Genomic DNA, 230,686 nt, shown 5'->3' on the forward strand with positions numbered 1-230,686 from the left:
GCCGCGCAGCTGGAAGCGCTGCTGGCCGATACGCCGCCGCTGCGCGTGGTGGTGGCCGGCGCCGACGGCACCGCCGATACCGAGCGGGGCCTGCGCATCCTGCGCAGTTCTCCGGCGTACTCGGAGTTGCCCATCGTCTACGTGGTGGACGACGTTCCGGGCGTGGCCCCGGAAGGCGCGCTCGACTGGCTTCGTGCCGGTGCCATTGCCGCGGAACTGGCTCAACGCGTGCGCGCGGCGGTCGGCGCACCCATGCCGGCGCCCTCCAGCGGTCCGGCGCGCACGGACTGGCGGTTTGCCTTCGACGCGGGAGCCGCCTGGGTCCTGGCCTCGACGCCGGACGGTTGCATTCTGGAAAGCGGCACGGCCATGCACCGCCTCTGGGCCGGCAACGGCCCCATCCAGGGGCAGCTGCTTTCCGACGTGTTTGTGCTTTCGGACGGCGCCACCTGGCCCTTGCCCGACGGCGACGGCAAGGCGTGCACGCTGCGCCGTGCGAACGGCGGCGACGTAGCCGGCGAAGTGGACGTGCGCCATATCGTCGACCAGGGCATCCATCGCATCGCCGTGGCGTTCCGCGACCTGCGCGCGGTCGACATCGCCGAGCGGGCGTTGTCCCTGCTTGCCGTCTTCGACGCGTGTCCCAGCGACGACGAAGGCATGGGCGAGGCAGCGGCCCTGCTGGCCGACGCGCTCGAACTCGACGTGGTGGCGGTGTGGTCGGCGCTGCCGGAAAGCGAAACCGGTCCCGAGGTGCTGGTGCGGGTATGGAATGGACCTGCGCCCGTGCTGTGGCCGGAACCCGCCGACGTTCCGCTGCTGAAGATCGCCCTCGGCGGCGAACCCCTCGTGCGCCTCGACGCGGAAGGCGATGCGCCCCTGGCCGACCCCCTGGTCGATGCCCTCGGCCTGCGTTCCTACGTCGTGCTTCCGCTGCTGGACGAACGGCGAAGCGTTCTGGGTGCACTGCTCGCCGGCCGCTGCCGGCCTTCCAACGACGCCCGCGTGCTCGAGCCGGCCCTGCGCGCGGCCACGGCTCGCTTCGCCTCGGCCCTCGAACTGCGTCGCGCGCGCGAACAGGGGCGGGCAAGAGGGCTCGTGGACACCCTCACGGGGCTGCCCAACCGGCTGCTCTTCAACGATCGCATGGACACCACCGTGCGCGAAGCCGAGCGCACAGGCGAATGTTTTGCCACGCTGCTGGTCGACCTCGACCGCTTCAAGGGCATCAACGAGACGCTGGGCCACGCCGTGGGCGACCAGGTGCTGACCTCGGTCGCGAAGCGCCTTCGCGCCAGCGTGCGCGCGTCGGACACGGTCGCCCGCTACGCCGGGGACGAATTCACCCTGATCCTGCGGCACATCGTGAAGCGCGACGACGTGCTGCGCATCGCCGAGAAGATCGTGCAGGCCATGGAGTTGCCGTTGTCGCTGGACGACGGCTCCGAACTCCAGGTGACCATCTCCGTCGGCATTTCGTTCTTCCCCGACGATGCCGTGGAAGGCGAGCTGCTGCTGCGCCATGCCGACGAGGCCATGTACGGCGCGAAGAGCCTCGGCCGCAACAATTACCAGGTGTACGCCGCCAACGTCGACGCCGCCCAACAGCAGCAGGCGGAACTGAAGGTGCGCTTGCGGCATGCGGTGCGCAACGACGAGCTACGCGTGTTCTACCAACCGCAGGTGGAGGCGACCAGCGAAGACATCGTGGGCATGGAAGCGCTGGTGCGCTGGGAACATCCCGAACTGGGAATGATCAGTCCGGGCTTCTTCATTCCGCTGGCGGAAGCCAGCGGGCTTATCGTGCCCATTGGCGAGTGGGTGCTGCGGACGGCCTGCGCGCAGGCGAAGGCCTGGGAAGACCGGTTCGGGCTGGGCCTTCGTCTTGGCGTGAACCTGTCGGCGGTGCAGCTCATGCAGCCGAACCTGGCCGTCGTGGTCGCCAACGCGCTTCGCGATACCGGCCTGGCGCCGGACCAGCTCGAACTGGAAGTCACCGAAAGCATCAGCGTAAAGACGGTGCCGCACCTCGTGGAAACGCTGGATGCGCTGCACGCGATGGGATGCCGCATCGCCATCGACGACTTCGGCACCGGCGCGGCATCGCTCGACTACCTGCGGCGCCTGCCCGCCGACCGCATCAAGATCGACCAGAGCTTCGTGCGGAATATCGGCGTCGATCCCGACGACGAGGCTATCGTCCGTGCCACCATCGACATGGCCCACCGCCTCAAGCGTGGCGTGGTGGCGGAGGGCGTGGAGATCGAGCAACACCTCGAATTCCTCCGCGCCAACGGCTGCGACGAACTGCAGGGCTATCTTTTCTGCAGGCCACTGCCCACCGCCACGTTCGAGAAGCTGCTCAGCGAACGCGAGCGGCTGGTGAGCGAGGGGCGGGCCGTTTCGGCATGACAACCCCGCCACCTTGAGGTCGGGCGCCGCGCCCCGCATAGTTCCATGGCTGCGAACAAGCGCGCCGGCGTGACTGAACTTGCGCCGCCCTGGCTTGTCTCAGCTGCGCCCGCGACTGGCCCCGATAAGAGTTAAGGAGACGGCCCGGATGGGCGAAAACGAACTGGATCAAGCACTTGTCGAGCGCGTGCAGCAAGGGGATCGCCGCGCATTCGACTTGCTTGTCCGCAAGTACCAGCACAAGGTGGTGGCGCTGATCTCCCGATACGTGCACGACTGGACCGAATGCGAGGACATCGCGCAGGAGGCCTTCGTGCGCGCGTGGCGCGCCCTCGGCTCCTTCCGTGGCGAGAGCGCTTTCTACACCTGGCTGTACAAGATCGCCGTCAATACGGCGAAGAACCACCTGGTCGCCATGGGCCGCCGTCCGCCCACCGGCGACATCGACGTCGAGGATGCCGTTTACGTGCCCGGGGCCACCCGCATGCACGAAAGTGCCACCCCCGAGCGCGAAATGATGCGGGAACAGGTGGAACAAACGGTGTTTTCCACTGTCCAAGCCCTGCCTGAGGAACTTCGGGTCGCGATCACCCTGCGCGAGGTGGAAGGCAAAAGCTACGAGGAAATTGCCTCCATCATGGACTGTCCCATCGGTACCGTCCGTTCGCGTATCTTCCGGGCCCGCGAAGCCATCGACCAGAAACTGCGGCCGCTGTTGTCCGACCGCGAGGATCACAACCCATGAGCGAAGCCAATCGGGAAATTCTCTCTGCCGGCATGGACGGAGAGCTGTCACGGGAGGAAATCCGCTTCCTGCTGCGACGGCTCGAAGCCGATCCGGTCCTCGCCGATACCTGGGCCCGTTTCCACGTGGCCCGCGACGGCCTGCGCCGGCAGGGCGCCCCGCTGGTGTCCGGTGACTTCGCCAGCCGGGTCATGGACGCCATCGAATCCGAGCCCGCCGTTGCCACCACATCGCGTCGCCGCTGGCTGCACTGGTCGGCCGGTGGCGCCATCGCCGCCAGCGTCGCCGTTGCGGCCCTCATGCTTTCCCAGCCGGCCGGCAATCGTTCGGCGACGCCGGATGTCGCTCAGCGCGCCTCGCTCGAGGACGCCCAGGTGGCCAGCGTGCCCGCAGCCCAGGCCGCGGCGCCGGTCGCCCCTCAATGGCTCAGCGGCAACATGGCTTCCCGGTTCACGCAGAAGGCGGCATTCGACAGCTCGAGCGCAGCCGGGGCCGAGGCCTACCTGCCGCGTTCCACGCCCTATCAGATTCATCGTGCCCGGGCCGCCTCGGCGCCGGAAGACAACGGTTACATGCTGCTGATCCGTCCCGACGGCAGTCGCTATGTGCAGCCGGTAGCGGCGCAGGCTCGCTGAGCCGCGGTTCGTGACCGCGCGCCGCCCATCGCCGGCGCGCCTTTCCCTCGATTCGTAACAGTCCGCGCGGTCAACCCGCGCGGGCAGCCGTGGTTAGATAAAAAGGAGGAAATCGATGGCTCTCTGGCATGTACGCGCACTGCTCGGTGGCGCGCTGGTTGTGGCAAGCGCGGGTGCGCAGGCGCAAACCCTTCCGGACTTCACCGGTGTCGTGGAAAAGTACGCCCCGGCCGTGGTCCATGTCGAAGCGAAGACCACGGGCACGGCCCGTAAATCGCGCGGCGGGCCGGGTGACATGCCCGACGATCAGGAAGAATTGCTCCGGCGCTTCTTCGGCATGCCGGGCATGCCGATGCAGCCGCGCGATCGCACGTCGCTCGGCTCCGGGTTCATCATTTCGGGCGACGGCTACATCCTCACCAACGACCATGTGGTCGACGACGCCGACGAGGTGAAGATCCGCCTGCAGGACCGCCGGACCTTCACCGCGAAGGTGGTGGGCAAGGACCCGCAGTACGACATCGCCCTGCTGAAGATCGACGGCAAGTCGCTGCCGACCGTCACCATCGGCGATTCGCGCACGGTCAAGCGCGGCCAGTGGGCCCTGGCCATCGGCTCGCCGTTCGGTCTCGACGCCACCGTGACCCACGGCATCATCAGCGCCGTCGGCCGCAACCTGGGCAGCGGCGACCAGCCGTATACCTCGTTCATCCAGACCGACGTGCCGATCAATCGCGGCAATTCCGGCGGCCCGCTGTTCAACCTGCAGGGCCAGGTCATCGGCATCAACTCGCAGATTTATTCCACCTCGGGCGGTTACCAGGGCCTGTCGTTCTCGATCCCCATCGACGTGGCGATGAACGTCGTGCAGCAGATCAAGGACAAGGGCTACGTGTCGCGCGGCATGCTCGGCGTCACCGTGCAGCCGGTGGACCAGTTCGTTAAGAATCTCGACCTTCCGGACGCGAACGGCGCACTGGTCGCCCAGGTCACCCCCGGGAGCGGTGCAGACAAGGCCGGCCTGAAGCAGGGCGACGTCATCCTCTCCTTCAACGGTACGCCCATCACCTCGTCGCCCGACCTGCCGCCGCTCGTCGGCCTGACGAAGCCGGGCTCCATCGCCAAGGTGGAAATCCTCCGCGACCACAAGAAGCAGACCGTCGACGTCAAGGTGGGCGAGATGCCCCGCGACAAGAGCGGGCAGTCCGCATCGTCCGACGACGGCGAAGGCGCGGGTGGATCGGCGGCGGCGCTGGGCATGTCCGTGGAAGACATCGACGCCTCGGCCCGCTCGGAACTCGGCCTCAAGGCCGGGGAGGGTGTGGTGGTGAGCCGGATCAGCGGCAGCGCGGCCGCCAGCGCCGGCCTTCGTCCGGGCGACGTGATCCTGATGGTGAACCAGAAACGCGTGGGCAGCTCGGCGGCGTTCCGCGCGGCGGTCAAGGGCCTGAAGCCCGGCGATACCGCCATGTTGCTGGTGCGGCGGGACGACTCCACCCGCTTCGTCGGCGTCACCGTGCCCGGCGACCGCTGAGGTTCCGGCCGGCCGCCGCTCGGCGGTGGCCGGTCTTCCATGCGATAATGCAGGATTCGCGCCGGCCGAATGGGCCGGCGCGCGTCGTTCGCGCCGCGAGCGATGGTGAACGTGACCACGGCGCTCCATGGAACTCATCCGCAACTTCTCCATCATTGCCCACATCGACCACGGCAAGTCGACCCTGGCCGACCGCATCATCCAGTTGTGCGGGGGACTGTCCGAGCGCGAAATGGAAGCGCAGGTCCTGGACAACAATCCGATCGAGCGCGAGCGCGGCATCACCATCAAGGCGCAGTCCGTGTCGCTGCCGTACAAGGCGCGCGACGGCAAGACCTACCAGCTGAATTTCATCGACACCCCCGGCCACGTCGACTTCTCCTATGAAGTGAGCCGATCGCTCTCGGCCTGCGAAGGCGCGCTGCTGGTGGTCGACGCCGCCCAGGGCGTCGAGGCGCAGTCGGTCGCCAACTGCTACACGGCCATCGAGCAGGGCCTGGAAGTCATTCCGGTGCTCAACAAGATCGACCTGCCCACGGCGGACATCGAAAAGGCCAAGGCCGAGATCGAGGCCGTGATCGGCCTCGACGCCAGCGACGCGATTCCGGTCAGCGCGAAGACGGGCCAGAACGTCATCGAGGTGCTGGAGGCGATCATCCATCGCATCCCGCCGCCAAAGCCGCGCGACACCGACAAGCTGCAGGCGCTGATCATCGACTCCTGGTTCGACAACTACCTCGGCGTGGTGTCGCTCGTGCGCGTGATGCAGGGCGAGATCAAGCCGGGCGACAAGATCCTGGTCATGTCCACCGGCCGCACGCATCTTGTCGACGACGTGGGCGTGTTCACGCCGAAGCGCAAGAAGCTCGAGCGCCTGGCGGCGGGCGAGGTGGGCTGGATCAACGCATCGATCAAGGACGTGCACGGCGCACCCGTGGGCGACACGCTCACGCACGCCGGCAAGCCGGCGGAAGAACCGCTGCCCGGTTTCCAGACGATGCAGCCACGCGTGTTCGCCGGCCTGTTCCCCGTGTCCGCCGACGACTATCCGGCGCTGCGCGAAGCGCTGGACAAGCTGCGGCTGAACGACGCGGCGATGTTCTTCGAACCGGAAAGCTCCGAGGCCATGGGCTTCGGCTTCCGCTGCGGGTTCCTGGGAATGCTGCACATGGAAATCGTGCAGGAGCGCCTGGAGCGCGAATACGACCTCGACCTCATCACGACGGCGCCGACCGTGGTCTACGAAGTGGCCAAGACCGACGGCACCGTGCTGCAGATGGACAACCCGGCCAAGCTGCCTCCGCCGCAGCAGATCGCCGAGATCCGCGAACCGATCATCGTCGCCAACATCCTCACGCCCGGCGAATACGTGGGCAACGTCATCAAGCTTTGCGAAGAAAAGCGCGGCGTGCAGCGTTCCATCCAGTACCTGGCTACCCAGGTGCAGGTGACCTACGAGCTGCCCCTGGCGGAGGTGGTGCTCGACTTCTTCGACCGGCTGAAATCGGTGTCCCGTGGTTATGCCTCGATGGATTACCACATGGACCGCTTCGATGCCGGCCCGTTCGTGCGCGTGGACGTGCTGATCAACGGCGATCGCGTGGATGCCCTCAGCCTCATCGTGCATCGCTCGCATGCCGAGCGGCGTGGCAGGGAACTCGTGGAGCGGATGAAGGACCTCATCCCCCGCCAGCAGTTCGACGTGGCCATCCAGGCGGCGATCGGGGCGGCCATCATCGCCCGCTCGACAGTGAAGGCCCTGCGCAAGAACGTGCTTGCGAAGTGCTACGGCGGCGACGTCTCGCGCAAGAAGAAGCTGCTCGAGAAACAGAAAGAAGGCAAGAAGCGCATGAAGCAGGTCGGCAGCGTGGAAATTCCCCAGGAAGCCTTCCTGGCGGTCCTGAAAGTGGACAAGTGACCTCTGACCTATGGAACCCCGGCGCCGGATGCGCCGGAATGGGCCTCGCGGCCCCTCGATACGACTAACGGAGTTGGCATGGCGGCATTCGATTTTTCGGCGATCCTTCTCGGCCTCACGGTCCTCTTCGGGCTGGTGTGGCTGTTCGATCGCCTCTTCCTGGCGAAGGCGCGCCGCGCCCGCGCGGAGGCCTCCGGCACGGAGCAGCCCGAACCCTGGCCGGTGGACTGGGCCAGGTCGCTGTTCCCGGTGATTTTGGTGGTGCTGATCCTGCGCTCGTTCGTTGCCGAGCCGTTCCGCATCCCGTCCGGCTCGATGATGCCCACGCTGGACGTGGGCGACTTCATCCTGGTGAACAAGTTCGCCTACGGCCTGCGCATGCCGGCCTTCAACAACAAGCTGGTGGAAAACGGCGAACCCCGGCGCGGCGACGTCGTCGTCTTCCGCTTCCCCGGCTTCCTCTGCAAGGACGAAAACGGCGACATCGTCCGCAGCGGCGATCTCAGCTGCCAGAACCCCCATGCGCCCGTGCCCAGCGAGAACTGGATCAAGCGCGTGATCGGTCTTCCCGGCGACCGCATCGAGACCCGCGGCAGCGAGCTCTACATCAACGGCGAGCGCGTCGGCGCCGACGAGATCGGCCCCTTCAAGGGCAGCATGACCCGGCCGGAAGACCGCCTGCTGATGACCTTCGGCTCGAAGCTGTACACCGAGCACCTGGGCAGCATCAACCACACCATCGCACTGACGCCCGCCTTCAACATGCCGCAGGACATCCCCAACGAGGTGGTGCCTTCGGAAGTGCCGAAGGGCTGCTACATCGTCATGGGCGACAACCGGATGAACAGCACGGACAGCCGCTGGTGGGGCTGCATGCCCGAGAAGAACCTGGTCGGCAAGGCGTTCTTCGTGTGGCTGGCGTGGCGCGGCCCGGGCAACGGCTGGCTCGACTTCTCCAAGATGGGCAAGGTCATTCATTGACCGAACGGTGGCCCCGGTCACGCCGAAAGGCGTTGCGGTTGCCTCCGGACAAGGTAATCTCCGCTGCGGGGCGCGTATGGCGCCCCGCACGCATTCGTCTCGACAGGGGAACCGCCACGGCGGCGAGGACACGACCATGAAATCCAGACAACAGGGCATTACCCTCATCGGCTTCGCCATCGTGCTGCTGGTGCTCGGCTTTTTCGCATTCATGGCCATGAAGCTCGTGCCGTCCTACATCGAGTACTTCGGGGTGAAGAAGGCCATGAGCCAGATGGCCACGAGCGGAAACGCCCAGGACCTGGACAGCCTTCGCCGCGAACTCATCTTCAAGATGGGCTTCCAGTACGTGGACGACGCCACCATCCAGCCCAAGGACATCACCCTCGATCGCGCCAACAACGGCGCGGTGCTGCATGTCGAGTACGACAAACAGATTCCCTTCATCTACAACATCGACTTCCTCCTGCATTTCGAAAACTCGGTGCAGTTGAGGAATGCGTCCATGTAACGAGCGATCGTGCCGTTTCCCCATTCCTTCCGTAATCCCGACCTCGCGACCCTGGCTCTGACCCACCGCAGCGCCGGGAAACCGAACAACGAGCGCCTGGAGTTCCTCGGCGACGCCCTGCTGGGTGCCACCGTGGCGGAACTGCTGTTCGAGGCCCATCCGAATGCCAGCGAGGGCGAGCTGTCGCGGCTGCGTGCGCAGCTGGTCAACGGCCAGGCCCTGGCTGTCATCGCCCGCGAACTGGAACTGGGGGACGCCCTGAAGCTCGGCCCGGGGGAACTGAAGAGCGGCGGTTTCCGTCGCGACTCCATCCTGGCCGATGCCTTTGAGGCCCTCGTGGCCGCCGTCTACCTGGACGACGGCTACGACGCGTGCCGCCAGGTCGTGCGCAGGCTGTTCACGTCGCGCGTGGCAGAAATCAAGCGCTCCAGCAAGGACGCCAAAACCCGTTTGCAGGAATGGCTGCAGGGCAGGGGCATGGCGCTGCCCGTCTACGAACTCACCGGCAGCTACGGCGAAGACCACGCGAAGGTCTTCGACGTCAGCTGTTCCATCGACGAGCCCGAGCCGATTCGCGTCGAAGGACGCGGTGGCAGCAGGCGCGCCGCCGAGCAGGATGCAGCCGAAGCGATACTTCGCCGCCTGCTGGAAACCAAGAAATGAACGACATCGAATCCAACGAAAACGAAGACACCCTGGTCGACGACGATTTCCGCTGCGGGTACGTGGCGCTCGTGGGGCGGCCCAACGTGGGCAAGTCCACGCTGCTCAACGCGCTCATCGGCGTGCGCCTCAGCATCGTCAGCCATCGTCCGCAAACCACGCGTCACCGCATCCTGGGCATTTCCAGCAAGCCGCAGGGGCAGATCCTCTACGTGGACACCCCGGGCCTGCATCGCGGCGGCAAGCGTGCGATGAATCGAAGCCTGAATCGCGCCGCGCGTGCGGCGATCACCGAGGTGGACCTGGCGGTGCAGGTGATCGAAGCCGGTCGCTGGACCGACGAGGACATGACCATGTATTCCGCCCTGGCGGAACAGAAGGACATGCCGAAGCTGCTGGCGATCAACAAGGTCGACCTGCAGAAAGACAAGACCGCCATGCTGCCTTTCGTCGCCGACCTGATGCAGAAGCATCCCTTCGACGACGTGTATTACGTGAGCGCCCTGAAATCGAAGGGCCTTGCCGGCCTGGAGAAAGGCATCCTGAAACGCCTGCCCGAGCAGCCGGCGATCTACGGCGAAGACGAGATCACCGACCGCAGCGAGCGCTTCCTCGCGGCGGAAATGGTGCGCGAACAGCTCATGCTCCGGCTCGACCAGGAACTGCCTTACGCCACCACCGTGGAAATCGAGCGCTTCGAGGACCGTCCCGACGGCGTGGCCGAGATCCACGCCGTGATCTGGGTGGAGCGCGACGGCCAGAAGGCCATCGTGATCGGCAACGCGGGCGCGCAGCTCAAGGCCATCGGTACCTCCGCGCGCAAGCAAATGGAAAACCTCTTCGAGCGAAAGGTGTTCCTCAAGCTGTGGGTCAAGGTTCGCGAAGGCTGGGCCGACGATGAGAACCTGCTCAAGCGTTTCGGTTACGAGTAAGCCCTTCGGGCGCCGCTCATGCGCGTCGAACAACAGCCTGCCTTCGTCCTGCACGCCCGGCCCTACCGGGAAACCTCGCTGCTGATCGAATGCCTGACGCGCGACCACGGCCGCATCGGCGTGGTCGCCCGCGGTGTGCGCAAGGAGCGGGCCCGCCTGCAACGCGCGCAGCTCGAGCCCTTCCAGCGCGTGGAGCTGGATCTGTTGATGCGTGGCGAGCTGGCGACCCTGCGCGCGGCCGAGCCAAGCGGCGCGGTGCTGCGCCTCGTGGGCGACGCCGGGCTGGCTGGCCTTTACCTCAATGAACTGGTCGTGCGCCTCACCGGCAGGCAGGACCCGAACCCGGAACTGTTCGCGCTCTACGAGCTGGCCTTGCAGCGCATGGCCGCACGCGAACCGCTGGCGTGGACGCTGCGCCGGTTCGAGCGCGACATGCTCGACGCCCTGGGCTACGCCCTGCAACTGGATGCCGACGCGCTGGATGGGGAACCGCTGGACCCGGCAGCCACATACTTCTACGACCCCGAATCGGGGCCCATGCCCGGCCGTGCGGGCGATCCCCGCGCGATTCGCGGCGCCGACCTCCTGGCCCTCGCGCAGGACATGGCCCCCGACACGGCGGGGTTGGCGTCGTTGCGTCGCATGATGCGCCAGGTGATCGCCTTCCACCTCGGCGGCGGCGAACTGCGCGCCTGGCGTGTCTTGCGGTAAGTGCCTCGTCGCGGAAACCGGTATGCCGATGCTCTTTGTGGGAGCCGGCTACGCCGGCGATCCCGCGGCAGCGGGCACGTCCGCCGCGAGCGCCCATCGCCGCCGAAGCGGCTCCCACAAAGAGCGGCGCCGCTAAGTCCTATCCCGTCGCAGACAACGCAGCCAGTGTCGCGTCGAGTTCCGCGCGGAAACGGGCGAGGGCGTCGGGCACGACGATGCGCGTTTCGCGCACATGGCCTTGCAGCACCTTCGCCTGGGCCCCGAGCCGCGCGGCGCCGCAGAATCCGCAAGCCGAGCGCAGGCGGTGCAGGCGTTCCACCAGTTCGGCGGGGTCGTCGACCAAGCTGCCCAGAGCGCCCGAAAGATCCACCAGTTCCGCGCGGAGCAGCTGGCGCAGCGCCTGCATGGTGTGCGGATCGCCGGTAGCGGTGAGGCCGGCGGCGTCGTCCAGGATGCGCGTGCCGTCGTCCAGCCCCAGGGTGGCTGCCAGCGCGTCGACCAGCGAAGCGACACGGCACGGTTTCTCGATGACGCCGGCGAAGCCGGCGGAAAGGAGCGACGCGCGCAACGGTGCCGGCACCTCGGCGCTCGTGGCCAGCGCGGTAGCTGCGTTCGATGCAGCGGCGGGATCGGCGCGCAGCGCCTTCAGTACCTCCATTGCGCCCGCCCGCGGCATCCGGCAATCCAGCAGCAGCGCGTCGAAACGCCGGCTTTGCGCCATCTCCAACGCCTCGGTGCCGTCCTGGGCCAGCGCCACGATGTAGCCGTGGGCAGCGAGCGCCCCGGCGAGGAATTGCCGCGTGGAGGGGTCGTCGTCGGCGACCAGCAGATGCCGTTCGCCGCTCGGACGAAGCGGGCCGTGAGGGTCCTGCGACATAGTAACGTTCCGTGTCGTTCATCTGGATTTGGCAGAATGGACGAGCATGCTTGCCGTATCAACCCGCATCTTCGCGCTGATCCTCGTTGCCCTGACCGCGATGGCCGCGGCAGAAGGCGCGCGTGCGGGCGTGTCGGTCGAAGCCGACACGCTGTCCATTCCGGGAATGGCGATGAACGGCATGAAGGCGGACATCGAGCCGGCCGCCGACGGCAAGGGCCTCGACGTCACGCTGTCCGCCGACCGCGCCGACGTGCCTTCCCTGGGCTGGCGCAAGCTCGGCCTGCGCCTCGAGGGTACCCTCGACCGCGACGAGTTGGGGCGATGGGTTTTCGACGGCAGCGTGAAGCTGCGCGGGGCGCCCGGCGGGGCGCTTGGAAACGCCGCCGTACGCGTCGTGGCGGACCAGGCGGCGAACACGCTGGAGGTGTCGCTCAGCCAAGACAAGGCCCAGGCGCGCGTGGCTCTGCCCATGGATCAGACCAGCCATGCGCAGATCACGCTGGCCGGCCTGCCGGCCGGTTGGCTGCAGGGGCTGCTGTCGACGGTGTGGTCGGGGCGTGCCACCGCCGGACGCGTGGATGCGGACCTCGCCCTCGACGTGCTCGAAAGCGGTGTGCAGGCATCGGGCCAGTTCTCGCTCGCCGGCGTGGGTTTCGACGGTCCGGGCGGGAAGCTGGCCGGGCAGGGCATGTCGGGCTCCGGTCGTCTGGGCATCGACAGCCAGGCCGACGGCGCCTCGGTGGACCTCGACGCCACCCTGCGTGGCGGGGATGTCCTGTTGGGGCCGCTGTATGCCCGCTTGCCCGACCACGCGGTGCAATTGTCGCTGGGCGCTCGCACGAAGAAGGGCGAACTGGCGATCCACCGCCTACGACTCACCGATCCCGATGCCTTGCAACTCGAGGGCGAACTCGGTTTCGCCGCGAACGGCGACCTCAGCCAGTTGCGCCTGGACCGCATCAACGGACGCTTCCCGGCGGCTTACACCCGTTATGGAAAGGGACTTCTGCAATCCTTCGGGGTGGATCAGCTGGACGCGCGCGGCGACCTGGCCGGCCATATGGTCATGGAAGGCGGCGCGCTGAAAGCGTTCGCCCTGCAAACGGCCGGTTTGGACCTGAAGCTCGGCGACGGGCACCTCGGCGTCGATGGCCTGCATGGTGCCATCGACTGGAGCGCCACGGAAAATCGTCCGCCCACCCGATTGGGCTGGCGCGGCTTGCGTTTCTATCGCATTCCCAACGGAGCCGCCGAATCCTCCTGGCGAAGCTCGGGGGGCGTGCTGAAGCTGGAGAAACCCTTCGCCATTCCCGTGCTCGACGGGCAACTCCGCGTGCTCGGTCTCAGCCTGCGCCCCGGCGCCGCCACGGGCGAACGGTTGCAGACGTCGCTGGCGCTGACCGAGATCGACATGGCCGCGTTCTGCCGCGCCCTGGGCTGGCCCGAGTTCCAGGGCAAACTCGGTGGGGCCGTGCCGTCGCTGCGCTTCGTGGACGACCGGATCGAACTCGGCGGCGGCCTCTCCATCAATGTGTTCGACGGGTTCGTGGACATCACCGGCATGACCCTCGCGCAGCCGTTCGGTGCGGCGCCGGTGCTCACGGGCGATGTCGCGCTTCGTCGTCTCGACCTCGCCCTGCTCACCTCGGTGTTCGATTTCGGCAGCATGACCGGCCGCCTCCATGGCAGCATCGACGACATCCGCCTGGTGGCCTGGGCGCCCACGGCGTTCAAGGCTAGCCTTATCGCCGACGAAGGCGGCCGGATCAGCCAGAAGGCCGTGAACAGCCTCACCTCGGTAGGTGGGGGTGGCATCGCAGGTGGGTTGCAAGGCACCGTGCTGAAGCTGTTCAAGACCTTCGGCTACAAGCGGGTCGGGCTGAGTTGCACGCTCAAGGGCGATGTCTGCAGCATGGGCGGGCTCGGTCCCGCGAAGGACGGCTACTCTATCGTGGAGGGCAGCGGGTTGCCGCGCCTCAACGTGGTTGGGCACCAGCGAGAGGTCGACTGGCCGACCCTGGTTCGTCGCCTGAAGGCTGCCACCGAGGGCGACGGCCCCGTCGTCCGCTGAAGGAGAAAGGAAGTATGCGCAAGCCATTGATATTCATCACGACGCTGGCCCTGGCCCTGGTAGGGTGCGTCACCATCAACGTGTATTTCCCCGAAGCGGCCGCGCAGAAGGCCGCCGACCAGTTCATCGGCAACGTGCTCGAGGACAGCGGCGTCGGCAAGCCCGCCACGGGCAGCGACGCCAAGCCCGCGCCGCCGCCGGCGAAGCAGCCTTCCGCATCGCTGCTCGATCTGGTGATTCCGGCCGCGCAAGCGGCCGAGACTCCGGACATTCGCATCAGCACGCCGGAAACCGAAGCCATCCGCGCACGCATGACCGCGCGCTTCGGCGGCCAGTTGAAGGCCCTTTTCGCCAGCGGTGCCGTGGGTTTCACCAGCGACGGCCTCGTGGCCGTGCGCGACGCCTCGGCGTTGCCCCTCGACCAGCGCGCGCAGGCCAACAACCTCCTGCGCGACGAGAACAACGACCGTGATGCCTTGTATCGCGCGGTAGCCGTCGCCAACGGCCATCCGGAATGGGAGCCGCAGATCCGCAAGACCTTCGCCGAGGGCTGGGTCCAGCGGGCGCCGTCGGGCTGGTATTATCGGGATGCCTCGGGCGCCTGGAAGCGCAAGTAAGGCAAATCCCTGCTGATTCCGTGGGAAGCGCGCTGGCGCGCGAATGGGGCTTGCAGCGAGCCCATTCGCGCGCCAGCGCGCTTCCCACATCACGTTTTTGAGCGCATGACCGAATTCGAAGCCACCATCACCGACCTCAGCCACGACGGCCGGGGCGTCGCCCGCATCGACAACAAGGCCACCTTCGTTTCCGGCGCGTTGCCGGGCGAGCGCGTGCTGCTGAAGTACCGCAAGCGCCACCGCAATTACGACGACGCCGAGGTGGTCAGCGTCATCGAGGCATCGCCTGACCGGGTCGAACCCGTCTGCCGGCACTTCGGCCAGTGCAGCGGCTGCTCGCTGCAGCACCTGGCGCCGGCCGCGCAGATCGCCGCCAAGCAACGTGTGCTCGCCGAGAACTTCGAGCGCATCGGCAAGGTCACGCCGGAAACCTGGTTGCCACCGCTGGTGGACCAGGCCTGGGGCTATCGCCGGAAGGGCCGGTTCTCCGTTCGTTACGTGGCGAAGAAGGAGCGCGTGCTGGTCGGTTTCCGCGAGGAGTCCAACCCGCGCTTCGTGGCCGACATCGAGGTGTGTGACGTCATCCATCCTGCCCTCGGCCCGAAGGTGGGTCTGCTGGCCACGCTGATCGGCGGGCTCGACGCGGCGCGCGACATTCCTCAGGTGGAATTCGCCGCCGGTGACGACACCGTCGCTCTGGTTTTCCGTCACCTGTCGCCGCTGTCGGAACGCGATCGCGCAGCGCTGACCGAATTCGGCAAGGCGCACGGGCTGGCCATCTACCTGCAACCGGGCAACCACAGCAGCGTGCATCCGCTGTGGCCGGAAGCCCCCCGGCTCTCGTTCGCCATTCCGGCGGAGAACGTGGAACTCGATTTCCTGCCGCTCGATTTCGTGCAGGTGAACGCAGGCATGAACCAGCGGATGCTTGCGCGCACCCTCGAACTCCTGGACCTGCAGCCGGGCGATCGCGTGCTCGATCTGTTCTGCGGCCTCGGCAACTTCACCCTGCCTATCGCCCGCCATGCGGCCGAGGTGGTGGGCGTGGAGGGCGAACATGGGCTGGTGGAGCGCGCGGCCGCCAACGCCGCGCGGAACGGCCTGGGCAACGCCACGTTCCGTGTCGCCAACCTGTTCGACGACCAGCGTGCCGAACCCTGGGCCACGCAGGCATGGGACAAGATCCTGCTCGACCCGCCGCGTGCCGGCGCGGACAAGGTGCTGGAATACCTGCCGCGCAAGGGCACCCAGCGGATCGTGTACGTGTCGTGCCATCCGGGGTCGCTGGCCCGCGACGCGGGTATCCTCGTCGAGAAGCACGGGTTCCGGCTCGTGTCCGCTGGCGTGATGGACATGTTTCCCCATACCGCGCACGTCGAATCCATCGCGCTGTTCGAGCGCGGCTGAACGAACGGGAAGCTCATGGGCGTCGAAATCGAACGCAAGTTCCTCCTCGCCGGCGACGGCTGGCGCGGCCTCGTGGAGCGCAGCGAGCGGATGGCGCAGGGATACCTGGTGAGCGGTGCCGCGATCGCCGCCGGCCATGCGAAGTGCTCCGTTCGCGTGCGCCTGTCGGGCAACAAGGGCTGGCTCAACATCAAGTCCGCCACGCTGGGCATCGAGCGTCACGAGTTCGAATACCCGATCCCGTACGCGGATGCGGAGCACCTGCTGCATGAACTGTCCGACGGCGTGCTGGAGAAGATCCGTCACCACGTCATGCTCGACGGTGCCCACTTCGAGATCGACGAATTCCTTGGCGACAACGCCGGGCTGATCGTCGCCGAGGTGGAGCTTCCGTCCGCGGATGCACCGTATCCGAAGCCTTCATGGCTGGGCATCGAGGTGAGCGAGCAATCGCGCTACTACAACGTGAACCTCGTGGACCGCCCATTCGCGCAATGGTCGGCCGCGGAACGGGAAGGGAAGGGAGGCACCGCATGCTGATCGTCGGCCTTGCCGGCACGGAACTGGCCACGCACGAACGCGCGTGGCTTACCGCGCCGGGTGTATCGGGCGTGATTCTTTTTTCCCGCAATTTCGCCTCCCGGCAGCAGGTGGCGGCGCTGATCGAATCGGTGCGCGATGTCGCCGGCGAAGACTTCCTGGTGTGCGTCGATCAGGAAGGCGGACGCGTGCAGCGATTCCGCGAAGGCTTCACCCGGTTGCCGCCCGTGGCGGCCATTGGTCGGCTCTACGACACCGATCCGGTGGACGCGGTGAACCGCGCGGAAGAACATGCCTGGATCATGGCGAGCGAAATGCGCGCCATCGGCGTGGATTTCAGCTTCGCACCCGTGGCGGACCTCGACCGTGGCAGCCGGGCGATCGGCAACCGCGCCTTCCATGCCGATCCGGCAGCGGCCGCCGAACTGGTGCAGGCGTACGTCCGTGGCATGCACCTGGGCGGCATGGCCGCCGTGTTGAAACACTTCCCCGGACACGGATCGGTGCTCGAAGACACGCACACGTCGTCCGCGGTCGACCCGCGGAGCAAGGACGAGATCTTCCGCAACGACCTGCTGCCTTTCCTGGCCGGCATGGAGGCGCATGCCGAGGCCGTCATGGCCGCGCACGTCACGTATCCAGCCGTCGACGATCGTCCCGCCGGCTATTCGCGCATCTGGATCGAAGACATCCTGCGCGGCGAATTGGGCTTCCGCGGCTGCGTGTTCGGCGACGACATCAGCATGGCCGCGGCAGGTAGCGTCGGCGGCATTGCCGAGCGCGCCGCCGCCCACCTCGATGCCGGTTGCGATCTGGTGCTCGCCTGTTTTCCCGACGTCGTTCCCGAGGCGATCGCGGCGGTCGAGGGCCGCCGTTCGTCGCCGCCCGAGCGCATCGCGCCGTTGCGCGGCGCGATCGGCTCCACCTGGGAAGGACTTTCCGACAACCCCCAGCGCGAGCGTTTCATCGCGCGCGTGACTGCCCTGGAGCCTTGAGCTACCCATGACATCCGTCCCGTACGAAGAAGCGCTGGCCAGCGCGGACCTCCTGTTCGGCCGCGAGCAGTTGGATATCGAGATCGCGCGCATGGGCCGCGAGATCGACCACACGCTTGCCGGCGAACGTCCCGTCTTCCTCACCGTGATGCACGGTGCCTTGCTCTTTGCCGGGCAGCTCGCCCTGTCGATTCGCACCGACCTCGAGTTCGACTACGCCCACGCCACCCGTTATCGCGGCCAGACCAGCGGCAGCGACCTGCATTGGCTCCGCCGCCCGGAGGTGCCGTTGCAGGGCCGTACCGTGCTCCTGGTGGACGATATCCTCGACGAGGGGCACACCCTGAAGGCCGTGCGCGATGCCTGCCTCGACATGGGCGCCGACCGGGTGCTCCTGGCGGTGCTCTGCACAAAGGTGCACGGCCGCCGTGCGCATGGCATCTCGGCGGACTTCAACGGTGTGGACGTGCCGGACCGCTACGTGTTCGGTTACGGCATGGACTACAACGAGCATGCCCGCAACCTGCCCGGCATCTACGCGCTGAAGGACTGACCCGATGAGCATCGACCTCGCCGTCATCGGCGGCAGCGGCCTTTACGCGTTCGAAGGGCTCGAAGACAGCGAGCGCCATACCGTCGAGACGCCGTTCGGCGCCGCCTCGGGCGATGTCGTCACGGGCCGCTTCAGGGGCAAGCGGATCGCGTTCCTTGCCCGCCACGGCGAAAGCCATACCGTGCCGCCGCACCGGGTGAACTACCGGGCCAATCTTTGGGCGCTTCATTCGCTGGGCGCACGCCGGGTGGTGGCGGTCAATGCCGTGGGCGGCATCCGCGACGACATGGGGCCGCGCACGCTGGTGGTCCCTGATCAGATCGTCGATTACACCCACGGCCGCTACACCAGTTTCAACGATGTAGAGGGCGCCGAAGTGCGGCACATCGATTTCAGCGAGCCCTACACGGAGAGCCTGCGCCAGGCGATCCTGGCTGCCGCCAGGGCGGAAGGCCTGGCCATTGTCGACGGCGGCGTCCATGGCGTGACCCAAGGGCCCCGGCTGGAGACCCGTGCCGAAATTGCACGTATGAAGCGCGACGGATGCGACCTGGTCGGCATGACCGGCATGCCGGAAGCGGTGCTGGCCCGCGAGTTGGACCTGGAGTTCGCGTGCCTCGCGCTGGTGGCCAATTTCGCGGCCGGCGCCGGGGACGAGGCTGAGATAAGCATCGAGGAAATCTTTGCCCACCTCGCCGCGGCGACCGCGAACGTGCCCCCGATCCTGGGTCGGTTATTGGCGACGGATTGATATCGGAAAGAATCCCAGTTGCGCTTTGCCTGGAAACATGATGATACTTCCGCTGCGCCGCGGGGGCAGGCCAAGGGGATCCATGGGGAACGCCTCGCCATCCGGGTGCTTCCAGTCCATGTCCAGAGGTTTCCGCAATGCGTTTCGGTACGGTCAAGTGGTTCAACGACGCCAAGGGTTTCGGTTTCATCGCGCCCGAGGACGGTGGGGAGGACGTGTTCGTCCACTTTTCTGCGATCAATTCCAAGGGGTTCCGTAGTCTCCAGGAAGGCCAGCGTGTGAAGTTCGAAGTGACCCAGGGCCCGAAGGGTGCCCAGGCGTCGGGCGTTGAAGTCGCCGCCTGATCGCTTCCACGTTTTGCCGGTTACAAGAAAACCCCGCGCATTCGCGCGGGGTTTTTTTTGGAATCGTTCTTATTGACCGTTACCGGGCGGAGTTCGATAGTCCTCCCGCCGCGCATTCGCGCGAGGCCACGGGAGAATCGAATGAAGCGAGTTACCGGCATTGGCGGGATCTTCTTCAAGGCGAAGGACCCAGCCGCCTTGCGCGCCTGGTACCAACGCCATCTCGGCATCGACGTGCAGGAATGGGGCGGCGCCATGTTCCCCTGGACCGACGAACACGGTAACCCCACGAAGGGTATGACCGTCTGGTCGATCGGCGCGGAAGGCGGCGAACAGTTTCCGGCCGGCGCGTCTCCCTTCATGATCAACTACCGCGTGGAAAACCTCGACGAGCTGCTGAAGACATTGCGCGAGGAAGGCTGCAACGTGCTCGAAAAGGCGCCCGATTCGGGCTACGGGCAGTTCGGTTGGGTAATCGATCCCGAAGGGAACAAGCTGGAACTCTGGCAGCCGCCCGAGGAGTGACGGTATCGGTTGTGCGTCGTCAAAACCGCGATGCAAAACTCACGCAATGCGCTCGCGGGAAATTCACGGCCGGCAGTGAAAGGTAAGGCACCCAGCCCACTGCCAGGACACGCCGATGGATGCCATCAAGCTGCTCAAGACCGACCACAAGCTCGTGAAGCAACTGCTCTCTGAACTTGCCGAGACCAGCGAGCGCGCGACGAAGAAGCGCGCCTCCCTGCTGCACGAGATTCAGGTGAACCTCAAGGCCCACACCACGATCGAGGAAGAGATCTTCTATCCCGCCTTCAAGGAAGCAGGACGCAAGGCCGAAGCGAAGATGTATTTCGAGGCCCTGGAAGAACACCGCGCCGCCGAAGACCTCGTGCTTCCCGACCTGCTGGGCACCGATCCTTCCAGCGTGGAATTCTCGGGCAGGGCGAAGGTGCTCAAGGAACTGATCGAGCACCACGCGGACGAGGAAGAAAAGGAAATGTTCAAGGATGCGAAGGAACTGCTCTCCAGGGAAGAGCTGGCCGAACTCGGTGCCCGCATGGAAGAGCGCAAGGCCGAGGTGATCGCGTCCTTCGGTTGATGTCCCCCGGATGAAACGGCGCGCTCACTGTGCGCGCCGTTTCGCCACCTCGGCCGGTGTCACCGTACCGGCCTTGCCACCGAAGTGATGCACCACGTAGTTGGCGAGCGCGGCCACCTCCGCATCGTTGAACGTCTGGGCGAAAGCGGGCATGTAGACGTCCTGGTCGCGCACACGCATCGACACGCCCTGGAGGATGATGCCGACCACGTTGGCACCGGACGGATCGTTCACGGCGCGCGTGCCGGCAAGGCCCGCCTGGGGTGTCTGGCGGCCTGGCCCGTTCCACTGGTGGCAGCTTGCGCATGCGCCTGCGAAGAGCTGCCTTCCCATGTCGCCCGCGGACGGGTCGGCGCCCGGCAGCAGCTCGTTCGAAGCGCTGAGGCCCCGGGCGCCGGCATCGACGACGACGGGGTCCTTTCCTTCCTTGGCGGGGACGGTCCGTAGCCAGGTGACGAGTGCGGAGACATCGGACGAGTCCAGGTACTGGAGGCTGTGGTCGACCGCCTCTCCCATGGGGCCACCGGCCGAACCCCGGCCGTCCGCATGGCCCGTCGACAGGTACTGCTCGAGCGCCGCATCCGGCCAGGCGCCGATGCCGTGCGTGGCGTCGGAGGTGATGTTCCAGGCGCGCCACCCGTTCACCGTTTCGCCGGCCAGCAGCGATCCCTTGCTCATCGCAAAGCCGATGTTGCGCGGCGTGTGGCATTCGCCGCAGTGGGCGAGGGCGCCGGCGAGGTACGCACCCCTGTTCCACGCTTCGGAGCGGTTGGCGTCGGGCTCGAAGCGGTGGCTGCGGAAGAAAGCCGCGTTCCAGAACCCCATGGCCCAGCGCTGGTTGAAGGGAAAGCCGATGTCGTTCTCGCGATTCGGCTGCCGGACCTTGGGCAGGGTGAAAAGGTAGGCCTTGATGGCGAGAACGTCCGCACGGCTCAGCTCGGTGTACGACGTGTACGGAAAGGCCGGGTAGAGGTGCTTGCCGTCCCTGCGGATGCCCTCGCGCACCGCACGCACGAACTCCTCGTCGGTGTAGCGGCCGATGCCGGTGTCCGGGTCGGGCGTGATGTTGGACGAGTAGATCGTGCCGAAGGGCAGCTTGAAAGCCAACCCGCCCGCGAAGGGTTTACCGCCCGGCGTCACATGGCAGGCGATGCAATCGGCCGCGCGCGTCAGGTATTCGCCGCGCGCGATGGGATCGCTGGACGGCGGTGCGCCCGTGAGGGACGGAGCCTTTCCGTCGGCGGGATCGGTGCGGTTGAGCCAGGCATAAGCGCCGGCGCCGATCACCAGCACGACGGGCAGGGCGATGAGCACTCGTTTCCATCGCTTCTTCATGCCAGATCCTCCACGCCGGAGCCGGTGGACACCACCTTGTCTTCCGCTTCCTTCGATGCGACCAGCGAAGTGCGCGTCACCGGCAGCTCACGCAGGCGGATGCCCGTCGCGGCGAAAATGGCGTTCGCCAGCGCGGGGGCGGCAATGGCGGTACCCACCTCGCCGATGCCGCCGGGTGCCTCGTCGCTGTCGACCATGTGAACCTCCACCGCGGGCGCCTCGTTGATGCGCAGGATCCGGTAATCGTGGAAGTTGCTTTGCTGGATGGCACCGTGTTCGATGGTGATGCCGCTGAACATGGCCGCGCTGAGACCGAAGAGGACACCGCCTTCGATCTGCGCCTTCACCGAACTCGGGTTGATGGTGATGCCGTTGTCGATCGCGGCCACCGCCCGGCGCAGGCGGACCACGCCCTGCGGCGTCACTTCCACTTCCACTGCAAGACACACGTGGCTGCCGAAGGGCGAGCCCACTGCGATGCCGCGACCCACGCGCGGCGGGAGGGGCGTACCCCATTGAATGTGTTCGGCCGCCAGGTCGAGAACCCGCCGCGGGCGCGAGCCGGGCTTCATTATGGACTGCCTGTAGGCCACGGGATCCTTGCCGGCCGCATGGGCCAGTTCGTCGACGAAACTCTCGACGACGAAGAGGTTGTGCGTCGGCCCGACCCCTCGCCACCAGCCGACCACGAGCCCCGGTGGCATGTCGTGGCGTACCCATTCCACCTGGGCATTGTCGAGGTCATAGGGCAGGTCGGCCGCGGATTCGATGGCATCGCTGTCCATGCCGTCCTTGCCCATGGCACCGGGCGCCCAACGGCCGAGCACGGTACCGCTGGTGATGCGATGGTGCCAGGCGGCAGGCTTGCCGTCGGCACCCAGCGTGGCGGCGATGCGGTCGAAATAGAGCGGCCGCACGCGATCGTGACGGATGTCTTCCTCGCGGCTCCAGATCACCTTCAGCGGATAGGCGACCTGTTTCGCGAAGGCGACGGCCTGTTCGACCTGATCCGTTTCCAGACGGCGGCCGAAGCCGCCACCGAGATACTGGTTGTGGAAGGTGACACCATCCGCGGGGATGCCGCAGATCCGCGCGGCTTCGGCCACACAACGGGTGGGCACCTGCGAGCCTGTCCAGATTTCGCATTTGCCCGGCGTGACGTGCACCGTGGCGTTGAGCGGTTCCATGGGCGCATGCGCCAGCATGGGCGAGACGAATTCCGACTCCACCCGTGTGCCCGCGGCCGGCGTGTCGCGCGTGGCCTTGCGCGCTACCAGCGCAGGTCCGGAAGCCGATTTGGCGCGAAGGTCGCGGAGGAGCGAGGCGTTGTCCAGATTTTCGTTGACGCCATGCAGCCACGTGATGTCGAGGGCTAGGAGACCCTGCGAGGCCGCCCAGTAATGCTCGCCGACGACCGCCACCGCGTCGTCCAACCGGATGACATCCACGACACCGGGTATCGCACGCGCCTTCCGCTCGTCGACGTCGCCGAGCCGTCCGGCAAGTTCGGGCGATGTGCGCACGACGGCCACCTTCATGCCAGGTACGCGCACGTCGATGCCGAACTGTGTGCTGCCGTTGACCTTGTCCGGAGAATCGACCCGGCGGATCGGTTTGCCGATGAGCGTGTAGTCCGCACGTGCCTTCAGCGTCACTTTCTCCGGCTGCGACAGTTTCCCTGCCGCTTCCGCCACCGCGCCGAACGGCAGGGTGCGGCCCGAGGGGGTGTGTGTGATGACGCCGCGGGCCACGGTGCAGTCGCCGGCTTCCACCTTCCAGCGAAGGGACGCGGCACGGACGAGCATCTCGCGCGCCACCGCGCCCGCTTCCCGAAGCACCTGCCACTGGCTGCGAGTGCTCGTCGATCCGCCGGTGGCCTGGATCCCGCCCAGGAGCACCACGCCGTAGAGTTCATCGCTCGGCGGCGAGTGTTCGATCGAGATCTGGTCCAGGCCGACGCCGAGTTCCTCGGCGAGCATCATGCAGATGCCCGTATAGATCGCCTGGCCCATTTCCACCGAGGGCATGACGAGCCGCACGGGCCCACTGCCGTCGATGCGCACGAAGGCATTGGGAGCGAAGGGTGGATTGCCGTCGGCCGCGGCGGCGCTGGCATCCGATGCCTGTCGCCGCGCGCTCATGTTAGCCAGGGCGGGACCCATGCCGGCACTCCAGAGGAAGGCCACGGCAAGGCCGCCGCCGGTCAACTTCAGGGCGGCGCGGCGGCCTGCGTCTACCGGTTCCCGGTCGCGCGCGCTCATGGCCGTTCTCCGTCCACGATGACCTGCAACCCGAGCGGGCGCCCGCTCGCGGCCTGGTGGATACCTTCGCGGATGCGCACGTAGGTGCCGCAGCGGCAGATGTTGCCGCTCATCGCCGCGTCGATGTCGGCATCGGTGGGCTGGGGCGTCTGGGCGAGCAGGGCGGCAGCCGACATGATCTGCCCCGACTGGCAGTAGCCGCACTGGACGACGTCGAGTGCGAGCCATGCGTCCTGTACGCGCTTGCCCTCCGGCGTGCCACCGATGGCCTCGATGGTGGTGATCTCGTTCCCGCCGATGACGGAGACCGGCAGCTGGCACGACCGCACCGGCTTTCCGGCCAGGTGCACGGTACACGCGCCGCACTGGGCGATGCCGCAGCCGAACTTGGTGCCGGTCAGCCCGATGACGTCGCGGAGGACCCAGAGGAGGGGCATGTCGGGCGGGACATCGACATCATGGTCCTCCCCATTGATGCGCAGGACGGTCATGGAAGTCTCCTGGTGGATCTGGCTCGATGGATTGGCTGGGTCCCAAGCGCTCGCCATGTCCCTTTCCTGTCCGGCGGCGACGGGCGCTAATGCCTGCATCGTTCGCCATTGTGGGTGGTCGCGGCTTGAACGATCCTGCTGTGTCGATACGGGCTGGGTGGCGGCATGTCCGATTTGCCGTTTCGTGCCATCGACGATCGTGGCGTTCAAGTACAGGCCGCAGGTGCCGGATAGGATGGGGTTTTACACAGGACAAGACGATGAGCAGAACCGCCGCGGATTACCTGGCAGAAACCCTGGCGTCGGCCGGTGTGAAACGGATCTATGGCGTGGTGGGGGATTCCCTCAACGGCTTTACCGACTCGCTGCGGCGCATGGGCACCATCGACTGGGTACACATGCGCCATGAAGAAAGCGCAGCCTTCGCCGCCGGTGCCGAAGCCCACCTCACGGGGAAGCTGGCGGTATGCGCGGGCAGTTGCGGCCCGGGTAACCTCCATCTCATCAACGGGCTGTTCGATGCGCAGCGCAGCCGGGTACCGGTGCTGGCCATCGCCGCGCACATTCCGAGTACGGAAATCGGCATCGACTACTTCCAGGCCACGCACCCGGAACTCCTGTTCAAGGAATGCAGCCACTACGTCGAACTGGTGAACCACGCCGACCATCTGCCCCAGGTGCTCCACCGCGCCATGCGCGAGGCCGTTGCGAAAAAAGGCGTGGCTGTGGTGGTCATGTCGGGCGATATCGCGCTCCAGCACCTTTCCGCATCGGTGCCCCGCTGGCTGGTTCCGTCCGCGCCCATCCTCCGCCCCAACCAGAGCGATCTGCAGGGGATGGCAGACATTCTCAACGAAGGCTCACGCGTCACGCTCTTTTGCGGAGCGGGTTGCGCCGGCGCGCACGCGGAAATCATGGCGCTAGCCGGCAAGCTCAAGGCACCCATCGTTCATTCGCTGCGCGGGAAGGAATACGTCGAATACGACAATCCGCACGATGTCGGCATGACCGGCCTTCTCGGCTTCGCCTCCGGTTACAAGGCCATCAAGGCGTGCGACACCCTGCTGCTTCTCGGTACGGACTTCCCCTATCGGCAGTTCTATCCCGAGAAAGCACGTATCGTGCAAATCGACGTCCGTCCGGAAGCACTCGGCAACCGTTGCGGCCTCGAGCTTGGCGTGATCGGCTCGGTGGACGAAACACTGCGGGCGCTCTTGCCGCTCGTCGAAGACAAGAGCGACACCCGTTACCTCGATGTGGCCACCAAGGATTACCAGCAAGCGCGGGCGGACCTGGATGCACTGGCAGAGAGCCGCCCCGGCGGCAGCATCATTCACCCGCAATACGTGACCCGTGTCGTGAGCGACCTCGCCAAGGACGACGCCGTCTTCTCCTGCGACGTGGGAACGCCGGTCGCCTGGGCGGCTCGCTATCTGCGCATGAACGGTAAACGCCGGCTGCTCGGTTCCTTCAATCACGGATCCATGGCCAACGCCATGCTCCAGGCCATAGGCGCCCAGGCGACATTGGCAGACCGCCAGGTCATCTCGTTCTCGGGCGACGGCGGCTTCACCATGATGATGGGTGAATTCGTTACCCTCATTCAACACAAGCTGCCGGTGAAGGTCATCGTGCTCAACAACGGCACGCTAGGCTTCGTGGAGATGGAGATGAAGGCATCGGGCTTCCTCGATGTCGGCGTCGATCTCAAGAATCCCAACTTCGCCGCGATGGCATCTGCCATGGGCATCAAGGCCGTTCGCGTGGAGAAGCCCGACGAACTCGAGGCAGCGGTGAAAGAGATTCTCGCCCACGATGGCCCGGCACTGCTCGACGTGGTCACGGCACGCCAGGAGCTCGTGATTCCGCCGGTCAAGAATTTCGACGAGTCTTATAAGTTCGGCATGTTCATGCTCAAGGCGGTGCTCGATGGGCGCGCGGCCGAGCTTATCGATCTGGCCAAGGTCAATCTGCTCCGGTAGCGGGGTCGGGATCCTTAGATGCCCATGACGAACCAGAGGACGAACGCGGCTACACCCAGCAGCGCCGCCAGGAGCAAGCCTCGAACCCAGGGTGGGTCGCGTGGCGAAACCTGAGCGGGCCAGGGCAGGGTCAAGGCCCTGAGGGCTGAAGCGAAAGCCGCGGCTGCGCCGGTGACGCGCAGCCAATCGAGCCAGACCCAGCGCTGCGCCATCGCTATCGATTCCGCGTCGGTGATCGTGTCCCTAGGCGAGCCGATGCCGTGGTACCAAAGCGCGGCGTTCATCGGCCAGAAGGCCGTAACCGTCAGGACGAGCAGGGCAAGGATGCCGATGGACGGAACACACAGCAGCCACCGATAACGCCATGGGGTCTTCCACCCTGCAATCAGGGCTCCGAACGAGGCGATCAGCATCAAGGCCGAGAAGGGGATGAAGAACAAGCCCGTGTCGACCGGCCAATGCTTGCCGTACGGCATCATCGCCAGCGACTGCGGAGGATCCGCGCTCCAGGCTCCCGCCAGTACCAGCAGGTCGAAGAGCTTGGCGCCGACCAGCGGGCCGCCGACGAGCACGGCCAGGGTCAGGAATGCCTTCGTGATCGTTTCGCGTCGCATCGTGGCTCCCCTTGTCGATTGGGCCGGAGCAGTGGTCCGTCAGGTGGGGCCGGTCGTAGCGCTACGGCGGCCACTCGCGAAAATTCACACAGACGGTCGTCTTGTCCAGCATCGCGAATTCCCGGGAACCCCACGGCTTGAGCGAAACCGAGCGGGCATTTGGATGCAGGAGATGGGGCACGCGCGCTGACATCTCCCGGTACAGCCCGTCGACGTCGTCGGTGTCGATACTCAACTCGGGTCGGTCTTTCGCCGCGTACTCCGGGCTTTCGACGAGATAGGCTTTCGCGCCGTCGCGGGCAATGACGGCCATGGTGCCGTCCTGGTACAGCACCTCGAAACCGAGGCCGTCCACGAAGAATTCCAGGCCGTCCTGCAGACGGTCGTAGAAGATCTTTGGGATGAGGTTCTTGAGCATGGCGGAGGATTCCATCCTTGATCAGGATTTCGAGCATACAGGCCGGTTCATTCGTGCGGCTAGTTCGGCATCGCTGCCGGTCCTGCCCGCTGTGGGCGATCAGCGATGCGCTGGTTCGCGGTCGCTCTTCCCGCCGTCGATGAAGCAGGCAATCTCGTCGAGGCGCTCGCGGGCCTGACGTACCGCCGCACCTTCGGGTGTTTTCGCCACCCGAGAAACGACCAGGTAGGCCCCCAGGCAGACAACGGCGACGAGCAGGTTCAGCACGATGAACGTGGGATGGGCGTCCACGATATCGACGCCGAGCAACCCGAACGCCCACACGATCATCGGCACCCACATGAAGCAGCCGACCATTCCGAAGAAGCGGCCTTCGTGGATCCGCCAGGCACGCAGAGCGGCCACTCGCTGCTGCAGGGCCAGTACGGGCGCATGCTCGGTGGCGCGCGCCGCCAGCACCAGATTTCGAGCCGCTGCCAGGATCATGGCGATGCCGTAAACGTGCAGCAGCAGTCCGGCCACCAGCATTCCCGGCACCCCGCGGTGTTCGATCCAGAACGATCCGGCAGCTACCGCCAGCATCAGGCCGGATGCGGCCTGGAACGCCTGGCCCCAACGCAATGGCCGCAGCTCGGCACTAACTCCTGCCGCCGCATGCTGCTCCCGCACGACGACATCGAGCGCGGCGACGCGCCGGTCCAGTTCGGCCCAACCGGCCTTGAGATCATCGAGTTCCATGCGCGTGCTCCTTTTCAGAGTGGTTGCCGGCCAGCTGCCGGCGCAGACGTTGCTTCAGGCGCGCGATGCGCGTGCCCACGTTGGTTTCGGAAAGGCCAAGCACGCCGGCGATCTCGGCATACGGCAGCTCGTCCAGGTAGAGCAGGGCCAGGGCTCGTTCCAACGGCGCCAGGCCTTCGATAGCGCGCGCGAGCAGGGCCAGCCGCTCGTCCGGCTCGTGGATCGGCGTGCCTCCGCCCAGCGCATCGAGCAAGTCGACCCCGACCATCGTCGGCTTTTCGCGTTCGCGGCGGGCATGGGAGAGGCCCACGTTCAACGCGACTCGGTACAGCCACGTGCTGAACGGGCGTGTGATGTCATATCGGGCAAAGGAGCGCCAGGCCTGCAGCGCGATCTCCTGCGCCAAGTCACGCCGGTCTTCCGCATTGCGCGCATAAATGCCCGCCACCTTGAATACGATACGGCGGTGTTCGTGGAGCAATGCATCGCAGCGTCGTCGTCGTTCATCGTCGGCCATGGCCCCTCCTCTTTCCCCCATGATTCGTCGGACACGGAAAAAAATCACACTCTCTTCCGAGACCCTGGTGACGGGCATCGTGCCAGTGGCCGGCTATGCTCAAGGTTCACCGAGGAGAGCGACCCATGGCCAGACTCGTTTATGCACTGAACCAGTCCCTGGACGGTTATGTCGAGCACGAGCAGCTAGGGCCACCGGACCCGGCTCTGTTTCGGCACTTCATCGAGGACGTTCGCAGCTTGACCGGCATGCTCTACGGTCGCCGCATGTATGAGGTCATGCGCTACTGGGACGACGACCTTCCGGAGTGGGGCGCGGACGAGCGCGAGTATGCGGCCGCGTGGCGGAGCAAACCGAAATGGGTGGTGTCGCGCTCGTTGGAGGTAGCCGGCCCGAATGCCGGCATCGTTGGCGGCGATGTGGCGTTGGCGGTGCGCCGCCTGAAAGCCGAACACGATGGTGTCATCGAAGTTGCCGGTCCGGAGCTGGCGGGGAGTCTTTCCGATGCCGGGCTGATCGATGAGTATCGGCTTTATATCCATCCGGTGGTGCTTGGACGGGGTAAGCCGTTCTTTTCGGGGGCTGTGCCGCGGCTGCGGTTTGTGGGGAGTGAGTTGATGGGGGGTGATGTGGTGAGGCTGAGCTATGTACCGTCCTGAAAGCGAACGCAGAAAGTGAATTGGTGCCTGGATGCCAGGGCGTGATTTTGTCTGCGTGCGCGCGTGCTTCGCTAGAGATGCCCGATGAGGCATCTGTCGGCAGGAGCAAACTTACTAGGCCTCGTTGGGCCCGTGGTTGGCGCGATGGTATGAAAGCCTGAGGGAGCGTGGATCGAGCAAGGCCGGCAATTTGCTACTTGCTTTCGCTCGACTCCGCACTTCGAGACTCAGAGCAATTTCGATGATCTCGATGCGATAGGCATAGCGCATAGCCTGTACCCGTGATGCCAATAGTCCCGCTATCATTGACAGTAGGCCGGCCCAGAATAAGGTATCGAACATCGGTTCGAGCGCCTCTAGATTAAGACCGGTGACGTGGAGTCCACGAAATGAAGCGTGAAACGATCCCCAAGCGTTGAAGGCCGCATAGAGCAACGCTACAGCTGGAATGACTCCCAGGTCCTTCATCAAGGTGGCGCTACTCCGCTCTCGACGCTTGAGCTGGCGCTTGACCCAGTCCTTTGTATAGATCAATAGGGGCTCTGGACATCCTACCAGCGGCAACGCGTGTGCCTCGTCGCGCTCAATAATTTGATCGGCGGCGCGCCGCCGCCAGTCACGCCGACCGACCCAAAGGAGATAAAAGAGTGTCAATAGCCTCACTGCAAAGCACACGAAGCCGCCCATCAATAGAATGAGCAGCCATTGCTTCGCGTCATTTGTGAGAGGGGCAGGTCGACTCAGTAGTAGTGCTGTGGCGAACACGGTCAGGATGATGGTATAGCCAAGCCACATGGCCCACGCGCCTGCGCGCTCCAGACGCAACTCGGTCGCACCACCGGGCTCGGACCGAGGCCGACAGGTCTGCAGGTAGGCCAATATATCGCGGGCGTCAGAAAAGCGAGGTTCGGCGGTCATCATGCATCTGAGGAGGATGCATTGCAGCGGGCAATGCGGGGTCAACTCATGTCGGCCAATGAACGCAACACTTTAGCGGGAGCGGCGCGATGTCATGCATGTACGGAGCGTCGCCGCGCGCTTGCCCATCCATCTTCCCGCTTGATCGCCCACTGCGTTTCATATCGCCTCGGAGGCAAAACGCAATCGGGCCAATGACTTGGTCATTGGCCCGAGCGTCGATTGGTGGAGGTGGCGGGAGTCGAACCCGCGTCCGAAGGCGTTTAATCCCCGGATCTACATGCTTAGCTCACCGTTGGATCTCGTCCGCCGACAGCACGGCGTGCTAAGCGCACCGGCGGACATGCCTGGTTAGTCTGGCGTCAGACCCACAGACGGAGGGTCTTTCGGCGATCTCGTGATAGTGACCCTACACCGACGAGCACGAGCACAAGATCGGTTCGGGCGGTTGGCCTTTTTTAGGGACCGGACAGCTTAGGCGGCGAGAGCCACCTGGTTGTCACCGTAGTAGTTGTCGTTGGCAACTATGAGTTTTGCTGCTGGATTAACGAGGAAAGCTGCCCCCTCGGCATGCACCAGGCAATCGCACTACCCCCGTCGAAGCCAGAACACCCCCGGGGAAACTGTTGTGAGACTACCGATTCGAAGTATAGGGGCGGGGCAGGGCTGTCACAATGGGCGCCCGGCCCCGCGTTCAGTCAGCCGACGCGATTATGGGCGCGCATCACGCGCTGCTTGTCCACGGCCCATTCGCGCTCCTTGTCGCTCTGGCGCTTGTCGTGCTCCTGTTTGCCCTTCGCCAGGCCGATCTCGCACTTCACCTTGTTGTGCTTCCAGTACAAGGCGGTGGGCACGAGGGTGTAGCCCTTGCGCTCCACGGCACCGATGAGGCGGTCGATCTCCTCCCGGTGCAGCAGCAGCTTCCGCGTGCGCCGGTCGTTCGCCACCACGTGTGTGGAGGCGCTGATCAGCGGCGGAATCTGGGCGCCCACGAGGAACACCTCGCCGTGCTGGATGATGGCGTAGCAGCCTTCGCCGAAGTTGATGCGTCCGGCGCGCAGCGCCTTCAGTTCCCAGCCCTGCAGTTCCATGCCGCATTCGAAGCGCTGGTCGATGTGATATTCGTGGCGCGCGCGCTTGTTCAGCGCGATGGTGCCGCCGCCGTCCTTTTCCGTGTCCTTAGCCTTCGTTTTTGCCATGTCCGTTAAAATCGGTCTATCGGGTCCCTGATACAAGGCCGGCAAGTCCCTTGACCGGCGAATGAGACGAGGTCTTCATGATTGAAATCCGCCGCAGTGCGATCGTGCCGTTCACGCCCGCGCAGATGTTCGACCTGGTCAACGATGTGGAAGCATACCCAAAGCGCTTCGGCTGGTGTGACGCCGCCACGGTGGTGGAGCGCAGCGACGACACCCTGGTGGCCCGGCTGGACCTCCGCTTCGCCGGCATGAAACAGCATTTCACTACCCGAAACACGATGCAGCGGCCGGAACGCCTCACCATGAAGTTCGTGGAGGGGCCGCTCCGTTCGCTGGATGGGGTGTTCACCTTCCAGGCGCTGGGCGACGCCGGCTGCAAGATCTCGTTGGCGCTGGATTTCGACTACGCGGGCCTGGGTGGCAGCGTGCTTAAGATGGGTTTCCAGCAACTGGCCAACCGCATGGTGGACGACTTCTGCGACGAGGCGCGCCGGCAGTATGGCTGACATCGCCGTCGAAGTGGCTTACGCCGGCCCGGAGGGTCAGGTGGTGGTCCCGCTGGCCGTGCCGGTGGGCACGACCGCATGGGGCGCCGTGGAGCGCGCCCGGGCGAGCCTGCCGGCGGGTGTGGTGCCCGATCCGGCCCGCCTGGGTGTGTTCGCGAAAAAAGTGCCCGCCGACCGGGTGCTGGAGGAGGGGGACAGGGTGGAGCTTTACCGCCCGCTGATCCTCGACCCGATGGAGGCCAGGCGGCGCCGCGCGGCCCGCGGCGCCTGAGCGGGGGGGCTTAGCGCTTGCTGGCCGGGCTGTCGTCGGACGAGCCGTGCACGCCCACGCCGAAGCCGCCGTCGTCGTCGTCCTTCTTGCCGCTGGTGTTCTTGTCGCCCTCGGCGTCGCCCGTGGGGTTGGCCTTGTATTTCTTGGAGTCCTTCAGCAGCTGCTCGGCGTCCTGGGCGAAGAAATCGCCTTCGGTGCGCACGAGGGTGTCGTTGTTGAAGGTGAGGGTGAGGGTGCGCCTGGTCATCGGCTTCCCGCGGTGCGAGAAGGTCGAGACGTAGTCCCAGCGATCCTGGTCGAACGGCGAGATGACGGACGGGGTGCCCAGGAGCACGAGCACCTGGCGCTTGGTCATGCCCGGCTGCAACTGGTCGACGTTCTTCTTGTCGAGCAGGTTGCCCTGCTGCACGTCGGGGGTATAGACGAGGCCACAGCCCGCGATGGCAGTTGCCATCATGGCCAAACCCAGCGTGCGGATGAGCTTTTGCATGCGTAGTTACGTCCGGATCGTGAAGCCTGTGATGATACACTAAGCGCCTTACGGCACCGCGAGGGGTCTTACATGGACCAGGAAACCAAAGAGCTCCGCAAGGCGGGCCTGAAAGTCACGCACCCGCGCATGCGGATCCTGCAGATCTTCGAAGAGGCGGACCAGCCCCACCTCACCGCCGAAGACATCTACAAGCGCCTGCTGTCGCACCAGGAAGACATCGGCCTCGCCACGGTGTACCGGGTGCTCACCCAGTTCGAAGCGGCCGGCATCGTCATGAAACACAACTTCGAGGGCGGCCAGGCCGTCTACGAACTCGACCGCGGCAAGCACCACGATCACATGATCGACGTGGACAGCGGAAAGGTCATCGAGTTCATCAGTGAAGAGATCGAGCGGCTCCAGCACGAGATCGCCGACCGGCACGGGTACGTCATCGAGGATCACAGCCTGGTGCTGTATGTGCGGCCAAAGAAGAAGCGCTGAGGCGTCGCGTCGCTTTACTGGATAGGCCCCTTCGGGGGCCTTTTTGTTGGGGAGAGCGTCGCCTTTTCGGGCGGGGAGGCACTGGATTCCTGCCTTCGCAGGAATGACGTGAGGGGCTTCGCAGGGTGACGGGCGCCCAAATAAAAACGCCGCCGGTGGACTCCTGTCCACCGGCGGCTTGATCCGGCGTTTTCATGGCTCGTGGAACGCGAGTTGCTCGCAGGTTCCACGGACCACCATGTCGCACCGGCGAGGCTGACATCCTGTCGCCTCATCGGGCCGATCGTCCCCACGACCGACCCGGGCTCACCGTCTCTCGACGGCGGCTCCCCCACATCGATAATGGGATCGTAACGAACCTTTCACTGGCCGGGTATTGGAAAATTTCCTATGCCAGATCCGGCACTTGTGCTGCGAAGCAGCACACGGAGGTGAAGTCCGACCGGTTCCGGGCGGATGCGAAAGAGGCCGCCGAGGGCCGTGATGCGATCGCTCATTCCCTGCAAGCCCCGCCCGCCGCCGTCGGTACGTGCCGGGCGGGGCTGGGCGGAGAGGCCGGTGCCGTTGTCGCGGATGTCGAGAATGGCGACGGGGCCGCTGTCGCGTACGCCGATGCGCAGGCGAAGGGTCATGCGGCTTGCCCCCGAATGGCGCACCACGTTGGTGGCGCTTTCCTGAACCACGCGGTAGATGGCGGTGAGGGTGTCCTCATCCAGGAGGCGGGGCTCGCCGCGCAGGTCGGTGACGTAGGTGATGCCTGCGGCGGTGAGCATGTCGCGGATGGGGCCTTCGTCCAGGGCGCGCAGCAGCCCGAACTCGTCCAGCACCGAGGGGCGCAGGCTGTCCAGCATCCGGTGCAGCGCCTTGCGCATGTGTCCCAGGATGCCATTGATGGACATGCCGATATCTTCCAGGCCCGCGCTGCCCAGCCGGTTCTGCGCCAGTTTGAGGTGGGTCTGGATGGCGGTGAGGTTCTGGCCCAGCTCGTCGTGCAGTTCGGCCGCCATGTGCCGGCGCAGGCTCTCTTCGGCCTGCAGGTTGCCGCGGGCCGCATCGCGCAGTTGCCGGGCCAGCTGGTCGAGCCGCTGGTTCGCGGCGGCCAGATGGGTGTTTTGCTGGGCCACGCGCTCGCTGCTGCGGCGCAGGGCGTCGGTGGCCGCGCCGAGCATCAGCGTGCCGGTGCCGGCCACGGCCAGGAACAGATGCGCGGCAGCGGTAGGCGCGCCGCGGCCGATCATGTCCTCGGTGACGTTGAGGCCGACGCTGGTGATGAGCATGGCCAGTCCCGCGCCACGCCAGCCATGGCGAAAGGCGAAGAACAGCACCGGCGCCAGCGACAGCACCCGGGCGAACTGCGGCTGCGGCGAATACTCGGCCAGGGTGATCAGAATGGCCAGCGACGGCAGCATCACCAGAAGGCCGTCGAGCAGAAGTTCCGCCATGGACGCCTGCGTGGGCCGTTCGCGGAAGACGAGGACCATCGCCGGCACCATCAGCAGCACGCCGAGGTAGTTGCCGAGCAGGTCGCTGCCGAACGTGGTGCCGAGCATTTCCACCGGGGCGGCGGGATGCATCGAGGCCATCATGGCGGCGTTGCCCGCCGTGGCCACCGTTGCCGTCACCATGGCAGAGAGCAGCAGGCGGGCGACGTCTTCCGGGGTGCTGAGGCTGGCGTGGAGGTGCGCCCGGCGCAGCAGCCAGAGGCATGCCGCCACCATCAGCGGCTCGGGCGCGTCGCCCAGCAGGAAGCCGGCCCCGCCGATCGGCAGCCCGCTGCGCCACTCACAAAAGGCGCTGGCGACGATCTCGGCGCCGAGGATCCACAGCCAGTTGCGGCTGCGCGTGAGCAGCAGCGCGCCGAAGCGCAGGCCGAAGGGAAGAACCCAGTAGGGCTGCTCGGTCGGCCAAAGCATGACCCAGGCGGCAGCGTAGGCCAGGGCGATCAGTGGGCCGGCAAAGCGGGAGAAGCCAGATAAGCGCATGCCGGAATGGTACACGGCGGGTGCGCGCCGTCGCGGGTTTCCGTGCCCCCGTACGCACGCGTCGGGAGAGCCTGCTACATTCAGCCCATGCCAAGAATCGTCCTAGTAGATGACCACGCCATCGTTCGCGAAGGGTTCAAGCGACTCATCGAGCTGGAACCCGACCTGGACGTCGTCGCCGAGGCGCGCAATGCCGACGAGGCGGTGGAAGCGGTTACCCAACATCGTCCCGACCTGGTAGCTGTCGATCTGTCGCTGCCCGACGGCAGCGGGCTGCCGCTGATCGAGCACCTGGCGAGCATCGCGCCGGCCATGAAGATCGTGGTGCTGAGCATGCACGACGGCGAACCCTACGTTTCCGAAGCCCTGCGTCGTGGCGCGCGCGGCTACGTCACCAAGGGCGTGGCGCCGGAGGAACTGGTGGCCGCCGTCCGTTCGGTGCTCGGCGGCGACCAGTACCTGAGTTCGGACCTGCGGGAACGGCGCTCGGGCAGGGCCACGACCGACCTCGACCCGTTCAACCGGCTGACCGCGCGCGAGCGCGAAGTGTTCCTGCTGCTGGCCATAGGCCGCGCGCCGAAACAGGTGGCGGCGGAACTGGGTATCGGGCAGAAGACGATCTACATCCACCGCGCCGCGGTGATGAACAAGCTCAACGCGGGTTCGGAACTCGACCTTTACCGCATGGCCCAGGAGCGCGGGCTGATCCGCAGCTGAGGCGCGGCCTTCCCGGGTGAGCCGCGCTTCTTACGTGGAGGCTTTATGTGGGAGGTCTTGTGTGGGAGCCGGCTGTGCCGGCGATCCCGCGGCAGCGGGCAATCTCGCCGCTAGCACCCATCGCCGCTGAAGCGGCTCCCACACAAAGCGCGGCGGTTTGCGGGGCAACATTGGGATCTGCCACAGGAGATGGCCCCTGCGGAAAGTCGTTCACCCCTGCGCGCGGTCCAGCATCTTCTTCGCGTGGGCGCGCGTTTCCTTCGTGATCTCCACGCCGCCCAGCATGCGGCTGAGTTCGTCTCGGCGGCCGGCGTCGTTCAGCGTGCGGATGCGGGTGCGGGTGGCCTCGCCGTCGCTTTCCTTCGCCACCTGCAGGTGCGAGTGGCCTTGCGCGGCCACCTGCGGCAGGTGCGTGACGCAGAGCACCTGCACGCGCTCGCCGAGGGCGCGCAGCTTCTGGCCGACCACTTCCGCCACGGCGCCGCCGATGCCGGTGTCCACCTCGTCGAAGATCATGCAGCCGATGTTGTCGTTGCCCAGCGTGGCCACTTCGATGGCGAGGCTGATGCGAGCAAGTTCGCCGCCGGAAGCCACCTTTCGCAGCGGTCGCGGCGGTTGTCCGGGATTGGCGCTGACCAGCAGTTCGCAGCGCTCGCGGCCTTGCGGGTCCGGATCGTCGCCTTCGGCGGGCTCCAGCGACACCTCGAGGCGGCCGCCGGCCATGCCGAGTTCGCCCATGAGGGCGGCCACCGACGTGCCGAGCCGGCCGGCGGCCTCGATGCGGGCCTTCGACAGCGCGGCGGCGGCCACGTCGTATTCCTTCCGCAGGCGGTCGCGCTCGCCGGCCAGGCGGTCCAGCGCTTCGCCCGCGCCCTCGAGTTCGGCGAGGCGGCCGCGCACTTCGTCAGCCTTGGCGAACAGGTCCTCGATCGGCAGGCGATAGCGGCGGGACAGGTCGTGCAGGTGGGTGAGGTGCGTGTCCACCTCCGCCAGGCGTTCCGGGTCCAGTTCCACGTCCTGCGCGTAGCGGCCCAGGCCGTCCACCGCTTCGCCCACCTGGATCTGCGCGCTGTCCAGCAGTTCGAGCAGTGGGGCGAGGGTGCCGTCCAGTTCGGACAGGCGCGACAGCTCGGCATGGGCGCGGAGCAGGGCGCGGCCGATGGCGAACTCGCTCTCGCCGTCCAGCATTTCGACGATGCCGTTGGCGCCTTCGGCCAGCCGGCCCGCGTTGGCGAGGCGGCGGTGCTGCGCTTCGAGGTCTTCCAGCGCAGACGGCGCAAGGGCCCAGCGCTCCAGTTCTTCCAGCTCGTGCGCGAGGAGTTCGATCTGCCGTTCGCGATCGTCGCCGCCGGACAGCGCGCGGATGCGCGCCACGGCGTCGCGCCATGCGCGGGCGGTGTCGCGCACCCGGGCCAGCCGTTCCTCGCTGCCGGCATAGGCATCCAGCAAGGCCATCTGGTGCTGGCGGGAAAGCAGGGCCTGGTGTTCATGCTGGCCGTGGATCTCGACGATCAGCGCCGCCAGCGCCGACATCTGGGCCAGGCTGGCGGGGCGTCCGTTGATCCACCCGCGCGAGCTGCCCTCGGTGCGGATCACACGCCGCAGCTGGCAGGTGTCGCCATCGTCCAGTTCCTCCTGGCGCAGCCAGGACAGGGCGTCCGGAAGGCCGGTGAGGTCGAATTCCGCGGCCAGTTCGGCGCGGTCGCTACCGGCGCGAACCATGCCGCTGTCGGCGCGCGCGCCGGCCAGGAGCATGAGGGCATCGACCAGAAGCGACTTGCCGGCGCCGGTTTCGCCGCTGACCACGGTGAGGCCGGGACCGAACGCGACCTCGGCTTCTTCGACGACGGCGAACTGGCGGACGTAGAGCGAGGTGAGCATGGGACCCGGGTCGGCGGATGGAATCGCGCCGATTGTAGCGGCAGCGGCGTCGCAAGGGCCGAGACTTGCAAGCCGGACGGCGAGACCTTATTGATAGCGAACGATCCGGCCCATTCCGACACTCCAGCGCATGAATCCGTTTTCCGGTCACGACATCGATGCTCGCGCGCGCCGGCTGCTGCGGACCCTTATTTCCCAATACCTCTCCGACGGCGAACCGGTGGGCTCGCGCACGCTGGCGAAGTCGTCCGGCCTGGAGGTCAGCCCCGCCACCATCCGCAACATCATGGCCGACCTGGAAGAAGCCGGGCTGGTGGCTTCCCCCCACACGTCGGCGGGCCGCGTGCCCACGCCGCGGGGTTTGCGCCTTTTCGTGGACAGCCTGCTCGAACTGAAGCCGCTGCCGCGCGACGAGATGGCGCGCCTGCAGGGCGGCCTGCCGCCGCACCAGACCACCACGCGCGACCTGCTGGGCAATGTCTCGAACCTGCTTTCGGCCATGACCCGCTTCGCCGGCGTCGTCACCGTGCCGCGCCAGGGCGATTTCCCGCTGCGCCATATCGACTTCGTGTCGCTGCCCGACGCCCGTGTGCTCGTCATCCTGGTGTTCTCCGACAACCAGGTGCAGAACCGGGTGGTGCAGCTGGCTCGCCCGCTCGACGGCAGCGAACTGGAACAGGCGGCCAACTACCTCAACACGCAGTTCGCCGGTCTTCGGCTGGCGGACATCCGCGCCCACCTGGCCTCGGAACTGCGCGAGGCCGGCGGCGAGCTCAACCGCATGCTGGCCAGCGCGGTGGAACTGGCCACGGCTTCGTTCGCCCACGACGAAGACGCCGACGACGTGCTGGTGAGCGGCCAGACCAACCTCATGGGTTACTCCGAGCTGGCCGACATCGACCGGCTCCGCGAGCTGTTCGACGCCTTCCAGCAGAAGCGCGACCTGCTCCAGCTCATGGAAATGTGCGTCCAGGCCCCGGGCGTCCGCCTCTTCATCGGCGAGGAATCCGGCTTCTCGGCCCTGGACGGATGCAGCATCGTCACCGCCACCTACGGCACCGGCGGCCGCATGCTCGGCGCGATCGGAGTTATTGGACCGACGCGTATGGCATATGAGCGGGTGATTCCGGTGGTACAGGCCACTGCCGGATTGCTCAGCGACGCCTTGAATCGCGCCGCGGCGACCTCATAAACCGCCTCGGGAGGCGGGTTTACTATTTCCCGCGAATGTTCGGCCCGCTCCTGGAAGCGGGCCGGTTAGCTGACATTTGGAGCAAGCATGCATAACAACGATCCCCATGTGCCGGATCAGGTGCAGGACGGCGGTGCGGCGGATGGTGGCGTGAACGCCGACCTCGACGCCCTCACCGCAAAGCTCGGCGCCCTGGAATCCGAACTGGCCGGAGCGCGCGAGACGGTCCTGCGCGAGCGGGCGGAGATCGAGAACCAGCGCCGCCGCCTTCAGCGCGACCTCGAGCAGGCGCGCCGTTTTGCGAACGAGAAACTGCTGGGCGACCTGCTTCCGGTCTACGACGGCATCGTGCTCGGCCTCACGAACGACTCCGCGGACGCGAAGACGCTGCGCGAGGGGCTGGAGCTGACCCTGAAGCAGCTGGAGAAGGTCACGCAGTCGAACGGCCTCACCGTCATCGACCCCCTCCACCAGCCGTTCAATCCGGAACACCACCAGGCCATCAGCTCGGTCGAGTCGAACGAGCATCCGCCGGGCACGGTGGTCGCTGTGGTCCAGAAGGGTTTCGTGCTCAACGATCGTCTGCTGCGTCCGGCGCTCGTCGCCGTCGTGCGCGACAACTGAACAAAGCCCCATGCGGCGCGGGTTCGCGCCACATGGGGAGTCTCACCAGGCATTGAATCGATGGGGCCGGTCCCCACTTTCACAAACAGTCGCGGCCGCGGGGGCCGCTTAGAAATACGGAGCAACTTCAATGGCCAAGATCATCGGCATCGACCTCGGTACGACCAACTCCTGCGTGGCAGTGATGGAGGGCTCGACCGCACGCGTCATCGAGAACGCGGAGGGCGATCGCACCACGCCGTCCATCGTCGCGTTCACCAAGGACAATGAGGTTTTGGTCGGCGCGCCGGCCAAGCGCCAGAGCGTCACCAATCCCAAGAACACCTTCTACGCGGTGAAGCGCCTCATCGGCCGCAAGTTCACCGACGCGGAAGTGCAGAAGGACATCAAGATCGTGCCCTACGGCATCGTGGCGCACGAGAACGGCGACGCGTGGGTGCAGACGGCCGATGGCAAGAAGATGGCCCCGCAGGAAGTCTCCGCGAAGGTCCTCATGAAGATGAAGAAGACCGCCGAGGACTTCCTTGGCGAGCCGGTCACCGAAGCGGTCATCACCGTGCCGGCCTACTTCAACGACAGCCAGCGCCAGGCCACCAAGGACGCCGGCCGCATCGCGGGCCTCGACGTCAAGCGCATCATCAACGAGCCGACCGCGGCCGCGCTGGCCTACGGTCTGGACAAGTCCGCCTCGGGCGACCGCAAGATCGCCGTGTACGACCTCGGCGGCGGCACCTTCGACGTGTCGATCATCGAGATCGCCAACGTCGACGGCGAGAAGCAGTTCGAGGTGCTGGCCACCAACGGTGACACCTTCCTCGGTGGCGAGGATTTCGACAACCGCGTCATCGACTACCTCGTGGAAGAGTTCAAGAAGGAGCAGGGCATCGACCTGCGCCAGGATCAGCTCGCGCTGCAGCGTCTGAAGGACGCCGCCGAGCGCGCCAAGATCGAACTCTCTTCGTCGCACCAGACCGACGTGAACCTGCCGTACGTCACGGCCGACGCCTCGGGTCCGAAGCATCTCAACATCAAGCTGACCCGCGCCAAGCTCGAGTCGCTGGTGGAAGACCTGGTGAAGCGCACCATCGAGCCGTGCCGCACCGCGCTCAACGACGCCGGCCTGCGCGTGTCCGACATCAACGAGGTCATCCTCGTCGGTGGCCAGACCCGCATGCCCAAGGTGCAGGAAGCCGTGAAGGACTTCTTCGGCAAGGAAGCGCGCAAGGACGTCAACCCGGATGAAGCCGTCGCCGTCGGTGCCGCGATCCAGGGCGGCGTGCTGGGCGGTTCCGTCAAGGACGTGCTGCTGCTCGACGTCACCCCGCTGTCGCTCGGTATCGAGACGATGGGCGGCGTGATGACCAAGCTCATCGAGAAGAACACCACGGTGCCCACCAAGGCCTCGCAGGTCTTCTCCACGGCCGACGACAACCAGACCGCCGTCACCGTGCACGTGCTGCAGGGCGAGCGCGAGCGCGCCAACGCCAACAAGTCGCTCGGCAAGTTCGACCTGCAGGGCATCCGTCCGGCGCCGCGCGGCACGCCGCAGATCGAAGTCACCTTCGACATCGACGCCAACGGCATCCTGCACGTGTCGGCCAAGGACAAGGACACCGGCAAGGAGCAGAAGATCGAGATCAAGGCCGGTTCGGGCCTCTCGGACGAAGAGATCCAGCGCATGGTGGCCGACGCCGAGGCCAACCGTGAGGAAGACCGCAAGTTCCACGAACTGGTGCAGGTGCGCAACAAGGCCGACCAGCTTGTGCATGCCACGCGCACCCAGCTGAAGGAGCACGGCGGCAAGGTGCCGGCCGAGCAGATGGCCAGCATCGACGCCGCGGTGTCCGAACTGGAAAAGGTGAAGGACGGCGACGACAAGGCCGCCATCGAGGCGAAGATCACCAATCTCGAGCAGGTAGCGCAGTCGCTCTACGCCGCGGCCCAGGCCGGCGGTGCGCAGGACACCTCGCAGCAGTCGGCTCCGGGCGGCGGTTCGGCCCAGCCCGACGACGTGGTCGATGCCGAGTTCACCGAAGTCAAGGACGACAAGAAGTAAGTCGTGTGTAGAGCGACGTGCCGCGAGCCAGGGGTTCGCGGCACGTCTCCAACGATTGACCGGAACGATCGCGCCGAGGGGCAACCCGTCGGCGCGATCGTCCGTCCAGGGAAAGCAAGCGGGCAATGAGCAGCAAGCGCGACTATTACGAAATCCTCGGTGTGGAACGCACCGTGACGGAAGGGGACCTCAAGAAGACCTTTCGTCGCGTCGCGATGAAGTACCACCCCGATCGCAACCCCGACGATCCGGATGCGATCGAGAAATTCAAGGAAGCCAAGGAAGCCTACGACATCCTCTCCGACGCGCAGAAGCGCGCGGCCTACGACCAGTACGGTCATGCGGCCTTCGAGGGTGGCGGCTACGGTCGCGGCAACGGCGCCGGTTTCGGCGACGTGGGCGATATCTTCGGCGACATTTTCGGTGACATCTTCGGCGGTGGCGGCGGCCGCCAACGCGCGCGCCGCGGCGCCGATCTGCGTTACATGATGGACCTCGATCTCGAGGAAGCCGTGTTTGGCGTCGAGAAGAAGATCGAGGTGCCCACCCAGGTCAATTGCCATCACTGCAACGGCACCGGCTCGGAAGACGGCAAGGTGTCCAAATGCAGCACCTGCGCCGGTCATGGCCGCGTGCGCATGCAGAACGGCATCTTCTCCATTCAGCAGGCCTGCCCGACCTGTCACGGGTCCGGCCAGAAGATCGACAAGCCCTGCAAGAAATGCCACGGCGAAGGGCGTCTCGAGGAAGAGCGCACGCTCTCGGTGCGCATTCCGGCCGGCGTGGACAACGGTGACCGCATCCGCCTCACGGGGCAGGGCGAAGCCGGCCCGGCGGGTGCGCCGGCGGGCGATCTCTACGTGGAAGTGCGCGTTCGCGAGCACGCCATCTTCCAGCGCGACGGTTCGGATCTCTACTGCGAGATGCCGATCCGTTTTGCCCAGGCGGCGCTGGGTACCGAACTGATGGTGCCCACGCTGGAAGGCGAGGTGCCGGTGAACGTGCCGCCGGAAACGCAGACCGGGCAGCAGTTCCGCCTGCGCGGCCGCGGCGTGAAGTCGGTGCGCGGTGGCCGCACGGGCGACCTCATCTGCACGGTGGTCGTGGAAACCCCAGTGCGCCTGACGAAGGAACAACGCGACCTGCTGCAGCAGCTGGAAGCCACCTTCGTCGGCGAAGAAGCCGCGAAACACACGCCGCGCTCCACCACGTTCATGGATGGGGTAAAGGACTTCTGGTCGCGCGTGACGTCCTGAGCCAAGGCGTGGGAGTGATCGCGACGGTGCAGGTCACCGCCCCGATCGTTGTGGGAGCCGGCTATGCCGGCGATCCCGCGGCAGCGGGCAAGCAGGCCGCAAGCACCCCATCGCCGCTGAAGCGGCTCCCACATTGTTGCGCAGTAGTCTAGGATTCGCCGCTTCAGAAGCCCTCGAAGGTTCAGCCCATGTCCCGACCAGTCCGTCTCGCGATCAGTGGCGCTTCCGGCCGCATGGGGCTTGCGCTGTTGAATCTTGCGCGAGACGACGAACGTTTCGAGCTCGTGCGCGCGGTGGTCTCCCCTTCGTCGAGCCGGTTGGGCAAGGCGGTGTACGGCGACGTTTCCCCCGTTCGCTTCGCTGACTGGTCCGGCGACGGCGATGTCGACGTGGTCGTCGACTTCAGCGGTCCGGACGGTCTGCTTGCCGCGCTCGAACGCTGCGAGGCGAGCGGCGCGGCACTGGTCACCGGAACCACGGGCTTGTCGCCGGCTGTGGAAGAACGCCTCGCCAAGGCCGGCGAACGCATCGCGGTGCTGCGCGCGGCGAACTTCAGCCTCGGTGTCGCCGTGCTTACGCGCCTGCTGCGCGAAGCGGCCGCGGCGCTGCCGGGATGGGACCTCGATATCGTCGAGGCGCACCACAACCGCAAGGAAGACGCGCCCTCCGGTACGGCGCTGGCCCTCGGCCATGCCGCTGCGGAAGGACGCGGCGCGGCATTGGAAGACCTGGCCGTCTATGCCCGCGAGGGCCGGCCGGGCGCGCGCAAGGCCGGGACGATCGGTTTCGCGGTGGTTCGCGGTGGCGACATCGTCGGCGAGCACCAGGCGCTGCTGATGGGGCAGGGCGAGCGCATCGAACTCGGCCACCGTGCCACCGACCGTTCCATCTTCGCCCGCGGCGCGCTCGAAGCCGCGGCCTGGATCGCCGGCCGTGCCCCCGGCGCGTGGACCATCGAGGATGTGATCGCAACCTCGAAAGCGTGTTAACATCCGCGCCGAAGTCATTGGGGAGTAGCCATCCTCTTTCCCCTTGAGGAGTTCGCGTCAACAGACTTGGCGGTTTAACGACCCCATGGCGCGAACGGCAGCGGAGCGCAGCGCGCATCCGCCGGCCCGGCGAGACCTTTGGCCATCGACATGCTCACCCGGGCCGGGCGAGCCGTGTCGTTGTGCCATCGGTTCCGCGTGCTCGCCCGGCCTTGTGTGAAACATGCTCCTTACCTGTTTCCTGTTCCTGGTATCGGCCGGGGCCATCTATTTCGCCTGCGAGTATTTCGTCAACGGCGTCGAATGGTTCGGGCGCAAACTCAACCTCGGTGCGACCACCACGGGCACGGTGCTGGCGGCCTTCGGCACGGCGTTGCCCGAGAGCGCGGTGACCTTCGTCGCGGTCATCTTCGGCAAGACCCCGGAAGCGAAGGATATCGGCGTGGGGGCCGCCTTGGGTGGCCCGCTGGTGCTGGCCACGATCGCCTATGCAGTGGTCGGATTCGCTTTATATGCCGGCCGCAAACGACTGAAGCGCAACGACTCTCGGGTGCGGGTAGATAACCGGCGCCTGGCCCGGGACCAAGCCTGGTTCCTGGGCATCTTCGTGGTGAAGATCGGCCTGGGCCTCGTCGCCTTCGCGTGGAAGCCCTGGCTCGGCGTGCTCTTCCTGCTCGCTTATGCCTTCTACGTCTGGCGCGAGATGCGCGACGACACCAGTGGCCCGGAGGACGAGGAACTGGAGCCGCTGACCTTCCGCCGCGACGATCCGAATCCGGCCATGGGCTGGGTGGTGTTGCAGACCGGCCTTGCCCTGCTGGTGATTGCCGTCGCCTCGCGCACCTTCGTCTGGCAACTCGAATCGCTGGGCGAGTTCCTGCACCTCTCGCCGCACCTGGTCGCCCTGGTGCTGAGCCCCGTTGCCACGGAACTGCCCGAGACGGTCAACGCCTTGATCTGGGTCAGGCAAGGCAAGGAGCGGCTGGCGCTGGCGAACATCTCGGGCGCCATGATGATCCAGGCCACCATTCCCAGTTCGCTGGCCTTGTTCGCCACGCCGTGGCTGTTCGATACGCCGCTGATCGTGGCCGGCGCGATCACCGCCGTGGCGGTCGTGGCCTTGTGGGCGATGTTCCGGCGCGGCGCCGTCGAGGCGCGCTGGCTGATGCCGATCGGGGCGCTCTACGGCGTGTTTGCGTTGTTTGTGGGCTGGTATTTCGGGGCGGGTTGACGGTAGCGAGGCGCCTCCGTGGGAGCCGCGCCGCTTTGTGTGGGAGCCGCTTCAGCGGCGATGGGTGCTTGCGGCAAGCCTGCCCGCTGCCGCGGGATCGCCGGCATAGCCGGCTCCCACAAAAGTCAATCCGGGTGGGACGCGTTGCGGTCGCGGTCCGCGCCTACCTTGCGGTCCAGTTTGCCGAAGATCTTCTTGAACGCCCGCGAGAACTTGCCTCGCTTCGTCTTGCGGGCCTTCTCTTCCTCCGAGGTGAGCCACGCCACCTGGATCACCCGGCGCTCGCCCTCGTAGGGCAGGTGGCCGTGGAAGGAGTTCTCCGCGCGGCGGAAGACGGCGAACTCGCCGTAGAGCGGCTTCAACTCGGGCGCAACGACATCGTCGATGTCGTTGATCGAGCGAAGGAAACGCAGGCAGCCGTCGCTGGTGTCCGGCCACATCGGATTGAGATAGATGAGCGCCGTGGCGATTTTCGACTTGCTGTCGGTGTGGATCGTGCCGTGCCGGCGGTTCAGCAGGCGGCACAGGGTGACCAGGGTGGGGTAGTTCTCCAGCCCCTCGATGCCCAGGTGCCGGCCGATCGCCGCCGAAAATTCCCGCGAAGTCATCTGCGCCACCAGCTCATTCACCGATGGGCCGCAGTCGCTGGCGTCGTAGGGGAAAAACCCTGCGCTGCCGTATTGGGGGAAATCGCGGTCGAGGTCCCCGCGCGCCTCGTCCGGAAGCTGCCCGTGCGCGATCATGAACGAAAACGGTTCATGCCTGATGTCGGTGTCGGGGCGTTCCAGCCGGGCGGGGTCGAGCAACATGCGGGCGGTTCTCGGGTGATTCCTCCCCGGCATTGTATCGTGACAGGCGCCATTCCCCGCGGCATTCACCCACACATTCATCAGTCGTTTCCGGTGGACAGAAACGTTCCTGTCACCTATCATTCTTACCCGCCCAACGATTCCTTTTCCCCAAGGCCCACGAGCCGCTTCACGCTGGCTTGCGGGCTTTGCTGCACCCGAAGGCGGCCATCCCATGCGTACTCCTGCTCTGCTTGCTCTCGAAGACGGCAGCGTTTTTCACGGCCACGCGGTCGGTGCCCGCGGTGAGACAGTCGGCGAGGTGGTGTTCAACACCGCCATGACCGGTTATCAGGAAATCCTGACCGACCCGTCGTACTCCCGCCAGATCGTCACCCTCACGTACCCGCACATCGGCAATACCGGCACCAACGACGTCGACGTCGAGGCCGACCGCGTTCACGCGGCGGGACTCATCGTGCGCGACGTGCCGCGCCTGGCCAGCAACTGGCGCAGCGTGGAACCGCTGCCGCACTACCTCCAGCGCCATGGCATCGTCGCCATCGCGGGCATCGACACGCGCCGGCTCACCCGCATCCTTCGCGAGAAGGGCGCGCTGAACGGCTGCATCGTTGCCGGCGACGCCATCGACGCAGACGCCGCGGTGGCGAAGGCCAAGGCTTTCCCCGGCTTGAACGGCATGGACCTGGCCAAGGTAGTGAGCACCACCAAGACCTACCAGTGGTCCGAAGGCGTATACGACCTCGACAAGCAGGCGTTCTACAACGCGCCGAAGAAGTTCAAGGTGGTGGCGTACGACTACGGCGTGAAGCAGAACATCCTGCGCCTGCTCGCCGGCCGTGGCGTCGACATCACGGTGGTTCCGGCCCAGACGCCGGCCGCCGAGGTGCTCGCCATGAACCCCGACGGCGTCTTCCTTGCCAACGGCCCGGGCGACCCGGCCGCGTGCGACTACGCCATCGAATCGACGAAGCAGATCCTCGACACGAAGATTCCCACCTTCGGCATCTGCCTCGGCCACCAGATCATGGCGCTGGCCGTGGGCGCCAAGACGCTGAAGATGAAGTTCGGCCACCACGGCGCGAACCACCCCGTGAAGGATCACGACACGGGCCGCGTGCTGATCAGCTCGCAGAACCACGGTTTTGCCGTGGATCCCGCCACGCTGCCGGCCAACGTTCGCGTCACCCACACCTCGCTGTTCGACGGCTCGCTGCAGGGCTTCGCCCTCACCGACCGCCCCGCGTTCTGCTTCCAGGGCCACCCGGAAGCCAGCCCGGGTCCGGAAGACGTCGGCTACCTGTTCGACACGTTCATTGCCGCGATGGAAGCGCACAAGGCGAAGAAGGCGTCCTGACGCCCCTTCTTAAACGCCGTCCTCCCACGCCATCGATTTGCGAGAGAAAAGCATGCCAAAGCGCAGCGACATCAAGACCATCCTCGTCATCGGCGCCGGCCCGATCGTCATCGGCCAGGCCTGCGAGTTCGATTACTCCGGAGCCCAGGCCTGCAAGGCGCTGAAGGAAGAGGGCTACCGCGTCGTCCTGGTGAATTCGAACCCGGCGACGATCATGACCGATCCGGAGACGGCCGACGCCGTCTACATCGAGCCGATCAACTGGCAGACCGTGGAGCGCATCATCGCCAAGGAGCGCCCCGATGCGGTGCTGCCGACGATGGGCGGCCAGACCGGCCTCAACTGCGCACTCGATCTCGCCGACAACGGCGTGCTCGAGAAGTACGGCGTGGAACTGATCGGCGCGTCGCGCGAGGCCATCCGCATGGCCGAGGACCGCGACCTGTTCCGCAAGGCCATGGCCGACATCGGCCTGGAATGCCCCAAGGCGGCAGTGGCGCGTTCGATGGAGCAGGCGCTGGAAATCCAGACCACCGTCGGCTTCCCCACGATCATCCGCCCGAGCTTCACGCTCGGCGGTTCCGGCGGCGGCATTGCCTACAACAAGGAAGAATTCGTCGAGATCGTCGGCCGCGGCCTCGAACTTTCGCCCGTGCACGAGGTGCTGGTCGAGGAGTCGGTGCTGGGCTGGAAGGAGTTCGAGATGGAAGTGGTCCGCGACAAGGCGGACAACTGCATCATCGTGTGCTCGATCGAGAACTTCGACCCGATGGGCGTCCACACCGGCGATTCGATCACCGTCGCGCCGGCGCAGACGCTCACCGACAAGGAATACCAGCGCCTGCGCAACGCATCCATCGCGGTGCTGCGCAAGATCGGCGTCGACACGGGCGGCTCGAACGTGCAGTTCGGCATCAACGCCGAGGACGGCCGCGTCGTCGTGATCGAAATGAACCCGCGCGTGTCGCGTTCGTCGGCGCTGGCCTCCAAGGCCACCGGTTTCCCGATCGCCAAGGTCGCGGCCAAGCTGGCCGTGGGCTACACGCTCGACGAACTGAAGAACGACATCACCGGCGGCCTCACGCCGGCGTCGTTCGAGCCGTCCATCGATTACGTCGTCACCAAGATTCCCCGCTTCGCCTTCGAGAAGTTCCCGGCCGCCGACGCGCGCCTCACCACGCAGATGAAGTCGGTGGGCGAGGTGATGGCCATGGGTCGCACCTTCCACGAGTCGATGCAGAAGGCCCTGCGCGGTCTGGAAATCGGCAAGAACGGGCTCAACCCCACCGGGCTGGACATCGGCAGCGAGGAAGGCTTCCAGACACTGAAGCGCGAACTGCGCGAGCCGCGTCCTGACCGTGTCTTCCACGTGGCCGATGCCTTCCGTGCCGGCCTCTCGCTGGAGGAAGTGCACGAGCTGACCCGTATCGATCCCTGGTTCCTCGCGGCGTTCGAAGACATCGTGATGACCGAGGGCGAAGTGCAGCGCCAGGGCATCACGGCGCTGGACGAACCGCGCATGCGCGAGCTGAAGCGCATGGGCTTCGCCGATGCGCGCCTGGCCGAACTCGTCGGCACCGACGAAGCCGCCGTGCGCCACCTGCGCCGCACGCTGGGCGTGCGCCCGGTGTACAAGCGCGTGGACTCCTGCGCGGCCGAGTTCGCCACCACCACGGCGTACATGTACTCCACCTATGAGGAGGAGTGCGAGGCCAACCCCACGAACCGGGACAAGATCATCGTGCTCGGCGGTGGCCCCAACCGTATCGGCCAGGGTATCGAGTTCGACTACTGCTGCGTGCATGCGGCCCTCGCCCTGCGCGAGGACGGGTTCGAGACCATCATGGTCAACTGCAACCCGGAAACCGTGTCCACCGACTACGACACGTCCGACCGCCTGTACTTCGAGCCGCTGACGCTGGAAGACGTCCTTGAAATCGTGGATCTCGAGAAGCCGAAGGGCGTCATCGTGCAGTACGGCGGCCAGACCCCGCTGAAGCTGGCGCGCGCGCTCGAAGCGGCGGGCGTGCCGGTCATCGGCACCAGCGCCGACTCGATCGACCTCGCGGAGGACCGCGAGCGCTTCCAGAAGATGATCCAGAAGCTCAACCTGAAGCAGCCGCCGAACCGCACGGCCCGCAACGCCGACGAGGCGCTGGCCCTGGCGCGCGAGATCGGCTACCCGTTGGTGGTGCGTCCCAGCTACGTGCTCGGCGGCCGCGCCATGGAAATCGTCTACGCCGACGCCGACCTGTCGCGCTACATCCGCGAGGCCGTGCAGGTGTCGAACGAATCGCCGGTGCTGCTCGACCGCTTCCTCGACCACGCGGTGGAAGTGGACGTGGACATCGTCGCGGATGCCGAAGGCAACGTGCTGGTGGGCGGCATCATGGAGCACATCGAGGAAGCCGGCGTGCACTCGGGCGACTCCTCGTGCTCGCTGCCGCCGTACTCGCTGAGCGCCGAAGTGCAGGATGAAATGCGCCGCCAGGTGAAGCTGATGGCGCAGGAACTGAAGGTCATCGGCCTCATGAATACCCAGTTCGCGATCCAGGGCGACGAGGTGTTCATCCTCGAGGTGAACCCCCGCGCTTCGCGCACGGTGCCGTTCGTGTGCAAGGCCACGGGCATGTCGCTGGCGAAGATCGCCGCGCGCGCCATGGCCGGCCGCACGCTCGTCGACCAGGGCGCGACGAAGGAAATCATTCCGTCGTATTACTCGGTGAAGGAAGCGATCTTCCCGTTCCTGAAGTTCCAGAACGTCGATCCGATCCTTGGCCCGGAGATGCGCTCCACGGGCGAGGTCATGGGCGTGGGCCGCAGCTTCGGTGCCGCGTTCGCGCGCGGCCACGAGGCCGCCGGCATCAAGGCGCCGCCGAAGGGCAAGGTGTTCATGTCGGTGCGTGACGCCGACAAGGACCGCCTGCTGCCGATCGCGCAGGACGTGGCCGCCCGCGGCTATGTCATCGTCGCCACGTCGGGCACGGCGAAGTTCCTGCAGGACAATGGCGTGGCATGCGAGCGCATCAACAAGGTGCTCGAGGGCCGTCCGCACATCGTCGACCTGATCAAGAACGGCGAAGTGGTGTATATCGTCAACACGACGGAAGGCAAGCAGGCCATTTCCGATTCGTTCTCGATCCGCCGCGAGGCGCTGCAGCAGCGCGTCACGTATTCCACGACCGTCGCAGGCGCGCGCGCCCTCGTGCATTCGCTGGACTTCCACGCCGACGGCGAGGTCAACAGCCTGCAGGACCTGCACAAGGAGCTTCACGCATGAGCAGCACACGTCCCCCGCTGACCAAGAAGGGCGCGGATCGTCTCCGCGCCGAACTGGAGCAACTGAAGGGCCCGAAGCGCCAGGAACTGATCAACGCCGTGGCAGAGGCCCGCGCGCACGGCGACCTCAAGGAAAACGCCGAGTACCACGCGGCGCGCGAGCTGCATGGGTTCAACGAAGGCCGCATCAACGAGCTGGAGGCCGCGCTGTCGAACTCCGAAGTGATCGACACCGAACGCCTCAATCCGGGCAAGAAGATCGTCTTCGGCGCCATCGTCGACCTCGTGGATCTCGATAGCGACGCGAAAGTGACCTACACGATCGTTGGCGACATCGAAGCCGACATCAAGCAGAACCTCATTGCCGTGTCGTCGCCGATCGCGCGCGCGCTCATCGGCAAGAGCGAAGGCGACGAGTTCGATTTCACCGCTCCCAACGGCGTGAAGAGCTACGAGATCACTGGCGTCCGCTACAGCTGATTCGCCACCCGTCCGTCGTTCCTGCGAAGGCAGGAACCCAGTGACTCGTTCGTGCGTGGCGCATCAGACGCTGGGCCCCTGCCTTCGCAGGGGCGACGGTGTCAGTCTGCACGAAACCCCTGCAACCCACGCGCAATCCGGGCAAGCTTGTCCGGATTGCGCTGCACGTGGATGCTGAGGATCTTCTCCCCGTCGGTTACATACGTCTGTGCCGATTCCAGTGCGCCGTCGAGATAACGCAGCAGCGACCATTCGCCATTGATGCGTGCAAGGCGCACCTGCACGCCGTCGCCGTATCGCAGGTGCGCGGCGAAGAACAGCTGGGCAATACGCTGGCCGCCGACCATCGGTTTCGGGAACGTGGTGACTTTTCCGCCGCCGTCGCCCCGGAGGTCCGCGTCCACGGCCAGCAACGACCGCAGCGTCTGGAAGTCGCCGCGCATCATGGCGTCGGCGAAACGGCGCATCAGGCCAAGGTGCGTGTCGTTCGGTACCGTCTGGCGCGGACGCTCGTCGCGCAGCTGATCCTTGGCCCGGTGCACAAGCTGGCGGCAGGCCGCCTCGCTCTTGCCCAGGGTGTCGGCGATCTCGGGGTAGTCGGCATCCAGCACCTCGCGGAGGATGAACGCGGCCCGCGCTTCCGGGGAAAGGCGCTCAAGCAGCAGGAGGAACGCGACGGAGACGTCGCCCGCCAGTTCCTGCAATTCCTCGGGTGACGCGCCCTCATCGGTCAGGATCGGCTCCGGCAGCCAGATCCCCACATAGTCCTCGCGCCGTGCCTTGGCGGCACGCAGGCGGTCGATGGCACGCCGTGTGGTGGCGGCCACCAGCCAGGCCTCGGGATTCTCGACGGTGTGGTGCTCGATGCCGTTCCAGCTCAGCCAGATGTCCTGGACCACGTCCTCCGATTCCGCCACGGAGCCGAGCATCCGATAGGCGATGCCATGCAGGCGCGGTCGCAGGGCTGAGAAAACGGCGGTGGCTTCGTTCATACCCATCCAGACGATTCTGCCACCGCGTTTGTGACGCGTCTTGGGCAAAATCGTTCAGCGGACGGGCATCACCAGGGGCTTGCCCTTGTCCTTCAGGATGAACACCACGAACCGTGCCGGTTCGGTCTTGCTCGCGTTGCGGCCTACGGTGTGAATGTCGTCGGGGCCTTCATAGAAGGTGTCGCCGGCCTTCAGGGTCTGCTCCGGCTTGCCCTTCACACCCATCACGATGTTGCCTTCGATCACGTAAAGCATGGCGTGGGCGTCGTGACGGTGCACGTGCTCGATGGCTCCGGGCGGGTAATCCACGGAAATCAGGGTGATTTCCTTGCCCGGGTTGTCTTTCAGCGCCTTCGTCATGAGGTCCTTGACGTCGGGCTGGGGTGCGCCGTCGGCGGGATCCTTCTGGGCCAGGGCGAGTGCCGGGGCGAAGGCGAGGAGGAGGGCGAGCAGCTTGGCGATACGCATGGTGGAATCCTCGGTTAGTGGGCTCAGGAGAGGCCCGCCTTGTTCAGGCCCCATGCCTTGTCGAATGCGCCGGGCACGGGAAGGAAGGCCACGTTGGCGCGGTTCCATGCGTTGATGACCATGATCTGGAACGTCAGGTCGGAGAGTTCCTTCTCGGAGAAATGGGCGCGGACGCGTTCGTAAAGCTCGTCGGGAACGCCGTGCTCGGGAATACGGGTCAGTGCTTCGGTCCAGGCCAGCGCGGCGCGCTCGCGCGGCTCGAACATGGGCGATTCCCGCCAGATGGCCACGTGGTACAGGCGCAATTCGCGCTCGCCGTGGATCTTCGCTTCCTTGTTGTGCATGTCCACGCAAAACGCGCAGCCGTTCAATTGCGAGGCGCGGATGTTCACCAGGTCGTTGATCGTCTCGCCCAGGGTGGACTTCTTGTACAGGGCGCTGAGCTCCATGAGCTTCTTGACCATGTCCGGGGACTGCTGCATGTAATCGAGGCGCTGCGTCATGGGTAGGTACTCTGTGGGAGATGAGCGAAAGGCTATGGCCGTACGGTCGCGTGGAGTAGACACGCGGTCGTGATCACGGCGTTGCCCGCCGGACACCAATCGCCCTGTCACAGCCCGGGTGGCTGTTACGTCTGTAGGGTATGGACCCTCATACCTCCGTCTACGAAAGTCTGCGCAGACAGCTATCGACGAAGCAGCCGCTGGACGCCGTTTTCGTCGGCTTGCTGGACACGTTGGAGGCCTTGCCCCCGGACGCGCGCGTGGCCTTCCTGATGAGCGACATCTTCGAAGCCGGTATCGACGAGGTTTCCCTGCTGCTGCGCCGCGACGCCGCCGCCTGTCGCGAACTCCTCCGGGTCGCGCGCTCTTTCATACAGGAGGCCGGCGTATGCCGGGCTCCGCTCCGAAACGAGGATCAGTCATGAACTCCTATCCGCCGTCGGTCTGCGGGGGCGCGGACGCGCTTGCCACCTCCTTCTCGGCGAGCTACGCAGGGGTGATCGCCTTCATCGCCGTAGTGAACGAGGGGAGTTTCGCGCGCGCCGCGGATCGCCTCGGCATCGGCCGGTCGGCGGTCAGCCGCAGCGTGCAGAAGCTGGAGCAGCAGGTGGGCGCCCGGCTTTTCTCGCGCACCACGCGCAGCACAGCACTCACCCACGAAGGGGAGATCTTTTTCGAGAACTGCCATCCCGGCGTGGAGAAGATCGCCCAGGCCCTGGACGACATGCGCGAACTGCAAGACGGGCCGCCGCGCGGACAACTGCGGATAGGCGCGCCGGTAGGGTTCGGACGCAAGGTGGTGGCGCCGCTGCTGAACCGTTTTCGCGAAAGCTATCCGGGTATAGCGATCGACCTGTTGCTCGACGATCGATCATTCGATTTCACGGGCGACCGCATCGATGTGGCCTTCCGCAACGGACGCATGGAGGACAGTCAGATCGTCGCGCGGCAGGTCGTTCCGATGCAGATGTTCGTATGCGCCACGCCCGATTACCTGCGCGATCACGGTGCGATCGAAAGTGTCGAGGCGCTGGCCGCACACCACGGTATCCACTACCGCGCGGGATCGGGGCGCATCGACGAGTGGGAGTTCAAGGTCGATGGCCGCCTGCGCAAGGCGCTGCCCCCGGCCATGGAGGTGTTCAACGACACCGATCTGGTGCTGCAAGCCGTGCTCGACGGACGCGGCATCGGCCAACTCGCGGGATACCAGGTGTGCGAACACCTGCGCTCCGGGCGCCTGGTGGCGTGCCTCCCCCAATACGCTCCCGACGATCGCGGCCACTACGTGTGCTACCAAAGTCGCCGGCAACTGCCGTCGCGAATCCGTGTGTTCATCGATTTCATGATCGCTGCCATTCGTGCGCTGGATCTGGAATGCGGCAGCGGCTTGCCCATTGGTGTCGCAGCGGCAACATGGTGATCCCGCCGACGGCGCTACCCGGTGCCGTCCGCCGAACCTACGATGATCCGACGTTCAACGGAGGTCACGACCATGAAAATCCTCGTCATCGGCGGCACCGGCCTCATCGGTAGCAAAGTGGTGGAGCGCCTGCGCGCGAAGGGTCACGAAGCGATTGCGGCATCGCCGTCCTCGGGCGTGAATACGCTTACCGGGGAAGGACTGGACGCCGCGATGGCGGGCGTCGATACCGTGCTGGACCTCGCCAATTCGCCGGTTTTCGTAGGGCCACAGGTGCTCGAATTCTTCGAGACGGCGGGCCGCAACCTTGTCGCGGCCGAAAAGCGGGCCGGCGTCACCCATCATGTGGCGTTGTCGGTGGTCGGTGCCGACAGGTTGACCGACAGCGAATACCTCCGCGCGAAGCTGGCGCAGGAGCGGATCGTCGCAACATCCGGTATCCCGTACACCATCGTGCGCTCCACGCAGTTCTTTGAATTTCTCGGTGGCATCGCGCAGTCCGCGGCCTCGAGCGGCAGCCTTACCCTTCCCACGGCGTTCATCCAGCCGATCGCATCGGACGAGGTAGCCGACGCCGTTACCGCCGGCACGCTCGGTACGCCGGTCAACGGCATCGTGGAGATCGGTGGGCCGGAGAAATTTCCCATGGCCGATCTCGTCGCCCGCTTCCTCACGATCGTGAAGGATACGCACGACGTCGTGGGCGACGCGAACGCTCCCTACTTCGGAGCGCGGCTCCAGCCGGATTCCCTTGTCGCGGGGCAGGGTGCCCATCTGGGGAAGATCGATTTCCCGACCTGGCTGAAGACGTCGAAATACGCGCAGTACGCTTCGGCCGCCTGAGAACGGCCGCACCCCGTCCGGTTCGGCATCGTGGGAGCGCTGGCGTGGCTGGCGGTGGGCGTCCCCTTCCTCGTGGGCGTGTGGATCGCCCTGCAGAAGGCCGCCACGCTGGTCTGACCCTGGTCCCGCATTTTCGGTACCTGTCACGCCAGGTATCTGACCTGCGTCGCATTCCCTTCGGCCGGTGCGGTTGGCCTACTACTCCGGGCCGGCGCGGAGGACTATGATCCGCTCGCGAGTGGCCTCGAGGGGAGGTGCGCCGCGAGGGCCGGACAGGCTCCGGCCCAAAGGACGGGCAGATGGGGAAGGTTATCGAATTTCTTGCGCGCGTCGGCAGCGACGCGTCATTGCGTCACGCATCCGCGGACGCGATGCGAACGGCGCTGCTGGAGGCCGGCGTCGACGACGTCGCGTTAGGTGACGCGCTGGCGACGAACGATGGCGACGCTCTTCGTGCCTTGTTTGGCCAGCGGGAATACATCAGTTCGCAACTGCCGGACAGTCCCGCGCGCGAAGAGGATCCGTTCGATGGCGAGGACGACGACGACGACACGGACGTTCCCCCGGAAAGCATCTCCCGCACGCCATCCGCGGATCCCACCGGCTGATGCCGTGAGACGCACCTTGCGCCATGCGCTACCGATGCTCGCCGCCGTGCTGCTGGTGGTCTGCACGGCATCGCGCGCGGCGACGGACGAGTCGGCCAATCCTTCGTCCACCGACGCGATCCTGGATCGGGCGGACGCCATCAAGATCACGGATTTCCAGACGTTCGGCCATCTGGTGGACGATCTGGCAACGCGCGACGCGAAGCTGGCATCGCTCCAGCACTGGAAGCTGCGCTTCCTCCAGGGATGGCGGTACACCTGGATCGGCGACTACGAGAACGGACGGAAAGCATTGGAAGAGGTGGCGGACAATGCCACCGACAGCGTGTTGCGCTTCCGCGCGACCGCCACGCTGATCAATCTTCTCGGCGTGGGGCATCGCTACCAGGAAGCCTTCGTGCGGCTCGGCCAGTTGCAGGACCTGATGCCATCCATTCGCGATCGCAAGGCGCGTTTCCAGGGGCTGGGCGAGGCGTCGCAGCTGCTCAGTTCCGCCGGCCAGTTCGAGCAGGCCGAAGCGTATGCGCGCGAAATGATGGAAAACCCGCCGCCCGGCCAGACGAACTGCGTCGGCGCACAGCACCTGTTGCGCGCGCAGCGCGAGGCGAATCGCCTCAAGACGCTGGATCCGATGTATTTCCGAGCCATCGAGGTCTGCGATGCGACGGGCAACGATGTTTTCGCGGACACGATGCGCGCCGATATCGCGGCCTTCCAACTGGGCCAGGGGAAGGCGGCGGAAGCGGTGAAGTTGCTCACGGAGTCGCGCGACGGCCTGCGCACGCTGAACTATCCCGCGTTGCTTACGGAATACGACGCCACGCTCGCGCAGGCGTATCTGAAGTTGGGCGATCTTGCCAATGCGCGCCGCTTCGGGCTGTCCGCGGTGGCGGCCTCGATCAAGGGCGAATTCACCGATCCGCGGCGCATGGGGTACTGGGTTCTTTACGAAGTGGAGCGACGCCTGGGCAATGCGCAGGCCGCGCTGGATTACCACGAGAAATACATGCAAGCCGACAAGGCTTACCTCAACGACGTGAGCGCGCGCAGCCTCGCTTTCCAGATCGTGGATCAGCAACTGCTGGCCAGGAAGGCGGAGGTCGACGCGCTGAACAAACAGAACGAGATCCTTCGCCTCACGGGTGCGCTGGACAGGAAGGAAGTGGAAACGGGCCGTCTGTACATCGTGGTGCTGCTCGCCAGCCTCGGTGCGATCGGTTGGCTGCTGTTGTGGTTGCGGCGTTCGCAGTTGCGCTTCATGAAGCTGGCGCGTCGCGACGGCCTCACGGGCATCTGCAACCGCGAGCATTTCGTGGACCAGGCGCAACGCGTGCTCGCCTACGGCGCGCGTTCGGACCGCGGCGCATGCCTGATCCTGTTCGACCTGGATCACTTCAAGACGGTGAACGACACCTACGGGCACGCGGTGGGCGACGAAGTGCTCAAGCGCGCGGTGGACGTCTGCCGCCGCGCACTTCACGCGTGCGACGTGTTCGGCCGACTGGGAGGCGAGGAATTCGCGGTGCTGCTGCCCGATTGCAGTCCAGCGCAGGCTCGCGCCCGCGCGGAGCAGTTGCGCCTCTCGATCGCGGCCACCTCCGCCACACAGGCGCGGCCCGAGCTCACGGCCACGGCCAGCTTCGGCATCGCGAGCACCACGCAATGCGGGTTCGAGCTGCACCGGCTGCTCGTGGTGGCCGACGCCGCGCTGTACCGCGCGAAGCGGGCAGGGCGCAACTGCGTGTTCATGGGCGACACGGGAGATATCCCGGATTCGCCCTATCTGAGCGAGGCGCGCGGTTAGGGGGCTGTGGTAGTCGACCCGCTCTGTGTGGGAGCCGGCTCTGCCGGCGATCCCGCGGCAGCGGGCAAGCTTGTCGCGAGCACCCATCGCCGCTGAAGCGGCTCCCACAAAAAAAGGCCGCTTTCGCGGCCTTCTTTCTCAAGCACGTCGCAGCTGGATCAGCGCTGACGGGCCTTGAAACGCGGGTTGCTCTTGCAGATCACGAACACTTTGCCGCGACGGCGAACGACTTTGCAGTCACGGTGACGCGACTTCGCGGACTTCAAAGAGGAAAGCACCTTCACGGCCAGCTCCTGAAACTTTAAGGACAAGGAAAAACGGAATTGTAGCGGCTTGTTATGCCGCCCGCAAGCTTGATATAGGGGCGCGGATGGCGGCCGTGGTGCACCTGGCGAAAAGCCGTCGTACCCGGCGCGGGCATAAAACGCGCAGGGCGCGCTCCTACGGGCCCAGGCCCAGCTTCGACCGCGCTTCGCGGATGGTGCGCAGGAAGCTGTCCAGCACGGGCGACGTATTGTCCACGCGGGACGCCACCGCCAGCAACAGGTGGGCTTCCGGGTCGTCCACCGGCACGAAGGCCAGGCCCTTCAGGTGCACCACGCGGAGCGATGCCGGAACCAGGGCCACGCCGAGCCCGGCGGCCACAAGAGGGAGCAGGGAAGGAATCTGCTGGGCTTCCTGGCGTATCTGTGGGCGGAAACCGGCCTTGTTGGCGAGCAGTGCCAGCCGGTCGTTCAGGGTCGCCGCCTGGGCGCGGGGCGGGGCCACGAACCGCTCGCCGGCCAGATCGGCCATGCGCAAGAGCGGCTGCTTCGCCAGCCGGTGGCCCGCCGGCATGGCGATCACCAGCGGTTCGTGGTCGATCACCTCGACATTGAGCTGGCGTGTGTTCGCGACACCCTCCGGGTGGGCCCGCAGCAGTCCCACGTCGATCTGTCCGGCCAGGATGGCGTCGTACTGGGCGCCGGTGAACATTTCGCCCAGGTGCAGGCTCACGCCGGGAACCGCATGGGAGAAGCGGAGCAGGGTCTCGGGCAGCGCCGGATGGAAGGAAACCGATACGGCATAGGCCAGGCGAAGATGGCCGGTGAACCCGGCCGCCGCCTCGGCCACCACCGTGCGGGCGCTGTCGGCGCGCGCGAGGATCGCCTTGGCTTCCGCGAGGAAAAGCCGGCCCGGCTCCGTGAGGGCGACCCGGCGGCGATTGCGGTCGAGCAGGCGCACACCGAGGTCGGCCTCAAGCGATTGTATCTGCTGGGAGAGCGGGGGCTGGGAAATGTGCAGGCGTTGCGCCGCCTGGGTGAAGCTGAGGGTCTCGGCGACCTCGACGAAGTAGCGGAGTTGGCGGAGGTCGAACATAGTCGGTTTACGAATAAGTGAGTGCCGAAATATATATTGGCCGGAATTTCCTAGGAAATCTATGATTCACCTCGACTTGCCACCAACCCCTCCCCCTGGGTCGGCAAGTCCCTCGCCCCGCATCGACGCTAACTACCGGCATCCGGCCTACCTCCCCCCCGAGGCCCATGCTGAGGCGTCCTCTGCGGGGCGACTTCTTTTCTGCGCCAGGAAACCCGGTGGGAGCCGGCGATAGCATGGCGGCCTTATCGCGAGCACCCATCGCCGCTGAAGCGGCTCCCACAGAGAGCCGGCCCGCTCTGCATGCGAGCCGGCCTGCTCTGTGTGAGAGCCCGGCCTGCTCTGTGTGGGAGCCGGCTATGCCGGCGATCCCGCGGCAGCGGGCAAGCTTGCCGCGAGCACCATGACCGCCGAAGCGACTCCTAAAGGTCACACCTTCGAGGTGAAATCGCACCCTGTGCCGGCGCGAACCTGGGCCTCGTCCACGCCGGGAGCCAGTTCCTTCAACTCGAGGCCGTCCGGTCCCACGTCGAACACCGCCAGGTCGGTGATGATCCGGTTGACCACGCCCTTGCCCGTGAGGGGCAGGGTGCATTCGGTGAGGATCTTCGGCGAGCCGTCTTTTGCCATGTGTTCCATGAGCACGACCACGCGTTTCACGCCGGCCACGAGGTCCATGGCGCCACCCATGCCCTTCACCATTTTCCCGGGCACCATCCAATTCGCGATGTCGCCGTCGCAGGTGACCTGCATGGCGCCGAGGATGGAGATGTCGATATGTCCGCCGCGGATCATCGCGAAGGAATCGGCGCTGGAAAAATACGACGCGCCGGGACGTGCGGTGACCGTCTGCTTGCCGGCGTTGATCAGGTCGGCGTCCACTTCGTCGTCGGTCGGGAAGGGGCCGATGCCGAGCAGTCCGTTCTCGGATTGCAGCCAGACGTCGACGCCGTCGGGCAAGTGGTTCGCCACCAGCGTCGGCAAGCCGATGCCGAGGTTCACATAGTCGCCGTCGGAGAGTTCCAGGGCGGCGCGCTGCGCCATCTGTTCGCGGGTCCAGGCCATGGTGGGTCTCCTCAGGCGCGCACGGTGCGCTGTTCGATGCGCTTGGACGGCGCGGGATTGTGCACGATGCGATCGACGTAGATGCCCGGCGTGTGGACCTGGTCGGGGTCCAACTCGCCTACCTCGACCATGATCTCCACCTCGGCGATGCAGACCTTGCCGGCCGTCGCCACCATCGGATTGAAGTTGCGCGCCGTCTTCCGGTAGACGAGGTTGCCCGACGGGTCGGCCTTCCACGCCTTCACCAGGGCCACGTCGGCCACGATGGAGCGCTCCATCACGTACATGTGCCCGTCGAATTCGCGCGTTTCCTTGCCTTCGGCCACCTGGGTGCCGTAGCCGGTGCGGGTGAAGAAGGCCGGGATGCCGGCGCCACCGGCACGCAGTTTCTCCGCGAGTGTGCCCTGCGGGGTGAACTCCACCTCCAGTTCACCTGCGAGGAACTGCCGTTCGAATTCCTTGTTCTCGCCCACGTACGACGAGATCATCTTGCGGATCTGACGGGTGGCCAGCAGCTGGCCCAGGCCCACGCCGTCGATGCCGGCGTTGTTGGAGACGGCGGTGAGGCCGGTGACGCCGGAGTCGCGCAGCGCCTCGATCAGCAGTTCCGGTATGCCGCAGAGGCCGAAGCCGCCGACGGCGACGGTCTGCCCGTCGGCCACGAGACCGGCCAGTGCCTCGCGGGCGCTGGCGACGCGTTTGTCGCGAGAGCGCGACTTCACCTGGTTCATGCGTATCGATTCCATCCGGGCGGTGCCACCGCCGGTTCGCCGCCCATGATAGCCGAGCCCGGGAAAAGCCTTCGCCGCAGTGCGGGAAACTTGCAAGAACCCTGGCCATGTTGGCGCTTTGATGGAGAACGTCGCATCCTCACCCCTTCCCCGAACCGGAGTACCGCCCGTGAGCAAGCAAAAGATCGGCGTGATCGGCATGGCCGTCATGGGGCGCAACCTTGCCTGGAATATCGAGAGCCGCGGTCATGCGGTATCCATCTTCAACCGCAGCCGCGAGAAGACGGACGAGGTGATGGCCGCCAGTCCGGGCAGGAAGCTGGTGCCCTCGTATACCCTCGAGGACTTCGTGGATTCCCTGGAGAAGCCGCGCCGCATCCTGCTCATGGTGCAGGCCGGCGCGGGTACGGACGCGGTGATCGAACAGCTGCGCCCCCTGCTGGACAAGGGCGACATCCTGATTGACGGCGGCAACACCTATTACAAGGACACCGTGCGGCGCGGCGACGAGCTGGCCGCGGACGGCCTGCACTTTATCGGCACCGGCGTCTCGGGCGGTGAGGAAGGTGCGCTGAAGGGCCCCTCCATCATGCCGGGCGGCCCCCGCGACGCCTACGACCTGGTGGCGCCCATCCTCACCGAGATCGCGGCCCGGGCGCCCGACGGCGAACCCTGCGTCATCTACATCGGACCGGGCGGCGCCGGACACTACGTGAAGATGGTGCACAACGGCATCGAATACGGCGACATGCAGCTGATCGCGGAAAGCTACGCGGTGCTGAAGCACGTGGCCGGACTCTCCAACGACGAGCTTGCCGATGTCTACAGCGAATGGAACGAAGGCGAACTCGACAGCTTCCTCATCGAGATCACCTCGAAGATATTCCGCCGCAAGGACGAGAAGAGCGGCAAGATGCTGGTGGACATGATCCTCGACCGCGCCGCGCAGAAAGGCACGGGCAAGTGGACAAGCCAGAGTGCACTCGATCTCGGCGTGCCGTTGACCCTCATCACCGAATCGGTGTTCGCGCGCGTGCTTTCCTCGATGAAGGACGAGCGCGTCGCCGCCAGCCGCCAACTCGTCGGACCGAACGCGGAAGCCTTCGCAGGGGACCGCAAGGCGTTCATCGAATCGGTGCGGCGCGCACTGTACATGAGCAAGATCATCTCGTACGCCCAGGGTTTCGCGCAGTTGCGCGCGGCTTCGGACGAGAACCGCTGGAACCTCGACTACGGCGGCATCGCGAAGATCTTCCGCGCCGGTTGCATCATCCGCGCGCGCTTCCTGCAGAAGATCACCGATGCCTATCGCAATGATGGCGCGCTGAAAAACCTGCTGTTGGACCCGTATTTCCGCGACGTGGCGCAATCGTACCAGGCCGCCTTGCGCGAGGTGGTGGGCGAGGCGGTGCGCGTGGGCGTGCCGGTGCCTGGCTTCTCGGCCGCGGTCGCCTACTATGACAGCTACCGGGCGGAGACTTTGCCGGCCAACCTCATCCAGGCGCAGCGGGACTTCTTCGGGGCACACACCTTCGAGCGTGTGGACGAGAAGGGCAGCTTCCATGCGGAATGGGCGCCGTAGGCGCCCAGGGATCCGGATGGCATACACGCTCGTTGCGCGGATATGTCGGCTGCATTTCAGGGAACTATTAAATTTGCGCCCATGTCGAATCCCGTGAAGCAGGTCAGCCACGGGGTGCTAGCGCTGTAAGGACCCTCCCTTTAGAGTTGGCGGATCGGCAGCAGGCCAGGGGTCGAAAGTTTGTGCCGCGTCCAACGAGGGAGTACGTTGTTCCATGCCTAGAAGTTCCCTGATTGCCGCTACCGCGCTGGCGGTTGCGCTGGCCGGCTGCACGACGCTGCCACAGCCGCGCGACGACGGATCGCTGCAGCGCGAGGCGCTGGCCGGCACCGAAAAGCCTGCTCCGCGTCCGTTGACGCTTCCCGACTCCAATCCGCCGGTGCAACCGGCGGCCGCGCCGGACATCACCACGGGCACGGGTGAATTCGTGAAGCCGGTGGGCCTGGCCAAGCCCAAGCCGGTGGCGGCGGGTGCGGGCACGGTCACCTTCAATTTCGAGAACCAGCCGGTGGAATCGGTGGTCAAGGCGATCCTCGGCGACCTGCTGCACGAGAACTACTCGATCGTTCCGGGTGTGCAGGGCAACGTGTCGTTCTCCACCTCGCAGCCGGTTACCAGCGAGCAGGCACTGCCAATCCTGGAAACGCTGCTGTCCTGGACGGGCAACGCGTTGGTGCAGACCAACGGCCGCTATGTGGTGATGCCGGCCAAGGACGCCGTGGCGGGCAACCTCGTGCCCAGCATCGGGGCCACGGCACCGCCGGGCGGCCTGCAAGCCCGCCTGTTCCCGCTGCGCTTCATCTCGGCCACCGAGATGCAGAAGCTCATCAAGCCGTTCGCGCGGCCCGACGCCACCTTGCTGGCCGACCCGACGCGCAACGTGCTGGTAATGGCGGGCACGCCGACCGAACTGGACAACTACGAACGCACGGTGAAGACCTTCGACGTCGACTGGCTGCGCGGCATGTCGGTTGGCGTGTTCAGCCTGCAGCGGGCCGAAGTGAAGGAACTTACGCCCACCCTCGACAAGCTGTTCGGCGAGAAGGGCAATACGCCCATGGCAGGGCTGTTGCGCTTCATTCCCATCGAGCGCACCAATTCGCTCGTGGTGATCAGCCCGCAGCCCGCGTACCTGGAAGAAGTGCGCAGCTGGATCGACCGCATCGACCGCGGCGGCGGCAACGAGCCGCAGCTGTACGTGTACGACGTGCGCAACGTCCAGGCGTCCGACCTGGCCCAGTACCTCTCCGATATCTATGGCGGCGGCTCCGGCGGCGGGCGTTCCGGTGACAACGGTGGTCGCGTGGGCCCCGGATTGAGTTCCGGCACGCTCGGCGGCAGCGACAGCGACTTGGGTAACCGCGACGGTTCCGGGCTAGGAAGCACCACGGGCGCGTTCGGCAACAGTGGTTCGTCGGGGTCCAGCCTTCTGAACACCACGAACAACAACGGTCTCACCGGCTCGTCGTCGGGCATGAACGGCGGTTCGTCGTTCGGTTCCTACGGGGCGAACAGCAGCAGCAGCGGCTTCGGCGACGATTCGTCGTCGCGTCGCCAGCACAGCGGCCCCGTGACCACCGACGACGGCGTGCGCATCACCTCGGTGGATTCGAACAACCAGCTCATGGTGCGCTGCCGGCCGTCGCAGTGGGCGGAGATCGAGCAAGCGATCAAGCGTCTCGATGCTGTGCCGCTGCAGGTGCAGATCGAGACACGCATTCTCGAGGTGGCGTTGACCGGCCAGTTCCAGTTCGGCGTGCAGTGGTACCTGGAGGGGCTGGTCGGTGGCACGAACGGCACGGTCGGTCAGCCGGGCAACAAGCAGCAGTGGGCGCTGGGCGACGGCGGCAATACGTTCAACCAGGGCAAGGACGCGTTCTTCTATTCGTTCGTGAACAATAATCTCTCGGTCGCCCTGCGCGCGATGGAAACCAGCGGCAACACGAAAACGCTGTCTGCTCCGTCCCTGGTGGTCCTGAACAACCAGAAGGCGCACATCCAGGTCGGCGACCAGATTCCGATCACGCAGACCTACGTGAATACCAACGCCAATTCGGACAACACGATCGGCCAGGTGGAATACAAGGACACCGGCGTGATCCTCAACGTGCGTCCCCGTGTGAATCCGGGCGGCCTCGTGTACCTCAACATCAACCAGGTGGTGAGCGCGCCGGGCCAGAGGGACACGGCCACGAACAACTTCCCCATCCAGCAGCGCGAAGTCGCCACGCAAGTGGCGGTGCAGAGTGGCCAGACAGTGCTCCTGGGCGGCCTGATCAAGCAGCAGGAAGGGGTGACGGATACAGGCATTCCCGGGCTCAATCGCATACCTGTCATCGGACGCCTCTTCGGCTCCACCGCCCGCAACCGCGATCGCACGGAACTCATCGTGCTGATCACGCCGCGTGTCATCACGAACGGCAACGAAGCGAAGCAGGTCACCGACGAGTACCAGCAGAAGTTCGAATCGCTGCGCCCGTACCGTGGCGAAGCAAGGCTGGGCAGCGGCGAACCCACGGTGACGGTGCCGCTCAACAAGCCTTGATGCATGTGGGAGTCGCTTCAGCGGCGATCGTGCTTGCGGCAAGCCTGCCCGCTGCCGCGGGATCGCCGGCATAGCCGGCTCCCACATGTTTTTCAGTGAACCAGTGGATTCGGGTAGCTCACCTTCGGCCGGTACGGCTGCACCGAGTTGCCGAGATTCGGCCCCATGCGGTTGCGAAGTCCGCTGGCGTTGTAGAGGCCTAGCGTATTGCTCGGTCGCTGCGCCGGATCGGTTTGCAGGGCGGCTGCGGGCGGTGAGGGCGCGGCCGTCATCAGCCGCGTGAGACAGGCGTAAGACAGGCCGACAGACGATCCCGGCGCCGGATTGACACAGCCGCTTTCTGCCGACGCATGGACGGCCGGCAGGTCCACGACCTGCGCGACGACGGCGACAGGTGCCGTCATCAGCACAACGCCCACCATGCCGGACCGGATACGCATCGACTTTCTCCGTGACGCCCGTGCAAGGCATATCACGTAACCGGTTGCAGCTGTAAGCAAAGCGGCTGGCGTCATGGTCCTGTCATTAATCATGTCACCGCTCTTGCGCCGTTCTGTCATCCGGCGCACCTAGCCTTCACCTCGAAGACGAGGTCCCGTACCGCCCACGCGTGAGGAATGAACGTGGCACGCAGCGTCGTCGCGCTCGTCGCGTGCATGGTCCTGCTCGCGCCCATGGCATGCACGGCGAGGGAACAGGCCTCCACGGAACAGCCACAGGGGTCGGAAGGAGCGTATGCGCCCAAGCGCTTCGATATCGAGGCACAAGCTCTCGCCACGGCCCTGCGCGCCTTCAGCGAGGCATCGGGCACGGCCGTGCTTTTCGACGATGTCCTTGTGGCGGACAGGCAGACGCGCGGCCTGCACGGTGAGACGTCGCCACACAACGCACTGCGCATCCTTCTCGTCGGCACGGGCCTCGAGGCCCGGTTCTCGTCCGTGAACGCCGTTACCGTCACGTTGCAGTCGTCCCCGACAGCTGATACGGCGCCGGCGCCGGATGCGGAGCCGCCCCCCGTGCTCGACGACCGTGCCGCCCGTGTCCTGCAATCGGCGATCGAACGCGCGCTTTGCAGCCATGCTTCGACACGCCCCGGCTCCTTTCGCCTTGCCATGCAGTTGTGGATCGATGCCACGGGAAGCGTGAGCAAAGCCATCGCATTGGCGCCGTCGGACCAACCGGCGAGGGACGACGACGTGCTGGCGGCGGTACAAGCCGTGCGTGTGGCCGGCACCTTCCATCGTTTCAGTCCCGTGACGATTCTGCTTGCGTCGGACCGCGGCCTTTCCGACCCCTGTGCAGCGTCGCGCGGGCGGGAGGGATGACCGTGGAGACCACACTGCTCGGCACCTTCCTCGACAATTACGACGACTTTCGCAGGCGACTTCGCCGGCGGCTGCGCTCCGACGACATCGTGGACGACGTGTTGCAGGAGACTTATCTGAGAGTCGAGCGGGCGGCACCGCTTCCGGGGAATCCCACCGCGTATCTTTTCCGCATGGCGCTGAACCTGGCGGTGGATCATCACCGCGGTGCCGGTCGCCTGTTGACCGGCGTGGAGGTGGAGGAGCTGCTACATGGTGTGGACGATCCGGCCGACCCACCCACCGTACTGGCCTCGCGCCAGGACCTGGAGGCGCTCGGCGCAGCACTCGACGCCCTGACCCGCCGTCAGCGCGAGATCCTCATCGCGGCCCGGGTCGACGAGCTGCCGCATGCGGACATCGCGGCGCGTTACGGCATTTCGGTGCGCATGGTCGGCAAGGAGTTGCGGAAGGCCCTTGAGACCTGTGCCACAAAAGTGGGGCGCCGTTCTTTCCAGCGGTTCGGTCCCGGCGCGGGCGATCCGTCTTGAGCGGTATGGGAACCACCAGCACCAATGAAAGCGAGCGTCAGGCGAGGGCCTGGCTCGTCCATCTGACCTCGGGCACGGCCACGCGCGAGGACGGCGAGGCGTTCCGTCGCTGGTGCCTTTCCGACGCGCGGCACGCCGAGGCATTCGCGCGGGTGCGCAGCATGTGGGAACACCTGGGTCCCGCCATCGCCGAATGCGACCGGGCGGTCCGGAGCGCGCGGGCGGTTCCGCGCCACGGCGTGCGCATGGGAAGGCGCGTCTTCCTGGCAACAGCGGTGACCGCATCGGTGGCGGCGGTGCTGGTCGGTCGCCACGGCCTGGATCTGGGAAGGTATGGCGCCGGCGCGGGACGCCTGCACACCGCCGTAGGCGAGCAACGCCGGGTCGAGGTGGTTCCCGGCGTGGTCGTCGAAATGAATACGGGCACCGACATCGGCTTGCACAGGACCGGTAACGTCGTCACCGGCCTGCGCTTGCGCCAGGGCGAAGCGGTTGTACGCATCGAAGCTTCACGAAGGACGCCGTTCCTCGTCCAGGTGGCGGATGCGCGGCTGGATTCCAGCCCGGGCTCTTCCTTCGCCGTGCGTTGCATCGACAACGAATCGGCGGTGACCTGTCTGGATGGCACGACGGTCCTTTCGCGCGGCGCCACGCAGACGCTGGTGAAGCCGGCGCAACAGGTAGCGTTCGACGATCGCGGCGTGGCGCCCGTAGTGGCGGTGAATCCGGCCACCGCGTTGGCATGGCGCGACCGCGTGCTGATCTACGACAACCAGCCGCTGGCCGACGTGGTGGCGGACATCAATCGTTATCGCCCCGGGCGCATCGTGATCACCGACCGCGCGCTGGCCGAACGCCGGGTCCATGCGCGCTTCACTCTCGACCAGATGGCCGATGTCGCCACGCTGATCGAAGACGCCTACGGTGCGCATGCAACCCATCTTCCCGGCGGCTGGGTGCTGTTGAGCTGAGTCTGTTCCGATCCTCACGGCGCGTTCGGTGAATTTTTTGTGACACCGGTTCAGTGCCACCCGCGTCCATGCGTCTTGTGGGCAAACGGAACAGCAGGGGATCGAGCGTGCAAGCACGAGCAACAGGGGTGGATGCATGAGGCGTGTCGTCGCCCGCCGCGGGGTGCACGCGCTTGCGCTGGCTGTATGCCTTGGCCTCGCTGCGAATGCATCGGCGCAGGATGTGCCCGCCGCGTTCGACGTCAACGAGTACGTCGTCGACGGCAACACCACGCTGCAGCCGCTGGACGTCGAGACGGCGATCTATCCGTTCATGGGCCCGGGCAAGACGATGTCCGACGTGACGGCGGCCCGAGACGCGTTGCAGAAGGCCTACCAGGCGCATGGCTACCAGTCGGTGGTGGTGGACCTGCCGCAGCAACAGGTGAGGGGAGGAGTCATTCGCTTCCAGGTCACCGAGAACGTCATCGGCCGCGTTCGCGTCGAAGGCGCCACCTATCGCTCCCCCAAGGACATTCGCGAGGCGGTGCCCGCCTTGCGGGAGGGCGAGGTTCCGGATTTCCGTGAGGCGCAGCAACAGCTGACCGACGTGAATCGCCACAGCGGCGCGCAAGTCCTGCCCGTCCTCACGCCGGGAAAGCTGCCGCAGACGATGGACGTGACCCTGAAGGTGACGGACGCCTCGCCGCTGCATGCGAGCCTGGAAGTCAACAACGACCACAGCGTGAACACGCCCGAGCTACGCACCGTGGCCAGCGTGCGCGACGACAATCTGTTTCAGAAAGGCCAGGCCGCCTCACTCACCTATATCGTGGCGCCGCAGGATCGCAACGCGGCCGAGGTCTGGGCCGGCTCGTACCTGGTGCCATTGGGAGGCGAGTGGAGCCTGCTCGCCTCGGCCTATAAGTCGAACAGCAATGCGAACGCGGTGGGTGGCACCACGGTGCTCGGCAAGGGCAACGCATTCGGTTTCAGTCTCGTGCGTACGCTCGCGACGCATGGCGAGTACTCGCAGTCGCTCTCGCTGGGCCTGACGCGCAAGCACTTCGACCAGAACATCCGCCTGGGCGAGCAGACCTCGAAAGCGCCGATCACGTACATCCCGCTCAACGTCACCTATCAGGGACAGTCGATCGGCGAACGTTCGTCCAGCACCATCGCCATCGGGGGCACGTTCGGATTCCGCGCCGGCGGCAGCAGCGCGGCGGAATTCGACAACCAGCGGTACAAGGCCCGGGCCAATTTTTTCTATGTGAAGGTCGACGGCGGTCATACCCGCACGCTGGACAGCGGCTTCACGCTGGCGGGGCGCCTTGGCTTGCAGCTGTCCAATTCGTCGCTGATCTCCAGCGAGCAGTACGCGGCCGGCGGAGAGAGCACGGTGCGTGGCTACCTCGAGGCGGAGCAGACGGCCGACCACGGTGCCATCGGCTCACTGGAAGTGCGATCGCCGTCGCTCGCTTCGCACCTCGGCGACTGGGTGAACGACCTGCGCCTGCACGCCTTTGTCGATGCCGCGCACCTCGTGCTGATGAACGCGTTGCCCAGCCTCGTCGATCCGGCGAAGCCGGAAGCCGGAAGCAGGCGCGTGAGCAGCTACAACCTTTCCAGCGCGGGTCTCGGCACCCGCTTCCAGATATTCAACATCGCCACCGGTGCGTTCGAGGTCGCCTATCCGTTCAAGGACGGGCAGGCCACGCGTGCCCACGACACGCGCATTCATTTTTCGCTCAAGGCAGACCTCTGACCGGCAGGTCGGACTTCCAGACATTCCAGGGGTAATACCGTGAACCGATTCTTGCTACTGACCTGCTTGCTTCTCCTCGGCTGGATGCCGTCCGCCCACGCGGATGCCTCGTGGTGGAACCAGGATTTCGCCTTCCGCAAGGCGATCACCATCGACACGACGGCGAAGGGCGGCAACGTGACCACGGCGGCAGGTCGCGTGCCGCTGCTGGTTCGCCTGCATTCGGGCAACTTCACCTTCGACGGTGTGTCCGAGAGCGGTGCCGACGTGCGTTTCGTCGCGTCCGACGACAAGACCCCCCTGAACTACCAGATCGAGAGTTTCGATCCGGTGTTGGGTGTCGCGCTGGTGTGGGTGGACGTGCCGCAGCTCGCCGCGGACAGCCAGCAGCAGATCTGGATGTATTACGGAAACCCGAAGGCCCAGGGCGGCGAGAAGGCCGGCGCGGTGTTCGATGCCGACTATGCTGCCGTCTATCACTTCGAGGAGGCGGCGGGTACGCCACCGAACGACGCCACGGCCTATGCCAACAACGCCGTCGGCAACGACATCCTCACGGCGGACGGTATCGTCGGCAAGGCTGCACGCTTCGACGGCTCGAAGGTCGTGACCCTTCCCGGCAGCGTGTCGATGAACGTGGCCGAGGGCGGCAGCTTCACCTTCAGCGCCTGGGTGAAGCCGGATCCGATGCCGGCGGGCCGCGCTTTGCTGTATGCGCGCCACCAGGGCGAGCAGAAGCTGCTGGTCGGGCTCGACAACGGCGTGCCCTTCGCCCAGGTGAACGATGCCACCACCACCGCCGGCGATGCCGTCAAGCCGGGCGGCTGGACGCATATCGCCGTCACGGCGAATGGGAACGACATCGTGTTGTATGTGGACGGCCGCCCGTACGCGAAGCTCGACGCGAAGCTGCCGGCCATGACCAGCCAGGCCACCCTTGGCGGCGATGTCGCCGGTCGGCCCGAGGCCACGGTGCCGTTCACTGGCATGCTCGACGAGGTGCGGCTGTCGCGGGTCGCCCGCTCGGCGACGCTCATCGCCGTGGACGCGCAGACGCAAGGAGCCGAGTCGAAGCTGCTTACCTACGGCGCCGACGAGAAGCAGTCCGGGGTGGGATTCGGCTATTTCGGCATCATCGTGAAGTCGGTCACCGCCGACGCGTGGGTGGTGATCGCGATCCTGCTCGTGATGGCCGCCATTTCCTGGCTGGTGATGTGGCAGCGCGCCGCCTACGTGAACAAGGTGAGCCGCGCGAACGAGGAGTTCCTCGAGGCGTTCCGCCAGCAGGGCCGCAACATCCTTGCGCTTTCGCGTGATCCGGCGGCGGCGCGTCTCGGCGACGCATCGCTCTACCGTCTGTACAAGGTCGGGGCGGCGGAGGTCTGGAGCCGCCGCGACGAGGACGGGCACGACCACATCGCGTCGGAGTCCATCGAGGCCATTCGCGCCACCATGGACTCGGTGCTGGTGCGCGAGAACCAGGCACTGGCGAAATCGATGGTCTTGCTGACCATCGCCATTTCCGGCGGACCGTTCCTCGGCCTGCTCGGTACCGTCGTCGGCGTGATGATCACCTTCGCGGCCATCGCGGCGGCGGGCGACGTCAACGTGAACGCCATCGCGCCAGGAATCGCCGCCGCATTGCTGGCCACGGTCGCCGGCTTGTTCGTCGCGATTCCCGCCCTTTTCGGCTACAACTACCTGTTGATCCGCAACAAGAACGTCACCGCGAACATGCAGGTGTTCGTCGACGAGTTCGTGACGCGGCTGGCGGAACAGCAGCGCATCTCCAAGCCTTCGGCAGTCCCGGCCTGAGGAGGCACCATGCGCGCGCAAGACGACGACAAGCCGTACGACGACATCAACATCACGCCCATGCTCGATCTGGCGTACGTGTTGCTCGTGATCTTCATCATCATGACCACGGCGTCGGTGCAGGGCATCAAGGTGAACCTGCCCAAGGCGAGTGCCGCGGTCAGCATGGCGAAGCCGCAGACGAAGGCCATCACCATCGCCGATTCGGGGCAGGTATTCCTCGATGCCTATCCCGTCACCCTCGACGAACTGGAGCAGCGCCTGCGTGCGCTCAAGGCCATCACTCCGGATTTCCCGGTGGTGGTGAAGGGCGATGCCACGGTCCAGTACCAGAAGGTGATGGACGTGCTGGACCTCCTGCGCCGCGTGGACCTGCCGCAGGTCGGCCTGGTCACCGGCAAGTCGCCGAAGGGATGAGCGCGTGACGACGCAGCCTTTCCATCGCCGACGCCGGCGACGTTGGCTGGGGCCCGCGCTGGGTGGCGCCGTGGTGCTGCTGCTGGCCGCGCTCGTCTGGCACTTCGCCGGAAGCAGTGTCGCCGTGCGGCGCGAAGCGCCACGCGTGGCCACCATCACGCCCCTGCCGCCGCCACCTCCGCCACCGAAGGAGAAGCCGCCGGAGCCGAAGAAGGTAGAGGAAGACATGAAGCCGGTGGAGCAACCGCAGGAGCTTCCACAGAAGCCCGTGGACGCACCGAAGCCGAGCAACGACGTGGCGAAGAACGTGACGATCAATGGCGACGCCCAGGCCGGCAGCGACGCCTTCAACATCGGCGCGGGCGACGGCGGCGGCATGATGGGTTCCGGTGGCGGCACCGGAACCGGTACCGGCAGCTACGACCAATACCTCGGCTATGCGATCCAGCAGGCCATACAGCGCGACGACCGTGTGAATCGCCTTGTCTTCGACGTGCGCGCCGACGTGTGGCTGGACGCCGATGGTCGCCTCACGCGTGCCGAACTGGTCGGTTCCAGCGGTAACGAGAGAACCGACGCGGCCTTGTTGGACGCCTTGCGCGCGATGCCGCGCATCGACGTGGCTCCGCCATCGTCCCTGCATTTTCCCTTGCGCGTCGCCATCCGCGGGAAGCGTCCCGCATGAGCGCCGTCGACACACTACACACCCGGAGAGTTCGCATGACCATCGGAAAGGCCCGCCAACGCCCCGCGCGAGCCATGCTGACGGCCGCCATCGTGCTGGCGCTTTGCGCCGGCGGCGCACACGCACAGAGTGCGCCGTCGGACAACGCCACCATCAACCTCGTTCGCCTGCTCGTGAAGCGCGGCGTGCTGACCCAGGCGGACGCCGATGGGCTTATCGCCCAGGCGAATGCCGAGGCCGCGCAGGCGCAGAAACTCGCCGGTACGGCCAACGCCGTGCCCGCCGCGCCGGGGCAGGTGCGTGTCACCTACGTACCCGAGGTGGTCCGCAACCAGATCAAGGACGAGCTGCGCCAGGAAGTGGTGGCACAAGCGAAGACCGAGCATTGGGCGACGCCGGGAGCACTGCCGGAATGGCTCGACCGCATCGCCTGGTCGGGCGACATGCGCGTGCGCGACGAGTTCCACTACTACGACAAGGGCAACGCCTTTCCCGTGGTGGACTTCGCGCAACTGAACCGCACGGGGCCTTACGATCTCAACGGCGTGAATCCGCCACCGCTGCTGAACACGCGGGAGAATCGCACGAACTCGCTGCGCATTCGGGCCGGGCTCGGCGTGAACGTGGATCTGGGCGAGAACGTGAGCGCCGGCATCCGCATCGGCACCGGGAACGACAACAACCCGGTGTCCACCACGCAGACCCTCGGCGGCGGGCTGGCAAAAAAGGACCTGTGGCTCGACCAGGCCTGGCTGGCATGGAAGCCTGCACCGTGGGCGCAGGTGATCGGCGGGCGCATGCCGAACCCGTTCATGAGCACGGACCTGGTGTATTCCAACGACCTGAACTTCGACGGCGTTGTCGGGAAGTTCAATGTGCCGATGACCGATGGGATCGATGCCTTCGCGAACGTCGGCATGTTCCCGATCGAGTACCAGGCCGACGATTTCCCGTCTCAGCAGGGCATCAAGAATGCCAGCCGCGACAAGTGGATGACCGGCGCACAGATCGGAGGGAGCTGGAAGTTCAACGAAGACACGGAATGGAAGCTGGCCCTGGCCTATTACCGCTTCGATCATATGCGCGGCGAGCTCTCCACTCCGTGTTCGATCTACCTCGGCGTGGCGTTCTGCGATACCGACGCGACCCGCTCCGCCTTCATGCAGAAGGGCAATTCGCTGTTTCTCATTCGCGACATCGTGCCGGATCCCAACTCGCCCACCAACTACGCGCAACCGCAGTATGTGGGCCTGGTGTACGACTACCACGTGGCCGATGCGAACACCCGGCTGGACATGAAGGTGGCGGACACGCCGCTGCGCCTCGAAGCCGATTACATCCGCAACATGGCCTACCACCGCCGCGATGCGTTCCGTGGCGACGTGGGTCTCAGCCGGCTGGTGAACAACTTCGGCGCCGGCGACTTCAGCGAAAGCACTTACAAGAGCGGACCGGTGGGCTGGATGGTAAGGGCGACGCTGGGCGATCCGAATCCGCACGCGGCGGGCGACTGGAACGTGGCGCTCGCCTACAAGTATCTGCAACCCGACGCCACATTGGACGGCCTGACCGACCCGGACTTCCATCTCGGCGGCACCAATGCCAAGGGCTTCATCCTGGGTGGCAGCTACGGCATCTCTCCGTACGCGTGGTTGAGCGCACGTTACTTCAACGCGAAGGAAGTCTTCGGTCCACCGCTCTCCATCGATGTCTTCCAGCTCGAAATGAATGCGCGGTTCTAAGGAGTCGACATGAAACGCTCGCTCATCGCCTTGTTCCTGCTCGCCATCCTGCCGGCGGCACACGCGCAGACTGCCAGTCTGGAGAGCCGCATCCGCGACCAGCTAAGGGAAGCACGTTCGCAATTGCAAGACCTGCAGGCGCAGCAGGCGCAATGGGCGGCGGAGAAGGCCGCGTTGGAAAAGGAACGCGACGACGCGAAGCACGCGGCGGAGGCCGCCCGTACCGTCGCGAAGAACACCGGCGGAATCTCGCCGGAAGCCAACCGGGCCCTTGCCGCCGAGAGGCAGAAGCGGGAAGCCGCGGAAACAGAGTTGCAACGGGGCAAGGCCGATGCGGGCGCGGTCGCGGCCGCTCTGCGCACCGCGGAAACCGAGCGGGCAAGGCTCGCCAAGGAACTGGACATGGCGAAGGGGCAAGTGGATGCCTGCACTGCCCGCAACGTGCGGATGTACCGCGTGGGCCAGGAGGTGATCGCGGCCTACGAGAACATCGACATGTCCGATGTGGTCGCCTCGCGCCAGCCGTTTGCGGCGAAGGCCAGGGCGAAGTTGGAGAACGCGGCACAGTCCTTTGGCGACAGGCTTTACGAGCAACGCTTCGATCCGCGGGCCGGCCAGGCATCGGCTTCGCCATGAGACGGAACGGCCATGTATCCAGGCCATGACCTCGACTCCCCGCCCGCATACCACGCGTCGCGTCCACGCACGTCTCGCGCGCGTGCCGCCGCGGACGCGCGGATCTGCGGCATGACTTGCATGCACGCGCTGGCCGAAATGCTTCGCCAGCTCTACGCCGCCAGGCAGGGCAGGGCGGCGGAAGTGCTGATGGATCGCTGTTCGCGGGAGGCTCTGGAGAAGCTCGTGCGCGAGTCGTCGGCTTTTCTCGGCGCGCGCGTGCTTTATGCCGTGGAAGACAGGCTGCGCCATCGCAAGCCGCAACTGGACGAAGCCGCGCTGCCCACGATTCGCGCGATCGCCAGCGTGTTGAACGCGTGGCTCCACGACGGACGCCGCCTGGCGATCCGGGCGGTGCTGCGCGAACTCGGCGAGGACGAGTTGAGGGAACTCGCCTCGCTGCCCGAATTGAATGACGAAGTGGCAACGATGACCGGCGATTTCGCGGGCGGGAACGCGCCGTGATCGTTGCCGATACAACAGCTCTCCGAGGCCAGTCATGATCGTACGCACCCAGGTTCCCGCCGCTAGCCGGTCCCGCCAGCCCGCGAAACCGCGGCCGGCGCTGCATCGCCGGGCGATGTGCCATTTCATCGCCCTTGCCCTGTTTGGTGGCGCCGCCCATGCGGCAACGCCGCAGGCAGCCTTCAGTCCCGGCTGGCTCGCCGGCAAGCAGGCGGGAGCCTCGCGCCCGGCCACGGCCGGCCCCGGCACGGGGCAGGCTGGCGGCGGCAATGTCTTCACGCCGGGCAATGTCATGTTGCAGCAGCGCGTGCAGCAGTCGATCGCGAACCTCGACGCCGCGGCGCAGGCGGTCGCGGCCCAAATGAGCGCGCAGAAGGCGGCCCAGGCCGCAGCGCAGTCGCTAGCCTCCGGCGTGCCGGACGGCCTGGGCGCGGGCGGCCTGAAGGTCGATAACCGCGTCGGCACGGACCCGTCGCTATGGCAGAACGCCAACGCGCCGACGCAGTCGGTGGCGGGCGGACGCACCACGGTGGAGATCAAGCAGACGAAGTCCAAGGCGATCATGACCTGGGAGTCGTTCAACGTGGGACGCAAGACCACGGTGCATTTCGACCAGACCGGCGGCACGCAGACGAACGGCGGGAACCAGTGGATCGCGCTGAACCGCGTCAACGACCCGAGCGGCAAACCCAGCGAGATCCTTGGCCAGATCAAGGCGGAGGGCACCGTCTATCTGCTCAATCGCAACGGCGTCATCTTCGGCGGCGGTGCACAGGTCGACACGCATTCGCTCCTGGCGAGTTCGCTCGACCTTTTCTCGAACGACGTGGCCAAGAGCAACGCGTTCTTCCTGAAATACGGTATCGGAAGCACGACGGACCCGGAGAACATCCTCGGTCTCGGCACATCGGTGAACATCCTCACCGACAACGGCGACGCGGGACGTCCGGACGCGCAAAGAGGCGCCGTGGAAGTCGAACGGGGCGCGACGATCTCGGCATCCAAGGACGGCTACGCCTTGCTTTCGGCACCTCGCATTGACCAAGGGGGGCAGATCGTCGCCGACAACGGGCAGGTGATCCTGGCGGCGGTGCAGACCCTCACGCTGGCACCGAATTCCACCGCCAACGGGCTGGACGTGGCGGCGCTCTTCAGCACCCGGAAGGTGGACGGGGCCATTCGGAATACGGGCCTGATCCAGGCACGCCAGGGCCGCATCCAGTGGCTTGGCGAGGACATGAAGCAGGATGGCGTGGTCGTTTCCTCGACTAGCCTGAGCCACCCGGGCAGCATTCGTTTCGACCTTGGCAGTCTGCAGAACGTCTCCTCCGTGCTGAGCCTGGGCACGGGGTCCGTGACCACGGTGCTGCCCGAGAAGAACGGGGAGACCACGACGTCGTCGAAGGATGCCGACGCGGCGTTCGTGACGAGCAGCGTGGACTTCAACATGAAGACGGTGTTGAAGCCCGGCGCGCTGGTGGAGGTGCCGGCCGGTAACGTCACCTTCCATCGCGATGCGTACGTGGACAGCGGCGCCACGATCGACGTTTCCGGCCTGGCCGACGTCACGCTGCCGATGTCGGCCCTGCTGGTCACCATTCCGCGCGTCGGTCTTAACGAACTGGCGAATTCGCCGCTCCTGCGCGACAGCTTCCTGTTCTCCGCGAAGAACGTCGCGATCGACAGCACACGGTCCGGTACCCGTCCGGATGGACTCGACTGGGTGGGCAGCCCGGTGTTGAACGTTGCAGGCTACGTGAACAACGTGCCGCGCACCGTCGACCAGCTGATGATTCGCGCCGGCAATATCGCCTTCGAGCAAGGTGGCATCGTGCGCACTGGCGCCCAGTTGCGCCTGGAAGGCGGATTCCTCAATTACCTTCCGGGGTATATCTCCACGCCGCGTCTCCAGGCCAGCAATGGGCTCATCTACGACATCGCCTCGGCGGACCCGAATGTCGACTACACCGGCTTCGCGGGTGTCTACAGCCAGGACCATGCGCGCTGGGGTGTCACGGAAACCTATGGCAATCCACTGCTGGCGAACACGGGCCGCTGGGACCCGGGCTTCATTCACGGCGGCGACGCCGGCACGCTGTCCTTCGGCCGGAGCGACAACACGGCGCTTGTCAACGATCTGATCCTCGACGGTGACGTGAGCGCGCACGCCTACGCCGGGCGCGAACAGGTACGTAGCAGGAACGAGCCGCTGGGCGGTGCGCTCGACATCGACGTTATCGAACTGCCGAAGCAACTTCCCTTGAGTGGCGTGCTTGCCGCGGATTCCGTCAACTTCGTCATCCAGTCCGAGCGCGTGCCGTTGGAAACCTATGCACCGCAATTCACGGCGGACGATCCCTGGCCGGCCAAGGGTGGCGACCCGGCCGACCCTAACAATCCGTTGTGGTGGCGCAGCCTTTCGACGGCAATGATCGACAACGCCGGCTTGCGCAAGGTGCGCATCAGCACCGCGGGCACGGTGTTGGTGAAGGACGGGGCCGAGCTGCACGTCGCCGATGGTGGCGAGGTGGACCTCACCGCCACGAATGTGAACGTCGAAGGAAGCATCGTGGCGCATGGCGGCGCGATCAACCTTTCCGCGCGCGCCACGGATCAGAACCGGCAGGAGTCGATCGCCTCGGCGATCAGCATGGGCGCGCGGGGTCGCCTCGACGCAAGCGGCCTCTGGGTGAACGACGGCGGCCGCACGGCAGACCAGGCGCAGGGCGACCACTGGATCGATGGCGGCAGCGTCACCCTCACCGGTTACACCAGCGGACGCCCGAACGCCCCCGACATCACGCCCGATATCCGCCTGGTCGAAGGTTCCGTCATCGATGTCTCCGGCGGCGGCTACGTCGGGACCGACGGTTTCCTCGCCATGAGCGGCGTGTCGCCAAGGGGCAGGGGCGGCGACGTGACGTTGCAGACGCACGTCGATACGCCGGAGATGAACTTCATCTCGAGGACCGGCCAGCCGAGCGACATTCGCGGCGGAGCGATCGACCTTGGGGCGACGCTCGTCTCCGAGGGGTTCTCGGGCGGCGGGACGTTGACCTTGCACGCGCCGTCCATCCAGGTGGGCGGGGAAGAGGCGCCGACGCCGGGCATCGCATTCCTGTACCTGGATCCCTCGATGTTTTCGTCACTGGGGTTCTCCAGCTACAACCTCCTCGCGGAAACCGATGTGACGATAGCGCCCGGGGCACAGGTCGCGGTGAGGCCACGGGCCATGCTGGCCGATCAGACGGCATTGCTGGGTGTCGCCAGTCGGTCGGGTCTGCTCGGGCCGGAAGGACGGGGCGATGTGGCTGGCGTCGGCACGCTCGCACCGTATGCCCGCTACACGCAGAGGCAGCCGGGCGACGGAATGACGATCCAGGCCGGTATTTACCGCGACTGGTTCGGCGTGGACCTTCCGGGCGTCCGGTCCAGCGTCACGGTGGGGAAGGACGCGCGAATCGACGTGGATGCGGGTGGCACCATCGGCCTTGCCGCGACCGGTAGCGTGGTCGTCGACGGCACGTTGGTGGCACCCGGCGGCTCGATCGAGCTGCATAACCTCAACAGGAATCCGATGAAGCCGGATGCGCCCAATCGCAGCCTGCAGCTCGGTGCGGAAAGTGTACTCGACGCAAGCGGTATCTCCCTCCGCGATCCGGAGGCCGGTCTGGTGACCGGCGATGGCACAACGAATGCATTGCGCCGCGACGGCGTGGTGCTCGATGGCGGCAGCATCCAACTGTATTCGGACCACGACGTGGTGGCCGAGCGTGGATCCCGCATTTCAGTGTCCGGAGCAAGCGACATCTACGATCTGCCGGCCAGCGGCCGGCGCGTGGGCATCGCCAGCGCGTCCGATGTGGCGACCCCGGTCTGGAGCAACGGCGGAACACTCGACATCCAGACGAATACCGGCTTGTACTTCGACGGAACCATCGATGCCCACGGTGGCGCCGCGCAAGCTTCCGGCGGTCAGCTGGCGATCTCTACCCGCACGGGGTCTTCGCAATCGAGCAGCACCCAGGGGCTGCTGGTATTCATCCAGGACGAATGGCGCCTTCCGCAGGGAAGCGATCCGTTCGCCGACACGCCGCTGGACGCAGGCGACGGCGGCGACCTTCGCTTCGCCGTGAACAGGCTCGAAGGAAGCGGCGTGGACGACCTCTACGTCGGCCGCCCCATCGAGGGCGGCGACGCGACCCAGCTGCAGGCCCTGTCCGTGGCCTTCGCAGGCGACGTGTCCTTGCACACCGGTCGTAGCATTCAGTTGCAGACGGTCGGCCTCTCGGCCCTCGCCGCCGATGCCCGCACACCGTCCGATGGCTCAAGCGGCCCCGGCGGAACTGTGGCGCTCGAAGCCCCGTACGTCGCCGTCCTTGGCGCGCGGACTCCGGCGGTGGCGCCCGTATCCAGCTCGCTGGATGGAGGCACGCTCAGCGTACGCGCCGATGCGATCGATCTGGGCGGACGGGTCAACCTCGCAGGCTTTGCTCAGGCGTCGTTCGATTCGCGCGGCGATATCCGTTTCACGCTGCCAGTCGGCGACAGCCGCATCAACGACACCGGCTGGCTTTACAGCACGGGCGACCTCGCATTCACGGCAAGCCGGCTGTATCCGGTGACGCATTACGCGTTCCTCATCGACGCGGCACATCCTTCGTCCGACACCACGGTGTCATTCCATCAAGCGGCGCGGCGCGACAACACCACACCGCTGAGTGCGGGCGGGACGCTCGCGGTGACCGCGGACCACATCGAGCAGGACGGCACCCTGTGGGTGCCTTCGGGATCGATCGTGCTCGGTACCGACGATCCGGACGCCACGAAGTCCGCTCTCGGGCTGACGCCTGCGCTGCCCATGGTTTCGGCGCGCGACGTGCACCTAGGCGCCGGAAGCGTCACCTCGGTATCGCTGGGTGGCGCCGTCGTGCCTTACGGCAGCACGGTAGACGGCAAGGACTGGCATTACGACAACCTTGACGGCACGCCGCTGCCGCTGGTCGCTCGCCCGCCGGAGAAATCGGTCGCCATCGCCGGCGGCGCCATCGCGATGGACGCCGGTGCCATCGTGGACCTTTCGGGGGGCGGTGAGCTGCAGGCGGCGGAGTGGGTGCCCGGTACCGGCGGTTCTCGCGACGTACTGGCGCAGACCTACACCGACTACACCGTGACTCAGAAAGGCCAGGAGAAGTCGCAGTATGCGGATGGCCGGCCTGTCTACGCGATCCTGCCCGGATACGACACGCCGCTGGCCGCGCACGATGCAGCACTGGAGCTCGGCATGGGCGCGGGCCCGCAAACGGGGCAGGCGGTCTACCTTTCCGGCGTGCCTGGGCTGCCGGACGGTGTTTACACGCTGCTGCCCGCCCGCTACGCGACGCTGCCCGGCGCCTTTCGCGTCGTGCAGAACACCGGCGTCAAGGATGCGATACCGGGTGCGGCCGCGACCGCGCCCGATGGCAGTCATCTCGTTACCGGCTACTTCACCGATACCTTCACGGGTGCCCGCGACGCACGTGCCAGCTCGTTCACGGTGCAGTCGGCCGACACGTGGGGCAAATACTCGGAATACGCGCTGACGTCTGCCAGCACGTTCTTCACCGACAAGGCCGCTGCGAATGGCGATGTGGTTCCGCGTCTCGCCGCGGATGCGGGGCGCCTGACTATTGCCGCTACAGCGGCGCTGACCCTGGGCGCGACGCTCGACGCCGCGCCGGCGAAGGGCGGACGCGGTTCGCAGGTGGACATTGCCGGCGATGCGATCCAGGTGCTTGGCGGCGGTGAAGTCGCACGCGACGGCTACCTGCATGTGGCAGCCGACGAGCTGTCGATGCTGGGTGCCGGCAGCCTGCTCGTCGGTGGCAAGCGCTCGAGTACCGAAGACGGCGACCGCGTCGACGTGCTCGCGAACCATGTGCTGCTGTCGAACGACGCGGCGCATCCGCTGCAGGGCGGCGAAATCATTCTCGTCGCAAACGGAAACGGCGGCGTGACCCTGGACGATGGCAGCGTGCTTCGCGCCACCGCCAGCAGCGACGCGGCGGGAGCCCCCCTGCTCGTCGGCAGGCTGGCCGGCGGCACTGCGCCGGCAGTCAGCGGCGATGGCGCCCTGCTGCGTGTATCGGGGCTGGATGCGGCGCCGGTGATTCGCGTGAACATCACCGGATTGGACGGCTCCGCCGGCACGCCCGGTGGCGAACTCCTCGTGGGTGCCGGCGCCGTGATCGATGCCGCGACGTCGGTAAGCATGGACGCCACAGGCCTCACGATGCTTGCGCCCGACGCCACGCTGCACGCGCCGCAAGTGGACGTCACCGCGTCTCGCATCGCCCTGACCGGCACCGATCCGCAGACGCAGGACCAGGCAGGGCGTCTGCTCATCGGCCCGCGTCTGCTTGCCCAGCTTGCGACAAGCGACGAACTCACGCTGCGGGGGCGCCAGGCCATCGACCTGATCGGCGACGCCACCCTTTCGGTGTCGCATGCGCTGACGCTGAGCGCGCCGACGATCCAGAGCGACGGCGGGCAAGCCTCGCTTGCCGCCGCGTCGCTCACCATCGCCAACGACACCGGCGCGGCAGCCGTGCCGGCGCTCTCCGGTAGCGGCATGCTGCAAGTGGATGTGGCGGACCTCTACCTCGGTACCGGCAACACGGTATTGAGCGGATTGGGACGTTTCGGCGCACATGCCGCCCGGGGCGTCCATGGCGCCGGTGTCGGCACCATCGATCTGGGTGCGGCCGACGTCTATGTCGCTACGCCGGGATTCTCGGCATCCCTTGGCGCCGACAATCGCATGCAGACGGCGGGTGCGATGCAGCTGACCGGCGACGGCGGCACGCTCGCGGCCGACGGCGCGATGGGCGGTAAACTAGGCTTTCAGGGCGGGTCGGTGGGTCTCGACACGGCCATCGTCACGCCTGGCGGCAGCGTGAACCTCCATGCCGTCGACGGCGATGTGCGCCTGGGTACCCAAGCGGTCATCGATGCCGGCGGCCTCGCGTTGCCATTCATCGACACCACGGTGCCGATGCCGGGCGGCACCGTGACCTTGCAGGCGGACGCGGGCGATGTCGTGACGTCGTCCGGATCGAGGATCGATGTCAGCGGCCCCGCGGACGGCAAGAGCGCCGGCAGTGCCGGGCGCCTGACCGTTCTTGCGCCGAAGGGCAGCGCGCTTCTCGGTGGTTCGCTCGCGGGTCATGCCGCCGCCGGCTACCTCGGCGGCGTGCTGTCGGTGGATACTGCCGGGTCGCTGGACCTGAGCGCGCTGACCAGCGCGGCAGGCGAGGGCGGCATGGACGGCTCATTCTCGGTGCACACCCGCAACGGCGATCTTGCGATCGCAAGCGGACAGACTCTGCGTGCGCACACGGTGAACCTCACCGCGGACGGCGGTGGTGTCAGCGTCGCCGGAAACATCGACGCCTCCGGCACGTTCGGCGGCAGCATCAAACTGTTCGGCGCCCATGGCGTCGATCTCGACGGCGGCCTGGATGCGAGCGCTTCCGCCGCAGGGAAGAATGGTGGCGACATAGCCATCGGTACCGGTGGCATCGGCGACGGAACGGTCAACGGCGCGTTCGGTTACGAGAACGTGCAGCGCGCCGATGCCGGCCACATCCGCATCGGCGCCGGCGCGCATATCGTGCAGGACGGCGCCGGTGCCGGCACCGACGGCAAGCTCTACCTTCGCGCACCGCTGCTCAGCGATGGCGACGTCCCCGTCGACATCGCGCCGCAGGTGAACCTGTCGCACACACGCGAGCCCTCGCTCGAGGCGTATGCCGTGTGGGACACGCGTGACGCGTCGTCCGACCCCGCGAAGCACTTCGACGGGCTGGTGGATGCCGCAGGGTGGTTCGGCGCCGATCCTTCCACGGGCAAGCCGGTTCTGGTGGCGGGTACCTTCACCGACGACGCCGGCAACGTGGTTCCGGGACCCGATCCGGCGAATGCCACGCAAGTCGCCGATTATCTCGCCCGCTATCGCTTCACGCCCTCGGCCGCGAACCTGGCGCATGCCTCGTTCTATGGCTACCGAAATGGCGACGAGACCCAGGGTGCAGGCACCTTGATGGGTTTCATCTCAGCGCCGGGTTTCACATTCGAGAACCGCCTGCAGGGGGCGCTTCCGACGCTGACCGTGCGGCCGGGCGTTGAACTGCGCAATGGCGACGCCGCATGGAACGACGGCGGCATCGCCGTGCTCACGAACTGGAACCTCGGTGCGGGAACCCGGGATGCGAGCGGCGCGCTGCATCTTGCGTATCGTTACGGCGACCAGGCACCCGCATTGAGCCTGCGCGCGGAGGGCGACCTGGACATCCGGGCAAGCATCACCGATGGCTTCTATCAGCAGGGCAGCGCAGGCGGTACGGGCGGCAAGGCGCCGGAAGCCGATCAGGCAGAGGCCAACACGTGGTACGACACCATCGTCAGCCAGGCCAACGGTACCGAGGCGATCGACGGGCTGTTCGCGAAGCCGGAGCAATTCGCCGATGGCGATTCCGAAGCCGTGAAGCAGTATTACGGCCAGTACGTCGAATATGCGAAGTACATCACGTCGGGCATCGACGAATTCAGCGATCCCAACAATCCGGCGCCGGTCACGCCAGCCACAGTGATCTCGTTCTCGCTCGGTTTCGGTCTGCTCGACCCGAATGTGCAGGCACCGCCGGCACCGTCGGCGGCGACCGTGCTGAATGACTATCCATCGTACCTCGCCAGCTATAAACCGTATCTCGTGGCGGCGGGCTTATCGACGGATTTCAAGAACACCTTCACGATGCCGTTCGACTTCGTGACCCTGGACGGCCCGCCGACGACGCTGGACGTCATCGCGCCCTCAGCCGCGCCTGTCGACAACAGTCCCTCGCCACAGGTGGCCGCCGGCAATCCGTTGCCGATCCTGAGCGCGACGCTCACAGGCGGGAACAGTTCCAGCTATCGCTTCACGGCGGGTGCCGAACTCGCGTCGAGCGATCCCGGCGCGACGCTACTGGGCAGTTCCGGATCGGTGCACCTGTCGGGGCACACGGACTATGCCGATCCGCAGACGGACCGCGTGCTCGCCGCCCCCACTGTGGTGCGCACCGGCACCGGCGATATCGACATCGCCGCGGCCGGCGACATCCGCTGGACGGACGACAGGGCGCCTGCGGCCGTGTACACCGCAGGTGCGCCGGCACCGGGCACGACGGCCGACGACTCTGCCTCGTTGCTGCGACCTTCGACGGTCCTTGGCCTGGGCGACACGGCCACGCCGGAACTTGTTGTGACCGGCCCGGTGAACCCGGATGCTGCGGGTCACCTGAGCCTGCACGCGGGCGGTGACATCGAGGGCATCCAGGACGCGGTGGACACCACGGGCGACCTGACAGGCACGGCGGGTACGCGTACCGCGCAGTACTGGTGGCAGTGGATGCAGACGAACAACAGTGAAACGCGTTCGTCGATCAACTTCGGCGGATTCGACCAGGGGCTGATGAGCGTCGGTGGCGATGTCAGCGTGCAGGCCGGAGGGGACATCCGGCAGCTTTCGGTGTCCTTGCCGACCACCTGGATCGTCGATACCGATGCCAGCGGCGCCCGCAGCCTGCGGACGTTCGGCGGCGGCGATCTCGATGTACATGCCGGTGGCGACATCCTCAGCGGCACCTACTTTGTGGCGCGGGGGCAGGGCAACATCCAGGCGGACGGCCGCATCGGCAGCGATTTCTCCGTGCCGTACAAGACGCCGGGCAATCGTGACGCGACCATGCCGGCGTCGACCATCGTGGCCATGCAGGACAGCCAGGTAACGGTGCAGGGTGGCGGTGCGGTCAGCCTCGGCGGTGTGTTCAATCCGTCGCTGCTTGACAGCAACGCTGTCTCGTTGCTGGCGTCGGCGGGGCACCTGGACAGGCAGAACTATTCGAGCGATTCGCGCATCGACGTCGTGTCGCTCACGGGCGATCTCTCTTACGGCGATCTCGCGTCTCCTATCTCCCTGTTCACTCCGGGACTCGCGGGCGCCGTTCGGAATTTCGGTGAAACCGCAGGCGATATCCTCCCCGCCACCGTCAACTTCGCGGCTGCGAATGGCGACCTGAACCTGCTCAGCAGCGGCGAACTCTTTCCATCGCGCGATGGCAACCTGTCGCTGCTTGCGCGAGGAAGCGTGACCTTCGATATCGCGGTGGTCGGAGATGGAACAAGCCGGCCCGCATGGGGCATGATCGACGCGCCGCTGAGTTCGCTGATTTCGCCACTGAACCTGACACCCCTCGGTATGACGTCCGGGGCGAGCGCGCCGGTGAACGGCTATCTCATGAACCAGATGTCGACGGTGGCGGCGATGCAGTCGAGTGCGCACGCGACCGATCCCTGGCACGCCGACGACATCGATCCGGTGCGGGTGTATGCCCTGGAAGGCGACATCGTCAATGGCAGCGCGGCGAGCGTGAACGCCAGTTACCTGATGCCGAACAAGGTGGCGCATATCCAAGCTGGCAGGGACATTGTGGATCTCGCGTATCTCGGGCAGCAACTCCGCGATGCGGACATCTCAGTCATCAAGGCCGGGCGGGACATCATCGATCGCCCGTTGGACGACGCGTTGCCAGGGGACCAGGCAGGCAATCCGTTCGCCGTCATCGCGCAGGCCGGACCGGGCTACCTTGCCGTCGAGGCGGGGCGGAACCTGGGGCGGCTTGCATCGCAGACCGATTTGTACCTGCCGCCTCGTTCGGTGAAGACGCTTCTCGCACCGGCAGGCGGCGGTCAGTACACCGGCATCAATTCGGTCGGGAACATCTACAACGCCGCGCTTCCGGATCAGGGTGCGTCGATTGTCGTTTCCTACGGCGTTGCACCGGGCGTGGACCGCGCGGCTTTCATCGCGCGCTATGTCGATCCCTCGGCCACCAAACCGCCGGGCCTCGACGATGGTTCCGCCGCGCTCGTGGCCTTCGTCGAGAACTACGACGCGGGGCTCTCGGTGAACACGGGACTGGTGAAGGACCGCCACGTGCCCGACTACAGCGTCGACGAAGCCTGGGCGAGGTTCCAGTCCCTGCCGGCCGAAGCGCAGGCCGTGTTCGCGCAGCAGACGCTGTTCCGCGTGCTCGCACAGGTGGGCAAGGACTACGGCGATGCGTCGAGTCCTTTCGCCAATCAGTATGCGCGCGGCTATGAGGCACTGAACACGTTGTTCCCCGCCTCGTTCGGCTACACCGCCAATGGCTTGGACGGCGGAACCAACGGCGCCGAGACCACCGTCCGCACGGGCGATCTCGACATTCGCGGCAGCACGATCCAGACGCAGCGAGGCGGCGACGTCTCCATTGTCGCCCCCGGTGGCGAAGCGTTGCTGGGCAGCGTGTCGGCACCGCCGGTGATTACCGAAAGCACCACCGGCAATGTGCTCGCCGGTCCGAACACGCAGGGCATCCTCACCTTGCAGCGCGGCGACATCTCCCTGTTCACCGATCGCAGCACGTTGCTTGCGCAGAGCCGCATCTTCACCGAGCAGGGCGGCGACGTCACCATCTGGAGTTCCAACGGCGACATCAATGCGGGCAAGGGCGCGAAGACGAACAGCGAGATTCCGCCGGTGCGTTATCTGTGCTCGGTCGATGCATGGTGTGTGCAGGATGCCGCCGGTCAGGTGAGCGGTGCGGGCATCGCCACACTGCAAACCGTTCCGGGTGCGCCCGAGGGTTCGGTGTATCTCATGGCGCCGCGAGGCACCGTCGACGCAGGCGACGCGGGCATACGCGTTTCCGGCAACCTCGTCGTGGCGGCGGCGCATGTCGCCAACGCGGACAACGTACAGGTGAAGGGCGATGCCGTGGGCCTGCCTGTAGTTCAGGCAGTGAACGTCGGCGCACTCAATGCTGCGAGTTCCGCGGCTTCCGCGGCGACGAGGGCCGCCGAAGATGTCGCGCGACAGCAGCAGGCCGATGCGCGCGACCGGCAACCGTCGATCATCTCCGTACAGGTGATCGGCGGCGACCCGAGTGCGAGCATCGACAGTGCGCGAGGCGCCGGGTACGACAGCGCGAGTCCGGTGCAGGTGGTGCGGCGCGCAGGTTCCGCGGGAGACGGCTTGACTCCGGCGGAACGCGCACGACTCGTGCAGTGAACGGTGTTTCGCTGTCACGCCGCGTGTCATGAATGTGCTTTGTGCGAACGGCGCGTTAACCGTGTCATCGTTCTGGCATGTCGAAGGACATCGCCACGTCATGGGCAGGACAATTACGGGGCGAATACTCGTAAGGCCTCCAAGAAGGGGGTCTTACGACTAGGGGTAACACCATGTTCAAGCGTAATGCTATGGGGAACACCCGCGCCAAGCTCCTCGCTGGCGCCGTATTGATGACGCTCGGTCTGACGGCTGCCGGCGCAGCGATGAGCACCAACGTGGGCGGCGGCGGTGCGACGCTGCCGGCCGGTGGTTATGTCGGTTGGAATTTCACGACGTCGGGTGCCGTGTCGCCCGTCTTCTCCAGCAACGTGTCGGGCAAGCCGGGTTCGTCGGTGGACTCGACGTCGCTGATGGGTAACTGGGCCAGCACCAGCTCGCCGGCCAACAGCGTGTCGTACTGCCAGACGGGCAGCGGCGGCGGCAAGAAGATCTTCGACCATTCCGACGGCACGGCCACGTGGGGCGGCGCCGGTCAGGCCTGCACCGGCTCGGCGAGCGCGACCACCGGCTTCGGCGCGGATACCTCGGTCGTCGATCCGCACTTCGTGGGCAGCGATGCGCCCATGTCGCAGAACGAGTTCAACTGGTTCGGCAACGGCACCAACCTCGGCAACAAGGCGACCCAATACGGCCAGCCGTCGCAGTTCCCGGCGATCGTCGGTTCGGTCGCCATCGCGTTCAATAACCCCGACGTGGCTTCGCTCGATCTGGCCGATGCCGGCCTGTGCCGCATCTTCTCGGGCCAGGTCAGCAACTGGAACCAGCTTACCGCTTCCGACTTCAACACCGCTCCGTCGCTTCCGCTGCCGAGCCGCACGCTCGTCCTCGCCTACCGTGGCGATGGCAGCGGCACCACGTTCTCGCTCGCCAACCACCTCAGCACCGTCTGCACCTCGCTTCCGAGCGGCAAGTTCTTCCAGGCCGACCAGAGCTTCGCGACGGTCACCGCGCAGTTCACGCTGCCGGCCGGCTCCGTCGCCGGTCAGGGCAACCCGGGTGTGGTGAGCGCCATCAGCAGCACGCCGGGCGCCATCGGCTACGCCGAATCGGCCAACTTCAAGCACACCACCGTTTCGTCCACCACCCACGTGGCCAAGGTCAACGGCAAGGATCCGTATGCGGACCTGCCGGATGCCCTCACGTTCACGACGGTGGCCGTGGACAAGGTGATCAACGGCTGGAATGCCGCCGGCGGTAGCGTGATTCCGGGTACGCCGAAGGTCGACGCCCTCACCGGCGCCAGCACGGCCGGTTGCATGGTGATGGCCGATCCGTCCACGTACGCGAAGGGCGTGGGCACCAGCTATCCGATCCTCGCCGTGTCGAACCTGATCTTCAACCAGAAGGGTAACGGCAGCGACCTCGCCGCCGTGCGCGACCTGATGACCTACACCTACAACGCCACCCGCCGCGCGGGCGCCACGCTCGTCGGCAACCGTACCGCCACCGGTGGCGGCACGGGCTATGCCTTCGTCACCGCTCCGGCGGCGGCGGCGAAGATCAACACCTGCATCACCATCTGATCGCTTATCGATCGGACGATCACGGACGAGTCAGGGATGAACGGAAAGGGCCTTCGGGCCCTTTCTTTTCCGCTGCTCGTCGTCCCTGCGTAAGCAGGGACCCAGGGCCTCGGTTTCCGGCGAGCGACAAGGCTCTGGATTCCTGCTTTCGCAGGAATGACGAGAGTCTTCGGTCACGTCATCCGTACGAAACGTGCCGCGCCGTATGCTCGAACGAAGGAGGGGGGAATACGATGCGACAGTGGCGCGCGCAAGGATTCAGCCTATTGGAGACGCTGGCCGCGATGTTCCTGCTGGCGCTCTGTTTCGGCGCCCTGATGCAGGCCGCGGGAGCTTCGATGGCGTTGAACGCACGCGCCGCCGACTATACGCAGGCCTCGCTGTGGGCCAGCGGATTCCTCGATCGGCAGTTCGTCACCGAGTTTCCCTCGACGGGAACCCATGAAGGCCGCTTCGACGACATCTACCGATGGAAGATGACAGTCACCGAACCGCCGGCGGAGTCCGCGGTGCCGACCGTCACGCCGATGCGGCTGTATCGCATCGAGCTGACCGTCCAATGGAACGAGAAGGGCAAGGACACGTCCGCGCGCTTTTTCACGCAGCGTGCGGTATCGGAGCTTCCCCCGCGCGATCCCCCGCGGGGCGACTCATGACGAAGGTTTCGGGCTTCAGCCTGATGGAAACGCTGGCGGCGCTGGCCTTGCTCGCGCTCCTTCTGCTCGGCGTGTTCGCATCGTTGGATACCATCGCGCGTTCGACGCACAGCAGCCTCGCGGCCACGGAACGGCTCGACCAGATGAGGGCTGCGCAGAATTATCTGCGCAGGGCGCTGTCCGGCGCGCTTCCCTATCCCTGGGCGCTGGGGAAGGACAAGCAGGTCGTGGTATTCCGTGGAGACGGGCAAGGCGCCACCTTCGTCTCGCCCGGGCCGGGATATCTCGCGAACGAGGGACTCCAACTGCAGACGCTTTCGCTCGTCGGCGAGCCCGGCGATCAACGCCTGGTGATCGCCTTCGCACCGCTTCCCACGCGCAGCGGTGCCGGCGTGGTGCCGGCGTCGCCGGAGACACTGCTGGAACATATCGCGTCCGGTCGCATCGTTTACGGCGGAAGCGACGCGCACGGGCGCGTGCTTCCCTGGCGGACTTCCTGGTCCGACGAACAACGCATGCCAACGATGGTCGGGATCGAACTGACGCTTCGTCACGGACTTCGTTGGCCGACCTTCGTCGTGCCGCTGCGCATGGACCCGGGGGCCGTCAACGATCGCGAGGCGTATGTCCGTCTTGCCGCCACCGGAGCGACGCCGTGAGAGCGCCCCGCACCGTACGTGCGCAGCGCGGCGTCGCGCTACTCGTCGTGCTCTGGGGATGCACGCTCGCGGCGATCACGCTGGGTGCGCTGGCCAGTGGCGCGAAAGTGGAAGGCACGCAGGCCCGCGGGCAGTACCTGCAGACGAAGGGCATCTATGCGGCGGAAGCCGGGATCGAACAGGCGGCCTATCGTCTGCGCGCCCGCGAGGCGAGGCAGCGCTGGGCGGTGGATGGGCGCGCGTATCGCTTGCGCATCGACGATGTGGATGTCGCCGTTTCCATTGTGGACGAAGATGGAAAATTGAACCTCAACACGGCCACGCCCGAGCAGATAGGCGCATTGCTCCTGGCCGCCGGTGCCGGTCCGGCGGAAGCGACGCGGTGGCGTGACGCCATCGTTCGCTGGGGAGGCGGCGGGGAACGCTTTGCGGACAGTCTGCTGGCCAAAGGCGGCTTCGCCAGCCTCGAGGAACTGCGCCGGGTACCGGGCTTGCCCGGCGCCATCGCCGACCGCGTGGAACCCGGACTGACATTGTGGTCCACCTCGGGCCCGAACCTGGCGCACGCGCCGGCGGTCGTCGTGGCGGCCATGACGGGGACCGGGCGCGAACTCGCCGAGGCGTATGTCGCCGATGTGCGGGCCATGGATCCGGAGCACGGCGGACTTCCGCCCGTGCCCGGTCGCGCCGAGGGTACGGTGGCGTCGCTGCCGTCCAGCGGAACGGTCACCGTCACCTCGACGGCAACGCTGGGTGACGGCGTGGTCGTGCGTATCGATGCAACGCTCGCGTTGCAGAACGCGCCCGGCGATCCGCGTGCGTACCGCGTGCTTCGCTGGCGCGAGTCGCGCGCCCTCGAAGAGGCCATGGACGTCGGCGGCGCCGGTGTTTCCGTTGCCGCACGTCGATAGAGGAGGTCTTCAAAACGTCATGCAGGCGGATATATGGACATCGCCAAACCGTCACCGCGCGGGAATACGGTCTGCTCGCGCGCTTGGGAACGGACCAGGCGCTTGTAGCGCTCTCCATCCATGACCGAGGTACTCGCATGACGATCCAACAATCGCCGTTCCGCAACGGCCGGCTCGCGTCCGCGGCACGTTGCGCCCTTCCTCTGCTCGTTGCCGGCGTGGCCTTGCCGGCATCGGCCGCGCACAACAACCACGCCTATGTCGTGAATCAGGGCAGCAACACCGTGTCGGTGATCGACATGGCCACCAACGGCGTCACCGCCACGATCACCGTGGGCTTCACACCGGTGGCCGCTGCCGTCAGCCCGGACGGCAAGCGAGTTTATGTGGTCAACAGCCAGGCAGAAACGGTGTCCGTGATCGACGCCGCCACGAACGTCGTGGCCGCCGAGGTGAAGGTCGGCACGACGCCGGCCGCCGTAACGGTGGGCGCGGATGGCGCGAAGGTATACGTGGCGAATTCCGGCGACAACACCGTGTCGGTGATCGACGCCGCCAGGAACACGGTGGCGTCCAGCATCCCGGTGGGCAGCACGCCGCTCAGCATCGCCGCCGGTCCCCTCGGTGCCCGCGTCTATACCGGCAACATCGGCGACGGCACGGTGTCCGTGATCGACACGCGCGCGGGCCGCACAGTGGCCAAGGTGCAGGTGAACGGCGTTCCCTTCGGTCTTGGCATCGGCCCGTTCGGTGCGCGCCTTTACGCTCCCGATATCGCTTCGAACACCGTAACCGTGGTGGATACGTTGAAAAACACGGTGGCCGGCTCGTTCACGGCGGGCAACGGCGCGTACGACGTCGCGACCAGCCTCGTCGGTACCCCGGTCTACGTGACCAACTTCGCCGATAACACGCTTTCGGTGATCGAACCGCTCAGCAGGAAGACGCTCGCCACGGTGACCGTGGGCAACTCGCCCGAATCCGTCGCGGTCAGCCGCTCGACCGGGCGCGTCTATGTCACGAACACGGGATCGAACGACGTTTCCGTGCTCGACCCCTTCACCAACAAGGTGATCGCCACGGTAGCCGTCGGCAACTCGCCGGCCGCCGTTGCCACGCAGCCCGAGTAACCGCATTCCAAGACGGGGACGAAAGGGCCCGGGAGGGCCCTTTCTTTTGGATCTTCGCGCATTTTCCGGGGACCGCAGCTTCGTTGCTTGCAGTGCGTGGCGTGACGTCGTTATGTTCGGTCTACGGCGACCGTCCGCACTGGAGTCGCTGGGTGCCTGCCTTCGCAGGCACGACGATATGGCGGCAAGAAAACCCGGCATCGATGCCCACGACATACGAGTACCCGGTGCTTTGTGTGGGAGCCGGCTACGCCGGCGATCCCGCGGCAGCGGGCCAGCTTGCCGCGAGCACCCATCGCCGCTGAAGCGGCTCCCACACAAGCGAAGCGGCTCCTACCAGAGCGCGACGCGACGGTATCGCAGCGTCACCACCTACCGTCGTGCCTGCGAAAGCAGGCACCCAGCGCCTCGGTCGACAAGATGCGAGAACAGCCATTGGCTCTTGCTCCGGCTCTCCCAACACGCGGCGATCACGGAGGGCGTCGCAGATTGGCCCGGAGTGACTTTCGCGACGGGGAGGGGGCTCCTGTGATCCATGATCTCGGCACGTGGTCGAAAGTGCTGGAACTGATGCCCACGGCGATGTTCGTGCGCGATGCCGCGCACCGCTGGGTTTTCGTGAACCGGATCGGCTGCGAAAGCTTCGGCGTATCCGCCGCGGATGTCCTGGGGAAGCGGGACGACGAGCTGTTCGCGCCGGACCAGGCCGCGCGGTTCGCCGCCGGCGACGATGTGGCGCTGCGCAGCCACGAGGTCGTGGAAACCGAAGAGACCGTCACGGACGTGCAGGGACGGGTCCGCACCCTCCTGACGCGGAAGACGAGCATCGACCTGGATGGCTCGCCCCACGTGCTGGCCGCGGTCACCGATATCACCGAACTGCGCGAAACCGAGGCCCAGGTGCGTTGGCTCGCCTGTCACGATGCCCTGACCGGGCTGGCGAACCGCACCGCCCTGTTTGGGAAGCTGGATGCGGCCATCGGGCGGGCCGCCGGGGGCGGTGGCATGGCCATGTTGTTCTACCTCGACCTGGATGGCTTCAAACGCGTCAACGATACGTACGGCCATCACGCGGGCGATGAGCTGCTGGTGGAGTTCGGCGCGCGACTGCGTGGGCTGGTCAGGGCGACCGACACCGTGGCCCGCATCGGTGGCGACGAATTCGCCGTGCTCGTGGAAGATGCCGCCGAACTCGACGTACCGGCCATGGCGGAGCGCATGCTCATCCTGGCATCCATGCCGTTCGATGTGACGTCGAGCAAGGCGTTCATCGGAACGTCGGTGGGCATCGTCCCCGTCGACGCCCATGCCGTGGCATCGGGCGAGATGGCGCGCAAGGCCGACAGCGCCCTGTACGAGGCGAAACGCGGACGCAACCGTTATGTCGTGTATACCGACGAACTCGACTCCGCGCTTGCCCACCGCCGCGGCGTGGAACTGGCCCTGCGCGACGCCTTGCGCACGGGCGAAGGCCTTGCGTGCCATTACCAGCCCCTGGTGAGGGCGGCCGACGGCAAGGTGGTCGGTGTGGAGGCGCTGGCCCGCTGGATGCATCCCCAATTGGGATCCGTGCCGCCGGTGCAGTTCATCGCGGTGGCCGAGGAGACGGGCCTTATCGGTACGCTCGGCGAATGGATACTGCGCGAGGCCTGCGCCAGGCTCGCCCCACTCGAAGGTGTATTCGTGGCGGTGAACGTGAGCGCGGTGCAACTGCGCGACGACCGCTTCGCGGACATGGTGTTCGACGCGCTGGCCACTTGCGGCATGCCCGCGCAGCGGCTCGAACTGGAGATAACCGAGACGGCCATCGTCAACGCCGATGCGGCGACCGTGCGTTTGTTGAAGCGCCTGCGCCGCGCCGGGGTGCGCATCTCGCTGGACGATTTCGGCACGGGCTATTCGAGCCTGACGCTGCTGAAAGACCTCGACGTCGACAAGGTGAAGATCGACCGGTCCTTCGTGCAGATGGCGCCCACGGCAGACGACTCGGCGGCGATCGTCAGGGCCGTGTCCAACCTCGGCGCCGCGCTGGGTCTTCGCGTCGTGGCGGAAGGCGTGGAGACGGAACAGCAGCGTCTCTTTCTAAGGGAGGCCGGTTGCGATGAACTACAGGGCTATCTTTTCTCCGAAGCCGTGACGGAGGACCGCATCGAGTCGATCCTCGGCGGTTTCACAGAGGTAGCCGGCGTTTAATCCGCCGTATACGCACCGGCCGGCATGGGCCAGGTGCGGCGGAGATCGGGCATGCCCGGCATGGTGGTGGGTTGCGGCAGCGGCAGGGGCATGCGCAGGCCGGGCAGGCCGCCGGTGGCATCGCCCACGATCGCGATGACGCAGCCGCCGCTCTCCTTCGATGTGCCGAAGGAAAGCCTTCCCCAGGGCATCTGCATGACCAGGTAGCGATTGGGCAGCATCGACGGGGCAGCCGGCAGGGCCGTCTCCGACGACGGGGCGTGGAAAGTGGTGTCGAGCGCCGAGCGCTGGAAGCAGGGCTGCTGTTCGAGCTGGATGGAGGTGAAGCGGACGATGGGTACGTCGCCGCCTTCCTCGATGCCTCGCGCCTCGAGGGCACTGACCCTGAAACCGTCGCGCGTGACGAAAGGCATGCTGCGAACGATCTGCGGCGGGGCGTCGGCGGTCGGGTGAAGCCCACCCGGCACCTTCTGCGACAGCGCGTCCATGGCGTTGGGCAGCGTGCCCATGGTCGCGTTGATGATCTCGACCAGGGTCTTGTCGCTGCGGGGCACGCTCACGGGCTCGGCCCCCGCGGACAGCGTCGGGAGCGCAAGCAGGGCCAGGGAGCGGAGGAGGCGCATGGGTTCGAGGTCGAATGGGCAGGAGGATGCTCTTGTTCGGAGCCTCCCTAGTTTGCACGAGTTCAAAGCCCGTGGCCTGGGCCGGATGGCCCGAACCTGCCGGACGCCTTGCAACGGGACGGCGCTGGCCGGATATCGTGGGGGATCGCCTATGGAATGCCCATGACCGCACTGCGCTTCGACAACACCTTCGTTCGCGAACTTCCGGCCGATCCGGACACGGCGAACGTGCCCAGACAGGTAACGGGTGCAGCATTTTCCTGGGTGGACCCCACGGCCGTGCCAGAGCCGGCGATCGTCGCGGTGTCGGACGACGTGGCGTCGATGCTGGGCGTCTCCGCCTCGGCGCCGGATTTTGCGCAGGTGTTCGCCGGTAACGCGCGTTGGCCTGGCATGACCGGCTACGCCATGGCCTATGGCGGACACCAGTTCGGGCACTGGGCGGGCCAGCTTGGCGACGGCCGCGCCATCGGTCTCGGCGAAGTGCTCACCGAGCGCCACGGGCGGCAGGAACTCCAGCTGAAAGGGGCGGGGCGCACGCCTTACTCGCGCGGGGCCGACGGCCGCGCGGTACTGCGCTCGTCGATCCGCGAGTTCCTTTGCAGCGAGGCCATGCACCATCTGGGCATCCCCACCACGCGCGCGCTGTGCCTGGTGGCCACCGGAGAGGCCGTCGTGCGGGACGTGATGTACGACGGGCATCCCGCGCCCGAGCCGGGCGCCATCGTATGCCGCGTGGCGCCATCGTTCATCCGCTTCGGTTCCTTCGAACTGCCGTCGTCGCGCGGCGAAACCGATCTGCTGCGGCGGCTGGTGGATTTCACCCTCGCCGTGCACTTCCCCGAGGCGGCGGCATTGCCCGCCGAGGAGGGCTATGCCGCGTTCTTCGCCGAAGTCTGCGAGCGCACCGCGGTGTTGATGGCGCACTGGATGCGGGTGGGGTTCGTGCACGGCGTGATGAACACCGACAACATGTCGATACTCGGACTCACCATCGACTACGGTCCGTATGGCTGGATCGACGACTTCGATCCGGACTGGACGCCGAATACCACCGACCGCACGCACCGGCGCTACCGCTTCGGGCAACAGCCGCAGGTGGGTTACTGGAACCTCCAGCGGCTGGCGCAGGCGTTGTCCCCACTGTTCGCGGACGTGGCGCCGCTGCAGGCGGGGCTGAACCGCTACGTGGAAACTTTCGAGGCCACGGACGCCGCGTTCTCCGCGGCGAAACTGGGCCTCGCGAGGCAGATGCCCGGCGACGAGGAGCTGGTGTCCGACCTGCGCGGCCTGTTGCGGGCCGGTGGCATGGACATGACCCTTTTCTATCGCGATCTTGCCACGCTGGACCTCGCTTCGCCGCACGTGGACAGCGTGGCCGCCGCCTTCTACGAGGACGCCGGCCGCGCGACCGTGGAGGAACCGCTCTCGGCCTGGCTGCGCCGCTATGCCGCGCGCGTGCGCGCCGACGAGTCGGCGGAAGAAAGCCGGTTGTTGCTGATGCGCGCCGGCAATCCGCGTTACGTGCTGCGCAATTACCTGGCCCAGCAGGCCATCGACAGGGCAGAGCAGGGCGACGATTCGGGTATCCACGAATTGCTCGACACGCTCCGGCGGCCCTATGACGAACAACCGGGACGAGAGCACCTGGCGGGACGGCGTCCGGATTGGGCGCGGGAACGCGTGGGCTGCTCCATGCTTTCCTGCAGCAGCTGATCGAACGTCCCCGGCATCCCTGGGCTAGAATCGTCGGTCCCGTTTTCCGCAGAGGCCTTTCGCGTTGTCCGCCGGTTCCGCTTCCGATGCCGCCCTCGATGCGCTCTTCGTGCCGTTCGCCGCGGGCGAACTGAAGCTCCCCGCGGATGGCCAGATCCTCATCCTCCGCGCGCGCGACGGGTTCGCGCTGCGCGAGCGCCGTCGCCCGGGCTGGATCCTGCAGCAGTCGTTCAAGCCGGCGGCGGATGCGCTGGCGCGATCCGGATTCACGGTGCTGCCGGAGGTTCCGGAAGGCCACTTCCCTGTGGTGATGGTGCTGCCGACGCGCCAGCGCGAGGAGTCGCGTGCGCTTTTTGCGCAGGCCCTGTCGCTTGTCGGCAACGACGGCATCGTGGTCGCAAGCGTACCGAATGCGGAGGGCGCCAAGACCGCGGAGGCCGACCTGGCGCGCCTCGCCGGTGGCGTGGCCTGCCTCTCGAAACACAAATGTCGCGTGTTCTGGACCGCGTCGGGCAGCACGCCAGACGGCGCCTTGCTTGCCGAATGGCTTGCGCTGGACGCGCCCACGCGAACGCTCGACGGACGCTTTGCGACGCGGCGCGGCCTTTTCGCATGGGATCGCGTGGATACCGCGTCGGTCCTCCTTGCCGATGCATTGCCCGCGACGCTCGCGGGCCGCGTGGCAGACCTCGGCGCGGGGTTCGGCTATCTCGCCTGCGAACTTCTCGCGCGTTGTAGCGGCGTGACGGCGGTGGATCTCTACGAAGCGGAAGGGCGTGCGCTCGAACCCGCCCGCGCCAACCTCGACGCGGCCATGGCGCGCGCCGGCCGCACGGTGGCCGCGAGCGTGCGCTGGCACGACGTCACCCACGGCATCGATACCGGCTACGACGCCATTGTGGCCAATCCGCCGTTCCACCAGGGGCGGGCCGACGACCCGTCGCTGGGCCGCGCCTTCATCGCGGCTGCGGCCGCCGGGCTGGCCGGTCACGGCAGTTTCTGGATGGTGGCGAACCGCCACCTCGCTTACGAATCCACCCTCGACGCCTGTTTCGCGAGCGTGCGAACGGTTGTCGAGCGCGACGGCTTCAAGGTTGTCGAAGCCAGGGAACCCCGCCGATGAAGCTCGTACGCCTCCTGGCTAACCTCGGTTATGGCAGCCGCAAGCAGGTTGCCGCGATGTTCCGCGAAGGGCTGGTGACCGACGCCGCCGGCGAGGTGCTCTATGCCGACGACAAGGTCGATCACGCCGACGTGCGCTTCGACGGCGAGCCGCTCGATCCGCCGCAAGGCATGCTGCTGATGCTCAACAAGCCGACGGGCTACACCTGTTCCCGCAAGGACGTGGGCCGGCTCGTCTACGACCTGTTGCCACCGCGCTTCGCGCTGCGTAATCCGGTCCTCTCCACGGTGGGCCGGCTCGACCGCGACACGTCCGGCCTTCTCTTGTTCACCGACGACGGCCAGCTATTGCACCGGATCATTTCGCCGAAGGCGTCGGTCAGCAAGGTGTACGACGCCACCCTTGCCGCGGACCTGCGCGGCGACGAGGCCGCCACATTCGCGGCGGGAACCCTGATGCTCGAAGGCGAGACCACGCCGTTGGAACCGGCCTCCATGGACGTGCTGGGCCCGCGCCGCGTCCGTCTTACCCTCACCGAAGGCCGCTACCACCAGGTTCGCCGCATGTTCGCCGCGGTGGGGAACCACGTAGAAACCCTGGAACGCGTGGCGCTGGGTGGCCTGACGCTCGACGGCTTGCCAAGCGGCGAGTGGCGACTGTTGACGGCCGCGGACACCGCCCGCATTTTCGCGTAGCGCCATTGCCCGGGGCGGCTCGTGCTGGACGCTTCACGACCCTGGGTGCAGTATCGGGATTCCTCGAATACCTAAGGAGTGCACGATGAATCGTATTGCCGTTGCCATGGCCGGGCTGCTCGTCTGCGCCGGTGCGCAGGCCGCCGACAAGAGCGTGACCGTGCCGATGAACATGGTGAGCGCGACGGGCTCGGGTGCGTCCGTGGGCACGGTCACGGTGACCGAAAGCGCGGGTGGCCTCGTGTTTACCCCGAACCTCAAGGGGCTGCCTCCGGGCGAGCACGGCTTCCACCTGCACGAGAAACCAAGCTGCGATCCGGGCGAGAAGGACGGCAAGAAGGGTGCCGCGCTGGCCGCGGGCGGTCATTACGACCCCGCGCACACCGGCAAGCACGAAGGTCCGGAATCCGCCGCGGGCCACGAAGGCGACCTGCCGAAGATCACCGTCGGTGCGGATGGCACGGATACCACGGCGGTTACCGCGCCGCGCCTGAAGTCCCTCGCCACCCTCAAGGGCCACGCCCTCATGATCCACGCCGGCGGCGACAACTATTCCGACAAGCCCGAAGCACTGGGTGGCGGCGGCGCGCGCATCGCCTGCGGCGTCGTCAAGTAAGGACGCGATGTCCCAGGCCGGCCTCTTCGGTACGGAGCCGCTCGTGATCGTCGACGACGAGCACGGGCGCTTCGCTTACGAGCCCGCCCTGGTCGGGCCGGAAAAGGCGGCAGCATGGTTCGCCACGCTGCTGGCCGACATTCCCTGGGAGGCGCAGCGGCGATCGATGTACGGGCGCGAAGTGGATGTGCCGCGGCTGGTGCAGCACTACGCGCTGGACGAGCCCGGCTTGCCGCCGGTGCTCGGCGAGGCGGCCCGCGAGGTGATCGCACATACGGGCGTTCGGTTCACCTCCGTGGGGCTCAACCTGTATCGGGACGGCCGCGACAGCGTGGCACCGCATAACGATCATCTCGAGGAGCTGACGGAAGGCGAGCCCATCGCACTGCTGTCGCTCGGCGCGACACGGCGCATGGCCCTGCGCGAACGGGAGGCGCCGAAACGCGCGTTCGACATCGACATGGAGCCGGGCAGCCTGCTCACGATGAGCTACGCCACCCAGTTCCACTATGACCATGGCATTCCGAAGACGCGCTCGGCCGTGGGCCCGCGCATCAGCCTCGCCTTCCGCGTGCGGCCGGGTGGCAAGGCGGGTGGACGCCGCTACGTCAGCAAGCGGTCGACGCCCCAGGGCCCCTAGCGCCCGCGCCGAACCTCAAAAGAGGTCGATGCTTCCCAGCGCCACGGACGACGCCAGTTCGCCACGGGCCTTCAGCGACTCGTAACCGTGAACGCTGTCGCGGCCGTTCTGCTTGGCGAAATACAGGGCCTTGTCCGCGCGATCGAGCACGATTTCCGGGTAATCGTTCTCGGTGATCCGCGCGAAGCCGATGCTCACTGTGACGTGCCCCACCTGGGGATACGCATGGCCGGCCACGAAGCGCCGGAAGCGGTCGAGAACCGATTGCGCCGCGTCCTCGTCCCGGGCTTCGATAAGCATCACGAATTCCTCGCCGCCGAAACGGAAGAGCACATCGCCTTGCCGGAAGCTCGCGCGCATCTGCTGGGCGAGCATGAGGATCACCTCGTCGCCGTAGACGTGCCCGTAGGTGTCGTTGATGCGCTTGAAATGATCGATGTCGAGGATCGCGAGGAAAAGTTGGGCGGCGTGGTCCAGGGACTGACGCTGCTCCTTGCCTTCCGGCGACGCGGCTCGTGCCCGCTGGCGCTGGAGCTTCAGCAGCCGCTGCAGGCGTTGCTCGAAGCTGCGACGGTTGTAGAGGCCGGTGAGCTTGTCGCGTTCGCTCTCGTTGAGCAGGGCGCTGTAGTTGCCGTAGATGCGGGCGAAGCCCTCCACCATCGAGCGCACTTCGTAGAGCGAATCCGGGGCTTCCAGCATGAGGGCGCCGATAGCCGCTTGCTCGCGCAGGATGGGAATGACCAGGCGGCTGTTGCCGTTCTCGGTGACGTCGCTGATGGCCTCCAACGTTTCCATGGCGCACACCATCGTGTCGATGGGATCGCCTTCGCGGTCGGGTTCTATCGCTTCGACCACGAGGCCGCCTTCGGCATTGCGCGAGCACACGACGATCGATTCGACCGGGTGCTGAGGGGTCTCGCCCCGCTTGCACAGCGTGACGCTGGTGACGGGGACCAGTTCCGCGAGCGAGAGCACAACGCTGTGGTCCAGGGCGTCGATGTCCCGGTGGTGCGTGAACTCCGCCACCGAGTCGAGCAAACGGGACTCCGGCAGCGCGCCAAGGAGGGCGTGCCACGGGGCTTTCACGGCGGCGGGCTTCACGCCGCCGACCCGTCGCAATATGGGCTACTGAATCGCACCGACCACTTCCTCCCCCGAGTGGGGCGCACCACGGCGGTCGCCCCTGCGTGTCTGTCCGGCGATCCGGCGAGGACCCACAAAGGGCGTGTCGGCCGGAAAGCCGGTAACTTTAGGGCGAAAGCGGCAAGATGTAAAAAAACGTGAATCAGCTCACATTTGTGGACTTCACAAAAGTGAAGGCATGGGCTAGGGATCCTTTTAGTCTCCCTCCAGCCAGCCACGCCATTTGAAGAACAGTACCGGCAGCAGGATGCTGAACGCGATGGCCGCGATTGCCATGGGGTAGCCGTACGTCCAGTCGAGTTCCGGCATCCGCTTGAAGTTCATGCCCCAAACGCCCGCGAGGATCACAGGCGGGATGGTGGCCACCGAGGTGACCGTCAGCACCTTCATCACGTGGTTCTGATCGGTGCTGATGAAGCCGAGGCTGGCATCGAGCAGGAACTGCAGCTTGTTGGTGAGCTGGTCGTCGAACTCGTCGAGCGTGCGCAGGTCGTGGTCCACCACGCGCAGCCGCAGCTCCACGTCGTCGGACATCCATTCCGGTTTCTTCGCGCGAACGAACGATACGATGCGCTGCACGCCGAGCATGGACGAGCGGTTGCGGGCCTGTTCGCCCTCGAGCCGGCCCACCTCCAGCATGCAGTTGCGCAGGGCCGGGGTGCCGAGCCGGACGGGGGTGAAGATGCGATCCGACAGTTTTTTCAGGTCGGCGGAAACGTCTTCCATGCGTTTGGCCGCGAGATTCACGATGGCCTCGATCAGCGTGGCGAGCGCGTCGGCGCTGGATTCCCACCGGTGCGACTCGCAACTCTGGCTGGCGAGATCGAAGGCAGGCGAGGGTTCGAAGCGAAGCGTCATGAGCACCTGGTGAGTAACCACGATCCCCACGGGGGCCGCGTGGTTGGTGCCGGTATCGGCGAAATAGGGGATCGACAGGTACATCGCATCGTCGTCCGTGCGAATGCGGCTGGACAGCGCGAGGCTGACGATGTCGCCACGTTCCGGCACGCGCAGTCCGGTGATTTCCGCCGCGCAGCGGCGTTCGTCTTCGCTGGGATCGAGCAGGTCGATCCAGATGGGGGCGGCCGGCCTGCCCATGCCCTTGGTCCACTGGACGGGTTGGCCCTGGTGGCCGTGTTCGTGAATGGTCAGCACGTGGGCTCGTTCTCGGCGTGAATGCGCGGGCAGTTTACGCTTCCGCCCTGTATGGAAAACGCGCATGCTTCCGGGGTCCCGACGGAGGCTCCCCATGAGCGATAAAGCCACACCCCTCGAAATCATCCACGACAGCAAGGCGCAGGCATTCTCCACGGTGGTCGATGGCTACCGTTGCGAGGTGGATTACACCCTCCAGGGCGACGTCATGACCATCACCCACACGGGCGTGCCGGACCCCGTCGGTGGACGTGGTATTGCGAACCTGCTCACCCGGTTTGCGGTGCAGGTGGCCGAGGCAAACAAGTGGAAGATCCGCCCGGCATGTTCTTACGCGGCCACGTGGTTCAAGAGGAATCCGGAGTACGCGCACCTGCTGGCGTAATCCTCGAAGCGGCGCCGTGCACGGGTCTTCATGGTCGTGTTAGGTTTCACGCTTCGCACACAGACCAGGGTCACCCATGCGTACGAAGTGGATCGCCGCCGCCGCCGCGCTCGCCTGCGTGGGCGCCGCCCATGCCGGCACGTCCCCCGCCAAGTCAACCGAAGATCCGCGGATAGCGAACATCCTCGAAGCCTTGGGCAAGGTGCGGTCCGTCGGTTCGGTGTCCATCTCGCCGGACGCGAAGCACCTGGCCTGGACGGTGAAGACGGACGGCAAGCAGGTGCTGCAGGTGGCCGACGTCGACGGCGGCAGCCCGCGCCGGGTCACGGCGACGAAAGGTTGCAGCGAAACGGAGGCCATCTGGGCTCCTGATTCGCGCCACCTGGCCTTTCTCTCCGATTGCGCGGGCAAGGCGCCTGGCGTGGAGGAGGGCAAGCAGAACGACATCAACGTGGTGGACGTGACGGCCAAGGCCGCAGCGAAGCGCATCACCCACCTCAAGGGCTACGTGCAGGGCCTGGAATGGCGCCCCGACGGGAAGGCCATCGGCTTCCTGTATGTACCGAACGCCACGCGGCGCGCCAGCGCCACGGCGGCCGCCAAGCCGCAGCTGGGCGAGATCGGCGTCGAAGGCAACGAGGTGCAGCAGGTCGCCACGGTGGATATCGCCGGCGGTGCCGTGCGCACCTTGACCCCGGACGAGCTGCACGTCTACGAGTTTTCCTTCTCGCCCAACGGCGACCGCATCGCTTACGTGGCCGCCCCGCCTCCCGGCGACAACAACTGGTGGGTGGCCAGGCTCTACGCGCAGCCGGCCACCGCGGGCGCGAAGGCGGTGGCCCTCGTCGACACCGTGAAGCTCTCCGGCCCACTAAAGGACCTGCAACTGGCCGTGCCGCGCTTCTCGCCGGACGGCACCCGCATCGCCTTCATCGGCGGGCTCATGAGCGACCAGGGATCCACCGGTGGCGATATCTGGACGGTGGCCGCCAACGGCGGCGGCGAGCCTGTCGACGTCACGCCGGGCATCCACACCACGCCGGCCTGGCTTGCCTGGACGGGCGCCGACCGCCTCCTGGTGGCCGAACACGCCGCCGGCATGAGCCGCGTCTCCAGCTACACCCTCTCGGACGCCGGTTCGAAGGCCGCGACGCTGTTCGAGACCCCGATGACCATCGGCGACGGCCGCCTCTCTCTGTCGCTCTCGCTGAGCGCCGATGCCGGCAAGGCCGCCTTTGCCGCCAGCTCGTTCGACAAGGCGCCGGAGGTGCAGGTCGCCACACTGGACGGTGGCTCCATGCCCAAGACGGTCACCTCGTTCAACGCGGGGCTGAAACCGTCCTGGGGCAAGGCCGAATCCATCACCTGGACGAACGAGGGCCATGACGTCCAGGGCTGGCTGCTGTACCCGGCGAATTACGATCCGGCGAAGCGCTACGGCATGATCGTGTCGATCCACGGCGGCCCCGCCGCCATGGTTTCGCCGCGCTGGCCGGGGGTGGGTTATGGCGGCGCGGCCTTTTCGGCGCTGGGGTATTTCGTCTTCATGCCCAACCCGCGCGGCAGCTTCGGGCAGGGCGAGGCCTTCGTGCAGGCCAACCGGAAGGATTTCGGCTATGGCGACATGCGCGACGTGCTTGCCGGCGTCGACGTCATCGAAAAGAACCACCCGGTGGACGACAAGCGCCTGGGCCTTACCGGCTGGAGCTATGGCGGGTTCATGACGATGTTCGGCGTCACCCAGACCGGCCGCTTCCGCGCGGCGGTGGCAGGCGCCGGCATCTCGAACTGGCAGAGCTACTACGGCCAGAACCTCATCGACCAGTGGATGAAGCCGTTCTTCGGCGCGTCGGTCTACGACAACCCGGCGGTCTACGCGAAAAGCTCGGCCATCAACTTCATCAAGCAGGTGAAGACGCCTACCCTCATCGTCGTGGGCGAGCGCGACGCCGAATGCCCCGCGCCGCAGTCGTTCGAGTTCTGGCACGCCCTGCGCGCCCAGGGCGTACCGACGTCCCTGGTGGTCTACCCGGGCGAAGGCCATGGGTTCGCGCGCGAGGCCAGTCGTCGTGACGTGCTGGCACGGGCCCTTTCCTGGTTCGATCGTTATCTCTCGGGGAAGGGCGATTGACCGACCGTCCATCGGGCTTTCCCGAGCGGCGGATTGCGTTTTTTCGCCGAGCCAGCATCATGCGCCAAGGGCCGGTCGTCTCACTCCGCGGAAAGACGCCGGGACGATTCGTGGCGAGGGGCTAAAGTCGGGGGCGGTTGTGGCCGATAATCCGAGGGACAAGTGGCATCGCGCCCGATCCTTCCCCGGGATGCGCGGCGTCCTTGGACATTTCGTTGAAACCGCGGGCCGGCTGCCGTCCATGCCGGCTGGCGACGTGTCCCGGAATCCGGGCCGGAGCTTGGTGTGCTGACACATCGTAGCGTCGAGATCGGCATCCACCTCGCCGAATCGAAGTGCGCGCACTGGTCCGTTTTCGGTCCGGGCGAGGTACCCGGCTGTGCCGCTTTCAGCACCGTGGGGGCCGGACTCGGCTGGATGCTGGCGCTCGTGGTGGTCTGCGGCCTGGCCGCCACGGTTATCGCCTGGCTGCTCGGCCAGCGCAGGCGCCTCCATGCGAAACTGGAAGACCCTCGCGAGCAGGCCAGTCGGGCCCTGGCCTTCCATGCCTACCACGACACGCTCACCGGGTTGCCGAACCGCGCATACCTCATGCGGGAGCTGGAAAAGGCATTGGCGGCGCAGAACGTGGCGCTGGCGGTGATGTTCATCGATCTGGACGGCTTCAAGTCCATCAACGACACCCTCGGCCATGAAGCGGGGGATACCTTCCTGCGCGCCGTGGCCTCGTCGCTGCGCAGCAGCGTGCGCGAGCGCGACACGGTGTCCCGGTTCGGCGGCGACGAGTTCGTGGTGGTCGTGCAGGCTTACGGCGGCATGGAAAACCTGGTTCGTGTCTGCCGCAAGGTGCTGGACCTCGTTTCCAAGCCCGTGAACGTGTCGGGCCAGTTCGTGGCCGTCAGCCCGAGCATCGGCGTGGCCGTGGCGCCGCAGGATGGCATGGTGGCCGAGACGCTGCTGCGCAACGCCGATGCCGCGATGTACGCGGTGAAGGAAACCGGCAAGGCCGACTTCCGCTTCTACGAAGAAGGCATGCTCGAGCAGGCGCGCGAACGCCTGGCTCTCACGGTGGAACTGCGGGAGGCCCTGCAGGCCGGGGAACTCACCGTGGAATATCAGCCCAAGCGCAACCTGCGCGACGGCACGCTGGCTGGGGTGGAAGCGCTTGCCCGCTGGCCGCATCCCATCCGGGGCGACGTGCCGCCTGGCGTGTTCGTGGAAATCGCAGAACGCTCGGGCCTCATCCACGCGTTGGGCGAATACGTTCTGCGTGCCGTGCTCAACCAGTTGCAAGCCTGGGATGCTGCGGGCACCGTAGTGGACTACGTGGCCATCAACCTGTCCATGCACGAGCTCAGCCGCCCGGCCTTCGTCGACACGCTGCACCGCGCGGTGCGTTCGTATGGGGTGGATCCCATCCGCATCCGCTTCGAACTCACCGAATCCACGGCCATGCGCCAGCCCGAAGAGACCATGCGCCAGCTCGTGAAATTGCGCTCGCACGGTTTCGACCTGCTGATCGACGATTTCGGTGCCGGGTACTGGAACCTGAGCCACCTGCGCGAACTGCCGGTGGGCACGATCAAGATCGACCAGTCGTTCGTACGCGGCAGCAGTTCCAACCTGGCCGATCGCGAGATCACCGAGGCCATCGTCGGCCTCGCCAAGAAACTGAACATGCGCACGATCGCCGAAGGCGTCGAGACCGAGGCGCAGGCGGAGTGGCTGCGCGACCTCGGCTGCGACATCGGTCAGGGATACTTTTTCGCCCGACCCATGAGCGCCGACGCCTTCGCGCGGTACCTCGACCCGACAATGGCTTATGCGAGCTGACCGCCAGCCGCGGCCCGCTCGTCTCCCGCGTTTCCGAGCACCCCTGTTCGCCCTCGCAAGCTGGCTTTGCTGCCTGCTGCTGTCCCTGGCGGCGAACGCGCAGCCGGCGCCGCCGGCGGCGGTCGATCCCTGGGCGGTATACGAGTCGGTATGGTTCGATACCGTCAGCGTCGCCGACGGGCTTCCCCATTCGACCACCACGGCGATCGTGCAGGACACCCGTGGCCTGATCTGGATCGGCACCTTCGGTGGCCTGGTGCGTTACGACGGCTATCGCATGCAGGTGTTCGGCCAGGAGCCCGACTCCTACGCCGGGGCCGTGCTGCCCGATTCCTACGTGCGCGCCCTCGCGCCCCTGGAGGACGGCGGGCTGCTCATCGGTACCAACGCCGGCGGTCTGGTGCGTTTCGATCCTTCCACGATGCGCTTCCACGTCTACCCGATCGGCCCCGGCGGTACATCGGACGGCAAGATCTTCGCCATCGCCCCCGCGCGCGAGCACGGCGTGTACTGGATCGCTACCGAAGGCGGCGTCGATCGCCTCGACCTCGCCAGCGGGAAGATCACTCACGTGGCGCCCGTCGCAGGCGACGCGAAGGACATGAAGACGCGCACCTTCGTAGTGGCCGAGGACAAGGCGGGCAGGCTCTGGGCCGGGGCCGACAACGGCCTCTTCGTCCGTCGTCCGGGCAGTCACTTCACGCGGGTGCAATCCAGCGACCCCGAGGTGGACGAGATCCTTCACGACCAGGTGTGGGCCCTGCTGGAAGACAGCCGTGGCCGGCTCTGGATCGGTACGGGGCAATCGGGTGCGATCTATATCGGCCCGAAGGGGCAGGGGCACCTCGTTCCCGGTTTCTCCGGCAAGAACGGCATGGCCCGTCGACGCACCGTGCGCGCCTTCCACGAGACGCCGCAGGGCGTGCTCTGGGCGGCCACCGATGGCGCGGGCGTGGTCACATACGACTTCGGCAGCGGACGGCTGCGATCGCTGGCCCACGACGCGGCCATGCCTTCGTCGCTGCCCGGCGACATCACGCGCGACATCTTCCAGGACACCGCGGGGAACATCTGGGTGGCCACCGAACTGGGGGCCGCGCACTACGATCCGCACGGGCGCAAGGTGTTCTCGGTACTGCCGTCGCCGCTGGAGACGCACACGCTGTCGAACGCCAACGTGCATGGCATCTTCGTCGATCCTCGCGGCCGCGTGTGGCTCGGCCTGGGCATGGGCAGGATCGACGTGCTCGATCTGGCCAAGGGCAGCATGCGGCATCTTCAACTCGGCGGCGAACAGGCGGAACGCGACGTGCAGGCCTTCGTGGTCGCTCCCGACGGTTCGATATGGGCCGGGGCGCAGGGCATTTCTCGGATCGATCCGGATACGTTCGCGCTCGAGAGTTCCGTGATCCCGAGCCTCGATGGCCGGTTGATCCTGTCCATGCAGCGCGACGGCGACGACATCCTCATCGGTGGGTACGACGGCCTGTTCCGTTACGACACGGTGCGCCGCACGCTCACCCAGATGCGCCACGACGAGGCCGACCCGCACAGCCTCGTGGGCGATCAGGTCCGCTACATCGTGCGCATGCCGGGGGCCTGGTGGTTCGCCACGATCAGCGGCATTAGCATCGCCTACGACGGCGAACCGGGTTTCGTGAACCTTCGGCACGATCCCGCCGATCCCACGAGCCTGCCCCAGGATTACACGGGCTCCATGGCGTTCGACTCGCGCGGCCGCCTCTGGCTGGGCACGTTCGGCGGCATCGCCTACCTCGACGAATTCAAGCCGCGCGGTCCGTTCCATTTCGGGCTGGTGGGTGCGCGCGAAGGGCTTTCGAACACGAAGATCAACGCATTGCTCGTCGATCACGACGACCGCGTATGGGCCTCCATGGCGAACGGCGTGGCCATGGTGGACACCGCGACCCACCGCGTGGCCAACCTCGGCATTCGCGACGGGCTGCGCATCCCGAGCTACATCCATCGTGCCGCGGCCGAGGCGCCGGGCGGCGAGCTGATGTTCGGCGGACTGGGCGGGCTCACGGTGGTCCGCCCTTACTGGGTGGCGCCTGTGGCGGCCCCTCCGCGGCTCGCCGTGACCCAGGTCTCGGTGAACGAGCGGATCCTGCCGCTACGCGAGATTCCTGGCGACGGCGGCGAGGTCTCCCTGGGCGCCGGAGCCAGGAACCTCCGGGTGGATTTCGCGCTGCTCGATTTTCGCGCGCCGATGGAAACCCACTACGCGTACCGCATGGACGGTACGGACGCGGGGTGGAACGAAGTGCAACGGGGCATTCCGCCGAGCGCGATCTACACGAACCTGCCCAGCGGCACCTATACGCTGCGGTTGCGCGCCACCATGCGTGGACTCGACGCCCGTACCGTCGAGACTTCGATTCGCGTCGTGGTCACGCCGCGCTGGTACGAGAGCCCGTGGACCCTGCTGGCGGGTATCGCGCTCGGCGTGGCGCTGTTCTTCGGGCTGGTATACCTGCGCACGCTGTACCTGCGCCGTCGTGCGGAGTTGTTGCAGGTGCAGGTCGATGCGCGCACACGCGACCTCAAGGCCGCGAACGAGCGGCTCGACCACCTCGCGGGTACCGACGAACTTACCGGCTCGCTCAACCGCCGACGCTTCCTCGAGCAGGCCGAACGCGTGCGCCAGGGCGCCGCGGCCGACGGCATCCCGTTCAGCGTCGTGCTCATCGACATCGACGACTTCAAGGTGGTAAACGACACCTACGGACACCTGGCGGGCGACACCGTGATCCGCGAGACGATGCGGGTCATCTCCTCCATGTGTCGCGCGGACGACCTCGCCGGCCGCTTCGGCGGGGAGGAGTTCATCCTCTGCCTGCCGGGCGCGCTGGCAGAGCACGCGCTGGACATGACCGAACGTGTGCGCCATGCGCTGGGGGCGATGGTGATCGTGCACGGCGACTACCGCATCCGCATCACCGTGAGCGCGGGCGTAGCCATGTGGCGGGCTCCCGAATCGCTGAATTCGCTCCTCGGCCGCGCGGACGACGCGCTGTACGAGGCGAAGAACGCGGGCCGCAACCGCAGCCGCATCGCAGCGCTGTAGGAACGCGCTGCCATCGAGTGGATCAGCAAGACGTGCCTGACTTTGAAGGCGCTTCACTACCCACGTCTCGATCAAGCAGGCAGTCGATAAACGCACGCAGCGCCGGCAGCATGTAGCGCCGGCTCGAGTAGTAGAGGAAGAGGCCGGGTACCGTCGGCGACCAATCGGCAAGGACGCGCCTGAGGCGACCGTCCCGCAGTGCTTCCGCGATATCGCCGTCGTTATAGGCATACAGGATCCCGAGTCCCTGCAGGGCGGCTGGCACGATGATGTCCTGATGGTTCGAGATCACCTTTCCCTCGCCGAAGAACTCGATCGCCTTGTCCTTTTTCTTGAATGGCCAGCCCGCGACCTTGCCGCTGCCGGGGAAGCGCCAGTTGATGCAGTCATGGCGGCTCAGATCCGCTGGCGTTCTGGGCTCGCCACGCCGGGCAAGGTAGTCGGGAGACGCTACAGCGAGCAGTTCGAAGTCCGGCGTCAGCCGGACCGCCACCATGTCGTTCTGCAGCCGGCCGCCCACGCGTATGCCCGCATCGAATCCTTCTCTTGCGATGTCGCTCAGGCCGTCGTCGATGACGATGTCGAGTACGACATCGGGGTTGGCCTGTGCGAAACGCCCCAGTCGCGGTGCGAGCACGCGCTTCGCCGCCATGCTCAGCGTATTGATGCGCAAGGTGCCTGCCGCACGTGCACTCGTGCCCACGGCCTGCGCCACGGCTTCGTCCATGTCGCGAAGCATGGGGGCCATGCGCTCATGCAGCCGCCGTCCGGGCTCGGTCGGCGAGACGCTGCGGGTGGTGCGATTCAACAGGCGGACGCCGAGCCGGGCTTCCAACTGGCGGATGATCTGGCTGAGGGCGGACCGCGACAGCCCCAGGTGATCGGCAGCACGGGCGAAGCTGGCCCGGTCGACAACGGCCACGAAGGCCTTGAGTTCCGCAAATTCGGAGCCGCGCATTGTGCACTGATTCCTACATAGCCTGATCAGATAGTAGGTGATTCTCTAACCCAAGGGAACGGATCAATCTAGCTCCGCACACCAACCGGAGCATTGCAATGAAAGATCTGGACCTGCCCGAGCCGATCTCGGCGTACTTCGACGCCGATCGCCACGATGGCCACGCGGTCGCCCGCTGCTTCACCAAGAATGGTTTCGTCCTCGACGAGGGCAAGACGCATTCCGGTGCGGCCGCGATCGAAGCCTGGAAGAACGAGGCGACTGCCAAGTACGCCTATACCGCCAAGCCCCACACGCTGGAAGTCCAAGGGGATCGGTACATCGTCACCAGTCAGGTGTCGGGAAACTTCCCGGGCAGCCCGCTGGACCTGCGCTACTCCTTCGTTCTGGAACGCGGCAAGATCGCCTCACTGGAGATGGTGTGATGAGCTTCGATCTCCAACTGGCAGGAAAGCGCATCCTGGTCACGGGTGGCACGCGAGGCATCGGGGCGGCTGTGGTCGAACTGCTGTCCCAGCTTGATGCACGGGTCGTCGCGACGGCACGCTCGATGCCGAAGAAGCCTGTCGACGGCGTCCACTACGTGGCGGCCAACCTCGCGACGGCCGACGGCGTTCGCGAAGCCGTCGAGGCGGCGCGGGAACGGTTCGGTGGAGTCGACATTCTGATCAACGTGGTGGGCGGTTCTTCGGCACCCGCTGGCGGCTTTGCGAGGCTGGACGATGCGGAGTGGGCCAAGGCGCTCGACTTGAACCTGATGTCGGCCGTGCGGATGGATCGCGCCTTGCTTCCCGCGATGCTCGCGCAAGGATCCGGCGTGATCCTGCATGTGAGCTCGATCCAACGCTTGCTGCCGTTGCATGACTCCACGATCGCCTATGCCTCCGCGAAGGCGGCGTTGTCCACTTATAGCAAGGCGCTGTCCAAGGAAGTGACCTCCAAGGGCGTGCGCGTGGTCCGCGTCTCGCCGGGCTGGGTCGAGACGGAAGCGTCGGTCGATTTCCTCGGCGGCATCGCGGCCAATGCGGGCACGGACTACGAAGGTGCCAGGCAGATGGTCATGGATGCGCTGGGCGGGATTCCGTTGGGGCGTCCGGCCAAGCCGAGCGAAGTGGCCGATCTCATCGCATTCCTGGTCTCGCCCCGTGGGGCTTCCATCTCAGGGTCGGAGCACATCATCGACGGCGGAACGGTGCCAACGGCGTAACAAGGTTCGATGGGTCCAGGAGTGCATGTGCCCGATGGGACCGCCCACTGATCGTGGGCGGTCTCCGGGACTAATCCCTGAAGTTCTCGAACTGCAGCGGTACCTCGATGTCGGCCTTGCGCAGAAGGGCCATGGCGGTCTGGAGGTCGTCGCGCTTCTTGCCCGTGACGCGAACCTTTTCGCCGTTGATCTGGGCCTCCACCTTCAGCTTGGCCTCCTTGATTTTCGCGACGATCTTTTTCGCCACCGGCTGCTCGATGCCTTGCTTGATGGTGATCTTCTGCCGGGCCTCGGCGAGGTTGGTTTCCACCTTTCCTTCGTCCATTGCACGCACGTCGATCTGCCGGGCCGAGAGACGGCCGCGCAGGATGTCGAGCATCTGCTTAAGCTGGAACTCGTTGTCGGCCTTCTGCGTGATGACGTTGTCGTCGAGTTCGTACTTGGCCGAGGTACCGCGCAGGTCGAAGCGCGTGGAAACCTCGCGGTTTGCCTGGTCCACCGCGTTGGTGAGCTCGTGGGTGTCGACTTCGGAAACGATGTCGAAAGAGGGCATGGTCGTGTTCCTTTCGAGGGCAGGCTGACAAGTCTAGGGACTCTCCGGTGAATTATCACCGCCGCCACGTCCCGGCGAGTGCGCCCGGCAGATAAGGGCCGATAAGTCATCCGAGCGTCCCTGGCGGTATCATGGGCGTTTGCACGGTGAACACAGAGCAATGGAATACGACGTCCTGGTGATCGGGGCCGGTGCGGCGGGCCTGATGACGGCCATCGTCGCAGGCGGCCGCGGGCGTCGCGTGCTGGTGGTCGACCATGCCAACCGGGCCGGCAAGAAGATCCTGATGTCCGGCGGCGGCCGCTGCAACTTCACGAACACGGCCACCTCGCCCGCGAACTTCCTTTCGGCGAACCCGCATTTCTGCAAGTCCGCACTGGCTCGCTACACGCCGTGGGACTTCATCGCCATGGTGGACCGCCACCGCATCGCCTGGCATGAGAAAGCGCCGGGGCAGCTGTTCTGCGATGATTCGTCGAAACAGATCGTGCGCATGCTGCTGGACGAATGCGCCGCCGTCGGCGTGCGCGTGGAAACCGGTTGTGCGGTTTCGCGCCTCCGCGCGGCTGCCGGCGGCTTCGCCTGCGACACGCCGCTCGGGCATGTACGTGCCGCCTCCCTCGTGGTGGCCACGGGCGGGCTGTCGATTCCCAGCCTCGGCGCCACCGGGTTCGGCTATGAGGTTGCCACGCAGTTCGGTCATGCCGTGCTTCCGGTTCGCGCCGGGCTCGTGCCACTGACGTTGAGCGGAAAGCACCAGGAGCGCTTCGAAGGCCTGTCCGGGGTGGCCTTGCCGGTGGAGGCGCGAGCGAACGGCGCGGCCTTCCGCGACGCCATGCTGTTCACGCACCGCGGGCTGAGTGGCCCTGCGATCCTGCAGATCTCTTCCTATTGGGAACCGGGCACCGACCTGCGCATCGACCTGCTTCCCGGCCGCGACGCCGGGGAAGCCCTGCGCGAAGGCCGCGCCGAGCGTCCTGCCGCGGAACTCAAGACGGTGTTGTCCGGGCTCCTGCCGCGACGTCTCGCCGAGCGGCTGTGCGAGGTGTGGCTGCCGAACAAGCCGATGCGACAGTTCCGCGACGCGGAATTGAACGCCATGGGCGCACAGTTGGCGGACTGGCCGGTGGTGGCCAGCGGCACGGAGGGCTATCGAACCGCGGAGGTCACGCTTGGCGGCGTCGACACCGACGAGGTTTCTTCGTCCACCATGATGTCGCGGCGCCAGCCCGGCCTGTACTTCGTCGGCGAGGTGCTCGACGTCACCGGCCATCTCGGTGGCTACAACTTCCAATGGGCCTGGGCCTCCGGCCACGCCGCCGGCCTGGCCGTCTGACACGGAGCAAAGGATGAACAACAGCATGCGTATCGGCTTCATCGGTCTGGGCGCCATGGGCGCGGGCATGGCGGGCAACCTGCTCAAGGCGGGGCACGCGGTCACGGTCTGGAACCGTTCGCCGGCGGCGGCGGAAGCGTTGGCGAAGCAGGGTGCCACCGTCGCGAAGGACGCGCGCGCGGCGGGCGAGGGCGTGCAGGTACTGCACAGCATGCTCGCGAACGACGCCGCGGTGCGCGCAGCCATCCTCGACAGCGGCGTACTCGACGCCCTGCCCAAGGGAGCGGTGCACGTGAACCACGCCACGCTCTCCGTGGCGCTCGTGCGCGAACTGGTCGAAGCGCACGAGCGGCGAGGGCTGGGGTACGTGGCTGCGCCGGTCTTCGGACGCCCGGACGTGGCCGCCGCGGGTGGCCTCAACATCGTCGCCGCGGGCAAGGCGGAGGCCATGGCGAAGGTGTTGCCCTTGCTCGAGCCGCTGGCCGGAAAGGTATCGCCGATGGGCGACGACCCGGTCCGCGCGAACGTCGTCAAGATCGCCGGCAATTTCATGATCGGTGCCGCGATCGAGAGCATGGCCGAGGCCTCGGCGCTCACCCGGGCGCACGGCGTGCCCGCGAAGGACTTCCTGGAGGTGATGACGGGCTCGCTCTTCGCGGCTCCCGTATTCAAGACCTACGGCGGCCTGATCGCGGAGGGGAACTATTCCCCCGCCGGCTTCAAGATGAGCCTGGGCTTCAAGGACATTGGCCTCGCGCGTTCCGCGGCCGAGACGGAACACGTGCCCATGCCTTTCGCCAGCGTGTTGCACGACACGCTCCTGGAGGCCCTGGCGGCGGGGGAAGCCGACCTCGACTGGTCGGCCCTGGCCAAGGTGGCGGCGCGAAGGGCGCATATCGGGTAATCGCGAAACGCGGGCACGTCTTCACAATCGCTAGGCCCGCCGATCCGCGACAATCGCTCCGCACGCTGTGTGCTGCACGAGGGTGGAAACATGACGGCAAGCTGGAAAACGGTGTACGAAGGACAGCACGAGGGCCGCTCGGTCACGGTGCGGGAATCGGGCGACGGCACGTTCAAGGTGCTTACCCGGCAGAACGTCCACGACGAGGGCATCGCCTACCAGGACGGGAAAACCTTCGTCCACGTGTCGCCCAGCAGCGTGGGCGAGCAGGTCGAGAGCGAGGTGAATTCGCGCGAGTCCCTCAAGGAAGCGTTGACGGAACTGCACTTTTCGGCCGAGTCGGTCAACGCCATCTGTGACGGGCTGCACTGACGAAGCGCTCTGACTTTCTGCCATGATCGGGCCTCGTCAAATGCATACAGGCCCGCGCCGACCATGGCAGAAACGACCTCCCCGATGATCGAGCGCACGGTACCCCGGCTGCTGATGTGCGCACCCACGTTCTTCGAGGTCAGTTACGTCATCAATCCATGGATGACCGACCACGTCCATGACACCACCAGCGAGCGTGCCCGCAGGCAATGGGACGCGCTGCGCGACACGGTATCGCGCCATGCCGACGTGGCCCTCCAGCCGCCGGTGGAAGGTCTGCCGGACATGCCGTTCACCGCCAACGCGGGCCTGGTCTTCGGCAATACCTTCGTTCCGAGCCGCTTCCGTTACCCGGAGCGGCAGGGCGAAGAAGTGCACGACCGGGACTGGTTCGCGCGGCACGGATTCGACATCGTCGACCTTCCGGACACCGTGTTCTTCGAAGGCGCGGGCGATGCGCTGTTCGACCGCGGAGTGTCGCGGCGCCTGTGGATGGGACACGGCCATCGTTCCGACGCGGAGGCCGCCCCTGAATTGGCGCGGCTGCTCGACATCGAGGTGCTTCCGCTCAAGCTGTCCGATCCGCGCTTCTACCATCTGGACACGTGCTTCTGCCCGTTGGCGAACGGATACCTGCTCTACTTTCCCGGCGCGTTCGATCCACCGGCCCTGGCGCTCATCGAACGACATGTGCCGCCCGGACAGCGCATCGCGGTGCACGAGCACGACGCGCTGGATTTCGCCTGCAACGCCGTGAACCTTGGACGCGTCGTGATCCTCAATCGCGCCAGCGGCGAACTGCGCGAGCGGCTGGAAGGCGCGGGTTTCATGGTGGTGGAAGTGGCGCTGGACGAATTCATGAAGTCCGGCGGCGCGGCCAAATGCCTGACCTTGCGGCTGGACGAGATCGCCGGGGCGTAGCGATTCGCTGCCTGCTCCCTGTGTAGGAGCCGCTATAGCGGCGAGGGCAGCTCGCCTCACGGCTACACCGCTTCGAGGGCTTCTCGCCGCTATAGCGGCTCCTACAGAAGGAAAGGCTCCTACAAGGCCTTCTTTCGGCGGGCGAGCCACTTGTCGAGTTCATTCGCAAAGGCCTGGCGATCGCGCGGGTGCATGGCCGCGGGGCCGCCGGTGTCGACACCCGCGCCTCGCAGTTCCTCCATGAAGTTGCGCATCGACAGCCGCACGGCGATCGTGTCCTTCGTGAACATCTCGCCGCGGGGGTGCAGCGCCAGCGCGCCTTTTTCGATCGCGAACGACGCCAGGGGAATGTCCTGCGTGACCACCAGGTCGCCGGACTCGACGCGGCGCACGATCTCGTCATCCGCCACGTCGAATCCGCCGGGTACCTGGATGGAGCGGACGAAGCGCGAGGCCGGGGTGCGGATCCACTGGTTCGCCACCAGCGTCACCTCGACCTGCTCGCGCTCGGCCGCACGGAACAGGATGTCCTTGATGACGTTCGGGCAGGCGTCGGCGTCGACCCAGATTCGCATGTCAGAGGTCCTGCCAGTCCACGGAACCGTCGATGATGGTGTTCGTGCGCCCCCCCACCCAGACCGCGCCGCCGTCGATGCGGATGATGATGCGGGCGTCGTGGCCCACCTCGCGCCCCTGGCTCACGATGTAGCCCCCGGCCAGCGTGCCCGTGGTGTCGCGCTCCGCGATGTAGGCGGCGATGAGGCCGTTCGCGGCGCCGGACGCCGGGTCTTCTACGATGCCGACGCCCGCGGGAAAGGCGCGAACGGCCAGGCCTTCGGCCGAGCGGGCGAACACGCACAGCCCCAGCGTGTCGGTGGCGAGCGCGAGCGCGCGGATGGCGGCATGGTCCGGCCGCCATCCGCGCAGTTCGGCTTCGTCCGCGAATTCGGCGATCCACCAGCGACGGCCGCCCTCGACGCAGGCCGGAGCGAGCGCGCCCGGCTTCACGCCATAGAGCACGGCCGATAACGTTTCGCCCCCACAGGACGCATCGCCGACGATGCGTGCCTTCGGGGCCTGCACGAACAACTCGCGCGCCGTGCCGTCGCCTTCCACCCGGATGGGCAGCACGCCCGCCCCGCATTCCTGCCACACGATACCCGTGGCATCCGGCTGCACCAGCCCGGCATCGAGCGCGGCGTGGGCACTGCCGATGGTCGGATGTCCCGCGAACGGAATTTCCTTCGTCGGGGTGAAGATGCGGGCCAGGTAGCCGGCACCTGCGGCGCGCGCCGGCATGAGGAAGGTGGTTTCGACGAGGTTGGTCCAGTGCGCGAAGCGCTGCATGCGCGCATCGGACCATCCCGAGGCGTCGATGACCACGCCGAGGGGATTGCCCCCGCCGTGACGGGCCGCGAAGACGTCGAGCTGCTTGTATCGAATGAGGGGCATGGGTGGAACCGGGGGACGGGGAAGGCGACATGATAGCCGCGCATGCGGCCGCCGGCATTCGACAACGCTGTGCGATAACGCGAAGATGCGCCCTGGCTCGACGCGTAAGGACGCATTCTCAAGGCATGATCACGTTGCTCATCATCCTCGCGACCTGTGTGGTCTCGATCGTCGCATTCCGCAATCACCGCCTGATGGACGACCTTATCCTCTGGCCCCCGGCACTGAGCCGTAGCCGCGAGTACTACCGCCTGGTGACCTACGGGCTGGTCCACGCCGACGGCGGCCACCTCTTCTTCAACATGATCTCGCTCTATTTCGCCGGGCGGATCATGGAGGAGTTCTTCACGGCCACCATGGGGCCGCTGGGCTTCCTCACGTTCTACATCGGCGCGCTGGTGTTCTCGATCCTGCCCTCGTACCTGGCCAACCGACGCAATGCCGGGTATCGCAGCCTGGGCGCATCGGGCGCGGTGTCCGCCATCCTCTTCGCCTTCATCCTGCTGGCGCCCTGGGCCAAGATCTACCTGATCGTCATACCGATGCCGGCGATCCTGTATGCCGTGCTCTTCGTGGTCTATTCGGTGTACATGGACAAGCGCGGCGGCGATAACGTGAACCACAGCGCGCACCTGTGGGGCGCGCTTTATGGCGTGCTGTTCACCATCGCATTGCGTCCCGGGGTGCTGCTGAACTTCATCGCGTCGCTGTCACAGCCAAGGCTTTTCTGATGGCGAACTGAATTTTGCCGACAGATTTATGTGACTTCGGCTCCTGAGTTGTTACATCATGCAGTCGTCCGGATCGAACTACCCACCTTAGATGTCGTCCGGCATGCACGCGAGTTTCCCCTGGGGGGCGGTTCGCGTCGGCTATTACCGCAGGAGGAATGAGCGCATGGCTACGACCCGAAAGTCCGCCGCGAAGAAGTCCGCGGCACGAAAGACGGCAACGAAGAAGATCGCCAGGAAGACATCTGCAACGAAGGCGTCGGCAAGGAAGGCTCCCGCGAAGAAGACCGCAAGGAAGGCGGCGCGCAAGACCACGGCCCGTCCGGCAGCGAAGAAGTCCGCCGCGAAGAAGTCCATCGCAAAGCGGGCCACCGCCAAGAAGGCCACTGCCAAGAAGGCGACGGCAAAACGGGCTACCGCGAAGAAGGCATCCACGAAGCGGGCCACCACGAAGTCGGCTGCGACCAGGAAGAGCGCGGCGAAGAAGGTCGCCACGCGCAAGTCGGCCCGGAAGGCCCCGGCCAAACGCGCCACCGCCAAGAAGGCAACCGCGAAACGCGGCGCGACAAGCAAGGCAACCACCCGGCGCAGTACCGCGACCAAGGCCGCGACGCCGAAGAGCGCCGCGCGCAAGGTCGCCAGCGGCAAGCCTGCCGTGAAGAAGGCCGCCCCGGCCCCGACCGTACGCAAGACCGCCGGCACGGCCGCAACGCGGAAGGCGCCCGCACGCAACGCGTCCGCTGCTCCCGCTTCAGCCAAGCCGCGGTCGGCACCGAAGGCCGCGCGGAAGCCGGCACGCCCGCAGGCTCCCGAGAGCACGAACGAAACGCCGGTCCAGCACATCACGCAGGAAGAGGCGGTCGCCCACATCCAGGCGCTGCTCGACGCGAAGCGCGAACGCGACCGTCAGCCGCCGAACTGGCCCACCGGCGAGCAGCATGCCGCAGGCACGCCCGATGTGACGCCGGGTGGGTCGAATCCGGCACCGAAGCTGCCTTCGCCGGAGGCGTCGCAGCCGAACATGGCGCATGAACGTGGCGATCAGCAGAAGAGCAAAGGCTGAGCGTGAAAGCTGAATGAAAGGAAAGGGCCGCCGCGTGCGGCCCTTTCCTTTTTAGCGGCCATTCAATCGGACGGGCGCAGTGTCCGGATCGTCTCCCGGAGGTTCGTCCATGCGTCGAGCGCGCTCGCTTATCCTGGCATTGGCCGCATGCCTGCCACTCGCCGGGTGCTATTACGATCCCGATTACGGCTATGTCCGCAACGGCTCCGGGGCGGACGCCTATTACGGCGAAGAGACCGTGGTCACGCCGGCGTATTCGCCCGGCTACCGCTACTACGACTATGGCCCGGCCTGCTGCTACTCGAGCCTGAGCGTGGGCACCGTGTGGTACGACGGTTACGACGGGCGACGCTATCGCGGCGGCGGCGACTGGCATGGACATCCACCGCCGCGCGGCGACTGGCATGACCGTCGCGACGGGCATGACCGCCACGACGACGATCGCGGTCGTGGCAACTGGCGGGGCGACGGTCGTCCCGACCGCGGTCCCGATCGTCCTCCCCCGGGGCGTCCGCCCGGCGGGCAATGGCAGGGCGGTGGAGATCGTCCGCAGGGCGGTTGGCGCGGCAATGCGGGAGGCGATCACCGTCCGCCGCCGTCCGCGGCTCCCCGATCCGCACCGGCGACCCGTCCGGCGGGCACAGGCCGCGACCGCAGCCGGTTTCGCAGCACTACCGACTGAGTCGACGGCGCGGGCCGCATGTTTGTGCCGTAAGGACCCACGAGGTGGCGTGGCCCAGGCCATGGCGGGCTGCGCTTAGGCTGGCAGAGGACTTCGCCATCGTCGCGTCATTCTTTTGCGCATTCGTCTTTCGCCCGTTTCCGTGGCCGTCGTCGCGCTCGTGGCCTGCACGGCGGTGCAAGGCCTCGCCGCGCTGCCTTCCTGGAAAGGGTCGCTGCTGGTGTGCGTCCTGGCCCTGCTTGTGCTTCTGTCGGCCCGCCGCGTTGTCGTACGGCTGGGCGCGGTGGCGGTCCTCTTCGCTGCGTGGGCGTTGTTCCACGCGGCGCTCGCGATGCAAGCGCGCTGGCCGGCGTCGCTGGACGGCACGGATGTGACGGTCACCGGAAGCGTGATCGGCCTTCCGCGGCGAAGCGGTGCCGACGTTTCCTTTGTCTTCGCTCCGGAATCGCGGCGCGGCGATGCACACGCTCCGCGAGGGCGCATACGCCTCACCTGGTATCGCCGTGCGGCCGCACCGGCACCGTGCGAGCGATGGCGGCTCACGGTGCGGCTGCGCCGCCCGCGCGGGGTCCTCAATCCCGGGTCGGCCGACGGCGAGCGCAATTCGTTGCAACGTCGCGTCGCCGCCACGGGATATGTGCGTGCGGTGCCCGACAATCGCCGGCTATCCACGGCGATCTGCGCGGACGGCTGGCGTGCGCGCATTGCGAAGGCACTCGACACCGCGCTCGGCGAACGTCGCGCGCGCATCCTGAAGGCGCTGGCCGTGGGGGACACGCGCGGGCTGGATGCCGCCGATTGGGACACCGCCCGCGCGACCGGTGTTTCGCACCTGATGGCGATCTCCGGGTTCCACGTCGGCGTTGCCGGCGGTGGCGGCGTGCTGCTAGGCCGCCTGCTTTATGTCTTGCTTCCCGGTCTGGCGCTGCGGCTCCCGCGGCAAATCGCCCAGGCACTGGCCGGCCTCGCGGTGGCAGGCGTGTATGCGGTCCTCGCCGGACTGGGCCTTCCCACCGTGCGTAGCCTGCTCATGATCGGCGTCGTCGTGTTGGCGGCGTGCTGCCGTCGCAGGACGAATGGCGCGTCCCTGCTCGCCGTGGCATCGCTCGTCGTCCTCGGCGTCGACCCGCTTTCGGTGCTTTCCGCCGGCTTCTGGCTTTCGTTCGCGGGCGTGGGTTTCCTGATGCTCTGCGTTGCACCGACGTCGGATGGGTGGCGCGGATGGCTGAGCAGCCTGTTGCATGCGCAAGCCGTCATGAGCATCGCCTTGCTGCCCTTGTGCCTGTGGTTCTTCGGCAGCGCGTCGCTGGTGGGATTTGCCGCCAACCTGGTGGCGGCGCCGCTCGTGAGTTTCGTGGCGGTGCCGCTGATCCTGGTCGGCTGCGCGTTGTTGGGCGCACCCTCGCTGGCCGGTATTTTCCTGACGCCCGCGTGCTGGGGGCTGTCGCACCTGTGGCGCCTGCTGGAGGCGATGGCGCGGATGCCGATGGCTGCCATCGGCGTGGCCGAGGGCATGGTGGCTACGACCTTGCTGGCGACATTGGGAGCCGCGTGGCTGTTCGCGCCGCGCGGCTTACCGCTGCGCGGCTGCGGCGCCTTGCTGTTGCTGCCGATGTTGCTGCCCCCGCGCGACCCGCCACAACACGGCGCTTTTCGGATGTGGGCACTCGACGTGGGGCAGGGGCTGGCGGTGCTGGTGCGCACCCGCTCGCATACGCTGGTATACGACGCGGGGCCAGCCTATGCCGGTGGACGCGACGCAGGTGCCGGCGTCGTGCTCCCTGCGGTCACCGCGCTCGGCATCGGGCCGGTCGACCGGCTCGTGGTCAGTCATGGCGACAGCGACCACGCGGGAGGGGCGGGGTCCATCGTGTTCCGCTATCCGGGAGCGGTGCGCCTGTCGGGCGAGCCCGGGCGTCTCGGCTTCCCATCGCGGCCTTGCAGCGGGCAGGCCCCATGGTCCTGGGACGGCGTGTTGTTCCACTTCATCGAAGTGCCGGAAGCGCGCGGGGGTAAGACCGCCTCGAACGATCGCTCGTGCGTGCTGGCGGTCGAAGGCATCGGCGGGCGCCTCGTGCTCACGGGCGACATCGGCCATGGCGCCGAACGCCGCATGGCCGCGGCGGACCTGGCCTCGGCGCTACCGACGGTCACCACCATGGCGCACCATGGCAGCCGCCATTCGTCGGTGGCGCCGTGGCTTGCCGCGGTGAAACCGACGATCTCGATCGCGTCGGCCGGCTGGCGCAATCGCTTCGGACACCCGCATCCGAGCATCGTCGACAGGCATGCGGCCATGGGAGCCGAGGTTTACGTCACCGCACGCAGCGGTGCCATTCGCGTGGACTTCCCGGTGGCCACGCCTCCGCTCGTCATGCGCGAGTGGCGGCGCCCGGCAGCGCGCTACTGGCGCGAATGACCCCCGCGCTTGCTGCAGTGCATTTGACATCTCGAATTTAGAACGATTTAAATGCCGCTTCCGTAATCGAAGGGGACGAGCGTGACGGGATCGATGCAGGTTTGGAAAAAGTCGGGACTCGCACTCGCGGTGTCCTCCATCCTCGTCACCGGCGCGGCCTTCGCGGCCGCCGCGCGATTCGACAGCTCGTTCGAGCAGGGCCAGCCCCAGGTGCTCGCGAAGGGCACCGCTGGTCTCGACGTGCGCGTCGTGGGCGGCCCGCCGCCCGAAGCCGTGCTCACGGCGAAGGCGAACGTGGGCTTCACGGGTACCCATTCGCTGCGTTACGCGGGGACGGCGAACGGCAGCCCGGCGGTGGCCAGGCTGTTCGACACCGACGTGAGCGTCGCCGAGGGCACCACGCTTTCCTGGCTGGTCTTCCCGCGCTCGAACAAGGACGATCTGGCCAACCCCGCCAACTACGTGAGCGTGGACCTGGTGTTCGACGACGGCTCGCGCCTCTCGACCAGCGGCGCGCGCGACCAGCATCGCGTGCTGGCGACGGCGAAGGGGCAGGGCGAGGGCCGTGTGCTCTATCCGGACCAGTGGAATTATGTGAGCGTGGATCTCGGCGCCGTCGCCAAGGGGCGGCGCGTGCGCGGCATCGAACTGGTCGTGAACGCGCCTGCCGGCAAGTCGTTCGAAGGCTATCTCGACGACGTGCGCATCGGCGTGGTGAAAGACATCGCCAGCACGCACCCGACCGACTACGTGGACACCCGCCGCGGTTCCAACGCGAATGGCAAATTCTCGCGTGGCAACAACTTCCCCGCCGTGGCGATGCCGCACGGATTCAATTTCTGGACGCCCACGACCAACGCCGGCTCGAACTGGCTCTACCAGTACCAGGAGCGGAACGGCGACGACAACCGTCCCCGCATCGAGGCGTTCGCTCTGTCGCACGAGCCGAGCCCGTGGATGGGCGAGCGGCAAACCTTCCAGGTGATGCCTGCCCAGGTGACGTCCGGCGCGCCGCCGTTGAAGCGCGAAACGCGCGCGCTCGCGTTCGGCCACGATGCCGAAGTGGCGCACCCGGATTACTACAGCGTGCATTTCGACAACGGTATCGCCACCGAAATCACGCCGACCGACCATGCGGCCATGTTCCGCTTCACGTTCACGGGGCCGCGCGCGCAACTGGTGTTCGACAATATCAACCGTGACGCCTCGGTCACGCTCGATCCCGCAGGTCGTTCCATCCAGGGTTGGTCGGACGTTCAGAGCCGGCTGTCCACGGGCGCCACGCGCTTGTTCTTCTATGCCGAGTTTGACAAGCCCGTGACCGAGAGCGGCCGGCTGACCGGCGAGCAGCGCGACGCCGCATCGGCGTGGTACGGCTTCGACACCTCGAAGAAAGACGGCCGCACGGTCACGATGCGTATCGCTACATCGCTCATCGGCGTCGATCAGGCCAAAGCCAACCTGGCGCAGGAAATCGCGGCCGGCGACACCTTCGACAGCGTGCACGAGCGTGCCCGCAAGGCCTGGGATGAACGCCTCGGCATCGTGAAGGTGGAGGGCGCCACGCGCGACGAACGCACCATCCTCTATTCGAACCTGTACCGCCTGTTCCTGTATCCGAACCGGGCCTACGAAAACACGGGCAGCAAGGACAAGCCGGTGTGGCGCTACGCCAGTCCGTTCTCGGCTGCCGTTGGCGCGAACACCGACACACATACCGGCGCGCGCATCGTCGACGGCAAGCCCTACGTCAACAATGGCTTCTGGGACACCTATCGCACGGCGTGGCCGGCGTACGTGCTGTTCACCCCGAAGGAAGCGGGCGAGATGATCGACGGCTTCGTGCAGCAGTATCGCGATGGCGGCTGGATCGCGCGCTGGAGCTCGCCGGGATATGCCGACCTCATGGTGGGCACCAGCTCGGACGTGGCCTTCTCGGACGCCTGGTTGAAGGGTGTCCGCAATTTCGACGTGGCGTCGTTCTACCAGTCGGCGATCCGCAACGCCTCCAGCGCCAGCGACGTGAAGGGCGCGGGCCGCAAGGGCATCGAGCGGTCGCTGTTCAACGGCTACACCGACGACAAGGTGGAAGAAGGTCTGTCCTGGTCGATGGACGGCTACATCAACGATTTCGCCATCGGCAACCTCGCCGCGGCGCTGGCGAAGACGCCGGCGAACGGGGACGGTTACCGCAACTACGCCGACGATGCGGTGTGGTACCGCTCGCGCGCGCTGGGTTACACCAACCTGTTCGAACCCGAAGTGGGCTTCTTCGTCGCCCGCGATCCGGCGGGCAAGTGGCGCTGGAACGCGAAGGACTTCAATCCGACGCGCTGGGGCGGCGACTACACCGAAACCGACGCCTGGAACATGGCATTCCACGCGCCGCAGGACGGTGCCGGCCTCGCCGGGCTCTACGGCGGGCGCGACGCGCTGGCAGCGAAACTCGACACCTTCTTCTCCACGCCCGGCACCTTCGACGTGGGCGACTACGGTGGCGTGATCCACGAAATGCTGGAGGCCCGCGACGTGCGCATGGGCCAGTACGGCCATTCGAACCAGCCTTCGCACCACATCATCTGGATGTACGACGAGGCGGGTCAGCCCTGGAAGGCGCAGGACAAGCTGCGCGATGCGGTGTCGCGCCTCTACGTGGGCAGCGAGATCGGCCAGGGGTATCCCGGCGACGAGGACAACGGCGAGATGTCGGCGTGGTGGCTGTTCGCGGCGGCAGGCTTCTATCCGTTGCGCATGGGCACGCCCGAGTACGTGATCGGCGCACCGCACTTCCCGCACATGACGATCGCCCTTGAGAATGGGGAGAAGATCGACATCCGCGCACCGGGTGTGAGCGACACAAACCGCTATGTGCAGTCGTTGAAGGTGAACGGGCAGCCCTGGAACAAGCTCACCTTGCCGCACGAACTGCTGGCGAAGGGCGCCACGCTCGACTTCACGATGGGCGCGGAGCCGTCGAAATGGGGCACGGGCGCGGACGCCTTGCCGGCGTCGATCACGGCCGAGGGCGAAAAGCCCTCGCCGCTGCGCGACGTGACCCGGGCGGAAGGCATCAGCCTCGGCGGCCACAGTGACGCGAAGCTGGCCGCGGTGGCGGACAACGACTCCTCCACCGAGTTTGCCCTGCCCAAGGGGAAGACGACGGTCGACTACCGCCTGGACAAGCCTGCTGCCGTGGCGGTCTACACCATCACCTCCGGCGCGACCCTTCCGGCGCCCTCGCAATGGACCCTGCAGGGCTCCGCGGACGGCAAGCGGTGGACCACGCTGGACGAGCGGCGCGACGAGCGTTTCCCCTGGCACCGCCAGACGCGGGCGTTCGCGCTCAAGCAGCCGGCTTCGTACAAGCAGTACCGGCTGGTGCTCGATTCCGACGCACCGGGTGCCGTGGCCGAACTGGAGCTACTGGCACGCTAAGGGCTGGTGTGGGAGCGGCTTCGGCGGCGTTGGGTGGTCGCGAGAGTGCCCGCTGCCGCGGGATCGCCGGCATAGCCGGCTCCCACACAGAGCAGGCCAGCTCACACAGAGCGGGCCGGCTCACACAGAGTCGGCGGGCCCACACAGAGCGGGCCGGCTTTCTGTGGGAGCCGCTTCAGCGGCGATGGGTGCTCGCACCACGGTTGCCCACGGCCGGGTGTTCCCCGTCGGGAAAGGCTCCTGTCCGGGCTGCGACTGGTTGCGCAGTCCCAACGGCCGGCCCTGCTATCATCCCGGTCTGACTTTTTCGTAGCTCCGGGGTTCACGTGCTCGAGATTCTTCTGGCTGGCGGCTGGGCATTGGCGCCGATCCTGATCTGTTCGCTGGCGGCGCTGGCGATCGTGCTGGAACGCTTCTGGGCCCTGCGCCGGGCGGCCGTGCTGCCGCCGGGGCTGGGTGCGGAAGTCCGCGAATGGGCGCGCTCGTCCAAGCTCGACGCCGCCCACCTCGAAGCGCTGGAAAAAGGCTCGCCGTTGGGCGAGCTGTTCGCGGGCGCACTGGCCGTGCGCGACCGCCCCCGCGAACTCATCAAGGAACGCATCGAAGACACCGGACGCCATGTGGTGCACCGCATGGAGCGTTACCTGAACACCCTCGGCACCATCGCCCTCATCGGCCCGCTGCTTGGCCTGCTCGGTACGGTCATCGGTCTGATCCGCATGTTCCTGAACGTGATGGCGGGCGGTATCGGCGACCCGACGAAGATGGCCGGCGGCATCGGTGAGGCGCTGATCTGCACGGCGTTCGGTCTGGTCGTTTCCATCCCCGCCTACGTGCTGCACCGCTACTTCCGCTCGAAGGTCGGGGGCTACGTGGTGCAGATGGAAAAGGAGGCCACGGCGCTGCTCGACGATCTGTCGGCCCCGCGCCCGGTTGCGCGCCGTCGCACCGCCGCGACGGAAGCGGCAGCCACGCAGGCCGGTTGATCCCATGCGCATCGGTTCCCGTCGCGAGGACGACTTCGAGATCAACGTGATCTCGCTGATCGACGTCCTGCTTACGCTGCTCATGTTCTTCGTGCTGAGCACTACCTTCATCGAGCATTCGCGGCTCAAGGTCAACCTGCCCAAGGCGGACAGCGAGGCAAAGGATGCCACGGACAACGCGCTCACCGTCGTCGTCGATCGTGACGGGCATTACTCGGTGGGCAGCGACGAGGTCCTGGGCGAGGGCATCGAGCCCCTGAAGTCCACCATCGAACGCGTGGCCGGGCCGGACCGCGGCAGGATCGTCGTGATCCGCGCCGATGCGATGACGCCGCACCAGAACGTGGTGCGGGCCATGGACGCGTTGGGCCAGCTCGGTTTCACCCGGCTGTCGATCGCCACCACACCGTCCGAGGCGGCGGCGGGCAAGTGAGCACACAGAAAACTTCCGTCTGGGACGTGCGCACCTGGCACACGTACAAGCGCCTGCTTGGCTATACGAAGCGATTCCGCACCGCGGGCATCATCGCGATCATCGGCATGATCGTCGACCCGGTCTGCCTGTCGCTGTTCACCAACCTGTTGCAGCCGCTGATCGACAATCTGTTCATCGCGCGCGATCCGCACACCATCTTCTGGATGCCGATCTGGATCATCTGCATCTTCGCCGTTCGCGGCGTGGCCTCGTATTGCACCGATTACGGCATCGCGTACGTGGGTCGTAACGTGGTCCAGGCCATTCGCGTCGACGTGTTCGCCGCTTACCTGCGTCTGCCGTCCACCTTCTTTGCCAAGGAACCCTCCGGCCAGCAGATATCGCGCATCACCTACACGAGCGAGCAGGTGGCCGCCGCGTCGTCCGATTCGCTCAAGGTGGCCGTCACGGAGGGCCTCACCGTGGTGGGCCTGCTCGCGGTCATGCTCTACCAGAGCGCCTACCTGGCAATGGCGCTCCTCGTGCTCGTGCCCTGCGTCGTCGTGATCGTCACGGTGATCAGCCGCCGCTATCGCAAGATAAGCAAGCGCATCCAGGGCAACATGGGCACGGTCACCAGCGCCGTCGAAGAGGCCGTGGCGGCCAACCGGGAGGTACGCATCTATGGTGGGCAGGTCCGCGAGGGCGACCGCTTCCACGAGATTGCCGACCGCCAGCGGCGCCTGAACCTGAAGGTGTCCGCCACCAGCGCGGCGTCGAGCGCCACGATCCAGACCGTTGGCGCCATGGCGCTGGCCGTGCTGGTATTCCTGGGCACCCGCCCCGGCGTCATCGAGACGATCACGCCCGGCGTGTTCACCGCGGTGCTGACCGCCATGGGCGGCATGCTGCCTTCGCTGAAGCGCCTTGCCGGCATCCAGTCCAACCTGCAGAAGGGCGTGAGCGCGGCCGAAGACCTCTTCGCGATCATCGACGAGCCGCCGGAAGTGGACCACGGCACCGTTGACCTCGAGCGCACGAAGGGCGACATCCGCTTTGAGCACGTCGAGCTCGTCTACGAACGCAACAACCATGCGGCCCTTCGTGGCGTCGACCTCGTCTGCGCGCCGGGCACGGTCACCGCGCTCGTCGGCCGCTCGGGCAGCGGCAAGTCCAGCCTGGTGAGCCTGCTGCCGCGATTCTACGAACCGACCGCTGGGCGCATCCTGATCGACGGCCGCGACTACGCGCAATACACGCTGGCCTCGCTGCGCCGGCAGATCGCGTGGGTGGGACAGCACGTGGTGCTGTTCGACGACACGGTGGCCGCGAACATCGCCTACGGCGAGATGTCGGGTGCCTCGGAAGCGGAGATCGTCGCGGCGGCACAGGCCGCGAACGCGATGGAATTCATCGAGCGCCTTCCCGAGGGGTTGAACACCCGTATCGGCCAGGGTGGCAATTCGCTGTCCGGCGGCCAGCGCCAGCGCCTAGCCATCGCGCGGGCGATCCTTAAGAACGCACCCATCCTGGTTCTGGACGAAGCCACCAGCGCGCTGGATACCGAATCCGAACGGTTGATCCAGGACGCCCTTACGCGTCTCATGCGCGATCGCACCACGCTGGTGATCGCCCATCGCTTGTCCACCATCGAGCACGCGGATCAGATCGCGGTGATGGAGCAGGGCAGGATCATCGAACTCGGCACCCATCGCGAACTGATCGACAAGGGCGGCCAGTACGCGGCGCTGCACCGCATGCAGTTCCACGAGCAGGCCACGGCGGACTGAGGCCGTGGCCATGGGCGCCTCGTTGCAGCGTCGTTGGTATGGCGGCGGCCCCCCACCGTGGTGGACGTTGCCGTTGGAAGCGCTGTACCGCCGCGTGGTGGAAGCACGCACCCGCCGGTTCCGGAACGATCCCTCCGCCGTGGTGCGGCTGCCCGTGCCCGTTGTGGTGGTCGGCAACATCACGGTGGGCGGCACGGGCAAGACGCCTCTTATCGTGGCCCTCGCTCGTGCGATGGCCGAACGTGGTTTCTCGCCCGGTGTGGTGAGCCGCGGCTACGGCGGCAGCGAGCGTGGTCCTTACCTGCTCACCGGCAACGACGATCCCGCCCGGGTGGGCGACGAACCCAGCCTCATACGGCAATACGGCATTCCTGTCGCCATCGGGCGCGAGCGGCCCGAAGCCGCGCGGCTGCTCATCGACGCCGGCTGCGACCTGGTGCTGGCCGACGATGGCCTGCAGCACCATCGGCTGGGGCGCGATGTCGAAATATGCGTGGTGGACGGCGAGCGCCGACTGGGTAACGGGCACTTGCTGCCCGCAGGCCCCATGCGCGAGCCGGCGAGTCGTCTGGGGGAAGTGGATTTCGTCGTGGTCAACGGCGGCTCGCCGGGCCCCGGCGAGATCGCGATGACGCTCGAAGGCGGCACTGCGGTGAACATGCACGATCCGTCGCTCGAGGCACCCCTGGCGGACTTCGCCGGGCGTCCGGCCCATGCCGTGGCCGGCATAGGCAATCCCACACGCTTCTTCGCCAGCCTGGCCGCGCAGGGCATTGCCGTGCACGGCCACCCCTTCGCCGACCATCACGCCTTCACCCGCGACGACTTCACGTTCGCGGATGGCTGCCCGGTGCTGATGACCGACAAGGACGCCGTGAAGTGCCGCGCGTTCGCGCGGCCCAACTGGTGGCGCGTACCCGTGCGGGCGGTGGTGCCGGAATCGTTTTTCGATGCACTCGCCCGGCGGGTGCGCCCCGGCTGACCGTGGGGCTTAGAACGCCGGCTGCACTGCGCCGCCGTAGGTCTTCTCGATGAATGCCTTCACCTCGGGCGAGGTGAGGGCAGCGGCCAGTTTCTGTACGCGCGGATCGTCCTTGTTGTCCGGCCGTGCGACCAGGAAGTTCACGTAGGGCGAATCCTTGTCTTCGATCAGGAGGGCGTCCTTCACCGGGTTGAGCTTCGCTGCCAGTGCGTAGTTGGTGTTGATGAGGGCGAGATCCACTTCGCCGAGCACGCGCGGCAGCATCGCGGCCTCCAGCTCGCGGAACTTGAGGTGCTTCGGATTGCCCGTGATGTCCTTCAGCGTGGCGAGCCGATCTTCCGGGTCGGCGAGCGTGATGAGGCCATGTTTCGCGAGGAGGAGCAGGGCGCGGCTGTTGTTGCTCGGGTCGTTGGGAATGACCACGTCGGCGCGATCGGGAAGCTGGTCGATCGAGGTGTACCTGCGCGAATACGCGCCGAAGGGCTCGATGTGTACACCCACGACCTTCACGAGGTTGGTGCCGCGTTCCTTGTTGAAGGCGTCGAGGTAGGGGGCGGTCTGGAAGAAGTTCACGTCCAGCTGCTTCTGCGCCACCTGCATGTTCGGCTGCACATAGTCGGTGAACACGCGGATTTCGAGGTTCACACCCTGCTTCGCCAGCAGCGGCTTGATCTCCTTGAGGATTTCCGTGTGCGGCACGGGAGTCGCCGCCACCGTCAGCGGGGCTTCGGCACTGCCGCTCCCGCCTTTGTCCTGGCCGCCGGAACAGGCCGCCGCAAGCACGGCGAGCGCGGAGACGAGGGGCAGCAGGTACTTCTTCATGGGGCGTCCGTGATGATGTTGCGGTGCGACAGCATAGGCGTCCATTCCGCCGGATGCAAAAAGACGGCCGGACGTCCGTTCAGCGTCGACTGTAGCGACTGACCAGTCGGTCGCCGAGCGACTGCAATACCTGCACCAGCACCACGAGCAATGCAACCGTGACCAGCATGTAGTCCGGCTTGTAGCCGTTGTAGCCGTATTGGTAGGCGAGGGCGCCGAGGCCGCCAGCACCCACGATGCCGCCCATGGCGGTATAGCCGACCAGCGCCACGGCGGTGACCGTGGTACTGGCGATCAGGCCGGCGCGCGCTTCCGGCAGGAGCACGCGCCATACGATCTGCGCCGTGGTGGCGCCCATGGCCTGGCTGGCTTCGATGACGCCGCGGTCGACCTCGCGCAACGCGGTTTCCACCAGGCGCGCGAAGAAGGGCGCCGCACCGATCACGAGGGGAACGATGGCGCCGCGGATGCCGATGCTCACGCCCGTGATCGCCTGGGTCACGGGGATCAGCAGGATCATGAGGATGATGAACGGAATGGAGCGCAGTACGTTCACGACGAGGGACAGAACGGCATAGAGTCGCGGCGCCGCGTGCAGTTGCCCGCGGGCGGTGAGGAACAGCCATACGCCGAGCGGCAGCCCGAGCGCGATCGTGAAGAGCAGCGACCCACCCAGCATCAGCAAGGTGTCGACGCACGCCTGCGCGATCTCGGGCCAGTCGATGTTGGGAAACAGCGTGTGCATGGGATTCATCGGGCGACCTCCTCGATGTCGACACCGGCTGCCCGAATCTGCGCCAGCGCTTCGTCCAGCCGCTCGCCATGCATGGCAAGCGTGAGTTGCCCGTAAGGGGTGTCCTTGATCCGGTCGACGCGTCCGGAAAGAAGGTTGTATTCGACGCCCGTGTCGCGCACCACGCGTGAGAGCAATGGGGAGTAGGTGGCTTGGCCGCGGAATGAAAGGCGGTAGAGCGGGCCGTCCACGGGAAACTCAGGCCCGCGTCCTTCGCGATGGTCGGCTTCGGCAACGAAGCGCCGGGTGGTGGCATGTTGCGGATGCAGGAAGACGTCGGCCACGGTGCCGAGTTCCACGACCCGTCCCGCGTCGAGCACGGCGACGCGATCGCATACGCGCCGGATCACGTCCATCTCGTGGGTGATCAGGACGATGGTGAGGCCGAGCCGACGATTGATGTCGGCGAGGAGTTCCAGCACCGAGGCCGTGGTCTGCGGGTCGAGTGCGCTCGTGGCTTCGTCGCAGAGCAGGATACCCGGACGATTGGCGAGAGCGCGGGCGATACCGACACGCTGCTTCTGGCCGCCGGAGAGCTGGGCCGGATATTTGTGCGCGTGCTCGGAGAGGCCGACGAGATCGAGCAACTCGCTCACGCGTGCCGTGACGCCTGCGCCGTCCGTGCCCGCATGCAGGCGCAGCGGAAAAGCGACGTTCTCCGCCACGGTGCGCGATGCCAGCAGATTGAAATGCTGGAAGATCATGCCGATGCCGGAACGCAGGCGCCGCAGTTCCGTGCCCTGCGCGTCGGTGACGTCGCGGCCGTCGATGAAAACCTTGCCCGCGGTGGGGCGTTCGAGCAGGTTGACCAGGCGCAACATGGTCGATTTACCGGCACCGGAGTGGCCTATGATGCCGAACACTTCGCCCGCTTCGATTGTGAGATCGACCGGGTGCAGCGCGGGGACGAGCTTGCCGCCCACGGAGTAGGACTTTGAGGCGGCGGCGAAACGGATCACGGGCCTGGTTCTCGGGCGGAAAGACGTCCATCATAGTGTAAACAGGCCCTCGCCGAAGCGGGGTAGACTGGCGGGCACCTCCCTCATGGACGCGCCACATGGCCAGCCTCTACGATTTTTCCGCTCGTGACATCGACGGCAAGGAACGCTCGCTTGCCGAATTCCGCGGCAAGGCGCTGCTGGTGGTGAACGTGGCGTCCAAGTGCGGGTTCACGCCGCAGTACGAGGGCCTGGAAGCGCTCCACAAGGAGTGGCACGCCAAGGGCTTCGAGGTGCTCGGCTTTCCCTGCGACCAGTTCGGGCACCAGGAGCCCGGGGACGAAAAGGAGATCCGCGACTTTTGCTCGCTGACCTACGGCGTGACCTTCCCCATGTTCGCCAAGATCGACGTCAACGGCGAGAACGCCCACCCCCTGTATCGCTGGCTCAAGTCCGAGAAGAAGGGGCTGCTCGGTACCGAGGGCATCAAATGGAACTTCACCAAGTTCCTGATCGATCGCGAAGGACACGTTGTCGAACGCTACGCGCCAACCGAAACCCCGGAGAAGATCGCCAGGCACCTGCCCGAGCTGCTGGGCTGAAACCTTCCGGTTGCCTTGGCCAGCATCGAGGCGATGGCGTCGACTTCGGCGGATGCGAAACGTGACGTTACCTTAACGCGAACAGGAGTGGACTAAAGGGACTCAAGGCTGAGTACGCGCATATGGATATGCAAACGCCCGACCTTTCCCTGGCGGCGCCAAGCCTGCCCAGGGGGGGCGGTGCCATTCAGAGCATCGGGCATGGCTGGGGCGCGGTCGGCGCCACCGGCGGCGCCTCCCTCGAAATCCCCTTGCCGGCCAGTGGCGGTCGATCCCTGGTGCCCTCCATGTCCCTGATTTACGGGAGTCAGGCGGGCCGGAGTGCGTTTGGCCAGGGCTGGGGGCTGCCCATGCCAGCGTTTGCGCGACGCATCAGCAAAGGCGTGCCCACCTACGGCGACGACGACGAGTTCGTGGGGCCGGACGGTGACGTGCTGGTACCCGAACGCGATGGGAACGGCGACCTCGTGCGCCGGGAAGCCACGGCCTTTCGTGGTCTGTCGCTCGGCAGCTACCAGGTTCAGCGCTATTACCCGCGCGTGGAAAAGGGCGGCCTGAACATCGAATCATGGCGCAGCCCTTCCGACTGGTTCTGGATGATTCACGAGGCCGACGGCACGACGCACGTTTTCGGAAAAACCGCGCGCACCGCGTGCACGATCGACGGGAAAGAGTGCATCGCCCAGTGGTGGCTTGAGCACACCGTGGCCGTCAACGGCGAGCAGATGCGCTACGAATACAAGCGCGAGGACGGCGAAGGCCTGGATGATGCATGGCCGTCGAGAGACCGCGCCAACCAGTGGTATGTGCACCGCGTCCTCTATGGCAACGAAACCGGCGATCGGGTGCCCGGCATCTTGCGGCCGGACGATGCGACAACGTGGCTGTTCGAACTCCTGTTCGATTACGGGGAGCGCGCCACCGGGCTTACGGATATACCGACACATGCGCCCGCAGGTACCTGGCCGGTGCGGCAGGATGCTTTCTCGTCCTTCGCCTTCGGCTTCGAGGTACGCACGCTGCGCCTGTGCCGGCAGGTGCTGATGTTCCACCGGTTTCCCGAACTGGGTGCCGATCCGTTGCTTGTTCGTCGCCTGCTGCTGGAATATGACGAAAACGAATACGTGTCTTATCTTGCCGCCGCCCATGAGGTGGCCTACGACGCACAGGGCCGGCCGGCGTTCTCGCCGCCGCTGGAGTTTCGCTACAGCGGTTTCGCACCCCCTGAGCAAGCGGAGTTCCAACCGTTCCCGGGGCTCTCCCCGCCCGAGTCCTCCCTGCCCGGCGTCGATGATGGCCTGCGCTACCAGCTCGTGGACCTTTACGGAGAGGGCATGGCCGGCGTGCTTCATCCCGCGGCGGGCGGCTGGTATTACCGTGAACCCATGCGCGGCCCCACGGGAGGGGACGAGGTGGTCTACGACCACTGGCAACAGCTGCCCCGGCAGCCAGCGGCCGGTCCGGGGCTTGAAGGGCGCATGGCGCTTGCCGATCTCACCGGCGACGGCAAGCTGGAATGGGTCGTCGGCCGGCCCGGCGCGGCAGGATATTTCACGCTGTCGCCCGATCGCACATGGGGCCAGTTCGTGCCTTTCGCGGCGCTGCCGACCGAATTCGCGGGAACGCGTGGGCAACTGGCCGACCTCGGGGGCGCGGGCCTGTCCGACTTCGCGGTAATCGGCACACGCAGCGTGCGCTGGTACGCCAATGCCAGGGCGGAAGGATTCGCCCCGCCCGTGGACGTGCCGCACGATCTGGATTACTTGCCCGGGGAGGGCGATGGGCGCAGCGTGCTGGTGGCCTTCGGCGACGTGCTGGGCAGCGGGCAGCAGCATCTTCTTCGCATCCGGCACGACGACGTGTCGGTATGGCCGAACCTGGGCCGGGGCAAATTCGGTGCGCGCATGGAATTTGCCCGCCTGCCGTTCGATGCCGCGAGCTTCGACGCTGCACGGGTGCGCCTGGCCGACCTGGACGGTTCCGGTGTCGCCGACCTGATCTACCTCGAAGGCGACCACGCCCTGGTTTTCATGAACCGCAGCGGGCACGGTTTTGCCGACCCGGTGGCGGTCCCGTGGCCCGAAGGGGTCCGCTTCGACAGGCTTTGCGAAGTGAGCGCAGCGGATCTGCAGGGCCTGGGTTGCGCCAGTCTGGTACTCACCGTGCCGCACATGACACCGCGCCATTGGTACTGCGATTTCAGCAAGGGGGTGAAGCCCCACATGCTGGTCGCCACGAACAACAACGTGGGCACGCACGGAGAGGTGGATTACCGCAGTTCGGCCCAGGAATGGCTGGACGAGAAGCAGGAGAGGCGCGCCGCCGGCAAGCACGTGGCCTGCGCGCTACCGTTTCCCGTGCACGTGGTGGCCCATCAGCGGCAGATCGACGAGGTGACGGGCCAGCAACTGTCGCAGCACTTCCAATACAGGGGTGGGTACTACGACGGGCACGAGCGGGAGTTCCGTGGCTTCGGCGTGCTGTACCAGCACGACACCGAGATACCGGCGGCGGATACGGTGTTGGAGGACGGCTTCACGGCGCCGGTGCGGACCACGACCTGGTTCCACGTGGGCCGTGTCGAGGCGCCCGAGGACGACGGTTTCGACAGCCACGATCCGGATCTTCCCCGGCTTCGTGCGACTTTGCATACGCGTTTCGATGCCGACACAGGCCAGGACGTGATCGAGGACCCTGGGGAGGAAGACATGCTCCGCCAGTTCGCGCGCGCGCTGAGTGGGGCGGTTCGGCGCGTGGAGGTGCATGGGCTCGACGACGAGGCACGGCCACCGTACAGCGTGGACCAGCAGCGCTACATGGTAAGGCTGTTGCGCGAGCCGTTGGCCCCGGAGCGCCATGCCGTGCTGCAGCTCTTTACCGTGGAGAGCCTGTCATGCCAATACGACCGCCTGCCCAGCGATCCACGGATAACGCACACCATCGGTCTGCGCTGGGACGAGCGCGGCGCGCTGTGCCGTGGGGTGGTGGTGTATTACGCCCGGCGTGGTGGCGAGCCGCCCTTCGAAGAGGAGTTCCCCAGGCGCTGGTGGGAAGATTCTCGCGATACGGCGCAGGACGATTACTACATCACCGAAACGCTGGCCGAATGGATCCACCTGGACGATCCCGAAGGGTGGCGTTCGCAGCTGCCCTACCGCGCGCGCAGCAATGCGTTCCTCATCCCCGGCGGCGACATCCAGCCGGGGGATATCAACCACGAGCGCTTCAGCGATCCGGACGGTCCGATAGGCGCAAGCCGGGCCCGTACCCTGGCGGGACTTTCCGTGCAGAGATACCAGGGCTGCGAAGAAGGGCAGGCGTCGTTCGCGGCATTGCCCGATTACACCGAGACGGCGGAACTGGACGAAACCGCCTTGCAGGCCTACGCGGACGTGATGACGCCGGAAGAATTGGAGGCGAAGCTCCAGGAGGTCGGCTATTTTCGAATGCAGTCGTTCCTTCCCGAGGAAGGCGCCATCCTATGGTCGGTGCAGCGTGGGTTCGCCACGTTCGCACCGCTGGAAGCATTCCATCGGGTGGTTGCCCACCGCCTTACCCGCGATTTGGGGGAAACGCAGGCCGAGTACGACCCGCACAGCCTCTTTATCACCCGCGTTACGCTTCCGGATGGGTGTGCTACGGACGCCGAGTACGACTATCGCACCTTGCTGCCCCGGCGCATCGTGGATGCGAACAGGAACACGCAGGAAGCGGCGTACGACGCCTTGGGCAGGGTCGTTGCCACGTCCTTTTTCGGCACGGAGATGGGCCAGCCTGTCGGTTTCGCGCCGATCTCCGATTACCAGCGTCCCTTCGATTTTCCGGATGAGGCGTTGGCGGACCCCGAGCGGGCTATCCAGGACGCCGCGACGGTCGCCTTCTATGCGCCGTTCGCATGGATGGGGCAGGTCAGTCCGCCAGCGGGGGCCGGCGTCGGGGAAACGGACGGGCGTTGGCTGATACCCGGCGGCTACGTGCGTGCGTCGGCGCGCTGGCGGCTGGCGGACGGCGAAAATCCCGAAGTTGCGGCGGCCTTGCTTGCCGCGGTACGGCGTCCACCGCATGCGGCCGTGTTGGTGGCCGACCGTTACCCGGGCGATCCGGAGAAACAGATCCGCCGTAGCGTTGCCGATTCCGACGGGTTCGGTCGCGTACTCCAGCAGAAGCAGTTCGTCGAACCGGGCGAAGCGTATGTGACTAGCGCTGACGGTGGCCTCGAACTGGACGACGCGGGACAGCCGGTGAAAGCGCCCACGCAGACCCGCTGGCGAGTCAGCGAGCGCGTGGAATACAACAACAAGGGGCTCGTCGTGCGCACGTACCGTCCGTACTTCGCGGACACCCACCACTACATCCACGACGAGGCTTTCCGCGCGTTCGGCTATTGCGACCGGCAGTACTACGACCCGCTCGGGCGGCCCACCGTCACGTGGACGGCGGCCGGATGGATGCGACGCCAGACCTACTGGCCCTGGTACACGATTGCGGAAGACGAGAACGATACGGCGGAAGAGGTGCTGGAGATGCGGGCGGCATCCGCAAGCGGTTAGCGGGAAGGCGACACGACGCCTCGCGGGGCGCCGAAACGACGCGACACCACAGAGCCAGTCGCGACGCTGGAATCATTAATGCACCGCCTGCGGAAGGCGAGGGAGTCTGCCATGAATGCATATTTGGAATCCTTGAGCCGCCAGGCTGGGCTAACGGCCGTGACTGACATCGGCCACCAGTCGGTCGAGGAGTTTTATCGGCAGGCCCGCGAGAACCTCACTTACCAAGAAGCGTGCACGCTGCATGAGGCTTCGCAGCAAGCGCTCAAGCGCAATCGCATGTACGAGGCAAGCTTGCTGGCGCATGCAGCACCGTGGCTCCCGTCAGCGTTACAGGTGGGGATGCGCGTGGGGCAAGACACGCGCGATTACGATGGGGAGTTCGGCGACCGGTCGAGCCGGTACACCGTACCCGGCTCGGTGTCGTCGATGTTCTCGCCAGCGGCCTATCTGACCGAGCTGTATAGCCAGGCACGCGATCTGCACCCGGCCAAGTCGACGTATCATTTGGATGTGCGCCGGCCGGATCTGAAGGAGCTGATTCTCAGCCAGGAAAATCTGGACGCGGAGGTCACGGTACTTTCCTTGTCGAACGAGTGGCTGTTGCGCAAGGCTCAAGAGGTCGTCGAGGGTGGGGACGGCACCCCGCAGGAGGTGCTGAACTTTCTGTCGAAGCTGCGCACGACCGGCGTGACTCCCCACCACGATGCTTTCGAGCGCCTGCACCATGGCCTTTTGGCCAAGGACCCGGGCTTCAAGCATTGGCATACCTACGCTGGCGTCACCGATCTCATGGAGCCGGTGGCGCGGCGTGCTTTGCGCAGCAATATCGATCCTGAGCTGCGCCAACTCCTCTTGGAGGAGATCACCGATCCGGACACGATCGATGCGGTGTACGCGCTAAATTTTAACAAGATCAGCCCGGCGCAGTTCCTGGAGCCGGATCATCTCAAGCGTTATTACGAGCTCAGCGATGAGGAGGTCGCCTACTGCCTGGAGTTCGTGCCACCGGACACGGAGCCTTCACTGCCGCCATTGATGGAATGGTTTCAGCGCAATAGGACTAAATGCATTCAATTTCTGATTAATGAAGTGCGTTACGAAATTGGCATCAAAATGGGTTATGGCGCGCTCGGTGAATTGATTCTCGAACCTCAATCCTCACCGGGCACCTACCAGTGCCGGTTTCGCTCCTATATTCCGGAAGACAGGCTGACGGTAAGAAAAAGCGAACTTCTGCTCCACTGGAGCGATGGAAGCGAGAGTGCAGCCATTTTGTTATCGGACGACTGGAGGGACTTTCTTTATTCGAATAGGTGGTATGAATCCTCCCTTACGCTCGATATCCGACCCTATACGGGGCGTGTGAATAGAGCCAGCATTCGCATCACCGAAACCAACGGTGCGGTGCGTAGCCTGGCTGAGACCGAACTTTTTACTCTCAACGAAGTATCGCTTTCCGATCTGGTCCAGATAGACAAGTATCGGGCCTTGGCATTGAATCGGTTGATTCGCCTCAGCCGTGCCAGCGGCTTGGATTTGCGAGTGGCGGTAACGGCGGTGGATCGTTATCTGCCTTCAGCGGTGAACTCCATCGAATGGGAAGCGCGTTATGCGATCTCTCCCGAGGAGCGGCTGGTGCTGGATGGAGCAGAGATTCCAACCCGTGCACCGACAGGCACACCGAGTCTGTTCGATCAATTGTTCAATACGCCGCCACTCAATGGCGTGGTTTTGGAGCCCGCCAGCGAGCCCCCCATCGTGTTGGACTTCCGTGTGGCGGATCCGCGCAAGGACATCCTCAAACGCGCTTTCGTGGTGGATGACACCGGCTTGCATCTATTGGCTCAGCTGTACTTCGGCGTGCCCGATCCCACCGAGCTGAAACACAACCTGGCGACCCTGTCGGGGCTGTGGCGTGTGTGCATGGTGGCACGTGTGCACGGCTTATCCCTGCCGGAGCTGGCGGTGCTGTTGCTTGCGATGGACGAGGTCAACCTCGGTTTTGAGAACGTGCTGGTCGATGCCCTGGCAGAGCGAATCGATCGCATTCATGCGACCTGCGAGTGGTTGAAGGGGCAAGGATGGAGCGTGTTCGATGCCCTGGCACGTACTACCTCGGCCTACGATGGGCAAAGCACGCCAGAGTGGTCGCAACTGTTGAGTGTGTTGCATGCCACGGTCGAGAGTGCCAAGGGTGCCGATACGGTGGAACAGAAGGTGGCAGTGCTGGCGCCGCACGTAGCAGCGGGTTTGCTCCTGCCTGGGGCCAGGGCTGGGGAAGTAACCTTACTCTGGGCCGATCGCTTGCCCAAGCCGAATGATATGACTATTGAGGCGTTCTGGGAGCAGGTGGCACAGGATCCGACCGATGCATCGGCGATAGCCTTTGTGCAGGTGCTGGCCCAGTTGGCCCTGATCCAGCAGGATGTGCAGTTGCCGGTGGCCGCCCTGGGTAGCTTTGTGGCCACACCGCAAACCTTGTACGGGGCCGGTTCCCCGCGGAATGTACTGGGTCATGACCTGGAGACCTTGCAAGCCTTGGCCCGTTTTGCCAAATGGTTGCAGGCCCTGGGCGAGCACGCATCGAGCACGCTCAGTGCTTTTCTTCGCGGAGAGTTGACCCCTGCGCTCCTGGCCGAGGCCATGCAGTGGGAGGCGCTTCGGGTGCAAGAAGCGGTGGTGCAGGCGGTCGCGCACGATCAGGTGGTCGATCCTGCCCATCTGAGCAGCGAACTCGAGCTGGATCGGGTCATGCAATGGGTCCGGTTGAGCGAAGTTTATGGGCTGGCACCGAGCAAGCTGTCGCAATTGCTCGCCCTTCGCTATGACGCGGGCGAAAGCTCGTATGCCAAGTGGCACGAGGCGGCCATGGCGATAGCGACGGGCCTTTCCCCTCTTCAAAGCGCTCAGGTCCATGGCGTGGTGGACGAAGCGCTGAGCGCTGCGTTGAGCGCTTACGTGATCCAGCACGTTTTTCCCGATCTCCCCCTAATGGATCGCAACGGTTTGTACCAGCACGTATTGCTGGACAACCAGAGCTCGGCGCAGGTGACTACCACGCGTATCGCGGAGGCCATCGCCAGCCTTCAATTCTATGTAAATAGCGCCATGGCCGGCTTGGAAGGTGCGGATCGGGTCGTCATGCAGCGCCAGTTCTTTCGCGATTGGCAACGCTACAACCAGCGCTACAGCAGCTGGGCAGGTGCGGCCAAGCTCGGCTATTACCCGGAGAACTACATCGAGCCGACCTTGCGCATCGGTCAGACCGACATGATGGATGCATTGCTGGCGCAGATAGGACAAAGCCAGCTGACCAGCGACAGTGTTGGCGACGCCTTCCTGAGCTACCTCAATAGTTTCGAGGAAGTCGCCAATCTGGACGTGATCAGTGGTTATCACGAGCAGATCGATCTGGAGCAAGGGAAAACCTATTTCATCGGCGAAGACATGACCGAGCCGCGTCGTTACTACTGGCGTAGCCTGGATCAAAACAAGAAGCAGGCGACGGGGGGATATCCCGCCAATGCCTGGACCGAATGGCGCAAGATCGACGGTATTGCCTTGCCCTTTGAAAGCTGTATTCGCCCTGTCACCTTCAAGTCGCGCCTGTATTTGATATGGCTGGAGCGCAAAGACATCGCTACGTCCACGCAAGCGGAAGCGTTGCCGAATGCGGAGTCATACACGTATCAGATCAAATGGGCCTATCTGCGTCACGACGGCAACTGGAGCACTCCATATTCCCACGATGTGACCTCAGCCATGGCGGGGCAGGGGGGGGGTCCCTTCGCCCACCCTGTATGTCGGTGAGGCGGACAATGCGCTGATCGTGATGTTATATGGGCGGGAAGCCCAGTACCCGGCGATCGGCCCGGCCAAGCGGATTGGCCTGCGTATCGATCACACCATGGTCATTGATGCCTTCGATACGGCGTCGTTGGCTGTGATGATGCGCCATCGTCTGGATACGCTGGGGCAACGCCATGTCAGCACCCCCTATGTCGAGCCCGAAGAAGACGTAATTTCCTACCGTGTGGTGGTGGGGGCGCCCGGGTCCATTGGTATTCCGTACTTTCAGGCGCACGAGCTGGATGCCGATCTGGGCGAGGTGTCGGTAAGGAAAGTGGATGGGCAGCTGTCGTTGGTGTGCCAGCCTTGGGGAGGACTACGCTGGATCGGCGACTTACAGGATATATCGAAAGCCGCGTTGAACTTTTCCACCCATCACCCGGAATGGGTGGCAGCACCATTTACTTTTTATCAGATATCTACAGGAAACAATCTTTGGGGAACCACATCGGGTCTCTTCGCCTTTGCGGAGATCCATGACAAAGTCGATCTGACTTTGTCATGGCGGCTTGTTACTCATCTCTATGATGGTGGCCGTCAGCCTGTGGAAGAGATCATGCCCTCGGGGAAGGAGGGATCTGTAGTGATGCGAAGCACACGTTTCGATCCTGGCCAATTTTCGGATTCACTTGCCCTCGAGGGTGGCTACGCAGGGGATGAACAGGTATATGTGTTTAGATATTATGATGGCAAAAAAATTGCGTGCCCTCTCAGTACAACCACCCGTTTTCGTATCGAGAATCAATCGTTTGATTTTTCCGAACATGGTGACAAAACTGGATCCTATTTCGCGCTCGATAACACGCTGGTCAAGTTCAAAGAGCTGAGCGCGTCTTTCAACACGGATGACATCGCGTCGAAGACCTTATCCTTCGCTCTGTCGATCGATTTCGTAGAGGTACGCTGGCCCGTTACCGTCACGCCGCTGCTCGCTGGGGCGTTACCCCCGGCCATGGCGATTCTGCGCGACGCCAATGGGGCGCAGTATCTGGCCACGGAGCACGCCCGTGTTCGCCTCAACACCTTGTTCGCGCGCCAGTTGGTAGAGATCGCCCAGCGTGGCATCCATGCCATCTTGAGTCCGCAAACGCAGCGCATCCCGGAGCCCTTGCTCGGCAAAGGGCGCTATGTACGGGTCGTACTGCCGCCCCCGGTGCTCCTCGGCACGCACGAGGTGGAACTACAGCTCAAGGATCCCGTTAGTGGGCGTTCGCAACTGTGGTGGCGAGGGTTGAACGTGGAAGGCCGCCAGCAAAGCTTCGATCTGCTGGTGCCGTTTTCACGCCTGGCCGATGGCGAACTGGTGGACTTCCCCCAGCAAGCCTCCCTGGTGGTCGAGTACCGCGATCAGGCCTACACCGATATTGGCCGATTCGAGTTCCAAGGAACCAGCGGCGCTTGCCGCTACGTGGCCCAGGCTTACGACCCGGTGACGCACCCTCGTATCGAAGTCCTGTCGACGCTGAGCACGCCGATGGATTTTGGCGGTGCCAATGCGTTGTATTTCTGGGAGCTTTTCTACTACACACCGATGATGGCGATGCAACGCCTGTTACAGGAGCGACGCTTCGATGAGGCCGGCGACTGGTTGAAATACGTATGGGATCCCAGCCCCGGGGCCGAGCGCAACTGGATCACCCGGCCGCTGTTGGAAGATACCTCGTGGAACGCCGATCCGTTGGACTCGGTGGATCCGGACGCGGTGGCCCAAAGCGATCCCATGCATTACAAAGTGGCGACATTCTTTCGTGCGCTGGATCTTTTGATCGCGCGTGGCGACGCGGCCTACCGGCAATTGCAACGCGATACGCTCAACGAGGCCAAGGGTTGGTACCTGGCCGCCCTGAAGTTGCTCGGCACGCGCCGATCGTTCCGCCTGGATGAACACTGGGAAAATCCCACCCTCGGCGAGGCAGCCGCCCCGCAGCGCCGGCAGTCGCATCAACGCCGTCTGTTGCAATTGCAGCGGGCCCACAGGGCACAGCCGACCGATCGCGAGGCCAATGGCACGGCCTTGACCGAGTTGTTCCTGCCGGAGAGCAACGACGTGTTGCTAGGTTATTGGCAAACGATCGAGCAGCGCCTGTACAACCTGCGGCACCATCTCTCCATAGACGGGCAGCCGCTGTCGCTGCCGATCTACGCCAAGGCCGCCGATCCCAAGCAATTGTTGACGGCGGCCGTGGCGGCCGACGAAGGCGGTAGCAACCTGCCGTCGGTAGAGCTGCCGCCGCAACGCTTTGCGTTGCTCCTGGAAAGCGCCCGCACCTTGGTGTTCCAGCTGATCCAATTCGGCTCGACCATGCAGTCGCTGCTGGAGCGCCAGGACGGCGAGGCCTTGGGTGTGCTGCTGCAGACCCAAGCCGAGGAGTTGGTGTTGGCGAGCATCCGCCAACAGCAGAAGTCCATCGAGGAGCTGGAACGGGAGGAAGAGTCGCTCCAACACACGCAACAGACGGTACGCAACCGCGAGGCACGTTATGTCCAACTGATTGAAGAGGACGTCAATAGCGGGGAGCGGAAGGCGATGAACCTGCGCCGGGAAAGCGGACATTTATCGGTGGCGGTGCAGGCCCTGTATCTGACGGGAGCCTCCGTGGATATGGCGCCCAATATTTTTGGCGTGGCTGCCGGTGGCATGCGTTGGGGAGGGTTTCCCTACGCCCTCGGCAACTTCATGGGTCTCTTGTCTCAGATCAAGACGGTCGAGGCGGACAAGATCACTCAAACCGAAGTTTACCGACGCCGGCGCCAAGAGTGGGAGATTCAGCGCGATGCCGCGCAAGGTGAGCTCAAAGCCCTGGAGGCGCAGTTGAAGGTGTTAGCCATACGCAAAGAGGCAGCCGCCCTGCAGAAGGCTTATCTTCAGACCCAACAAGCGCACGCCCAGGCGCAGTTACAGTTCCTGCGGCGCAAGTTCACCAATGAACAGTTGTACAGCTGGTTGCGTGGACGTCTGGCCACGATCTTCTATCAGTTCTACGACGTGGCGGTAGGGCGCTGCCTTATGGCCGAGCGTTCCTATCAATGGGAAACGCAGGACTTGCAGCACTTCGTGAAGGCGGGGGCCTGGCAGGGCAACTACGCAGGGCTCTTGTGCGGTGAAGCATTGATGTTGAACCTGGCGCAGATGGACAAGGCCTATCTGGAATGGGACCGCCGGGCCCTGGAGGTGCGGCGCACGTTATCGCTGACACAGCTGTATGCGGAGTTGGACCAGCCTTTCTCGTTGGCCACGGAAATCCGAAGGTTGCTGGAGAGCGGTTCGGGCCAAGTGGGAGACGACAGGAATGGCCTATCGTTGGAGTCCGACGGCCGCCTGATTCTGCGGGTGGATCTTACGGCAACGAATCTGGGCGCGGACTACCCCGTGAATCTGGGGCCAGTGCGCCGTATCAAGCAGATCAGCGTGTCGTTGCCGGCGATACTGGGCGCTTATCAGGACGTGCAGGCGGTATTGAGTTACGCCGGTGGCGGCAACGAAGTCCCTCCCCGCGGTTGCGAGGCCATTGCCATCTCGCATGGCGTAAACGACAACGGCTTGTTCCAGCTCGACTTCAACGAAGGCAAGTACCTGCCCTTCGAGGGAGTGCCGATCTCGGCCAGGCTGGCCTTGAGTTTTCCTCATGCGATGGGCAAGCAAAAAAACCTGCTTAACAGCCTCAACGACGTGATTTTGCACGTGGCCTATACGATTCGTCAGCGTTAAATCGAATTCCCCCCGACACGCCGGCGAAGATCGAAAAGGATCTGCCGGCGGTGCCGGGCGCCTGAGGTTCGGCGGCGTCCTCAAAGACGCCCGGTGGCCTCGGCGAGCATCACGGCGACCGCATCCACTTCCGCCGATGCGCTGCGCTGTGGCTCTGCGCCGTGCGGAGGCGGCCGGTAATTGTTGAGGAGAATCGCGAACGCCAGGCGCTGTCCCGACTTGGTGGTGACGTAGCCCGCAAGGGCGTTCACGTAGGTCATGCTGCCGGTCTTGGCGACGACGTTGCCTTCGGCAGCCGTGCCGCGCATGCGCCGGGCGAGCGTTCCGTCGACGCCGGCCACCGGGAGCAAGCCTCGCCATGCGTCGGCGCCAGGCTCGGTATCCATCGTGGCGAGCAGGCGCGTCAGGGCGGACGCGGTCGTGAGGTCGTGGCGTGACAGTCCTGATCCTTCCGCCATCGCGACGGACGTCGGACCGATGCCCCTCGCCGCGAGCCAATCCGACAGCGCCGCGGTGGCGCGATCCTCGGCGGGCGTCGCATCCGTACCTTGCGAACGGCCGGCCAGGAGGAAGACGGTCTGCAGGTAGAGGTTCTGCGATCGTTTGAGGCCCGCGCGCAGGATCTCCAGCAGCGTCGGCGAGGGCCACGAAGCCATCGGCTCGCCTCCGGGTGGCCGGACGGGCCAGCGCACGCTGCGCGCTTCGCCATCCACCCGGATGCCTTGCGCGTGCAAGGCTGATTCCAGCCGTCGCGCCGCGACCAGGGCGGGATCGGGCATGGAAATGCGTGCGGTGTGCGGCTTCGCACTAGCGTTATCCAGGCCGATGACATGGAGGGTGTCCGAGCCCGGCGCGCGATAGAACTCGGGTGCCTTGGCAGGTGCGTCGTTTTGCGGCGCATCTGCCGTGTCGAGCGCCACGGTGATCGCCGCATCCCGGGGCTGCACGTCGACACGAGGTCCGGCAAGGGCGACGATCATCGTATTTTCGTCGATGTCGAGACCACCTGCCTGGGCCCCGTAGGTTTCCTGAAGATCGGACGCTTCCCAGCCCGCACCGATGGGCGGCCCGGCGAAAAGGGTGTCGTCGCCCACCACGGCGCCATCGATGCGGCGAATGCCGCGTTCTCGCAGCGTTGCCGCAAGGCTGTTCGCCCATGCATCGCCCGACAACGTTGGATCGCCACCGCCACGGAGCACGATATCGCCGCGCAACCGTCCCCTTTTCACGGCACCGTTCGCCAGCACGTCGGTGCGTGCTCGGAAGTCCGGGCCAAGGCGGTCCAGCGCGAATGCCGCCGTATAGAGTTTGGCCGTGGAGGCCGGAAGCATGAGCCGGCCGGCGTCGTGGGCGTAGACGGTGCGTCCGTCATCCAGCGACACGACCGAGATGCCCCAGGAGGCCGCGGCGAATCGCGGCTCGGCGAGGTGGCGCTCGATCCGTGTTCCGACACCTTCGGCGTGTGCGACGGACGCCAGCAGGACCATGCATGCCGCGACGGAACGTGACAGCAGGCGGCGCGCCTTCAGACGATCCACGAGGGCTGCTTCTTGTCGAGGAACGCCGAAAGCCCGTCCTGTCCTTCCGGCGAAACGCGAAGGCGCGCGATGAGCGCGGCGTTTTCCGTGTCGATCCGCTCCATGTGCTGCAATGTCATGCCGCCCATGCCAAGTGCGAGCCGCTTCGCCTCACCTTGCGCTATCGGTCCACCCTTGGCCAGCAGGCCGGTCACGCGATCGACGGCGCCGTTGAGCTCGTCGGCCGGCACGGTTTCGTGCACCAGGCCCATGCGCAACGCGGCATCCGCCCCGAACACCTCGCCGGTCAGGAACAGTCGACGGGCGGGGCGCAAGCCCACGGCCGCGATGACGTAGGGCGAGATCACCGCGGGCACGAGACCGAGCTTCACCTCGGACAGGGCGAACTTCGCGCCGTCTGCCGCGATGGCGATGTCGCAGCAGGCGACGAGACCCACGCCGCCGCCGAACGCGGCGCCGTTCACCCGGGCGATGGTGGGCTTCGCAAGAAATTGCAGGCGGCGCATCAGGGTGGCGAGGCGAAGCGAATCGAGGCGGTTTTCTTCTTCCGACGCCGCGGCCATGCCGCGCATCCAGCGCAGGTCCGCGCCGGCGGAGAAGCTGCTTCCCGCGCCCGTGAGCACCACGACGCGCACGTCGTCGTCGCCTTCCAGTCGGTCGATGGCGGTGGTCAGATCTGCTATCAGGCCGTCGTCGAAGGCGTTGTGCACCTCGGGGCGATTCATGACGAGGTGGGCGACGACGCCCTTGCGAACCAGTTCGACGGCGGACATGGGGGAACCTCCTGATGGAAGCCGGGAATCATAAGGGGTAGGGCATGGGATGCAGCCCTCCCGCCAAAGGCATATAATGCGAACAGTTCTTATTTGAGTATTCCCTGTGCGCCTCTCAGACGCGCCGAAAGGTGCCCAAGCCGTGGTCCAGTCCGTTACCGATGCCCATCCCGCCGACCCGATCGCCCAGCGCCTTCGCGATCTGGGTTTTGTCGCGGGCGAACCGGTTCGGCTGGTGGCGAGGGGGCCCCTCGGGGGCGATCCGCTGCTGATCCAGATCGGCAGCACGCGTTTCGCACTCCGCAAGACGGAAGCGGCGCGCGTGGAGATCTCCGTGGGCGGTGCCGCATGAGCGCCGTCGCGACGCGCATCGCCCTCGTGGGCAACCCCAACTGCGGCAAGACGGCGCTGTTCAACCAGCTGACCGGCGGCCGGCAGAAGGTGGCGAATTACGCCGGTGTCACGGTGGAGCGGAAGGAGGGGCGCTTCGTGGCGCCGTCCGGACGCACGTTGCATGTCCTCGACCTTCCCGGCGCGTACAGCTTCGACGCCACCAGCCCGGACGAGGCGATCACGCGCGACGTGTGCCACGGGCGTTACCCCGGCGAGGCCGCTCCCGACCTGATCGTGTGCGTGGCGGATGCCACGAACCTGCGGCTTCACCTGCGCTTCGTCCTCGAGGTGCGCCGCCTGGGGCGGCCCGTCGTGCTCGCGCTGAACATGATGGACGCGGCAAGGCGGCGGGGCATCGTCATCGACGTGGCGCGGCTCTCGCAGCGGCTCGGCGTTCCCGTGGTCGAAACCGTCGCGGTGAAGCGTGGCGGCGCGAAGGCGCTGATCGAGCGTATCGACGCCAGCGTGCCGAACGTGGTGCCGGCACCGATCGACCAGGCCGGCGTGAACGAACTGCACGCGGAGGTTCGCGCGATCCTCGCGGACACGGTGGCATTGCCGCGCGACACCGTGGCCATCGACGACGCGATCGATCGCTGGGCGTTGCACCCGGTGTTCGGTCTGGCGATCCTCGCCGCGCTCATGTTCTTCATCTTCCAGGCGGTGTTCTCCTGGGCGCAGCCGGTGATGGACGGCATCGAGGCAGGCATCGCGGCGCTCGGCACGTTCGTCACGGGGTTCCTGCCGGAAGGCAGCGCCTTGCACAGCCTGCTCAACGACGGCCTTTTCGCAGGCCTGGGCGCGGTACTGGTATTCCTGCCGCAGATTCTCATCCTTTTCCTGTTTATCCTCGTGCTGGAAGAGTCCGGTTACCTGCCGCGCGCCGCCTTCCTGCTCGACCGCATGATGTTCCGCGTGGGCCTTACCGGCCGTGCGTTCATTCCGCTGCTCTCCAGCTTCGCCTGCGCCATTCCCGGCATCATGGCCACGCGCAGCATCCAGGACCCGCGCGACCGGCTCACCACGATCCTGGTGGCGCCGCTGATGACCTGCTCCGCGCGGCTGCCCGTCTACACGCTGCTCATCGCCGCGTTCATTCCCAGCCGCAGCGTGTGGGGCCTGTTCAACCTGCAGGGCATCGTGCTGTTCACGCTCTACTTCGCCGGCATCTTCAGTGCCCTGGGCGTGGCCTTCGTCATGAAGCGGCTGCGCAAGGACAAGAGCGAGCACGCGCTCATCATGGAGCTGCCGTCGTATCGCCTGCCGAACGTGCGCGACATCGCGCTCGGCCTGTGGGAACGCGCCATGATCTTCCTGAAGCGCGTGGGCGGCATCATCCTCGCGCTCACCGTGCTGCTCTGGTTCCTTTCCAGCTTCCCGGGGCCGCCGCCCGGCGCCACGCAGCCTGCCATCGACTACAGCATCGCCGGCCGCCTGGGCCGCATGCTCGAGTACGTGTTCTCGCCCATCGGTTTCAACTGGCAGATCTGTGTCGCCCTGGTGCCCGGACTTGCCGCTCGCGAAGTGGCCGTGGCCGCGCTCGGCACCGTGTACGCCATGTCGGGCAGCGACGATGCGCTCGCCTCGCAGCTGGGCCCCGTCATCGCGCAGCAGTGGACACTCGCCACGGCCTTGTCGCTGCTGGCGTGGTACGTGTTTGCGCCGCAATGCATGTCCACGCTTGCCGTGATCCGGCGTGAAACCAATTCCTGGCGCAACGTGGCCGTGGCCGCCGGATACCTGTTCGGCCTGGCTTACCTTGCTTCATTGGCTACCTACCAGATCGCGAGGGCACTCTCGTGAACACATTCGAAGTCGTACAGGGCGCGATCATCGCCGTCGTCGTCGTGGCGAGCATATGCGTCGCCTTCCGCAAGCTGCTGCCGAAGACGTCCACGCGGGCAATGGCACGTTTCTCGGCAGGGCTGAACCGCGAAGGCCGCTCACGAGCGATGCGGTTCCTCGGCCGCTGCCTTCAGCCCGCCGTTGCGACGGGCAGTTGCGGGGATGGGTGCGGTTCGTGTAACAGCTGCGCCCAGCCCGTACCGCACAGCGAGGCCCAACCATTGGAATTCAAGCCGCGTCGGCCTTGACGCTTCGTTATGGCAATGCCATGGCGCGGCTAAAAACAAGGTACTTCACGGAAGCTCGGGACGCTGGCCGGATGCAGCGGTTCAGAACCCCAAAAAAGCCTTCACGCGCGCCCACCAATTTCCGTTGTGAGGAGCCTGAGGCATTGGCGTTTGGGACCGTGAGCGACCAAATGTAAACTGTGGCATTATTGTCGGGCCCGGTGTGTCTGGTGTGAACGGCGTCTGCGGAGTGGGCGAAACATTCATCAACCTATAGGTGTCGCCTCCTTGGTCGGGTGGTCTGCTCGCTTCCAGAGCCTCGTCTGCCGCGATTTGTGCATGGTCAGGTAGTTGAGGCCGTGCATATGGGCCTAATAATTCGTTGCCCAGGTTCCCGGAGAATCTTTCGAAGAAACGCTGCGCGTTTCGGTAATCCTCTTGGTCCAAGTGAATTCCGAGCCGTGCCAGAATCGCCTTCACGAGAAGTCCCATTAAGTCTCCGAAGTTTTGCGTGACCATACGAAGTACCGTGTCCGTCACAGCGTCTCGGCCATTGACCGGACTTATCCTCCGCCTTCCGGAATTGATTTCAGCCTGCGGATGGCGGACGCTGATGGCAGTGATGCCAGCCTTGAGCGCACCGGCAGTCAAGGGTTGGCCCAGCAGAAAGTCGGCAACGCGGTTATTGCCGGCGATAAAGGCAGATCCGCCATAGGCGACGGCGCCCAAGAGGCCATTGGCCAGGATAATGCCCCCGGGCGCTCGGCGACCGCCGAAGTCGACACTATTCCCGGCTTCACCGAATAATCGTTGGGCCAATGCGTTCACGAGGGCATAGACCGAGGTTGCGAACATGTTGGTCACCACGTCGTTGATTGGATTGCCTCCAAACATGGCCAGCAAATAGGGGCCAGCGGTGAGGCCGGCTCCGCCCAGGGCCAACGCCCAACCTATGCCCCTAGTCTGTTGATTTCGGCCACTTGCGCCAGCGAACCAACCTGCCGTAGCGACCATGCCCGCGATGACCGCCATAGTGGCGTGGGCCAAGTCAGAGCTCTCGCCGGTGGGAAACGCGAATTCGCCGCCGATTGTAAACAGCAGCATGAACGCCATGGCGAACATGGTGATAATAAATTCACGCAGGGCGGAATCGAACACGGTTGCGCCGCGTTCTGGTCCCTCCCCATCCTCGGACGGTGCCAGTCCCGACGCATCGGCGCGGGTAACAGGATTGCCCCCCACCATGGCAAAGCGGTTTTGACCATCCACATCGCCGGCAGGGTCCGGTGCGATCCAGCGCATGAGCCAGGATGCGTAATAACGGAAGCCGTAATAATGCAAGCCGGAGTCGTCCCTCTCCTTACCGGAATAGTGGATGCTCTTGTAGCTGGCTTCGATGCGGTTGCGCGCCACGCAACCCGCCGTGCTTCCGTACGGGTGGTACCACTCGTGGCTGATCAGCGATGCGTTGCCATCGATCTCAAGTGTGCATGACCCGAGGTGGTCGGTGACGGCATAACGATCGGTGTCGTTTTCCATACCTGGGGGAACGGTACCGCCTTCCCAATGCAGGGTGCGTACCGTGCCGCCGGCGATCTCGGTACAGATGACCTGCAGGCGCTCGCCGGTGACTTGGTCGGTGCGCCATTCCAGGCCTGGAAGGTAGCGTACGTCCCGCGTTCGCCATTGCCCCCCGACCAGGATGGTCTGGAGCTTGCGCACGCGTGTGGCGACACCGTTGTAGGCATAACGCTCGTTATCGCCTGCCGCGTGCGCGCGAACCAATTGGGTCGTGCGGAACAGCATGTTTCGTCCGTTCCAGACGAGTTCCTGTCCCGGTTGCAGGTTCCGCAGGTTGCCGTTGGCATCGAAGCCGTCGGCAAGATCGGGAGGAGGCTGGCCATCGTCCAATGGCATGCTGCGATTGCTGGTGTCTGCAACTGCCATGCGGCGCGTGTAAGACTGGGCGCCCGCGTGGCGAAGCGACAACAGATTATTGCCGTCGTCATACTCATAGGTTTGCTGGTAACCCACGACGGCCTCACCGGGCTGCAATTGCCAGGCGGGTGCCCCCGGGCCCGTGGCGGGACTGACGCTTTCACGTCCGGTGGCGCCGATCAGGCGATAGAGCGTGTCGTAGCGGTAGGTGTTGACTGGCTCGACCTTCCTGCCGGAAAAATAGGTGATCGGTTGCGCCGCATCGTCTGTCGAGACAATGTTGCCGGCAGCGTCGTAGGCATAGGAAAGGTCCTGGAGCATGTCGCTACCGCGCCTGGCGCTCGACTTTTTCAGTCGATGGTCCGCCGGGGCGAATTCCCAATGCCTCTGGATGCCGTTGCCGTCGATCCTGAGTACAGGGGCCCCTTCGGCGTCGATAACCATCTCCCTCAACAGACAACGCTCGACGCCTCCGGCCAGGCCGAGCCATACCTGTCCGAGACTGCCATCGACGCCTCGCACCGAGCGTTGGGTGTTACCGCGCGCATCGGTATGAAGCATGACCTCGCTCAACGCGTTGTAGCCATACCGGGTTGTCCATGCGTCGGCTTCGAGCATCGCGTCGCGCTGGGCCACGTCCTCGGGCCAGTCGGGCACATCCATCGTGGCGAGGAAACGGCGGGTGTCGTCCAGCGGTGCGCCCGTGATCGTGTATTCGACGGCTGTCGTGGTGCCCGCGGTGTCGTCGTGCCGGATCAAGAGGCCTCGCCGGTTGCTGGGAGCGTCCGCAGCACCGTAGGTGAAACGTTCGACGCACCTGTCGCTGGCACCTGCCATGTGCTCATGCGTCGAGACCGGCCTGAGCTGGTCGTCGAATGCGTACCGCATGATGGTCCCGCGGCTATCCCAGATCTGTACCGGGTTGTCGGCTGCGGAGAACACGGCGACGCGCCGGCCGGAATCGACATGACTCACATGCAGCGGCTTGCCCGAAAGGCTCCATATGGCATTGCCCGTGGGCGGACTGCCGGCATTCTCCTGGAATCGCTTCCAAAGACGGGGATCCCAGTGCATCTCCTGTTGCCCGCGCACATTGCATTGGGAACGTCTTACGAGGGGCGTCGGTTCGTCGCTCTCGGTCGTCCGGAGATAGGCAATGCTTCGAATGCCAAGTCCGCGCGGATCGACCGCGGAAACGACGGGGGTGTGCGAATGCAGGCTGGCAGTGTCTGGCATGGCGAACCGTCCTGGTTCTGGATGCGGCAATTCCGTTGCTCTATTGATGTATTAGTCGCCCCCCTGGCATATGTCAAGCGTTTTCCTCGTCTAAAGGCGCGGCCTGGGTCAAACGGTCATTGCCCTTGGATGTCTCCGTGATCCGCGGTCAGATGTCGCGCCGTAGGAAGGAAGGGACTTTGTTCTACCGCGCAGCAACGATCCGTATTCCGGCGACGCAGACGCCGGTGCACCGGCGAATCCCAACATCTTTTCCAGATTCTTCTTGACGTGATAAGCAACGATGCCCCGAGCGTAGCCGGCAATGGACGACGCTACCACGCTCATGCTCGCCGAGATTTCCTCGTTCATGCCGAGCCTCGGCCACAGTGTCTCGGCAAACGCGGCGAGCGGTCTGAAGACACCCCGGGTCGTTATCCCCGTCGCTATGTGCACCGCGGTTCGCTTCTGGAAGGTGTGCCCGTGCTTCGTTTGCGTGGCTTGACGGTAACGTGTCATTCGTAGGAGCGCGGCGGCCGTCTCGCTCATCGCTTTCTCGGCTGGGGGGATCAGCAGAGCGCCAATCGTCGGCGAAACGTATGTCTTGAGGCGTGCCATTCCCGCCGCGATGGCCGCCCCTGCGGAAATTTGCTCCACGCTGTAGGTGAACGAAGGGGAGTGGCCCGGAGCCCAGTCGTTTCGCGGCCCATACTGCAGGACGGGCGCAAGCGCGGAAGTCACGATCAGTTTGGTCATGGTATCGACGGCCTGTCTGCCGGTGATACCCGACGCGCGATAGAGCATACCGGTTCCCAGGGCGCCGGCCAGGGTTGCCGCGCCCATCGCGATCGTCCTGGGACCACGAGGATGTTCAGCGACATGACCGTGCATGAGTGCGGCGGCCACGACCGCACCGGACCCTACCGCGGTGCTCAGGAACATGTAGTACGCGGCGTTTTCCATGACGTCGGAGTCCGCCTGGTCCCATGCCCATTGGAATGTCGTTCCGACCACCGTCGATATGAATTCGGCGGCGCCCGCTCGAGCCGCCGATGCCGCGACAATGCCGGTGTCTTGCCGGCTCCAAAGGCCCATCGCATCGGCGAAGGTGACGGGATTGCCTTTGACCATGGCGTAGAGATTCCAGCCATCCATGTAACCGGCCGGATCGGGGCTGGTCCATCGCTGCAGTGAGGATGCGTAATAGCGGTAACCGTAGTAGTCAAGACCGGTGCCGTCGCGTTCCTTCCCGCTGTAGCGACAGGTTTTGTAGTCAGCTTCGTTCGGATCGCGTGTGACGCGCGCGGCGGTATCGCCATAGGGCCTGTACCATTCGTCGCCTATAACCTCTGCCTGCTCGTCCAGTTCGCACGTGTACGAGCCGAGGTGGTCGCTCAGTTGGAAGCGAAGAGTGTCGTTGAGAAGGCCCCCGGGCGGCTCGCCAAGCCAATGCAGGTTGCGAACGAGGACGTCGCCGATCGTTACGGTGGCGACCTGGTGCGGATCGGCACCCATATGCTGCTCGAGGCCAGGCAGGTAGCGGGTTTCATGGGTGATAGCGCCCTGGGTGTCCACGCACCATTTCCTGGTGCGGCGGCCGGCGCCGTCATAAGCGTATTGCTCGCGATCGTTAGGAACATCGCGAACGGCTTCCCGTAATTGCCCGCGCACGTTCCAGTGCAGGCGCACGCCTGGCATGACGCACTGGTGGCCGTTGGCGTCGAACGCGGCATCGACGTCGGTGTCGTTGTCCGACCAGGGCACGGCGCGATTGCTGAAGGGTGCAACGCGCATGCGCTGTTCGCCCGTCCACGCGCCGCGATGAACAAGCAAAACGAGGTTGCCGGCAGTGTCGTAGGTGTAGTGCTCGGTGTATCGAATGGTGTCGCTGGACGGCCAAGGCTGCCAGGGCGGGAGGTCGGGGCCTGACGTGGCCAGTGCGCTTTCCGTACCCTCCGTACTCGTCAGGCGGTAAAGGGAGTCGTACGTATACAAATCCGAACCGCCAAGCCGGCGGATTTCCAGCACGTTGCCGACGGGATCATGCACATAGGCCGTGTCTTCCAGCAACGCGCCGTCGATGGCTCGCTTGCTGCGGCGGGTTTTCAGCCGTTGGTCGTCTTCGCCATAGGTCCATTCAGTAGTGAAGGTTTGGTCGGCGGCCACGCGGCTGACCAGCCGGCCAGCCGCATCGTAACGTCCCTCGCCAAACACGTGCCGCTCGCCCGTCGCGGGTCGCATCAGCCATGCATCGCGCGGGTGTCCCTCGATATTCTGAGCGAAGCGCCAACGATGACCGGCTGCATCGGTGATCGCGCAGGCGTCGCCTGTCGCATCGTAGAGAAAGCGCGTGATGGCGGGTTGGTCTTCCAGCAGGGCGTCGCGCTCGGCGGCCTCCAGCGGCCAGTCCGTTGCCGCGGTTGAGCGCAGGAAGATACGGCGCTGGCTGGCGTCGCCCCCGGTAAGCGCGAAGGCATCGATGTGCAGGCTGCCCACCGGATCGTCGTGGCGGACAAGGCGACCCGCTCGATTCGTCTCGTGCGCGTCACCGCTGCCGGGCGCATAGGTGAAGCGCTCTACACAATGAGTGGTGCCATCGGCGGACCGCTCGTGTATGGCCAGGGGGCGGTCCAATGCGTCGCCCTCCCGCCATTGGTTGTTCCCTCGCGCGTCCCAGACAGTATCGGTTCGGCCTGAGGCGGCCAGCAGGAGCATCCTTTGTCCCGCGTCTGCGCTGTCGCTGCGCAGGGTCCTGCCAGAGAGGGAGGGTATCTGTCGCAGCGTGGCGGGGCCGCCGTCGTTGGCGCCCGCCCAAAGGCGAGGGTCCCAACGTGCGCGTTCACGGCCCGCGGCGTCGTGCGACAGGCGATGCACCAGGGTCTGCAGCGGGTCGGGCTCTTCGCTGCGCAAGTAGGTAACGGACCTTAACGGTAATCCGCGTGGGTCGATGGCGGCCACGACCGGAGTGCCGGTATGCGGTGTGGTACAGACAGGCATGTCGAACCCTTCCTTGGGCCGGTGGCGGCTAGCCACTTGCAGGAGACTTTGAACCGCTACCGTTGCGGAATCAAGCGTCCTCGTCGCCGCGTCCCGCTCGATCCCTCCGCTGTCGCCGCATCGTCCACCAACTCGCGGTGAGGTTCACGGTGAACCAGGCGCCGATCAGCGCGAGCGGCCACGCGATCGCGGCAGGCCAGACGATCGCCACGAGCGTGAGCACCAGCGCCGCTGCCGCACCCGCGAGCACGGGCCCCGTCTCGGTGTCGCCAAGCACGCGGTGCTGGGTGATCGCGGCGCCGACGGTATTGGCGATGCGCAGCGCGCCGGCGGCGGCCCGGCCGGAACTGCCGCCGCCGCGCCGTGGCCGGGGCGGGCGCGGCGAACGGCTGCGCATGCGCTCGTTGCCTGTGCGCCGGCGCCTGCCGCGCAGGAGAATCTCGGTACTGTTCTCCAGATCGGCCTCGTACTGCGCGGCAAGCTGGCTCGCGAAGTCGGCGTCTTCGATCGCCACGTCGATCTCGCGGTTGCTGAGCCAGCTGGCTATGTTGAGGTTGGACGAGCCCACACGCGCCCAGCGGCCGTCGGCCACGGCCGTTTTCGCGTGCAGCATCGAGCCGTTCCACTCGAACACGCGGATGCCGGCTTTCAACAGCGGCCGGTAGCCGGAGCGCGACATGCTGGCCACCATCGGGATGTCGCTGCTGCCGGGTACCAGCAGGCGCACGTCCACGCCGTCGCGTGCGGCGGCCGACAAGGCCTGCACATACGGCGCCACGCCGACGAAATAGGCATCGGTAAGCCACAGCGTCCGCGTGGCCATGGCGGCCACCATCTGGTCGAGGCGGTACATGCCCGCCGTGCTCGGCTGCGTGGCGATGAGGCGCAATGAGACATGGCCTGCCCCGGGCAGGTTCACGGGCGGCAAAAGGCGCTCGTCGTTCGGCAGCGGCTCGCCGGTTTCGCGCCAGCTGTCCGCGAATGCATGCTCGATTTCGGCGACGGCAGGCCCGCGCAGCATCACCCCCGTGTCGCGCCACGGCGGCACGTCGCGCGCCGGGTCGCCCAGCCATTTCTCGCTGATGCAGACGCCGGACAGGAAACCCACCTCGCCGTCCACCACCAGCACCTTGCGGTGGTCGCGGCTCACCCAACCGAACGAGCTGCCGAGCTTCGGTGGATTGTAGATGCGCACCTGTCCGCCGGCCTGGCGCAACGGATTCCAGAACGACGAACGCGACTGGCCCAGGCACCCCGCCCAATCCGCGATGACGGCGACGAAGACGCCGGCCCTGGCGCGCTCCACCAGGGCGTCGAGGAATGCCCGGCCGATGGCGTCGTCGCGGACGATGTAGTTCTCGAGGAAGACGTGGCGCCGCGCGGAAGCGATGGCCGCGAGCCACGCGTCGAAATGCGCGCGGGCGTCGATCAGCAGTTCGACCGCGTTCCCCCCGATCAGGGGCGCCCCCGCGCTGCGGCTCAGGGCCTGCTCGGCGAACAGGCGATTCGAAAAACCGGTGGCACTGTGGCGGACGTTCATGTTCCCGAGTTTACGGGGATATGCGGTAAAATGGCCCGCTATGACCGAAGACCTCTCCAGCCGCCCGCGTCCCGCGGAAGCCGGCGCACGCCGCCCCAGCACGGGCGTCCTGATCGACCGTGTCCAGGTGGGCGGCGGCGCGCCCATCGTGGTGCAGTCGATGACCAACACCGACACGGAAGATCCCGTCTCCACCGCGAAGCAGGTGGCCGAACTGGCCCGCGCCGGCTCCGAGATGGTGCGCATCACCGTGAACACCCCCGCGGCCGCTGCCGCGGTGCCGCGTATCCGCGAGCGGCTGGAGATGATGGGCGTTTCGGTGCCTCTCATCGGCGATTTTCACTACAACGGCCACCAGCTGCTGGAAGGCGAGCCCGCCTGTGCGGAGGCGCTGGCCAAATACCGCATCAACCCCGGCAACGTGGGCTTCGGCAAGAAGAAGGACGCCCAGTTCGCCTCGATCATCGAAATGGCGATCCGCTACGACAAGCCCGTGCGCATCGGCGCCAACTGGGGCTCGCTGGACCAGTCCATGGTGGCCGCGCTGATGGACGAGAACGCGGGCAGGGCGAATCCATGGGACGCCAGCCACGTGGCCCGCGAGGCACTGATTCGTTCCGCGCTGGATTCCGCCGCCCGTGCCGAAGACCTCGGCCTTCCGCGCAGCCGCATCATCCTGTCCTGCAAGGTCTCCGGCGTACAGGAACTCATCGCCGTCTATCGCGACCTGGCCCGGCGTGGCGACTACGCACTGCACCTCGGGCTCACCGAGGCCGGCATGGGTTCCAAGGGCATCGCGGCATCGAGCGCCGCGCTGGGCGTGCTGCTGCAGGAAGGCATCGGCGACACCATCCGCATCTCGCTCACGCCCGAGCCGGGACAGTCGCGTACCACGGAAGTGATCGTCGCGCAGGAACTCCTGCAGACCATGGGCCTGCGCGCCTTCACGCCGCTGGTCACTGCCTGCCCGGGCTGTGGCCGCACCACCAGCGAGTTCTTCCAGGAGCTGGCGAAGACGGTGCAGGGGCACGTGCGCGAGAAAATGCCGCTCTGGCGCGTGAAGTACGACGGCGTCGAGAACCTCACACTCGCGGTCATGGGCTGCGTGGTGAACGGGCCGGGCGAGTCCCGCCACGCCAACATCGGCATCTCGCTGCCGGGCAATGGCGAGGCCCCGTCGGCACCGGTCTTCATCGACGGTGAAAAAGCGATGACCCTGCGCGGCGATCGCATCGCGGAAGAATTCGTGGCGATCCTCGACAACTACGTGGAAACCCGTTACGCCGCACGCGGGGATTGAGGCGTTCCTCTGCCGTCACATCCCGCATGCGTGAGAATGGGGACCATCGGGGGTGGTCCCCCTTCCGGAGAGTCACATGGCAGCGAAGGTTCCGCTCCTCACCCTCAACGATGGCCACACCGCGCCGCAGCTCGGCTTCGGTGTTTTCCAGATTCCCGACGCCGAAACCGCCGATGCGGTTGCCCACGCCTTGCAGACGGGCTATCGCTCCATCGACACCGCGTCGATCTACGGTAACGAGCGCGGCGTGCGCCAGGGCATGGAGCGCTCCGGCGTGGCACGGAGCGACATCTTCCTCACGACCAAACTGTGGAACGCGCACCAGGGGTACGACGAGACGCTGCACGCTTGCGATGAAAGCATGAAGCGTCTGGGTGTCGATTACCTCGACATGTACCTCATCCATTGGCCGACGCCGAAGAAGGATCGCTACGTCGATACCTGGAAGGCTTTCCTGCGCCTGCGCGAGGAAGGCCGCGTCCGTTCCATCGGTGTTTCCAATTTCCAGCCCGAGCATCTCGAGCGCATCATCGGGGAAACGGGCGTCGTGCCGGTGGTGAACCAGATTGAACTGCATCCGGATTTCGCCCAGCGCGAACTCGTGGCGGTGAACGCGAAACACGGCATCGTGACGGAGGCATGGAGTCCGCTCGGGCAGGGTGGCGAGTTGCTGAAGCATCCCGTTCTTGTCCGTGTCGGAGAGAAGCACGGCAAGACCGCCGCGCAGGTGGTCCTGCGTTGGCATGTGCAGCTTGGACACATGGTGATTCCGAAGTCGGTGACGCTGGAACGCATCGCCGCGAACATCGACGTGTTCGACTTCGAACTGTCGGCAGACGACATGAAAGCCATCGACGGGCTCGACGCCGGCAACCGCATGGGCCCGCATCCGGATGAGCTGAACTGACCGGACAGATGTGCTCTTCACGTACGAGGCGATAGTGTCCGGACGAAAGCGCCGCTTCCGCGGCGCATCCGGAGCCCTCATGCGTCCGTCCATCGTCGTTACCGCACTCGTTCTCGCCGTCGCCGCTGCGCCTCACGCCTCGGCGCAGGTCGTGCCAAGCCGGCCGGCCGCCAGAGAACGGGCGACCGAGCCGCCGCCGTTGCCGACCCCGTCGTCGTCGATTCCGCGCAACCCGGCGGCCGCACCCATGCGTCCGGCGTCCGATGCCGGGGCGACAGAACGCGGGCTGGCTCCGGTGGAACCAGGGAAGCCCGGCGTGACGAATCGCGTCCAGGATGCGAACGACCAGAATCGCGATCCGCAGGGACACCTCCTCGACCCGCACGGGAAGCCGGTCGGCCAGAAGCCGAGTTCGCCTGCACCCGCGACGACACGCTGACTGCCGTCGCCCGAAAGACCGTCGCAAGTTCCCGGCGGTGAGCTACCATCGCGGGCGATGCTGTCCTTTCCGGGGGTGAGGATGAAACGTGCGATCGCGATGGCCGTCCTGGTCGTCGGACTCGTTGGATGTCAGGGCATGGCGGCGAAGATCGCCCGGCTCGACGTGGGCACGCCTCGCGACGAGGTGATCGACCGCCTCGGTCGTCCCGACTCGGACCGCACGATCGTCGGTTACGAAGTGCTGAGCTGGCTCGACCGCCGGCCCGGCCGCTTCTCGTTCTCACACAAGGATTACACCGTCGTGTTGAAGGACGGCAAGGTCGTGCAGTTCGGCCCCGGCCTGATTCGCCGCGACGGGAAAACCTCCCTCCAGATCGAGACGGACGATCCCTAGGGTCCCTAGATCCATCCGTGCAGGTGATAGGCCCAAAGGGCTATCCGCTCGTAAAGGCAGCGGGCGGTGAGGGTGAGGGCATCGCGGCGCGGCAACCAGCCCGGCGCGTCGTACAGGGCCACATGGGTCTCGTCCGTGGGCTCCGGCCACACCTTGATGCCCATTTTCCTGAATGCCGCCGAGGCCCGACGCATATGGGTGGCGGACGTTACCAGCAACACCTCCGAGGCACCGCTGGCCGCCAGCAAGGCCGCCGAATCGCGCGCGTTCTCGTGTGTGTTCCGGCTGCGTGCTTCCACCCGGATAGCGTGAACCGGTACACCAGCCGCCGCGTAGCCCTCCGCCATCGCGCGCGCCTGATCGCTGCCGGATACCACCAGGAGCGGAGCGTATCCGGCACGCCAGAGGGCCAGCCCCTTGCCCGCGCGGGTCTTCGCGCTCGACCAGTCGGCCAACGGACGCGTCTCCCCGCCCAGCACCACGATGGCATCGGCGTGGGGAGGCTGTGGCGGCCCGGTCGTCGCCAGGGTGTTTCGTAACGCCAGGGCGAGTGCGGGTGTGGACGCGAACCACAGCCAGGCCAGGGCTATCGCGCCTGCCCATGCCGCCAGGGCGTGCCGGCGACGAAACACCATCGCAAGCGAGATCGCGCCCAGCAACAGTGACTGGACGGCCGGGTGCGTGAGGCTTTCCACGATGTCGAGCGACTCGGCCAAACGGGCATCTCGAGTGCGTCGGAAACAGGCTTCCAGCATGACGCAACGCGCTCCGGAACACCTTCGGTCGAATGGCATAGGCGGGCTGTCGGAATGGACGCCGGGTGCCATTGAAATGACGATACCGCTCGACGAAGTCACAGGGGCAGGTGTTCATCATGAAGGTCTTCAATCGCGTTGCCACACTCGCCACCGTACTTCTGTTGGGCGCGTGCGCCACCGGCGGAAGCACGTCCCCGCCACCAAAGGCCGCCGCCGAAAGCCAGGCGGTGAACACCTATCTGATCGGTGTGGACGACCAGCTCCAGGTCACGGTCTGGCATAACCCCGACCTCAGTGTCAGCGTGCCGGTGCGACCGGACGGCAAGGTTACGGTACCGCTCGTCGGCGACGTCGCCGCAGGTGGCCGCACCACCGAGCAGGTGGGTGCCGAGATCCAGCAGAAACTTGCGCAATACATTCGCGACCCGCAGGTGGCGGTGATCCTCACCGCGCTGCGCAGCCACGAGTACCTGTCGCGCGTTCGCGTTACCGGTGCCGTACGCAGTCCGATTTCCATTCCCTACCGCCAAGGCATGACCGTGCTCGACGCGGTGCTCGCGGCCGGGGGCACCACCGAATTCGCGGCGCCCGATCGCACGGAACTCTATCGCCGCAACGAGGGCGGCGACACGCAGTCCTACGCGGTGCGGCTGGAGAAGATCCTCCAGCAGGGCGACTTGGCGAACAACTATCCGGTGCAGCCCGGTGACGTGATCACCGTTCCGCAGCGCGCATTCTGACCGATTCCGCCGCAGGCGGATGCAAGGGGTAATTCGATGAGTGGCGAACTCGTTCCTTTCTCGGGCATCGTGCCCGCACTGGTGGGCGAAGCGCGCAGGCGGCGTATCGCGATGGGCGTGATCTTCGCGGTCATCGCTCTTGCGGCGCTGGCGGTCGGCTCGGTGTGGCCGAAGAAGTACGAGGCGTCCACCACGATCCTCGCCCAGGAGGCCAGCATCATCACCCCGTTGATGGAAGGTGCCGCCGCAGCCACGGGCAACAAGAATCGCGCCGGCATCGCCCGCGACGTGATCTTCAGCCGCAAGGTTCTCGACGACGTGCTGAAGACGGGCGGCTGGCTGGCGGGCAATCCCTCGGCAGTGGAGCGCGACAGGATCGTGGAGGGTATCAAGGCGCGGACGAAGATCGTGAACAACCGCGACAACCTCATCACGATCAGCTACTTCGACTCCGATCCCAAGCGCGCCTTCGAGGTCACGCGTGCGTTCGGCCAGCTCTTCATCAGCGAGAGCCTGGCCTCCAAGCAGCGGGAAAGCCGGGAGGCGTACGAGTTCATCAATAGCCAGGTCGAGGCCTACCGCACGAAGCTCACCGATGCGGAAGACAAGCTGAAGGCCTACCGTGACGCGAATGCCGATGCGCGCCCCGGCAGCGAAACCGACGCCAATGCGCGCATCGCGCAGCTGCGCACGCAGATCGAAAACAACCGCATGGACTACATGCAGAAGCAGTCGCAGGCGGCGGCGCTCACCTCGCAGCTCAGCGGCGAGTCCGAAGTGAACGCGGTGCAGACGGTCGGCGGCATCTACCAGACGCAGCTTGCCGACCTGCAAGGCCAACTGGACACGCTTCGGCTGACGTACACCGATGAGTATCCGGACGTGGTGCGCCTTCGCCACCAGATCGAAGACCTGCGCAAGCAGGCGCAGACGGCGGATGCGAAGCGCACGGTCGGCGGAGCCGTGGCGCTGGACCATGCCGTGACGATGAATCCCGTGTATCAGCAGATGCGCTTGCAACTCGCCTCGATACGCAGCGATGCGGCTGCCAGCGCCGCCCGTGTGTCCGCAAGCGAAGCCATGCTGCAGTCGGAGCTGGAGCGCAGCAAGCGCATCGCCAACTCGGAGAATGTGACGGCGGAGCTCACCCGCGACTACACCGTGAATCGCGACGTGTACCAGGATCTGCTGAAGCGCCGCGAGAACGCCCGCGTCTCGATGAACCTCGACGCGGAGCAGCGCGGCCTGACGTTCCTGGTGCAGAACCCCGCGGTGATGCCCCTCGTGCCGACGGGCCTGCGCTTCATGCACTTCGGACTGGCAGGGCTCGCCCTCTCGCTCGCCGTTCCGTTCGGCCTGCTGTTCGCCGTGGCGCGCTTCGATCCGCGTGTCCGCTCCGTGGCGCAGGTGGAACGGGCCACGGGCTTCCCGATCCTGGCAAGCATTCCGTTCTATCCCACGCCGCGCGACCGCCGCCGCGAACACCTGCAAAACACCATGCTCGCCGTGATCGTCGCGAGTGTCGGGGCGGTCTACCTCCTGGTGTTCTGGCTGAGGATCAAGGGTTGACGATGAACAAGATGGCCGCTGACAACATCGAACTGGGCGACGTGGTCGCCTCCCGCCAAGGCGAGCATGTCTCGCCGGGCCATTCCATCGCGAGGATGCGCGAGGAAGGCGGCGCACTGGCTCCCATCGACTGCGAGCGGAAGCGCCTGATCCATCGCGAGGAGTCGGTCCGCCAACAGTCGGATTCGTTCCGCAGCATCCGCACGCGCCTGCTGGAGATGGCGGGCGAAAGCAACTTCGTCACGCTGGTGGTCGCGGTGAGCCCCCGTTCCGGGGGCAGCTTTGTGGCACGGAATCTCGCCACCGCGTTTGCCTTCGACGAATCAAAGACCAGCCTGCTGATCGATTGCAACCTGCGCTACCCGAACCAGCACAAAGCGTTTGGCGTGGAGCCGCAGACCGGAGGCCTGATCGATTTCCTCGAACACCCCTCACGGGGCATCGCCTCGATCATGTACCCCACGGGAGTGCCGCGCCTCAGGCTTATTCCATCGGGCCGGCCGCGCGAGAACAGCAGCGAGTATTTCTCGTCGTTCCGCATGCGCGCCGTGCTGGATTCCCTGCGTTGCCGCTACTCCGACCGCTACTTGTTCCTCGACGGCCCGTCCGTCAAGGGGGCGCCTGATGCGCGGATCCTCTCCGATCTTGCGGACTTCGTCGTGCTGGTGGCGGGCTACGGCCGTGACACCCCGTCGTCGATCAGCCAGGCCGTCGCCAATTTCGACCCCGCGAAACTCGCCGGGGTGGTGTTCAACCAGTCGCCTTGAGTGCGCGCCCCCGTCGGATCGGGGGCGAAGGGGAGGGATCATGCCGCCGTCGTCCAGGCTTGCCTGCGCCATCGTGGTCGGACTCGCGACGGCACCGTCGATGGTGCTGGCCGGGACGCTCAACTACACGCTTTATGCCGGTGTCGAGCATAGCAACAACATCGCCTTGTCCTCGGACAACCCGGTGAGTGAGAACGTGCTGACACCGGGGGGCACCTTCCAGTTCACCCAGATGGGCTCGACGTTCCAGGCGAACGTGGCGGGCACGGTCGAATATCGCAAATACCTGCAGAACCATTTCGATTCGCAGTTGCAGACGCAGCTGGCGGGCCAGGGCAACTGGACGATCATGCCGGACCGCCTCGATTTCTCGGTGGAGGACTATGCGGGCGTGCAGCCGGTGGACCAGTTGGCCAGCAACTCGCCGGACAACCAGCAGCAGACCAACGTGCTGGTGGCGGGGCCGACGCTGCGCATGCGCTTCGGCCAGTCCGCGCGGGGGCAGTTCGAGTTGCGGTACATCAACAGCTATGCCTCCAAGGTGGACGACTTCGATTCGTCGCGCGGCCTGGCGGCCTTTCGCGTTTTCCGCGACCTGAGCCCTACCGACACCATCTCCGCGAACGTCGAGTTCCAGCGGGTGAACTTCGACAACCAGGAAAGCAGCGCCGACTACGACCGCAAGGAAGCCTTCGTCCGCTACACCAGCACCCTGGCGCATTTCGATGCGGATGTGCTCGTGGGCGGCAGCCGCCTCGAATTCGACGGCGGCGGAAGTCATTCCGCGCCGCTGGTGAGGCTGCGCCTCGGCTGGCAGCCCACCCTGCGCAACTCGCTTACTGTGTCCGGCGCCTACCAGTACGCGGATGCGGCGCAGGACATCATCACGACGCCAGGGGTCTTCGGTGCCGGCCTGACCGCCGATCGCACGGAATCGATCGATCCCTTCGCGGGTACGGGCGGGTTGGGCAGCGGCCTCGGCATCGGTACGGGCATAGGCACGGGAAGCGCGGTGATCGGCTCGCAGGTGTACAAGGAGCGCCGGCTCGATGCCACCTGGAACTGGCGCGGCGAGCGTCTGACCGTCACGGCATCGCCTGCCTACAGCAAGCTCCGCTACGTCGACGATCCCACGTTCGACCAGAACGATCGCGGCCTCAGCGTCGGTGTCGGGTATCGCGTCCGTCCGACGGTCACGCTGAGTGCCTTCGCCACGCTGGACAAGCTCAAGTACGAGACGGTGGACAGGAACGACACCACGGTGCGCCTGGGCCTCAACCTCAGCCGGCAATGGAACCAGCATTGGAGCGGCCAGGTATCGGTCGCGCGGGAAAGGCGAACCAGCAACGCGATCGGCCAGGACTATCGGGCCACGAGTTTCTTCGTCGGCGTGGTGTATCGGAGATGAGCATGCGGCCCGACGCCGAACTTCCCTTCTTCTTTGGCCCCGACGGCGGGCTTTTCGGGATGTATCACGCTCCGGACGTGCCGGCACATCGGGCCGTGCTGATGTGTGCGCCGCTCGGACAGGATCTGATCCGCTGCCATCGGATCTATCGACAACTGGCCCAGGCGCTCGCGGGGCAGGGCCTGGCGGTGCTGCGCTTCGACTATCACGGCACGGGCGATTCGGCGGGAGAAACCGCCACGGTGGACTGGGATCGTTGTGTGGCGGACACGGTGTTGGCCGCGGCGGAGCTGCGCGCGCGTTCCGGCGTGGAGCGCGTGGTGGCGTTCGGCGCGCGTCTCGGCGGCAGCATTGCCATGTGTGCCGCCGAACGGGCGGGCTTCGCCGAAGCGATCGTGTGGGACCCGGTCCTGGACGGGAGCGACTACGTGGCCGCACTCGACGCGATGCAGGCGGCGCTGCGCGAGGATGCCGGGCGCTTCACGCAACCTCGCAGCCATGCCGACGTGGCCGAGCAATGGCTCGGGTTCGATACGGACGACCGCCTGCGCCGGCAACTCCGCGCCCTCACGGTCGGACCGGCAAAGGTGCCGACGATGGTGCTCGACTCCCTGGGTGCCTCGGAGACCTTCGCATGGAACCGATGGGTCGCGCCGCAGGGCAAGGTTGCGGGCATCGCGCCGCCGACGCCATGGAACGATCTGCGCCGCCTGGAAACAGCGATCCTCTCCCAGCCGGTGATCCAGGCGGTGAGCGGCCGTCTCAGGGAGACAGCGTGATGCGCGAGGAAGCCCATCGTTTCGGTCGCGGCCGTCACCTCGTCGGCATTGCCGGCGTGCCCGACGGAGCCCCTGGCGAAACAGGGGTCATCGTGCTGAATGCGGGTCTGGTCCATCGCATTGGCCCGTTCCGCCTCCACGTGGAACTGACCCGGCAACTGAACGAGGCGGGCTACCCGACACTGCGCTTCGATCTCTCGACACTGGGCGACAGTGGCGCGACAGGCGGCGGCCTGACGCGGGCACAACAGGTCTGCGCCGACCTGGACGACGCCATGAACCTGCTGAAGGCGCGCGCGGGCTGCGAGCGCTTCGTGCTGGTAGGTCTTTGCTCGGGCGCACAGAACGCCCACATCGTGGCGGCGACGGATCCACGCGTATCCGGTGCGGTGTTCCTCGACGGCTATGCGTACCGCACCCTTGGCTACAAGCTTCGGCATTACCTTCCGCGCCTGGTCGACCCCGGCCGGTGGGCGCGCCTGCTGCGGCGAAAGCCCGCCGCGAGCACAGAGCGGCCGGCATCGGAGCCCGTGTTCGCAGTGGCTCCGGCGCCGCGCGACGAAGTGATCGCCGATTTCACCGGCATGGTGGAGCGTGGGATGAAGCTCTACCTCGTCTATTCGGGTGGGATCAGCAACTACTTCAATCATGCGCGGCAGTTCCGCGAATGCTTCGGCCGGGTGATGAACCATCCGGCCGTGACCACGCGTTATGTCGCCGAAACCGATCACACCTACATCCTTACCGGCGACCGCGCCCGCCTGCTCGACGGCATCGGTGGCTGGCTCCAGCGCAACTTCCCACCGGCCCACGCCGGGAGGCCCGCATGAATTCGGTACTCGTCACGGGAGGCGCCGGCTACATCGGCAGCCATACGGTGCAGCAACTGGTCGAACGCGGCGAGCGCGTCGTGGTGATCGACAACCTGTCCACGGGTTTTCGCGAAGCGGTGCGAGGTGCCTCGTTCGTCGAGGGCAATGTCGGCGACATCGACCTCGTGTCGCGCGTTCTGGAGGCCCACAGGGTGGACGCCGTGCTGCACTTCGCCGCCCACACGGTGGTGCCGGAGTCGGTGAGCGATCCACTGAAGTACTACGGCAACAACACCGGCAACACACGTAACCTGCTGGCCTGCTGCGCGGCGGCGGGCATCGACAAGTTCATCTTTTCGTCCACCGCCGCGGTCTATGGCACCACCGAGGCCGGCGTGGCCGACGAGGACACCCCCACGTGTCCGATCAACCCCTATGGCACGTCGAAGCTCATGTCCGAGACGATGCTGCGCGACTGGTGCGCGACGGGCGCGATGCGGCACGTGATCCTGCGGTATTTCAACGTGGCCGGATGCGATCCGCTCGGACGCATCGGCCACTCCACGCCGCAGGCCACGCTGCTGATCAAGGTGGCCTGCGAACATGCCGTGGGCAAGCGCGCCTCCATTGCCATCTACGGGACGGACTACGACACGCCCGACGGCACCGGTGTACGCGACTTCATCCATGTGGACGACCTGGCGGCAGCGCACCTGCGCGCGCTGGACCACCTGCGCGACGGCGGTCATTCGCTCACGCTGAACTGCGGCTACGGACACGGCTACAGCGTGCGCGAAGTGGTCGAAGCCGTGGCGAAGGCGGCGGGGCATCGCCTCAATGTCGTGGAATTGCCGCGCCGGCCAGGCGATATTCCCAAGTTGATCGCGCGCAGCGACCGCCTGCGAGACCTGCTCGGGTGGCGCCCTGCCTACGACGATCTGGACGTCATCGTGCACACGGCCCTGTCCTGGGAGCATCGCCTCGCCGGTACGCGCTTCCTTTCCGCCTCGGTGGCATGAAAACGCGCATGCCAACCGGTGCCGGAAGATATCGTTGGGTCCCGCGCGAGCCGGGACCCATGTCCGCGTCGCGTTCGCCGACGCTTCTTCGTCATATCCTCATCGTGTTGGGGTGCGTGCTTGCGCTCGCTCTTGCCGCTTCCCCCTCGAAGGGTGGGGCGGCCAGGCACGTCGCGAGTACCCCGGCGTCGATGGCGCCTCCGCCCTCAGGGGTCCCTGACGCACCGTTGTCCCGATCCGCGCGAAAAGTGGAAGTCACTCGCGTGGCAGGGAAGGGCGACGATCTGCCCGTGACGGTGGGCATCCCGCTTCCGCCCGGCTTGCTGCGCGACACCTCGCAGGTGCGCCTCTTCGACGAGCATGGCAGAGAGGTTGCCGTGGCGGTGAAGCCCATGCTTACCTGGCACTTCCGCGACGACAGCCTGCGCGCCGTGCGCGTGCAGTTCCATGGCCCGCCGGGGAGCTATTACTTTGCGTTCGACGCCCCCCGCACGAAAAGCATCGCTGGCTGGCCCTACGACGAAGGACTCGTCGACGGCAAGCCGGCGGCGATCGCATCCCTTGCTCCCGAATGGCTGACCTCTTCGCTCATCGTCGGCCCGCAATCCGTGGCTGCGCCGGGCGAACCCTATGCCCGCTATGTCGATGCGCAATTTCGCTGGGCGCGCACGATGCCGACGGGCGACACGACCGCATGGCTCTTCGACCGGCCGTCCACCCTGTTCAAGGCCTACGTGCGCACGGGACGCGCGGACTACCTTGAGGCCGCGGAAGCCAGTTACCGGTGGTACATGGCCGGCATCAAGCGCGACGGTATACCGGTGAGTCCTTCCTGTGCGGGTGGCTGGCTGCCGGACGGCAAGCCTTGCGACGTCAAATACGTGTACATCGAGCCGATCCTGCTCGCCGTCGCGCTGACCGGCGACGATTCCATGCACGATGCCGGACTGGTCGAGAAAATGGCCGAGCTATGGAATACGGGAGGCTGGAGCGGGTCGCCGGGACCGTATCGGTACGCCACGGACTATTTCACCGAACGGCTTGCGGGGCTGGGTCTTGTGGAGACGGTAGCGGCCTACGAACTGACCGGCGAGGCACGTTATCGCGAACGCATCGATGCGCGCGTGGGCTGGCTGTACGAACACCAGCGCCACAATCCCGACGGACTCGGCGACGACGGTTCCTGGCGCAACAGCTGGAACGTGCACGAAAACGATCCGGGCGGAAAGGACGACGTGCGTGGTGCATCGCCGTGGATGAGCGAAAACATCGTGGACGGGCTTTGGCACGCGTGGCTGGTGACGGCGGACCCGCGCATCCCGGGCATGATCGCCGACTTCGGACAATACATGGAACGCTACGGATGGATTTCCGCCGACCTGCTCGTGCCTCCGCATGACTGGCGCAACGATTGCTCCGGACCCGGCGGACAGATCGCGTGGTATTGGTCGTCGTCGCAAGCGAAGGTGCCGGCCCTGATGAAGATCCAGGAATCGGAGGGCTGGTACAGCGACGGACACACCGTGGAACTGGGTTTGCCGGTTGCCGCGGCATGGTATTTCGAGCGCGACCCTGCGCGGGCTGCAGCCTTGAAGAAGCGATTCAAGGCGATCGCCGCGTCCTACAGCCCCGCATGTGCCGCCATCTCAGACACGCTGCGCCGCTTCAACTGGAACAATCGCGGCGCGGGCGTGGCGCAGTGGATGATGGCGCAGCCGGCGGGGGCGGGCCTCGGGGCGGCGCCTCCGGTGCGGATGGCGAGGGGGGTGTCGCCATGAACAGGCGAATCGCGGTCCTGCGCAGTGTCGGCATCGTCACGGTGTCCACCTATATCGAGTACGCCCTCGGTCTGCTGATGAGCGTATGGATCGCGCGTTCGCTCGGCCCCTCCGACTTCGGCCGCTATGCGTTCACGGTGTGGCTCTGCGGTTGGTTGATGGTCTGTTCGAACCATGCTTTGACGACCTCGTCGACAAAATTCATCGCGGAGGCCGACGGGATGGGTGACCCGTCGCTGGCCTCACACCTGGCGGCGCGCTTCTCTCGCATCCAGACGATCAGTTCGATCGTGGTGATCGGCCTGTTCGTCCTCGTGGGTTACCTTTTTCAGCCCTCGGAATGGCATGGCTCGCTGTTGCCGATCATGGGCCTCGTCGTCGTGGCGGTCGTGGCGAAGGCCAATTACGCCATGCTCGTGGCCATCGGAAAGGGGCAGGAGCGATTCGAGCCGGAAGCGGTGGCGACGGTGATCGGCGGTATCGTGGGCATGCTGCTGGTGCTCGCAGCGATGCTCCTGCATGCAGACCTCGTCTCGTTCGTTGCCTTGTTCGCCGTGGCCTGCCTGCTCCTCAACCTCGTCAACCGCATCGCCTTCCGCCACTGCTGCCGGCCCTATGCCGACGGCCCCGTCCCATCCGCGGTCGCCGCGCGCGTGAACCGGCATCTGCGCCTCACCGCCGCGCTGGTCCTCATGGGCTCGTTTCGGGCAGGTACCATCGAGGTGTTCCTCCTCACGACCTTCACGGGTTCGGTGGCGGTAGGTTATTTCGCCATTGCCGGCACGCTGACCCGCGGTGCCGTCCAGTTGTTCTCGGTCGGCCTCACGTCCACGCTGCTGCCGTACATGGCAAAGACCTACGGCGAGAGCGGCACGGCGCGCGCCGCGCGTTTCCTGTCCGAAGCGACACGGTTCTACTGGGCCGTGGGTATCGCCATCGCGGGTCTGGGGCTTGTGACGACGCCGGAAATCGTCCGGCTCATGTATGGCACCCGTTATGTCGATGCCATCCCTGCCATCGAAGCGACGCTGGTGCTCGGAGGGCTGCTGCTGATAGGTAACGGCATCGCGGCGTTCCAGACCGTGGTGGACCGCCAGGACGACCGTATCCGCATCGCCGTGGTCGCCCTGATCGCTAATGCCGTCCTCGGGATATCACTGGTGCCGATGCTCGGGCTTGCCGGTGCGGTGCTGACCTATGCAGCCACGCGCATCGTGGAAATGACCCTCGCAGTTCATTACTTGCGCAAAGCCACGAGCGGTGGATTACCGGTGGCCGCCATGTCGCGGTTGTTCGCCGTGGGGCTCGTCGCCACGCTGGCGGCTTGGGTGGCTACCGAGGCGACGCCGTCGCGGCTGGGTTTCCTGGTCGGCGCGGCGGCGTTCGTCGCCCTGTATGTGCCGGGGAGCGCGCTGGTTCGCTACTGGACCGCGGACGATTACCAACTCATGACCGGCATCGGCCGCCGGCTCGGGCCGCCGGGGCGGGCGCTGGTCCGGGCCGTCGAGTTCGTTCATCCACCGGTAGCCAAGGCCAGCCCATGAACTACGTCTGTTCCACCGTACATACGTTGGACGCCTTGCGCGCGATACGTGACGACCTGGCCCGTGTCGCCGAACTGCCAGGCGCTGCGAGTGGCATCGTGCAGCACCCGGACTGGCTCGTGTTCGAGGTGGAAAGCCGACAGGACGGCACCGTGCCGCACGTCGTCGTCGTTCGCGACGGCAACGGGCGGGTGGTCGGATACCTGCCACTGCTTGCCGTCGAACATACGGCTCGTCTCGATGTGGCCGGGCGCCGCGTGAAGCTCTATCGCGGCGCGGCACTGCGCTTGCTCGGTAGCGGCGTGGTGGCGCGGGAGGCCGAACGCGACGGCGTCGAGCTTGCGGTGACCAGGCAGCTGGCCGGCGACCTGGATATTCGCGTGATCCGCATTCAGGAGGCGGACCTGCCCAATCGATTCGCCACCGCGCTTGGCGGACGTGGTGGATTCCGCGTGGTGTCGGCCAACCTCCTCGATCAGGTGCACTGGTCGATCGACCCGCAGCCATCGGCAGAGGCGTGGCTGGCCGCCATGGACAGGAAAAAGCGGGCGGATCAGGTGCAGCGCGTGGGAAGGGCCTATCGCAAGCTCGGTGGCGACGCTGCCCTACATGTCTTCGACGGCGGCCAGGACATGGCTCGCTATTGCCGGCTCATGAACGAGGTCTACGCACGCACCTGGCATCACGCCGAATTGCCCATCGATTGGGAAGCACCGGAACGGGTGGCGCTCTTCCGCCGCCTCGCGGACGCCGGGCATCTCGTGGGTCATATCGTGCTGCGCGAAGGCAGGCCGCTGGCGTATGTGCACGGCTACCGCATCGGAGGCACGTATCTCGTCGACGACCTCGGCTATGACGACGAGGTGGCGAAGGTGGGCATCGGTTCGGTTGCGGTATTCCAGGCCGTGCGCGGGCTGCTGGATCGTTTTCCGGGCGAGCGCATCAGCTTCGGCTACGGCGACAACCAGTACAAGCGGCTGCTTTCGACGCGGGCCGAACCCTGCGGTTCGCTTTATGTGGTGCGGCCCACGCGGGCAACCGCCGGCTTCCGCATGTATGCCCCGGTGCGTTGGATCTACCGAGGCCTGCATCGCGTTCGCGCGGACCTGCGTGCGCGCCGAGGCGCCCTCTAGAGAGATCGACCCCGGCAGGACGGCCCGATCTGCCAAACGGTTTAGACCCCCGTGCTATGGGCAATGGGGCGGCGGAAGCGCAAGCTGGTCACAGGCACCGTGTCGTGGAGGACACGCATGAACGCTCAAGTCGGTCCTCGGCCCTACCAGGAGGCCACGGCACGCCTGCCGTTAGTCCGCCAGCTTCTCGAAACCCGTTACCGGAGGGCCTTCTTCGCCCACCGCGCCCTGACTCACCACATCTACCGTGGTGTGTTCCGCAGCTTCGACGAAGCGCAGGCCAGCATTCCGGCCGACCATGCCAGCGGCTATGACAACACCGAGTCGGCGGACCTGTATCGCGAGCGGACGCGGCGGGTGTTCATCAACGACTATCCGATGATCCATTGGCTCGGTCGCTGGTTCGCGGAGGGTGCGCGAAGCGTGTTCGATCTTGGTGGACATATAGGCATCGCGTACTACGCGTACCAGCGATACCTGGCCTATCCGCAGGGCCTTCGCTGGACCGTGATGGATGTGCCAGCGGTCAACGCGGCTGGTGCGGCCTGGGCGATGGAGCACGATACGCCGCGCCGCCTCGCCTTCGCCGACGACGTGTCACAAGCGTCCGGCGCCGACGTCTTGTTCGCCGCCGGCTCGTTGCAATACCTTCGCTACTCTCTGGCGGACGCCCTCGCGGCGATGGCGAAGAAGCCGCGTTTCCTGCTGCTCAATTCCGTGCCCGTGCACATGAGGGAGTCATATTTCACCGTGCAGAACATCGGCACGGCCTGCTGCCCGTACCGGGTCACTGCCGAGCGCGAATTCCTCGGCAGTCTGTCGTCGCTAGGGTACGAGTTGCAGGACCGCTGGGAGAACCCGCAGCGGTACTGCATCGTTCCGTTCCATCCGGAGTTGTCGCTGGATCGTTACTTCGGATTCGCGTTCCGTCTCGCGGCATGAGCGGCACCGTCGTTTACGATCGTTCGCCGGTTCTCCATCCACTCGTAGACCACGGGCAAAAGCAGCAGCGTCAGCAACGTGGACGTGATGAGCCCCCCGGTCACCACGGTCGCGAGCGGGCGCTGCGTTTCCGCGCCAACACCTGACGACAACAGCATCGGTACCAGTCCCAGGATGGCCACCGTGGCGGTCATGAGCACCGGTCGCAGGCGCAGCGCGGTTCCGTTGAGCACCGCCTCGCGCACGCTCGATCCGGCTCGCCGTTGCTGTTCCAGGAAGCTGACGAGGACGATGCCATTGAGCATGGCCACGCCAAAGACCGCGATGAAGCCGATGGCCGAAGGGACAGAGAGATACTGCCCCGATATGAACAGTGCGACGATGCCGCCGACGGTCGCGAAAGGTACGTTCGCGAGGATCAGGGCCGCGTGCCGCATGGAGTTGAAGGCGGTGTAAAGCAGGATGAAGATGAAGAAGATCGTCACGGGAACGATGATGGCCAGCCGCTTGAGCGCTCGCTGCTGGTTCTCGAAGGCGCCGCCCCATTCGGTGTAATACCCCGCCGGCAATGTCACCTCGCGGGCGATGGCTGCGTTGGCGTCCCGCACGAACGAATCGACGTCCCTGCCGCGCACGTCCATCTGGATGACAGAGTAGCGTTGCAACTGCTCCCGCCGGACGAACGAATAGCCTTCCGCTGTGCTCACCTTCGCCACCTGGCCGAGCTGGACCAGCGATCCCGACGGGGTTCGCAGTGGAATGCGTTCGATGTCGCGCACGGACGCCTTGCTGGCCTCGTCGAAGCGAACGGTGAGGTCGAACCGCTTCACGCCGTCGACCACGGTACCGACGGGTTCGCCACCGATGCCGTTGCGGACGACGGTGAGTACGTCGTCGGCGTTGAGCCCGTAACGGGAGAGGGCTTCCCGATCCACCTCGATGCGGACCTGTGGCTTGCCGAGGTTGGCCTCGAGTGCGAGATCGGCGACACCGGGCACGCCTGCGATAGCGCTCTTGATCTGTGCGGCCAGCCGGTCGAGCTGGCCGAGGTCTTCGCCGTAGAGTTTGAGGGCAAGGGTGGCGCGCACCCCTGAAATCAGTTCCTCGATGCGCATCTGGATAGGCTGCGTATAGCTCACGACGGCGGTGGGCAACAGGGCTGCCAGTTCATCGGCCATGTCTCGCTCGATGCTGTCGAGTGTCTGCCCCTTGCGCCACTGCTCACGCGGTTTCAAGGGCGTATAGACCTCCATGTAGTTCACGTCGGCGGTTTCGCCTTTTTCCGCGCGTCCGATCATGGCCAGCGTGGTTTCCACTTCGGGGAAGCGGGCCTTGATGCGCTCTGCCACCTTACGCGAGATGTCGATCGATTCGTCCAGCGAGGCCGATGGAATCGAGGTGATGCGCCACATGATGGCGCCCTCGCGCAGGTTGGGCATGAATTCCTTGCCCAGGAAGGGAAACAGCGCAAGGGCGCCGACGAGGCAACCTCCGGCCATGGCGAGCACGGCGCGGCGATGCCCGAGTGCCCAGCCCAACGCTCGCGCGTATATCGGCTTCAGCCGCGCGAGTAGCCACGTGTCGCGTTCCGTTCCGGGCTTCAGCACGGTGGCGGCGAGCACGGGCACCAGCGTCAACGACAGCAGCAGCGAGCCGGCCATGGCGAAGGCGATGTTGAAGGCCATCGGCTTGAACATCTTGCCTTCGAGACCCTGCAGGCTGAACAGCGGCAGGAACACCACGATGATGATGAGAATGGCGAAGGTGATGGGGGCGGCCACCTCGCGCGCGGCGGCGAGTACCGCTGCGGGCCGGTCCACAGGCTCCCCGCGTGCCTTACTCTCCGCCATGATCCGGAACGCGTTCTCGACCATGACGACGGCACCGTCCACCATCATGCCGATACCGATGGCCAGGCCCGCCAGCGACATCAGGTTGGCCGAGAGGCCTGCCTGCCCCATACAGATGAAGGCGATCAGCATGGCAAGGGGCAGGGTGACCACGACGACGAGCGCGCTGCGCAGTTCGCCGAGGAACAGGTAAAGCACCAGCGCAACGAGGGCGGCACCTTCGACGAGGGCGCGCACGGCGGTGCCCACGGCCGCATTGACGAGGTCGGTGCGTTCGTAGACCGGTTTCACGACGGTGCCGACGGGTAGGGCCCGCCGTACCGTGTCGAGCCGGGCCTTTACCGCCTCGACCACGTTCCGCGCGTTTTCGCCGATGCGGGCCAGCGCCTGGCCCATCACCACCTCCTTGCCGTCCCGCGTCACGGCGCCGGTGCGCGGCGCCCCAGCTTCGACCACCGCCGCCACGTCACGCACGTACACGGGGGTGCCGTGTTCGCTCTTGAGCACGATGCTGCCGATGTCTTCGACACCCTTCACCAGGCCAAGGCCGCGCACCAGGTACTGTTCGTGACCCACGTCGATGAAGTTGCCTCCGACCTGCGCATTGTTCGCTTCCAATGCCTGTATCACGTCTTTCAAGCTGAGGTCGTGCGCGAGCAGGCGCATCGGATCCACGCGCACCTGGTACTGCTTCTCCTGGCCGCCCCACGAGGTAACGTCGTCGACGCCTGGCGCGGTGCGCAGGATCAGTCGCACCGTCCAGTCCTGAAGGGTGCGCAGGTCCATGTCGGACGGGCCGCCGCCGGCCGCGCTTTCGTCGCGCTCCACCGTGTACCAGAAGACCTGTCCGAGGCCGGAGGTGTTGGGTCCCATCTCCGGCTTGCCGTAACCCGCCGGCAGGCGGTCGCCCACCTGTTGCAGCCGCTCGTTCACGAGCTGACGCGCGAAATAGACGTCCATGCCATCGTCGAAGTACACGGAAACATAGGACAGCCCGAACAGGCTGACGGAGCGGATGTCCTGTACGCCAGGCAACCCGGCGAGCGCCGACTCGATGGGGGTGGTGAGCAGGGGCTCCACGTCCTCGGCGGCCAGTCCGGGTGCCTCCGTATACACGCCGACCTGCACGGGGGTTACGTCCGGGAACGCGTCGATGGGCAGGCTTCGCGCCGCGCGATAGCCCAGCGCGGCCACCGCGACGAAGGCGATCGCCACCAGCAGCCTGTACTTGAGGGAAAGGGCGACAAGGCGTCCGAGCATCATTCTTCCCCCAACTGGGAACGCAGTATCCGCGCCTTCAGCGCGAATGCGCCCTTGCGCACGTAGGGCGTGCCGGCCACCAGGCCGCGCGTGATGGCTGTCCAGCCGCCACGCGTCTCACCCACCTCGACCGGCACGGGCTCGAATTGCCCGGCGCGCTTGCCGCGCACGAAGAGGGTGGGCTGGTTCTGCAGCAGCACGATCGCTTCGGCCGGCACCGCGAGGTTGCGGGACTGCGAAGCGACCTCGATGCGGCATTCGACGAGGTCGCCGGGATGCAGCAGGTCGTCCTTGTTCGGCACCTGGATGCGAACATCGACCGTTCGGGTTTTTTCATCGGTAAGGTGAGAGCGACGGATCACGCGACCCTCGAGCTCCCTGCCGTTCGCGGCGACGACGACCCGGGCGCCGTCCCGAACCTCGTCCGCCTGGCCGGGCGGCATACGCGCCTCCACCCATACGGACGATTCCGCCACCAGCGTGAAGAGGGTGCGGCCGGGTTCGACGCGCTCGCCGACGATGAAGTCGTCGGTCGTCACGCGCCCCGCCTGCGGCGCCAACAGTTCGAAGCTGCCATCGGCCGCCGCCGAGCCCCGCTTCACCACATCGCGGATCTGCGCATCGGAAAGACCGTATGCCTTCAGCTTCGCGCGAGCCTGGTCCCGCTGCACCAGGGCCTCGTTGTAACGCCGGGCGGATACCGCCTGTGGCCCCAGCGATGCCACTCGCGCCCAGTCCTGACTCGCCACGATGAGCTGTCCTTGCGTTTCGGCGACATCCACGCTCGACAGCGCCACCAACGGTTGCCCGGCCTTGACCAGGTCGCCCAGCTTTGCCCGGCGGGCGACGACCTGTGACGCGACCCGGGGCGACACCAGTGCGGTGGCGTAGGCGTCGATCTTCACCTCGCCGGGTGCGCGCACCTGGTCGACCGTCGTGCGTACCTGCGCGGTCTCGACCTCGATGCCGGCCGCCGCGATCGCGGCGGCGTCCAGTATCAGAGGATCTCTTTCCGCGGCCTGTGGGGCGTCTTCCGGACGCGCGGCGGAACAGATGGGGGCGCCGAGCAGCAGGGCGAACATGAGCAAGGCGGTGGGACGAAAAATGCGGGGTGTCATGGCGAAGAATCCTTGCTGGTATCGCCGAGCCAACCGGTCAGGCGGCCCGCGGCGGCGAGATAGTCGAACCAGGCCTGCCAGGTCTGGCTTTCGAGCGCGATGCCCGCAAGCTCGGTGTCGAGGCGCTGCTTCAACTGGACGAGGTAATCGGATGTGCCGATTTCGCCCGCCTGCCAAAGCCGGTCGAGCAGCCGGGCCCGGTCGTCGAAGGCACCGGCCCGGCCAGCGCGGAAACCTTCCGCGGCGTGGCGCACGGCCTCGTAGGTCGTCCGTGTCTGTGCAAGCTGCGCATCCGAGCGAAGGGTGGCCGAGCGGCGGGCCGCGAAAGCGGCATCGGCGGTGGCGCGTGCCGCTTCCACGTCGTATCGCCCGGAGTTGAATACCGGCAATGGAATCGATAGGCCGACGCCGATCACGAGGTCCGTACGGTTGCCGCTGCGCACGCGGCCCCCGGTAAGGCTCAGCGTGGGGTCGGGCCGGCGAGCGCGATCCGCGACGGCCACGGCGGCATTCGCCCGCTGTTGTTCGGCGTCCGCCTGGATGGATTCCAGCCGTTCCGAAGTCTCCACAGGAAGCACATCCGTGGCGGGCGGCGGAAGGTCGCGCGGCAGCTCTGGGAGCGGTTGCGGTGCGCCGCCGAGCGCGGCCAGTCCTGCGACGGCGGCGGCTTCCTGTGTTTCGAGCGCCGCCTGCTGGATGCGCGCTTCGCCAAGTGCGAGTCCGGCCAGATCGCGTTCCGGACTGCTGATGTCACCGATCCGGAGGCGTTGCGTGGCCAGTTCATCGAAGCGCCGCATCAGTTCCACGCGTCGCCTGGCCAGCGCGACCTGCTCGCGCGACAAGGCCGCGGCCGCCCAGGCTTTCAGCCAGTCGAGCGCGACGCGACGGCGTTCCAGCGCATAGGCGGCCTCGCGTGCGCGAATATCGGCTTCACCTTCGGACATGCGAGCCATGCGTTTGCCGGACACGTCGAGCGTGAGGCTGGCCCCGGCGGTGCGCCTGTCGACGTCGGCATTCTCGCCCTCGATGGAAAGCGATGGGTTGTATACCGGTTGCGCGGCGGCACGGGCACGCGCCTGGGCGGCCAGGCGTTCGGCATCGGCGGCCTGTACGTCGGGGCTGGTGGCCCAGATGTCGCGCACGGCGTTTCGCAGGGCGGGCGTGGCCGATGGTCCGGCCACATGGGCCGGCGAGGGTGAGGCGATGGCGCTGGCAGCCATCCACACGCACGCGGCGCCCCATGGCGCGGTACGTAGGAAAGACATGGTGGATCTCCTTCAAATCGGACGCAGGTCGGCGCGGCCGCTTCCGCGACCGGCATCGGGCGGTGCGGCTTCAGGAGATCGGTGGGCGCAGCGGAGAACGCGCGAAAGCGGGCGATTCGCCCGCGGGCACTGCAAGGTGCAGGTTCGACGGCCGTTCCGTTGCGGCCATGACGGTCGCATGCGTGGGCAGGGCCACCGCATGCGCACAAGTGCAATGGCACCCGCCGCCTTCGCCGAGTGCGCAGTAGTCGTCGTCGGCATCGACGCTCGCATCCTGCACGGTAACGGCCGAGCCAGCCGGCGCATTGCCGGCGAAAGCAGCGCGGGGGCCGTCGAGCGCGCAGAAGGTCGACATGGCTACCTTGAACAGCAGCACGGCCAGCGCAAGCATCCACACGCCGCGGTGGCGGCGCAAACGGACGAGGAGGCTTGGCGGACGGCGGGACATGGCGCACATCCTAGTCGGAGGTGCCGTTGTTAGACAATTGCAACCGAATATCCGTCGAATCACCGAGTTACGACGCTGCCTTCCGAATTCGCCTTGCGAATTGATTTGTCGGGCCAAAGGCCACGGAGGTAACTTTCCACACTGACGGAACAGAAGAAGCATGGCCAAGGACGGAGCAAGTGAACACCTTAGGTCTCCTGACGTACCAGGTTTCCGAAAATTCGGCCTGCAACTATCACCGTATCGCCAACCCCATGCGGTACCTGACCGATGTCAAGGCGAAGGTTCCTGTCCTGTTCTACAACCGATTGCTCGTCACGCATGACCGGCTTGACGCCATCCGCAAGGGAGGCATCAAGATCATCATCGATATCGACGATGATGTGGTCTTGGGGCCGGACCATGTGCTGTATGCCTCTTACAAGCGCGAAGGAATGACCGAGACCCTTATTGGGAACATTCAGCGGGCCGACGTGGTGCTGGCGACAAACGCGCATCTTGCCGACCGTGTGAGGCCCTACAACCCGAACATTGTTCTGGTTCCGAACGCGCTGCCTTTTGACGAGGACCAGTTCACGCGGACCGAGCCTTGCGAAGATCGAAAGATCATCTATGCAGGCGGGGGTACGCATTTCGAGGACCTGAAGATCATCCAGTCATGCGTGCCGAGGAATCACATGGTGATAGCGGGCAACGAGGATAAATCAGCCCAGTGGGCAAGGATCCGGTCGCTGTACAGCTTTGCCAAGTTCAAGCCGGTAAGGCCGGTATGCTCCTACATGGACGTCTATAACGGGCACGCGATCTCCGTAGCCCCATTGGTGAACACGAGCTTCAACCGGTCCAAGAGCAACCTGAAAGCCCTGGAGGCGGGAGCCAAGGGCCTTGCCTTTGTCGGGTCCAAGGTACATCCGTACGAGAACTCCCTGGATGACGGAGTCGTCCTTCTGGCCGATGGCAAACCGCAGTGGCGGACGATCCTGAAGCGCTTGGTGGAGGACGAAACCTATCGCAGGGAGAGGGCAGAGATGCTCGCCCAGCACGTGAGAGAGCATTATTCGCTTCGCCGTATCAACGAGATACGGCGTCAGGTTATCGAGGCCTTTTCATGATCGGCATAGGCGTTATCACGACAGACGTTCGAAGCGTTCCCGAGGCATTCCCATCGCTGTGCGAGGAAGGATCGCTTGTGCGCATAGAGAAGGACGTGGAGAAAGCTGGTGCGGCCGTCACGCGCAACAAGTGCCTGCGCTACCTCATGGACCAGGGATGTGAGCACGTTTTCCTCTTCGATGACGACTGCTATCCCACCATGAAGGGCTGGGAGCGCTACGTGATCGACGAAGCGGCACGGCACAATATGCACTTCATCGGGTTGCCCGAGATTTTCAAGTCGAGGCCCTTGGCCTCGGATGGCGAATTGATCTTCTGGGATCGTGTCATCGGGTGCTTCTGTTATCAGACCCGCGCATTGCTTCAGGCCATAGGCGGCTACAATCCGTCCTACGTACGCTATGGGTACAACGACGTGGCACGTCCCACGCGCGCCCTTCGATCAGGCCTTGCGGGCGACGGCAAGGGATACCCTTCCCTGTTACGGCTGCCTTCTTACATCCACAGCATGGACGTTCACGGAGAGAACCCGGTGCCGAACTTCAGCCCCCAGGAGAAGGCTCGTTGGAGGGAGAGAAATTGGGTCACCTTCCGGGAGGAGATCGAAAGTGAGGTGATTTGCTACCCCCTTTAGGTTGAGGTGCCGGCGCTCCCAGTGCCGGCGCGTTCATGCCCGCATCAGCCGTTCGCCCTAGCCGTCGGTTGCATGCCTGCACTGCCTTGGTGCTATGGCTATCGCGGTCGATCCGCGACAGAGTCGATACTACCGGACGCCTGCACGCATGCGCGTCCGACCTTGAATGGGGGTAGCCATCATGCACTGGCGTGCCAAGGGCGTGTTACAGAAGGTGCTGGGCCACGTGCCGGGCGGCGAACAGGCGCACTACCTGCTACAGCGCCGCTTTGGCGGCCTGCGCGGGTTCCGCCGCGAGTTCGACGTCAAGATGGACGACTGGCGCCTGATGGTCGGACACCTGCGCGATGTCGGTCGTCCCATTGCAGGGGCGCGACTGTTCGAGGTCGGTAGCGGCTGGTATCCCACCTTTCCATTCGCCTGCTATCTGGGCGGCGCCCGCCAGGTCGTCACGGTGGATCTCAACCGGCACATCAGGCCGGCGCTGGTGCGCAACTGCGCCGCTAACCTCTCACGATATACAGCGCTCATTGCCGAGGCATGCGGCGTGCCCGAAAGCGACGTCAGGGAGCGCCAGCAGGGCCTCCTGGCGCGGCTGCAGCAAGGCGACGACGTGGGAGCGGCCAGCGAGGGTGTGGTGGTCTACGAGGCGCCCGCCGACGCGACACGCACCCGGCTCGACGGGCAGCAGATGGATTGCGTTTTCTCCAATAGCGTGCTCGAGCACGTGCTGCCCGAGGCGATCGACGGCATCTATCGCGAAGCCATGCGTATTCTGGCGCCCGGCGGGATCATGTTCCATTCGGTGAACTGCGGCGACCACTACGCCTATGTCGACGGCAGCATCAACCAGCTCAACTACCTGCAGTATTCCGACCGCCAATGGCGACGCTGGGATAACGCCTTCCTCTACCAGAACCGCGTGCGCGCCTACGAATTCGTGGAACGCGCCGCCGCCGTCGGTTTCGACATCGTGCTCAACACCGAGTGCGCACGCGAGAAACGACTGGCCGAACTGGCGAGCATGCAGGTGCATCCACAGTTCGCGCACATACCGCCCGAGCGGCTGTGCGTGACGTCCATCGACTTCATCGGCCGCAAGCCCGGTACGGCGAGCGCATGAGTCACGCCCTCGTCAGCGTGATCATGCCGGCCTACAACGCGGCTGCAACCTTGCGGGGTGCCGCGCTCTCGGTGCTTGCGCAAAGCCACGAAGCCTGGGAGCTGATCATCGTGAACGATGGCTCCTGCGACGGCACCGCATCGATCATGGACGACCTCGCCGCTGCCGACCCGCGTATCCGCGCGATCCATGCCCAGCGAAATGTCGGCGTTGCCGCCGCCCGCAACGCCGGCATGGCGGCGGCCCGCGGCAGCTACATCGCTTTCCTGGACAGCGACGACAGCTGGCACCCGACCAAGCTTCGACGTCAGCTGCAGCATATGGCCGACACCGGAAGCGCCATCTGCTACGCGCCTTACGATCGCGTTTCGGAAGATGGCCGGCTGCTCTCGCATGTGCGTCCTCCGACGCGGGTGGGCTATGCGCAGATGCTGCGCAGCAACCACATCGGGAATCTCACCGGTATCTACGACCGCAGGCTGGGCGACATCGATTTCCGGAAGGTCGGCCACGAAGACTACGTGTTCTGGCTGGAGATGGTGCGTCGCGCCGGCGTCGCAACGTGCGTGCCAGGCAGCGAGGCGCTGGCGTACTATCTGGTGCGCAACGGTTCGGTGTCTGCCGACAAGTGGCGCGCGGCGCAATGGCAGTGGCGCATCTACCGGGACGTCGCCAAGCTCGACTGGCTTTCCTCGAGCCGCCACATGTGCCAGTACGCGTGGCTGGCCATGCGCAAGCGGCTGGTCTGATTCATCCGGTTGCCCGGGCGGGTTCGGCGATTTTCCCTGGGCGAGCCAGTTCGAAGTCGCGATGAAGGCCCGGGTTGCCGGTCATGCCGGCCTCGGCCGCCTTGGCAATGTTGTACATTTCGCGCGCCGTCACGTAGTGGAGTACGTAATCGCGGCCGTCGTTGTAGGCGGTCTCCAGGTAATCGTGCATGTCTTCGATCGGCTTGCCCAGCAGCGTGTCCATGTCACGCTCTTGCGTGCCGTGCGTGTGTACCTTCACGAACACCCATTCCGGGCGGCCTTCCACGTGGATCCCCGTGCTAACCCACTGGTCCACGCGGTGGCGTGACGGCGGGCAGCCCTTGCGGATATCGGAATTTTCAATACGCGGCACGATGCCGAAGCGGCGGTCCTTCCAGTTCAGGCCCAGAGGCCCCTGGATGATCAGCAGGTCGCCCACGGGCTTGCCGCCGACGCGCATCGGCACGCCAGTGTCGTGCGACTTGCAGCGCTGGGGATCGTCGGTGGCGTAGTAGATGGCATTCGACATGCGCGTCTGCGTGTCGCTCGGCGCCGAGGGTAGGGTGAAGTCGGCGTAGCAGCCGAGCTCCCGCAGCAAGATCAATTCGTTGTCGATGCCGCACCAGCGCCCGTCGGGGCGCGAATTGTCCAGACACCAGTTGCCGTGGATGAACGCGAAGCGCAACTGACCAGTCACCGGATCGCGGGGAAGCGCGCCGTGCCTGTCGTGCAGGAGACGGTTGAACCGGTCCATGGTGGCGACGAAGTTTTCCGGCGTGTCGTTGTCGTGGTGCAGGTGGATCTCGATTTCACCGTAACCGTCGGCGCAGAGACTGGCGATCTTGTCGAGGTGCTCCTCCACATACTCTTCTTCGGGGTAGAAGAAGGTGTGCTGCGGCATGCGCCCGTCCGCGTCGTGGTGGCGCGATGCCAAGGCGCGATAGTCGGTGCACCAGCGGTCCACGCGGCGGCGCTGGGTGTCGATATCCACGCGACCCCAGTTCGGCTCGAAATGATCTACGAAGCAGAACAGTACGTGCACCGGACCTTCGACCCTGGGCGGCTTGCGCCGCGTGAGGTAGCCCCACAGCCAGTACTGCATGTTGCGTGCGCGGATGGCTATGGTCAGCAGCACCGCGGCGCCGAGGAGGAAGATCATGGCGACGGCTGCGATCATGGGTGTGCCCCGGCAGGTACGAGGGTAAGTAGCTGTTCTGCGTTGTTGCGCCACTGCCGTTCGTTTGCGATGTAATCGCGGGCAGCCTGTCCGACGCGGCGGCGTTCCTCTGCGCGCTGGGCCAGTTCGAGCACGCGTTCGACGCAGGCCGCGGCGTCGCCGCGAGGGAACAGCCAGCCGGTGTGACCATCGGCGATCACCTCGGCAACAGGCGCATAGTCGGGCGCCACCACCGCCACGCCCATGCCCATGAATTCGAAGAGCTTCATCGGCGAACCGTAGTGATTGGAGTTGGGTAACACGGCATAGTCCATGCAGGCGATCCAGCTCGCCACCTCGTCGTGGGGAACGCGACCCGGCAGCAGTACGCGGTCCGACAATCCGCGCGCCTCGATCAGTTCGCGCACAGCCGGTAGCGTCTTGCCGTCACCCACGAAGACAAGGGCAAGGTCGGGCACGCTGTCGAGCCGGTGGGCGATGGCCTCGACGAAGGCGTCCACGCCGTGCCAGTGCGCGAACGCACCAACGTGGCCGCACACCGTCCTTCCGGTGAGTCCGCGTTGCGTACGCAGGCACTCCCGATCGAAACGCGACGGATCGAAACGGGGCAGGTCCACCGCATTCGGTGAAATGACGCAAGGCGCAATCTCTCCGTAGGCGGCGATAGCGGTTTCGCGAAAGTAGGTGGAAATGAACACCAGGCCCGTAGCGTGCCGGAAACACCAGCGCTCGATGCGCCGTGCCAGCCTGCGCATTTTCAGTGGTCGCACGCGCTCCACCAGTGCGGAGTCGTTGATTTCCAGCACCAGTGGAATTCCACGTCGCCGTGCCAGCCAGATGGTGGCGAACAGGAACAACGAGTAGCGCTCATAGATGAGCTGCGGCTGTGCCACCCGCCACGCGCGGCCCATGCGCGCCAGTGTGACCACGTTATAGAGCAGTTCGAACATCTCGAACACTGCGCCGGGAAGCTTCGTGACAAGGCTGGCGAGACGGCTACGACTCTGGGTCGTAGTCGCCTCCACCTCGCGCTCCGGGTCGGCGCCGGGAAACGACATCACGTCCACCTCATGGCCCAGTTCGCGCAGTGCTCCCACGATGCCGCGTATATGCACGCCTTCCACGTGCCGGCCTCGCGTGCGGTGGTGGTAGAGGATCCTCATGCGGCGCTCCCCGGCAATGCGGCGAAGCGTATCCCCTGCGCCAGCCATTCCGGCAGAAGCACGTCGAGCGCGTCGGCCGCTTTGTCGCTATCGTCGTGCATCAGCACGATGTCGCCCGCGGCGGGCGGGTCGTGGCGGAGACGATCGATCAAGGCCTCCACCGGGCGGTCCTGGTAGTCCAGGCTGTCGTACGACCAATAGACGAAGCTGCGGCGCCGGCGGGCGAAGTGCGCGAGCAACGAAGCCCCGACATAGCCGTGCGGTGGCCTCATGCGATGGTGCGGCCGGTTGTCGAAGAGGCGGAGCAACGCGTCGGTGCGATATACCTCGTCGAGTTGTTTCGCGAGGTTCATGTTGCGGAACGACCAGTGGCTGTACGAGTGGTTACCGATCATGTGGCCTTCCTCGACGATACGTTTCACGATGTCGGGGTGCTGTTCGATCTTCTCGCCGACGAGGAAGAAGCTCGCCTTCACGCCATGCCTAGCCAGGGTGTCGAGGAGCTTCGGCGTGTGCGCCGGGTCGGGGCCGTCGTCGAAGCTCAGGTAGCGGAGGTCGGCGTCCCGGGTACGCGTGAGGACGAGGTGTTCCGGCAGCAGGCCGAGAAGGTCTTGTTTTCTGAGTTTCAGGTTCATGTATGCGGAAGACGACCAGGCTGATCCGGTGGGGTGGCGCTGCTTTGCGGGAGGCTGTGGGCGCCTGCCGCGGCACGAAGGAGCACGCGCTCCAGGCGGTCGATGTTCTCGTCCCAGCGGAACGTGGCGGCGTGCGCCGCGATGGCCGCCGGGTCGAAGCGCCGTTCGAATGCTTCCACCAGCGCGGTGCCGAGTTCATGCGGCTGATGTGGGGGCACAAGGATGCCCGCGTGGTCGGGAACGACCTCGGGAATGCCGCCGACGGCGGTGGCGACGATGGGTGTGCCGCAGGCCATGGCTTCCAATACCACGTTGGGCACGCCTTCGTTATGGCTCGGAAGGCATAGAACGTTTGCCGCACGAAACCAGTCCGTCAGTGCGGCATGGTCCACGGCGCCGGCAAAGTGCACTGCGGGGGCGAGGCACAGGGCCGCCGCTCGGCCTTCGAGACTGCCGCGGCACGTCCCGTCGCCCACGTACACGAGCCGTGCATCCGGGTGGCAGGCGACCAGCGCCGGGAACGCCTCGACGAGGTCGAGGCATCCCTTCGTGGCTTTCAGGTTGCCCACGTAGAGCACGATCGGCGCGTCGAGGGGCAGGTTCAGACGCTCGCGCGCGGCGCACCGGTCACCGCGATGGAAGAGACGCGTGTCGACGCCGTTGTAGATGGTTTCCACGGCTCCCGCGTCCGCACCCAGGGCGACCGCCTTGCACGCCAGTGCCCGGCTGACCGCGACGACGCCGGCGGCTCCGCGCAACGCGGAACGGACCTGTGGGCGGCGCAGACGGAATTCCGCCTGCACGTTCAGATCGCTGCCATGTACTTTCACCACATAGGGGATGCCGAGCAGACGGGCGACCCACGCCGCACCCGCCGCGTCGGGATAGGCCCAGCTCGCGAGCATCACGTCGTACTCGGCCTCGCGCAGCTCCCGGCCTCTTTGCCACATGAGGCAGGCGAAAAAACACAGCGCGTTGAGGAAGCGGCCGAAACCGGGCGGGTGGAAGAAGGTGAAATAGTCGCATTCGATGCCGCTCACATCGGCGTTTCCCGATTTGCCGGCCATGCGTTCGCGGAAATCGACGGCAGTGAGCACGTGCACCTCGTGGCGTTCCGCCAGGCGCTGGAACTGCTGCCGGTTGAACGTGCCGCGCCGTGGGTCCCAGGGCGTCGGAAAGAGATTGGTGACGACCAGGACTTTCACGACGCCGCGTCCATGTCGCCGAAGTAGAGCTGGCCGTACCGCGCAGCCATGGCTTGCAGCGATCCATGGGCCTCCACCCACGCCCGCGCCGCCATCCCCAGGCTGGATGCCCTGTGCGACGCATGCAGCAGTTCGAGAATGGCGTTTGCGAGGGCCGGGGGGTCGCACGGCGGCACGAGGCGCCCGGTGGCATCGTCGTGCACGATCTCTGCGTTGCCGCCCACGTCGGTGGCGACGATCGGAAGACCTGCCGCGCAGGCCTCCAGCAAGGCCATCGAATATCCCTCGGTGACCGACGAGAGGGCGAACAAGTCGAAGCCCTGCATCAATTCGCGTACGTCGTCGCGGTCGCCCAGGAAGTGCACGCATCCGGCCACCCCTTCGTCGAAGGCACAGGCCCGGAGCGTTTCGCGCAGTTCTCCGTCGCCCACCAATACCAGGGCCGTGTCCGGACGCGCATGGCGCACGATGCGGAAGGCGCGGATGAGGCCGGCCTGGTCCTTGGTCCAGTTCAGGCGGCCCACGCTGCCCACGATGCGTGTGCCGGGGGGTACGCGGATGAGCCGTGTGAGCCGTTCGTGCATGGCGTCCGAGGCCACATCGAAGCCGTCGAGCACGATGCCGTTCGGCACCACGCAGGTTTTCGCGGCAGGTGCGATGCCGCGGCGCACCGCATCCTCGCGCGCAGCCTGGCAGACGGCCACCACGGCGTCGGTGGCGGCGAGCGCGCGGCGGAACAGCCATTCCCGTCTTCCCGGTTTGCGTTGCGCGCCCATGCCGTGCCGTGTGTTCACTACCTGGCGAATGCCCATGCCCGCGCTGGCAAGCACCGCCTGGTAGTGGGCCACCGCGTTATGCGTGTGCAGCACCTCCGTGCGGTGGTCGGCCAACAGCCTCCGAGCACATCCCAGCGCGCGCAGGTCGAAACCCTTGCGCTTGTGGCATGCCGACACGGGCACCCCGATGGCGTCCAGCTCCGGGGCCAGCGAGCCGCGCTCGAACAGGCATACCACCTGCACCTTGTGGCCCTCCCGGTGCTGCTCCTTCACCAGGTCGATGACCATCCGCTCCAGGCCTCCCCGGTTGAGGTTCTCCACGAAGTGGGTGATGTTCACGAAGCCAGCTCCGAAACGGTGACGCGCAGCTTGCCGCTGCGGGTGAGGGGAATGTCGTCGACGAAATGACAGTGCAGCTCGGCGCTGTCACCCAGCACCCTGGCAACCTCGCGGCGAATGTAGTCGAGCGAGGCGTCCTCGAAATCGCGGCCGCGCACGATGGAAAGGTCCAGGCGTTCGAGGCTGCGCTGCACGAGTTGGAAGCGGGCCACCCCGGGAACATCCTTCAGCATGTGCGGGAAGAACTCGCCGGGGAGGACGTTGCCCGCAGGCGTGCGGATGGCGTCGAGCTTGCGCCCGTCGACGGAGGCGAGCATCGGCAGACCCCTGCCGCATGCGCACTGCGAAGTGGCGTGTGTGGCCATGTCGCCGTTCACATAGCGGACGAAGGGCATGCCGTAGTTGAAGAGGTCGGTGAGGGCCACCTCGCCGCTGCCCGTTCGCGTGGGCTTGCCGCCGGCGTCCAGCGTTTCCACCACCAGGTGGTCGGCGTTCACGTGCAGACCTTCTCGATGCTCGCACTCGGAGGCGATGAGCATGACCTCGCGACAGCCGTACGTGTTGAAGGCGGGCGCGCCGAAGGCGCGCTCGATGATCTCGCGCTGGAAAGGATGCAGTGCCTCGGCGGCGCCGATGATCGACTCCGGGCGAGCCACGTGCCGCCCGTGTGCCAGCAGCCACTCCGCAAGGCGGACGAGCGGGCCGACGTAGCCGACGATCACCTTCGGGCGGTACGCGTCGATCGCGTCCGCGTAGGCGGCCATGTTGCTTTCGCTCATACGGAAGCTGTCGAGCACCTTGCGAGCGAACGCGGCGTTGTATAGGCGGTCCTTGATCTGGTGCGAGCGGCTCGGTTGTCCCACGGCACCGCCCCAGAGGAACAATGTGCGCCGCCCCATGCGCGAACCCGCCCAGCCGTAGCCACGCCACATGACCGCCACGCGCCGGTCGTTGCTTTCGCGCGTGTACCCATAGCGCAGGGGCTCGCCCGTCGAACCGCCGGTCGCCTTGTAGGCCAGCGTGTCCTTCAGCGGGCGGGCCTTGAGGTCGTCGGCGTTCGCGCGGATGTCGGCCTTGGTAAGCACCGGCAGCCTGGCGTAGTCGTCCAGGTTGCGGATGTCGCCCGGCTCGATGCCTTCGGCATCCCAGCGCCGGCGATAGTAGGGCACTTCCCGATAGCACCAGTCGAGCAGCCGCTTCAGCCGTTCGAACTGCAAGGCCCGGATCGCTTCCGGCGACAGCCATTGGTCGTGCGCATAGCGGCGCACGTAGGCCGGCGTGTCCCGCCGGCGAAGGCCGCCTTCGTAGGCGGGCCAGAGAACGTGGCGCAGCAGGCTTTCGTAGGTTTTCATGTGGTACGCAACAGGAAAGCGACGAGGACGAACAACGCGAACACGCTGCATGCACCGGTGGGTACCCAGCGCCAGCCGCCGTCGGAAAGGCGAAACATGGGCAGCTCGGGCCAGCGCCGGCGGGCGCCGACGTAATGCCCGGCGACCATGGCCGCGATGAGGTACAGCACGACCATGTAGCTTCGGCTCAGGAAGAAGGCGGCGGCGAACAGGCCGCACAGCGAGAGCAGCAACGTGAGGGCCATCTGCTTTTCGGTCGTCCAGGCGGCTTCGACGGCAGGGTCGGTACCCACCGGGCGCTGGAACCGCACGATCTTCAGCATCATGAGAAAGCCGTAGGCGACGAAGGCCAGCCAGAGTACGAAGCCGACAAAGCCGGTTTCCGCCAGCACCAGAATGAAGGAGTTGTGCGCGGTCAGTTCGTTGTATTCGGTGAAGTTGCCGGGACCGACGCCGAACAGCGGGTTGTCGCGAAACATCTCCAGGCCCGAATACCAGGCATCGACCCGGCCCGCGGCGGATTCCTCCCCCGCGTCCAGTTCCTCCATGCGCGAGGAAAGCGCCTTGAGCACCGCGAGTCCCAACACGCCGAGCACGGCCGCCACGGCCACGCCCTTGCGATACCAGATGTAGCAGCCCGCAACGACAAGCACTGCGAGCATGGCACCGCGCGAATTGGTGAGATAGGTGCCGTAGAGCAACAACAATGCGGCTGCCAGCCATACCGGCCGCATCACACCTGCGCCACGACGGCCTAGGAACACGGCCATGGGAAGGGTCGCGGCAAAGAGCAGGCCCAGGTCGTTGGGATCGTTGAAGATACCCACGTACTGGATCCGGTTGCCTTCGCCCAGGGGGATGCCCGTCCAGCCCATGCCGAGCTTCGCCTGTTCCACGCCATGCAGGGCCAGCACCGCAGCGGAGGCGACGAAGACGCCCATCGCCACGCGCACGCGTTGCTGTGTGCCGCATGAAGCGCCGAAGATGAAGAACGCGATCACCACCGGGCCGAAGCGGGCCAGCTCGTCCACGGCGCCGCCGGCCCAGCCATTGGTCGCCTGGGAAACCATGAGGACGAGCAGGAAGGCCGGCAGGATCACGAATTGCGGCGCTTCGAAGGTCTTCTCCTTCGACAGCACCCATGCCGCGAACGCCAGGAGCAGCACCACCGGCAGGATGGGCACGGCATCCAGCCCTTCGACATAGTCTTGCGGGCGGATGATGGTGAGAACGACGTAGAGGAGAATCAGGGGGAACATGGCATCTCCCGCGGACCGGTGACGGCGTGCGGCGGTGTGGGATAACTCATCAGCTGTGGCAGGGCCAGCATCGCGGCGAACCAGCCGGGGCCCATGTTGCTTTCCACCGGCAGGCGCTGCAGGGCATAGCGGTTCTCGCTGGGCTCGGCATTGGTGCCGCAGATGTAGCTGCAGGCGAGCTGGAAGCCGGCATTGCGCGTGGCGGCTATCACCGCGTCGTTATAGGCCCGATCGCCGCCGACGGGATACGACATGAGCACTGCGGGATGGCGCAGTTCCCGGTCCAGCGTGGCCTTCGATTCGCGAATCTCGCGCTCCATTTCGTCCTGCGGAAGTCGGGCCAGCATCCGGTGGTGCACGCCGTGCGAACCGAACTCCAGGCCGGCCGCTTCCATTTCGCGTGCCTGGTCCCAGGTCATCGGGCGACAGTCGGCGGGGCGCGCGTTGGCGGAAGGCATGTCCCATTCGGCCTCGAGCCGTTCGATCATCGCCGTCTGGCCAAGGGCGTCGAGCCATTTCATGCGCAGAAGCACATTGCCGGCGATACGGCGTCGCTGCGCACGGGCGGCTGGCAGAGGGACGTCGATCGCCAGCTCCGGCAGCACCAGCCGCGGCGCATGCGTCAGAAGGATCATGTGCACCAGCCAGTCGTACGCGTACGGCCGGCCCGTATCGATGTGGCCGGTGGAGACGAAGAAGGTGGCAGGTACGCCCACCTCGTCCAGGATAGGTGCGGCGATACGGTAGTTGTCGTCGTACCCGTCGTCGAACGTGACCGCGACGGAATCGGGCGGAAGTGCCTCGCCCGCGTCGAGCGCCGCGACGACGTCGGTAAGCCGGACCGGCCGGAAATGCTTTTTCAGACGCAGCATCTGCTCGCGGAATTCGGCGGGCGGCGTGCTGATCAGTTCCATGTCGAATTCGTAGGTATCCGCATCCGGCACGGGCATCACGCGGTGGTAGGCGAGGATACGCAGGTCGCGCTGCCACCATGCGCGCACACGCTGCAAGGAATGCAGCAGGCCGCTGGAATAGCAGAGCTCGCCGAGCCGGCCTCGAATGCCGGGCGCGCCGCGCGGGGTCGTTGGGATCACCATAGGTGGAGCCTGCGGTTGCGTGCGAAAGCGACAAGGGCCTGCGCGGCGAAGAGATTGAGATAGAAGAAGGCCACCGCGATGCGCAGCGGCAACAGGCGCCCGAGGAGCGGTTGCAGGCGGGCCACGGCAACCAGCAACAGGCCGCCCATCAGGCCGCCGAACGCGATGGCGTACATCGGGTGCCGCGTCACCAGCAGGCCGCTGCTCACCGTGAGCGCCACGATCAGCCACGGCGCCAGAAGCCGCAGCAGCTTGTGGCTGACGAAGCGGAACCACAGGGGATTGCACCAGGGCAGCAGGAGCCAGGGTGCGACCTGGATGAGCTGGTAGTTGCCGGCCAGGGTGAGGATCTTGCGACGGCGCTCGTCCTCGGGCATCTGCGACGGCTGGTCCCACGCCATGGCCTTCGGCTCGAAGACCACCCGTTTGCCCTGTGCGGCCACGCGCATGGGCACAAGCACGTCGTCGAGTACGGTGCCTTGCGGCAACGGCGCGAAGAGGGCGCGGCGCATCGCGTGGATCCCGGCGGTCACGCCGATGGTTGAGCCGGACAAGCTTTCCGAGTGGCGGATGCCTTTCTCGTAACGCCAGTAGAAGTCCACGCCCTGCGCGAATCCCGTCCGCACGTTTTCCATGTGCAGTTCGCCGGTCACGGCGCCGACGTCGGGATCGCCGAGGTTCGCCACCAGTTCCTTCAGAGCCACGGGGGAGAGACGCTGGCGCACGTCGGTGAAAAGGATCACCTCGCCGCGCGTGAGCGCCACCGCATCGTTGATGCATGCAGCCTTGCCGCGGCGGTTCGGGTGGTCGAGCACGGTCAGCCGCGGGTCGGTGGATCGCCGGGCCAGCGCGACAGTGGCGTCGCGGCAACCGTCGCACACCAGCACGATGTCGATCAGCGCCGACGGGTAGTCCAATTGGCGCAGATTGGCCAGCTTCGCGCGGATATGCCGTTCACCGTCGTGCACGGCGAGCACGATGCTCACCGTAGGCAAGATGTCCCGCTTCGCCACGGGCCGCGGCCGCATGCGTGCCTGCAACCACATGAGGAGCGGATAGCCGGCAAACACATGCACGAGCAGAGCGGCCGACGTCCAACAGATGAACCAGGCAATGTGAGTCATGGCGTTCCCCCCGGGCGCCGTCGCTCAGCCGCGGCCGAGCAGGCGGCCCAGCAGGCCGCGTTTTGCCGCCGTCCGGGCAGGCGCGGGCGGCGCGTTGGCGAGCTCGGCGGCGAGGGTTCCCAGCGTGCCGTTCGCGATGTCGAGCAGGTTGAGCTGCACGCCGGTGAGCTTCTGCACGCGCAGTGCCATGTCCACGGCGAGCAGCGAGTGCCCGCCCACATCGAAGAAGTTGTCGCTGGTCCGCACGCGCGACATGCCCAGCAATTCCGTCCATACCGATGCGAGCAGGCGCTCGCTCTCGCTGCGGGGCTGGGTGCTCTCCACCGACATGGCCGCCGACTGTCGCTCCGCCGGAAGCGGCAACGCGGCCAGGTCGGGTTCGCCCGTGATCAGCAAGGGCAGGGCATCGAGCACTGCCAGGTGTGAGGGCATCGCCCAGCTCGGCAGCGCTTCGGCGAGGGCCGCGTGCAGTCCTTCCGCGTCGGCGATGGCACCGGGTGCGGCCACGGCGTAGGCGTCGATGCGCGGCAGTCCCGCATGGTCGGTGCGCAGCACAGCCAGCGCGCGCACGATGCCCGGCTGGGCAAGCAGCAACGATTCAATGGCGGCCGGTTCGACGTCCATGCCCTGGCGCCGCAGGCGGCGGTCGGAGCGGTCCAGCACCTGCAACTGGCCGCCCGGCAGCCAGCGACCGCGATACCCGGTGCGAAGCACGCCCTGGCCCGCGGGAGGGCGTTCGGACGCGCGTTGACCGGAAGGAACGGCATGGGTATGCCCGGCGACGGCGATTTCTCCAGTCGCGCCGATCGGGCAGGGTTCGCCGTTTTCGTCGAGGATCCACACCTGTGTGTGCGGCAGCGGCTTGCCTGCGTGCAGCGCGTCGGCCACGTGTTCGACGCGGCCGCAGGTCGCGGCCGGTGCCGTTGTCGTGTCGCCGAACAACGTCCAGAGAGACGAGGCGCCGGCCGCAATGCGTGCCGCCATGTCAGGACCTGGCGTACCACCCGCGACCACGGCGCGCAGGCGATCGTCACCCTGCCAGCCGGCGTCGAGGAGCGCCTGCCACGTTTCGGGCGTGGCGATGAAGGTGTCGAGGCCTTCGAGGAACGTCGGTGCGATGGACCTACCCTCGTTGCCGACGGGCGATTGCGGGGCGACCCAGGTCGCCCCGTGCGCCAGCGCAAGCAGCGCTTCGATGCTCAGCATCGGGTCGCCCGGCAGGGCGTCTCCGGAGACGCGCTCCCCTGCGTGGATCGACAGCACCTCGCCAAGGCCTTCGACGATGCCCGCGACGGCGTGGTAGGACAAGGCCATGCCTCGCACCTTGCCGTCCGCACCCAAGGTGGGGAACGCCACGGCCGGGCTATCCGGATCCACCGCATCGAACGTGATGTCGTCGATGGCAAAGGCTTCAAGCTCTGCGCTGTCCGTGTCGAGCCATACCGCGCAGTCGTGCGGCCAGTCGAGCTGGCTTTCCAGTGCCGAGTCGCCGACGAGCAGGGTCATACGCGCATCGGTGAGGATGTCCCTCAGTCGGCCGACCGGATCGTCACGGTCCAGCAGCAAGGCCGTTCCGCCGATCGTCGCGATGGCGAGCAGGCAAGCCACGCGGTCCGTGCCCGGACGCACGCAGAGGCCGACGACGCTGCGGGGAATGCCGCCGCGTTCGCGCAACAGCATGGCAACGCGCGTCGCACGGCGGAGCAGGGACGCATACGTGACGTCGCGCGGTCCGTCCGCGATCGCGATGGCGTCCGGAGCGACCTTCGCGGCCGCGGCGACCATGGCGTACAAGCCCACCGGGAGGCGAACGTCCGCGCCGGTGTCGTTCCATTCGTGCATGCGTTCGAGTTCGCCCGGCGTCGCTGCGGTGAGCGAACCCACGGCGATGGCGGGATCGTCGGCGACGCGGCGCATCATGCCGAGGTAGCGCTCCCGCATGAGGCGGGCGGTGTCCGCCTGCAGCAGGTCTGCGTTATAGGTGACGCCACCCACCATGCCCGTGTGCCCTTCGAGGAACCAAAGGCCGAGATCCTCGGTGGCCCCGCTCTGGAACAACAGGATCTGCTCGTGCGCCAGACCGCCCCAGTCCACCACGCGCTGGCGTGCGTCCTGGAAGGAAAACAGGGCCTGGTAGAGCGTGGCGCCCGCACCCTGGCCCACGCGCAGTTCGCGCTGCAGGTATTCCAGCGGCACGTCGGGATGGCCGAAGGCCTCGATGGCGACGCGCTTCACGTGGCGCACGAATTCCAGGAACGACAGTGCGGGATCCACGCTCACGTGTAGCGGCAACAGGTTGTTGAAATAGCCCATGACCGATTCGACCTCGGTCTGGTTACGTCCGCGCACGGGAGTGCCCACCACCAGATCGCGCTGCCCGGCGGAACCCGAAAGCATCACGAAGTACAGCGCCAGCAAGGTCATGTTGAGCGTGGCGTCCGCCTGGCGCGCCACGTCGTGCATGGCATCGGTGTCTTCGCGCGAAACGCGGATCCATTCCGTCCTGCCCAGTCCGGACATGCCCGGACGGCGGGGATGGTCGGTCGGCAGCGCACGCACGTCGCCCATCTGGCTCAGACGGTTGCGCCAGAACTCCAGCTGGTTGCGGAAGGCCTCGGATTCGAGCCAGTGCGCGTGCCATTCGGAGAAGTCGCCGTACGTCACCGGCAGCGGAGCCAGAGGCGAGGGCAACCCGGCGACGAAGGCACGATACAGCGCCGACAGTTCGTTGTAGAGGATGTCGAACGACCAGCCGTCCCAGATGATGTGGTGCGGCATGAAGAAGAAGGCGTGCTCGTCGTCGGCGAGGCGGAACATGCGTGCGCTGAACAGCGGCGCCTTGCCAAGGTCGAACGGTGTGTCGGTCAGTTCCTGCAGACGCTGCATGAGCCGGATTTCGCGCTCGTCGTGCGGCAGGTGGCTGAGGTCTTCGGCTGGAAACAGCGGGTAGTCCAGCCGCGCCTCCACCACCTGGGCGATGTCCGCGCCGGTGTCGCGGAAGGCGGTGCGCATGATCGGTTGCCGCTGGATCAAGGCCTGGAACGCCATGCCGAACGCGTGCTCGTCGAGCTTGCCGCGCAGGCGGTGTGCCGACGGCGCGTTGTACGTGACGCGTCCCGGATTCATGCGTTCGAGGGCCCACAGGCGGCGCTGCATCAGCGACAGGGGCGCATGCTCCTGCTCGTTTTCCGCACGATGCACGATGGGTTCGGCTGCCGGCGCGGCACCGCTGGCCACCTGCGATCCGATCGCCGCGGCCAGCTGTTCGATCGTCGGTGCGTCGAACAGCGTGCGGAAGGAAAGGGTCACGCCGAATTCGCGGTTCAGCCGCGCGGTCAGTTGCGCCGCCAGCAGCGAATGGCCGCCGAGCGCGAAGAAGTCGTCGCGGATGTCGAGGTCGGGCAGGCAGAGCACGGCCTCCATCGCGGCAGCGACGCGGCGTTCGTCCTCATTGCGTGGTGCCGTCCGCTGGCCCGGCGCGGCCACCGAGTGCGCAACCGGAGGCGGCAGGGCCTTGCGATCGATCTTGCCGTTGGGCAGCAGCGGAATCGCATCGAGCACGAGGATGTGCTGCGGCACCATGTAATCGGGAAGGCGCGCGCGCAGGCGCTCCCGCAACATGCCTTCCAGGTCGTCGTCGCGACGAAGCTGCCCGTCGACGACAACGTAAGCCACCAGCCGCACGTCACCCGGGCGGTCCTCGCGCGCCATCACCACAGCGCGGACGACTTCCGGTGCATCCGTCAGCACGCTCTCGATCTCGCCCGGCTCGATCCGGTAGCCGCGCACCTTCACCTGGAAGTCGAGCCGGCCCAGGTGTTCCAGAAGGCCGTTGCTCAGCCAGCGCCCGCGATCGCCGGTGCGATACATGCGCGAATCCGGCGTTTCCGACCAAGGATCGGGCACAAACTTTTCGGCGGTGAGTTCCGGACGGTCGAGGTAACCCAGCGTGACGCCGGCACCGCCGATGTGGATCTCGCCGGGAACGCCCAGCGGACAGTGATTGCCGCGTTCGTCGAGGATGTGCACCGTGGTGTTGGCGATCGGACGGCCGATGTAGATACCCTCGCGCGGATCGGACACGCGCCAGTAGGTCGAATACACCGTGGTCTCTGTGGGGCCGTAGCCGTTCCACACTTCACCGCAGCGATCGAGCAGCGCCTCCGCCAGATCGACCGGCAACGGTTCGCCGCCCGACACCGCACGGAACGCGGGGCGGCCCTGCCAGCCCGCGTCGACGAGCAGCCGCCACCCGGCGGGCGTGGCCTGCATCATGCTGGCGTCGCTCTCCTCGATCAGGCGGCGAAGCTGCACGCCGTCGCGAACGTCGTCGCGTCCCGCGATCACGATTTCCGCGCCGCTGGTCAGCGGCAACAGCAATTCCATGAAGGCGATGTCGAACGATAGCGTCGTGACCGCTACCAGCCGGTCGTCCGGCGCGATGCCTGGCACACGCTGCATGCTGGTGAGGAAGTTGGCGGCCGAGCGGTGCGGTACGCGCACGCCCTTGGGCCGGCCGGTGGAGCCGGAGGTGAAGATGACATAGGCCACCGAATCCGGCGTGGCCGCCCGGCGGTTGCGTTCGGGCCGGTCGAACGAGGCCCGCGCCACCTCGTCGCCATTCAGCGCGAGCACGCGCGCGGCGTCGAAGTCGAACGCCAGGGGTGTGTCGTCGTCCACCACGAGCGCGGAAAGTGCCGCGTCCGCGGCCATGAAGGCGAGACGGTCGGCGGGAAAGGCCGGATCGAGCGGCACGTAACCCGCGCCGGATTTCAGCACACCCAGGACCGCGGCCACCATGTCGATGCCGCGGGTAAGCGAAAGTCCGACCAGCGCGCCGTGGCCGATGCCTCGCTCGCGCAGCGCGTTGGCGATACGGTTCGCGCGCGACTCGAGCGCCGCGTAGCTGAGCGAGCGATCGGCATGGCGTACCGCGGCGCGCTCCGGTGCGCGGTCCACCTGCTGCTCGAAGAACTCGTGGGCAAGGCGCAGCTCCGGGAACGGCGTGGGTGCGGGTTGCAGCGCCGCCAGTTCGCGGTACACGGCGTCACTGACCACCGGCAGGGCGACGGCCGCTTCGCCCGGATCGAGCGCCGCCTGGCGCAGGAGCGTGGCATAGGCGTCGAGCCAACCCTGGATCGTCCCGCCTTCGAAGAGGTCGGCGTTGTACTGGCATTCGAGACGCAAGCCACCGTCGACCTGCACGGCATTGACGAACAGCTCGAAGTTCTCGTACTCGCGAGGCACCGCCTCCACGTCGAAGCGCAGGCCGGGAAAGGTCACCGTGCTTTCGTCCAGTTGCGCATCCAGATTGAACAGCACGGCCACCAGCGGCAGGCGCGACGGATCGCGCGCGAGCGAGAGGCGGGCCAGCAGGCTGCCAAGGGTGTAGCGCTGGTGTTCGAAGGCATCCAGCAGGTCGTTGCGCACGGTGCCGAGCACCTCGGCGAAACTCGCGGTGTCGTCGATGCGCGCCCGCAGCGGCAGCACGTTCACGGCATGGCCGACCAGGGTGTGGAGCCCTTCGGCTGCCTGGCCTGCGGTGGGGATACCGATCACCACGTCGTCCTGCCCCGCGATACGGCGGAGCAGTACGGCGAAGGCGGCGAGCAGCGTCGCATAGAGACTCGCGCCATGAGACGCGCCCAGGCGCTTGATTGCGGCGACTTCCGTCGGGTCCAGCATGCGGTCTTCGCGCCGCGAGGCGAACGACCGACGGCGGGGGCGGGAACGATCCACGGGAAGGTCGAGTACGGGCACCTCGCCGGCGAACCGGTCGAGCCAGTACTTTTCATCCTCCCGTGCCGTCTCGCTGCCGGCGTGCGCAGCCTCGGCCAACGCGAAGTTCGAGAACGCGCCCGCGGGGGCCGGGCCGTCGCCCTTGCCTGTGCGTTGCGCGTAAAGGGCGGCGAGATCGCGAACGATCACGCCGAAGGACCACCCGTCGCACACGATGTGGTGCGCGACGATGGTCAGAAGGTGGCGGTCGGCCGCCAGGCGGAACAGTTCCGCGCGCACCAGGGGCCCGTTCTCCAGGTCGAACGGGGTGGTGACGATACGCGACAGCGCCGCCTGGATGCGCGCATCGCTTTCGAACGGCGCAAGCAGCGACAGATCGTGGAAGGCGATCGGCAGGGTCGTGTGTTCGGCGACGAACAGGCTTTCGCCGTTGCCGCCGAAGGTGGCACGCAGCGCCTCATGGCGGTCCACGATGCTTTGCAAGGCCCATTCGAGGGCCGGCACGTCGAGCAAGCCCTTGAGGTTCAGCGATACCGCCTCGTTGTACGCCAGCGAGGCTTCCGGCTCCAGCCGGGATGCCAGCCACACCTCGCGCTGCGCAGCCGTCGTCGGCACGAGGCGCGCAAGCGGCGCGCCGGCGAACGGATCGTAGTCGACCGCCGTGGCGGCGGCCAGCTCGTTGGGCGTCATGCGGTAACCCTCAGGTACTTGCCCGGCGCATCCGGGTTGGGAACGAACCATGCCGGATGGCCGTCCGGATCCTTGCCCAGGCGCGCGCCGGGCATGGGCGGGTGGGCGGCGTCGAAGGCGGCGGGTTCGCGGCGGCGCGGCAGGAACTCGGCTTCCTGCATCTCGAGGATGGATTCGCGGAAGGCGTTGGCGATGGCCGCGAAATCGGCCTCGCTGTGCGCCGTGGTGAAGAAGCAGGGGAAGTTGTCGAGGATGTGGATGCCGCGGCTGCGCATCATGGCGAACAACAGGTCCTGCAGCGGATGGTCTTCGCTGAATACGATCTTCCACACCGACGAGAAGTGCACGATCTGCACCGGTGCCCCCACGCTGGCGCAGAAGGCATTCAGCTCATCGGCCATCGCGGTGACCTTCGCATTCAGCGCGGCCTGCAATTCGGGCCCCTGTTCCTTCAGGTGCGTGAGCACGGCGTGCGCGGCCGCCAGTGCAAGCGGATGGCGCACGAAGGTGCCGGCGAAATAGGTGACGCCCACGGTCGGCGTGGAATCGTCGCCGAAGCGCCAGTGGCCGCCGTCGAGCGCATCCATGAAGCGCCGCTTGCCGGCGATCACGCCGATGGGAAAACCGCCGCCCACCACCTTGCCGTACGACGCCATGTCCGCGTCGATGCCGAGCATCGCCTGGGCGCCGCGCGGGTGTGAGCGGAAGCCCGTCACCACCTCGTCGAAGATGAGCAGGGTGCCGGATTCCTCGGTGATCGCGCGCAACTCCTGCAGGAACTCCACCGGCCGGAAGTCCGGGCGGCGGCTCTGCACCGGTTCGACGAGCACGGCGGCGATGGACGAGGCGCGCTCGCGGATGATGGCCAGCGATTCCGGGGTGCCATAGTCGAGCACCAGCACGTTCTCGGCGGTGTTGCGCAGGATGCCCGGCGCGGCCGGCACCGACTTCAGCTTCTTCGTGCCACGGACGATCACTTCGTCGAAGATGCCGTGGTAGGAACCGGTGAAGATCACCAGCGTGTCGCGGCCCGTGACGGTGCGCGCCACACGCACGCAACCCATGACCGCTTCGGAGCCGGTGTTGCACAACGCGGCGCGGTCGAAACCCGTGAGATCGCACACCTGTTTCGCCACGATGCCGGCGAGCGGATGCTGCGGGCCGATTTCGTAGCCTGCGTCCAGCTGCGCGCGCACGGTGTCGAGCACGAAGTCGGGCTGCCAGCCGAACAGGTTCATGCCGAAGCCGTTCAGGGCGTCCACGTATGCGTTCCCGTCGAGGTCCCACACCTTCGAGCCCTTGGAGCGCTCGATCACGATCTGGTAGACGATTTCCTTGAGCAGCGGGCGGAATCCGTTCACCACGCGCGGATCGGCAAGGTGCGGGCGGTGCTCTTCGGTATAGGCCTTGGATGCCTTGCTGCGCTCGATGTAGCGACGCATGAAGGCATCCAGCCGCGCGCGCTGCCGCGCGCTGAGCTCGGTGTTCGTGGAGTGGATGCGCGCGATGGCGCCGAAGGCCTTCTTCACGTCGTAGGTGGTGTGGGCGAGGGCGGCTTCTTCGTCGTTGCTGGCGATACCTTGTGTGGGAGGCGCTTCGGCGGCGATGGGTGCCTGCCGCAGGTTGCCCGCTGCCGCGGGATCGCCGGCATAGCCGGCTCCCACAACGGAGCCGGTTCCCACGGGAGCCAGAGGCGCGGAAGCGGCGGCTCCCGCAAGCAACGCCAACTGCTCCCGCATGATCTGCATCTGCTGCGCGATCACGTCCTGGACCAGTCCGCCACCGATGGCCTGCGCCGCCGGTGCCGCCGCCATGGCCGGCGCGGGAACTGCCGCGGCCACGGGCGCCGCCGGCTGGGATTCAGCCGGCAACAGGCGATCGATGTGCGCCGCGAGACGTTCGAACGACGAGCAGCCGTCCATCAGCTCGCGAAAGGTGATCTTCAACGCGTAGGTCTTCTGCAACTGCAACGCCACCTGGGTCAGCGAAAGCGAGTCCAGCCCCAGTTCGACGAAATGGGTGGAAGGGTCCACGCCGTCGAGATCGGCGCCCGACACGTCTTCGAACAGGGCGACGAGTTCGGCGGCGAGGCGCTGCGGACGGTGGCTGGAAGCAGGCGCGGTAGGCATCGGCATGGGGAACTCCGGTACGGCGGCAGGAACGGCGGCGGGCGGCGCGAGCGCGGCCGCGGCGGCGATAGAGGTGATCGAGGCAGGCATCCGGGCATCGATCCAGTGCCGTTTGCGCTCGAAGGGATAGGTGGGCAGGCGTACGCGGCGGCGCTGCTCGCGGTGATCCAAGGCGTGCGTGGCGATCGTGGCGCCGGCGGACCAGAGCGTGCCCGCGGCGGCAAGCCATGCGGCGCGTTCGTCGGCAGGGCCTTCGCCCAGCGAAGCCACGATCGTGCGGCCGCGTGACTGCGCATGCTGGCGTGCGAGCAGGGCAAGGCTCGGACGCGGCCCGACCTCGAGGAATGCGTGCGTGTCATCTTCCAGGGCATGCAACAGCGCCGGCGAGAAACGCACGGTTTGCCGCAGGTGCCGCGTCCAGTAATCGGGCGACATGGCCTCGGCCGCGGTCAGGGGAAGGCCGGTAAGCGTGGAAACGATCGGCACCCGCGGAGCGGAGAGCGCGACGGCACCGACTTCCGAGCGGAAGCCGTCGAGTACCGGGTCCATCATGGCGGAGTGGAACGCGTGCGAGGTATGGAGCAGGCGGCATGCCACGCCTTCGCCTTCGAGCAGCAAGCGGAAGGTGTCGATGGCCGCCGCCGGTCCCGACACGACGCTCGCGTTCGGTGCATTCTCGGCCGCGAGGGAAAGAACGCCCGGGAGCCGCGCGCGCAGTTCGGCGGCGCCCAGGCGAACGGAAAGCATCGCGCCCGTCGGAAGCGCCTGCATCATGCGGCCGCGACGCGCGACCAGGCGGGCGGCGTCGGCCAGCGGCATGATGCCTGCGAGCGCGGCGGCGACGAACTCGCCCACGCTGTGTCCTATCATCGCCACCGGTTCCACACCCAGACTCATCCATAGCCGCGCCAGGGCGTATTCGAGCGCGAAGGTGGCCGGCTGGGTGAGCGAGGTGGCCTTCAGGGCCTCCGCATCGTCGGCGAACATGCGGTCGCGCAGATCGAAATCGAGTTCTTCCAGCAGCGCGTTCGATGCCTCGTCCAGCGCGGCGCGGAATACGGGTTCCGTCGCGTGGAGTTCGCGCCCCATGCCGGCGTACTGCGAGCCCTGGCCAGGGAAGAGGAAAACGATGCGGGGTGCCGGATCGGCACAGGCGCGGCACATCGCGGCAGCGGCGATGTCGCGCAGTTTCGTCACCGCGTCGCCGGTCGAAAGCGCCACCAGGTGCGTGCGCTGCGCGAAGGCCTTGCGGCCGCAGGCCAGCGTCCATGCGGTGTCGGCCAGGTTACCGTCCGGATGCGCGGCGAGGTGGTCGGCCAACCGCGCGGCCGCGTGGCTCAGCGCCGCCGGCGTGCGCGCGGAGAGCAACAGCAGCTGGGGCCCGCTGGCGGGTTCGGACGGCGAGCGCTCAGGGGCTTCCTCCAGCACTACATGGGCATTCGTTCCACCCACGCCGAACGAGCTCACGCCGGCGCGAAGCGGGCCGCCCGCGGTTTGCCAGGGGCGCAGCGCGTCGTTCACCACGAAGGGCGAATCCTCCAGGCCCAGGCGCGGATTCGCCGACGTGAAGTGCAACGACGGCGGGAGGCGGCGCTCGCTGAGCGCGAACGCCGTCTTGATCACGCTGGCCGCGCCGGCTGCCATCACCAGGTGGCCCACGTTGCTCTTCAGCGAGCCCAGCGCGCAGAACCCCTTGTCCGCGGTGGCACGGCGGAAGGCGCGCGTCAGTCCTTCCAGTTCGATGGGATCGCCCAGCGGCGTCGCAGTGCCGTGTGCCTCCACATAGGAGATGTCACGGGGCGAGACGCCGGCGTCTTCCAGCGCCATGGCGATCACCGCCGCCTGCCCGACGGCATTGGGCGCGGTGAAGCTGGCCTTGATGGCGCCGTCGTTGTTCACGGCGGCACCGCGGATCACGGCATACACCGGATCGCCGTCGCGAAGGGCATCGGAAAGCCGCTTCAGCAGCACCACGGCGGCGCCGTCGCTGAACACCGTGCCCTGTGCGTCCTTGTCGAAGGTGCGTGTGTGCCCGTCGGGGGACAGCATCGATCCTTCCTGCGCGATGTAACCGCTGTTCGGCGGGCAGGCGATGGACGAGCCGCCCGCAAGCGCCATGTCACAACGGCCGGCGCGCAGGGCGTCGAAGGCCTGGGCGATCGCGACCAGCGACGTGGAGCATGCGGTATTCAGGCTGATCGCCGGGCCCGTGAGGTTGAGCTTGTGCGCCACGCGGGTGGCGAGGTAATCCTTCTCGTTACCCAGCATCACCTGGAAGGCGCCGAGTTTTTCGATGAGGTCCGGGCGGCCGCTGATGTGCTTCTGGTAATACGTGGCATTGTGCATGCCGCCGAAGACGCCCACGGGCGCCGACTGACCATCGGGTACGTAGCCGGCGCGTTCCATGCACTCCCAGCACAGTTCGAGGAACAGGCGCTGCTGCGGATCGGTCAGTTCCGCCTCGCGGGGCGACATGCCGAAGAATCCCGCGTCGAACTGGTCCACGTCGTCGACCACGCCACGCGCTGCCACGTAAGCCGGATCGTCGCGTTCGGTCTGGCTCACTGCCGGGTCCAGTTCCCCCGGCGCGAAGAAGCGTATGGATTCGCGGCCTGCGCAAAGGTTCTCCCAGAAGGTCTCGGCGTCCGGTGCGCCGGGGAAGCGCCCGGCCACGGCGACGATCGCCACAGGTTCCCCTGCCGCCTGCGCGCCGCCCGCCAGGCGTCCTGCCGGCGCATGACGGACGGCGCGCCCCTCGATCGTGGCTCCCACCGCGGCCGGGGTCGGCTCGGCGAAGAACCCGACCAGGGTCGGGACGGGCGACAGCTCGTCGTGCACGCGTGCGATCACGCGCGACGCAAGCAGCGAGCTGCCGCCGAGGTCGAAGAAGTTGTCGTCGCGACCGACGCGGGCGATGCCGAGAACTTCGGCGAAGAGATTGCACAGTGCCGTTTCCACATCGCCGCGTGGCGCGGCAAAGGCCGCTGCGAGTTCCGGGCGGGCGGCGTCGGGCGCCGGCAGCGCCTTGCGGTCGAGCTTGCCGTTGTCGTTCACGGGCAGGCGTTCCATGCGCACCCACGCCACCGGAAGCATGTAGTCGGGCAGGGTACGAGCCAGCGCGTCGCGCAACCCCCGCGCCGTCACGGTGTCGTCTTCGCTGACGTAATAGGCGACGAGGCGCTTGTCTCCGGGGATGTCTTCGCGGGCGATCACGGCGGCGGCGGTCACGCCGGGCAGGGCGCGCAACGCGATGTCGATCTCGCCCGTTTCCACGCGATAGCCACGGATCTTCACCTGGCCGTCAGCGCGGCCGACGAACGCGAGGTTGCCGTCGGGCAGCCAATGCACCAGGTCGCCGGTGCGATAGCGTGTGCCACCCGCGACGAAGCGCTCGGCGGTGAGTTCGGGACGGTTGAGGTAGCCGCGGGCCACGCCCGTGCCGCCAATGTAAAGTTCGCCGGTTTCACCCTCGGCGACGTCGTTGCCGTCGCTGTCTAGCACGTGCAGCGAGGTCTCGCCGATGGGTCGCCCGATCGGTATGGCCCGCAGGTCGTCGGGCAGGTTGCGCGGGATCGCATAGGTCGTCGCGAACGTGGTGCATTCGGTGGGACCGTAGCCGTTGATCAGCGCGGTGGCGGGAAGCGCCGCATAGGCCTTGCGCACGTGCGGCACCGACAGCGCCTCGCCACCCGTCATCACCACGCGCAACCCGGCCAGATGGCGCGGGTCGTCGTCCACGATGGCATTGAACAGCGCGGCGGTGAGCCACGCGACGTCGGCACCGTGTTTGGCCACGGTGCGGGCGATGCCGGGGCCCGTGGGCACGCGTTCGCCATGCACGATGCAGGTGCCGCCATTCAGAAGCGGCGCGAAGATCTCGAAGGTAGACGCATCGAAGCCCAGGGGGGCGGCATGCAGTACGTTCGGCGCGTTGAAGTCGATGTAATCCGAGCGCAGCACGAGCCGCAGGATCGACACGTGCCGTATCTCGACGCCCTTGGGCGTACCGGTGGAACCGGAGGTGTACATCGCGTAGGCAAGGTCGCTTCCGGAAGACCGGGGACGTGCCGCTTCGCAGGTGTTCGCGCCCGAGGGCGCTTCCCACATCGGTGTTGTGTGCTCCAGTTCCGCGAGCGTGAACACCGGTACATCGTCATTCTCGTACATGTCACGCACATCGTCGGTCACGACGGCGGCGACGTCGGCATCGCGCAGAGCGAATGCCACGCGGTCGTCTGGCCAGCGCGTATCGATGGGGAGGTAGGCCGCACCCGCCTTGAGCACTCCCAACAACGCGATCACCGCTTCCGCCGAACGATCTAGCAACAGCGCTACATAGCAACCCGGCTCCACGCCCGCGGCCGTCAGGTTCGCGGCGACGCGGTCGCTGCGGGCGTCCAGGTCGGCATAGCTCAGGCTAGCCGTGTCGGACACCAGGGCGACGCGTTCCGCAAAAGCTTTCGCGACGGCGCGGAAGCGGCCGTGGACGGTGGATGTGTCGTGCCCTGCGGCGGTCATTGCATCGCTCATGGTCTGGCCCCGTACCGATTGGAAGAACGCGATGGCATAGGCCGAACGGTCGAGGCGTCGGCGGGGCGGATGGGCGGAGCGCTCCGTGTGCGCCCACCTTCCGCTTCGCTTCCCCCGGTGCCCCCTGTCCGCCGCGCCGAACCCTCGGCTCTCATGCGATCTCCCGTCACGCCCGGGGCCGGATGGCCCTTCGCGTCTGTGGAATCTTTATAGCCCCCGGGGTGGGAGCGGCATATACAACTGGCGCGCTAGCCGGGGTGTGCGAATGGCCGAGGGCAGACAAAAAAAATGGTTCTTCACGTATGACCGGGATGAGTACAGCCTTCGAGTCGACGCCACTGGCTTCGACGGACTCGTCGTAGCGTTCGCTTTTCCGGTATCGCCAAAGCGCTGTACAGCCGAGCATCTCGCAGGAGACCTTGGTGCCCACCCTCGCTGCTCAGACAGGTCCTCCGCGTTCGAAAAGGAAGGCCGCTGCCGCGGCCCATGTACTAATTGGCCTGCGGCTGCTCTCTTGTGCGGAACTCGCCTCGAGGGTGGACGACGAAGGCTCTGGCCTCACCGCCAAAGCTGACGGCGGCGCCAGCCGCTCGACACATGCATTCGCCATGGCGAATGAACCTTTGCATGCGGCATGCGTCCCCGGACTTCCGCGATGAACCAAAAAAGGCGCCGCATCCAGCACGGCGCCTGTGGAATCAAACGTGAAAATCGCCGACCGAAGCAGGATGCGCGCCGAAACTTGAACGCGTCAGGGCGTGTCCTTCGGGCCCGCTTAATGGCGGGTGGCGACGTAGATCCAGGCTTGCTTCGCAGCCGCGCTGCCGCTCGCGTTCGTCGCGGTGTAGTTGAAGGTTGCTGTGCCGTATTCGATGTAGAGGAGGTACTCCGTCGGAATGTTCCGGTCGATGAATACGGCCGGTACCGGCGGCGACACGCTGTCGTCTTGCTTTGGCGTCAGGTCTTGCGGCAGTACCTCGTATTCGAACTCGTACCTCGACTCCGGAATGGGATCCGTCCCGGGCGTCGTCGTGCGATAGCCCTGGAACACCATACGCAACGTATCGCCTGCCCCGATGTTTTCGTAACCGTAGATGCGGAGCGGCGTACCGCCGTCGCTTACGGCTTTCTCATAGTCGATCTGGTCCGGCACGCCAGAGCCTGCAGGACCCTCCAGCCACTTCGCCTCGCGCAAGGGGGCGCCGCCGCCAGGGATGTCGGCCACATCCATGACGTCGACCGCCTGCGCCGACGATCGTGCCGCGTTCTCGAACGGCGCCAGTGCAAGCTTGCGAGTGGCCACGTAGTGGACGTTCCATGTTCCAGGGCTGTGCGCGGTGAGGGTGGCCGCGGGCACCGTACGAGTGACATCCCTTCCCGCCGTGGTGACGACGAACGGCGCATCCACCGGAATGCCGTCCCAGAAGAACTGCACGCTGTCGCCGGGGCGGAAGGCCGGTATAGGCGGGTTGTCAGCCGTCACGCCGGGAATGATTGCCGTCGCATCTTCGTCGATGGCATCTCCGGGGATCACGTTCACCGGGCCGCCGCCTGCCGGCTGGACCGAAGGTGGTTGGAGGCGCTCGTGTTCGGGCGTGGATGGATTCGGATCCCTGCCGCCCGGCCCGAAAAGGTTTACCTGTGGACGCGCGGGGTCCGGCTCGCCCAACGGGCGGCCTTGTCGCTCGACGCGGTAGCCGGCCTCCGCCGCGACATTTCGGTCCGTGTCGCCGGCCACGAGGAACCAGTCGTCGTACACCCGTTCGTAAGGCGCCACCAGGGTCATCAAGGGGTCGGCGCCGACCCCCGACGCGTCGACAGAAACAGGGGGAAACTCGGTGGTGTTCCACCACCAGACGACCGTGTCCCCTTCCTTGATCGCGTCGTGGCCGGGAATCTCCACCAGGGCGCCGGTCGTGCCTGCAAGGCTTGCACGAGCGTCGCTTTCCGTCACCAGCCCGTCGGTCGCTCCGGGGACACGGGGTGGCAACAGATCGTCGATGGTCTCCTTGAGGCGCAAGAGCAGACGCTGTTCGTGAGACAAGCTGGACCGGTTGCCCGCGCGATCGACCAGGCCGATCGCGAAACCGTGCTTGCCATCGGGCTCGGTGCTGACGCCAAGACTTTCCAGCAGCGCCCGGGGGAAACGAAGTTCCTTCGCCATGCCCGACTCGAGATAGCCGACGTCTGCCCCCACCGGAACGGGTTGTCCGTCGATGAAGGCGTCGATGCGGTCTCCATCACGCATGAAGAAGTAGGGAGCTACCGTGGCGGGAAGGTATTCGTTGCCGTCGGGGTCCGTGGAGAGCCGATCCGGAGTCACGCCGTCGGCCACCACGTCCGCAGCGAATTCCGGATGCGCGATCTCGTCCCCGCCGGGCGCCGTGTAGTCGACGATGAACTGTTGGTCGTCGGGCCCCGTGACGGTGTTGCCCGGATCGCCGGAGCCATACGTCACCCGATAGTTGATCCGGTAGATGCGCTCGTCCGTGCGGTCCGTTGGGCTCACCGGTAACGGAATGTCGGTGTCCCCGAGGAAGGGATCGACGAGGATGTCCGCGCCCATGGGGCGTCCGTCATCGAGGAGCTGAACCGTATCCCTCGCCTTGACCTGTAGGGGTGCCCGCGCAAGCAAGAGCACGAGGGTGTCGTCCTGCACGGAAGCAAGGAGGAGGTTGTCTGCCGGCATCCCTGCCGGGAGCGGGGCCAAGGCTGCCTCAGGTATCCGGAGCCGCTCCGTCAATTCGGTCGGCGTGGCGGACGCGGGGAAATCATCGCGAGAGGTTGTCATATGGCCTTCCTTGGCTGAAACCCTTGCGCCTGTCCCGTCGGTGCGGCCGCCGGGACAGGCCACGGGCGTCAGGGATTGACGGGGCCGGCGCGTCCGTCGATATCGAGCACCTGATCGGTGGACTCGACCGTGCCTGCGGTATTCGTCACCTTGTAAGTGACATGCGCATGGATCGCCGTCCACTTGCTCTGGTCGTCCGGATCGGGATTGAAGCCCAGCAGGTCGTAGCCATTGATCGGAACGACGGTGTCCGCGACAGTGCTTACGATGGTCACCGGGATGTTCAGCATGTCGCGATCGGGCATCGGGTCTTCTGGAAGTCCCGGCGGTGTGTGGACTTCATACCCGAACAAATCGTAAGCCACCACATTGATGACGACAGTGTCAGCGGTATCCTGGTTGGCGTAGTGCGGAATGACGAAATCGACGGTGTCCGTCGGGGCTGGAGCATGCCTGGGAGCGAGTATGAGCCGGTCAGGATCGATCGGGTCGAGGCCAGCTGCCACGGGCACTCTTATGGGGGCGAGCGTGCCACCACCAGGCAGGCCATCCGCACCCACGACTTCCACTGCCTGCGTAGGAGACCGCGCCACATTCGGCCCGTTCTGCTGGAGTTGCCTCGTCACGGTATAGCGAAGTGCCTTGCTGCCGGAACCCGCGGCCTGGATGGTTGCCGTGGGCAGCGTCAGCGCGATGGGCACGGCGGCGTCGACGTCGTCCTGATCCACGATACGCGGACCGATCGTGCCACTCGCGTCGTATTGGACGTCTATGACGTCATCCAGGAGCAGCGTGCCGCTGGCGTCTACCGTCTCCCAGGGAATGGTGACGGTGGCGTCCAGTTCGAAGCCGGTGAGCGAGATCGTATTCGGTGGATCGTTCGCATCGCCGCTCTGCAACGCCGGCGCTCCGAGGTTTTCGTTCTCGGGCGTTTCAGGATCGGGGTCCGCGCCGCCCGCCTGGTACAGGTTCACTTCCACATCGGCGCCCGTGGCCGTGCGGCCGGCCACAATCCCGCCGCGCTCGACACGATAGTGGACCGTGACCGGTACCGGCGTATCGTCTTCGTTGCCGCCTTCGACCCATGCGTCGAGGATGGCGGCATACCGGACACTGACGGGCGTGACCACGGTCGGATCGGGTACTGCCGTGGGCCCGACATCGGCGTCACCCCACATCACGATTATGTCGTCGCCGGGCAGGATGCCCGGATTCGCTGGGATAATGACCTGCAGGCCACCGATTGCGCGGGCGTCATCTTCGTCGATGACCTTGGGATCGGCGTCGTCGTCATAACTCGGCACCGACGGTGGGGCCAGATTGCGTATGGCATCCTTGACAAGCACCTTGAGAAGCTTGCCTCGTGACCTTATCGACCGGTTTCCGGCTCGATCCTCCACTTCATAGGAAAACTCCTTGTCGCCGTCGCCCTGCGATTCGATGAAGGCCTGCGTGAAGTGAATATTCAGGCCATTGCCATCGTTCGTACTGTGCAGGGTCTCTTCATTCCCGTCGATGTAGCCGATGATTTCATCACCCGGCGCCAGGCCTGCGTAGCCGTCCACCGTCGCGAGCAAGTACGGTTCGTTGGTGCCGTCATCGATGATCGAGTCGAGGGTGACGAATCCATCGGGAGCGCCCGGAAATTCCAGGTCCGCGAGGGAGGGGTCGCCCGGTCGCGTCAGGTCTATGACGTACGGCTGATTCGGTCCCGGGTGTCGGCTACCGTCTCCGGAGGTCAGCAGGATGGCGTACCGGATGCTGTGCCGGCCCTCGCCACCACGGTCTGCGTCCGGAAGGGGTATTTCTTTATAACCATTGGTGATGTCTGCAGCAACGAGTTCCTTGGCTGTAGACAGCAGCTCCACTCCGTCGATTTCGAGCATGACGGTGTCGCGGACCCTGACACCTCCGAGTTCCTCTGGCGGGGGAAGGGGAATCCTGACCATTATCTCCCTACCGTTGGCCACTGCGAGGAGCAGGTTGTCGGGCGGCAAGGGAGCGGGAGGCGGTTTAGCGAGATCCGCCGGTGCGAATGTGAGTTCGCCGGTCAGGTCGACAAGAGGCCCGCTGGCCGGGCTGCGCAACGTGGCCGGTGGTGTCCGGCGGCGCGCTGTCCGGGGGTCGAATATGGGAGCGAACAGCTTCCGGCGCGCCGTTTTGCCGACTTTACTCATGACATTATCCTCATCCTTGATTGGTTGCCGACCACTCCATGGCACCTGCGCTCTTGCGTGAGAATTCAACGGCAAGGTCGGGCCAGCGAGAAGCCTAACCGTGGCGAGAGCCGCCAACCATATGCCAAAGAGTGTAGGTGCTATGCGCGGGATGGCACCAATTCGGCAGGAATTGGGCAGGGACATGACGAATCCTGGGTATCTCCATTGCGATGCCATCGAGCCGGTGTAAAACGGGGAAGGCAGATTAGGAGTGCTCCTATAGAGCGGGTTTCGCACGCTGTGCTTAAGTAAGAATCTGCCACGGCATTCTTCGCAGCTTGAAACACATCGTTCTGATAGAGGACCTTTGCCCATGACTCCGCAACGAAACGCAGGCCATTGGTTCGTGCTCGCTTCCGCCTTGTGGCTCCCCTTTGACAGTGCGCACGCACGGGTTCTCAACCCTGGGCAGTCCGCCACCGTGGGGCCGCAGGATGCGCCGGAAACCTGGACCGTCCCCGGAACGGCGACGCTTACCATGCTCGCGGGCTCTTCTGCGTTGACTATTCGCGCCACCGGCGGTCGAGTAAGCACTGCCGATGGCGCCAGCATCCTGGGGTCTTTCGAGGGGCTCAACCTGAGCAGCGGCGCCCAGGCCACCCTCGTCAACACGGATGTGGAAGGCACCGCGGGTGTCGGTTTGATTCTTACCAGGACGGATGCGAACCCGGCGATCACGACGGCCACGGTAAAGGGAGGATCGCTGCGTGGTGGCAATTATGGAGCCAGCGTGGGGCAGGACGGCGTCCTGACGCTGGATGGCGTTAATGTCCGCGGAACGAGAGCCGGGTCTGGGATCGGGGCGCAGGTCTCGGCCGGTACGCTGAACGCGAGCAATCAGTCGGAACTTCTGGGTGAGGCCAATGGCGTTCTTTTCATGAAGGACGACCGCAGCGGCCCTACCGGTGGAGCATTCCTGAATGTCGATGCTTCCCGGGTCGAGGGCACCGCGGGAAGCGGCATCCTTCTCGAGGTGCTCAGCCCGGGCAAGACCACGGATGCCGTCATTCGCCTTTCCAACAACAGTCTGTTGCGGGGTGGCAACGGTATCGCCCTGGAAGGCATGGCAGGCACAACCGCCGACATGTCGGTCGACCACAGCACGGTCGATGGCGACATTGTCATGGCGGACGGTGGGCGCGCCGTCGTCAATCTCTCGAATGGCGCGGTGATGAACGGGGCCGTGTCGGGCTCGGTCGCGCTCGGATTGGACACGGGTTCGGTATGGAATGTACGGAGTGACTCGGCCGTCGATTCGCTTGCCATGTCGGGCGCCACGCTGGCATTTTCCCCGGCGGCGGCCTCCCCTCTCTCGCTCGTCGTGCGAGGCGACCTTTCAGGAGATGGCGGCGTCGTCACCCTCAGGACCACGATGAATGAAGGCGGTCCTCTCGCGAACCAGGTGACGGACCGCCTGCTGGTCGAAGGAAATGTCACGACGAGCGGACCCACTGTCATCGCCGTGGTACCGAATGGTCCGGGCGGGCTGACCGACAGCAATGGCGACGGTGTGGTCGATGCGCACGAAGGCATCTCGTTGATACAAGTGGGGGGCGCGTCGCGCGCGGATGCTTTCATATTGCGCGGCCGCTACGTTGCCGCCGGCCCGTACCAATACACCCTGCATGCGTTCGGCCCCGGCCAGACGGATCCTGCGCAGAACCTGCTGCCTTCCGGCAACCTCAATTGGGACTATCGGCTCGGCAATCGCATCGTCTGTGAGAAGGAATGCGAGCCGGAAAACCCCGGAGACGGTGGTGGGGATGGTGGCGACGGTGGGGATGGTGGCGACGACGGTGGCGAGAACCCGAATCCCGACAGGCCGCCTCCGGAAGATGGCCGCAATGCGGTCGTGCCGCAGGTGCCTTCATACCTTTCCGCGCCGGCCGCACTGCTTACCTACGGCGACATGATGACCGACGGCCTGCACCAGCGCCTCGGCGACATTCGCCAAGGCACGTCGCACGACCCGGTCGGCGGCGAGGTGTTCATGCGTTACCTCGGCGGCCAGTTGCGCTACAGCTCGAACCGCTCGTTTGGCAATTACGGATACGATTTCGACCAGCAGGTCAACGCGTTGCAACTGGGCGGAAGCCTGATCGCGCTGGATCACGACAATGGAACGTTGCGCGCCGGCTGGGCCGCCGATCACGGCACGACGCGTGTTACGCCAAAGGCAGCTGACGGCAACAGCCGCGCAAAATACCGCGCCAACGGCGTCTCCGCCTGGGTCACATGGCAAAGCGGCAATGGTTTCTGGGTCGACGGCGTGGTGGGTGCCATCCGTTATCGTGGCGACGTGGGCACCGATCTGCGCGGCTCCGATGTGGGGCGCATCCGTGCCAACGGCTGGACGACATCCGTGGAGGGGGGTATGCCGTTCGCCCTCGGTAATGAATGGACAGTGGAGCCGCGCTTCCAGGTGAAGCACCAATCGCTGAACTTCCGCGACTTCCGCGATGTCGATGGACTGGACGTGCGGCTGGGGACGGCGAAACAGACAAGTGCCACGCTCGGCGGACGACTTTCGCGGACGGCCAACCCCGTGTTCATGCCGTACGCCAGTGTCGACCTCACGCACACCAGTAACGGCGATCCGTTGGTGGACGTCTCCAGCGAGGAGTGGAATGCGGCCGATCGCTTCCGGTCGGGCCGCGTCGGCAATGGTTATCGCGTTTCCGCCGGTGCCGTCAGCCAGTTGGGCAAGCGCGTGCAGATTTACGGCGAGGCCAACTACCGTCACGCCATCGGCAGCTACGGCATGCGCGGCTTCGCCGGCAACCTCGGCGTACGCGTCACCTTTTGAGTTTGCCCAGACCGGGGGCGCATGGATCGCGGCCCCCGGGGGCAATGGACTTACAACGAGAGTCCCTGGTGGCTCGACACCTCGGCCGCGGGCGGATGCGCTCCCTGCGCCTCCCTCCCGGCACGTCCCTGTGCAGTGTGCTCCTGCTCATCCGTGGCGTCCTTGACTTGTTCCGCCGCGGCTCGGGGTATCGAGAAGCTAGGCTATCTCCATGTAATGAAAAGGAAAATAGGCCTATTGTTGTAGGATTGGATGTCCGGTTGCGGACACTTCGCTCCCATACGCATGCGCATTTTTGTACGCCTTCGGACGCAGGTCACGGCGCGGCGCGACTATTTGCGAGTTGCATTTTCGACACACTGTCCGGAATCGGACGACGCCTTGATGTTCCGATGTGAACGGATGCCAAACGCGACGCCGGTTCAGCGGATCGCGATCAACCAAAGTACCGCGCCCTGCACGGGTGCGGCAGTCCAATGCACCCGATAGGTGCCTGCGCGATCCACCTGTTTCCAAGCTACCGCACCCTGTACACCGCTTTCATCGGGAAGCTCCGTGAACGCGTCGATCAATTGGAAGCCGTCGCCGGGCGTGACCGTCATGCGCTTCACGCCGCCGTCGCCCCACCAGAAAGCGAGCAGGGTTGCCGGTCCGTCCACGCGTACGTCACCGCTTGAGACGACCAGCGAAGGCTGGGCATAGGATTGGGCGATGTCCTGTATGCGCGTGGCGTTGCGTACCTCGACGAAGGGAAGCGAAAGTTCGCCCGCGGGTTCGCCGCGCTTCTCGATCGATACCGTGTGCGCCGGGCCGCCCTCGCCGGCGAGGGCGACATAGCCCCGCACGGTGAAGCGGCCGCCGTAGTTGGCATAGCTCACGGGCCGTCCCAGCGGGCGCCAGCGATTTCGGTACGTATCGGCAGGTACGGCATCGTTGCTGGCGTAGCCTGCGTTGAACACGACGAAGACGCTGCCCGCCGGTTGCGTGTCCACGGCACGGGTCACCGCCGGGCTGACGCCCAGTCCTTCGCCCTGACCCAGGAAAACATGTGCACCGAGGGCTGGCCCTTGGGCGGCGGAAGCCGTCAGGGCCGAGGCGGCCGCGGCAAGGAAGGAGAGCAAGGGCATGGCGATTCTCCAAAAGTGATACTTGTCAGCGTGAAGGCCGTGCGCGACGCTTGCCGATGCGAGCGCCGGACCTGACGGTATGCAGCGTGCGCCGCCGCAGGGGACATTCTGGTGACCGACGAAACCGACTTCATCGACCTGTACGGCAAGCTGCGCGTGGAGCCCGGCTGTTCGCTCGACGAATTCAAGCGCGCGTATCGCCGCAATGTGGCGCTGTGGCATCCCGACAGGCGACGCGGCACGCGTGCGGACAAGCTGGCTGCCGCTCGCCTGCAGCGGCTCACGGCGCAATACGGGGCGGCGATGGACTTCCATCGCCGGCACGGACGCCTTCCCGGCGCTCCGCTTCCCGCGCGGGATGCAGAGCGGGTGCCGCATGAACCGCAAGCCGTCGCTCCGCCTTCGCCCAGACCGCCGCAACGTGTCCAGGCGAGGCATTGGTATGCGATTACGCTGGCGATCGCGGCACCGCTGCTGGCCTGGTCGTTGTGGCCTGCGAACGAGGCGGTGGAAACGGAGGTTCGCGAGGTCCCTGTGCGGATTGCACCCAAGGCATCGGTGCAGGCGCCCGTGCTTGCGCTCGGCATGACACAGGACGAGGTGCTCGCCATCGAAGGGGAGCCCACGCGACGTGGCGAGGATCGCTGGGAATACGGTCCCTCGTGGGTGCGGTTCGAAGCGGACGCGCTGGTGGACTGGCACAGTTCGCCGTTGCGTGCATTGCACGTGACCACGCCCGGGCCCCCGCCCTGACAGGGTTGCGCGATCACCGCGCCCCGCGGCCGAACAGCACCACCTCCACCGTTTCGATGAGGATCACCATGTCGAGGAAGAGGTTGTGGTTCTTTACGTAGAAGAGGTCGTACTTGAGCTTTTCCGCCGCATCCTCTTCGGACGCGCCGTACGGATAGCTTAACTGCGCCCAGCCAGCCAACCCCGGTTTGATGCAGTGGCGCAGGTTGTAGAAACGGATCTTGCTTTCCAGGTCGGTGACGAACTGGGGCCGCTCGGGGCGAGGCCCCACGATGCTCATGTCGCCCCGGATCACGTTCCATAGTTGCGGCAGTTCGTCGAAGCGCAGCTTGCGGCAGACCCGTCCGACGCGGGTCACCCGGTCGTCGTTGCTGGACGCCCAGCGCGCGATGCCGTCCATTTCAGCATCCGTACGCATGCTGCGGAACTTGTAGAGCCAAAAGGTCCTTCCGTGTTCGCCCACGCGTTCCTGTCGATAGAGGATCGGCTGACCGCGACCGGACTCGATGCGTATGGCCAGCGCAACGCCGAGCATGATCGGCCAGCAGAGCAGGGCGATCAGCGTGGAGGCGGTGAGGTCGAAGGCCCTTTTCAGGAAGAGGGCCACCGGCGTGGCATTGAATCCGCCGGAGAATACGAGCCACGACGGATCGAGCATGGTGAGCTGCACGCGTCCGGCTTCGCGCTCGACGAAGGTAGTCAGGTCGGTGATCTGCACGCCGAGTTGTCGGCACGCCAACAACTCGTCCATCGGCAGGCTGCCGCGACGGTCGTCCACGCCCACCACGATCTCGTCCAGTCGTTCCCTCCGGGCCAGATCGGCCAGCGATTCGGCGGGCCTCACCAGCAGGTTTTCCGGAATGGCCACCGTTTCGTTCAAGCCCCTTACGTAACCGAGCAGGCAGAACCCGCGACGGTCCGAACGCCGGCGCATGCGGTTGTGGATCTGCGCGGCGCGTTCGCCCGCGCCCAGCACGAGGACGCGGCGCTTTAGCGATTCCAATTCCACGAGGCGCATGAACAGCGCACGGAATCCCGACGTGACGACGAAGGCGATGACGAGGGCCATGCCAAGGACACCGCGGCCGACGTAGGCCTGTGGTACCACGTAGTAGCCGACCACAAGGACCAGGCCGCCGAGGGCGAAAGCGATGGCATGCCGTGCAAGCTGTCCTCGCCAGCTCATGCGCAGGGTGGCCCGGTATTCCCCGAGGGCCGCCATGCTCAGGAAGATCACGATCGCGAACATGGAGGCACGGGCCGTCAACGAATGCGACGACGCGGCGAGGTCTTCGGGTGACGGGGCGAAGCGTATCCACGTTGCGGCATTGAGCGACGCGGCAAGAAGCAACAGTTCGCAGCAGCCCATCAGGGTGAGCCAGCGCACGATCGGCTGTCTGAACAGGCGAATCATCGGTCGTCCCCTTGAAGCACGCGTTCTGTCACGTGCGGATATCAGAGAGACTAGGTGGGGCACCGCGGGCTGTCGATTGCACTTCCGGACGGCCCATGGCTAGTCCGAATGGCCGTCTCGCAAACGATGCAGGCGGATGTCACGGATGGCGGGCGGTGCCGCGAGCGCACCGATCCAGCCATCGTCAGCCGGCAGGTTGCGCGTGTGGCAGGGAGGATAATGCAGGGCCTTCGCGGGCGGCATCTGGGCATGGCCGGCGGGCGCGGCGACGGTGGCGGGATCGGCGAGCAGGCCCACGCCGAACGCCTTCAGCAAGGCTTCCTTCCGCGTCCACAACTCGAGCAGTGCGCGCGTCCGCTCTCCTTCGTCGAGCGATGCCATGGCGGCACGTTCCTCGCGCGTGCAGAACATGGGCATGAGCGCCTCGAGGTCGATCCTCGCGGGCCATTGCTCGACGTCGACGCCCACGGTGGCGGCAGGGCATACGGCAAAGGCCACATATTCGCTGCTGTGGCTCAGGCTGGTCGACAAGGTGGTACCGGCGAGACACGGCTGACCGTCTCCGGTGCAAGCCAGCGGTACCTCCCTGGCATCGACGCCGAGGCAGATACCCAAAGCCACGCGCCATGCGGCGTGTGCCAGCACATAGGTGTCGCGATCGCGCCGGAAACGGAAACGCGCGGCGCGAGCCCGCTCGCGGCGGTCGAGCACATCCATGGCAAGCGGCGCGTATGTCGCCATGGCGCGCGCGTCGAAGACGACGACGCAGGCCTGGTCGGCGCGAGGTATCGAGAACCCGGCCGCATGCAGTTCGCCGGTCATGGCACAGGCGAAGTCTCCGCGCGGCAGCGGGAAACCTGCGTCGACCAGGACGGGACGGCCAGCCACTACAGCAGGCCGCCGCTTTCGCTCAGCAGTGCGCGGAGTTGTTCGGCCAGGCGCAGGCTGAGCGCCACGACGGTGAATGTCGGAAACGCCCAGCCGCCGGTCGGAAACACCGAACTGCCGGCAACGTGCAGGTTGGCCATGCCGTGCACTTTTCCATCGGGGTCGACCACGCCCGTGGCGGGATCGGCGGACATGCGTGTCGTGCCCATATGGTGAGCGGTGCCGTGCACCTCCGGAGGTGCGTCGCCCATGGCCCAGGCCGCGGGCTCGAAGCGACCGTTGCAGGTGGCGGCGAGTCGCGCGCCGGCAATGACCGTCGTGGTACGCCACGTATGCCTGTCGAGCTCGTTGAGCCTCCATTCGACCCGCACGCGCCGAAGGCCGAGGGCGTCGCGCGATTCACCGAGCAGCACGCGGCTGTCGCGCTGCGGCGCCTGTTCGAAGAATCCGACCAGTTCGGCCCGGTCGCTGCGTACCGTGGGGCGGTCCACCAGTTTCTGGGCCGCCGCTTTCACCACGTCGCCCATGTGCAGGCCGACGCGCATCGCACTCAGCACGAATTTCTGGTGCACGGCCACGGCCGGGCCCGTGGGTCCGTTCTGCAGTGCCGCGCAGAGCCGCGCTTCCAGCAGGGTGGCTTCGGTGTGGCGGGGCGGGCGCAACGCCGCACGCACGTCGCGCAGCGCACGGATGCCATGGGGCACGCGGCCCTCCACCGCGAAGGGATGGACTCGCGCATTGAGGCTGCGATGTGCGCGCTGGGCCTCGAAAGACAACCCGATCTCCGGTGACAGCGGCGCACGCACCTTACCGATGGTGCGTTCGTACGGTCGTGTGAGGCGGTCGGGATCGTCTGCGCGCACGCTACCGATGGCGCCGCATGGATGGTCCATGAAATAGCGGCCGACCAGATCGCGGTCGTTACCGAGGCCCGCCGGAGCGACGCTGTCGGAGAGCAGCATGATGCGCGCATTCTCGATGCCGCCCGCGGCAAGCACATAGTGGCGCGCACGAACGCATCCGCGCCGTCCATCGAGGGAGCCGATGCGTGCGCCGGTGACCGTGGCGGCGTCGGCCGTCGCGTCGAGTTCCATCACGTTCGCATGCAGCAGCAGGGTCACATTGTCGGAGCGGCGCAATGCCTCGCGATATGCATCGCCGAAGGTGATCGGGCTACGCGCGAAGACGAAGTTCACCAGAGCCTCCGGGTCGAGGTCCAGTGGCGCGCGCGGCGGCGACCCGTCGAAATGGCCCGGCAGGGGCGTGGCGTTGATGCGGCAGAACTCGCGCGCCTTCTCGTACCACGGAGCGAGGTCGGCGTAGCGCAACGGCCATCCGCTGTCGGGCACCCAGTCGCGAGGCGCGAGGTCGTCGTCGGAGAACGGAATGCAGCCACCACCCCACAAGGTGCAGCTGCCGCCGAGGACGCGCATGCGCGATGTGCCGGCATCGAGCGGCAGATCGCCCGCGGATTCGCCCTCGTACAGCGATTGGCTGCGGTCTTCGCCCGAGAATCCGCCCCCCTCGATCAGGCAGACGGTGAATGGTGAATCGGCGAACGCAAGGGCGATGGCGATACCGGCCGGGCCGCCGCCGACGATGCACAGGTCCGCACGATAATCGCCGGCGGCGTGCGGATCGAGATAGTCGATGATCACCGTGGATCTCCGGTTGGGCAGGGGCGAGGTGTCTTATGCACGGTAATACCTGCGATACCAGTCCACGAAACGCGGCACGCCCTCATGCACATCCACTTTCGGCGCGTGGCCGGTGGCCTGCACGAGGGCGGACACGTTGGCCTCCGTATCCGGCACGTCCCCGGGCTGCAACGGCAGCATCTCGAGGCGTGCGGTCTTGCCAAGGCACTTTTCCAGCACTTCGATGTAACGCAGGAGCTCCACCGGCTTCTCGTTGCCGATGTTGTAGATGCGATAGGAAGCGACACCGCTGCTGCCCGGGTCGGGCCGCTCGCCCGACCAATGGGGGTCCGGTGCGGGAATATGTCCGAGGATGCCGACGATGCCGTCCACGATGTCGTCCACATAGGTGAAGCTCCGCTTGTGGCGACCATGGTTGAAGACGCGCACGGGTTCATCGGCCAGGATGGCCCGGGTAAACAGGAAAAGCGCCATGTCCGGTCGGCCCCACGGACCGTAGACGGTAAAGAACCGAAGCCCGGTGCACGGCAGCCCGTAGAGATGGGCGTATGCGTGCGCCATCTGTTCATTGGCTTTCTTCGTGGCGGCGTAGAGCGTCAGCGGATGTTCCGTCGGCTGGTGTTCGGAGAATGGCATGCGGGTGTTCGCGCCGTACACCGAGCTGGTGGACGCGAATACCAGGTGCTCCACGGCATGCTTTCGGCAGCCCTCCAGCACGTGCAGGAAGCCGGTGACGTTGCTCGACACGTACACGTGCGGATTCTGCGCGGCGTAACGCACCCCTGCCTGGGCGGCGAGATGCACCACGCGTCGGGGGCGATGCAGGGCGAACGCCTGTTCCATGGCATCGCGATCGGACAGGTCCGCATGCACGTGCGTGTATCCGGGGAGTTCCCGGAGGCGGGCCAGGCGCGCCTCCTTCAACCCGACATCGTAGTAGTCGGAAAGGTTGTCCAGGCCGACGACCTCTTCGCCGAGCTCGAGCAGCCGGGTGGCCACGTGTGAACCGATGAAGCCCGCGGTACCGGTGACCAGGATTGTCATACCGTGGCCTTGGCTCAGAGCCGGCCGTCCACCGCGTCGCGGGGCAGCACATATTTCACGTCGTACACCACGGAGAGGGGTTTGCCGAAGGCGCGTATGCCTTCGGCTCCCATCGTGACGAACTCGCGATGGCCCACGGCCACGACGATCGCGTCGTACGTCCCGTGTGCCGGTTCGGCGACGGGGTCGATGTCGTATTCGTGCCGTGCCTCGCTGGCCCGCACCCATGGATCATGCACGTCCACCGCCACGCCATATCCGCCAAGGGCAGCCACGATGTCCACGACACGGGTGTTCCGCAGGTCGGGGCAGTTCTCCTTGAACGCGAGACCGAGCACCAGCACGCGGGCGTGCACCGGGTTGATGCCCTTGCGCACCATCAGCCGCACCAGTTCGCCTGCAATGTACGGCCCCATGCTGTCGTTGGTGCGGCGTCCGGCGAGGATCACGTCGGGGTGATGGCCCACCTGCTGGGCCTTGTGCGTGAGGTAGTAGGGATCGACGCTGATGCAATGCCCGCCGACCAGGCCGGGCCGGAAGGGCAGGAAGTTCCACTTGGTACCGGCGGCTTCCAGTACTTCCAGGGTGTCGATGCCCAGCTTGTTGAACAGGATGGCCAGGTCGTTCACCAGGGCGATGTTGAGATCCCGCTGGGTGTTCTCGATGACCTTCGCCGCTTCGGCCACCTTGAGCGAGCTGGCGCGATGGGTGCCGGCGCCGATCACCGAGCGGTACAGGGCATCCACGAAATCCGCGGCTTCCGGCGTGGAGCCTGAGGTCACCTTGAGAATGCTGCTCACGCGATGGGTCTTGTCGCCCGGATTGATACGTTCAGGGCTGTAACCCACGAAGAAGTCACGGTTGAACACGAGACCCGAACCGCGCTCGAGGACCGGAACGCAGACTTCCTCGGTACAGCCCGGATAGACGGTGGACTCGTACACCACCACGTCGCCGCGCTTGAGCACTTTCGCCAACGTCTCGCTTGCCCGCAGCAGCGGCGTCAGGTCCGGCCGGCGCGCCTCATCGATGGGTGTCGGCACCGTCACGATGTAGACATCGCATGCCGCCAGGTCGTCGAGGCTGGCCGAAAAGCGAAGGCGCGCAGACGCGGCCAGTTCCTCGGCGTCCACTTCCAGCGTGGCGTCGTGGCCGGCGCGCAATTCGTCGATGCGGGCGGGGCGAATGTCGAATCCGAGAGTGGCATAACGCTTGCCGAACTCGACCGCCAGGGGCAGCCCCACATAGCCGAGTCCGACAATGCCCAAACGGACACCCTCCAGTGGGCGGTCCAGGAGGCCGCCCGGCGTGTCCCACGGACGCGCGTTCGCTACGGATTCAGCCACGCCGGCGGCGCCGGCTGCTGCTGTGCGGCTTTCTGTGTCCATGCCCGCTTTCACCCCTCACGGCATCGAAAAACCCCGTCTGGCGGGGCGATGAGAGCGTAGCAATACGGATCGGGATTGCCTGTATGGCTTACGGAGGTGGTCGAATGGCCGATAGCGTGTAGCCGGAAGCTTCCCAGGTCTTAGAATGACGACGTTTACAAGGGAGTGCGCACCGATATATGGTGCGTCCGCATCGCCCACGAAAGTAGGGCATTCGACAGGCAACACCCGGCTATCTGGTCCACTCATGTCCGCGCGATCCTATCTCGGCTCTGTGCGCGTGGCCTTGCTGGACGACCATGCGCTCGTCCTGAAAGGGCTGGTCGCGCACCTCGAAAAAGCCCCCTCCATCACCATCGTCGGCAGCCATTCGAGCAGCCGGCCGTTCCGCGCCATGCTGGCCACCATGCCGGTCGACGTGGCCATCATCGATTACTCGCTGGCGCTCGACGACATCGACGGCATCGCGCTGATCAAGCAGCTGCGCGCAGCCTATCCCCGGATGAAGATCCTCGTGGTCTCGGCGCACGACCAGGGCCTGGTGATCCACAGCCTGCGACAGGCTGGCGCGGACGGTTTCGTGGCCAAGAGCCAGGAACCGGACGACGTCATCCGCGCCATCGACGCCATCATGACCGGGCGCGGCTTCCTGCCCCAGCGCGGCGTGGAGAGTGACGATCCCCCCGCGCTCGTACCGTTGTCGCCACGCGAATGGGAAGTGATACGCCAACTGCTGGAAGGCCTGACCGTGGGGCAGATCGCCACGCGTTCCGGGCGCAGCCTGAAGACGATCAGCACGCAGAAGTCGGCAGCCTTCCGGAAACTGCGGATTTCCTCAGACAACGAGTTGTACTTGCTGCGCGATTACATCCTCGCGCTGGATGGTGGATCGGCGTGAGGCGACTCTTCGCCGTCCTTTTCGGACTGCTCGCTTTCGCCGTGGTGGCGACGGAAACGCCGGAGGCCGGAGCCGCCGCGCGCAAGGCCTGGATCGCCGCGCATCCGATGTTGCGCATCGCCGTGGACCCGCAGCAGGGATCGGAAGTGGGCGGCAACTGGGGCAATCCGCTGGTAAGCCAATACCTCGAACTGGTGTCCCGGCATACCGGGCTGCGCTTCGTCACCGTGCGCACGAAATCCTGGGAGGAATCGGTACGGGCCTTCAACGAAGGCCGCATCGACATGCTGCCGTCGCTCAGTGACCGCCTGCTGGAGGCCGACGTCGGTGATCGCGCACTCGTGTCGAAGCCCTTCTACGTCGGCCGGACCCTGATCATCAGCCGTACGGTCGGGCCTGCCACGCTGGATATGCATGCCCTGGACGGCCGGGTGGTCGCGTTCAAGGGTGGGGGTGTCTACGAATCGTGGCTGCGTCGCGAGCATCCCGCGGTGACCCGCCTTCCCCTTGCCGACATCCACCAGGTGCTGGCTGCGGTAGAGAGCGGTATCGCCGATGCCGGGGTGGGCGTCGACGTGGCCTACCATCCGATCGTGCGGCGTGATTACGCGTTGAGCCTGCGCATCGCCGGCGATGTTCCGGAGATGCCGATCAGCGTTCGCGTTGCCGTGCGGAAGGATGCGCCGGAGTTGCTGGCCATCATCGACGACAGCCTGCGGAGCATCGGCCCCGACGACAACCGCGCGGTGATCGAGCGCTGGCTCGAAACGGCCTACCTTCGCGCACCGACCTTGTCCCAGGTGGCTTCCGCGTACCGGGTGGAGATCGGCCTGGGGCTCGCCCTCATCGTCGTGCTGATGTTTGCCCTTTGGCAGTTGCGGCGTGCGCAACTCGCCTCGCGGCGCGGCGAACGCCAGAAGACGATGCTGCTCGCCGTGATGAGCCATGAGGTGCGCAATGCCGTGAATGCCGTGGCCTCGTCGGTGGATCTGCTCTCGCGCACATCGCTGGACGGCGCGCAGCGCGACCTGATGGCCATCGCGCAGTCGAGCAGCCGCAGCCTTCAGAACCTGCTGAAAAGCGCCCTCGACTATAGCCGCTCGGAAAGCGAGGGCTTTACCCCCGACCTCGTGGCGTGCGACATCGTGGAGGTCGCCCGCGAAGTGATCGAAGGGCAACGCGCCGCGATCGAGCACAAGGGCCTGGCCGTGCGCCTGGACCTGCCCATGGGCGCCTTGCCATGGTTGCTGCTTGACGAGACACGGATGCGCCAGCTGATGGAAAACCTTCTGTCGAACGCCGTGAAGTTCACCGAGCGCGGCCATGTCGGCATCGCACTCTGGCAGACGGCGAACGAAGGTACCGACGAAGTGCGCCACCTTGTGCTCGAGGTGTTCGATACGGGGATCGGGGTGCCGCCGGAGCGGCAGCGCGAACTCTTCCGCCCGTTCTCGCAAGCGCACGGCACGCATTCGCGGCGCATGGGCGGTACAGGCCTGGGGCTCGGCATCTGCGCGGAAATCGTGCGCCACCTCGGTGGCCGGCTCGAGCTCAGCAGCGATGTCGGCGCCGGCACCGCCGTGCGCATCGAGCTTCCGACCAGCCGCGTGCCGGTCGCGCCGCCCGAGGATTTCGCCGGAGCGTCCGACGACACCGCCCCCGAGCCGAAAGGCACGATCCTCCTCGTCGAGGACCACCCGGCGAACCGGCAGATCATCGCCGCGCAGCTGAAGTTCCTCGGCTACGACACACACGCCGTGGATCACGGACAGGCGGCCATCGACGCCTTCGTGCCGGGCATGTTCGCCGGCGTGCTGCTCGACTGCGAACTGCCCGACATGCAGGGCTACGACATCGCTGCGGAATTGCGCGCACGCGAGGCCGGCGCGGGAGGGGCGCGCACACGCTTCATCGCCATCTCCGCGAACCATGGGGAAGCGCACGTGCGCCGCTGCGAAGAGAGCGGTATCGATACCGTCCTGGGCAAGCCCCTGACCCTGGGCGGGTTGCGCGATGCCATCGCCGGGGCACCTGGCACGTCCATCGCGGAACGGGCCTTCCGCGACGAAGCACGGCTCGACCTCGTGGCCATTCGCGCAGCCCTCCAGGAGGCCGCGCCCGAACGTGCCCTGCACATCGCCCATCGGCTGAAGGGCGCGGCACTCATGCTCGGGGCGACCACGGTGGCATGGGACGTGGAACAGGTAGAAGCGCTGCTTCTTGCCCGGCCGGTCTCCCGGGGGGACATCGACGAGTTGCTCGGCAGGATCGACGAGCATCTTTGACAAGACGTGGTCGCGATTATTTTCGAAGCTTGACTCTGGGGGGTTTAGACCGCCGGGTCCATCCCAATGTGTGCATGACACCCTTCATCCAACCCACGGGAGCAAGTCCATGAGCAGTATCAACGCAGCGGCCAGCGGCACGTTCAGGATCGGCGGCGACCTCGAGGTCAACCGCCTGGGATTCGGCGCCATGCGCATCACCGGGAAGGGGATCTGGGGCGATCCGGCCGATCCGCAAGCAGCGCGCCAGACGCTGGAGAAACTGCAGCCCCTCGGCGTGAACCTGATCGACACGGCGGACAGCTACGGGCCGTTCGTCAGCGAGGACCTCATTCGCGAGGTGCTCCATCCCTATAAGGGCATGGTGATCGCGACCAAGGGCGGCCTGACCCGCCATGGCCCGGATATCTGGGCGCCGGTAGGCCGGCCCGAGTATCTGCGCCAGTGCGTGCTGATGAGCCTGCGCCGCCTCGGCGTCGACCGCATCGATCTCTGGCAGCTTCACCGCATCGACGCAAAGGTGCCGCGCGACGAGCAGTTCGGCGTGATCCGCGACATGCAAAACGAAGGCCTGATCCGCCATGTCGGCCTGTCCGAGGTGAACGTGGAGGAGATCCAGGCCGCGGCGAAATTCTTCAAGGTCGTCACGGTCCAGAACCTGTACAACCTCGGCAACCGGCAGAGCGAGGCCGTGCTGGACTACTGCACGGAGCAGGGCATCGGCTTCATCCCCTGGTTCCCCCTCGCGGCGGGCGAACTGGCGAAGGAAGGATCGGTGCTTTCGTCCATCGCGAATAAACTCGGTGCGACGGACGGGCAGGTGGCCCTGGCGTGGCTGCTGAAGCGCTCGCCCGTGATGCTGCCCATTCCGGGCACCGGCAGCGCGGACCATCTGGAAGAAAACGTCAAGGGTGCTTCGCTGGAGCTGTCGCAGGAAGACTTCGAGGCTCTCGAACACGCCGTAAAGAAATAAGACCAAAGCTCTTTGTGGGAGCCGGCTATGCCGGCGATCCCGCGGCAGCGGGCACTCCCGCGACCCGTATCGCCGCTGAAGCGGCTCCCACAGGGGCTCAGTGCAACTTCACCGGCGGCAGCGTGGTGTCGCGGAGCCAGTCGGCCAGCCAGAGCGCGTTCGCCCTTGTCCAGCCATGCAGCGCCACGCGGTGCATGTGCTGCAACGAGACGTAGACGAGCTTCGCCAGCCATCCGCGCATCGGAATGGGCGCGCGTTTTTCCGCCACCGGCAATTCGCCGGTGGCCTTGTATGCGCCGAGCGATACGAGCGTTCCCTTCGAGCGATACACGAAGGGCGACACCGGCTGGCCGTGAATCGCCTTCGGCAGGGCGTCGGCCAGGTAGTTCGCCTGCTGGTGCGCGGCCTGTGCGGTAGGGGGCACGCTCGCGCCATGGGGCGCCGCTGCGAAAGCGCAATCGCCCATGGCATAGACGCCAGGCACCCCACGCGCCTGCAGGTATTCGTCCACGACGATCCTGCGATCCCGCGAGAGTTCGAACGACCCGAGGCCGGCGACAACGTCGTGTCCGGTGACGCCGGCGGCCCAGACGCGTATATCGCAGGGCACGGTGTCGCCATCGGACAGATGGAAGGCCTCGGGCGTGACGGCATCGACGCCGACGCCCACCCGCACGTGCACGCCCATGCCCTCAAGGATGCGTTCCGCCGAGGCCGACGTCCGTGGGTCTACGGCCGGCAGCACGCGGGGGGCCATGTCCATGAGCGTGATGTCGAGCCGCGACGCTCCCGCCAAGCCGCCATAGCGATGCATGTCGTTGAATGCGTGATGCAGCTCGGCCGCCAGTTCCACCCCTGTGGCACCGGCGCCCACGATACCGATGCGGATGCGGCGCGCGGGATCGCCGGCGGTACGCAAGGCCAGCGCAAGGATCTTGCGCCGCAGCGCGATGGCCTGTGCCGGGCTGTCGAGCATGTCGCAGTAGTCGAGCACGCCCGGTGTGCCGAAGTCGTTCACCCGGCTCCCGATGGCGAGCACCAGCGTGTCGTAGTGCAGCGACCGCGGGGGCAGGATGATTTCGTCCGTAAGCGGCATGCGCACTTCGTCCAGCGCGATGCGATGGGCCTCCGCTTCGACGCGCACGAGCGTGCCGGGCTCGTATCGATACCCGTGGGCCTGTCCGTGCGCGAGATACGAGACGGCTTCCTCGCCGTCGCCCAGCAGGCCGGCGGCGAGCTCATGCAGCCGCGGCTTCCAGAAATGGCTGGCGTCCCTGTCCACCAGCACCACGTCCAGGTCGCGCCGCTTGCCGAGCCTCGTTGCCAGTTCGATGCCGGCGGCCCCGCCACCGACGATCGCGACGGTATGCGCGCCGGGATCTTTCGAGATGGTCATGCGTCATCTCCCAATATCGTCGGGGCAGGATACCGTTGCGATCGTTGCGGCGTCGCGAAGACACGGGCGCATGAATCGACAAGACGCGGTCAGGGTGTGCATGGATACGCAAGAACCGGATGGCGGCACCCGGCGGCGGCGTGGAGCATATGTCCCATCCCCGAACGAGGAGCCTGCCATGTCCTTTCGCATCACCGGTCTCGATCCCGCGCCCTTCGTCCCGCTTTACGGTCTTGACGAAGCGTCGTTGAAAGCCCGCCGCATCGTTCGCATGCGAGCGTCGGACGACACCGGCTTTCCCGAGCGCGTCGAGTTGCGCAACGCGCGGCGCGGCGAGAGCCTGCTGCTGCTCAACTACATGCATCAACCGGCGGATACGCCGTTTCGTTCCAGCCACGCGATCTTCGTGCGCGAAGGGGCCACCGTGGCCTACGACGCGATCGACGAGGTGCCGGAGCCGTTGCGTGTGCGCACCATTTCCCTGCGCGGTTTCGATCGCAATCACCATATTGCCGATGCAAGGGTGGTGCACGGCGGACAGCTGACCCACGCCATCGAGCAGTTGTTCGCGATGGAGCAGGTGAGCTACCTGCACGCGCATTACGCCGGGTACGGCTGCTACGCGGCGCGCGTCGACCGGGCGTAGCGCTCCCGGTGCGACGCACGGTTACAGCTTGTAATTCACCCCGAACATCACCGTGCGGCCGAACTTGTCGTACTCCAGCGGCCGCGCCACCTTCACGCTGTTCGGCAAGGCAGCGATCTGCTGCGTCTTCATGGGCGAGTTCGTCAGGTTGTTCACTTGCAGCAGGACAGACAGCCCGTTCCATGCGCCATGGTCGAAGGCATAACCCAGCTGGAAGTCCGTCTGCCTGTCAGCCAGCACCTTGGTGTAGCCCAGCTGGTCGAACAGGGCGACGGCCTCGCCGGTGAACGACGAGCGGTAACGCTCCGCGATGCGCACCGACCAGCCGTACTTCTCGTAATACAGGGCGAGGTTGGCCACCTTCCGCGAGAGGCCGGGCAGGGTGGACGGGCTGCCCGGAATGGTGGAAACGGCGCTTACCGGCAGCGTGCTGTTGGTGAGCGAGAAGTTCGCCTGCACGCCGAAGCCGTCCAGCGCACGGGTGAGCAAGCCGAGTTCGAGTGCACCGGACAGCTCCAGGCCCTGCATCTTGCCGCCCGTGCCGTTCTCGGGCCGCGTGAACGAACCGATGGTGCTCGTAGGGGTAAGGGTGGGGTTGTCGTTCGTGTACTTGGAGAAATCGTAGTCCAGCGTGGTCTGGTTGTAGATGTAGTTCAACAGGTTCTTGTTGAACACCGCGGCAGCCACGTAACTGGATGTGCCGAAGTACTTCTCCCAGGACAGGTCCGCGCCCACCGCGATGTACGGCTTCAGTTTGGGATTGCCGCCGCTGCCGGACCACAGCACCTGACCCGCGGCCGGCCCGTCGTTCACCAGTGCGACGCCTGCCGAGGTCGCGACCTTCTCATCGTCGATGCGTCCGCGCGCCATGGTCTTGGCGAGACCGAAGCGCAGGTATTGCTTGTCGGCGATCTCGGCCACCAGGTTCAGGCTCGGCAGCACCTTGGTGTATTTCGTTCCATCTGAGATACGGCCGACCAGGGCATCACCGTTCGTCTGCAGCGCCACCGACGACTGGTCCGTGCGCACGGCCTGCACGCCGACGTTGCCGCGCAACGGTATGTCGCCCATCGTGGTGTCGATGTTGAACTTCAGGTAGGCGACCGGAACCTTCTCCCTCACCGTGTAATTGCGGCTCCAGTCGGACTGTCCGTTACGTTGCGTGAGGTAGAACTGGCTCGCGAGCGCGCCGAGCACGTCGTAGTTGAGGATGCCCGGAATGCCGCCGTAGCTGAGGTCCGTGGTACCGCGCAGGAAGGAGGGATCGATGGGCGCTGCAAAGCCGGGCAGGTATGTGTCGCCGGTGGAGCCGTTGCCGTTCAGCCAGGCGAAGAACACGTTGGCCTCTTTCGTCTTTCGGCGGTCGGAGTAATTCACGCCCAGCGTCGCATCGGAAAAGATCCAGCCCACGGGATGGGTGACTTCGAGGCGGAAGGCCTTGATCGTGTCCTTCTGCTTGTCGAATTCCTCGCGGCCGTTGTAGCCGTAGTCGTTCGGGTCGGTGAAGAAGATGGCGGACGGGTCCGCGAAATTCACGCCCGGACGGAAGTCCGGAAAGCCTTCGTGCTTCGGCGTCGCGAAGTCGGTGGACGACGTGGCCTGGCCGGGCAGGCCGGCGAACAGGTAGGCGTCATGCAGGCGCTTCTTCGCG

At 66.0% G+C, this 230,686-nt stretch carries 177 protein-coding genes, 1 other RNA gene, 1 pseudogene and 1 riboswitch (2 of these 180 cut by a window edge); of the genes and pseudogenes, 115 read left to right on the top strand and 64 right to left on the bottom strand.

All coding sequences use genetic code 11. The annotated features are described in order from the left end of the window. The 10 genes from FHS47_RS10585 to recO all read left to right on the top strand — a co-directional run. A protein-coding gene (locus FHS47_RS10585) for an EAL domain-containing protein (RefSeq protein WP_167026709.1) crosses the window boundary here: on the top strand, positions 1-2,412 show its 3' portion. It extends 120 nt beyond the left edge of the window; only the last 2,412 of its 2,532 coding nucleotides appear in the window; the start codon falls outside the window, past its left edge; its stop codon occupies positions 2,410-2,412. A gap of 148 nt (positions 2,413-2,560) precedes the next feature. Then, positions 2,561-3,157, top strand: coding sequence for an RNA polymerase sigma factor RpoE (gene rpoE / locus FHS47_RS10590; RefSeq protein ID WP_167026712.1), 597 nt, complete (start codon positions 2,561-2,563; stop codon positions 3,155-3,157). Then, complete coding sequence (locus FHS47_RS10595; RefSeq protein ID WP_167026715.1) at positions 3,154-3,792, top strand: sigma-E factor negative regulatory protein; 639 nt, start codon at positions 3,154-3,156, stop codon at positions 3,790-3,792. The genes rpoE and FHS47_RS10595 overlap by 4 nt, the downstream gene beginning before the upstream one ends. Positions 3,793-3,907: 115 nt before the next feature. After that, positions 3,908-5,326: a DegQ family serine endoprotease gene (locus FHS47_RS10600; RefSeq protein ID WP_167026718.1), complete on the top strand. Its 1,419-nt coding sequence runs from the start codon at positions 3,908-3,910 to the stop codon at positions 5,324-5,326. A gap of 127 nt (positions 5,327-5,453) precedes the next feature. Continuing rightward, positions 5,454-7,244, top strand: a complete 1,791-nt coding sequence (lepA, locus tag FHS47_RS10605) for a translation elongation factor 4 (RefSeq protein WP_167026721.1) — start codon at positions 5,454-5,456, stop codon at positions 7,242-7,244. 78 nt (positions 7,245-7,322) lie between these two features. Next, positions 7,323-8,225 carry a signal peptidase I gene (gene lepB / locus FHS47_RS10610; protein ID WP_167026724.1) on the top strand — a complete coding sequence of 301 codons (903 nt, stop codon included), beginning with the start codon at positions 7,323-7,325 and terminating at the stop codon, positions 8,223-8,225. A 136-nt stretch (positions 8,226-8,361) separates the two neighbouring features. Then, positions 8,362-8,736: a DUF4845 domain-containing protein gene (locus FHS47_RS10615; protein ID WP_167026727.1), complete on the top strand. Its 375-nt coding sequence runs from the start codon at positions 8,362-8,364 to the stop codon at positions 8,734-8,736. A gap of 9 nt (positions 8,737-8,745) precedes the next feature. Continuing rightward, positions 8,746-9,399, top strand: coding sequence for a ribonuclease III (gene rnc, locus FHS47_RS10620; protein WP_167026730.1), 654 nt, complete (start codon positions 8,746-8,748; stop codon positions 9,397-9,399). After that, entirely contained in the window at positions 9,396-10,331 is a 936-nt protein-coding gene (era, locus tag FHS47_RS10625; RefSeq protein WP_167026733.1) for a GTPase Era, read from the top strand. The genes rnc and era overlap by 4 nt, the downstream gene beginning before the upstream one ends. 18 nt (positions 10,332-10,349) lie before the next feature. Continuing rightward, positions 10,350-11,042, top strand: a complete 693-nt coding sequence (recO, locus tag FHS47_RS10630; RefSeq protein ID WP_167026736.1) for a DNA repair protein RecO — start codon at positions 10,350-10,352, stop codon at positions 11,040-11,042. A gap of 139 nt (positions 11,043-11,181) precedes the next feature. Here recO and FHS47_RS10635 read toward each other — a convergent pair whose 3' ends face one another. Next, a complete protein-coding gene (locus FHS47_RS10635) occupies positions 11,182-11,919 on the bottom strand; it encodes a hybrid sensor histidine kinase/response regulator (protein WP_167026739.1) in 738 nt (245 codons plus the stop codon). A 46-nt stretch (positions 11,920-11,965) separates the two neighbouring features. Between FHS47_RS10635 and FHS47_RS10640 the strand changes: the two genes are divergently transcribed. The 10 genes from FHS47_RS10640 (at position 11,966) to FHS47_RS10685 (ending at position 20,299) form a co-directional block, all read left to right on the top strand. After that, positions 11,966-13,993, top strand: a complete 2,028-nt coding sequence (locus FHS47_RS10640; RefSeq protein ID WP_167026742.1) for a hypothetical protein — start codon at positions 11,966-11,968, stop codon at positions 13,991-13,993. A gap of 14 nt (positions 13,994-14,007) precedes the next feature. Next, entirely contained in the window at positions 14,008-14,610 is a 603-nt protein-coding gene (locus tag FHS47_RS10645) for a YdbL family protein (protein WP_167026745.1), read from the top strand. 105 nt (positions 14,611-14,715) lie between these two features. Next, the gene (rlmD, locus tag FHS47_RS10650; protein WP_167026748.1) at positions 14,716-16,017 is read left to right on the top strand and encodes a 23S rRNA (uracil(1939)-C(5))-methyltransferase RlmD; all 1,302 of its coding nucleotides are present in this window, start codon (positions 14,716-14,718) and stop codon (positions 16,015-16,017) included. Positions 16,018-16,032: 15 nt separating this feature from the next. Then, positions 16,033-16,557, top strand: coding sequence for a CYTH domain-containing protein (locus tag FHS47_RS10655; RefSeq protein ID WP_167026751.1), 525 nt, complete (start codon positions 16,033-16,035; stop codon positions 16,555-16,557). Further along, the gene (nagZ, locus tag FHS47_RS10660; RefSeq protein ID WP_167026754.1) at positions 16,551-17,552 is read left to right on the top strand and encodes a beta-N-acetylhexosaminidase; all 1,002 of its coding nucleotides are present in this window, start codon (positions 16,551-16,553) and stop codon (positions 17,550-17,552) included. The genes FHS47_RS10655 and nagZ overlap by 7 nt, the downstream gene beginning before the upstream one ends. A gap of 7 nt (positions 17,553-17,559) precedes the next feature. Then, the gene (locus tag FHS47_RS10665; RefSeq protein ID WP_167026757.1) at positions 17,560-18,105 is read left to right on the top strand and encodes a hypoxanthine-guanine phosphoribosyltransferase; all 546 of its coding nucleotides are present in this window, start codon (positions 17,560-17,562) and stop codon (positions 18,103-18,105) included. A gap of 4 nt (positions 18,106-18,109) precedes the next feature. Further along, positions 18,110-18,856: an S-methyl-5'-thioinosine phosphorylase gene (locus FHS47_RS10670; protein WP_167026760.1), complete on the top strand. Its 747-nt coding sequence runs from the start codon at positions 18,110-18,112 to the stop codon at positions 18,854-18,856. A 137-nt stretch (positions 18,857-18,993) separates the two neighbouring features. Continuing rightward, positions 18,994-19,200, top strand: a complete 207-nt coding sequence (locus FHS47_RS10675; RefSeq protein ID WP_090053863.1) for a cold-shock protein — start codon at positions 18,994-18,996, stop codon at positions 19,198-19,200. 141 nt (positions 19,201-19,341) lie between these two features. Beyond that, the gene (locus FHS47_RS10680) at positions 19,342-19,725 is read left to right on the top strand and encodes a VOC family protein (RefSeq protein WP_167026763.1); all 384 of its coding nucleotides are present in this window, start codon (positions 19,342-19,344) and stop codon (positions 19,723-19,725) included. A 115-nt stretch (positions 19,726-19,840) separates the two neighbouring features. Beyond that, positions 19,841-20,299 (top strand): hemerythrin domain-containing protein, encoded by a 459-nt coding sequence (locus FHS47_RS10685; protein ID WP_167026766.1) that lies wholly within the window; start codon positions 19,841-19,843, stop codon positions 20,297-20,299. A gap of 24 nt (positions 20,300-20,323) precedes the next feature. Here FHS47_RS10685 and FHS47_RS10690 read toward each other — a convergent pair whose 3' ends face one another. From FHS47_RS10690 to FHS47_RS10700, 3 genes are read right to left on the bottom strand one after another with little or no spacing between them, the layout of a single operon-like run. Continuing rightward, positions 20,324-21,634, bottom strand: coding sequence for a c-type cytochrome (locus FHS47_RS10690; protein ID WP_167026769.1), 1,311 nt, complete (start codon positions 21,632-21,634; stop codon positions 20,324-20,326). Next, positions 21,631-23,895, bottom strand: a complete 2,265-nt coding sequence (locus FHS47_RS10695) for a molybdopterin cofactor-binding domain-containing protein (RefSeq protein WP_167026772.1) — start codon at positions 23,893-23,895, stop codon at positions 21,631-21,633. The genes FHS47_RS10690 and FHS47_RS10695 overlap by 4 nt, the downstream gene beginning before the upstream one ends. Beyond that, positions 23,892-24,386 (bottom strand): (2Fe-2S)-binding protein, encoded by a 495-nt coding sequence (locus FHS47_RS10700; RefSeq protein WP_167026775.1) that lies wholly within the window; start codon positions 24,384-24,386, stop codon positions 23,892-23,894. Before FHS47_RS10700 ends, FHS47_RS10695 begins: the two co-directional genes overlap by 4 nt. A 260-nt stretch (positions 24,387-24,646) precedes the next feature. Here FHS47_RS10700 and poxB point away from each other — a divergent pair, with 260 nt between their 5' ends. Continuing rightward, positions 24,647-26,368 carry a ubiquinone-dependent pyruvate dehydrogenase gene (gene poxB, locus FHS47_RS10705; protein WP_167026778.1) on the top strand — a complete coding sequence of 574 codons (1,722 nt, stop codon included), beginning with the start codon at positions 24,647-24,649 and terminating at the stop codon, positions 26,366-26,368. A 14-nt stretch (positions 26,369-26,382) separates the two neighbouring features. Here the strand turns inward: poxB and FHS47_RS10710 are convergent, their stop codons facing one another. The 4 genes from FHS47_RS10710 to FHS47_RS10725 form a co-directional block, all read right to left on the bottom strand. After that, complete coding sequence (locus FHS47_RS10710; protein ID WP_167026781.1) at positions 26,383-26,982, bottom strand: DUF1772 domain-containing protein; 600 nt, start codon at positions 26,980-26,982, stop codon at positions 26,383-26,385. A 61-nt stretch (positions 26,983-27,043) separates the two neighbouring features. After that, positions 27,044-27,400, bottom strand: coding sequence for a hypothetical protein (locus FHS47_RS10715; RefSeq protein WP_167026784.1), 357 nt, complete (start codon positions 27,398-27,400; stop codon positions 27,044-27,046). Positions 27,401-27,499: 99 nt separating this feature from the next. Then, positions 27,500-28,138, bottom strand: a complete 639-nt coding sequence (locus FHS47_RS10720; protein ID WP_167026787.1) for a hypothetical protein — start codon at positions 28,136-28,138, stop codon at positions 27,500-27,502. Beyond that, on the bottom strand, positions 28,125-28,655 hold the full coding sequence (locus tag FHS47_RS10725; protein ID WP_167026790.1) for a sigma-70 family RNA polymerase sigma factor: 531 nt from the start codon (positions 28,653-28,655) through the stop codon (positions 28,125-28,127). Before FHS47_RS10725 ends, FHS47_RS10720 begins: the two co-directional genes overlap by 14 nt. Positions 28,656-28,780: 125 nt before the next feature. Between FHS47_RS10725 and FHS47_RS10730 the strand changes: the two genes are divergently transcribed. Beyond that, the gene (locus FHS47_RS10730; RefSeq protein ID WP_167026793.1) at positions 28,781-29,314 is read left to right on the top strand and encodes a dihydrofolate reductase family protein; all 534 of its coding nucleotides are present in this window, start codon (positions 28,781-28,783) and stop codon (positions 29,312-29,314) included. A 114-nt stretch (positions 29,315-29,428) separates the two neighbouring features. On the opposite strand, the gene FHS47_RS10735 is transcribed toward FHS47_RS10730, so the two are convergent. The 3 genes from FHS47_RS10735 to smpB form a co-directional block, all read right to left on the bottom strand. Next, complete coding sequence (locus FHS47_RS10735; RefSeq protein WP_167026796.1) at positions 29,429-30,235, bottom strand: hypothetical protein; 807 nt, start codon at positions 30,233-30,235, stop codon at positions 29,429-29,431. A gap of 220 nt (positions 30,236-30,455) precedes the next feature. Continuing rightward, positions 30,456-30,848: a transfer-messenger RNA gene (gene ssrA / locus FHS47_RS10740) on the bottom strand. 82 nt (positions 30,849-30,930) lie between these two features. After that, the gene (gene smpB / locus FHS47_RS10745; RefSeq protein WP_167026799.1) at positions 30,931-31,431 is read right to left on the bottom strand and encodes an SsrA-binding protein SmpB; all 501 of its coding nucleotides are present in this window, start codon (positions 31,429-31,431) and stop codon (positions 30,931-30,933) included. Between the two features lie 77 nt (positions 31,432-31,508). Here smpB and FHS47_RS10750 point away from each other — a divergent pair, with 77 nt between their 5' ends. Both FHS47_RS10750 and FHS47_RS10755 read left to right on the top strand, forming a co-directional pair. After that, positions 31,509-31,937, top strand: coding sequence for a type II toxin-antitoxin system RatA family toxin (locus FHS47_RS10750; protein ID WP_167026802.1), 429 nt, complete (start codon positions 31,509-31,511; stop codon positions 31,935-31,937). Further along, a complete protein-coding gene (locus tag FHS47_RS10755) occupies positions 31,930-32,208 on the top strand; it encodes an RnfH family protein (RefSeq protein ID WP_208381907.1) in 279 nt (92 codons plus the stop codon). Before FHS47_RS10750 ends, FHS47_RS10755 begins: the two co-directional genes overlap by 8 nt. A 10-nt stretch (positions 32,209-32,218) precedes the next feature. On the opposite strand, the gene bamE is transcribed toward FHS47_RS10755, so the two are convergent. Beyond that, positions 32,219-32,698, bottom strand: coding sequence for an outer membrane protein assembly factor BamE (gene bamE, locus FHS47_RS10760; RefSeq protein WP_167026805.1), 480 nt, complete (start codon positions 32,696-32,698; stop codon positions 32,219-32,221). A gap of 72 nt (positions 32,699-32,770) precedes the next feature. On the opposite strand from bamE, the gene fur reads away from it, so the two are divergent. After that, a complete protein-coding gene (gene fur, locus FHS47_RS10765; protein WP_029213983.1) occupies positions 32,771-33,184 on the top strand; it encodes a ferric iron uptake transcriptional regulator in 414 nt (137 codons plus the stop codon). Between the two features lie 362 nt (positions 33,185-33,546). Here the strand turns inward: fur and FHS47_RS10770 are convergent, their stop codons facing one another. Then, positions 33,547-35,166 (bottom strand): MASE1 domain-containing protein, encoded by a 1,620-nt coding sequence (locus FHS47_RS10770; RefSeq protein WP_167026808.1) that lies wholly within the window; start codon positions 35,164-35,166, stop codon positions 33,547-33,549. A gap of 87 nt (positions 35,167-35,253) precedes the next feature. Here FHS47_RS10770 and FHS47_RS10775 point away from each other — a divergent pair, with 87 nt between their 5' ends. Then, a complete protein-coding gene (locus FHS47_RS10775; RefSeq protein ID WP_167026811.1) occupies positions 35,254-35,883 on the top strand; it encodes a response regulator transcription factor in 630 nt (209 codons plus the stop codon). A 210-nt stretch (positions 35,884-36,093) separates the two neighbouring features. Here the strand turns inward: FHS47_RS10775 and recN are convergent, their stop codons facing one another. Further along, positions 36,094-37,764: a DNA repair protein RecN gene (recN, locus tag FHS47_RS10780; protein WP_167026813.1), complete on the bottom strand. Its 1,671-nt coding sequence runs from the start codon at positions 37,762-37,764 to the stop codon at positions 36,094-36,096. Positions 37,765-37,894: 130 nt separating this feature from the next. Between recN and hrcA the strand changes: the two genes are divergently transcribed. The 6 genes from hrcA to FHS47_RS10810 all read left to right on the top strand — a co-directional run bounded on the left by hrcA (position 37,895) and on the right by FHS47_RS10810 (position 45,112). Then, positions 37,895-38,956, top strand: a complete 1,062-nt coding sequence (hrcA, locus tag FHS47_RS10785) for a heat-inducible transcriptional repressor HrcA (protein ID WP_167026816.1) — start codon at positions 37,895-37,897, stop codon at positions 38,954-38,956. Positions 38,957-39,043: 87 nt separating this feature from the next. Next, the gene (gene grpE / locus FHS47_RS10790) at positions 39,044-39,580 is read left to right on the top strand and encodes a nucleotide exchange factor GrpE (protein WP_167026819.1); all 537 of its coding nucleotides are present in this window, start codon (positions 39,044-39,046) and stop codon (positions 39,578-39,580) included. 130 nt (positions 39,581-39,710) lie between these two features. Beyond that, positions 39,711-41,636: a molecular chaperone DnaK gene (gene dnaK, locus FHS47_RS10795; protein WP_167026822.1), complete on the top strand. Its 1,926-nt coding sequence runs from the start codon at positions 39,711-39,713 to the stop codon at positions 41,634-41,636. Positions 41,637-41,761: 125 nt separating this feature from the next. Further along, positions 41,762-42,892 carry a molecular chaperone DnaJ gene (dnaJ, locus tag FHS47_RS10800; protein WP_167026824.1) on the top strand — a complete coding sequence of 377 codons (1,131 nt, stop codon included), beginning with the start codon at positions 41,762-41,764 and terminating at the stop codon, positions 42,890-42,892. Positions 42,893-43,080: 188 nt separating this feature from the next. Then, positions 43,081-43,881: a 4-hydroxy-tetrahydrodipicolinate reductase gene (dapB, locus tag FHS47_RS10805; RefSeq protein ID WP_167026866.1), complete on the top strand. Its 801-nt coding sequence runs from the start codon at positions 43,081-43,083 to the stop codon at positions 43,879-43,881. A gap of 7 nt (positions 43,882-43,888) precedes the next feature. Next, a riboswitch (yybP-ykoY riboswitch) is annotated at positions 43,889-44,084 on the top strand. A 20-nt stretch (positions 44,085-44,104) separates the two neighbouring features. Beyond that, positions 44,105-45,112, top strand: coding sequence for a sodium:calcium antiporter (locus tag FHS47_RS10810; RefSeq protein WP_167026868.1), 1,008 nt, complete (start codon positions 44,105-44,107; stop codon positions 45,110-45,112). Positions 45,113-45,237: 125 nt separating this feature from the next. Here the strand turns inward: FHS47_RS10810 and FHS47_RS10815 are convergent, their stop codons facing one another. Next, positions 45,238-45,921, bottom strand: coding sequence for a 2OG-Fe(II) oxygenase (locus FHS47_RS10815; RefSeq protein WP_208381908.1), 684 nt, complete (start codon positions 45,919-45,921; stop codon positions 45,238-45,240). A gap of 214 nt (positions 45,922-46,135) precedes the next feature. On the opposite strand from FHS47_RS10815, the gene carA reads away from it, so the two are divergent. From carA to greA, 3 genes are read left to right on the top strand one after another with little or no spacing between them, the layout of a single operon-like run. Continuing rightward, positions 46,136-47,278: a glutamine-hydrolyzing carbamoyl-phosphate synthase small subunit gene (gene carA, locus FHS47_RS10820; protein ID WP_167026871.1), complete on the top strand. Its 1,143-nt coding sequence runs from the start codon at positions 46,136-46,138 to the stop codon at positions 47,276-47,278. A gap of 52 nt (positions 47,279-47,330) precedes the next feature. After that, positions 47,331-50,558 carry a carbamoyl-phosphate synthase large subunit gene (carB, locus tag FHS47_RS10825; protein ID WP_167026874.1) on the top strand — a complete coding sequence of 1,076 codons (3,228 nt, stop codon included), beginning with the start codon at positions 47,331-47,333 and terminating at the stop codon, positions 50,556-50,558. Continuing rightward, positions 50,555-51,037, top strand: coding sequence for a transcription elongation factor GreA (greA, locus tag FHS47_RS10830; protein WP_167026877.1), 483 nt, complete (start codon positions 50,555-50,557; stop codon positions 51,035-51,037). Before carB ends, greA begins: the two co-directional genes overlap by 4 nt. A gap of 101 nt (positions 51,038-51,138) precedes the next feature. Here the strand turns inward: greA and FHS47_RS10835 are convergent, their stop codons facing one another. Genes FHS47_RS10835 through FHS47_RS10845 form a run of 3 tightly spaced genes read right to left on the bottom strand, consistent with a single transcriptional unit; the run spans position 51,139 to position 53,000 of the window. Next, complete coding sequence (locus FHS47_RS10835; protein WP_167026880.1) at positions 51,139-52,029, bottom strand: RNA polymerase sigma-70 factor; 891 nt, start codon at positions 52,027-52,029, stop codon at positions 51,139-51,141. Between the two features lie 54 nt (positions 52,030-52,083). Then, entirely contained in the window at positions 52,084-52,497 is a 414-nt protein-coding gene (locus FHS47_RS10840) for a cupin domain-containing protein (RefSeq protein ID WP_167026883.1), read from the bottom strand. 23 nt (positions 52,498-52,520) lie between these two features. After that, positions 52,521-53,000, bottom strand: a complete 480-nt coding sequence (locus tag FHS47_RS10845; protein ID WP_167026886.1) for a carboxymuconolactone decarboxylase family protein — start codon at positions 52,998-53,000, stop codon at positions 52,521-52,523. A 140-nt stretch (positions 53,001-53,140) separates the two neighbouring features. Here FHS47_RS10845 and FHS47_RS10850 point away from each other — a divergent pair, with 140 nt between their 5' ends. The 5 genes from FHS47_RS10850 (at position 53,141) to FHS47_RS20015 (ending at position 57,678) form a co-directional block, all read left to right on the top strand. Next, the gene (locus FHS47_RS10850) at positions 53,141-53,425 is read left to right on the top strand and encodes a sigma factor-like helix-turn-helix DNA-binding protein (RefSeq protein ID WP_167026889.1); all 285 of its coding nucleotides are present in this window, start codon (positions 53,141-53,143) and stop codon (positions 53,423-53,425) included. Further along, positions 53,422-54,423 carry a LysR family transcriptional regulator gene (locus tag FHS47_RS10855; protein WP_167026892.1) on the top strand — a complete coding sequence of 334 codons (1,002 nt, stop codon included), beginning with the start codon at positions 53,422-53,424 and terminating at the stop codon, positions 54,421-54,423. Before FHS47_RS10850 ends, FHS47_RS10855 begins: the two co-directional genes overlap by 4 nt. A gap of 72 nt (positions 54,424-54,495) precedes the next feature. Further along, the gene (locus FHS47_RS10860) at positions 54,496-55,266 is read left to right on the top strand and encodes an SDR family oxidoreductase (protein WP_167026896.1); all 771 of its coding nucleotides are present in this window, start codon (positions 54,496-54,498) and stop codon (positions 55,264-55,266) included. A 299-nt stretch (positions 55,267-55,565) separates the two neighbouring features. Then, positions 55,566-55,874, top strand: coding sequence for a DUF2950 domain-containing protein (locus tag FHS47_RS10870; RefSeq protein WP_167026899.1), 309 nt, complete (start codon positions 55,566-55,568; stop codon positions 55,872-55,874). A gap of 4 nt (positions 55,875-55,878) precedes the next feature. Beyond that, a complete protein-coding gene (locus tag FHS47_RS20015; protein WP_167026902.1) occupies positions 55,879-57,678 on the top strand; it encodes a GGDEF domain-containing protein in 1,800 nt (599 codons plus the stop codon). Between the two features lie 158 nt (positions 57,679-57,836). Here the strand turns inward: FHS47_RS20015 and ykgO are convergent, their stop codons facing one another. The 4 genes from ykgO to FHS47_RS10895 all read right to left on the bottom strand — a co-directional run bounded on the left by ykgO (position 57,837) and on the right by FHS47_RS10895 (position 60,833). Next, positions 57,837-57,962: a type B 50S ribosomal protein L36 gene (gene ykgO / locus FHS47_RS10880; RefSeq protein WP_029213509.1), complete on the bottom strand. Its 126-nt coding sequence runs from the start codon at positions 57,960-57,962 to the stop codon at positions 57,837-57,839. A 157-nt stretch (positions 57,963-58,119) separates the two neighbouring features. Further along, the gene (locus tag FHS47_RS10885; protein ID WP_167026905.1) at positions 58,120-59,037 is read right to left on the bottom strand and encodes a LysR substrate-binding domain-containing protein; all 918 of its coding nucleotides are present in this window, start codon (positions 59,035-59,037) and stop codon (positions 58,120-58,122) included. A 429-nt stretch (positions 59,038-59,466) separates the two neighbouring features. Next, entirely contained in the window at positions 59,467-60,102 is a 636-nt protein-coding gene (locus FHS47_RS10890) for a CoA transferase subunit B (RefSeq protein WP_167026908.1), read from the bottom strand. Positions 60,103-60,113: 11 nt separating this feature from the next. Continuing rightward, positions 60,114-60,833, bottom strand: a complete 720-nt coding sequence (locus FHS47_RS10895; protein ID WP_167026911.1) for a CoA transferase subunit A — start codon at positions 60,831-60,833, stop codon at positions 60,114-60,116. A 169-nt stretch (positions 60,834-61,002) separates the two neighbouring features. On the opposite strand from FHS47_RS10895, the gene gndA reads away from it, so the two are divergent. Both gndA and gspD read left to right on the top strand, forming a co-directional pair. Further along, positions 61,003-62,415 (top strand): NADP-dependent phosphogluconate dehydrogenase, encoded by a 1,413-nt coding sequence (gndA, locus tag FHS47_RS10900; protein ID WP_167026914.1) that lies wholly within the window; start codon positions 61,003-61,005, stop codon positions 62,413-62,415. Positions 62,416-62,629: 214 nt separating this feature from the next. Next, the gene (gene gspD, locus FHS47_RS10905) at positions 62,630-64,960 is read left to right on the top strand and encodes a type II secretion system secretin GspD (RefSeq protein ID WP_167026917.1); all 2,331 of its coding nucleotides are present in this window, start codon (positions 62,630-62,632) and stop codon (positions 64,958-64,960) included. A gap of 92 nt (positions 64,961-65,052) precedes the next feature. Here the strand turns inward: gspD and FHS47_RS10910 are convergent, their stop codons facing one another. Beyond that, positions 65,053-65,400, bottom strand: a complete 348-nt coding sequence (locus tag FHS47_RS10910; protein WP_167026920.1) for a hypothetical protein — start codon at positions 65,398-65,400, stop codon at positions 65,053-65,055. A gap of 183 nt (positions 65,401-65,583) precedes the next feature. Here FHS47_RS10910 and FHS47_RS10915 point away from each other — a divergent pair, with 183 nt between their 5' ends. The 17 genes from FHS47_RS10915 to FHS47_RS10995 all read left to right on the top strand — a co-directional run bounded on the left by FHS47_RS10915 (position 65,584) and on the right by FHS47_RS10995 (position 94,597). Further along, positions 65,584-66,285, top strand: coding sequence for an STN domain-containing protein (locus tag FHS47_RS10915; protein WP_167026922.1), 702 nt, complete (start codon positions 65,584-65,586; stop codon positions 66,283-66,285). Beyond that, positions 66,282-66,815: an RNA polymerase sigma factor gene (locus FHS47_RS10920; RefSeq protein ID WP_167026925.1), complete on the top strand. Its 534-nt coding sequence runs from the start codon at positions 66,282-66,284 to the stop codon at positions 66,813-66,815. The genes FHS47_RS10915 and FHS47_RS10920 overlap by 4 nt, the downstream gene beginning before the upstream one ends. Before the next feature lie 5 nt (positions 66,816-66,820). Further along, positions 66,821-67,786 (top strand): DUF4880 domain-containing protein, encoded by a 966-nt coding sequence (locus FHS47_RS10925; RefSeq protein WP_167026928.1) that lies wholly within the window; start codon positions 66,821-66,823, stop codon positions 67,784-67,786. Positions 67,787-67,922: 136 nt separating this feature from the next. Beyond that, positions 67,923-69,533, top strand: a complete 1,611-nt coding sequence (locus FHS47_RS10930; protein WP_167026931.1) for a ShlB/FhaC/HecB family hemolysin secretion/activation protein — start codon at positions 67,923-67,925, stop codon at positions 69,531-69,533. A 39-nt stretch (positions 69,534-69,572) separates the two neighbouring features. After that, positions 69,573-71,348 carry a MotA/TolQ/ExbB proton channel family protein gene (locus tag FHS47_RS10935; RefSeq protein WP_208381910.1) on the top strand — a complete coding sequence of 592 codons (1,776 nt, stop codon included), beginning with the start codon at positions 69,573-69,575 and terminating at the stop codon, positions 71,346-71,348. 9 nt (positions 71,349-71,357) lie between these two features. Next, on the top strand, positions 71,358-71,765 hold the full coding sequence (locus tag FHS47_RS10940) for a biopolymer transporter ExbD (RefSeq protein ID WP_167026934.1): 408 nt from the start codon (positions 71,358-71,360) through the stop codon (positions 71,763-71,765). A gap of 4 nt (positions 71,766-71,769) precedes the next feature. Continuing rightward, positions 71,770-72,450 carry an energy transducer TonB gene (locus tag FHS47_RS10945; RefSeq protein WP_208381911.1) on the top strand — a complete coding sequence of 227 codons (681 nt, stop codon included), beginning with the start codon at positions 71,770-71,772 and terminating at the stop codon, positions 72,448-72,450. A gap of 35 nt (positions 72,451-72,485) precedes the next feature. Next, the gene (locus FHS47_RS10950; RefSeq protein ID WP_208381912.1) at positions 72,486-74,192 is read left to right on the top strand and encodes a putative porin; all 1,707 of its coding nucleotides are present in this window, start codon (positions 72,486-72,488) and stop codon (positions 74,190-74,192) included. A gap of 9 nt (positions 74,193-74,201) precedes the next feature. Further along, the gene (locus FHS47_RS10955; protein WP_167026937.1) at positions 74,202-74,828 is read left to right on the top strand and encodes a hypothetical protein; all 627 of its coding nucleotides are present in this window, start codon (positions 74,202-74,204) and stop codon (positions 74,826-74,828) included. Between the two features lie 111 nt (positions 74,829-74,939). Next, positions 74,940-75,332, top strand: a complete 393-nt coding sequence (locus tag FHS47_RS10960) for a hypothetical protein (RefSeq protein WP_167026940.1) — start codon at positions 74,940-74,942, stop codon at positions 75,330-75,332. Positions 75,333-75,366: 34 nt separating this feature from the next. Next, positions 75,367-87,462: a filamentous haemagglutinin family protein gene (locus tag FHS47_RS10965; protein ID WP_167026943.1), complete on the top strand. Its 12,096-nt coding sequence runs from the start codon at positions 75,367-75,369 to the stop codon at positions 87,460-87,462. Positions 87,463-87,635: 173 nt separating this feature from the next. Then, entirely contained in the window at positions 87,636-89,048 is a 1,413-nt protein-coding gene (locus FHS47_RS10970) for a substrate-binding domain-containing protein (RefSeq protein ID WP_167026946.1), read from the top strand. A gap of 233 nt (positions 89,049-89,281) precedes the next feature. Further along, the gene (locus FHS47_RS10975) at positions 89,282-89,704 is read left to right on the top strand and encodes a prepilin-type N-terminal cleavage/methylation domain-containing protein (RefSeq protein ID WP_167026949.1); all 423 of its coding nucleotides are present in this window, start codon (positions 89,282-89,284) and stop codon (positions 89,702-89,704) included. Beyond that, a complete protein-coding gene (locus tag FHS47_RS10980) occupies positions 89,701-90,363 on the top strand; it encodes a general secretion pathway protein GspJ (RefSeq protein ID WP_167026952.1) in 663 nt (220 codons plus the stop codon). Before FHS47_RS10975 ends, FHS47_RS10980 begins: the two co-directional genes overlap by 4 nt. After that, the gene (locus tag FHS47_RS10985) at positions 90,360-91,274 is read left to right on the top strand and encodes a type II secretion system protein GspK (RefSeq protein WP_167026955.1); all 915 of its coding nucleotides are present in this window, start codon (positions 90,360-90,362) and stop codon (positions 91,272-91,274) included. The genes FHS47_RS10980 and FHS47_RS10985 overlap by 4 nt, the downstream gene beginning before the upstream one ends. A gap of 137 nt (positions 91,275-91,411) precedes the next feature. Then, positions 91,412-92,404: a beta-propeller fold lactonase family protein gene (locus FHS47_RS10990; RefSeq protein ID WP_167026958.1), complete on the top strand. Its 993-nt coding sequence runs from the start codon at positions 91,412-91,414 to the stop codon at positions 92,402-92,404. Between the two features lie 528 nt (positions 92,405-92,932). Continuing rightward, positions 92,933-94,597, top strand: a complete 1,665-nt coding sequence (locus FHS47_RS10995; RefSeq protein WP_167026961.1) for an EAL domain-containing protein — start codon at positions 92,933-92,935, stop codon at positions 94,595-94,597. Here the strand turns inward: FHS47_RS10995 and FHS47_RS11000 are convergent. After that, complete coding sequence (locus FHS47_RS11000) at positions 94,594-95,220, bottom strand: hypothetical protein (RefSeq protein WP_167026964.1); 627 nt, start codon at positions 95,218-95,220, stop codon at positions 94,594-94,596. The two genes, FHS47_RS10995 and FHS47_RS11000, sit on opposite strands and share 4 nt — an antisense overlap. 162 nt (positions 95,221-95,382) lie before the next feature. Between FHS47_RS11000 and FHS47_RS11005 the strand changes: the two genes are divergently transcribed. From FHS47_RS11005 to FHS47_RS11025, 5 genes are all read left to right on the top strand, one after another. Next, the gene (locus tag FHS47_RS11005) at positions 95,383-96,936 is read left to right on the top strand and encodes a YdiU family protein (RefSeq protein WP_167026967.1); all 1,554 of its coding nucleotides are present in this window, start codon (positions 95,383-95,385) and stop codon (positions 96,934-96,936) included. Between the two features lie 64 nt (positions 96,937-97,000). Beyond that, on the top strand, positions 97,001-98,059 hold the full coding sequence (locus FHS47_RS11010; protein WP_167026970.1) for a methyltransferase: 1,059 nt from the start codon (positions 97,001-97,003) through the stop codon (positions 98,057-98,059). Then, entirely contained in the window at positions 98,056-98,754 is a 699-nt protein-coding gene (locus FHS47_RS11015) for a pseudouridine synthase (RefSeq protein ID WP_167026974.1), read from the top strand. Before FHS47_RS11010 ends, FHS47_RS11015 begins: the two co-directional genes overlap by 4 nt. Before the next feature lie 85 nt (positions 98,755-98,839). Then, positions 98,840-99,370 carry a superoxide dismutase family protein gene (gene sodC, locus FHS47_RS11020; RefSeq protein WP_167026977.1) on the top strand — a complete coding sequence of 177 codons (531 nt, stop codon included), beginning with the start codon at positions 98,840-98,842 and terminating at the stop codon, positions 99,368-99,370. Between the two features lie 7 nt (positions 99,371-99,377). Further along, the gene (locus FHS47_RS11025) at positions 99,378-100,010 is read left to right on the top strand and encodes an alpha-ketoglutarate-dependent dioxygenase AlkB (protein ID WP_167026980.1); all 633 of its coding nucleotides are present in this window, start codon (positions 99,378-99,380) and stop codon (positions 100,008-100,010) included. Between the two features lie 15 nt (positions 100,011-100,025). Here FHS47_RS11025 and FHS47_RS20020 read toward each other — a convergent pair whose 3' ends face one another. Then, positions 100,026-101,111, bottom strand: a complete 1,086-nt coding sequence (locus FHS47_RS20020) for a GGDEF domain-containing protein (protein ID WP_167026984.1) — start codon at positions 101,109-101,111, stop codon at positions 100,026-100,028. A 237-nt stretch (positions 101,112-101,348) separates the two neighbouring features. Continuing rightward, positions 101,349-102,308, bottom strand: a complete 960-nt coding sequence (locus FHS47_RS11035; RefSeq protein WP_167026986.1) for a CorA family divalent cation transporter — start codon at positions 102,306-102,308, stop codon at positions 101,349-101,351. Positions 102,309-102,402: 94 nt separating this feature from the next. On the opposite strand from FHS47_RS11035, the gene FHS47_RS11040 reads away from it, so the two are divergent. From FHS47_RS11040 to FHS47_RS11055, 4 genes are all read left to right on the top strand, one after another. Beyond that, complete coding sequence (locus FHS47_RS11040) at positions 102,403-102,693, top strand: GNAT family N-acetyltransferase (protein WP_167026989.1); 291 nt, start codon at positions 102,403-102,405, stop codon at positions 102,691-102,693. 76 nt (positions 102,694-102,769) lie between these two features. Beyond that, on the top strand, positions 102,770-104,824 hold the full coding sequence (locus FHS47_RS11045; protein ID WP_167026992.1) for a S9 family peptidase: 2,055 nt from the start codon (positions 102,770-102,772) through the stop codon (positions 104,822-104,824). Between the two features lie 285 nt (positions 104,825-105,109). Beyond that, positions 105,110-106,657, top strand: a complete 1,548-nt coding sequence (locus FHS47_RS11050; protein ID WP_167026995.1) for an EAL domain-containing protein — start codon at positions 105,110-105,112, stop codon at positions 106,655-106,657. Then, the gene (locus tag FHS47_RS11055) at positions 106,647-109,745 is read left to right on the top strand and encodes a ligand-binding sensor domain-containing diguanylate cyclase (protein WP_167026998.1); all 3,099 of its coding nucleotides are present in this window, start codon (positions 106,647-106,649) and stop codon (positions 109,743-109,745) included. The genes FHS47_RS11050 and FHS47_RS11055 overlap by 11 nt, the downstream gene beginning before the upstream one ends. 22 nt (positions 109,746-109,767) lie before the next feature. Here the strand turns inward: FHS47_RS11055 and FHS47_RS11060 are convergent, their stop codons facing one another. Further along, entirely contained in the window at positions 109,768-110,703 is a 936-nt protein-coding gene (locus tag FHS47_RS11060; RefSeq protein WP_167027001.1) for a LysR family transcriptional regulator, read from the bottom strand. A 98-nt stretch (positions 110,704-110,801) separates the two neighbouring features. Between FHS47_RS11060 and FHS47_RS11065 the strand changes: the two genes are divergently transcribed. Together FHS47_RS11065 and FHS47_RS11070 are read left to right on the top strand one after the other, a co-directional pair. Next, positions 110,802-111,128, top strand: coding sequence for a nuclear transport factor 2 family protein (locus tag FHS47_RS11065; RefSeq protein WP_167027004.1), 327 nt, complete (start codon positions 110,802-110,804; stop codon positions 111,126-111,128). Continuing rightward, positions 111,128-111,910: an SDR family oxidoreductase gene (locus tag FHS47_RS11070; protein WP_167027007.1), complete on the top strand. Its 783-nt coding sequence runs from the start codon at positions 111,128-111,130 to the stop codon at positions 111,908-111,910. The genes FHS47_RS11065 and FHS47_RS11070 overlap by 1 nt, the downstream gene beginning before the upstream one ends. A gap of 70 nt (positions 111,911-111,980) precedes the next feature. Here the strand turns inward: FHS47_RS11070 and FHS47_RS11075 are convergent, their stop codons facing one another. Next, positions 111,981-112,463 carry a YajQ family cyclic di-GMP-binding protein gene (locus FHS47_RS11075; protein ID WP_167027010.1) on the bottom strand — a complete coding sequence of 161 codons (483 nt, stop codon included), beginning with the start codon at positions 112,461-112,463 and terminating at the stop codon, positions 111,981-111,983. A 160-nt stretch (positions 112,464-112,623) separates the two neighbouring features. Here FHS47_RS11075 and FHS47_RS11080 point away from each other — a divergent pair, with 160 nt between their 5' ends. The 4 genes from FHS47_RS11080 (at position 112,624) to FHS47_RS11095 (ending at position 115,996) form a co-directional block, all read left to right on the top strand. Beyond that, entirely contained in the window at positions 112,624-113,799 is a 1,176-nt protein-coding gene (locus FHS47_RS11080; protein ID WP_167027014.1) for an NAD(P)/FAD-dependent oxidoreductase, read from the top strand. Between the two features lie 25 nt (positions 113,800-113,824). Then, positions 113,825-114,703, top strand: a complete 879-nt coding sequence (locus tag FHS47_RS11085) for an NAD(P)-dependent oxidoreductase (RefSeq protein WP_247741439.1) — start codon at positions 113,825-113,827, stop codon at positions 114,701-114,703. Between the two features lie 90 nt (positions 114,704-114,793). Further along, a complete protein-coding gene (locus tag FHS47_RS11090) occupies positions 114,794-115,075 on the top strand; it encodes a hypothetical protein (RefSeq protein WP_167027020.1) in 282 nt (93 codons plus the stop codon). A 63-nt stretch (positions 115,076-115,138) separates the two neighbouring features. Further along, a complete protein-coding gene (locus tag FHS47_RS11095; protein ID WP_167027023.1) occupies positions 115,139-115,996 on the top strand; it encodes a nitrate reductase in 858 nt (285 codons plus the stop codon). Between the two features lie 119 nt (positions 115,997-116,115). Here FHS47_RS11095 and FHS47_RS11100 read toward each other — a convergent pair whose 3' ends face one another. Both FHS47_RS11100 and FHS47_RS11105 read right to left on the bottom strand, forming a co-directional pair. Further along, the gene (locus FHS47_RS11100) at positions 116,116-116,571 is read right to left on the bottom strand and encodes a YaiI/YqxD family protein (protein ID WP_167027026.1); all 456 of its coding nucleotides are present in this window, start codon (positions 116,569-116,571) and stop codon (positions 116,116-116,118) included. A 1-nt stretch (position 116,572) separates the two neighbouring features. Further along, positions 116,573-117,448, bottom strand: a complete 876-nt coding sequence (locus FHS47_RS11105; RefSeq protein WP_167027029.1) for a PhzF family phenazine biosynthesis protein — start codon at positions 117,446-117,448, stop codon at positions 116,573-116,575. Between the two features lie 125 nt (positions 117,449-117,573). On the opposite strand from FHS47_RS11105, the gene FHS47_RS11110 reads away from it, so the two are divergent. The 10 genes and pseudogenes from FHS47_RS11110 to lpxK all read left to right on the top strand — a co-directional run bounded on the left by FHS47_RS11110 (position 117,574) and on the right by lpxK (position 129,951). Next, the gene (locus tag FHS47_RS11110) at positions 117,574-118,179 is read left to right on the top strand and encodes a rhomboid family intramembrane serine protease (protein WP_167027032.1); all 606 of its coding nucleotides are present in this window, start codon (positions 117,574-117,576) and stop codon (positions 118,177-118,179) included. A gap of 166 nt (positions 118,180-118,345) precedes the next feature. Continuing rightward, positions 118,346-118,699 (top strand): annotated as a pseudogene (locus FHS47_RS20025) (histone H1-like repetitive region-containing protein); the annotation flags it as partial. A gap of 135 nt (positions 118,700-118,834) precedes the next feature. Next, entirely contained in the window at positions 118,835-119,242 is a 408-nt protein-coding gene (locus FHS47_RS20030) for a hypothetical protein (protein ID WP_343203525.1), read from the top strand. A gap of 109 nt (positions 119,243-119,351) precedes the next feature. After that, complete coding sequence (locus FHS47_RS19600; protein WP_208381913.1) at positions 119,352-119,924, top strand: hypothetical protein; 573 nt, start codon at positions 119,352-119,354, stop codon at positions 119,922-119,924. Positions 119,925-120,039: 115 nt separating this feature from the next. Beyond that, the gene (locus tag FHS47_RS11125; protein WP_167027038.1) at positions 120,040-122,343 is read left to right on the top strand and encodes a DNA internalization-related competence protein ComEC/Rec2; all 2,304 of its coding nucleotides are present in this window, start codon (positions 120,040-120,042) and stop codon (positions 122,341-122,343) included. Positions 122,344-122,436: 93 nt separating this feature from the next. After that, a complete protein-coding gene (locus FHS47_RS11130; protein WP_167027041.1) occupies positions 122,437-125,778 on the top strand; it encodes a GH92 family glycosyl hydrolase in 3,342 nt (1,113 codons plus the stop codon). Positions 125,779-126,104: 326 nt separating this feature from the next. Next, complete coding sequence (locus tag FHS47_RS11135; protein WP_208381914.1) at positions 126,105-126,764, top strand: MotA/TolQ/ExbB proton channel family protein; 660 nt, start codon at positions 126,105-126,107, stop codon at positions 126,762-126,764. Positions 126,765-126,768: 4 nt separating this feature from the next. Continuing rightward, positions 126,769-127,197 carry a biopolymer transporter ExbD gene (locus FHS47_RS11140; protein WP_167027044.1) on the top strand — a complete coding sequence of 143 codons (429 nt, stop codon included), beginning with the start codon at positions 126,769-126,771 and terminating at the stop codon, positions 127,195-127,197. Then, on the top strand, positions 127,194-128,969 hold the full coding sequence (gene msbA / locus FHS47_RS11145; RefSeq protein WP_167027047.1) for a lipid A export permease/ATP-binding protein MsbA: 1,776 nt from the start codon (positions 127,194-127,196) through the stop codon (positions 128,967-128,969). Before FHS47_RS11140 ends, msbA begins: the two co-directional genes overlap by 4 nt. Before the next feature lie 10 nt (positions 128,970-128,979). Next, on the top strand, positions 128,980-129,951 hold the full coding sequence (lpxK, locus tag FHS47_RS11150) for a tetraacyldisaccharide 4'-kinase (RefSeq protein ID WP_247741441.1): 972 nt from the start codon (positions 128,980-128,982) through the stop codon (positions 129,949-129,951). A gap of 9 nt (positions 129,952-129,960) precedes the next feature. Here lpxK and FHS47_RS11155 read toward each other — a convergent pair whose 3' ends face one another. The 3 genes from FHS47_RS11155 to FHS47_RS11165 all read right to left on the bottom strand — a co-directional run bounded on the left by FHS47_RS11155 (position 129,961) and on the right by FHS47_RS11165 (position 132,525). Beyond that, positions 129,961-130,773: a MetQ/NlpA family ABC transporter substrate-binding protein gene (locus tag FHS47_RS11155; RefSeq protein WP_167027053.1), complete on the bottom strand. Its 813-nt coding sequence runs from the start codon at positions 130,771-130,773 to the stop codon at positions 129,961-129,963. A 79-nt stretch (positions 130,774-130,852) separates the two neighbouring features. Continuing rightward, positions 130,853-131,527: a methionine ABC transporter permease gene (locus FHS47_RS11160; protein ID WP_167027056.1), complete on the bottom strand. Its 675-nt coding sequence runs from the start codon at positions 131,525-131,527 to the stop codon at positions 130,853-130,855. Beyond that, positions 131,524-132,525 (bottom strand): methionine ABC transporter ATP-binding protein, encoded by a 1,002-nt coding sequence (locus FHS47_RS11165; protein ID WP_167027059.1) that lies wholly within the window; start codon positions 132,523-132,525, stop codon positions 131,524-131,526. Before FHS47_RS11165 ends, FHS47_RS11160 begins: the two co-directional genes overlap by 4 nt. A 98-nt stretch (positions 132,526-132,623) precedes the next feature. Here FHS47_RS11165 and FHS47_RS11170 point away from each other — a divergent pair, with 98 nt between their 5' ends. From FHS47_RS11170 to FHS47_RS11185, 4 genes are all read left to right on the top strand, one after another. After that, the gene (locus FHS47_RS11170) at positions 132,624-133,106 is read left to right on the top strand and encodes a glutathione peroxidase (protein ID WP_167027062.1); all 483 of its coding nucleotides are present in this window, start codon (positions 132,624-132,626) and stop codon (positions 133,104-133,106) included. A 122-nt stretch (positions 133,107-133,228) separates the two neighbouring features. Then, positions 133,229-137,656, top strand: coding sequence for a SpvB/TcaC N-terminal domain-containing protein (locus FHS47_RS11175; protein WP_167027065.1), 4,428 nt, complete (start codon positions 133,229-133,231; stop codon positions 137,654-137,656). Between the two features lie 111 nt (positions 137,657-137,767). Next, positions 137,768-141,469, top strand: coding sequence for a neuraminidase-like domain-containing protein (locus FHS47_RS11180; protein WP_167027067.1), 3,702 nt, complete (start codon positions 137,768-137,770; stop codon positions 141,467-141,469). 22 nt (positions 141,470-141,491) lie between these two features. After that, entirely contained in the window at positions 141,492-145,217 is a 3,726-nt protein-coding gene (locus FHS47_RS11185; RefSeq protein ID WP_247741443.1) for a hypothetical protein, read from the top strand. Between the two features lie 80 nt (positions 145,218-145,297). Here the strand turns inward: FHS47_RS11185 and dacB are convergent, their stop codons facing one another. Further along, positions 145,298-146,755, bottom strand: a complete 1,458-nt coding sequence (dacB, locus tag FHS47_RS11190) for a D-alanyl-D-alanine carboxypeptidase/D-alanyl-D-alanine-endopeptidase (protein ID WP_167027073.1) — start codon at positions 146,753-146,755, stop codon at positions 145,298-145,300. Next, a complete protein-coding gene (locus FHS47_RS11195) occupies positions 146,743-147,528 on the bottom strand; it encodes an enoyl-CoA hydratase/isomerase family protein (protein ID WP_167027076.1) in 786 nt (261 codons plus the stop codon). Before FHS47_RS11195 ends, dacB begins: the two co-directional genes overlap by 13 nt. Before the next feature lie 106 nt (positions 147,529-147,634). On the opposite strand from FHS47_RS11195, the gene FHS47_RS11200 reads away from it, so the two are divergent. Beyond that, on the top strand, positions 147,635-147,880 hold the full coding sequence (locus FHS47_RS11200; protein WP_167027079.1) for a FeoA family protein: 246 nt from the start codon (positions 147,635-147,637) through the stop codon (positions 147,878-147,880). After that, on the top strand, positions 147,877-149,724 hold the full coding sequence (locus FHS47_RS11205) for a ferrous iron transporter B (RefSeq protein ID WP_167027082.1): 1,848 nt from the start codon (positions 147,877-147,879) through the stop codon (positions 149,722-149,724). Before FHS47_RS11200 ends, FHS47_RS11205 begins: the two co-directional genes overlap by 4 nt. A gap of 371 nt (positions 149,725-150,095) precedes the next feature. Here FHS47_RS11205 and FHS47_RS11210 read toward each other — a convergent pair whose 3' ends face one another. From FHS47_RS11210 to FHS47_RS11220, 3 genes are all read right to left on the bottom strand, one after another. Next, positions 150,096-153,167 carry an RHS repeat-associated core domain-containing protein gene (locus FHS47_RS11210; protein WP_167027085.1) on the bottom strand — a complete coding sequence of 1,024 codons (3,072 nt, stop codon included), beginning with the start codon at positions 153,165-153,167 and terminating at the stop codon, positions 150,096-150,098. A 108-nt stretch (positions 153,168-153,275) separates the two neighbouring features. Continuing rightward, entirely contained in the window at positions 153,276-156,143 is a 2,868-nt protein-coding gene (locus FHS47_RS11215; RefSeq protein ID WP_167027088.1) for an RHS repeat-associated core domain-containing protein, read from the bottom strand. Between the two features lie 70 nt (positions 156,144-156,213). Continuing rightward, the gene (locus FHS47_RS11220) at positions 156,214-157,683 is read right to left on the bottom strand and encodes a phospholipase D-like domain-containing protein (protein WP_167027091.1); all 1,470 of its coding nucleotides are present in this window, start codon (positions 157,681-157,683) and stop codon (positions 156,214-156,216) included. Positions 157,684-157,723: 40 nt separating this feature from the next. Here FHS47_RS11220 and ispG point away from each other — a divergent pair, with 40 nt between their 5' ends. The 4 genes from ispG to FHS47_RS11240 all read left to right on the top strand — a co-directional run bounded on the left by ispG (position 157,724) and on the right by FHS47_RS11240 (position 160,725). Further along, a complete protein-coding gene (gene ispG, locus FHS47_RS11225) occupies positions 157,724-158,983 on the top strand; it encodes a flavodoxin-dependent (E)-4-hydroxy-3-methylbut-2-enyl-diphosphate synthase (protein ID WP_167027095.1) in 1,260 nt (419 codons plus the stop codon). Between the two features lie 76 nt (positions 158,984-159,059). Further along, a complete protein-coding gene (locus FHS47_RS11230) occupies positions 159,060-159,890 on the top strand; it encodes an aldo/keto reductase (RefSeq protein WP_167027098.1) in 831 nt (276 codons plus the stop codon). A 79-nt stretch (positions 159,891-159,969) separates the two neighbouring features. Beyond that, on the top strand, positions 159,970-160,329 hold the full coding sequence (locus tag FHS47_RS11235; RefSeq protein WP_167027101.1) for a hypothetical protein: 360 nt from the start codon (positions 159,970-159,972) through the stop codon (positions 160,327-160,329). Positions 160,330-160,410: 81 nt separating this feature from the next. After that, positions 160,411-160,725 carry a hypothetical protein gene (locus FHS47_RS11240; protein WP_167027104.1) on the top strand — a complete coding sequence of 105 codons (315 nt, stop codon included), beginning with the start codon at positions 160,411-160,413 and terminating at the stop codon, positions 160,723-160,725. 5 nt (positions 160,726-160,730) lie between these two features. Here the strand turns inward: FHS47_RS11240 and FHS47_RS11245 are convergent, their stop codons facing one another. Next, on the bottom strand, positions 160,731-161,441 hold the full coding sequence (locus FHS47_RS11245) for a YdcF family protein (protein WP_167027106.1): 711 nt from the start codon (positions 161,439-161,441) through the stop codon (positions 160,731-160,733). A gap of 158 nt (positions 161,442-161,599) precedes the next feature. Between FHS47_RS11245 and FHS47_RS11250 the strand changes: the two genes are divergently transcribed. The 11 genes from FHS47_RS11250 (at position 161,600) to FHS47_RS11300 (ending at position 173,974) form a co-directional block, all read left to right on the top strand. Continuing rightward, positions 161,600-162,223 (top strand): XrtA/PEP-CTERM system exopolysaccharide export protein, encoded by a 624-nt coding sequence (locus FHS47_RS11250; protein ID WP_167027109.1) that lies wholly within the window; start codon positions 161,600-161,602, stop codon positions 162,221-162,223. A 36-nt stretch (positions 162,224-162,259) separates the two neighbouring features. Further along, positions 162,260-163,792, top strand: a complete 1,533-nt coding sequence (locus FHS47_RS11255) for an XrtA system polysaccharide chain length determinant (RefSeq protein WP_167027112.1) — start codon at positions 162,260-162,262, stop codon at positions 163,790-163,792. A 2-nt stretch (positions 163,793-163,794) separates the two neighbouring features. Next, complete coding sequence (locus tag FHS47_RS11260) at positions 163,795-164,559, top strand: CpsD/CapB family tyrosine-protein kinase (protein WP_208381915.1); 765 nt, start codon at positions 163,795-163,797, stop codon at positions 164,557-164,559. Between the two features lie 40 nt (positions 164,560-164,599). Then, on the top strand, positions 164,600-165,967 hold the full coding sequence (locus FHS47_RS11265; RefSeq protein ID WP_167027115.1) for an outer membrane beta-barrel protein: 1,368 nt from the start codon (positions 164,600-164,602) through the stop codon (positions 165,965-165,967). A gap of 2 nt (positions 165,968-165,969) precedes the next feature. Next, the gene (locus FHS47_RS11270) at positions 165,970-166,746 is read left to right on the top strand and encodes an alpha/beta hydrolase (protein WP_167027118.1); all 777 of its coding nucleotides are present in this window, start codon (positions 165,970-165,972) and stop codon (positions 166,744-166,746) included. Beyond that, positions 166,746-167,576, top strand: coding sequence for an alpha/beta fold hydrolase (locus FHS47_RS11275; RefSeq protein WP_167027121.1), 831 nt, complete (start codon positions 166,746-166,748; stop codon positions 167,574-167,576). The genes FHS47_RS11270 and FHS47_RS11275 overlap by 1 nt, the downstream gene beginning before the upstream one ends. Further along, positions 167,573-168,577: a UDP-glucose 4-epimerase GalE gene (galE, locus tag FHS47_RS11280; RefSeq protein WP_167027124.1), complete on the top strand. Its 1,005-nt coding sequence runs from the start codon at positions 167,573-167,575 to the stop codon at positions 168,575-168,577. Before FHS47_RS11275 ends, galE begins: the two co-directional genes overlap by 4 nt. A 263-nt stretch (positions 168,578-168,840) precedes the next feature. After that, a complete protein-coding gene (locus FHS47_RS11285; protein WP_167027127.1) occupies positions 168,841-170,355 on the top strand; it encodes a hypothetical protein in 1,515 nt (504 codons plus the stop codon). Next, positions 170,352-171,899 (top strand): oligosaccharide flippase family protein, encoded by a 1,548-nt coding sequence (locus FHS47_RS11290; protein WP_167027130.1) that lies wholly within the window; start codon positions 170,352-170,354, stop codon positions 171,897-171,899. The genes FHS47_RS11285 and FHS47_RS11290 overlap by 4 nt, the downstream gene beginning before the upstream one ends. Further along, a complete protein-coding gene (locus tag FHS47_RS11295) occupies positions 171,896-173,032 on the top strand; it encodes a GNAT family N-acetyltransferase (RefSeq protein WP_167027133.1) in 1,137 nt (378 codons plus the stop codon). The genes FHS47_RS11290 and FHS47_RS11295 overlap by 4 nt, the downstream gene beginning before the upstream one ends. Before the next feature lie 117 nt (positions 173,033-173,149). Then, a complete protein-coding gene (locus FHS47_RS11300; RefSeq protein ID WP_167027135.1) occupies positions 173,150-173,974 on the top strand; it encodes a TIGR04325 family methyltransferase in 825 nt (274 codons plus the stop codon). On the opposite strand, the gene FHS47_RS11305 is transcribed toward FHS47_RS11300, so the two are convergent. The 4 genes from FHS47_RS11305 to FHS47_RS11320 all read right to left on the bottom strand — a co-directional run bounded on the left by FHS47_RS11305 (position 173,941) and on the right by FHS47_RS11320 (position 179,915). Further along, on the bottom strand, positions 173,941-177,084 hold the full coding sequence (locus FHS47_RS11305) for a CusA/CzcA family heavy metal efflux RND transporter (protein WP_167027138.1): 3,144 nt from the start codon (positions 177,082-177,084) through the stop codon (positions 173,941-173,943). The genes FHS47_RS11300 and FHS47_RS11305 overlap by 34 nt on opposite strands. After that, positions 177,084-178,202, bottom strand: coding sequence for an efflux RND transporter periplasmic adaptor subunit (locus FHS47_RS11310; RefSeq protein ID WP_208381916.1), 1,119 nt, complete (start codon positions 178,200-178,202; stop codon positions 177,084-177,086). The genes FHS47_RS11305 and FHS47_RS11310 overlap by 1 nt, the downstream gene beginning before the upstream one ends. Then, positions 178,199-179,467, bottom strand: a complete 1,269-nt coding sequence (locus tag FHS47_RS11315; protein WP_167027141.1) for a TolC family protein — start codon at positions 179,465-179,467, stop codon at positions 178,199-178,201. Before FHS47_RS11315 ends, FHS47_RS11310 begins: the two co-directional genes overlap by 4 nt. A 70-nt stretch (positions 179,468-179,537) precedes the next feature. Next, positions 179,538-179,915 (bottom strand): hypothetical protein, encoded by a 378-nt coding sequence (locus FHS47_RS11320; protein ID WP_167027144.1) that lies wholly within the window; start codon positions 179,913-179,915, stop codon positions 179,538-179,540. Between the two features lie 179 nt (positions 179,916-180,094). Here FHS47_RS11320 and FHS47_RS11325 point away from each other — a divergent pair, with 179 nt between their 5' ends. The 4 genes from FHS47_RS11325 (at position 180,095) to FHS47_RS11340 (ending at position 183,534) form a co-directional block, all read left to right on the top strand. Beyond that, entirely contained in the window at positions 180,095-181,027 is a 933-nt protein-coding gene (locus FHS47_RS11325) for a glycosyltransferase family 4 protein (protein ID WP_167027147.1), read from the top strand. After that, positions 181,024-181,662, top strand: coding sequence for a hypothetical protein (locus FHS47_RS11330; RefSeq protein WP_167027150.1), 639 nt, complete (start codon positions 181,024-181,026; stop codon positions 181,660-181,662). The genes FHS47_RS11325 and FHS47_RS11330 overlap by 4 nt, the downstream gene beginning before the upstream one ends. A 181-nt stretch (positions 181,663-181,843) precedes the next feature. Next, complete coding sequence (locus FHS47_RS11335) at positions 181,844-182,785, top strand: class I SAM-dependent methyltransferase (RefSeq protein WP_167027153.1); 942 nt, start codon at positions 181,844-181,846, stop codon at positions 182,783-182,785. Next, entirely contained in the window at positions 182,782-183,534 is a 753-nt protein-coding gene (locus tag FHS47_RS11340; protein WP_167027156.1) for a glycosyltransferase family 2 protein, read from the top strand. The genes FHS47_RS11335 and FHS47_RS11340 overlap by 4 nt, the downstream gene beginning before the upstream one ends. A 1-nt stretch (position 183,535) precedes the next feature. Here the strand turns inward: FHS47_RS11340 and FHS47_RS11345 are convergent, their stop codons facing one another. From FHS47_RS11345 to FHS47_RS11405, 13 genes are all read right to left on the bottom strand, one after another. Then, a complete protein-coding gene (locus tag FHS47_RS11345; RefSeq protein ID WP_167027161.1) occupies positions 183,536-184,711 on the bottom strand; it encodes a hypothetical protein in 1,176 nt (391 codons plus the stop codon). Next, positions 184,708-185,874 (bottom strand): glycosyltransferase family 4 protein, encoded by a 1,167-nt coding sequence (locus tag FHS47_RS11350; protein ID WP_167027164.1) that lies wholly within the window; start codon positions 185,872-185,874, stop codon positions 184,708-184,710. The genes FHS47_RS11345 and FHS47_RS11350 overlap by 4 nt, the downstream gene beginning before the upstream one ends. Then, positions 185,871-186,509 carry a polysaccharide deacetylase family protein gene (locus FHS47_RS11355; RefSeq protein WP_167027167.1) on the bottom strand — a complete coding sequence of 213 codons (639 nt, stop codon included), beginning with the start codon at positions 186,507-186,509 and terminating at the stop codon, positions 185,871-185,873. Before FHS47_RS11355 ends, FHS47_RS11350 begins: the two co-directional genes overlap by 4 nt. Further along, entirely contained in the window at positions 186,506-187,714 is a 1,209-nt protein-coding gene (locus FHS47_RS11360; RefSeq protein ID WP_167027170.1) for a glycosyltransferase family 4 protein, read from the bottom strand. The genes FHS47_RS11355 and FHS47_RS11360 overlap by 4 nt, the downstream gene beginning before the upstream one ends. Then, positions 187,711-188,829 (bottom strand): glycosyltransferase, encoded by a 1,119-nt coding sequence (locus FHS47_RS11365; protein WP_167027173.1) that lies wholly within the window; start codon positions 188,827-188,829, stop codon positions 187,711-187,713. Before FHS47_RS11365 ends, FHS47_RS11360 begins: the two co-directional genes overlap by 4 nt. Then, positions 188,826-190,181: a phenylacetate--CoA ligase family protein gene (locus FHS47_RS11370; protein ID WP_167027176.1), complete on the bottom strand. Its 1,356-nt coding sequence runs from the start codon at positions 190,179-190,181 to the stop codon at positions 188,826-188,828. The genes FHS47_RS11365 and FHS47_RS11370 overlap by 4 nt, the downstream gene beginning before the upstream one ends. Further along, positions 190,178-191,440: an O-antigen ligase family protein gene (locus FHS47_RS11375; protein ID WP_167027178.1), complete on the bottom strand. Its 1,263-nt coding sequence runs from the start codon at positions 191,438-191,440 to the stop codon at positions 190,178-190,180. The genes FHS47_RS11370 and FHS47_RS11375 overlap by 4 nt, the downstream gene beginning before the upstream one ends. Then, positions 191,428-192,537 (bottom strand): polysaccharide deacetylase family protein, encoded by a 1,110-nt coding sequence (locus FHS47_RS11380; protein WP_167027181.1) that lies wholly within the window; start codon positions 192,535-192,537, stop codon positions 191,428-191,430. Before FHS47_RS11380 ends, FHS47_RS11375 begins: the two co-directional genes overlap by 13 nt. Further along, positions 192,531-193,661, bottom strand: coding sequence for a glycosyltransferase family 2 protein (locus FHS47_RS11385; protein WP_167027184.1), 1,131 nt, complete (start codon positions 193,659-193,661; stop codon positions 192,531-192,533). The genes FHS47_RS11380 and FHS47_RS11385 overlap by 7 nt, the downstream gene beginning before the upstream one ends. Before the next feature lie 24 nt (positions 193,662-193,685). Then, a complete protein-coding gene (locus FHS47_RS11390) occupies positions 193,686-200,090 on the bottom strand; it encodes a non-ribosomal peptide synthetase (RefSeq protein ID WP_167027187.1) in 6,405 nt (2,134 codons plus the stop codon). After that, positions 200,087-206,749: a polyketide synthase gene (locus FHS47_RS11395; RefSeq protein ID WP_167027190.1), complete on the bottom strand. Its 6,663-nt coding sequence runs from the start codon at positions 206,747-206,749 to the stop codon at positions 200,087-200,089. The genes FHS47_RS11390 and FHS47_RS11395 overlap by 4 nt, the downstream gene beginning before the upstream one ends. A 775-nt stretch (positions 206,750-207,524) precedes the next feature. Further along, positions 207,525-209,540: a hypothetical protein gene (locus tag FHS47_RS11400; protein WP_167027193.1), complete on the bottom strand. Its 2,016-nt coding sequence runs from the start codon at positions 209,538-209,540 to the stop codon at positions 207,525-207,527. 68 nt (positions 209,541-209,608) lie between these two features. Beyond that, complete coding sequence (locus tag FHS47_RS11405) at positions 209,609-211,717, bottom strand: hypothetical protein (protein ID WP_167027196.1); 2,109 nt, start codon at positions 211,715-211,717, stop codon at positions 209,609-209,611. A 355-nt stretch (positions 211,718-212,072) separates the two neighbouring features. On the opposite strand from FHS47_RS11405, the gene FHS47_RS11410 reads away from it, so the two are divergent. After that, complete coding sequence (locus tag FHS47_RS11410) at positions 212,073-214,565, top strand: autotransporter outer membrane beta-barrel domain-containing protein (protein ID WP_167027198.1); 2,493 nt, start codon at positions 212,073-212,075, stop codon at positions 214,563-214,565. 422 nt (positions 214,566-214,987) lie between these two features. On the opposite strand, the gene FHS47_RS11415 is transcribed toward FHS47_RS11410, so the two are convergent. Further along, positions 214,988-215,692, bottom strand: coding sequence for a hypothetical protein (locus tag FHS47_RS11415; RefSeq protein ID WP_167027201.1), 705 nt, complete (start codon positions 215,690-215,692; stop codon positions 214,988-214,990). Between the two features lie 111 nt (positions 215,693-215,803). On the opposite strand from FHS47_RS11415, the gene FHS47_RS11420 reads away from it, so the two are divergent. Beyond that, positions 215,804-216,445, top strand: coding sequence for a DnaJ domain-containing protein (locus tag FHS47_RS11420; RefSeq protein ID WP_208381917.1), 642 nt, complete (start codon positions 215,804-215,806; stop codon positions 216,443-216,445). Positions 216,446-216,458: 13 nt separating this feature from the next. Here FHS47_RS11420 and FHS47_RS11425 read toward each other — a convergent pair whose 3' ends face one another. The 5 genes from FHS47_RS11425 to tviB form a co-directional block, all read right to left on the bottom strand. Then, positions 216,459-217,859 carry a TIGR03013 family XrtA/PEP-CTERM system glycosyltransferase gene (locus FHS47_RS11425; RefSeq protein WP_167027204.1) on the bottom strand — a complete coding sequence of 467 codons (1,401 nt, stop codon included), beginning with the start codon at positions 217,857-217,859 and terminating at the stop codon, positions 216,459-216,461. A gap of 99 nt (positions 217,860-217,958) precedes the next feature. After that, positions 217,959-218,747, bottom strand: coding sequence for a 4'-phosphopantetheinyl transferase superfamily protein (locus FHS47_RS11430; protein WP_167027207.1), 789 nt, complete (start codon positions 218,745-218,747; stop codon positions 217,959-217,961). Next, the gene (locus FHS47_RS11435; RefSeq protein WP_167027210.1) at positions 218,747-220,405 is read right to left on the bottom strand and encodes a GMC family oxidoreductase; all 1,659 of its coding nucleotides are present in this window, start codon (positions 220,403-220,405) and stop codon (positions 218,747-218,749) included. Before FHS47_RS11435 ends, FHS47_RS11430 begins: the two co-directional genes overlap by 1 nt. A gap of 33 nt (positions 220,406-220,438) precedes the next feature. Then, on the bottom strand, positions 220,439-221,449 hold the full coding sequence (locus FHS47_RS11440; protein ID WP_167027213.1) for an NAD-dependent epimerase: 1,011 nt from the start codon (positions 221,447-221,449) through the stop codon (positions 220,439-220,441). A 14-nt stretch (positions 221,450-221,463) separates the two neighbouring features. Continuing rightward, the gene (gene tviB, locus FHS47_RS11445) at positions 221,464-222,732 is read right to left on the bottom strand and encodes a Vi polysaccharide biosynthesis UDP-N-acetylglucosamine C-6 dehydrogenase TviB (RefSeq protein WP_247741450.1); all 1,269 of its coding nucleotides are present in this window, start codon (positions 222,730-222,732) and stop codon (positions 221,464-221,466) included. 352 nt (positions 222,733-223,084) lie between these two features. Between tviB and FHS47_RS11450 the strand changes: the two genes are divergently transcribed. The 3 genes from FHS47_RS11450 to FHS47_RS11460 all read left to right on the top strand — a co-directional run bounded on the left by FHS47_RS11450 (position 223,085) and on the right by FHS47_RS11460 (position 226,993). After that, positions 223,085-223,735, top strand: coding sequence for a response regulator transcription factor (locus tag FHS47_RS11450; RefSeq protein WP_208381918.1), 651 nt, complete (start codon positions 223,085-223,087; stop codon positions 223,733-223,735). Further along, positions 223,732-226,020, top strand: a complete 2,289-nt coding sequence (locus FHS47_RS11455) for an ATP-binding protein (RefSeq protein ID WP_167027218.1) — start codon at positions 223,732-223,734, stop codon at positions 226,018-226,020. Before FHS47_RS11450 ends, FHS47_RS11455 begins: the two co-directional genes overlap by 4 nt. Positions 226,021-226,129: 109 nt before the next feature. After that, the gene (locus tag FHS47_RS11460; RefSeq protein WP_167027221.1) at positions 226,130-226,993 is read left to right on the top strand and encodes an aldo/keto reductase; all 864 of its coding nucleotides are present in this window, start codon (positions 226,130-226,132) and stop codon (positions 226,991-226,993) included. A 97-nt stretch (positions 226,994-227,090) separates the two neighbouring features. Here the strand turns inward: FHS47_RS11460 and FHS47_RS11465 are convergent, their stop codons facing one another. Then, the gene (locus FHS47_RS11465) at positions 227,091-228,389 is read right to left on the bottom strand and encodes an NAD(P)/FAD-dependent oxidoreductase (protein WP_167027224.1); all 1,299 of its coding nucleotides are present in this window, start codon (positions 228,387-228,389) and stop codon (positions 227,091-227,093) included. A 178-nt stretch (positions 228,390-228,567) separates the two neighbouring features. On the opposite strand from FHS47_RS11465, the gene FHS47_RS11470 reads away from it, so the two are divergent. Next, a complete protein-coding gene (locus FHS47_RS11470) occupies positions 228,568-229,035 on the top strand; it encodes a DUF1203 domain-containing protein (RefSeq protein ID WP_167027227.1) in 468 nt (155 codons plus the stop codon). 21 nt (positions 229,036-229,056) lie between these two features. On the opposite strand, the gene FHS47_RS11475 is transcribed toward FHS47_RS11470, so the two are convergent. Further along, a protein-coding gene (locus tag FHS47_RS11475) for a TonB-dependent receptor (protein ID WP_167027230.1) crosses the window boundary here: on the bottom strand, positions 229,057-230,686 show its 3' portion. The gene runs 1,280 nt beyond the window's last position; 1,630 of the gene's 2,910 nt are visible here — the last part of the coding sequence; the start codon falls outside the window, past its right edge; its stop codon occupies positions 229,057-229,059.

Source organism: Luteibacter sp. SG786 (assembly GCF_011759605.1).
In the GTDB taxonomy this organism is placed as follows: Bacteria; Pseudomonadota; Gammaproteobacteria; order Xanthomonadales; family Rhodanobacteraceae; genus Luteibacter.

Coding starts and splice junctions, on each gene's coding strand:
- FHS47_RS11460 (WP_167027221.1), top strand. CDS start 226,130: ATGAGCAGTATCAACGCAGCGGCCAGCGGCACGTTCAGGATCGGCGGC.
- FHS47_RS11055 (WP_167026998.1), top strand. CDS start 106,647: ATGCGAGCTGACCGCCAGCCGCGGCCCGCTCGTCTCCCGCGTTTCCGA.
- FHS47_RS11075 (WP_167027010.1), bottom strand. CDS start 112,463: ATGCCCTCTTTCGACATCGTTTCCGAAGTCGACACCCACGAGCTCACC.
- FHS47_RS10635 (WP_167026739.1), bottom strand. CDS start 11,919: ATGTCGCAGGACCCTCACGGCCCGCTTCGTCCGAGCGGCGAACGGCAT.
- FHS47_RS11340 (WP_167027156.1), top strand. CDS start 182,782: ATGAGTCACGCCCTCGTCAGCGTGATCATGCCGGCCTACAACGCGGCT.
- FHS47_RS11090 (WP_167027020.1), top strand. CDS start 114,794: ATGACGGCAAGCTGGAAAACGGTGTACGAAGGACAGCACGAGGGCCGC.
- FHS47_RS10750 (WP_167026802.1), top strand. CDS start 31,509: ATGATTGAAATCCGCCGCAGTGCGATCGTGCCGTTCACGCCCGCGCAG.
- FHS47_RS11260 (WP_208381915.1), top strand. CDS start 163,795: ATGAACAAGATGGCCGCTGACAACATCGAACTGGGCGACGTGGTCGCC.
- FHS47_RS11355 (WP_167027167.1), bottom strand. CDS start 186,509: ATGAACCTGAAACTCAGAAAACAAGACCTTCTCGGCCTGCTGCCGGAA.
- FHS47_RS10600 (WP_167026718.1), top strand. CDS start 3,908: ATGGCTCTCTGGCATGTACGCGCACTGCTCGGTGGCGCGCTGGTTGTG.
- FHS47_RS11180 (WP_167027067.1), top strand. CDS start 137,768: ATGAATGCATATTTGGAATCCTTGAGCCGCCAGGCTGGGCTAACGGCC.
- FHS47_RS11130 (WP_167027041.1), top strand. CDS start 122,437: ATGCAGGTTTGGAAAAAGTCGGGACTCGCACTCGCGGTGTCCTCCATC.
- FHS47_RS10755 (WP_208381907.1), top strand. CDS start 31,930: ATGGCTGACATCGCCGTCGAAGTGGCTTACGCCGGCCCGGAGGGTCAG.
- FHS47_RS11105 (WP_167027029.1), bottom strand. CDS start 117,448: ATGCCCCTCATTCGATACAAGCAGCTCGACGTCTTCGCGGCCCGTCAC.
- carB (WP_167026874.1), top strand. CDS start 47,331: ATGCCAAAGCGCAGCGACATCAAGACCATCCTCGTCATCGGCGCCGGC.
- rlmD (WP_167026748.1), top strand. CDS start 14,716: ATGACCGAATTCGAAGCCACCATCACCGACCTCAGCCACGACGGCCGG.
- FHS47_RS10690 (WP_167026769.1), bottom strand. CDS start 21,634: ATGAAGAAGCGATGGAAACGAGTGCTCATCGCCCTGCCCGTCGTGCTG.
- FHS47_RS11300 (WP_167027135.1), top strand. CDS start 173,150: ATGAACGCTCAAGTCGGTCCTCGGCCCTACCAGGAGGCCACGGCACGC.
- FHS47_RS11185 (WP_247741443.1), top strand. CDS start 141,492: ATGTTATATGGGCGGGAAGCCCAGTACCCGGCGATCGGCCCGGCCAAG.
- FHS47_RS11335 (WP_167027153.1), top strand. CDS start 181,844: ATGCACTGGCGTGCCAAGGGCGTGTTACAGAAGGTGCTGGGCCACGTG.
- FHS47_RS10775 (WP_167026811.1), top strand. CDS start 35,254: ATGCCAAGAATCGTCCTAGTAGATGACCACGCCATCGTTCGCGAAGGG.
- hrcA (WP_167026816.1), top strand. CDS start 37,895: ATGAATCCGTTTTCCGGTCACGACATCGATGCTCGCGCGCGCCGGCTG.
- FHS47_RS11390 (WP_167027187.1), bottom strand. CDS start 200,090: ATGACGCCCAACGAGCTGGCCGCCGCCACGGCGGTCGACTACGATCCG.
- era (WP_167026733.1), top strand. CDS start 9,396: ATGAACGACATCGAATCCAACGAAAACGAAGACACCCTGGTCGACGAC.
- FHS47_RS11270 (WP_167027118.1), top strand. CDS start 165,970: ATGCGGCCCGACGCCGAACTTCCCTTCTTCTTTGGCCCCGACGGCGGG.
- lpxK (WP_247741441.1), top strand. CDS start 128,980: ATGGGCGCCTCGTTGCAGCGTCGTTGGTATGGCGGCGGCCCCCCACCG.
- FHS47_RS10615 (WP_167026727.1), top strand. CDS start 8,362: ATGAAATCCAGACAACAGGGCATTACCCTCATCGGCTTCGCCATCGTG.
- nagZ (WP_167026754.1), top strand. CDS start 16,551: ATGCTGATCGTCGGCCTTGCCGGCACGGAACTGGCCACGCACGAACGC.
- bamE (WP_167026805.1), bottom strand. CDS start 32,698: ATGCAAAAGCTCATCCGCACGCTGGGTTTGGCCATGATGGCAACTGCC.
- FHS47_RS11265 (WP_167027115.1), top strand. CDS start 164,600: ATGCCGCCGTCGTCCAGGCTTGCCTGCGCCATCGTGGTCGGACTCGCG.
- FHS47_RS10895 (WP_167026911.1), bottom strand. CDS start 60,833: ATGAACCAGGTGAAGTCGCGCTCTCGCGACAAACGCGTCGCCAGCGCC.
- FHS47_RS11320 (WP_167027144.1), bottom strand. CDS start 179,915: ATGTCCCGCCGTCCGCCAAGCCTCCTCGTCCGTTTGCGCCGCCACCGC.
- FHS47_RS10770 (WP_167026808.1), bottom strand. CDS start 35,166: ATGCGCTTATCTGGCTTCTCCCGCTTTGCCGGCCCACTGATCGCCCTG.
- FHS47_RS10890 (WP_167026908.1), bottom strand. CDS start 60,102: ATGGCCTGGACCCGCGAACAGATGGCGCAGCGCGCCGCCCTGGAACTC.
- FHS47_RS11395 (WP_167027190.1), bottom strand. CDS start 206,749: ATGAGCGATGCAATGACCGCCGCAGGGCACGACACATCCACCGTCCAC.
- FHS47_RS10930 (WP_167026931.1), top strand. CDS start 67,923: ATGAGGCGTGTCGTCGCCCGCCGCGGGGTGCACGCGCTTGCGCTGGCT.
- FHS47_RS11005 (WP_167026967.1), top strand. CDS start 95,383: ATGACCGCACTGCGCTTCGACAACACCTTCGTTCGCGAACTTCCGGCC.
- FHS47_RS10850 (WP_167026889.1), top strand. CDS start 53,141: ATGGACCCTCATACCTCCGTCTACGAAAGTCTGCGCAGACAGCTATCG.
- lepA (WP_167026721.1), top strand. CDS start 5,454: ATGGAACTCATCCGCAACTTCTCCATCATTGCCCACATCGACCACGGC.
- FHS47_RS11250 (WP_167027109.1), top strand. CDS start 161,600: ATGAAGGTCTTCAATCGCGTTGCCACACTCGCCACCGTACTTCTGTTG.
- recO (WP_167026736.1), top strand. CDS start 10,350: ATGCGCGTCGAACAACAGCCTGCCTTCGTCCTGCACGCCCGGCCCTAC.
- FHS47_RS11140 (WP_167027044.1), top strand. CDS start 126,769: ATGCGCATCGGTTCCCGTCGCGAGGACGACTTCGAGATCAACGTGATC.
- recN (WP_167026813.1), bottom strand. CDS start 37,764: ATGCTCACCTCGCTCTACGTCCGCCAGTTCGCCGTCGTCGAAGAAGCC.
- FHS47_RS11235 (WP_167027101.1), top strand. CDS start 159,970: ATGCGTCCGTCCATCGTCGTTACCGCACTCGTTCTCGCCGTCGCCGCT.
- FHS47_RS10990 (WP_167026958.1), top strand. CDS start 91,412: ATGACGATCCAACAATCGCCGTTCCGCAACGGCCGGCTCGCGTCCGCG.
- FHS47_RS10735 (WP_167026796.1), bottom strand. CDS start 30,235: ATGATGACCGCCGAACCTCGCTTTTCTGACGCCCGCGATATATTGGCC.
- carA (WP_167026871.1), top strand. CDS start 46,136: ATGCGTACTCCTGCTCTGCTTGCTCTCGAAGACGGCAGCGTTTTTCAC.
- FHS47_RS11255 (WP_167027112.1), top strand. CDS start 162,260: ATGAGTGGCGAACTCGTTCCTTTCTCGGGCATCGTGCCCGCACTGGTG.
- grpE (WP_167026819.1), top strand. CDS start 39,044: ATGCATAACAACGATCCCCATGTGCCGGATCAGGTGCAGGACGGCGGT.
- FHS47_RS11220 (WP_167027091.1), bottom strand. CDS start 157,683: ATGAACGTCCGCCACAGTGCCACCGGTTTTTCGAATCGCCTGTTCGCC.
- FHS47_RS10855 (WP_167026892.1), top strand. CDS start 53,422: ATGAACTCCTATCCGCCGTCGGTCTGCGGGGGCGCGGACGCGCTTGCC.
- FHS47_RS10870 (WP_167026899.1), top strand. CDS start 55,566: ATGGGGAAGGTTATCGAATTTCTTGCGCGCGTCGGCAGCGACGCGTCA.
- FHS47_RS11385 (WP_167027184.1), bottom strand. CDS start 193,661: ATGACTCACATTGCCTGGTTCATCTGTTGGACGTCGGCCGCTCTGCTC.
- dnaJ (WP_167026824.1), top strand. CDS start 41,762: ATGAGCAGCAAGCGCGACTATTACGAAATCCTCGGTGTGGAACGCACC.
- FHS47_RS11290 (WP_167027130.1), top strand. CDS start 170,352: ATGAACAGGCGAATCGCGGTCCTGCGCAGTGTCGGCATCGTCACGGTG.
- FHS47_RS10710 (WP_167026781.1), bottom strand. CDS start 26,982: ATGCGACGCGAAACGATCACGAAGGCATTCCTGACCCTGGCCGTGCTC.
- FHS47_RS10980 (WP_167026952.1), top strand. CDS start 89,701: ATGACGAAGGTTTCGGGCTTCAGCCTGATGGAAACGCTGGCGGCGCTG.
- FHS47_RS11095 (WP_167027023.1), top strand. CDS start 115,139: ATGGCAGAAACGACCTCCCCGATGATCGAGCGCACGGTACCCCGGCTG.
- FHS47_RS11215 (WP_167027088.1), bottom strand. CDS start 156,143: ATGCCTGTCTGTACCACACCGCATACCGGCACTCCGGTCGTGGCCGCC.
- FHS47_RS10720 (WP_167026787.1), bottom strand. CDS start 28,138: ATGGAACTCGATGATCTCAAGGCCGGTTGGGCCGAACTGGACCGGCGC.
- FHS47_RS11155 (WP_167027053.1), bottom strand. CDS start 130,773: ATGAAGAAGTACCTGCTGCCCCTCGTCTCCGCGCTCGCCGTGCTTGCG.
- FHS47_RS11085 (WP_247741439.1), top strand. CDS start 113,825: ATGCGTATCGGCTTCATCGGTCTGGGCGCCATGGGCGCGGGCATGGCG.
- FHS47_RS10885 (WP_167026905.1), bottom strand. CDS start 59,037: ATGTTCGACCTCCGCCAACTCCGCTACTTCGTCGAGGTCGCCGAGACC.
- FHS47_RS10680 (WP_167026763.1), top strand. CDS start 19,342: ATGAAGCGAGTTACCGGCATTGGCGGGATCTTCTTCAAGGCGAAGGAC.
- FHS47_RS11370 (WP_167027176.1), bottom strand. CDS start 190,181: ATGAAAACCTACGAAAGCCTGCTGCGCCACGTTCTCTGGCCCGCCTAC.
- FHS47_RS11295 (WP_167027133.1), top strand. CDS start 171,896: ATGAACTACGTCTGTTCCACCGTACATACGTTGGACGCCTTGCGCGCG.
- fur (WP_029213983.1), top strand. CDS start 32,771: ATGGACCAGGAAACCAAAGAGCTCCGCAAGGCGGGCCTGAAAGTCACG.
- FHS47_RS11305 (WP_167027138.1), bottom strand. CDS start 177,084: ATGCTCGGACGCCTTGTCGCCCTTTCCCTCAAGTACAGGCTGCTGGTG.
- FHS47_RS10675 (WP_090053863.1), top strand. CDS start 18,994: ATGCGTTTCGGTACGGTCAAGTGGTTCAACGACGCCAAGGGTTTCGGT.
- FHS47_RS11410 (WP_167027198.1), top strand. CDS start 212,073: ATGACTCCGCAACGAAACGCAGGCCATTGGTTCGTGCTCGCTTCCGCC.
- FHS47_RS10725 (WP_167026790.1), bottom strand. CDS start 28,655: ATGGCCGACGATGAACGACGACGACGCTGCGATGCATTGCTCCACGAA.
- FHS47_RS11210 (WP_167027085.1), bottom strand. CDS start 153,167: ATGCCAGACACTGCCAGCCTGCATTCGCACACCCCCGTCGTTTCCGCG.
- FHS47_RS11375 (WP_167027178.1), bottom strand. CDS start 191,440: ATGTTCCCCCTGATTCTCCTCTACGTCGTTCTCACCATCATCCGCCCG.
- FHS47_RS10685 (WP_167026766.1), top strand. CDS start 19,841: ATGGATGCCATCAAGCTGCTCAAGACCGACCACAAGCTCGTGAAGCAA.
- ispG (WP_167027095.1), top strand. CDS start 157,724: ATGACCGAAGACCTCTCCAGCCGCCCGCGTCCCGCGGAAGCCGGCGCA.
- FHS47_RS11440 (WP_167027213.1), bottom strand. CDS start 221,449: ATGACAATCCTGGTCACCGGTACCGCGGGCTTCATCGGTTCACACGTG.
- FHS47_RS10845 (WP_167026886.1), bottom strand. CDS start 53,000: ATGACGCAGCGCCTCGATTACATGCAGCAGTCCCCGGACATGGTCAAG.
- FHS47_RS10815 (WP_208381908.1), bottom strand. CDS start 45,921: ATGTTGCTCGACCCCGCCCGGCTGGAACGCCCCGACACCGACATCAGG.
- FHS47_RS10695 (WP_167026772.1), bottom strand. CDS start 23,895: ATGAGCGCGCGCGACCGGGAACCGGTAGACGCAGGCCGCCGCGCCGCC.
- FHS47_RS11025 (WP_167026980.1), top strand. CDS start 99,378: ATGTCCCAGGCCGGCCTCTTCGGTACGGAGCCGCTCGTGATCGTCGAC.
- FHS47_RS10700 (WP_167026775.1), bottom strand. CDS start 24,386: ATGACCGTCCTGCGCATCAATGGGGAGGACCATGATGTCGATGTCCCG.
- FHS47_RS11470 (WP_167027227.1), top strand. CDS start 228,568: ATGTCCTTTCGCATCACCGGTCTCGATCCCGCGCCCTTCGTCCCGCTT.
- FHS47_RS11080 (WP_167027014.1), top strand. CDS start 112,624: ATGGAATACGACGTCCTGGTGATCGGGGCCGGTGCGGCGGGCCTGATG.
- FHS47_RS11175 (WP_167027065.1), top strand. CDS start 133,229: ATGGATATGCAAACGCCCGACCTTTCCCTGGCGGCGCCAAGCCTGCCC.
- FHS47_RS11380 (WP_167027181.1), bottom strand. CDS start 192,537: ATGGTGATCCCAACGACCCCGCGCGGCGCGCCCGGCATTCGAGGCCGG.
- FHS47_RS11060 (WP_167027001.1), bottom strand. CDS start 110,703: ATGCGCGGCTCCGAATTTGCGGAACTCAAGGCCTTCGTGGCCGTTGTC.
- FHS47_RS10715 (WP_167026784.1), bottom strand. CDS start 27,400: ATGCTCAAGAACCTCATCCCAAAGATCTTCTACGACCGTCTGCAGGAC.
- FHS47_RS11015 (WP_167026974.1), top strand. CDS start 98,056: ATGAAGCTCGTACGCCTCCTGGCTAACCTCGGTTATGGCAGCCGCAAG.
- FHS47_RS11205 (WP_167027082.1), top strand. CDS start 147,877: ATGAGCGCCGTCGCGACGCGCATCGCCCTCGTGGGCAACCCCAACTGC.
- FHS47_RS10645 (WP_167026745.1), top strand. CDS start 14,008: ATGCGCAAGCCATTGATATTCATCACGACGCTGGCCCTGGCCCTGGTA.
- FHS47_RS11405 (WP_167027196.1), bottom strand. CDS start 211,717: ATGAGTAAAGTCGGCAAAACGGCGCGCCGGAAGCTGTTCGCTCCCATA.
- FHS47_RS11230 (WP_167027098.1), top strand. CDS start 159,060: ATGGCAGCGAAGGTTCCGCTCCTCACCCTCAACGATGGCCACACCGCG.
- FHS47_RS11065 (WP_167027004.1), top strand. CDS start 110,802: ATGAAAGATCTGGACCTGCCCGAGCCGATCTCGGCGTACTTCGACGCC.
- FHS47_RS11315 (WP_167027141.1), bottom strand. CDS start 179,467: ATGTCTTTCCTACGTACCGCGCCATGGGGCGCCGCGTGCGTGTGGATG.
- FHS47_RS11415 (WP_167027201.1), bottom strand. CDS start 215,692: ATGCCCTTGCTCTCCTTCCTTGCCGCGGCCGCCTCGGCCCTGACGGCT.
- FHS47_RS11040 (WP_167026989.1), top strand. CDS start 102,403: ATGAGCGATAAAGCCACACCCCTCGAAATCATCCACGACAGCAAGGCG.
- FHS47_RS11425 (WP_167027204.1), bottom strand. CDS start 217,859: ATGATTCGCCTGTTCAGACAGCCGATCGTGCGCTGGCTCACCCTGATG.
- sodC (WP_167026977.1), top strand. CDS start 98,840: ATGAATCGTATTGCCGTTGCCATGGCCGGGCTGCTCGTCTGCGCCGGT.
- FHS47_RS10925 (WP_167026928.1), top strand. CDS start 66,821: ATGGGAACCACCAGCACCAATGAAAGCGAGCGTCAGGCGAGGGCCTGG.
- gspD (WP_167026917.1), top strand. CDS start 62,630: ATGCCTAGAAGTTCCCTGATTGCCGCTACCGCGCTGGCGGTTGCGCTG.
- FHS47_RS10960 (WP_167026940.1), top strand. CDS start 74,940: ATGACTTGCATGCACGCGCTGGCCGAAATGCTTCGCCAGCTCTACGCC.
- rpoE (WP_167026712.1), top strand. CDS start 2,561: ATGGGCGAAAACGAACTGGATCAAGCACTTGTCGAGCGCGTGCAGCAA.
- FHS47_RS11345 (WP_167027161.1), bottom strand. CDS start 184,711: ATGATCGCAGCCGTCGCCATGATCTTCCTCCTCGGCGCCGCGGTGCTG.
- FHS47_RS10975 (WP_167026949.1), top strand. CDS start 89,282: ATGCGACAGTGGCGCGCGCAAGGATTCAGCCTATTGGAGACGCTGGCC.
- FHS47_RS11400 (WP_167027193.1), bottom strand. CDS start 209,540: ATGACAACCTCTCGCGATGATTTCCCCGCGTCCGCCACGCCGACCGAA.
- FHS47_RS11045 (WP_167026992.1), top strand. CDS start 102,770: ATGCGTACGAAGTGGATCGCCGCCGCCGCCGCGCTCGCCTGCGTGGGC.
- FHS47_RS10910 (WP_167026920.1), bottom strand. CDS start 65,400: ATGCGTATCCGGTCCGGCATGGTGGGCGTTGTGCTGATGACGGCACCT.
- FHS47_RS10970 (WP_167026946.1), top strand. CDS start 87,636: ATGTTCAAGCGTAATGCTATGGGGAACACCCGCGCCAAGCTCCTCGCT.
- FHS47_RS11195 (WP_167027076.1), bottom strand. CDS start 147,528: ATGTCCGCCGTCGAACTGGTTCGCAAGGGCGTCGTCGCCCACCTCGTC.
- FHS47_RS10950 (WP_208381912.1), top strand. CDS start 72,486: ATGACCATCGGAAAGGCCCGCCAACGCCCCGCGCGAGCCATGCTGACG.
- smpB (WP_167026799.1), bottom strand. CDS start 31,431: ATGGCAAAAACGAAGGCTAAGGACACGGAAAAGGACGGCGGCGGCACC.
- FHS47_RS11070 (WP_167027007.1), top strand. CDS start 111,128: ATGAGCTTCGATCTCCAACTGGCAGGAAAGCGCATCCTGGTCACGGGT.
- FHS47_RS11450 (WP_208381918.1), top strand. CDS start 223,085: ATGTCCGCGCGATCCTATCTCGGCTCTGTGCGCGTGGCCTTGCTGGAC.
- FHS47_RS11330 (WP_167027150.1), top strand. CDS start 181,024: ATGATCGGCATAGGCGTTATCACGACAGACGTTCGAAGCGTTCCCGAG.
- FHS47_RS11100 (WP_167027026.1), bottom strand. CDS start 116,571: ATGCGAATCTGGGTCGACGCCGACGCCTGCCCGAACGTCATCAAGGAC.
- FHS47_RS10940 (WP_167026934.1), top strand. CDS start 71,358: ATGCGCGCGCAAGACGACGACAAGCCGTACGACGACATCAACATCACG.
- FHS47_RS11000 (WP_167026964.1), bottom strand. CDS start 95,220: ATGCGCCTCCTCCGCTCCCTGGCCCTGCTTGCGCTCCCGACGCTGTCC.
- FHS47_RS11310 (WP_208381916.1), bottom strand. CDS start 178,202: ATGACACCCCGCATTTTTCGTCCCACCGCCTTGCTCATGTTCGCCCTG.
- poxB (WP_167026778.1), top strand. CDS start 24,647: ATGAGCAGAACCGCCGCGGATTACCTGGCAGAAACCCTGGCGTCGGCC.
- greA (WP_167026877.1), top strand. CDS start 50,555: ATGAGCAGCACACGTCCCCCGCTGACCAAGAAGGGCGCGGATCGTCTC.
- FHS47_RS11465 (WP_167027224.1), bottom strand. CDS start 228,389: ATGACCATCTCGAAAGATCCCGGCGCGCATACCGTCGCGATCGTCGGT.
- FHS47_RS10655 (WP_167026751.1), top strand. CDS start 16,033: ATGGGCGTCGAAATCGAACGCAAGTTCCTCCTCGCCGGCGACGGCTGG.
- FHS47_RS10730 (WP_167026793.1), top strand. CDS start 28,781: ATGGCCAGACTCGTTTATGCACTGAACCAGTCCCTGGACGGTTATGTC.
- dnaK (WP_167026822.1), top strand. CDS start 39,711: ATGGCCAAGATCATCGGCATCGACCTCGGTACGACCAACTCCTGCGTG.
- FHS47_RS10595 (WP_167026715.1), top strand. CDS start 3,154: ATGAGCGAAGCCAATCGGGAAATTCTCTCTGCCGGCATGGACGGAGAG.
- FHS47_RS11275 (WP_167027121.1), top strand. CDS start 166,746: ATGCGCGAGGAAGCCCATCGTTTCGGTCGCGGCCGTCACCTCGTCGGC.
- FHS47_RS10670 (WP_167026760.1), top strand. CDS start 18,110: ATGAGCATCGACCTCGCCGTCATCGGCGGCAGCGGCCTTTACGCGTTC.
- FHS47_RS10955 (WP_167026937.1), top strand. CDS start 74,202: ATGAAACGCTCGCTCATCGCCTTGTTCCTGCTCGCCATCCTGCCGGCG.
- lepB (WP_167026724.1), top strand. CDS start 7,323: ATGGCGGCATTCGATTTTTCGGCGATCCTTCTCGGCCTCACGGTCCTC.
- FHS47_RS10640 (WP_167026742.1), top strand. CDS start 11,966: ATGCTTGCCGTATCAACCCGCATCTTCGCGCTGATCCTCGTTGCCCTG.
- FHS47_RS11350 (WP_167027164.1), bottom strand. CDS start 185,874: ATGAGGATCCTCTACCACCACCGCACGCGAGGCCGGCACGTGGAAGGC.
- FHS47_RS10920 (WP_167026925.1), top strand. CDS start 66,282: ATGACCGTGGAGACCACACTGCTCGGCACCTTCCTCGACAATTACGAC.
- FHS47_RS19600 (WP_208381913.1), top strand. CDS start 119,352: ATGCGTCGAGCGCGCTCGCTTATCCTGGCATTGGCCGCATGCCTGCCA.
- FHS47_RS11240 (WP_167027104.1), top strand. CDS start 160,411: ATGAAACGTGCGATCGCGATGGCCGTCCTGGTCGTCGGACTCGTTGGA.
- FHS47_RS11170 (WP_167027062.1), top strand. CDS start 132,624: ATGGCCAGCCTCTACGATTTTTCCGCTCGTGACATCGACGGCAAGGAA.
- FHS47_RS10665 (WP_167026757.1), top strand. CDS start 17,560: ATGACATCCGTCCCGTACGAAGAAGCGCTGGCCAGCGCGGACCTCCTG.
- FHS47_RS10840 (WP_167026883.1), bottom strand. CDS start 52,497: ATGCGTATCGCCAAGCTGCTCGCCCTCCTCCTCGCCTTCGCCCCGGCA.
- FHS47_RS10810 (WP_167026868.1), top strand. CDS start 44,105: ATGCTCCTTACCTGTTTCCTGTTCCTGGTATCGGCCGGGGCCATCTAT.
- FHS47_RS11110 (WP_167027032.1), top strand. CDS start 117,574: ATGATCACGTTGCTCATCATCCTCGCGACCTGTGTGGTCTCGATCGTC.
- galE (WP_167027124.1), top strand. CDS start 167,573: ATGAATTCGGTACTCGTCACGGGAGGCGCCGGCTACATCGGCAGCCAT.
- FHS47_RS10835 (WP_167026880.1), bottom strand. CDS start 52,029: ATGAACGAAGCCACCGCCGTTTTCTCAGCCCTGCGACCGCGCCTGCAT.
- dapB (WP_167026866.1), top strand. CDS start 43,081: ATGTCCCGACCAGTCCGTCTCGCGATCAGTGGCGCTTCCGGCCGCATG.
- FHS47_RS10965 (WP_167026943.1), top strand. CDS start 75,367: ATGATCGTACGCACCCAGGTTCCCGCCGCTAGCCGGTCCCGCCAGCCC.
- FHS47_RS11160 (WP_167027056.1), bottom strand. CDS start 131,527: ATGAATCCCATGCACACGCTGTTTCCCAACATCGACTGGCCCGAGATC.
- FHS47_RS10860 (WP_167026896.1), top strand. CDS start 54,496: ATGAAAATCCTCGTCATCGGCGGCACCGGCCTCATCGGTAGCAAAGTG.